Here is a 199,646-nt window from a genome sequence, read left to right as displayed (position 1 = left end):
CCCCTTGAACCCCGGATCTGTAACCGGAAAGGTTCAAAACCCCCACTCCAGGCTGCCTTCAAGGCCGGCCGGGGGCCCGGGGTCAGGCCTGCTCGCTCGATGCCGGCCGGCACCACCACTGGCTCAAAATGCTTTACAGCCGGATTGACGGTTTTTTGGTATTACATCACAGCAACATTTTTATTCACCGAGTGTAATGTGGCGGAGGCGTGTCCCGACTATGCGGGATGCCGTCAGATAGGTGGTGAGAACTATGGCAGAAGAAAGACCTTCAGTTAAAGGTGGAATGGCATCTGCGGCGCAGGCTGCATCCGTTGAAGAACTGAGTGCATCTGCGTTCCAGAAGTATCTTGGAGGCATGGACTACCCTGCCGGGAAGCAGGACCTGATCAGCCATGCCAGAAAGAACAATGCGCCCGATGCGGTGATCCAGGTCCTTGAGATGTTTGGGGACAAGACCTTCCAGTCCGCAGCAGAAGTGAGCCAGGAGTTTGGCAGGGTCAAATAACTCTTTTTTTGAGCGTTTCAACAGCGCATGTGGGATTATCAGTGGGAGGCCACTCCCGGGGCGTCCGGAATGACCGCGAGGCCCGGGGATCTCCCGCCGGCAGGAGTTGTCAAAGAGGGGGAACGCGGGGCGGCCTGCCCTCATTCCTCGAAGGTGAACTCCGCCGCCCAGTCGAACCCCCGGTTGTCTTCGTACCACTGCGGCCAGTGGGAAGACCAGGCAGGGACGCTTACACCGCGTACCCGTTCGGTAGCCGGAAGATAGGGCTTGATGTCCAGCACCGGCGTGCGATCGTCGGCATCGATGAATGGTACCTCGATGGTGCCCGCTGCGGCATCGATGCCGAGCACCGGAACCACTGAGAGCGCGATTGGATTTGGCCGGACCGGAGACCGGGTGGCGAAGATCCCGATCGTTTCGGGGCCCTTTGTGTAGGGCTTTCTGCAGACCGTTTCCGATCGGCACCCTGCCGTATCGACCCGGTCACACCACCAGAGTACGAGTATGTGGCTGAATCCATCGAGGCCCAGGAGCGCGGGCCGGAACGGTTCGGCGATCTCGATAGAGAACAATTCCTCGTCGGCATGCACGGTGCCTATCGGTTTTACGGTGAATGTGCGTCTCTCCATACCGGTAACCTTCCCTGAGCGTGATGCCGAACCGGCAGAAAACGGTCGCCCGCGCGATGCAGCATTCTCCCGCTCAATGCAATGGTAGGCACACCAGGACAAAAAAGGCTTGAGTCCGCCCGGGGTCAGGGTTCGGCTTCTTCCGACCGGGGCGATGGGAGAACCGGCTCTCTCCGGCCTTCGTATTACAGGTCCGTTCCAGAAAAGGACGAGCTGCCCGATCCGCCCGGTGAGCGAAGATAAGATCAGCGGTTCCCGGGTTGAGATGATGATCCAGAAGAAGAATGCGAGAGGCCGGATTCGAACCGGCGAACTCCTACGAGACCAGGCCCTGAACCTGGCGCCTTTGACCTGGCTTGGCAACTCTCGCACGAAATTATGGCGGACCTATCGCCGCTGACCCGGCCCGACGATCCTCGCGCCTGATACTATGGTATCTTCAACAAAATAAATGTAATTACTCCCCGCCCTCTCCGGAGGGCCGGGAGGCATGGGAATTAGTATCCATGAACCGCTGTAACTCCATCTCACGGAGTTCGTACCGCTTGATCTTGCCGGAGATGGTCTTTGGGAGTGACTCCACGAACTCGATCTCGCGGGGGTATTTATAGGGCGCTGTCACCCGTTTCACGTGCTTCTGGATATCCTTGACCAGGGATTCCGAGGGCCGATACCCCGGTTTCAACACGATGAAGGCCTTGACGACCAGTCCCCGGATCACGTTGGGCGACCCGACGACCGCGACCTCGTGGACGGCCGGATGCTCCAGGATCGCACTCTCCACCTCGAACGGTCCGATACGGTATCCGGACGACTTGATGACGTCGTCGTCACGCCCCATGAACCAGAAGTAGCCGTCCTCATCCATCCGCGCCTTATCGCCGGTGTAGTAGAACCCGTTCCGGCAGACTTTGCTGGTTTCTTCCTCGTTATTCAGGTAGCCGCGGAAGAGCCCTACCGGGCGCGGGTTGAGTTTGATTGCAATGCGACCCTCCTCCCCGACACCGACCGGGTTCCCGTCGTCGTCGTGGAGTTCGATCTGCCAGCCGGGCGCCGGCCTCCCTATGGAGCCGGGTTTGCACTTCATGCCGGGGAACGTCCCGATGCAGAGCACCGTCTCGGTCTGGCCGTAGCCTTCGTAGATCGTCCTCCCGGTTCCCTCCTGCCATGCCCGAATCACCTCGGGGTTGAGCGCTTCACCGGCGCTGCAGCAGTGGCGCAGGTCGGAGAGATCGAACTTGTCGAGGTCGGCGAGGATCAGCATCCTGTAGATCGTCGGGGGGCAGCAGAACGTCGTGATCCCGTACTTCTCCAGCAGCGGCAGGATCTCGGTCGCGTGGAACCGGCCCCGTATGTCGTAGACGAAGATGCACGCGCCGACGATCCACTGGCCGAAGAGTTTCCCCCACGCGCTCTTTCCCCAGCCGGTATCGGAGAGCGTCAGGTGGAGGTCGTTTGGACGCAGATCGTGCCACACGCGCCCGGTGACGAGATGCCCGAGCGGGTAGGAGTGGTCGTGAACCACCATCTTCGGCTCGCCGGTGGTGCCGGAGGTGAAGAAGATCAGTAACGGGTCCGTTGATTTGGTCCGGTGCATACCCGGGAGGTTCACCAGTTTGTGCGAGCAGGGCGCGGGGTAGTCGAGCTCGACGGGGTAACTGACCCATCCGTCCCTCACGCCGTCGATCATGAGCCGGACCGCGAGCGTGGGGCACTCTTCCCGGATCTCCTCGACCTTATCCGCATGCTCGGCCATGGTGATGATCATCTTGACCTCGGCGGCCAGGATGCGGTACTGCAGGTCTTTTGGGGTCAGCATCGTCGTTGCGGGGCAATACACGGCGCCGAGCTTGATGAGCGCGATGACGAAGATCCACCACTCGGGTGTCCGGGGGAGCATCAGCATGACCCGATCGCCTTTCTTGATGCCGTATTTTATGCAGATGTTGACTGCCTGGTTCGAGAGGCGCATGAGGTCGAAGAATGTGTATTTCTTCTCGTTTCCCTTCTGGTCCACCCAGATCATGGCGAGTTTGTTCCGGTCCTTCTTCGCCCATGCATCAATCACGTCGAAACCGAAGTTATAGTATTCAGGGACGTCTATCTTGAAATTCGCGCAGAGGTCTTCGTAGGACACTGGTTTTTGTTCATCATCTGCCATAACGTGATCATAAAGGTTGCGCGTTCATAATTTAAAGAATTCACGAAGTTGAGGAACACTCCAGATTCGGAATGGGCATAAAGATTATCCATTAGTATTATGGTCCAAAAAATGATACTCATATCGATGGATGAGAAGGGATACGAGTCACTGAAAGTTGAGAACATCGTTGCCTCCGGGGTGATTGCCGACTCGATCGACCTCGAAAAAGTATCTGAAAAAATTAAAAACTGTGAACTGAATACCAAGCGTTTCCCCGGAGCGGTTTATCGTATTGAGAAGCCAAAGATTGCATCCCTGATATTTTCCTCGGGAAAAGTGGTGCTCACCGGTATCAGGAACAATCCGGACCTTCACGATGGTCTTGAGATCATCATGCGTTCGCTCAGGGATGCCGGTATCGATACGTACGATGAGCCGCAGGTCGCGGTCACGAACATCGTCTGTTCGTATGATATGGGCAGGTACATCAATCTGAACAAGGTGGTCATCACTCTCAATCTCGAGAATATCGAGTACGAACCCGAGCAGTTCCCGGGGCTCGTCTACCGTATCGAAGATCCGAAGATCGTCGCCCTTCTCTTCAGTTCAGGTAAGATCATCCTGACCGGTGGAAAGACTATCGAGGATATCAAGAGAGGACTCGATTTCCTGGAGCAGCGGCTCGAAACTATAATGTGAACTGTTTTCCCGTAATTTTTATTCCAGCAGAGGGGGGGCCGGGGGCCTCATTATTTTTGATCGGGCATGGTCGGGCTGTCAGAACTTCCTGCCGGTGTGTGCCGTTGGACTACCCGGGCTCAGGTTGGGCTCCGTTGCATCCACCTCCGATGACGCTCGGGGCCCTGGCGTGCCACCGGCTTCACTCGATAGCGTTGTTCTTGAAGTGTCGCGACTCCCATACACGGATTTCCAGTGGATATCGCCCCGGGGGGAAGGGGCTGACGGGGAGTGCGATGGGTGGAATGCCCGGAGTTCGAGCACCGGAGGTGCGAGGTGCGAACGTAGTGAGCATGAGAAGACCGGAGGTCTTCGAGGGCGGTCTCCCCCTCCCCTGTTCCCATCTCACCCGCACCTTCGGTGCTCCTGCTCTGTTCCCGTTGGAACATCACACCCTGCGGCCCATCGCCGCTCGCACCTCCGGTGCTCGAACTCCGGTTCTATGAACTGTCGCTACTCGAAAACGCTTCGCGTTTTCTCAAGCTCCGGCCCCGAAACCCTCCGGTTCTATGAACCGTCGCTACTCGAAAACGCTTCGCGTTTTCTCAAGCTCCGGCCCCGAAACCCTTTGGGTTTCGGGCCCGTCGCTCACCAGAACCGATGCGTCTTCACATAGTTCCGCTCGGCTTTGAGGATCTCCCGGTAGAAGGCGTCCCCTTCGGAGAGGGTCGCGAGGATCCGGGACGCTGCCTCCGGGCCAACACCCTTCGCGGCGAGGGCGGTCACCGCCTTCTTGCCGCTGGAGAGGACGATGTTCGCGTTCCGGAGGAATCGAATCTCGATCGCTCGTTCTTCCTCGGACTTGTCCTTTTTCCTCATAGCAGGAATGAGCTGCTCGTCCCAGGGTTTTAACGCCGCGATGAGGCGGGCGCTGCAGAGCGGGCACTGCGGGCGGTCGGGGACCCGCTCGACGACGGTCCGGCTCTTCCACTTCCGGCAGTTCATGCAGAAGAGGACGACGTTCTCCTTCTCAAGGCGCCGCATCAGCGTCCCGATAACCGCCTGGTCGACCATCGGCGGCGGGATCATATCCCGCGAGGAGGAGAGCCCCTTGCTCCCGAGCGGGCTTAACCGCCCGGTGGTGACGGCGATCCGGCCGTCGCGGAGGCCTGAGAGGATCTCCTGCGCCGCATCCACGTCCATCGAGTTGCTGAAGAGCTCACGGTAGGCCTCGGACGCAATGACGGTCCCGTCGAAGAGGTCGATGAGCCGGTGAATGCTGAACCGCTCGTAGTCGGCATCCGCATCGATGGCGCCGAACTTCTTTGCCACCTGCACCAGTTTCCACTTGAAGAGCGCCGTCCGTTTCAGGGCGAGTTTCAGGATCCCCGGGAGATGCGCAGGTTCGAGCGCGGCTATGGTCTCCTGCACCTCCAGTGAGCGGACGTTATTAGGCAGGCGGAGGAGGAACCGGTAGGCGCCGACCTCGATCCCGACGGCCGTCCCGTAGCGGGCTGAGAGGAGGACCGAGAGCGCTCGGGCCAGTGCTTCGTTCGCCTTATGCCCCCCGCAGACGTTGCAGACTACTCCCTCGTCCGTGTTCTCGATGGTGACAAGTTGGTCCGAAGGGACCGGGTAGTTGCCCTCGTCCATCCGGGCAATCCACCGCTCCGCGTAAGCGATGGCGGGAGGGAGATCCGAGTACCGGTCGAATGTCCGGGTCCTCCGGAGCGCCCCGACCTCCCGGGCAACGGCGAACGGCACCGGGATCTGCTCACCTTCCCATGACGGGACCTCCCCCTTCGCCTTCGTGGCCGGCTCGACCGTGATCTTGCCTCCCTCCATATCGAGCACCCGCCAGAGCTGGCCCTTGGTGATGAAGACCGCCCCGGTGTGCATCCACCCGAGGACGAACGACTCGTCGAGCGTCCCGACCGTCCGGCGCGAGACGATATCGAAGATCTCCATCTTCCGCTCGTCGTGGATCATCGAGAGGTTCTCGATGAGGTAACGCCGGGCCCGTCCCGTCCGGATGATCCGGGTCCCGTCGAGCCGGATCAGCCGGTGCTCCGCCATCTGGCGGCAGACATCGTCAAGAAGTGGCCCGCACCCGGTAAAGACGCCCGACCGTTCGATCATCTCCCGGACGCGGGAGACCTCGATCTCCCCGTACTCGACCGCGATCGCCGCCACCTGGTTTGCCAGGACATCGGCGGCGTCGGCGGGCGGGACGATCCGCTCGCACTCGTTCGCTCTTGCCCGACGTGCGATCACGAACGACTCCAGGAGGTCGTCAAACCCCGTCGCAAGGACGGTGCCGCGCGAGATGGTATCGAGGTGGTGGCCGGCCCGGCCGACCCGCTGCACCAGGCGCGAGACCTGGCGGGGCGATCCGAACTGGACGACGTGTTCGATATGCCCGATATCGATCCCGAGCTCCATCGAGGATGTGGCAATCAGCGTCCGGATCTCGCCCATCCGGAACCGCTCCTCGGCGTCGACCCTGACGTCCCGCGAGAGCGAGCCGTGGTGGACCTCAACGTCCCCGCGGGGATAGAGCTGGTGGCCGAGGGCCTCGGCGGTCACCCGGGTGTTGACGAAGACGAGGGTCGAGCCGGGCGCGTCCAGGCACTTCCCGACGGCCCGTGTCTGGGCGGCGAAGTCTTCCCCGGCAAACCGGACGCTGATGTCGAGGCTGTTCGCCACCGGCACCTCGACGAGCGAGAACGGTCGGGACCCGCAAAGGAACCGGCCAATCTCGTCGGGATTTCCGACGGTCGCCGAGAGGCCGATCCGCTGGAACTCCCCCGTGTAGGCGGCCAGGCGTTCGAGCCCTACCGCGAGTTGCGCTCCCCGCTTGCTGTCGGCGAGCTCGTGGATCTCGTCGATGATGACGTACCGTATATGCCTGAGATGCTCCCGGAGGCGTTTGCCCATGAAGATCGCCTGCAGGGACTCCGGCGTGGTGATGAGGAGGTCAGGCGGGTTGAGCGCCTGCTTCCGCCGCTCGTTCTGCGGCGTATCCCCGTGCCGGACGCCGACCGAGAGCCCGAGTTCCCGGCACCACCACTCCATCCGGGTGAGGATGTCCCGGTTTAAGGACCGGAGCGGTGTTACGTAGAGCGCCTTGAATCCCGGGCCGGTGGTCTCAAGGAGCCGGTCGAAGACCGGGAGCATCGCACTCTCAGTCTTACCCGTGCCGGTCGGTGCCACCAGGATGAGGTTTCTGCCTTCGAGCAGCAGCGGGATGGCCTGCTCCTGGGCCTCGGAGAGCCCGGTAAATCCGCGCCGCCGGGCGACCTCCCGCACCCTCGGATCGAGGAGGTCAGCGGTCGTCTGCGGGGCAGAGCGTGGCCGGGGAGCCGACGTATGTGCCATCTGCTAAAAACACCTCCGCAGTCGTTCTGTTTATGCACCGGGAGAGGGGGCCGAGCCCGCTCTTCTGCAGCCGCTGGATATCGATCCCGCCCGCGAACTCGTTGAAGGCCGGGACGAAGAGGAGCCGGGTGCGATCTCCAGGAGGCGCCTCTGCCCCCTGTAGGAGGCACGGCCCGTCGATCCCCGAGTAGAGGTAGGCCGGCCGGGCGCGTGCGGCACACCCGACGGTATCTATCAGGGAGACGACCGGGTGGTGGTGGCCGAGGACGATGAGGTGACCGAAGAGTTCGGGGGCGGGATGGGTGTGGCCGTGGAGGTAGCCGACACCGTCGACGAGCGCACCGCCGGGGGGCAGGAGTTCACCTGGCTCGAGGAACCGCCCGATACCCCCGTCATGGTTTCCAGGGGCGACGGAAATCGGTACGTGGTCGCGGAACGTCTCAAGGACACCGGGGAGTTCCCGGTACTCCTGCCTGCTCGTCACCGGAACGTTGTGCTTGACGTCGCCGAGGAGGAGGAGGAGGTCGGGCTCTGTCTCCTCGATGCAGGCGACCACCCGGTCGACCCGGGCGGCGCTCCGGCTCATGATGTGGACGCCGTGACGTTCGAGGCCCGACTCGATCCCCATGTGCAGGTCGGCGACGACCAGCACGCGCCGGTCCTGCTCGACCAGAAGGGCCGGGCCGCTCTCAATAAAATGCAGGTGCATATTGTGTCAGATACGTTTGATCATGCCCGATGCGGGCTGGTAGCATTCCCCTTCGGCGAGGAGTTCTTCGAGCGCCTGCTTCGCGTCCCGTGCGGAGAGGCCGGCCCGCACCCCGGCGGCGACGGCGTCCTCGACCGCGATGCCCCGGGCGCCTCCCTCGTCCACGAGGGCGGCAAGGAGGAGGTCTCGCTCGACGACCGGCGCGATCTCATCGGGGGCGGTATCGGGCCGGACGCTCTCAAGCGCCGTCCGAACCATCCCGGCCATCTCCCGAAGACCCTTCTCTGTGGTGTCGTAGAGCCGGAGGACGGTCGCGGCCCGCTCGTCACCGCCGTCCCGGAGAGCCTTATCGAGCGTTTCGAGCCGGTCGAGGGTCGCGCCGGCGGTCGAGAGCACCCAGAGGTCGCGGACGGTGCGGTTCACCACGTTGATAGCCTCGGCGTCTACCGCTGCATGCGCTCTCTCGCCGGTTCCGGTGAGCGTCGCCCGGCCGGTGACGGCGACGAAGGCGGGCGGTTCGATGCGGTCGAGCGTCTCGACCGCGTCCGGGCGCTGCCAGTCCGCCGTGATCCGGAACGTCCCGGTGGGGTCGGCGATCCGGGCCTGCATCAGGTCGCCGCTTCCCTTACGCTCGGTGAGAGCCCCGACGATGAAGAGGCGGCGACACCAGGCGCCGGCAGGCGTCACCACGTATGAGCCGTCCCGGCCGCCCCCGGCGTCCACCGTGTGCCGCGCCGCGGAGAAGTCTCGTGCAAATACCCGTTCTGCAGGTTCCATGCGTTTCTGTCCGTTCCGAAAGGAGTCCTGGTCCCGGGGTACCGCCGGGTCGGAACTCCACACGAACTCATGGTATTTCCATAGAGTTCTGTACCTATTTTATTCACCTCAACCCTCTAAAAAGGATCACTGGAGAGAGGATAACGATGCTTTTACGATGCACGAGCGCCAATACCCTATGCAAATGGACGACAACCACACCATCTGGATAGAGAAGTATCGGCCCAGAAGACTCGACGAGATGGTCGGACAGAAGGATATCGTGGTGCGTCTTCAATCGTACGTGAAGACCGGCAACCTGCCGCATCTCCTCTTCACGGGCAGCGCGGGGATAGGAAAGACGACCGCTGCGGTGGCGCTCGCGCGGGAGTTCTTCGGCGACTCCTGGCAGATGAACTTCCGGGAGATGAACGCCTCAGACGAGCGCGGCATCGACGTCGTCCGGAACCAGATCAAGCAGTTCGCCCGGACGTCGCCGCTTGCCGGCGCGACGTTCAAGATTCTCTTCCTCGATGAGGCGGATGCGCTCACGACGGACGCCCAGGCGGCTCTCAGAAGGACAATGGAGACCTACGCCCGGACCTGCCGGTTTATCCTCTCGTGCAACTACTCCTCGAAGATTATCGACCCCATCCAGAGCCGGTGCGCCATCTACCGGTTCAGGCCGCTAGATAGGGAGGCCGTCATCGAGGAAGTTCGGCGGATCGCGGCAACCGAAGGCCTCACCGTCACGGAGGGGGCGCTCGACGCCATCGTCTACGTGGCCTCCGGGGATATGAGGAAGGCGATCAACGCCCTGCAGGGCGCTGCCATCATCCGGCCCGCCATCGACGAGGAGACGGTCTACCAGATCACCGCGACGGCACGTCCGGCGGAGATCGACGAACTCCTCGACCTCTCGATAGCGGGAAGATTCGATGAGGCCGAGCTGGCGCTCAGCGAACTGACCCGCGGCCGGGGCATCGCCCCGAACGAACTGATTAACCAGTGCTACCGGGCGCTCGTCCAGCGCGACATCGACCGGACGCTCAAAGTGAGACTGATCGATGCCCTCGGTGAGACCGACTTCCGCCTCTCGGAAGGGGCAAGCAGCGACATCCAGATGGAGGCGCTGCTCGCCCGGTTCGTCCTCGCTGCAGGGCAGAACCGGTGAGGATTCCAGCCGTGGATGAAGAGGTAACCGTCGAAGTCACCGACAACGTCGGTGAGTGGACGAAGTTTTTAAAGAAACAGTACAAGCGGGAGCTCGCCGAGCTCTCCCGCGAGTATCCCCATAATCGGTCGCTCATCATCGATTACCGCAAGATCCTGAACAACAAACTGGCATTCGAGCTCCTGCGGAACCCCGGCAAGGTCATCGGGGATATCCGGGACGCGATCGTCCAGAACAAACTCTTAAAACTCAAGGACAGCCAGGACCCGGAGCAGCTCAATATCCGGTTCACGAACCTGCCGCAGAAGACCGACGTCCGGGACATCAGGGCCGATCAGATCAACACATTCGTCGGCATCGAGGGGATCCTCAGGAAGACCACGGAGGTGCGCCCCCGGATCGTCAGCGCGGTTTTCCGGTGCCGTTCCTGCGGAAAGAACACTGAGCCGGTCCCGCAGGGCTACGGGCGGTTCGATGAGCCCGACTTCTGCCCGAACTGCGAGAGGAAGACCCGGCTCGACCTGATCATGAACCGGTGCCGGTTCGTCGACGCCCAGAAACTCCGGATCCAGGAGTCGCCCGAGGGGCTCCGGGGCGGCGAGCAGCCCCAGACGCTCGATATCGACGTCACCGACGACCTCACCGGGATGGTCTCGCCGGGCGACCGGGTGGTGGTGAACGGCATCCTGCGGTCGGTGCAGCGGGTCAACTCCGGCCAGAAGAGCACGCTCTTTGACATCTACCTTGAATGTAACTCGATCGAGATCGCCGAGAAGGAGTTCGAAGAGGTCTCGATCACCGAGGAGGACGAGGCGAAGATCATGGCACTCGCCCGTGACCCGATGGTCTACAAGAAGATCGCCCGGTCGATCGCGCCGACGATCTACGGGACCGACGACGTGAAGGAGGCGATCGCGCTCCAGCTCTTCGGCGGCATCGCGAAGGAGATGCCGGACGGCTCCCGCCTCCGCGGCGACGTCCACGTCCTCCTGGTCGGCGACCCGGGTATAGCAAAGAGCCAGATATTGCGCTACGTCGTAAAACTCTCGCCCCGTGGAATTTACACGAGCGGGAAGTCGTCGACGTCCGCCGGGTTGACGGCGACGGCTGTCAAGGACGAGTTCGGCGACGGTCGCTGGACGCTCGAGGCCGGTGCGCTGGTCCTCGCCGATATGGGTATCGCCGCCGTCGACGAGATGGACAAGATGGCGAAAGAGGACCGGAGCGCGCTGCACGAGGCGATGGAACAGCAGTGCTACGACGACGAGACCGAGGTTCTCACGGAGAGTGGGTGGAAACTCTTTCGGGACGTAACCGCAGACGATCGCGTCGCAACCCTCTCTCCCGACGGCAGGCTCGAGTACGCATCCCCGTCCAATTTCGTGGTATCAGAGTACGACGGAGAGTTGTACTACGTCAAATCGCGGCAGGTTGACCTCGCGGTCACGCCGAACCACCGGATGTACGTCAACCTGAATCGGCGCGCCGACGAGTGGGAGGGGTTCCGGTTCATCCGCATGGACGAGATCCCCATCCACAAGCGGATGCGGTTCAAGAAGAACGCCGTATGGACAGGAGAACGGCAGGAGACCTACGAGATCCCGCCCGTCGTCAAGTTCGCGAACCAAAACGCCGAAGGGAGGCTCACCGAACCCATCCTCGTCAGGATGGACGACTGGCTTGAGTTCCTGGGCTACTTCCTCTCCGAGGGGTCGGTCCAGCGGCACTCCAGGACCGGGGTCCCCTACCGCGTGATCGTATCTCAGACGAACCCCGAATCAGCCGAGACAATCCGGCAGTGTCTCGAACGGCTGCCGTTTAACTTCTCCTACGACGGCAAGAACTTCGCGATCAGCGCAAAGCAACTTGCGGAGCACCTCGCGCCGTTCGGCAGATGCCACGAGAAATACGTCCCTGATTATGCCAAACGGCTCCCCCCGGAGCAGATAGTGATATTGCTCGACGCGCTCATGCTCGGGGACGGTTACGTCAACAAGACGACCGGGGTCTCGATCTACACGACCTCCTCAAAGAGGCTTGCCGACGACGTCACCGAACTCCTGCTGAAGAAGGGGTGGTCCGGGAACGTCCATCTCATGCAGGAGGCCGGGACCGCCGCGGCCAATCCGCGGGGAGGGACCACGACCACGACCCACGATATCTACCAGGTGACCTTCATCCGCGACGGCCAGAACGAGCCGAACATCAACACAAACGGGCAGCGGCATATCGAGAAACGGCTCTACAAAGGGATGATCTACTGCCTTGAGGTCCCGAATCACACCCTCTATATCCGGCGAAACGGCATCCCGATCTGGTGCGGCAACTCGATCTCGGTCGCAAAGGCCGGCATCACCGCGACCCTGAAGTCCCGGTGCGCCCTCCTCGGCGCGGCGAACCCGAAACTGGGGAGGTTCGACCAGTTCGTCCCGATCGGGGAGCAGATCGATATGCCGCCCTCGCTACTCTCCCGGTTCGACCTCATCTTCGTGATGACCGACCAGCCCGAGGCCGAGCGCGACGGGGCGATCGCGCAGCACATCATCAAGACGCATTCCGTCGGCGAGTTGATCAAGCAGCACGCCTACACGCCGCTGCCCGACGTCGATGAGGCGTACATCGAGCGGGCGCTTGCGCCCGTCATCCCCGACATCGACCCGACGCTGCTCCGGAAGTATATTGCCTATGCGAAGAGGACCTGCTTCCCCATCCTCTCCAGCGGTGCCCAGGAGGCGCTGATCGCCTACTACATGCGTCTGCGAAACCTCGCGAGCGGGAACAAGCCCGTCCCGGTCACCGCCCGGCAACTCGAGGCACTGGTCCGGCTTGCGGAGGCGAGCGCACGGATGCGACTCTCCAACACCGTCGACACGGAGGACACCGACCGGATCTTAAAGATCGTGGACGCCTGTCTCCGGCAGGTCGCCTACGACGCCGAGAGTGGGAGTTTCGATATCGATAAGCTCGTGACCGGGGTCACGAAGTCGCAGCGCGACATCATCCGGTCGGTCAAGGAGGCTATCCGGAACGTCTCCGGCGACTCCGGCGGCCAGGCGAGGGTCGATGAGGTCATCGATATCCTTGTGCAGCAGGGCTTCTCCCGCGACAAGGTCGAGCATACCCTCGAGCAGCTGAAACGGGGCGGCGAGGTGCTCGAGCCCCGGCACGGGCTGGTGAAGCTGATCGGGTAGGCTGCGACCCCGGCGGTGCAGGTGCCCGATCTTCACCTGAATACCCATCCGCATGAACTTCACGTAGGTCGCGGCGAAGAAGGCCGCAGGGAAGACAATGAGCGCGGCGATGTTCATCCAGACCCGGCCGAAGGCGTTGGCAAGCCCGGATCACTTCCTACACCTGTCCATCCGCCTGCGTCTCGCCCGGGAGAACCTCATCGCCATACCCCGTATCCAGGATCTACACAGGAGGATGAGTGGAAATGGGAGATACAGCGACGGTTGATGATGCCGGGCGGCCCGGAAGCGTTCCGGTGCGAGGCAAACCCCGCCATCTGCGGTGCCCCGCCCGTCCTTTCTCCTATCTGCTCGGGGAAGGGGCCGCGATCAAGAACCCTTTCTCTGAGTCGTCCCGACTTCTGGCGGGCTATGTGACGATCCGGAGCGTGGTGGTCCCCTGCCCCCGACGCGGTCAATGTACTTACTGTCGTTAGGCGAGGTCACTCTTGCAGGACTTAACCAGATGAGACAGCCTCTCTCCTGTATCCGCATCCCACAGGGCGGGATGGATCGCCCCACTTCTGCAAACAACCGATAGACGTGTAGAGAAATAGGACAGAAAACATAAATGTCCAAACGTTCAGGTTACTGTGCGGATGTTCAAAACAGCGTTTGCAAAACCGCGGAGGCTCACCCAATCCGTCCAAGGCCGGATGAACCCCCCACTACCCGAAGGCAAGAGATAAGTTTGCACTCCTTGTATTTTAGGATTGTGTCTCCTTTGCCTCCGGTAATATACAGGAGGAAAAACTCATGAACGGAACCATCGGAATGCGGGCACTCTCCATGCTCTTCGCCGTGCTGCTGGCGAGCATGGGCGTCGTGACGGTGGTGAGTGCGAGTGAAGAAAATAGCGGGAACGCACCCCTCACCGGTATCGATGCGCCGATAACCATCACCGTCACCTCCCCGACCGACGGAGCTGAGGGCTGGATCGATGTCGTTCCGCCCCACGTTGCGGTTCTCGGCAAGATCGATGCCCCATCCGGCATACGGAGCGTGGTTGTTCAAAGCGAGATAGGGGAAGTTTCGTGCGGGAACGAAACGACGTTCGCGTGCTCCGTGCCGGTCTCTAAAGGGGAGAACAGGATCACGGTCATAGCGACCGACAACCTCGGAAACCGGGCCGAAAAAAGCCTGAACGTGACCATCCACAGCGGAATACCTCCGCCGCGGGCGATCAACGTTTCGGGCAGGGTGACGGACCCTGAAGGCAACCCGATTCACAACGCATCCATGCGATTTGAATCGGTCTTTGAGCTGGATGACGAACCCCTCTCGGTGACGAACACAACGGGAAGAGACGGCAGGTATCTGATCGAAAAAGCAATCGGGTACGATCAGACCATCATCGTTCAGAAAGAGGGCTACCTCCCCCTCCAGCGCGAGATAATTTTTGAAAACCTGACGAACGAGCTCGATCTGGAGCTGGAGCCATCCGGGAAGGAGGTTCCGGGATTCTGTCTGCAGGCAGGTATTATCGGGATATTGGGAGCGTTATTGGTCCTTCAGGGCAAGAAAAAGTGATATCGTGCTTGTTCCTGTGCAGGATGCCCCGTCCAACCTAACAGATTATTCGAAACGATGGACACCGCAGATCGTGTCTCTACCGCCACTCCACCGTCTCCGCCGGCGCTGGCTGTCCCCCCCAAACCGGTAGAACGTGAGATCACGGCAGAACGCATCCCACCAAGAGTGGAAAAGGGAGAACCGGGGAGAACAGTGTACGACCGGGTGCTGCTTTCCGGCGAAGCGTACCTGCCCGAAATGATTCAAACTGCTGGCGCAGCCCCCGAAACGGAGAACGACCTGCAGATGCCGGGTGCCGCCTCCCCGTCGGGTCTCGCGGGGAAGGAGGCGTGACCGGATGGACCTGCTTGCCTTCTTCGTAGTCCTCGAAGTAATAGGTCTCCTTTCGTTTCCGATAGTCCGGACCCTGGCCGGGAACCTGCGGGACACCGGCTACTCGCTCGCCCGGCCGGTCGGGATCGTCATCGTCTCCCTCGTTGCCTGGCTGCTCTCATCCCTCCGGCTGGTCACGTTCGCCGCAGGCGTATATATCGGTCTGTTCGTCCTCATTGCTCTGGCCGCGCTCGTCGTCTACCACCGCCGCGACCTGAAGATAGAGAGGGGACTGCTGGTGCAGGAAGGACTGTTCGTCGCGACGTTTCTTCTCGCGGCACTCTTCCTCATGCAGAAACCGGAGATCTACTTCGGGTACTCCGAAGACTTCATGGATGCGGCGTTTCTCCAGTCCCTGTTGCGGACCGATTTCCTGCCGCCCGCCGATCCCTGGTCCGCGGGCATGAGCCTGACCTACTACTACTTTGGACACCTGACCGCCGCCGTCCTTATCGCGCTCTCCGGGGTGCAGGCTGCCGTCGGCTACAATATTGCCGTTGCCGCCTTCTTTGCCATGGGCGTGCAGACGGCATTCGGCATCGGGCTCAACCTGACCGAGCGGTACCTGTACGGGTTCGTTGCAGCGTTTCTCACCATGGTTTCCGGTTTTCCGGCAGGGTTTGTACACCTGCTGGCGTATGTGAGCGGAACGGATATCCTCCAGTTCCACACATTCTCAGGATCGCTCCCTGAATGGCTCTCCTCCTTCGACTTCACGGCCGCGACAGGCGTGATTCCCCATACGATCACCTTTTACCCGTTCTATACCTTTCTCCAGGGAGACCTGCACGCCCATTTCGTATCGATTCCTTTCCAGCTGGCCCTCGTCGGGCTGTGCCTCGCATTCTCCAGAAACTTCTCGTGGGCGACCTTCGCAACAGCTCTCGTCACCGCCGCATTCCTCGTCGGCGTGAATGCCTGGAGCCTTCCCGCCAGTCTCTTCCTCTGTGCCGGGACGGCCTATGTCGCGACAAAGAAGAAAGCATTTCTCTTCGTCATCGGGCTCGCGGGCTGCATCTTCGCAGCATCACTGCTCACGGGGCTGGTCGGCGTCGTCGATCCCGGCCAGAGAACGGATATGACCGGTTTCCTTCTCATATTCGCTGTCTTTGCCTTCATGGCGCTTGCATACCTGATCGACCTGCATACATTTTCCAGAAAAGATATCTTCGCGGCGGCCGTGGTCGTCGGCGTTGCGCTCGTCGCCTGCTCACTGAACTTTCCGCTGGCGGTACTGCCGCTTCTCGCCCTCCCGTTCTTCTATCGTGCATGGTTTAACGACGAGTACCCGGCCATGCTCGCCGGTATCGCCCTGCTGATGATTGTTTTCTGCGAGGTCTTCTTCATCAACGATGCCTACGGCCAGCCGTTTGAGCGCCTGAACACCGTGATGAAGTTGTATCTTCAGGCGTGGGTGTTCCTGGGGGTGGCGTCGGCGTACTTCCTCTCCCGGATACGAAGCAGGGTTCTGGTGGCGGGAGCGGTCGTCCTGATAGCTGTTGCTGCTATTCATCCGGTTGGATCGCTCATAGCCATGCCCGGCGCAGGATACATGGGTGGCACCGGAACGCTGACGTTTGACGGGGCAGCATGGCTCAAAGAGCAGAAACCCGACGACTATGCCGCACTCTGCTGGCTTGGAGAGACGGCGAAGAGCGGAGATGTGGTCCTGGAAGCCCCCGGGGACGCGTACACCTACTCGTCGCGGGTATCGGCTTTCACGGGGCTTCCCACGGTTATCGGGTGGCGTACCCACGAAGTAATGTGGGGGCGGGGATGGGAAGAGATCGAGCGACGGTCTCTGGACGTCGACCGAATGTACACGGAGAACCCGAAAGCGCTCTTTGCGAAGTACAATGTACGCTACATCTTCGTCGGAGAGACGGAGCGGGTGAAGTACGGGAGCGGCCTGAAAACGCTTGCGGAGTGCGGGGAAGTCGAGCCGGTATACTGGTCGGGACCTACAATCGTGTACCGGGTATCATGAGCGACGGGCCTGGCGCATAGTACGCATTACTCGATCGATTGCGGCCGGCAGGAAAGCCTCTCATCGCGGCGGACTTCCACCGGCAGAACCGGATCACTTCCCGTATCCATCGTCCTGCTCCGGCTTGAGCACCCTGTCGAGAAGGAAGAAGAACTACCTAGCACCCGGGGTACCCCGTTCTCCCCTCCTCCGGGCAATCGCGCTCGTCGGCATCGTTTTCCCCTCCTCTCCATCAGGGAGCGGCGGCGCACGCCGAAGAGAACGGACCGATGACCGATCCAATCCCGCCGCGAGAACGACCTCTCTCCTGTATCCGCATCCCACAGGGCGGGATGGATCTCCTCACTTCTGCAAACAGCCGACGGACGTGTAAAGAAATAGGACAGAAAACATAAATGTCCACACATCCAGGTCATTGTGCGGATGCCCGGAACGCGCTCGCAAAACGGCGGAGGCTCACCCCATCCGTCCAAGATCGGGCGAGCTCCCCACTACCCGAAGGCGAAAGAGCGGTTCGCATTCTATGTACTTAGGGTTGAGCCTTTTTTGCCTCCGGGAACTACAGGAGGAGAGCAAATGAACGGGAATATCGGAACGCGGGCTCTCTCCCCGATGATGCTTCGGTGATGTACGCATGAAGATTGATACTATTGCCAAAGAAGAGTTGTGGCGTTCAGTTGCAACCTTTGGGGTCTCGCTTATCGTCACCGCTTTCATCATCACAACAGACTACCTCCCATTGCCATCGTTTTTGCTCTTACCCCTGCCATTGACGATCGCTGCAGTAGTCGCCTGCGTTATGGTGTGGTATAGACGAAAAGAAGGCCTGAACGACCCCAGTCCAGCGAATATCCTTCGCCATGCGCTTCGACTGGGGAAGCACGAAGAAAGGAAGACGGCACGGAGAAGAGGCATCGTCGAGAAGGTGATCGATGCCGCCCTTCTCGTCACGGTCTTCCTGATCTACCTCTACGCGTCCCTTGCATATTCCATCAACCAGATCCTCTGGCTCCCTGTCCTTCTCATCGTCGCCCTGCTCCTGACGCGCATCATCTTCACCGATGGCGGCGAGCGCCGCGTCACTTTCACGCAAGGAGTTGTCTTCTACCTCGGAGCAGCCGGGATCGTTCTTCTGCGCCACCTGGCACTGGGGCATCCCGTCCTTCCCCTTCTCCGGGGGATCGCGCTTGTTGGTATCGTTGCTTTTCCCATCCACTATGTCTGGGAAAGGCGACGCACACCGGAGGGAACGGATTGATGGTTGAGAGAGGGGCTGCGGAGTGGGATGTCTTATGCTGAGATCGTTCAAACTCTTTTTTACCTTTTTGACCCTTTTTATAGCCGCTACGATCATCCGGTTCGGCGCTCTGATCAGGTATCCGGAATACATAGATCCGGCGCACCTGTTATCATCGATATTGCTTGGGCTGGCCGTAATCCCCCTAGTCCTCCTGGTCATGCTCTCACGTTTCGTCACCGCCAAATTTGCCGCTGCAGGTCTCAGCCCTCGCACTATACGTTTGTACGTGATCATAACCTCTGCTCTTTTAGCTGTTATGACGTTCCTGGAGACCTATTATGAACGGCCGTCGCTGTTGTGACGGCGGAGGAGCCGCTATGTTAAACGGATTGGGGGTCTCCTTACCATAGCCGTTGTTTACCTTTTGTGGAAAAGAAGTGCAATGCGAAGAAATCCTCACGCGAACGCAGAGCGGGGGTACGATAATCCGGCAAGGCACTCTCTCCGCAAACCCCATTTACCCGGACGATGCTCGCCTGTATCTGAATCGCCGACTGTGGATAGGCTTGCCTCGCCATGAAAAAGTCTCTCTTCCCCGCCCACGGCCCCCAGGGCAGGATCGATCGTCCCGCTTTTGCGAACAGCCGACGGACGTGTAGAGGGAAGGGACAGAATTTATAAATAAACCTGCGTCGAGGCTCTTGTACGATGGAGCCGGGCCCAGATAAATACGATAAAGAACCTGGATTCATATTCGGGCTTCTGCTGGTCATCATCTGGATTGCTCTGTTGCTCTTCGTTCAAGGCGCCCTCTTTCCGCGCCAGGTATTCACGCAAAACCCATTCACCGCCTGGCTTACCCTTGGCCTCATCCCGTTCGTCGTAATGATCGGGGACCACCAGATATACCGCCGGGAACTGGGCGGCATCGAGGCCGTTCGCAGCGTGATCGGACTTAAGAGCAACCTCCTGGGCTTTTTGCTGTGGTTCCCCGTTCTCGGGATATTGTATCTTGGAGGCTACGCCCTTCCCTATCAGGTCAACGGGGTGGGTGGTCTTCTTACGATCCTCGTTCTATATCTGGCATGGGACTGGAGCGCAACACGGAGAAAGCCTCACCCGAACATGGAGCAGGGGTGATCTGATGAGGCTCTCACTCTCCGCAAACTTCCACCGCCTCTACGAACACCTCTCTCAAAGCCGGTTGCGCTTCGCAATCCCACCGCTCGTAGCGGTCATCGCGTGGGCCGTCTGGGTCGTTGTCGCCAGCATCGCCTCAGGTCATCCAGAGCCCGTACCGCTCTTTGCCCTCCTCACCCTCTTTCTGGTGATCCTGACCCTTGCAATTGCGGGGGCCGCCACGCCGTTCCCGCTTGTTGCAGGCGTCCTCTCGTTTCACGGGCGAATACAGACGATGCTCGTTACCGTCGCAGCAACGGCTCCGCTTGTAATCGCTCTGTTCGTAACCCCGCACCGCTGGAAAGGCGAGCCCCCGCTGCTCGCGGACAGGCTGCCGCTTCTCGGGTGGTTCTTCGACGGCATCATGAACGTCCTGCCGCTCGCGGAAGGCACATTAGCATACAGTCTGGTGTTTTCCGGGTTCACGCTCCTCGGGTTCTACCTCGAGTGCGTACTGGTCGCTACCATCTTCTACGCTATTCTTCGGGTGGTCATCTTCCTCCGCCGCCCGAACTCCGGGGGCGGGGGTAACGCGGAATGAAGCCGGGGCATGCCCGGAACGAACCCGGAGAAATCGGGCTAAAGTATATCGCCGGACAGGTCAAATATCACCCTGATCGCCCCTGCTCAGATCGAATAGAGGGGGGATGAATCCATGAAGACCTTAAAGATCATCGTCGAGAAGCACCCGGACGGCTATGTCGCCTACCCCCTGGGTCTGAAAGGCACTGTCGTCGCAGAGGGGGACACCTACGAAGAAGCACTTGCCGAAGTGAAGTCTGCCATACAGTTTCACATAGAAACCTTCGGGGACGACGCGTTCGAGAACGACGACATCATGGAGACCTTCGTTGCCGAAGTCGGCATCCAAGTCTAACGTCGTGCGGTTATCGACGACTTGTTTCATGCTGCCCGCTCCTCTCCTGGATCTCTCCATATCCTGCTGACTCACGCGAAGCCGCGAAAGTCGCGAAGGGGAGTAATATCAACTCTCTGCTAGTCTTCGCGTTCTTCGCGGCTTCGCGTGAGACCATATCACCACTCTTGCGCAGATTCGGGAGTCCCCGAACCACAAAACGAAACCCTCTCATCATACTCTCCTCCGGGGGGGGCGCACCTTCTTACTCCCGCACCCCAAATCTACTAACCATGATCACCGACCGCGAGAAAGCGGCGTTCGAAGCCGGGATTAAGCTCGGCGCTCTCTACCACCAGTTCGTCGGGACCCCCATCGCCCGCGAGACCGCCGCGACCGTCGAAGCCGCCATCGAGCAGGCCGTCGGCCTCCAGCCCTACGTGACGGATATCCGCGTCCGGCTGAACCGCGACATGATGGTCTCGAACCGGTTCGGCTACTCGGAACTTGCCGGGAAGATGTTCGATGCCGAGATCACGACCGAGGTCGGGGCGACCGTCTGCCGGGCCCGGCTGCACCTCGAGGACGATTACCCCATGATGGAGATCGTCGAGTACCATGAAACCTCCCGCGATACCGATCACTGACGACCACATCCACATCGACCCGCAAAACGGCCGGGGGATCGAGGCCGCGAAGGACTTCCGCCGCAGCGGGGGGACGCACATCTTCCTGGTCGCGAAGCCCTCCTGGTCACTCGGGGTCGAGCCCTCATCAGGCGAGGATTACCGGGAGGTCTTCGATGCCACGCTCCGGGTGGCGGAGATGGTCCGCGAGGCCGGGCTCGTCGTCTACCCGGTCCTCGGCGTCCACCCGGCGGAGATAGGCCACCTCGTGGAGCGGATGAGCCTTGAAGCGGCCGCCGGCGTCATGATGGCCGGGCTCGACCTCGCGGCCCGCTACGTCGAGGACGGGCGGGCCGTCGCCCTCAAAAGCGGCCGGCCCCACTACGAGGTCGCGCCTGAGGTGCTTGCCGCCTCGAACGCGGTCCTCTTTCATTCGCTCGAACTCGGCGCCGACTGCGGCTGCGCCGTCCAGCTCCACGCCGAGAGCGGTCCTTGCACCGACGTCGTCACGATGGCCGCTCAAGCGGGAATCCCGGTCGAACGGGTCGTCAAACACTTCGCGACGCCCGACACCCCACTGATGCCCTCCTTCATCGCGCGGCACGAGGATATCCCCGCGCTTGCGCGGGCAGGCCGGCGGTTCACGATGGAGAGCGACTACATGGACGAGAACTCCCGGCCCGGCGCGGTCATCGGGCCGAAATCGGTCCCGCGGTTCACGCGCCGGTATCTTGAAGAAGGGCTCATCACCGAAGAGGATGCCTGGCGCATCCATCGAGAGACCCCCTCGCGCACCTACGGCGTGGATATCGTCCTTTCCTAGCCACAACAGCGCACCTTTTTGACGACTCCCGTCCAAGAGATCTGAGATGCACCTGAAAGTTCACCGCATGCCCGGCGCCGGTGAGGTGGTGGCTGCCTGCGACGCCGAACTGCTCGACGTCACTCTGGCGCATGGAGACATAGAAATCTGTATCACCGGAGGATTTTATGGTACGGAGCGTGCCGCCGAGGAGGAGGTCAAGGAGGCTCTGTCGTGCGCGACGAACGCTAATATTATAGGGAAGCGTGTCGTAGCCCTCGCCATCGCCATAGGGCTGATCGCAGAGGAAGACTGCATCATGATCGGCGACGTGCCCCATGCCCAGATATTCAGGATATAACCTATGACCATACAGACGAGCATCTGCCCCCGTTGCGGGAAGCCGACCGAGGAAGGACTCTGCCCGCAGTGCCGGGCCGCGGACGTCCGGCTGCTGACCTGCCGGCCCCGTGTGATGGCCGTCTACTGTCCGGTCTGCGAGTCGCAGAAGCGTGGCAAGACCTGGTCGGACCTGAAGGTGCCGCGTGAGGACCTCATCGCGGAGCTGGCGGTATCGGCGGTCGATATTCACGAGGATGCAAAGGAGATCCGGGTCACCGTCAGGTCGGAGGAGACCGGGTTGAGCCGGACGAACTGCACCATCGAGGTGGAGGCGACCCTCTACTCGGTCCCGGTCCGGGAGACCTGCGAGACCCAGATCCTCTGGCAGAAAGAGTCCTGCGACCGGTGCAGCCGGATCTCCGGGGGCTACTACGAGGGGATCGTCCAGGTACGGGCTACGAACAGAAAGATCAACGCCTACGAGCGCGAGATCGCGACGAAGATCGCAGAGCAGATCGAGGAGACGCTCCAGGAGTCGGGGGACCGGTTCTCGTTCATATCGGAGCTGGAAGAGTCGAAGGACGGTGTCGATGTCACCGTCGGGTCCCAGCACCTCGGCCAGGAGCTCGCCCGGGGGATAACGGGGGCTCTCGGCGGGCGGTATACGACCCACCCGAAACTGGTCGGCGAGAAGGAGGGGAAAGCGCTCTACCGGATCACCTACTCTATTCGACTTCCGTTCTACCAGAGAGGTGACGTGGTGGTCTCCCGGGGCGGTTACTTCGAGGTGCGCGAGATCGACGGGCAGCGCCTCCGGGTCTTCGACCTGCAGAGCGGCATGACCCGGACCCTTGCCGAAGGCGAGGTCGAGCGCCTCCTCGGGAACACTCGTGACGCCGAGTCCGCGCTCGTCGTCTTCACGCAACCGGACCTGGTGGGGCTGATGGACCCGAAGACCTACCAGACGCGGGAACAGAGCCCGGTTCCCTGGACGTTCCCGGTGGAGGGGCAGCCGATCCGGGTGCTCCGCGACGAGGAACAGGACCGTCTGGTCATCGTTGGGTGACTGCCATGCGTGCTCGGAAGATGCCGGCGGGCGCCCTCGCCAGCCTCCAGGATGCAGAGTGGGTGGACCGCACCCGCCGGCCTTACGTCGAGGGCGGCATCGCCTGGGTCCCGGTCGGGGAGGGGTATCCGGCCGACACGGACCTTCCCGAGCGGGAACCCTACCGGGGCCGGGGCTACCACCTCATCGGCGATATCGCAGTCCTCCACGGCGAGGTACCGTCGGAGGAGGAACTCGCCGCGATCGTGCGCCACTGCCGTCCCCGGGGGATCGTCCGGATCAGGGGGTATACCGGCGCGATGCGCGTCCCTGACGTCGAGGTCCTCTACGGCACCGCCGGCGAGGTCCGCCACCGCGAGCAGGGCTACACGTTCATTCTTGACCCGACAAGGGTGATGTTTGCGCAGGGCAATCGGACTGAGAAAGCACGGATCGCCTCCCTCGTCCGGCCCGGCGAGCGGGTCGCCGATATGTTCGCCGGGATCGGGTACTTCTCCATACCTGCGGCCGCAGGCGGTGCGGCGGTCCACGCGATGGAGATCAATCCGATAGCCTTTGAATACCTGAGGCGCAATAGTATGGCAAACCATGTCGCGGACCGCATCACGGCGGAGGTCGGGGACTGCCGGGACCTCGTTTCCGGGGTCTACGACCGGGTCCTGATGGGGCACTTCGACGCACCCTCGATGCTTGCCGACGCCCTCGCCCACGTCCGGACGGGCAGCGTGCTCCACGTCCACAGCATCGGGGAGCAGGCGGACACGATCCGGGAGCAGGCGGCAGAGGCGGGATTTCGGGCGGCGATCGCCTCCCGCCGGGTGAAGAAGTACGGTCCGCACGCGTGGCATATGGTGCAGGATGTGACGATATCGTGAAGACGCTTTCGGGAAAGACGGTGGTCCTCGCCGTGACGGGGAGCATTGCGGCCGTCGAGACGGTGAAACTCGCCCACGCCCTCCGCCGCGAGGGCGCGACGGTGCAGGCGGTCATGACGGAGGCGGCGGCCGGGATCATCCACCCCGACGCCCTGGCTTACGCGACCGCCCGCCCCGTGGTGACCCGGATCACCGGTCTCGTGGAGCATGTCCTCTATTGCGGGGAAGGCGGGGCGGCGGACCTCCTCCTCATCGCGCCCTCGACGGCGAACACGATCGGCAAGATCGCCTGCGGGATCGACGACACCCCCGTGACCACCTTCGCCACGACGGCGCTCGGCCGCGGGATGCCGGTGGTCCTCGCCCCGGCGATGCACGAGAGTATGTACCGCCACCCGGGTGTCGCCGAGAATCTCCGGCGGCTCCGCTCCTGGGGCATCGAAGTCATCGACCCCCGGATCGAGGAGGGGAAGGCGAAGGTCGCCGATAATACGGTCGTCGTCCTCCACGCCGAGCGGGCGGTCTCCGGCCGGCCGCTCGCGGGGAAGAAGGTCCTGATCACGAGCGGGGCGTGCGCAGAGCCGCTCGACGACGTCCGGGTCCTCACCACCCGATCGACCGGGCGGATGGGCCGGGCGCTCGCCCTCGAGGCCTTCCGGCTCGGCGCCGATGTGACGGTGGTGCATGCGGGCTCGTTCCCGTGCATCCGAAACATCCGTGTCACGACCGCCGCAGAGATGCGTGAGGCGGTCCTCTCGGTCTGCCGCAACGAGGGGGTCGATGTCTACGTCAGCGCGGCGGCGATATCGGACTTTGCCCCTGAACGGCGGGAGGGCAAGATCCCGAGCGGCTCGCCCCGGACCGTCCGGCTCAATCCGCTCCCGAAGATCATCGACGAAGTGATGGCGGCCTGCCGCCCCGTGACGGTGGCCTTCAAACTCGGCTGGCACGAGGAGGAGCGGGCGCGGGCGATGCTTGAGGCGGGCGCGAGGATGGTCGTTGTGAACGCGCCCCCGGCGATGGGGGCGGCGGAGGGGTCGTTCCGGCTCATGACGGCCGGCGGGGTCACCGATGTGACGGGGAGCAAAGAGGAGGTCGCGGCGGCGGTATGGTCCGGACTGCTGTAGCCTTCTCCCCAGGCCACATATCCGGGTACTTCAAACGGGTCGAGGGGGGCGACCCCGCAGCCACCGGGAGCGTCGGGGCCGGCGTGGTCATCGATGAAGGGGTGCGCTCGACCGTCAGCCCCGCCCGTGCAACAAGCGTCCGGGTGGTCCGGCAGGGTCGTGTTACCGCCGGATCGCCGCCGGTCGAATACGCCCTCGAACGGCTGGGAGTCACGGCCGTCGTCACGACGGAGTGCCGGCTCCCCATCGGCGCCGGGTTCGGCCTCTCGGCGGCGGCGCTCCTTGCAACCCTCACGGCGGCAAACCACCTCTTCGACCTCGGCCTCTCGGCGGACGAGGCGGCCGAGAGGGCCCATGAGGCTGAGGTTCTCCACCGTTCCGGCCTCGGGGACGTCGCCGCAAGCCAGGCCGGCGGGGTCGTCTGCAGAACGGGGCCGGGGATCCACGCCGATATCACCCGATTCTACCCACCGGAGCCGCTCTACGCCATGAGCCTCGGCCCGCTCCCGACCGCCTCGGTCCTCTCCTCGGGGGAGGCGATGGCGCGGATCGCCGCTGCATATCCGGACCGCTGCCCACGCGGCCTCGCCGACTTCTGTCGTCTCTCACGAGGATTCGCGGAGAAGAGCGGGCTCATCGCGCCGGAGGTGCGGGGGGTGCTCGAGGCCTGCGACGGCTCGGGGGTCCCGGCCAGCATGACGATGCTTGGAAACGGCGTCTTTGCCTGTGGCCCCGGCGCGGAGCGGGTGCTCTCCCGGTTCGGGGAGGTCTACCGCCTGGAGGTCGCACGCCGCGGCGCATATCTTATCGAGACGAGACCATGATACCCAAAGACCATCCACGCTACCGCTCCCTGATCGCCCGCGAACGGCTGGCTCAATACGCCCGCGAGGGCGTCGTCGCCCTCGAGGGGCTTGCAGCCCACGGGCGCGGGGAGGCGTTCGACTACCTGCTCGGTGAGAAAACGACCGAGAGCGCTGCTCTCGCCGCCCGGACGGCTGCAGCGATGCTTCTTGCCGCCCGGCACGCGGTGATATCGGTGAACGGGAACACGGCGGCGCTGGCGGCGGCTGAGGTCGCGGCGCTCCAGAATGCGAGCGGCGCCGACGTCGAGGTGAACCTCTTCCACCGGACCGACGAACGAATACGGCTGATCACCCGGCTTCTTACGGAGCATGGCGCCCGGGTCCTCTCCGGGACACCGGAACGGCTCGTCCCGCTCTCCCACGACCGCGCGCTCTGCCTTCCGGGGGGGATCGGGGACGCCGACGTCGTTCTCGTGCCCCTTGAGGATGGGGACCGCTGTGAGGCGCTCCGGGCGATGGGAAAGACCGTCATCACCGTCGACTTAAACCCGCTCTCCCGGACCGCCCGCACGGCGACCCTGACGATCGTCGACGAGGTGACGCGCGCCATCCCCGCGATCACCGCGGCGTGCGCCTCCCTTGAGCCCGGCGAGGGTGAACGCCTGATCGCCACGCTTGACAATACCTATCTTCTCCGGGCGGCAATAGATGAGATGAGAGAGAGATTGGCCCATGCTCTGGAGTGAGGTCTACCGGCCGAAACGGTGCGACGAGATCATCGGACAGGATGAGGTCGTCCGCCACCTCGTGTCGTTTGCGGACAAGCGGAGCGTGCCCCACATGCTCGTCTCCGGCCCGCACGGCACCGGGAAGACCGTGGCTGTCGAGTGCCTGGCGCGGAGGCTCTACGGCGAGAACTGGGAAGCAAACACAACCATCTTCAGCGCCGCCGGCCTCCTCGGGAGAGGGAAGAGCGCTCTTGAGACGGACGAGCGGTTCGCCCTGGTCTACCGGAAGGACCAGAGCCTGATCACCAACTTCAAGTACATCGTGAAGTGGTACGCCTCGATGCGCCCGCTCGATGCGGACTTCAAACTGATGGTCGTCGAGGACGCCGAGGGCCTGACGTTTGAGGCGCAACAGGCCCTGCGCCGGACGATGGAGCGCTATAGCGCCACCTGCCGGTTCATCTTCGTCACGACCCGGCCATCGGCGATCATCCCCGCGATCGCGTCGCGCTGCCTGCCGCTCTTCTTCGCCCCACTTGAGAGCAGGGTCATCCGCGCCCGCCTTCAGGAGATCCTCACCGCGGAGGGAGCCACAATCCCGGACGACGAACTCGACCTGATCGTCCATGCCGCACGGGGCGACCTGCGGCGGGCAATCATGTACCTCCAGATCACCGTCGCGTCGGGGAAAGACCTCGACCTCGCAGAAGTATCCCGCTCCGAGACCGCGAATGTCGCCGCGTCTGCGTTCGACGCGCTCCGTGCGGGCAACTTCGACGTTGCACGCCGGATCACCGAAGCGCTGATGATCGAGTACGGGCTCTCGGCCCGGGACGTCGTCGGCGAGCTCCGCCAGGTGATCCGGCGCGAGTACAACCACCCGGCCCTTGCGATCGCACTCGCCGACGCGGACCACCGGCTCTGCCACAACGCAAACGATTTTGTTCAGATCAACGCACTCCTTGCCCGGATCGCCCGGGAGGTGTTCAGTGAAGAAAGTACAGCAACATTATGACGAGGTCGCGGACGTCTATGACGACCGCTACGACGGTCGCCGCGGGAAGTGTTACCACAAGCATATCTGCGATCACGTGATGAGCGTGCTCCCAAGGGACGGGTTCCTCCTCGACCTCGGGTGCGGGACCGGGCTCTTCGTGCAACGCTACGTCGAGGAGGGCGGCCGGGCCGTCGGGCTCGATATCAGCCCGGGGATGGTCAGGCACGGGCGGCACCGCTGCCCTGAGAGCGGATTCTGCGTCGGGACCGCCGACGTCCTCCCGTTTAAGGACGAGACCTTCAACGCCCTTGCGAGCCTGCTCGCCTTCAGCTACGTCCCGGACCCGGAGGGAATGCTCAGGGAGTGCTACCGGGTTCTGAAGCCCGGCGGCCGGATCGCCATCTGCACCTTATCAAGGACAGTCTTCACGAGCATCGTTCCGCTCTTCTACCAGGTGGGGGAGAAGGTCGGACTGAAGAAGGTGGGCGTCGGCGACTTTGACGAGCACTACTACACCAACGCCGAGATCGCCGGACTCTTCCGGGATGCAGGGTTCGAGGATGTCTCGGTCGGCCGGTGCTCGTTTGCACACCTAAACCTCGCCGACCCGGTCTTTAACCTTGCCCGGAAGGTGGAGCCCTTCGTCGAGGAGAAACTGCCGTACCTGGCGTATAACGTCTGTGCGGCGGGGAAGAAACCAAAAGAGTAGGCTGTTTTGTGAACGGGCGCAGGGGTCGTTCCCTGCTCCCGCCCGACCCGGGCTGCGCGGAGAGGCTTCATCTTACGCTACGGCGACGGTAACGGAATCGTTATATCCCGCCTCCCCGAACTCCTTCCCATGGAGCCGGTCGATATCGTCCTGACGAAGGATTCGTTCGAGGTTCTCGCCTCGGGGACCCGGCTTGATATCCTAAAAACTCTGAATGAACGCAGGATGACGGTCACGGAACTCGCGGACGACCTCGACCTGGCGAAGTCCACGGTTCATCACCACCTGCAGAGGCTGACCGACGCCGGTTTTGTCGCTGCCGATGGTGACGGGCACGCCTGGGTATACTACGCGCTCACGCCGGAGGGGCGCGGCCTCCTGCAACCGCACGGCAGCGCCCGGATCCGGATCATCCTGACGGCGGGCCTGGCAAGCCTCGCCGGGGGGATAACCGCCCTCACGGCCTTTCTGACGGCGCCGGTCCGGGAGGTGCCGGTGCCCCCGCTGCCGGGGGGTGGTGGTGTCCCGGGCCCGGAGGGGCCTCCCGTGGAACTGCTCGTTGCCGGGATCGCGCTCGCGGTGATTGGGGGAGCCCTCATGACGTATGCCTATGTCCGGTGGCGGAAGAGGCGTGCGGCGACGCAGTCTCCCGATCCTGCGGGTGGGAAGCCACGTGACTGATATAGTTTTTGAACCCGTTCGACCGGGATCGAACGTTTTCGCCGGTATTATCGTCTTCCTGCAGAAAGACTCCGTGTGGATGCCCGGAAGTTACCCGGTTCGCGGATCACCGGCCACCTCGATGCCATCCACGGGAGAGAACGATGCAAAGACTATTGATCTCTGGAATAGGCATCCTGGTTCTGGCGCTCATTGTTGCGGGACCGGCTGTCTGCGGGACCGTACCCCTGAGCACGAATTCCATCTCCGGCGTACACGTAGCCGACGATAGTGTGGCGGCCGGGAACAACCGGTTCGCGTTCGACCTCTTCCGGCACCTCGCGGCCGACCCGGCGCATGCGGGAGACAACCTCTTCTTCTCGCCCTACAGCATCTCGTCGGCCCTTGCGATCACCTGCGAGGGCGCCCGCGGCGCGACCGCCGACGAGATCGGGGCGGTGCTGCACCTCCCGACGAACGAGACCCTCCGGCGGGAAGGGTTTGCCGCGATCGACGCCGGGTTGAACCGCGGAAGCGGCAACTACACTCTCCGCACCGCAAACGCCCTCTGGGCTGAGAAGACGTACTCCTTCCTCCCGGAGTATATTGAGACGGCCGCCCGCTGGTATGGGGCAAACGTCACGAACCTTGACTTCATCGAGAACCCCGAGGGGTCGCGGGAGACGATCAACCGGTGGGTGGAGGAAAAGACCGAAGAGAAGATCCGCGACCTCCTGCCGCCGGGTTCAATCGACTCCATGACCCGGCTCGTGATCACGAACGCGATCTACTTCAAAGGCACCTGGGTCGAACAGTTCGACGCGAACGAGACGACAAAAGAGGAGTTCCAGGTCGGACCGGGCAAAACGGTGACTGTCGCGATGATGCACGGGAACGCCGTCTACCCGTACGCGGAGACCGAGGCCCTCCAGGTGCTCGAGATGCCGTACGCGCACGGGAACGAGACCGAACTCGCGATGCTCGTCCTCCTCCCCGGAGGGGAGAACCTGACGGCTGCGGAGGAGGCCCTGGACGCGGAGAGGCTTGCCGGTCTGCAGGATTCCCTGGTCCCGCAGAACGTCAGGGTCTTCTTCCCGAAGTTCACGCTGGAGACGGGGTATCCTCTCCCGGGAGCGCTTGCTGCGATGGGGATGCCGACGGCGTTTGCCGGTGATGCCGACCTGTCGGGGATGGACGGCACGAAAGATCTCTTCATCACCGGGGTCTTCCATAAGGCGTTCGTCGACGTGAACGAGGAGGGCACCGAGGCCGCGGCCGCGACCGGAGTCATAGGCGGGCGGGGTGCCACACCCGTCTTCCGTGCGGACCACCCGTTCGTCTTCCTCATCGTCGAGAAGGACTCCGGCGCGATTCTCTTCATGGGGAGGGTCGTCAACCCCGGAGGCGCGTGAAGGGGGGCTGCTCTCTCCCCTACTAGGGGCGGCAGGGTGCCCTCCCATCCGCAGTCTCGATGCCCGCCACACTCGCCCACCTGCATACTCCTGCAGGAGACAGGAGAAAAGAGCAGGTTAACGACTACGAGGGCGTTGCCGAGAACGCCACCCTGATGGCAGGCGCGGGGAACGGCATCTCCTCTGACTGCGGATACCGATACCGCCGACCTCGTCGTGCGCGTCTGATAAGATGATGACAGATAATGTGATCTGGATGTGGCAACCATGTCACCATCAAACTTATCCCTGAAAAACCCAATATCCCAATTACGCAGAGGTGTAACTTCATGCTGGTCACATTTGAAGTAACGTATGCCGAAGGATGGTGGAGCGCCAGCGCACATGCACCTGAAAATGCCATCTTTACCCAGGGCAAAAGCATCGGAGAACTCATCGACAACATCCTGGAAGCAACATCGCTCCATTACACGGAAGAACTCGAAGCGGGAGAACGGATCACCGTTGTAACCAGATATAAATCAGAGACCCACGAACAGGAGAGCCCAATCCCGCCAAATTTCGAATACAAGGTCGATATCATTGCCGCGACACCCGGTTGTTAGTGGACTCGGGATGATCAAAGTCCTTGAAAAACTCGGGTTTTCCTTTCTCCGGCAGGCTGGAAGTCACGTCCAGTTGCGTAAAGTTGTTGGAGATAAACGGCTCCGGGTTACCGTTCCCCTTCACGACGAACTCAGCATGGCCACGCTGAACACAATCGTCACCGACGTCGCAGAATTTGAGGGTATGACGAAAGAGCAGATATACGATCTCTTACGATAACCCTCGTCTTAAGACAACAGATATCTTTCCGCCAATCGAGAATGCATCCGATCTCCTCACGAAGACCGGAGCCGGGAGAGGATCCGGAGTTTCTTTGCAAGCGCAGCTTCCGCCGCCCGTTCGACCCCGGTTTTCATCTCCTCAAAGTTCCTCTTGTCTTCGTCCACGACCTTCTTGACCGGGGTGTAGGCCGACTCCCGGAACCGGGGCGTGAAGTCCCGGATCTCGCCGCTGACAGAGAGGACGGACTCGGGCTTCCCTTCCTCGACGTAACCGACCTCTTTCATCGCGACGCCCGCGGTCCCGACGACCCGCCGGATCTCGGGTGCAACCTCGGGCGGCGCGACAACCAGGAGGGCGTCGAGCGATACGCCCAGGTAGTCGATCTCGAGAGCGTCGAGCATCGAGAGGACCTTCGGCCGGACGAGCGTGCGGAGGTCGTCCTCGACGACGACGATCCGGCAGCCGGCGGTCTCGGCCATCTCGTAGGCGTCGCCCCGGAGACCACCGTTCGTGACGTCGGTCATGGCGTGGATGCCGGAAAGGACGTCGCTTGCAAGGAGCGCCTCGCAGGCTTTGAGGAAGTGGAGGTTGATCGTCTCCTCGACGACGTCGGGGAACCCCGAGTAGATCGCGGCGGTGGCGATCGTCCCGCCGCCGGCACCTTCGGTCATGAGGAGGACGTCGCCGGGGGTGATCTGTTTTCTGGCCGTGAGGTGCCGGGCGACGCCGACGGCGCCGACGCACCCGGTCAGCCGTGTCCCGAGGACCATGTCCCCGCCGATGCGGAGGGTGGACCCGGTGACGAGCGGGACGCCCATCGCCTCGCCGACGGCTGAGACCCCCGCCGTGTAGTCGAATATCTTTGCAACGTCCCCATCGTCGGCGACGTGGATATCGGAGAGGAGGGCGACTGGTTTTGCGCCCATCACGTAGACGTCGCGGAGCGTCGCCCGGGTGACGTGAAACCCGGCGAGGAACGGAAAGTCTGAGAGACGGGAGTGCATCCCGTCGACGGTGGTGATGATATATTCGCCTCCGGCACGGACGGCGCCGGCATCGTCCATCTCGTCGACACCGACCGCGGCGTCCGTCCGGCCGATGATCCGGGCGAGTTGCCGGTGAGCGAAGAAGTCCCCGGACCCCCGCGACCCGACGCCGAACTCACCCATCGTCGAGCCGGAGGGCTCGAAGGTGAAGAGGTCGCCGGAGAGATCGGTCGAGTTCTTCGCTTCGGCAAGGACCGCCCGGGCGAATGCCTCGGCGTAGGCGGGGGTTACGTGGTGGCGCTTTATGGAGAGCACGTCCCGGGCGAGGATGCGCACAATCTCGTCGTCAGGGGTGCCAGCAGCGAGGTGCCGGCGGCTGATCTCTTCTACATCCATTGTAGAAGTGGTCGGTGCGGGATCAGATAAAGGGAGTGGCGGGGGAGAGGCAAAGATTCAAGCAGATCCATGCCGAACGATGAAGAATGACGGGTGCGCAGATGATCGCCGCCTGCTCCATAGCCGGTTCCGACTCGGGAGGAGGAGCGGGTATCCAGGCCGACTTGAAGACGTTTACAGCGCTCGGCATCTGGGGGCTGACGGTTATTACGGCGGTGACGGCCCAGAATACCCGCGAGGTGCGGGGGACGTGGGTGCTCCCGCCGGACGCGGTTCGGGCCCAGGTAGAGACGGTCGCCGACGATTTTCTCATCGGAGCGTGGAAGACCGGGATGCTCGCCGACCGGTCGGTCATCCGGGCCGTTGCGGAGGCACTGCCGGACGGGGCAGACCTCGTCATCGACCCGGTGATGGTCTCGACGTCGGGTCACCGGCTGCTTAGCGAGGACGCCGTCGCTGACCTCACGGAACTGCTCATCCCCCGGGCGGCCGTCGTCACCCCGAACATCCCCGAGGCGGAGGTGCTCAGCAGGATGCGGGTCGTGACCGTCGAGGATATGGCGGAGGCCGGCCGGCGGATCCTCGACCTCGGGGCCCGGGCCGTGGTGGTGAAGGGGGGGCACCTTGCCGGCGGTGCGGCGATCGACCTTCTCGTCGACCGGGATGGGGTGACGGAGGCCTCCGGGATACGCTACCCCTATTCGGTGCATGGGTCGGGGTGCTGCTTCTCTGCAGCACTCACTGCGCACCTTGCGCGGGGATTGGATGCGCGGCGTGCGCTCATCGCGGCCCGTGAGTTCATCGATACGGCCATCCGGGAGGCGGCAGGAGGTCCCGGACCCACCAGAATCATCAACCCCGGGGGAACGAACGGTTACCGGGGCTGAAATAATTTTTCTCGCCGGCATGAGGTTGTGGGTATCGTTTCCTCTTTTTCCCGGTATGATTCTGTTTCGTTATACCCTGACAGAACTTCAGCAAATATCCAATATGGCAGGCATTTTTGATTAGAAATGGAAAAAAGATGTTTGAGAGTATAAACTAAATACGGAATTTTAATATCTAAGTGCCTGTAATTACTCTATAGATGGACGAGATCGACGATGCGATTCTTCGGGAACTGCAAAGAGACGGGCGGATGTCCATGGCAGAGCTCGGCTCGATGCTGGACATCGCACCATCGACGGTCTTTAAAAGGATCGAGAAACTGAAGAACGCCGGTATCCTTGAACGGTTCACGATCGTCGTCAACCAGAAGTGTTTCGAGCATACTCTGGTCGCTTTTTTGAACGTCAGGGTCCACCCGGACGGAAAGCCTGAGGTCGAGGAGTTCATGCAGGGTCTCCCGTGCATCCTTGAACTCTACGAGGTGCTTGAGCCCGGGGACTTCTTCGTCAAGGTCCGGGTGCAGAACATATCCGAACTGAAACGGAGCGTCCTGGTTCCGCTCTCCAGTCTTCCGGGAGTAAAGGATATCCAGACGATCATATCGGTGAGGAAGGTCAAGGAACAGACATGAACGGATTGCAGATTGAGACCATGCAGCAGATGCTTGCGATCGTGACGCTCCTCCTCGGGACGCTCCTCATCGCCTTCATCTTCAACGCCTACCGGATCGTGCGGCAGCCGACCCTGCTCCTCTTCATCTACGGGCTCTTTACGTTGGTCGTGGGGATCACGTTTGCGGACTTCGTGAGCATCTTCACACCCGACGCCTTCATCATCGCCTGGTCGGCGGTCTTCTCCCGCGTTGTGGTGATTCTTGGCCTCTGCGTGATGACTTACGGCATCCTGAGAGGATGATATGCGTACCGGTATCTCATTTGCCCGGGACTGGCAGCTCATCAAAGTAGCCCGGGCCCTTCGGCGGCACGACGTCACGGGGCCGCTCGTCCGGGCCCTCCTCCATGATGCCTCCCCGGCCTTCGCGGAGCAGGTTGCCGTCATCGCCGGGCGGCTCGGCGCGGAGGACGGAACAGCGCTCCTGGCCCACAACGAGGAGCGGTTCGACCCGCCTACCCTGATGGAGGGGCTTCTCCTGATGTGGGGGATCCCCTGCGTGTCCGGTGAATCCACCGATGGGGGTACAACAATCATCATCGACGGCGACGGCGCAGCGGCGGCGGTCCGGGAGACTTTCGCAGACAAACGGGTGGCCGAACCCTACCTCACGGGGTATGCCCGGGCGCTCCAGCAGAATGCGGTGCTCGAACACGGTGCCGACGGGAAGATAGCGATCCGGTTCCCGCCCCGCGGGGAGTAAAGCGGCACTTTCAGCCGGGGGACGACCCGGCAATCGTTGGCGCTCCGTCGCCCTCTTCTCCTCCGGGCGGTTGCGGCGGCACCGTTCCCGTAACCTTTTGCAAATGGTTATGTACTGCAGAGGCCGTTCATCTATTCTGAGCGTTTCAGCGCCAGGAGAAGACCTTATGGAGACGAACAAGACACGAACGTGCCAGAGTTGCGGCATGCCGATGAGCGAAGCGGAGCATTTTGGGACGGAAGCGGACGGAAGACTCTCAAAAGACTATTGCACCTATTGTTACCAGAACGGCGCTTTCACCGAACCCGGGGCCACCATCGACGAAATGGCGAAGAAGTGCGGGGCGATCATGTCGCAGTTATACGATATCCCCGCCGGAAATGCAGAGCGGTTCGCCCGGGAGCAGCTCTCCTGCCTGAGGAGGTGGACCGGGAGAGACGTTGCCGTCTGCAGGAGTTGTGGGATGCCCCTTCTCCGCGACGAGGACGCCGGGACGGAAGCGGACGGATCGCTGAGCACGGAGCACTGCACCTATTGCTACCGTGACGGGGGGTTCACCGAACCTGATCTGACGAAGGAGAAGGCGGTCGAGAAGTATGCGCCGATGATGGCTGCAAACCTCGGGATACCCCTTGCAAGAGCAGAAGAGATGGTGCGGCAGTATCTCTCGACGCTGCCGAGGTGGCGGGGGTAAGTCCCTGCACCATTGAGCATCTTCAGGGCCCGCGGATCGATGGTGCGGGATAGAGGAGGGACCGCTGTGCCGGCAAGTGAATCGCCCGAACTGGCGCACGGATCGGATCAGACCAGTTCGTTTCTCCGCAGGAACTCCCGGATCTCGCGCGACTCGACCCAGCCCTCGTCGAGCTGCTTGACGAGCCCGTTGATCCGCTTCACCTGCTCCCGGATCGTTGCCGATGCCGTCTCGTCCTCGATCAGGTCGGCCATGCCGAGGATCACCTGCAGGGGCAGGCGGATGTGGTCCGCGAGGACGGCGAACTGCTCGATATTCTGCTCGATCTGCTCGAACGCCTGCAGCCGCATATCCTCGTAGCACTTCCTGTCCGAGACATCACGGCCGACGGCCTGCACGCCGACCACCCTGCCGCCCTCGACAATCGGGGATTCGTTCATCTCGACGGCAGCGACCGTCCCATCCTTTCTCCGGAGCTCCACCACCAGCCCCTCGACGGGCTCCCCCCGGGCGATCCGGTCCCTGGCCTCCCGCCAGTCGGAACGGGTCTTTGCGAGAACGTAGTCGTTGCACTGCTCGCCGAGCATCTCATCCGGAGTGTAGCCGAGGATCCTCTGCACGGCCGGGGAGATGTAGGTGATCCCCCGGTCGGTATAGCACGTGTAGATCATATCGAAACTCCGCTGGGCGATCTCCCGGAACCGCTCCTCGCTCTCGAGCAGGGCGTCCTGCATCTCCCGCCGGTCAGTGATGTCTTCCACCATCCCGATGACGAGCCCGCGCTCCTCCGGGTCGCGGAGCAGTGAGGTGGTCAGCCGCCCCCAGACGACCCTGCCGTCCTTCGTCACGTAGCGTTTATCCTGTGCGGCGTTCTCCCCCGGGAGATAACCGGGCCCCTCCCTGTCGGGCGGGTAGATCAGGTCGCAGAACTGCATGGCATACAGTTCATCCTCACCGTAGCCGAACATACGCACAAACGCCGGGTTTGCTCTTGAGATCCTCCCCTGCGGGTCGATGAGCACGATCCCGGTCCCTGCCTGCTCGAAGATCCCCCTGAATCGCGCCTCGCTCTCCTGGAGGGCGAGTTCCGCTCGCTTCTGCTCGGTGATCTCCTGCCCCGTGACGACCAGCCTCCCGGCCTGTGGGCGGTAGATGTGCAGGTCATACCACCGCCCGGTTTTCGGTTCCTGCAATCGCCGCCGCGTCGGAACACCGGTCTCTGCAACCTCCCCGTAGAGAGCGCGGGCACCCTCACGGATCGCCGGGAAGATATCGAAGAGCCGCCGCCCGACCAGTTCGTCACGGCGGCGGCCGAATACGCCGGCTGCTTTCTCGTTCAACTCGACAATACGGTAGTCGACGGGGTTTCCATCGCCATCCCGGACGACCTCGTAGAGGGTGTAACTCTCGAGCATCTGCTCGAAGAGGAGGCGGTACTTCTCCTCGCTCCTTCCGATGACCTCTTCCGCCTGCACTCGCTCAATGATTCGGCCGATCCTCCCGGCGACGGCATCGATCAGGCGACGTTCATCGACAAGGTGCGGCGCAGTATCCGCTCCCGACTGTTCGTGGCGGTAGCAGACCTCTATCTTCCCGGCAGCCCGGCCATGGACGACGATCCGGCACTCCTGCCTCCAGGGAGTCTCAATAAACCCTGCTGACCCATATTCCTGACAGTTGACCGTGATCCGGGCGGCAACATCCTCCGGGTGGAGCCAGCCCGCAGGAAGGATGACGGCAACCTCCTGGAGGATCTCGTCGACCGATATCCCGGGCCGCTCGACGATGCCGTTGATGGCATAGAGTGTCGTGAGTTCTCGTATCCGGCGATCCTGGTCGACCTTCTGCTCCCGGATCCCCTTTCCAGCTCTCTTTACGGCACCGTCCGTGGCGGTGGTGGGCCGGGCGGGAGCATCTGGTCCATTCGGAGGAGGTGTTGGAGGCATCGTTCAGATCCTGCAGGAGAAGGGGGCAGGTAGCCGGTATGCCGGGCTGCACCCGGGCATACCGTACGAGTTATCTTTGCGATCACTTGGAGCGATATCGTCATAATGTTTCTGTTTGGTGAATAAGCGATCTCCTGTTCCATGCCGGTTTCCCGGAGGGAACTACGCCGGATGCAGGTCCGGGAGTGCGCCCGAACCATTTTTATCTTGCGGGGGTGAAGGGGGCGGAGCGGGAAGACCCCGCCCTTCAGGGTGGGGATGAAAGCGGAGCCGCCCTTCGTCACACAATTACCAGAGGTTATATATTTTTATAAGGCGCGATAATGTTTGTATGCTTCAGGCCTACAAGTATCGGATGTCTCCTTCTCCGGAGCAGATCTCGCTCCTCGTGCAGCACATCCATGCCTGTCGGTTTGTGTATAACCATTCTCTGGAGCAGAAGATCCGGGCATACGAACAGGAAGGGCGAAAACGCTCCTGTTTCGACCTGAACACCCACCTCCCCGCCCTCAAAGAGGAGCATCCGTGGCTCAAAGAAGTCAATTCCCAATCGCTCCAGAGCGCAAACAAGAACCTCGACAATGCCTTCACCCGGTTCTTCCGCGAGAAGAAAGGGTTTCCCCGGTTCAAGTCAAAGAAGAATCCGGTACAATCCTTTCAGGTACCGCAGCACTACACCGTGGACTTCGAGCAGGGTCGGGTCAAACTCCCGAAGATCGGTGAGATAACAACCGTCTTCCACCGCGTCTTCACCGGGAAGATGAAGTATGCGACGGTTTCTGTGACTTCGACGGGGAAATGGTTCATCAGTATCCTTATCGATGACAGGAAAGCCGAACCAGAACCTGCGCAGTTCTCTCTGGACACAACGCTTGGGATCGACGTTGGGTTGATGGATTTTGCCACCCTCTCCACGGGAGAGAAGATCGAGAACCCCCGATACCTGCAAAACTCTCTTCAGCGTCTGAAAGTGTTGCAACGACGGGTATCCCGGAAGAAGAAAGGGTCGAAGAACCGGCAGAAGGCAATCCAGCAACTTGCCCGGTGCCATGAGAAGGTCGCCAACCAGCGCAACGATTTCCTGCACAACCTCTCTTTTCGCGTTGTGAGCGAGAACCAAGCCATTGCAGTCGAATTGTTGAATGTCGCTGGAATGCAAAAGAACCATTGCCTTGCCCGGAGCATCTCCGATGCATCGTGGAGCACGTTCTTCGCGATGCTGGAATACAAGTGCCGGAAGTACGGCAAGACCCTCCTGAAGATCGGACGATTCGATCCATCATCGAAGATGTGCAGCAAATGTGGGTATCTCAAGCAGGATCTCGCCCTTTCAGACAGAGAGTGGGTCTGTCCTGACTGCGGGACGACCCACGACCGCGACATCAACGCGGCGATCAATATCAAGAAGTTCGCCCTGCAAGAGCAGAATCTTGTCGGGATAGCAGGTGCGGAACGCACCGTCGAGCCTGTGGACTCGCTCCCGATGGGGAGGAGAATGAAGCAGGAAGCCCCGCCCGAGAGGCGCGGGGTAGTTCACGTGAAACGCAGTCAACAATCCTGTATGCTATGATGGAACCCTACACCTCGGGGGTCCCGGCCGCAGGCTGCCGGCTCCCTGTAGACTGCCAGGAGGGGAACCGTGGCCGCCGATGACGGGTGTCCCTGCCCCCGTTGCCGGGCCGGGATCTGCGAGGTCCACGGGCCGGTCGTCGACCGGCGGGAGATCGCGGTCTTTGCGGTCTCGGGGGTTCTCCTCATTGCAGGGATACTCGTCGAATACTTCACCCCCTACCCCGGCGCCGGCACGGCCCTGCTGCTCGCCGCCGCGGTCATATCCGGCTACGGCGTCCTGAGCGACGCGCTCTCCTCGATCATCCGGCTCAGGTTCAGCATCGCCGTGCTCATATCCATCGCGGCCGCGGGTGCGTTCCTGACCGGGAACCCCGCAGAGGGGGCGACCGTCCTCTTCCTCTACGCCATCGCGGAGTTTCTAGAGGAGTACGCAGCCGGGCGGGCGGAGCGTTCGATCGCGTCGCTCCTCGATCTCGCGCCGCAGACGGCCCGGGTCCGGCGTGACGGCGAGGAAGTGACCGTCGGCGTCGACGACGTCGCCGTCGGGGAGACCGTGATCGCGAGACCGGGCGACACGGTCCCTCTCGACGGCATCGTCACCGCCGGCGCGTCCTCGGTCGATCAGGCGGCGATCACCGGAGAGAGCGTCCCGGTGGCGAAAGGCGTTGGGGACGCTGTCTACGCCGGAACCCGGAACGCCGAGGGCTACCTGGAGGTCCGGGTGACGAAGCCCGAAGAGGAGAGCACGATAGCCCGGGTCGTGGCGCTGGTCGCGGAGGCCCAGGCCCACACCTCCCCGACCGAGGCGTTCATCGAGCGGTTCTCCCGCTACTACACGCCGGCGGTCATCCTCGTCGCCGCCCTCCTCATCGTGGTCCCGCCGCTCGCCTTCGGGGTCCCGTTCCTTGAATCGTTCTACCGGGCGCTGATCCTGCTCGTCATCGCCTGCCCCTGTGCGCTCGCCATATCCACCCCGGTCTCGATGGTCTCGGGGATCACGACCGCGGCGCATAACGGCGTCCTCATCAAGGGCCGGGACTCCCTCGAGGCCGTGGGGCTCGCCCGGGTGATCGTCTTCGATAAGACCGGGACGCTCACGACCGGGAGGCTCGATGTGGAGGATGTCGTCGCCTTCGGGGTGCCGGAGGAGGAGGTGCTCGCCGTCGCTGCGTCGCTTGAGTCCCGGTCCGGCCACCCGATTGCGGAGGCGGTCCGGCGGCGGGCGGATGAGGAGGGCATCCCGCTCCGGGACGTGGAGGAGTTCGCCTCGATCACCGGCCGGGGCGTCCGGGGGAGGATCGGCGACGCGACCTACGTCGTCGGGAACACCGGACTCTTTGCGGAGATCCCCCGCGGGGCATGGCGGGCGGCGTACGACCGCCTGGAGAGCGAGGGAAAGACCGTTGTCCTCGCCGGCACCGACTCGGCGGTCATCGGGCTTCTCGTCCTCTCGGACGTGATCCGGGAGAATGCGAAAAAGACCGTAGCCGATCTCAAATCGCGGGGCATCAGGACGGTGATGCTCACCGGGGACAACGAGCGCGTCGGCGAGGCGGTTGGACGCCGTATCGGGATCGACGAGTGTCATGCCGGGCTTCTCCCGGAGGAGAAGGTGACGATGGTCGAGCGGCTGATCGACCGCAACGGACCGGTGGTGATGGTCGGCGACGGCGTGAACGACGCACCGGCGCTGGCCCGGGCGAACGTCGGGGTCGCGATGGGCGCCATCGGGTCGGACGTCGCGATCGAGGCGGCCGATATCGTCGTGATGGAGGACGATATCGCAAAAGTTGCCTACCTCGTGGCTCTCTCGGAGAAGACGGTCTCGGTCGTCAGGCAGAATGTCACGGCAGCGATCGTCGTGAAACTCGGCATCGCCGCACTCGCCGTCCTGGGCCTCATCTCCCTCTGGATGGCAGTGGCGTTCGGGGACATGGGGCTCTCGCTTGCGGTCATCGCAAACGCCCTCCGGATAGGCCGGCCGGACGGCGGCACTTCATTCTGAGCGCCAGAAAAAAAGATGGGAGAGAACCCTCATTCAAAGAGGCCGGTCTTCTCCGGCACCCATGCCGGGTCGATGAACGAGAGAACCTTCGTCGTCGAAGCCGCGACGTTCCGGGTCTCCTTCACCAGGTCCGGCGGGATGCAGGCAGCACTCCCGGCAGGGACCCGTACCGCCTGCCCGCCGGGGGTGCTGACCTCGATATCTCCTTCGATGACGTAGAGGAGGTCGGATGAACCCTTGATCCCGTCGTAGCCGAGGTAGCCGCCCGGCATGAGTTCCACGTACGCGAGGCTGTAGTCGATCGGGAGAGCCTTCTCCCTCATCAGCACCGGGTTTATCAGGGTGTAGACTGCCACGCCGGATTCGAGGTCCCACTCGATCCCCTCACGGGGACCGGCGACGACGACCGGTCTTGCGTCCGTTGTCATGCTCAGGGTGGCAAGCTCATCGCCGGAGAACTCGATATCGGGGTGGAATGGAGGCTGAACCACGGTGAGGTAGAGGAGATCCGTATCCCCGATCGAGGTAATCGACTGGAGGACCCGCTCGGGCAGGAGCACGGTCTCCCCTGCACCGGCGGTCACCGTCGCGTTGTCGCACCGGATCTCCGCCGTTCCGCCGATCACGTAGACGAGTTCGGTGCTCTCGAAGAGCCGGTGTGGAGGGGTCCCGTTCCCGGGCGGGATGATGCAGTACGCGACGCTGTAATTTGTCTGGATACCGGGGTTTTCCCGGCCGATGAGGTTGCTCAAGGTCCCCGTGCCGTCGAAGAGGGCGACGGGGTCCGCCGGGGCGACCAGCACGATACCTGCCTCCGCCGGCGGCTCACTCGCGGTGAGGCACCCGGCGGAGAGGAGCAGACAGGGTAGGAGGAGAAGAAGAGGGATCCTGTGCATGACAATATCTTGCCTGACAGGGGAAATAAATCCAACCGTTTGCACCCGGCGAGCCGGAGGAGCGATTCGGACGCCGGGGCCCGTGCGATAGGGTCAGGCGCTCCTGTCGCATCCGGCCTTCCGGAGGGTGAACCGGAACGCCGCGCCCTCCTCCGGGCGCCCTGCCACGCGGTCCTCGACCCAGACCCTGCCCCCGTATCGTGCGGTAAGCATCCGGCAGATCGAGAGGCCGAGGCCCTGGCTCCCCCGCCTGCCCCCCTCCCGCTCGAACCGGTAGAAGAGGGATTCCTTCACATCGTCGGGGATACCGGGGCCGGTGTCGGCGACGGTGACGAGGACGGTCTCTTCATCCGTCTCCTCGACCGTCACCATGACCTCGACCCCGGGCCTGCCGTGCTTTGCGGCGTTGCCGATGAGGTTCGTGAAGACCTCGGGGAGAAGGCCGTCGGCGAGGACCTCCACAGGGAGGCTGTCGTAGTGAATACGGAGGTCGGGGAAGTGTTTGACCTCACCCAGGATGACCGCGTGGAGGTCGACGGGTGCAAGTATGACCTGGCTCTCGTGGATCTTCCTGATGGTGGTAACATTTGCGGTGATCTCGATGCTCTTTTTGATTCCTTCCTTCAACTTCCGGGCATGCCGGACCACTTCCCCGTCAAGCTCGTCGATGAGGAGGTCGGCGTAAATATTTGCGACGTTGTCGGCGTTCTTGATGTCGTGGGTGAGGATGTCGAGGTAGAGGTTCGCCTCCCGATTCGCCGCTTCGAGTCTCTGGTAGAGCAGTCCCCGCAGGATACCGGCCCCGATCTCCCGGCCGACCGCCTCGAGGAGCCCTCGCTCTTCGGGGGAGAAGGATCCCCGGTCCCTGCTCCCGATAAGGAGCGCCCCGAAAACATCGGACTCGACAACGAGCGGGATGCAGGCGAGTGCGGCAAACCCGAGTTCACGGAGGAGACGTGACGCCGAGGTGCTCGGGTCCCGGTTCTGCTCAAGGTAGTAGGGCAGGCCGCCGGCAAGGGGCCCGGCGCACGACTCGCTCATAAGGCTCTCCGCCAGCTCCAGGTACCCGTCCGGCATGTTCCGCTCGTATGGGAGCGTGATCCTTCTCCGTCCGGCGCCAGCGCGGCAAACGGCGCCGCCGTCATAGTTGAGGAGGTCGAGGATCTGGTTGAGGGCGGTCTCCAGAAGTTCGCCTGGCGATCTGGCCGATGCTGACGTGCCGATGATCCGATTAAGCAGCATGAGATACTGGTTGCTTGCCTGCAGCCGTTCCTCCGCCTGCTTTCGGTGGGTGATGTCCCGCATAACCACCTGGACCGCGGGTTTGCCCGAATAAAGCAGCCCCGTGCCCCTCCCCTCGACGGGGATCGCCGTCCCATCAACCCTGACGAGCAGCAGTTCGAGGATCGGCGTCTCTTCCCCCTCGAGGTCCCGCGCGATAACCGACCTGATGGTGTCCCGGAATGTGGGGTGGGCGATATCGAGGATGGCCTTCCCGACGATCTCCTCCGGGCGCGAAGCGCCGAGCATCTTCATGCCGGCAGGATTGATATACACGATCCTCCCGGCCTGGTGGATCAAGATCGCCTCGGCCGAGTGTTCGACGAGCGACCGGTATTTCTCCTCGCTCTCCCGGAGTTGCACCTCCAGCTGCTTTAAGGGGGTGATATCCTGGATCCCGGCGAGGAACCCCTGGCAGACGCCGTCAGCGTCGATGATCGGGGTTGTCGCCATCAGCGTGTGGATGCGGGCGCCGTCTTTACGGATGAGATTGATCTCAAAGACCTCGTGCGAGTTCTGACTCAGGCTCTGCAGGTATGCTCCCAGACACTCAGCACCCTCCTCATCGACGAGCGCGCCGACCGGCATCCCGATCAGTTCGTTGACCGGGTAGCCGGTGATATCGGCAATCCTCTTGTTGGCAAAGACCGCGACGCCCACTCTGTCGATGAGTCCGATGCCTTCGTTGAGGTTCTCGACAAGGAACCGGTATCCATTCTCGCTCCCCTGCAGGAGTTCCTCTATCCCGGTCATGGCGGAGGCGCCGGTGACAGAATCCCCGGCGGAAGGGGAGGGCACAGGCGAGAGACGGATGACCCGCATACCCGGAAGCGGCCCCTCGTCGACGACCCTGCACGAGCAGCGGACTCGTTCCTTCTCGTCGCCGGCCGCTTGCGGTCTGCATATGACGTCGGCAGACCGCAAGCGGCCGGCGAGGAACGCGAGGATCTCGGCCCGGCACGACTCTCCGACGATGGTCCGGCGGATGAGCCAATCCGGGTCGGCCCCGCTGAGGGCGGCCCGGTCGGTACCAAGAATACGCTGGAGTTTCCCGTTGGCGCAGGCTATCTGGTTGTCGGGGCCGATGACGAGCACTCCTTCTTCAAGCGTCTCCAGTACAGCAGCAAACGCGGTTATATTGCCGTATGCAGGCGCATGTTCATGCATTTGCCGGAATCACCCCCTCCAGGTTATAGGCACTTTTATACTTAATACCAAATAAAATGTTCTCGCTATTGCCAAACGGTTAAAGCTTGTATTCGACGGAATTTTAGATTTTATCGCCTTTGTCGAACGATTTTACACGTTCGTAGGTAGTATGCCTGTGCATCATGATATATATATTTTCTTATATACTCCCGGGAGATCGCCGTCATCTTTGCGGCAGCCCCACACGGACCTCGTGCTCACCGCGACTGCGCGCACAGACCGGGAAGAGCATTTCGGGGAGACGAGGTACCTCCGATGGTCATATTGCGGACGTCCTGTCCGTTTCAACCGGCATTCCCCGGCCTGCGGCAGTCGGTATATTTACATCTTACCGGATCGCTATCCGCCGGCATGGGCGAATACCGCGCGCAGCAGGACCGGGAAGAGGGGTTGATGTGAACCACGATCACAACGGGCACGGGGTCCAGCCCGCGGAAGCGCATCTCCCCCCCGGGGGCGGTCGGGGCTCGCGCACCCGCCATCACGCTCTCGAGGACTTCCGGCGGCGATTCGTCGTCTCGACCATTCTCACCGTCCCGATCCTCCTCCTCTCAGCGCCGGTCCAGGCGCTCCTCGGGATCACCATCACATTCCCGGGCTCGGAGTATCTCCTCCTCGCTCTTGCGACCGTGGTCTACCTCTACGGCGGCTGGCCGTTTCTCTCCGGCATCGTGACCGAACTCCGGGCACGGATGCCCGGTATGATGACACTCATCGCCGTCGCAATCACCGTCGCCTACGTCTACAGTTCGGCAGTCGTCCTCGGCATCGTCAGCGGAGAGGGGTTTTTCTGGGAACTCGCCACCCTGATAGACATCATGCTCCTCGGCCACTGGATCGAGATGCGCTCGGTCCTCGGGGCGTCGAGGGCGCTTGAGGAGCTGGTCCGGGTCATGCCGGCGGAGGCGCACCTGGTCCGGGACAAAAGGACCGAGGACGTGCCCGTTGATCGTCTCGTGCCGGGCGACCGGGTCCTCGTCCGGCCCGGGGAGAAGGTGCCGGTGGACGGCGTGGTGGTTGAGGGCATAACGAGCGTCAACGAGGCGATGCTCACCGGCGAGTCGAGACCGGTAAAGAAGCGGCAGGGGGACGAAGTCATCGGCGGCGCGATCAACGGCGAGGGCTCGGTCGTCGTCGAGGTCAGGAAGACAGGGGCGGAGACCTACCTCGCGCAGGTGATCGACCTCGTTCGGAAAGCGCAGGAGAGCCGGTCCCGGACCCAGGACCTCGCAGATCGGGCGGCGTTCCTCCTGGTCGTGATTGCTCTTGCTGTCGGTGCGGTGACGTTTACGGCCTGGCTCGCCCTCGGGGCAGGGACCGGGTTTGCGGTGGAGCGGGCCGCAACCGTGATGGTCATCGCCTGCCCCCATGCGCTCGGCCTCGCCGTTCCGCTCGTGGTCGCGGTCTCGACGGCCCTTGCCGCCCGCTCCGGGTTCCTGATCCGGGACCGGAGCGCGTTTGAGCGGGCAAAAGACCTCGCAGCAGTTGTCTTCGATAAGACCGGCACCCTCACGACGGGGAGGTTCGGGGTCACGGATATCCTCGCCTTCGCCGGCACGGCGGAGGAGGACGTGGTCCGGGTGGCGGCATCGGTGGAGGCGCACTCCGAGCACCCGATTGCCCGGGGCGTGGCCAGGAGCGCGAAGGAACGAGGACTCTCTCTACTCCGCGTCGAAAATTTCCAGGCAGTTCCGGGCGTCGGCGTCGAGGGAAAAGTCGCCGGCCGAATCGTCCGGGTGGTCGGCCCGGGCTACCTCGCAGAGCAGGGTATCGCCGGGGACAGGCGGGTCGAGAGCCTCCAGCGGCAGGGCAAGACCGTCGTCTTCCTCCTCGAGGACGACCGGCTCACCGGGGCGCTCGCGCTCGCCGATATCATCCGGCCCGAGTCGGCGGAGGCAATCCGCCGGCTCAAAGCGATGGGCGTCCGGTGTATGATGCTCACCGGCGACAACCGAGACGTCGCCGCGTGGGTGGCGGGGGAACTCGATCTTGACGAGTTCTTTGCCGGGGTCCTGCCCCACGAGAAGGCCGCAAAGATCCGGGAGGTGCAGCAGCGCTACCGGGTGGCAATGGTGGGCGACGGGATCAACGACGCCCCCGCACTTGTCGAGGCCGACCTCGGAATCGCCATCGGGGCGGGGACCGACGTTGCCGTGGAAAGCGCCGATATCGTCCTCGTGAAGAGCGACCCCCGGGACGCCGCGGCGGTCATCGCCCTCTCGAAGAAGACCTACCGGAAGATGATCGAGAATCTCCTCTGGGCGACCGGCTACAATGCCGTTGCCATCCCGCTCGCCGCCGGCGTCCTCTTCTCCGCCGGTATCGTCCTCACCCCGGCGGCCGGCGCGATCCTGATGAGCGCGAGCACCGTGATCGTCGCGATCAACGCCCGGCTGCTCCGTGTAGAGGGGACGGTCTCCGCACCACCGCCCGGGTGATTGATTGAACCGGGAAGTTCCATGCGGTCAAATAGGAGAGGATCGTCAATATCTATCGGAGACGAGTTAACCCATGAAACGTGACACTACTATCCGAATCTTCTCCCTGCTGATCGCCCTTTTCCTGGTGGTTCCTGCCGTGCAGGCCGCCCTCACGGTCGATGCAGGGGACGACCGCATCGCACTCGCCGGCGAGCCGATCACCATCCTCGCTACATACAACGACACGGACGTTTTCGATGCGCTGAATATGAGCGCCTCCGTCAACTGGAGCACGGCAACGACGGCACCGGAGATCGTGCCGGATGACGACTACAATGGCACCATACAGGACGTCTACACGTACTCTGCCGCCGGCACCTATGTCGTCACGGTAAAGGTCGCGAACAACGCCACGGGTGCTGTCGCCTGCGATACCCTGAACGTGACCGTCAGCCCGCAGTCGGCTGAGGTGAAGGTTGTCCCGAAGACGCTGAATCAGAAGAGCAACGGTCTCATGACCATCTTTGTCGACCTTGCGGAATGGCTTGGGTTCGGCGATTCAAGCAGTGCAAACGTGACGGTGCCGGATCCCTCGGAGTTCAGGATCGGGAACGCAACGCCCGAGAGAGTCAACTTCTGTATGAAGGACGGCGGCACGCTCATCCTGAAGTACCGGCGAGCGGACCTCGACCTCAACGCCGGTGACGGCAACCTGACCGTGACCGGGAACGTCACGACAGAGGAGGGGAACATCCCGGTGCTGGGCAGCGGCGCCGTATCCGTGATCAACCCGGGCAACAAGAAGATGGAGAAGGATAATGGGCATGCCGGAAACGGAAAAGAGAAGATGAAGAACCAGAACGCGTTCGGTGACGAGCACCCGAGATTCAACGGGAACGCAAAAGGACAGGCACCGTAACGGTGCACCGGGGGTTGGGGGAACCCCGCTTCTCCCGATGTATGGTGCCTGGCCACCGGCACACCACCAACCTTATCGATTTTTGGGGTCAACCAGTATCCGGATGGGACGATACGTCAGTGGAGACGTCGTTCTGGCCTCCGTACGTATCGGGGGTCTCGGCGAAGGGAAGGTGCGCCCCGTAGTAGTCATTGCAGCAGGGGAGAGCGGGGACCTGCTCATCTGCCCGGTATCGAGCAGCCCGTCCACCGACGGGATCTCGATTCCGCTCTCGCTCGACGACTTTGCCCGGGGCGGGCTGGACCTCTTCACAGAGAGTTACGCTCTGACTTACCACGCCGCCACCATCCGGGCGGCCGACGTCGTCGGGAAGAAAGGCTCTCTGCTTCCGGGGCCGCTCGCCGACATCCGCGAGGTCGTTGCCCACCCTCGCGAGACGAGGCCGCGCCGGCGGCGGTGATCGACTTAGAGTTCGTAGCGCTTCAGGAACTCCCGGATCTTCCGGGACTCCACCCACTCGCGGTCAAGCTCGCTGATCTGAGCGTTGATCCGCCGAACCTGCTCGCGGAGTTTCTCAGCGGCCGCATCGTCGTCGAGCAGGTCCGCAACCCCCATGACCACCTGGAGCGGGTGGCGGACATGGTCGGCAAGGACGGCGAACTGCGCGATATTGCGCTCGGTCATATCGAGAGCCTGCTCCCGGAGCCGCTCGTACAGGATCCGGTCGGATATGTCCCTGCCGACGGCCTGGAACCCCACGACCTTCTTCTCGATGATTGGCGAGACGTTTAACTCCAGTATGACAGTCTCCCCGTCCTCCCTCCTGCCCTCGACCTGGATCTCTTCGACCTGTTCGCCCCGGAGCACCTTCCGGCGCCCCTCCTCCCATACCGGAAGGCTTGAAGGGAGGATATAATCCTCCCAGGCTGTCCCAGCCATCTCATCAGGGGAGTAGCCGAGTATCCGCTCCGTCGCCGGCGAAACGTAATTTAACCCGCCTGATAGGTAGGACGTCACGAGGAGGTCAAAACTCCGCTGGGCGATCCCCCGGAACTTCTCCTCGCTCTTCTGGAGCGCCGCCTCCGTCTGCAACCGTTCGATGATCCGACCAAGCCGCTCCGCGACGGCGTCAAGCAGCATCTGCTCTTCCGGCAGGAACGGCCCTTCAGCCGCTTCCGGTTTTTGGCAGAGGTACCGGACCTCAATCTCGCCGACCCTTTCGCCATGAACGACGATCGGGCCCACCTGCTTCCAGGGCGTCTCTTCCATGCTGCCCCGGCGGTACTCCCGGTCATCGATCCGGATCCTCACCGCGGTGTCGTCCGAATGCTGCCAGCCCGAGGGGAGGGTATCGGCAACCGCCTGCAGGAGCCTGTCAAGTGTTATCCCAGGCACCTCGACGAGGTGCGTGACGGTGTAGAGGCACTGGAGTTCGTTCATCCGTTTCTTCAACTCGTCCGTCTTCTTCCGGAGCGCCTCCTCCGCCCGGTCCCTTTCGGTCACGTCAAAGGCTGTGCCGGTAATGCCGACAACCTTCCCCTCTGCATCTCGAAGGGGTTTTAACGTCAGGTCCCGGACGCGAGTGTCGTCTGCAACGGTGATGGTCACCGCTGCCCGCACGGTCTCTCCCGTATCAAGGACCCGGCGTTTGAGCGCAGTAAGGGTCGCGGCGTTCTCGGGAAAGGCCTCGTCCTCCCGCATACCGACGATGAACGCATCGGCTGGTCCCAGTTCCTGGTTGTACGACCAGGTGTAGCGGAGGTCCTCGTCCTGCGCAAAGACGACCACCGGCGACGCTTCGAGCGCGGCTTTGAAGTGGTGCGCATTCAGGTCCGTTGTGGCATCCCGGATCCTGATGAGCCGATGACCGACAAAGACCGTGATCGCCACGTGAGATATCGAGAGCCAGCGCAGGGTGCCGTCGGGTCTCCAGGCACGACAGAGAAGGGTGGGCGGGTCCGCGCCGTGCTCGAGAGCCTGCCGGACCATGCGTGCCGAGTCCTGATCCTCGATGGTAGGGAGAAGGTGCGTATCAAAGAGAGAGCCCGCGTCCATCCCGATGATCCCTTCCTGCCGGACGGCAAGCATCCGCGCGAAAGCCGGGTTGTACCAGAGAACCTTCCGGTCGTTGTTTACCATGAGAAGTCCGTCGTCGGGCACCGGCAGGTCACGGGGCGCCCGGTCACTACATGAATCTTTCATTCTCCTCTGGCACAGGAATGCGATAGCTGTAGTGGTTGTGCTCCAGGGGGATAAAATACATATCGATCCGGTTCCCGGGCAGAATATACCATTTCTTCGCTCCCGCGGCGAATTTAGGCGGCATGCGCGATATCCTGCAGGGACGGATCCTGCTCCGGCGCTCCGGAGGCGGGACGAGAGGAGGTCGAGGCCCTCCCCCCCGGCGATTTCTCCCCAACATACATATCACCGGCGATCTTTAGGGGATGGTATGATGACGGAACCAGAGACAATCGGGATCTTCTCCGTGATCCGGGAACGCCGGAGCGTCAGGAACTACACTGACCGGGAGGTCCCGGATGAGGCCCTCAGGGCGATCATTGCCGCAGGCATCCAGGCACCGACCGCTCTCGGATTTCAACCCTGGCAGTTCGTGGTCGTGAGAGACCGGGACCTGATGCAGCGGGCATCCGACTACTGCAAGCCGCTTCTCCTGGAGAAGATCGGAGCGGAGCCCCGTCCCGGGATGGAAGAGTTCCTCGCGGCGCTCGAGAATCCGGAGTTCAGCATCTTCTACAACGCTCCGGTGCTGGTCCTGGTCCTCGGCGCCCGGGATGCCGTTTCAAGCGTCCTCGATTGCACGCTCTGTGCGGAGAATATGATGCTTGCCGCCTGGGCGCTCGGAATCGGCAGCTGCTGGGTCGGTGCCGCGACCCTCGTCGAGCAGAATCCCGGCCTCCGCGCGGCGCTGAAGGTCCCTGACGACCACCAGGTTGTGGCGCCGCTGATCTTCGGCTATCCCGCTCCCCTGCCGCCGAAACCGGCGCGGCGGGAACCCCGGATCGCCTGGGTTCCCTGACCGGCTCCCCGCCGCTCACCCGGCGACGGGAGATGCGACCGCTTCCGCCGGGATGATCGGGAGCGTGATCTCCCGCCCTCCCCGGATAAGCGTCAGGGTTGCCGGTTCTGCTATGGGCCAGGTGGCGAGGAACCGGTGCAGGTCGTCGATACACGCAATGGGTATCTCGTTGATCGCGATGATCAGGTCGCCCGGCCGAAGCCCGGCCCGGCCGGCGGGGCTTGCCCGGGAGATCGAGACGACCTCGACCGCATGCCTCCCGGTAAGCTCGAGCGCCGCAACAAGCGATCGCGGGAGCGGTCGCGACTGGCCGACGATGCCAAGGTACCCGCGCCGCACCCTGCCGTCGGCAACGAGCTGCGGGAGGACCCAGGTGGCGGTGTTCGAGGGGATCGAGAAGCAGATGCTCTGGGCCATCGGGATGATGGCCGTGTTGATGCCGATGACCCGGCCGCGTGAGTCCACCAGAGGGCCGCCGGAGTTGCCGGGGTTTAAGGGAGCGGTGTGCTGGATGATGTTCTCGATCCGGCGACCGTCCCTGCTCCGGAACGCCCGCCCGAGAGCGCTCAGGACTCCCGTCGAGACAGTCGAGTCAAAGCCGAGCGGATTGCCGATGGCTATGGCGAGCTGGCCGACCGAGAGCGCCTCCGAGTCGCCGAACGACGCATACGGGAGATTCTCGGTATCGGCACGAAGCACGGCGAGATCGGTCGCCGCATCGGCCCCGACCAGGCGTGCAGGAAGAGCGGTCCCGTCCGGCATCCGGACCTCGATCCTCCCTGCCCCCTGTACCACGTGGTTGTTGGTCATGATGTAGCCTTCCGGCGCTACGATCACGCCCGAGCCCGCTCCGATCTGCTCGCCGCGCCGGCCCTGGAGGTTCTTTTCCACGGCCACGCTCACGACCGCGGGCCCCGCGGATTCAACGACCCGGATGACGGCCCGGGAGTAGGCGTCGAGGAGGTCGGCATCCGATTCCCCGGCACCGGGGACTGTAGCGGTCCCGTCCACACCGGTTGCCGGAGGAGCGTTGCCGACCTGCTGGAAGGGTTTGTGCCAGATTTTATTCATTTCACTATATATTTGTGCTATTAATAATAATGTAGTTTCTGCACGGGTCCGGGAGGTACTGTCGCTTACGGCGTGCAGGCCCGCCCGCCCTGCCGTCCGATTCAACCCCCCCGAACCCTGCCGCAAAGGACAAGTAGCACAGCATCTACTTCACCCCATGCTCGGGACGACGGCAGTCGAAATAGATATGACGAAGGTCGAGGTGCATCTCACGAACGTGCGACGGGTGCCGCAGGTCGGCGAGTCCTATGACATCGTGGAGATAGAGACCGACCGGGGGACGACCACCTGCCGCTACTACGCAGCGGAGGCGGCACGCGCCGGTCTCGTCCTGGTGGGCGGGACCGGCGGCGGGTTTGACACCCCTGCACGGGATCTCTACCCGCGTCTGGCGCATGACCTCAGAAACGACAGGATCAGCACGATCCGGGTCCGGTACCGGCACCCGGCCGATCTGGTGGAGTCGACCGTCGATACGATCCTCGGTATGCGCTACCTTGAGAGCCAGGGGATCCGGGTACTCGGGCTCGTCGGTCACTCGCTCGGGGGGGCGGTGGCGATCCAGGCGGCGGCGAGCGATCCCGCGGTCAGGGCAGTCGTCGCGATCGCCACGCAGACTGCCGGGACGGAGCCGGTCGCAGGCCTCGGGGGGCGTGCGGCAATCCTCCTCCTTCACGGGGACGCTGACACGGTCGTCTCCTTCCACTCTTCAGAGGAGGTCTACCGGCGTGCCCATGAACCCAAACGGCTGGTCATCTACGAAGGAGCGGGCCACAACCTGGATGAGGCGGCGGAGAGCCTCAGTGTCGAGGTGAAGGCGTGGCTTCTCAAGCACCTGCCGGGGATGCTCGTCTGACCCCGCCGTCATCTCGTGGGAGCCGGCCGCTCCAGGCCCCGCTCCTGCAGGTACCGTCGTGCGGCGCAGGGGTCGTCGGTCGCAAACCAGTCGATGCCGAGCCGGACTGCTTCCCCGAACTCCTCTTCTGTGTTCAGCACCCAGGGGACGACGAGCAGCCCGGCGCTGTGCGCCTGCTCCACCACCTCGCGCGAGACGCGGTCCCACTGCGGGAGGATAATCTCGGCCTGGACCGAGCGGGCGAGCCCGACGGGGTCATCGGTCTCCCCCGAGCAGATGATGCCCGCCTCTGCCCCGGGGAGGAGCTGCTTCGCCATCGCAACGCTTTTCGGATGGAATGAGACCAGGAAGAGCCGTTCCGGCAGCCGGTCCATGAGCACTGAAGCGATGATCGCCTCGGTGCCGGGCTCCTTGATCTCCGCGACAAGCCCGGTCTGTCCGTGAAGAAGGTCGAGGACTTCTCCGAGCGTCGGGATACGCTCGCCCTTCCCCGCGTCCAGCCTTGAAAGGTCCTCGATAGTGTAACCTTTGACCGGTCCGGTCCCGTCCGTCGTCCGGTCGACGGTCGCGTCGTGGATGGCAACCGGGATACCGTCCCTCGTGAGGCGCAGGTCGACCTCGACGAGATCGGCACACGCCATCCCTCGCCGCAGCGCACGCAGGGTGTTCTCCGGCTCGAGCGCTCTCGCGCCACGGTGTCCGACGATGAGCATGCCACGGCATGCACCCGGGGATCAGATATAGATGGCGGCGTGGTACTCTTCACCGGAAGGGCAGCCCACGCTCCCCGAGTACCTCTGATCGCCGGGCTCCCGGCTCCGGTCACCGGGAGCAGAGACCGGCAGGTGCCAACCGCAGCACCTGCATGCGGCCGAAAAACGATTACTTTCCCTGAATTTTCTGGATCTCGGACTTGATATCATCCGAACTGCTGTACTGCCTGTCCTCGAACCGGTTCAGCATGTCGAGGGTGCCCTGAGATGCTCCGCTATCCTTTGCCTGGGAGATAAGACTGTCTTTCGATGCAGGGAAGTTGATCCTGGAGGAGATCTGCTCGATGATCCGTGGGTCGAGTTCCTGCAGGGACCCGGCGACTTTCGACATCCCGCTCGTGGCGGACTCTTTCATGCCTTTCATACTTGCTCACCACCATATCCGCACTCCCTTCCGGGAGGCGACCCGTGAAGGATTGGATGCAATAAATACCTTTTGCCCGTACGGCGGCGGGGAGGGGCACCCTGTATCGGTCGGCAGGATCCTGGGTCATTCCAGAACCCGGGGAGTGGCCGGACCCCTTCTGCCGCAGGCAACGTCTGGAGGGGCTACCCCGGGCCCTTGCTCCGGGGGAGAAACTTCGTCACATCCCGGGCAATCCGGCGCACCGTATCCCCAACCTGAATCTCCCGGGCTGCCAGCAACACTTAAGTATGTGGGGATTGGGAAGAAGGGGTATGCCACCTGCACCCGATATCAGGATCCCCCTCGATGTGCCCCCAAAAGAGCAGGAAAGATACCGGAAGAATTATCAGGCGATCACCCACGGCACCGGGAGGCTGATGCTCTTTGCCGGGGACCAGAAGATCGAGCACCTTAACGATGACTTTGCCGGCGAGGGCATCCATCCCGAAGACGCCGACCCCGAGCACCTCTTCCGGATTGCGAGCCGGGCGAGGATCGGGGTCTTTGCGACGCAACTCGGGCTGATCGCCCGGTACGGCGCGGATTACCGGGACGTGCCGTACCTTGTCAAACTCAACTCCAAGACCAACCTGGTCGGAACCTCGCAGCGTGACCCGCTCAGTTCCGAGCTCAACCATGTCCAGCAGGCCGTCGACCTCCGGGACCGGACGGGCCTCTCGATCCTCGGCGTCGGCTACACGGTCTACCTCGGAAGCGAATACGAGCCGATGATGCTCTATCAGGCGGCCCAGATCGTCAATCATGCGCACGCAAACGGTCTCATCACCGTCTTCTGGATGTATCCCCGGGGCAAGGCGGTCAGGGACGAGCGGGACCCGCACCTGGTTGCAGGGGCGGCGGGGGTCGCGGCGGCTCTCGGGAGCGATTTTGCGAAAGTGAATCCGCCGAAGAAGGATGGGTCGGTCGATGCTACGCTGCTCCAGGAGGCGACGGCGGCCGCAGGCAGGACCGGTGTCGTCTGTGCGGGCGGGTCCCACGCCGATATGCAGGAGTTCCTGCAGCAGCTCCACGACCAGATCCACATCGGCGGCACGGTCGGGAACGCGACCGGCAGGAACATCCACCAGCGGTCGCTCGAGGAGGCGGTCCGGTTCTGCAACGCCATATCGGCGATCACCCTCGACGGTGCGAGCGTCAAAGAGGCAAATGAGATCTGCACGGGAGGCAGATGCTGATGACGACGGTCGGCGTCCTCACGGGAGGAGGCGACTGCCCGGGCCTGAACGCGGTGATCCGGGCGGTTGTGCGGACGGGGGCAAAGCACGGGTTCGACACGATCGGTATCCGGGACGGGTGGCTCGGGCTGGTTGCCGGGAACGTCGAGCCGCTCACCGACTACTCGGTGACCGGGATCCTCCCGAAAGGCGGGACGATCCTCGGGACGTCGCGGACGAACCCCTTCAAGAATGAAGCGGACGTCCAGCGATTGCGCGACAACATCAGGAAGTTCGGGATCGACGCGATCGTGGCAATCGGCGGCGAGGATACTCTCGGCGTCGCGAACAAACTCTCACAGATGGGTATCCCGGTGGTGGGGGTCCCGAAGACCATCGACAACGACGTCGCCGCGACCGACTACACCTTCGGGTTCGACACCGCAGTCTCTATCGTCACCGAGGCGATCGACCGTCTCCACACGACGGCGGAGTCGCACCACCGGATCATGGTGGTGGAGGTGATGGGCCGGCATGCCGGGTGGATAGCGACCATGGCCGGGATCGCGGGCGGGGCCGACGATATCCTCATCCCGGAGATCCCGTTCGACCTCGACGAGGTCACCCATCACCTCCGGGCACGCTACGAACGGGGGAAGAAGTTCAGCATCGTCGTGGTCGCCGAAGGCGCTCAGCCGAAGGGGATGAAGGAAGCGATCGCACAATCCGCCCGGACGGATGAGTTCGGCCACGTGACGCTCGGCGGCGTCGGGAACTACCTGCGCGACGAACTCGAGAGCCGGCTCGGGATGGAGGTGCGGGTGACGGTGCTCGGGCACGTCCAGCGGGGCGGTTCTCCGACGGCGCACGACCGTGTGCTCGCGACCCGGTTCGGGGTGGCGGCTGCGGACCTCATCCAGAAGAAGGAGTTCGGGAAGATGGTCGCGCTCCGGGGGGACGATATCGTCGCGGTCCCGCTCGAAGAGGCGGTGGCGCACCTCAAGACCGTGGATATGGACCTCTACAAGATAGCGAGCATCTTTTATGGGGGGTGATCCGGTCGTCATAGGACGGTTGCAAGATGAGGTTCCAACGGCAGAAAAAGAGCAGGTTACGCAGGGTATCATCGAGCGCGTCTTTGACGAACCCGACGATCTTTTCAACGAGGACCGCGACGCGGCGCTCGCCCCGGGCACGAAGGAGGGGGCGGTCGAGAATATGGACCGGTTCGCCAGACTCTTCGAAGAGTCGGAGGGGGGCGGGTGAAGACCCGCGAACAAAGGTTACGGGAGTAATTCGCTCATATAATCAAGGAATCGCTCTACGGTTGCCGTCGCGTAGGGCCCTTCCTCGTAGGCCGTCATGACCGTCAGGCGTCCGCGGAAGGTTGAGGCCGTCATCAGGAACCCGTACGGCCAGCAGACACAAGGGAGATACTGGACGTCCAGGAGGTCGAGCGTTGTGCCGTTCTTTCCGGGGACGGGGAGGTAGTGGCCGGGGTCGAAGATCCCGAGGTTGGAGAAGACCGGGTTCTTCAGGCCGGATTCCAGATACCTCCCGACCATCCCGTCAAAGAACGCTTGCAGCGCCGGCAACCCGCCCGCCATGATCCGTTCGTAGAAGAGGATGGACGCAAGACCGAAACTTCCTGCCTTCCGGCGGGCCGTTATCCCCGCGATCCGGCGGACGAACTCCGGGAGCCGCGTCTCCTCCCCGGTGAGGAGCGTGACCTCGTAGGCGATGGAGAGGTTCGTGGAGAGATCCGTCCCGTGTATCCCGGGGTGCTGCCGGCGCAGGTCGGCGGAGGTCAGGACCGATCGGGGTGCTCCCCGGTCCGACGGGTCGCTTCGGATCTTCAGGAGGGCGAGGAAGTATGCACCCAGGAGGACGTCGTTCACCGTAGCCCCGTGCTCTCTGCCGAACGCTTTCGCCCGGCCGAGTCGCTCGGGCGCGAGGGTCCGGTGCGCAACGCGGGGCGTTCCCCTTCCGGGCCGCTCGACCGGGAAGCGCCACCGGTCGATGAAGGGCTCCTCTTCGGCAAGCGCCCTCTTCTGCTCCTCTTCGGGATAGAGCGCAAGGACGCGGCCCGTCCCCCGGTCGCCGGGGGCCGTGGGGGCCGGTGAAAAGTCCGGGTCCTCCATGACCCCCCGGTAGGCCGCAAAGACCCGCCGCGCAAGGGTGATGGCGCCGGAGGCGTCGCAAAAGCCGTGGTGGCAGGTGACGGCCACGGTATCGCCCTCGATTCTCCGGTAGAGGCTGACCCTGACCTGCGGCCCGGCGCGGACGTCGAGCGGCGGCGGGGGCGTCGTGAGAGGCCGGTCCTCATCCTCGCCGGCCGGAACAAGGACGAACGCCCCCTTCCATCGCTCCTCCGGGATCTCCTCCCAGAAGGGCCGCCCATCGACCTCCGCGTAGCGGGACCGGAGGTAGGGGTCGGATCCGATCAGCCGTATTGTCGCCTCCCGGAGGGTCTCACCGTCGACCTCGCCGTCGAGGACGAAGACGACGTGCATCGTCGGGTCGTAGACGCGCTCGAAGTAGACGTTGCAGACGTCAAGGGTGGGTGCAGGGTAGCGGATCGGGGAAGAGGACATTACTCTACAGTTCTCTCCGCTCCGGGATAAACTGCTTTCGTGTCGGGATCTTTAGCCACAAACGCTTTTGACCATCGGCGACGAAGAGACTGAATCATACGGAGAGAACGGGGATGAAGCGAAAGATCATCGAGATCGATGAGGAGAAGTGTACCGGGTGTGGTCTCTGCATACCGGACTGTCCGGAAGGAGCGCTCCAGATCATCGAGGGTAAAGCAAGGCTCGTGAGCGACCTCTTCTGCGACGGGCTCGGCGCCTGTATCGGGACGTGCCCGGAAGGCGCGATCTGCGTCGTCGAGCGGGAGGCCGGGCCGTACAGCGAGGAGGCGGTGATGGAGAAGATCGTCCCCCAGGGCGAGGCCGTCATCAGGGCGCATCTCGAGCACCTCCTCGGCCACAATGAGGGGGCCCTCTACCACCGGGCAATCGATTACCTGAACGCCAACGAGATCCCGGTCCCCCCGCACGAGACCCCCGCCGCCCCGGCGGCATGCCCGGGCTCCATGGCACGGACCCTCCCCGGAGGAGAGGCCGCGGAGACTGAGCAGGCCGCACGGGTGGAGTCGGCACTGCGGCAGTGGCCGGTCCAGCTGACGCTTGCAAACCCCGCGGCCGCCTACTTCGACGACGCGGACCTCCTCGTCTCCGGTGACTGCGTCCCCTTCGCCTACCCCGAGTTTCACCGGGACTTCCTGCAGGGCAGGATCCTGCTCATCTTCTGCCCGAAACTGGACGCGGACGTTCCCGGCTACGTCACGAAACTCGCCGATATCTTTTCGCGGCACACGGTCCGGTCGATCACGGTCCTGCACATGGAAGTCCCGTGCTGCAGCGGGGTGCGCTACATCGTCGATGAGGCTCTCAAGCGGGCAGGAAAGGAGATCCCGGTGGCCGAGAAGACGATAACGCTCCAGGGTCAGGCGGTGGAAGGGAGCCTGGTCCGGCGCCGGGGCCCCGGCGGGGGTCACCGCCGCGAGATGTAGCGGCTCCCCTTGAGGTAGAACCGGAGGGGAAGGTCCGCCGCCTTCGTGATCCCGATCCGGGTCGTCCGGACGATCTCCCCCTGCCACCCCTCCGGCCGGCGGCCGGGGAGGCTCTCAGGCGACCAGACCTGGAGGGGGCCCTCGGAGAGCGAGGTCCCGTCGAGGTCCATCGCGATGCCGAGGGCCTGCGTCAGTTTTCCGGGCCCGCTCGCGAGCGCGAGCGGATCCCCGGTCCCCCGCCGCGCCTGCATCAGGTCGATCCCGCAGACGGGTTCGAGCGCCCGGACGAGGACCGCCTCCCCCGCACCCTCCGGTCCGGTCACGACGTTGACGCAGGTGTGCAGGCCGTAGATCCGGTAGACGTAGGCATGCCCCGCCGGCCCGAACATCGCCCGGTTCCTCGCCGTCTCGCCCCGGAACGAGTGGGCAGCCGGGTCGTCCCGGAGATAGGCCTCGACCTCGACGATCCAGCCCATCGTCGTCCCCGCATCCTCGCGGTGGACGAGCAGGCACCCCGGCAGGTCCTTTGCGACGGTCACGGTATCCCGTTCGTAGAAGGCAGGCGGAAGTATCATGGCGGTCCTGGTTTCCCCTTCAGGGTCTCTCCTGCCGGTGCATCAAGGTTCCGGGAGCGGCATCTTCCGACCTCCCGGAGATATAGTCCGGTTGTAGGCGGCCGGGACCGTGGCTCCGGTTATCAGGGCCGGACGCGGGAAAAAAGGGCGGGGAGTTAGCGGCGCCGGAGCAGTAGGAACCCTGCCGCGATGATCACGACGGTCCCGAAGATCATGGCGATGGCGGCCAGGGGAAGGTCCCCGGTGGCTGCCGCGCCCGGTTCACCCTGCGTGACCTCTGCGCCCGGCGCTCCGGTCATGGCCGGGGTGGCCCCCTCCGCCGGGGATGCTGCGGCCCAGGTCAGGGCGAAGAGGCTGAAGTGCGAGACCTGTGCCGTCACCGTCCGGGTTGCCGGGTCCACGGTTGCGGGGACCTCCTGCCACTCGCCGGTTCCGGGATTGTACCACATCACCTGCAGGGTGGCGGGGTCACTGACCCTCTCCCACTCCTCCTCGGAGAGCGTATAGGTGATGGTGACCGGGGGGTCGAAGGTGGCGCCGGCCGGCCCGCAGGTGAGGGCGAGCCCGATCGCCGTCCCCGGCGGATTCGGGGGCAGCCCGGCGGCGTCGGCACGGACTATGGTCACTTCGCCGAGCGGATTTCCGTCTGCGTCGCGGGCACGCGTGCCCTCGCCGATGGTCAGCGAACCGACGCTGTCGCCGGTCCTGACCGTCACCGATTCGCTGACCTCACCGGTCGCCGAGAGGGGGAGCGATGCCTGCCCGACGGGCACCGCCGGTGCGGATGGGGTAGGGATGGGCGTGATGACAGGACCGCCACCTCTCGGACCTCCGCCGCCCCCGCCTGTCGGCGTGGGCGTGGGGGGCGCCGCGCTCGCGGTGAGCGTCAGGTTCGTGAAGCCGCCGCTCTCGTAGACCGCCGACTCTCTTGCCGTGACCCCGTAGATGGAGAACGTGATGGTGTCGCCCGGGTGTATGGCGGCATTCCAGACGGCAAACTTCTCGGCGTCCCCGTCCAGGGGACCGACCCCATACTGCCCGGCCGTGGTCACGGTGGTCGTTCCGGAGGCGTTCCCCGCGACAGATGCGACGATGATCGAGCCTGCCGGGGCGTTCGAGCCGTCCACGTTATAGACCTGCCCGTAGAAGACGTGCGGGATCGTATCACCGCCGTTGGCGAGCGCGGGGACGGCAAGGAGGCTGACTGCGATGAGGAGCGTGAGGATGGTTGCTGGTGTTCGCTTCATAGTTGTTCCTCAAAATGGGTTGGTGGGTCCCCGCCCTACAGGTCCCATGCCCATCCGGGCATGGGGAGGGGGGTCGAGGAGAACCCGGCAAGTTCGACGGGGTTCTTCATGTAGACCCAGTAACCGCAGGTGGCGTCCATATCGTATCCGTCGTCCCAGTAATTTTCCCAGGTATAGACCCAGGCTTCAGGGTTGATGGACGGGGAAACGACGATGCTGTAGCCTGTTAGGCCTGCCGGCGTCTCTTCTGCGGAGGTCAGCGCCTCCCAGACCGGGGTCCCGTAGGGCTCGCCCCACCAGAGGTAGGGATCGCCTATCGGCCCATTATCGAGGTCATACGCCGGGCCGACCAGGTTCCACCCTGCCTTGAGGCTCTTCACCGGCGGGTTCGTGATCTCCGGGCTGATCGCGACCGGGAGACGGTCGTATTCGTTCATCCGGATGTAGACCGCATCGAGCGGGTTGATCTTGCTCGTCGCAGTCATCTGGACCCACCGCTGGCCGGCAGCGTCCCAGGTCCAGGCGACGCTGTAGTTGAGGCCGTCGCCGGCGTGGGTAACCGCCTGCCAGGTGTTGTTCTCAAGCGCCAGCGGGAACGAGAGGGTGTTCCAGCCCGGCTCAAGACCGTCACGGTAGCCGTCGCCGCCGATGTTGGGCGACCCGATCTCAAGCCCGAAACAGGACTTGCCGGTCTTGAGGACGACGTCCGCCGGCTGTGTCAGCCAGGGCTCGTAGTTGGTGCCGGTGACCGGGCTTCCCGTGCCGGGGCCAAAGCCCGATGGGCCGCTCGCGTCGCCCCACCAGTTGTAGAAGGCGTAGGGCTCGTACTCCTCCTCTTCGTAGTAGTAGGGGAGCCCGATGTAGCCGTTGCGGATGTTGTTGAACGTCGCATCGCTGCCACGCGAGAGGATGCCGAGGTCCAGGCCCAGGAACAGGACGCCTTCTCCGTCCACCCGGTCACCGTTGACCATGGTGATGAGGGTCATGGAGACATCCCCGTCCACGCTGTTCCCATCGATGTAGGAGGGGCTCAGGCTCACGATGCCGACGTCGGCCGCCACGGCGCCGGCGAGGATGCCGGCGTCCTCGAGGAGTTCCTCCGTTGATGCCTCAACGACGGCTTCGGAGTTCGCCGCGGTGTAGACGGTGTTGTTCTCGATGTAGGAGCGCACGGTCAGGATACCGCTGGAGACGGCGACTCCCAGATTCGCGGCCCCGGCGCCGGGCAGGTCGATCTCCGTTGCCTGCACGGCGAGGAAGGGTGCCTCTTCGATACGTGCTTCCGCAGCGCTGCTCTGGTTCGCGGTCGTGCTGACGACGTTATCGAGCACGTCGGCCTCGGGTGCGACGATGCCGAAGCTCGCTGCGGCTCCTCCCGCGCCGGAGAGCGCGTTCGACGACCCGTCGAGGGGTGCAGGGAGCAGCATCTCGGCGAGCGAGAGAGCGTTGATATCGTTCGTGACGGCAATGGTGTTACCTTCGATGACGCTTGCGAACCACTCGTTCGGCGCGGGGGGAGCGGGCTCATAGGTGTCGGGATCGAGGACCTCGTACGGATCGAGGACGATACCGATGCCCACGCCCGCCGTAGCGGCAACGCTGAGGGCCGTCCTGTCCTTAACCATGTTGAACGCCAGGGTCTGGGCCCGGCTTCTCTGTGCGACAGTAACGTTGTTGTTCACGACGCGCTCGTCGTCTGCACCGGCAAGAACTCCCACTCCGAGGAGGAGGTTTGCGGTGCCTGCTACTGCGTCGGCGGTCTCGTTATCGCCTCCCATGGCCTGGCCCAGGAACATGCCGTCGGTGATCACATGGATACAGTTCTCTTCGACGTCGATGGAGTCACCTGTTCCGGCGAAGCCGAACGCCGCTACAATGCCGACGGATCCAGCCGCCGGGTCGGGCACATCGAGGTCGCCGCCCTCCGCGAGTGCAATGCCGGCAGCGCTGGTCTCTACCATGATCTCGTTGTCGTGGATCACCATCTCTCCCTCGGCGTCGTTGACGTAGACGCCGCAGCTCACCGAGAGCGGGACCGCGGCCGCAAGCCGGGTTCCGTTCAGGAACTCGAACGCTTCCCCGTCTTCCATGAGTGCCTGATACCCGGTGAGCGTCTCGTCTTCAGTGTAGGCTGCAAGAACACCGGTATCTCCGGCGAGGACGGTTTCCGTGATCGCCGCTCTCTCCTCTTCGGAGAGGTTCTGCCACCCGTTGCCGTTCTCGTTGATGAGGCCGAGCAGGACCGCCCGCTGCACCTGCTCATCCGAGAAGGCCTGGTCGATAAGCCCTAACGAGAAAGGAGTCTGGAGCGTCACGTCAACGTCATTGACCGGCAGGTCACCCGCAATGACGGCGACGTCCTGGTACACCGGCACGTAATTGCAGCAGACCTCCGGGTTCAGGACATCTTCGAGGACGATGCCGGCTGTTACCGTGAGTGCGGCAGCGAGGGTTGCCTCATTGATGTCCGGTTCGAACTCAAGGTCGCTTCCCGTGAGGGTCGACAGGCCTTCGGTGTCCGCGAGGCACGCTGCGACGGAGAACTCCTCACTCTCCTGCATCATGCCGACATAACGGGCGCGCAGGGCGCTGTTGTCTGCAAGGGCGGTTAGTACCTCTTCTTCATCGAGTTCCAGTTCGGGAACCAGATAGGTCTGCGTCTGCGCCCTGACCACGACCACGTTCTCGTGGACCACGGGGTTCACGAGGAGGTCGTCGGAGGCGCTCCAGACGTGGATGCCTGTCAGGACGAGAGCGGAGAGGGCGCCCACATTGAGGCCCCCGGCAGTCTCATCGTAGGTCATGACAGTGCCGAAGGCATGCACGACGTTATCGCAGATCTCGGGTTCGTTGCTCACTTCAACGTCGATGCCTTTAACCCTCCCGACCCCCAGAGTCAGGGACTCTTCGTCTTGAGTGGATTCGTCACCGTCGACCGGCAGGTTGAAGATCCCGGTCTGGATGATGACAATGTTCTCGCTCACCCGGGACTCATCGCATCCGCGAATGTGGATACCCGCTGTCGACGTCATGGCCAGCTGGCCTGCGTCGGTGACGGTGAGCGTGTATCGAACGTCGTTCCTGAGAACCTGGGCTTTCGGCGAATTGTCGGCTATGATGCCGGCGGCCTCCGGACTGATTTCTCCTTCGTCGGGCTCGCCGATGCAGGTGGCCTCTACCTCGACCTCGTTATCGAGAACCTGCCCCTTCTCGGCCTCGGAGATCACGATGCCTACCGGCAGGACGACCCAGGACTCGGTGATAACCTCGACCGTGTTGTTCTGGACGAGTGCGTTCTCGCCGTTGCCGAGGATACCGACCGTCCAGGCTGCGTCGAGAGCCATTCCGACGACCGTGACGTTATTCTCCAGGATCTTCAGGCTCTCCGAGTTGCCGGACCGGATACCCCAGGCCTCAACGGCCGAGTGGTGCAGATCCGGCTCGTCCGGGGTGCAGGCGCCCACGGATACGACCCGGTTGTTCTCGACGACGACATCAGCACTCCTGATGATCAGAACCCCGAGGGACTCTATCGGAGGAGCGGCGTCCTCAGCAGCGAAGGCTGGGTCATCTTCTTCTTCAAGGTCAGGTGCGACACGAATCGTAATGGGGTTCACCCCTACTGCTGTCGATTCACGGTGCTGCGAGACCGCCACGACGTAGTTGTCGTGGATGCAGGCATCGGTCACCTCATCGACCGTGATGCCCGCCTGAGCGCTGCTCCCGATGGCACGCACCTCGTTGCTGTCTATGCAGACATCCGTGCCGACCTGAACCAGGATACCATAGGTGATCGCATAGATCTCCTCGAGGACCGAGACGTTGTTGTGGATGATCTCGACCGCTTCAACACCATGGGCATAGATCCCGACCCCGGAAGCGTTTTCGACCTTAAACCCCGAGAAAGAGACCTGATCTGCGGTGATCTCGACACCGGTATGCGCACCCATGGCGTCGAGGGTCACCCCATCAAGGCCAGGGCATTCAAGGTATGAAACAGTCGTGACGGTCATGCTTCTGTCGATCACGACCGACTCGTTGTATGTCCCGTTGTAGACCCAGACCTCGCCGCCCTCCGTGACGCCGTCAATAGCGTCCTGGATGCCTGAGAAGTTCAGTACCCCATAGTCGGGCGCTTCATCGTCATACGATGCGTTCACATAGACCCTGTCGGGCAGGGCCTCTGCAGCTGCCGGTGCTATCAGCATTGCGCAGATAAGCACTGTCAGCGCGAAAAAGATCTTAATCGGGCGAATTCCCTTCACCCGGCCGTTATCCATTTCGATCACCTGAATTTACATTCAGGTGTAACTCTCGTGGAATACTATTTAGAGATATGGAAAATATCCGATGACGTACAGCACAGTTAAGAGAATATTATTGATTATAGTAGTATTTTGAAGGAAACGGATCGATCATATCCCGCCCCGCCGGAAGCTGTCACCCCTCTCTCCCTCACCACGCGCAAAAGCACAGGGAACAGGGCACCTGCAGGGGCGGGACCGGACAGACCGGGCTCCTCCTCTCCCCCTGCACGCAAAAACCGACCGGCATATAGTTTCTCCAGAGTAAACCGGCCAGCTACCGGCACGCCGCTGCGGCCGGAGCGACTCTCGTGAGGTTTACCATATGCCTGAATTTTCACAACCGTTTGCCGGGAACAACATCGACCGGACGATGGGCCACAACGAACGTATCCGTGCCATCCGCTACACGATCGCCGCTGAATACGAAGCCATCCAGTTCTATCTCCAGATGGCCGACGCCACCGACAACGAACTGGCCCGCGAGGTCCTGCGGGATGTCGCGGACGAGGAGAAGGTGCATGCAGGTGAGTTCTACCGCCTGCTCATCGAACTGGACCCGAAAGAGAAGGAGTTCTACCAGCAGGGCGCAAAAGAGGTCGAAGAAGAGATCGAGAGACTCCGGGCGAAAGAGTGATGCACGGCGGGCACCGGGTCTGCCCGGAAACCCGGATCCGCCATCACCCGTTTTTCGCCGAATTTTTGATTATTTTCCTGAAAAACGGCGTCTCACGAATTTTTTGTGGCCGCCAGATATTTACATATGGATAGGATTATATTACCCGCTCATCAACAATGATCCATGCTCGGCATCGTCCCGGATGTCGGTCCGGAGTTCTTCTCCCTGGTCGTCGTCCCGGCATTCATCTTTCTTGCACGTATCTGCGATGTCACCATCGGGACGATGCGGATCATCTTCGTCTCGCGGGGGATGAAGATGGTCGCCCCGATCCTCGGGTTCTTCGAGGTCTTCATCTGGATCATTGCCGTCGGCCAGATCTTTCAGAACCTCACGAACCCGCTCAACTACTTCGCCTACGCGGCCGGGTTCGCCACGGGAAACTACGTCGGGATGATTGTCGAGGAGAAACTCGCGATGGGGCTTGCCCTCATCCGGATCATCACCCAGCGGGATGCAACGAACCTCATCAACTACCTCCGCGCCGCGGGCTACGGGGTGACGGTCCTCGACGCCCAGGGGAAGCAGGGACCGGGCAAGGTCATCTTCTCGGTGGTCAAGAGAAAGAATATCAAGAACGTGGAGGACGCCATCCACGAATTCAACCCCAAGGCGTTCTACTCGATCGAGGACGTCAGGCGGGCGGCGGAGGGGACGTTCCCGATCATCACGCCGGGCCCGACCCCGTTCCCCTTCAAGAGAGTCGTCAGGAAGGGGAAGTGACCCCCGTATAGGTTATCCGGTAGACGGCGTTCGCCCGATCGTCCGAGACCAGGAGCGAGCCGTCGCCGGCAACCTCGACATCGACAGGCCTTCCCCATACGTCCCGCCCCTGGAGCCAGCCCTCCGCGAAGGGCTCGTAGGAGACGGGCGTCCCATTCTCGAGCGTGACCGTCATCACCCGGTAACCGATCGGTTCGATCCGGTTCCAGGACCCATGCTCGGCGATGAAGATCCGGTTCGCGTACTCTTCCGGGAACTGCCCGCCGTCATAGAACCGCATGCCGAGCGCGGCGACGTGCGGGCCGAGTTCCTGCTCGGGCGGGGTGAATTCAGCACACGACCGCCCGGCCCCGAACTCAGGATCGACGATCGATCTCCCGTGGCAGTAGGGAAACCCGAAGTGCATCCCGGCCTCCGGCGCCCGGTTCAGCTCGTCGGGCGGGACGTCGTCGCCGAGCCAGTCGCGGCCGTTATCCGTGAACCAGAGTTCACCGGTCTCCGGATGCCAGTCGAACCCCACCGTGTTCCGGATGCCCCGGGCGTAGATCTCGAGTTCGGTCCCGTCCGGGTTCATCCGGTGGATCGTGGAGAACCGCTCGTCGTCGGGGTTGCAGACGTTGCAGGGCGCCCCGACCGGGACGTAGAGTTTCCCGTCGGGGCCAAACGCGATGAACTTCCAGCCGTGCGAGGCCTCACCGGGGAAGGCGTCGCTCACGACCGCCGGCTCGGGCGGGCTCTCGAGGTTCGCCTCGATATCGTCGTAGCGGAGGATGCGGCTGATCTCGGCGACGTAGAGGGAGCCGTTCCGGAGCGCGACCCCGTTCGGGGAGTTTAGACCGCTCGCGATGACGATCACCTCGTCGCCCCTCCCGTCGCCGTCGCGATCGGGGATGGCGTAGACGTTTCCGGCACCGCGACTCCCGACAAAGAGCGTCCCGTTCGGCGACAGGGCCATCGACCGGGCTCCGGTGACGTTCCCGGCGTAGACGTCGATCGCAAACCCCGCAGGCAGGGTGATCGTATCGAGCGGCAGGGGGCCTGCGGTGCCCCCCTGCGGCAGCACGACGGCCACGACGATGCCGAGAAGGACGAGCACCGCAACGGCGGCGAGGATGATAACGGTCCGGCGTGACATAAGGTTCATCTCCGGGACTCCGGAGGGCGAGAGCGTATATAGCCGTTACTCATGCAGGACTGTCCCCGGATTCGTTCCAAAATGTTCATCACGCAGTCCGAAAACCTTCAATATCGGGTGTGACGACCCCCATGAAGACCCTCGATCTTCTCGTATTGTTTTCTCCCTGGCTGATCTTTGCCGGCCTCGTCGTCTACACCCCGGTGCCGTTCGAGTTCATTCTTCTCCTCTCGCTCGCCGCATCCCTCCTCGTCGGCTACCGGGACTCAAAGACCGGTTCATCATCGCCTGGACGACGACGCTCATCTTCGCGATCGTCTCCGTCCTCGTACTGGTCCCTCTGCCGGTTCACTATCGTCCCGCTCCTCGGGGTCGTCACGGACATCTGCATATGGCTCCCGATCTTCATCGGAGCGGTCTTTTCGGCCCGGCACCCGGATTACGCGGAGAGGAAGGCCGGGCCTGGGGGGTCTGCTTGAGTTGCGGAGTGCCCCGTTCCGCGCCTCACCGCCTGAAACGATCGGCAATATTCATGTAGACGACGCCCCCGACGATGACCGCGAGGAAGAGGATCCATGATACGATGGCGAGGCTGTCCGGTGCTCCGGCAACTGCCGGCAGGAGCCCGCCGGGCGAGGAGGACGATGGAAGCGGCGACCAGAAGGTTCCCCACGAACCTGGAGAGCGGTCTCTTCGTCGTACCTCGCCCGCTGCTCTGAAGGCGCGGTGTTGTAGCCCGCAATGAGGCCGCTCGCGTTGAAGGCCCGGGTTATGATGCCGATAAATAGCGTGACCGTTCCGTCGAGGACGTTTGCGATCCACATAGTCTGCCGGGATCATATCAGGTTCCCGGGCGCTATGCTGTTTCGGTATCCCTCGAGGGCGCATATCTTCCCGTCACGCCGCAGGGTACCGGCTGTCCACCTCCACCCCCCCCTCTGAACGCCGCTGCCGGGGTCGCGACGACCATCAGGACGCGGCGGAAGTCTTCCGGGCAGGTGCGTAGGTTTATCAACTCTCCAAAAAGAATCACATATGTTGCCGACCGGCATTGGGAGATACTTGAATGATAACCATTGTTGCTAAATGCAGTACCAAAGCAGGCAAGGCAGACGACCTCGTGAACCTCGCCCGGGATCTGGTCCAGGCCAGCAGAAGCGAGGCGGGAAATGTCTCCTACGACTTCTATGCCGACATCGGGGACCCCGAAAAGTTCACGTTCGTCGAGGTCTGGAAAGACCAGGCCGCGATCGAATTCCACAACAACACATCCCACTTTCAGGGTTTTGTGGAGAAAGCAGGACCGCTGTTCGCCGGTCCGCTTGACATCGCCCTGTACCGGAAACTCACCTAGACGGCGGGTATCCCCACCATCTCTCCCTTCTTTCTACCGCATCGCGCACCCGGCCCTTCACATACCGGGGATCTCCAGATTGAGCTTCTCGGCGATTCCCCGCACCTGCTCCGGCACCTCGGTTATCCGTTTCTCGTCCCCGTAGACCACGGAGTAGACCTCCGAGAGTTTCAGGAGGAGGCCTTCGGGCGAGAGGTGCGCGGACAGCCCTGCCTGTCGAATTCTGTTCCGGATCCGGCAGTAGAGGTAGAAGCAGAGGAACCCGACGAAGACGTGGCCGAAGACCGCTGTGGCGTCCTGGAGGTAGGGCTTGTCTGCCAGGATCAGGTTCTTGAACGCGTCAAAATGGTCCTCAACCGTGTTCCGCGACTTATACAGTTCGTAGATCTCCTGCGGGTCCGCCACGATCGAGGAGAGGAGCATGATCCTGCCGGCGCGTTTCATGCGCTGGTTCAGCGTTTCCCGGTCGATCTGACCCACTTCCAGCAGGCGATAGAGAGTCTTCTTCTCCTCAATCTCGAGATCGGCATCCTCGTAGAGGTAGAGCATCAAGCCGTTGACTTCGCGTTTGCCGGCACGAATGAGCTGTTTGCGGTAGAAGAAGTGCTCGGTGAGATGGATCCTGGTTGCATACCGGGCGTTGTTACGGCGCTGGAGGACGACGAACGGGATCTTTCCTTCCTGCAGGAGCGTCTCGTTTGCCTCTGAGACGGTTCTCCGGTCGAGGACGAGCGTTGTCCTTGCAGTATCGCTCCCGGCGAGGGATGCGATGAGGGTAGCGGCGTCCCCGACCGTTCCCGGCAGGATCCGGAACATCGTGGGGAGGCGGGTATCCGTTGCGACGGAGAGCGCGATGTTGATCTGCCGCAACCAGACGTTATCAGTATTATTGCTGAATTCGCCGAGGTTGAAGATGTCCGAGCAGGAGAAGACAAACGAGAGGTCGTAGACGAACTGGTGCGCCTGTGTGGAGAGGTGCCGGAACATCGCCTGCTGGGCGGCATGATCGCTGCCGATTGCAGGGAGGACCTGAGAGAGAGCGCCAAGATTACAATCCGGCGTAATACCGAGGACGTTGTCGAGTTTCCCCCAGGTGTCCCCAACCCTCGCGAGCGGGGTGTACACGGCGGTCCGGGTAAAGGTGAGTGCGACGATCTCCTGCCAGCAGGTGGGGAACGCTTCCCGGAGAACGGGGATCAGTTCACCGAGTTCCTCTGCCATCAGGGCGGCATTTCCGTGTTCATAAACACTGCGAGGTTGTAAAGAGGTGCCCGCGCGCCTTGTTCCTTTGGCGATGAGGCCGTGTTCTTTCGTGAGCCGCCCGAGGTAGGTGCTCACCTTCTTCGGTGATCTGGTCGCCCGGTCATAGACGCTCGTTGAGCGATAGACGTACGGTTTGCCCTGGATCTCCTTGATCTCGATGCATCTCTCGCCCTTTTGCCGCTGCTCTTTCAACCATGTACGGACCCACTCCTCCATATGATATAATATTAGGGATTATACTCCATAAAGATATTTCTATCTTGAACCTTCAAAAGCCAAAATGGGGCGAATATTGGCCACTATATGCCCTAACTGCATGAAATCCGTGTTTAGTCCCTCACTGCACCTCATTCCTGAATTACTGAATAATTACCGCGGATGAGCGAAAAAGCCTTGAAATGGCGTTATAATTCGCGGTGTGATACAGAACATAAATTATATATGTCTCGCTCAGCAACTGGGAAACTATGTCGGTTGATCATCCGGTCGCAAAAGTGTCGATCGGGCAGGTATCGATCGGCACAGGTCCATGAGCATTGCTCGTGAGGCCCGCGTGAACCTCCGGTTCACGAGATAGCCTAATGGATGGATATACTATGGCGAAAAAAATTAAAGGACTTGCAATGCGCAAGATCGGCGAGATCGGATGGATTGAGAAGGAAGCACCCAAGTGCGGCCCGCTTGATGCACTGGTGAAGCCGCTTGCAGCTGCACCGTGCAGCTCCGATATCCACACCGTGTGGGAGGGAGCGATCGGTGAACGCACTGACATGATCCTTGGACACGAAGCTGTCGGAGAGGTCGTCGAAGTCGGTTCAATGGTGAAGGACTTCAAGCCCGGCGACCGCGTTATCGTCCCGGCGATCACTCCCGACTGGATGTCCCGCGAAGCCCAGGCAGGATTTGCGACCCACTCCGGCGGCATGCTCGCAGGCTGGAAGTTCTCGAACTTCAAGGACGGTGTCTTTGGCGAACTCTTCCACGTCAACGAAGCAGACGGAAACCTCGCGATTCTCCCGGACTCCATCCCGGTAGCAGAAGCAACCATGATCACCGACATGGTCCCGACCGGTTTCCACGCAGCGGAACTCGCTGACATCAAACTTGGTGACACAGTCTGCTGTATCGGTATCGGCCCTGTCGGACTGATGAGCGTTGCCGGTGCAAACCTGATGGGTGCGTCCCATATCCTTGCGGTCGGCAGCAGGCCGGATTGTGCCAACGCAGCACGGGGCTACGGTGCAACCGACATCATCAACTACAAGAACGGCGACATCGTCGAGCAGGTTCTTGAGAAGACCGACGGCAAGGGTGTCGACAAGGTCTGTATCGCAGGTGGCGACGTACACACCATGGAGCAGGCAGTCAAGATGGTCAAGCCCGGCGGAAAGATCGGGAACGTCAACTACCTCGGCTCGGGCGACTACGTCTTCGTTCCGCGTGTCGACTGGGGCTGCGGTATGAGCCACAAGTTCATCCACTGCGGTCTGATGCCCGGCGGCAGGCTGCGGATGGAGAAACTCGCAAGCCTCGTTGAGACCGGTAAGCTCAACCTCTCCCCGATGCTCACCCACCGGTTCAAGGGCTTCGACAAGCTCGAGGAGGCTCTGCTCCTGATGAAGGAGAAGCCAAGAGACCTCATCAAGCCCATCGTCGTGATCGAAGAGTAACTCACTATTTTTGAGTTGCTCTCCATTTTTGAAGCCACCTCTCTGGTGCGCACGCCGCAAGCAGGGGAGATAACCTGCTTCGCGCTCCCCATTTTCCAGAATTGCCGTAGAGCGCAGCCCGGAACCCGTCTCTCCCCCCGGGGTCTCGAAGCAGCCCCGCACCGGACGTGAGACGGCGTCCCTTCAGGCAAACCGACGGATGCCCGCGAGCGGCGGGAGGACCACCGCCTCGCCGTCGACCTCCACCACCGGCTGCAGGCTGCCCGCATCAACGCGGTGAAGGATGGGCGAGAGGAAGTCCCGGCCTCGCGCGTAGTTCACCACGACGCCGGGAGAGAGCGGATTGAAGGCAGGCATCACGATGAGGTCCTTCCCGTCTGCCGCCCTCTCGCCATAGAGGAAGCAGGGGAACCGGGCCATATCGATCTCGATCGCCGGGTGGTCGTGGCCGATGACCAGCGCCCCGTGGTCGGCGACCTCCCGGTCGCCGTGGACCACCGTGTAGCCACCGCGGTCGTAGCGCTCGACCGTTCCTCCTGCGATAGCGGGGAGCATGGTGTCGTGCGATCCGCGGACCAGAACGACCTCGCACTCCGCCCGCAGGGTCGCAAGGACCGTCGAGAACGTCTCCCGCACGTCCCGGCTCACCCGGTCGAAGGAATGGAAGATGTCCCCGTCGAGAACGAAAACCTCCGGCCTGAACCGCTCCAGGATCGTCTCGAACCGATCGAGCAGTGTCTCCTCCTCGTGGAGCGGGAAATGGAGCCCCTGCCGGTAGAGCGTCTCGGCAAGCCCGATGTGGACGTCGGAGACGACGCAGAGGCCAAGGTCCCGGACGTAGAGGGCGCCCTTGTAGAAGCCGAACCGGGAAAGGATGTCGGCCTCGGCGACCGCGTTCATGCCACAGCCCCGTCTTCGATGCTGGTCATCACGCGGCGCTGGAACTCGCGGAGCATCGTGAGCCGGTCCTGCGCGTAGACCGCGTCGGAGACACCGAGCGTCGCGATCCCGAACGCCAGCGGGCTCGGGGACGCGGTATGGGTCAGGACGACCTCGATCCCCCCGTCGGCGATCCCGTCGACAATCCGCCGGATGTTCTCCGCCTCGAACCGGTCGTCGATCACCTCGCGGTAGGTCTCCCGCATCACGGCGAAGTTCGGCAACCGTTTTGCAAACGCAATCAGCATATCGGCGCTCACCTGCTGGCGGCGGGCGCTCCTCTTGCGCCCCATGTAGTTTTTGAGGATCATGAACGACCGGGCCGCGTTGATCCGGAAGACCCTCTTTTCAAGCTGGGTGCCCTCGACGGCCGCCTCGAGGACCTCCCCGCACTCGTCGGCCCGGATGCCCCGGAGGATGCGGGCGGGATCGGCTCTCTTCTCAAGTGGTATCGAGACCAGAAAGCCGGTATCGCTGATCCCGACCGAGACATTCGTCGTCACGTCCCGTGCAATCATATAGGCGACGATCCGGGAGAACCCATCGTTGAACCGCAGCCCGTAGTTGGTCATAAAGTAGTAGAGGCGGCGGCGGTTCTCCCGGTCCACCTGCTCCTCGACGACGATCCTGTCCGGCGTGGGGACGGCTTCCTCCCCCAGGTAGAGGACCTGCTGCTCGAAGATCGCGCATATGCTCCGGGCGCTATTCTCGTCGATCGGGTAGTCGGCAAGGAGCACATCGACGATCTCCTCCGTTGCAGACGTCTGCATCGCGCGAAGCATCCTCTCCTTGAACCGGAGGACGTGCAGGCCGAGGTCGAACGAGAGCGGGAGCTTCTCCGAGAACCAGCTCGGTATCGTCGGGCGGTCGCCTGTCGGGTCGACGTAGAGTTTCCCGCCCCGGCGGTAGGCGAACTTGTAGCGCCGCCCTCCGAGGACGAAGACGTCGCCCTTGTTCATCCGTTCGAGATACTTCTCGTCCAGGGTCCCGGTAAAGACCCCGTCCCGGGTGAGGACGTCGCAGGAGAACTCGTCCGGAATGGTCCCGGAGTTTAAGAAGTAGATCATCCGGGCGTTCCTCCCCCGCTTTACGATCGTCCCGGTTGCCGGGTCGTGCCAGATCTTGGCGTAGATGTGCCGCTCCTCGAGCCCCGCATACTCCCCGGCGAGGTAGCGGACGACGCTCATGAGGTCTTCCTCTTCGAGGTTACGGTAGCAGTGGGACCGGCGGATGACCGCAAGCATCCCGTCGATCTGCTGCTCCCCCTCGAGGGCCATCCCGAAGACGTGCTGGGCAAGGACGTCGAGGCAGTTCTCCGGTATGTGGATCCGGTCCACGAACCCATCCTGCCCCTCCTTGAGCATCACCGCGCACTCCACGAGCTCGTCACGGTCGAGGACGACGATCCGCCCTTTCACCACCTCGCCGAGGCGGTGCCCGGCCCGCCCGACCCGCTGGAGGAGCGCTGCCACGGACTTCGGGGACCCGACCTGGAGGACGAGGTCGACGTGGGGCATATCGACCCCGAGTTCGAGCGACGTCGAGGTCGTCACCACCTTCACCTCCCCGGCCTTGAGCCGCTCCTCGACGAGGAGCCTCCCTTCCGTCCCCATCGAGCCGTGGTGGCACCCGGTGTTCTCCTCGGTGTAGCATTCCGGGTAGCGGACCCGGAGGTTGTGGAGGATCCGCTCGGCGCCGTTTCTGGTATTCGTGAAGACGAGGGTGTTGTTGTGGGCCTGGATATGGTGGTGGATCGTCGCGTAGAGGTGCCGCGAGAGGTCTTCGGGCGTCGTCTCGATCAGGTCGGGAACCGGGCAGAGGAGCGCGAGGTCGAACTCCCGCGCGAACCGGGTATCCACGATCTCGACCTCGCGCCCGGCGCCGACGAGGAACCGACCGACCTCGTTGAGAGGCTCGATCGTCGCCGAGCACCCGATCCGGGTAAACCCGCCGCCGGCCTCCTTCACCAGTCTCTCCAGGCGTTCCAGGCTCACCGAGAGGTGGACACCGCGCTTCGAGCCTGCAAGGGAGTGGATCTCGTCGACGACGACCCACCGGACCGTCCTGAGGCTCTCGCGGAACTTCGGGGAGTTCAAGAGGATCGCGAGGGTCTCGGGGGTGATGTTGAGGATGTGCGGGGGTTTTCGCGCCATCTTCGCCTTCTCGGCCTTCGATACGTCGCCGTGCCGGATGGCGTGCCGGACCGGCGTCTGCTCGACCCCGCGCTCCCGGGCGATCTCCCCGATCCCCTCGAGCGGCAGACTGAGGTTCTTATGGATGTCGTTTGCAAGCGACTTGAGCGGCGATATGTAGAGGCAGTAGACGCTATCCTCGAGCCTTCGGGTCCGCGCCCGGACGAAGAGGTCGTCAATAATCGCAAGAAATGCCGAGAGGGTCTTCCCCGATCCGGTCGGCGAACAGACGAGGACGTTCTTCCTCTCGTGAATGAGGGGGACTGCCATCCTCTGCGGCGGCGTGAACCGCCCGTTCAGTTCTCGTATGCACCATTCCCGTACACTCTCGTCGAGGAGACCGAGGATCTCCTCGTCCGAATGCTCTTCCTGCCCCGCCGGCCGAGTTTCCATCTTGTCACCTGTTGTTGTCCCTTGAGTCCCACCGTGCGCCCCCTGCATAGCGGTGCGGGGGGCGGCAGGCACACGTAATCCCTGATCTGCCTCATCGTGCAGGAGCATTTACCCCAATTTAGCGCTACGGTGCAACACAGGCGAGAATAGTGCCACATATGAGGATTTTAACGGCAGATATTCGCGCACTTCACCCGAGTCATCACGCTGAATTTTGTATATATTTGCAATAATCATCAATAGCCTTTTGCGTTGCCCGGGATGATCGAGCAGAATGGTTGATGAATAATATCCTGAATACACTCCAGTATTTTGCAGTCCGGGCACAATTATGCCGATATTTGATCCCGGCAGCCGCCGGCACCCGGCCGCGGCCGCCCTCGCTTTTGAGAAACGCCTCTCCAGGACTTTTCAGTCATTGAGGGTTCTCGCCGGCGGCTGATCCGGGTCCCCGGAAATGTTCCGCACATCGGCGTACCTGAGATATTCTAATGTATCTTCTCGTGAAACGTAACAGAGGAACTACGATGACAAATCACCCGGTTAAGAACATGATGCGGTTGATGTCGACCAAGATCAGGACCATCGCGGATGTGATGTCCGACGAGCAGATCGATGCATTCTTAAACGAGATCCTGAACGCAAACCGTATCTACACTATGGGCGCGGGGCGCTCTGGGCTGGTTGCAAAATCATTTGCCATGCGCCTGATGCACCTCGGCCTCTCCTCATTCGTCGTCGGGGAGACGGTGACCCCGGCCATGAAGCCGGGAGACGTCATTATCGTCTTCTCCGGGTCCGGCGCGACCAAGACAATCGCGGATATCTCCGAGACTGCAAAGGAGATCGGCGGACGGGTCTCCCTCATCACGTCGAAGAGGGAGTCCCGGATCGGGCGTATCGCTGACTGCGTCGTCGTCATCGAAAGCCAGCGGGATAAGGTCGCCGACGAGTCGGCCGAGTTCGAGATCCGGCAGATGATGGGCGAGCACAAGTCGTTTGCGCCGCTCGGTACCATCTTCGAGACGACCGCCATGGTCTTTGCGGATGCAATCATATCCCGGTTGATGGAGATCACCCAGTGCCGGCCCGAAGACCTTCAGTGCCGACACGCGAACATTGAGTGAGGAGATTATGAGCGAACACAGGTATGCCGACCGGGTCCGGTCGGTGGAGATGTCGGGCATCCGGAAGCTCTTCGATGCCGGGGGGCCGGATGCAATCAACCTCGGTATCGGGCAGCCGGACTTCGATACGCCCGACCACATCAAGATGGCCGCGATCGTCGCGATACGAGAGGGAAAGACGGGTTATACCCCGAACGCCGGGATCCCGGAACTTCGCGAGGCAATCTGTGAGAAGTTCGAGCGAGAGAACGATCTCGCCTACCGGCCGGATCAGGTCCTCGTCACGGCAGGGGGGAGCGAGGCGCTCCACCTCGTCATGGAGGCGCTCGTGGATCCGGGCGACCGCGTCCTCGTCACGGATCCGGGTTTTGTCTCCTACGCAGCCCTCGCGGCGTTTGCCGGCGGGCGGGCGGAAGGGGTGGGACTCGATGCGACCCTGCATATCGACGTCGAGCGGGCGAAGGAACAGATGGACGGGGCACGGGTCTTCGTCCTGAACTCCCCCGCAAACCCGACGGGCGCCGTCGAGAGCGAGGATTCGATCCGCGCCCTTGTGGAGTATGCAGGCGATCGGAAGGTCACGGTCATCTCCGACGAGGTCTACGAGCACTTCGTCTACGAGAAGAAGCACGTCAGCGCGGCCCGGTTCGGCGAGGACGTCATCACCGTCAACGCCGCGAGCAAGACCTACGCCATGACCGGCTGGCGGGTCGGCTACCTTGCGGCACCGGAGGACTACATCCCCGAGTGCCTGAAGATACACCAGTACGCCCAGGCGTGTGCGACGTCGATATCGCAGTATGCCGCGCTCGCCGCTTACACCGGCGACCAGGAGCCGGTTGCCCGGATGCGGGAGGAGTACCGCGCCCGGCGCGACCTCCTCTATACGGGGCTCACCGCCCTCGGCCTCGACTTCCCCCGGCCGGAAGGCGCGTTCTACATGTTCGTCCCGATGAGACAGGCGCTCATCGAGAAGGCCGTCGCGAACGGTCTCGTTGTCGTGCCGGGCGGAGCGTTCGGCTCGCGGGCACCCGATCACGCACGCTTCAGCTACGCGACGTCCCGGGAGACCCTCGCCCGGGCTGTCGAGCGGCTCGGGGCTCTTATGGAGTGAAGGGAATCATGGTCAAAGAGTTACTCAGGAAGCTCTCAGACGCCCACGGCGTATCGAGCAGCGAAGGAAACATCCGGGATATCATCCGGGCCGAACTTGCCGGGGCGGTCGACGAGATCCGCGAGGACACGATGGGCAACCTGATCGCCACAAAACGCGGCGACGACTTCTCCATCATGCTCGCCGCCCACATGGACGAGATCGGCCTGATGGTCCAGTATATCGATGATAAGGGGTTCATCCGGGTCGTCCCCATCGGCGGGTGGTACGGACCGGTGCTCTACTGCCAGCGGGTGATCCTGCACGGGAAGAACGGGCCGGTCATGGGCGTCCTCGGCGCGAAACCCCCCCACGTCATGAAGGACGAGGAGCGCAAGAAGGAGATCAAGATCGAGAATATGTTCGTCGACGTGGGCGCAACGAGCGAGGAGGAGGTGAAGAACCTCGGCATCGAGATCGGCACCCCGATCACCATCGACCGCGAGTTTGCGGACCTTGCCGGCACCCGCATCACGGGCAAAGCGTTCGACAACCGGGTCGGCGTCGCGATGCTCATCCGGGCCCTGCAGCAGGCGAAGTCGCCCCACACGATCTACGGCGTCTTCACGGTCCAGGAGGAACTCGGGCTGAAGGGCGCGAAGGTGAGCGCATACTCCCTAAACCCCGACTGCGCGATCGCGACCGACGTCACCATCCCCGGCGACCATCCGGGGATCGAGAAGAAGGACGCGAGCGTCGAGATGGGCAAAGGGCCGGTCCTCGTCATCGTCAGCGCGAGCGGCCGCGGGCTCATGGCCGATCCGCGGATGACCGCGTGGCTCCGGGAGACCGCCGGGAAGAACGGCATCCCGTGCCAGCTCGAGGTCGGGACCGGCGGCAACACCGACGCGACGATCATCCACCTCGAACGGGGCGGTATCCCGAGCATCCCATTCTCAATTCCCGCCCGCTACATCCACTCGCCGGTCGAGGTGGTCGACACCGCCGACGTCGAGGCCGGGATCCGGCTCCTGGTCGAGGCGCTGAAGAGCAAGCCCGCGCTCTGATACACCCCTCTTTTTTGAGACGCCTCTGGCAGAAAGGGCTATGGCACCCCTGCACACTGCGGGGTATGAGCGCTGGATTCCTGGGAGAGATCTTCTTCGGCAACCCTGCCTTCCTGGGGCGGGTCCTGATTGTCGATATCCTTGCGTATGTGGCCCTCGTGATCATCGTCCTCTTATCGGGAAAAGGAACGTTCTCGTCGATGAACCCCTTCGACTTCATCGTGAACGTGGCCATCGGCTCGATCCTCGCCTCGACGATCGTCTCGCGGGACGTCTCGCTTGCGGAAGGGGTCCTGACCCTCGGCCTCCTTATCGTGCTGCAGTATATCATCTCCTGGTCGTCCGTCCGGTCGGAGAAGGTGCAGAAGGCGGTGAAGTCAGAGCCCCGCCTCATCTTCCACGACGGAGAGTTCCTGTATGATGCGATGCGGCGGGAGCGGAGCGTCGCAAGCGAGGTTCGGCAGGCGTTACGATCGGAAGGAATTGGTTCTCCCGGAAGCGTGTAGTCAATCGTCCTCGAGACGAACGGAAACCTCTCGGTGCTTACGAAGAGCAAAAGCGACGGCACGGGATCGCTCACCGATGTGCGGTAGGGGTCCGCAGGTGATGATCGGGAAAAAGGTGCCCAAGAGATGGGCTACAGCCCCGGACACATTTCGGTTCATGGTGCAGTATTTTCTCGTGTTCGCAGGCCGTAACCGCCCAGGTCTGTGAACCTGCTGCATCATGTTGATGTGCCTTCTGGTTGAACCCCCCTCTCAGGCAAGATCCCCCATAGCACTGAACGTATATAATTTTTATCCACCAATTATGAATAATAATTTTCCTGGGTTTAATGACCATAAAAGCCTTTCTGCTCCCCCCGATGGCCTTACTCTTCTACTACTATGACCGTCACCGGGCACGAGTCGGCAGCCTCCACCACGCAGTCGGCAAGGTCGTCGGGCACCTCTCCCTGTGCAGGGTCGTTGTTGACCCGGTACTGCTCAACGATCGAACTCAGGCCGTCGTTTGGGTCCTGTTCAAAGACGTCCGGGCAGAGCGTCCAGCAGGACTCGCAACTGATGCAGCCCGGCCTGTCGATGGTAACTTTCACCACTCTCATACCTCCGTTCTGCGTCGGGAAGGACCGTCCTGTATGTTAAAGGTGACGGAAGCGGACGGTCCCCAGGGTTCTCCGGGAGAGCGGCCCACCGTCCGGCACTCCGTGCCGGGACACCGGCAAGGTATATCCCCCGCCCGGCCGGATCTATGAGGAGCCATGCAGAACACAGCCTGGATAACCCTCTTCTTCGCCGGCCTCCTGGAAGCAGGCTGGGCGCTCGGCCTCAAGTATACCGAAGGGTTCACGAGAGTTGCGCCGTCAGTGGCGACCCTCGTCGTGATGGGGGGCAGCATCTACCTCCTCTCGCGATCGCTCTCCGGCCTCCCGCTCGGGACCGCGTATGCGGTCTGGACGGGGATCGGGGCGGTCGGGACGGTCATCGCCGGGATCGTCCTCTTCGGCGAGTCGCGGAGCGCCGGCCGCCTCCTCTGCCTCTTCCTGATTGTAGCGGGCATCGTGGGGCTGAAGTTCTGCTCGGACGCGTGAAAGGGCATTGCCAGAAAAGAGGGAGGTTCCCGCCGATCAGGGCAGCGGTGCCGGCGGCGATCACGGCCCCGATGAGGAATGAGACGAATATGCGGGTATCCATGAGAGGGTTCACTCCGCAGGACGGTTAACCGTTTCTTTATCGCCCGGAGAGGGGCCGGAGATGCATCTCGTCCTCCAGGGCCGCGAGAAACGCGAGAAGGAACGCATGCCTCTCCCCGGCGATCTCCCGGGCGCTCTCTGTGTGCATGCGGTCCTTGAGATTCAGGAGTTTTTCGTGAACATGATCGATTGCGTCCCCGATGCCCCGTCCCTGTTCTCCCGATTGCATGAACGTCCTCGCGATCCCGACCGCACCCATCGCGTCCAGGTTGTCGGCGTCCGAGAGCACCCGGGCCTCGAGGGTCTCGGGGTCGATCCCGGCACTGTAGCGGTGCGCCCGGACGGCGTGGACGATGCCTGCGATACGGTCCGCCGGATAGCCGACGGACTCAAGATACGCTGCCGCCATCCGTGCCCCCTCTTCTTCATGGGGGACGCCCGCCTCCTCTTCAATGGGCCGGGCGATGTCGTGGAAGATGGCGGCCGGGATGAGGACCGCCATATCCGCTCCTTCGCGGGCGCCGAGCGTCTCGCAGAGGCTGACGACCCGGAGGGTATGGTCGAACCCGTGGGCCCCGGATGCCGGGAGCACGGCTTTAACGTGGTCGAGCATTGCGACGGTCTCTTCGTTCATGAGCCATCTCTGTCGCACAAGGGCAGAACTCTATCTCCCATACGGAGAACCCGCTCCGGCTCACCGGTCCTGCACCTCGCGCACCGCATCAGGTTCTCAGCATACGCCTCGATGAGATCACGCATGGCGAGGCACTCCCGCCACGCCCACGGGATCGCGGCAGCCCCGTAATACGCCCCGGCGAGCTGCCCGTAGATCGCCCCGGTCGTGTCGGCGTCCTCCCCGAGGTTCACCGCGAGGAGGCAGCCCTCCGCAAACGTGCTGCTTCGCGAGAACGCCCAGAGCGCCGCCTCAAGCGAGGCCGCGACGTATCCCCGCCCCCGGATCGCCGGAGGCTCTTTGCGGAGGTAGGATCCCGCCGCGACTGCATCGATCTCGCCGGCGAGCGGGTGCTCTTCCCAGTAGCCCGGAACCGGGGAGTACCGCTCCGAAAGCAGCACCTCTTTCGGGGCGCCGGCAAGGGCGCCGAGGATCAGCCCCCCGAAGAACCGGCAGGCGTCGACGGCAACCGGCAGCGCGTGGGTGGTCCGCGAACTCTCGCCGGAGAGTTCGATCGCCCGAACGGGGTCGGCGGCGTAGAACATCGGCACCGGGCAGACCCGCATCAGGGACCCGTTCCCCGCCGACCGCTCGTCCGTCAGCCCGGGAAAGGGCTCCCGGGAGAGGCTGAACCGTTCGAGCGCCTTCCGGGTCGTCGTCCCGATATCAAAGCAGGTGCCGGTGCTTGAGAGGTGCCCCTCCCGGTACCAGCGCACGTAGCGCTCCAGCTGGTCGACTGGGTCAAACCCGCTCTTCTCGATCAGGCTCTCGGCGAGGGAGAGGGCGAGCGAGGTGTCGTCGGTCCACTCGCCCGGCCGGAGGCCGAACGGCCCGCCGCCGACCATCCCGGTGATCGGTGCAAACGTCCCCGGCGGCCGGAATTCAAGCGTCGTCCCGAGCGCGTCGCCGGCGGCCAGGCCGAGGAGGCAGCCGCGGTAGCGGTCGATTCTATCCATGCTGTTGTTTCAGGTCGCTTTTGTCAAAGACGGTTCCGGTTTGTGCCGGCCAAAATAACAACACTCATCCCTCCTCCTTCCTAAACACCTCACCAGGAGAGTTCATCGGATGTCCACCGCCGTTCTGTACCGCCAGTTGCCCGGAGAGGGTCTCGACGTGTTCATCGCGGAGTTCCGGAAAGCCGCCGGCCGCGACCCGTTCGGGACCGTCTTCATCGTCCCAACCTCGAGCCTCGCCCGGGAGGTCGCCCGGCGCCTCGGGAAGCAGGGTGCCCCGCTCGTCGCCGGCGCAGTCACGACCCTCCCCGGCTTCGCCCGGAAGGTCTTTGACGACCACACTGCGTCGGAGATCCCGATCCCGGCGGCCGGAACCCGGTTCATCCTCGCCCGGCTGCTCGCCGCCGGGGATTATCCGCTCCTCTCCGGTGCCGGGGCCGTCGACGAACTCGCGACCCTCTTCTCGGTCCTTACCATGCGGAAGGTCAACTACCCGGCCGCGCTCGGCGAGATGCAGAGCGCAAAGAGCGCCGAGATCGCCCGTCTCCTCAACGCCTACCTCAGGTTTCTCGACGATCGCCGCCTCGTCGACGAGAGCACCCTCCTCTCCCGGGCAGTCCGGCTCCTCGCGGGCTCGCGAGAGGTCCGGACGGTCTTCGTCTACGGGCTCTTCGGGCCGATGCCGCTCGAGCGGGACCTGCTCCTTGCCCTGCGGGAGTCCGCGGACGAGTTCCACTACGCCCTCCCCTTGGCCGCAAACCCGGCGATCTTTGCGGACGACGGCGGGTGGCTGCATCCGGACGTGGTCGTCGCGGCGGACGGACGCTCCTCGCACCTCGCCGCCCTCTTCTCCCGGGGCCCGCCCCGAGACTGCGGCGGGTTCATCCACATCGCCGAACGCCGCGACCGGCTCGACGAAGTCCGGGCGATAGCGCAGGAGGTCCACGACCTTATCACCGCCGGGGTCCGGCCGGACGATATCGCGGTCGCGTTCCCCGACCTCGACGCGGCGGTGCCGTACGTTGAAGAAATCTTTCCCGACTTCGGGGTCCCGTACGCCGTATCCGGCGGCCGGCGGCTCTCCACATCGCCGCTCGTCCAGGCGCTTCTTTCGGTCCTCACCGTCCCGGCCCGCGGCTACCGGCGGGAGGACGTCGTCGCCCTCGCGACCTCTCCCTACCTACCGGACACCCGCGGATGCGAGATCGACCTCCTCTCCCGGGAGGCCCGGGTCACCGCCGGATCGGCCGCCTGGGACGAGCGGCTCGCGGCGCTCGCCCGCGCCCTCGAAGAGGATCGGGCGAGGCCGGATACACCGGCATCCGCCGGGCGCAGGCTCGAAGCAAGAATCGCCTCGATTGAAGCGGTGCGAGACGAGGTTCACCGGCTCTTTGCCGACCTTGCGACACTCACGGGGACGAAGACGATCCCGGAGCACCTCGCTGCATACCGCTCGCTCCTGGCTACGTGGCAGGCCCCGGCGATGCCCGGGGAGGGGGAGCGAGACCTGCTGGACGGCGAGGCGCAAGACCTCCGGGGATTCGTAAAGACCCTTGCGGCGCTTGAGGAACTCGCCCGGCTGCTCCCGGAAGAGAAGGTGCCCCTTGCGGAGTTCGCCTCCCTCCTCGGCCTCCTCGTTGCCGGGACCCGGGGCAGCCGGCGACGGAATCCTCGTGCCGTCCAGGTTTTCGGCGTCCGGGAGGTCCAGCACCTCGCCGTCCCCTACCTCTTCATCGGCGACCTCGTCGAGGGCGCGATGCCGCGGCTGACCACCCGGCTCCCGTTTACCACCGATGCCGAGACACGGCGCCTTGCGACACGGTCGAAGGACGACGTCCTCCGGGAGGAGCGCTACCACTTCATCGCGGCCCTCCTTGCCGCCCGCTTCCGGGTCTACCTCAGTTTCCCCGCGGCCGAAGGCGCAACACCCCTGGTGCGTTCCGGGTTTCTGGACGCCGTCCGCGAGACCTTCTCCCCGGAGGCGTGGGGGAGCGACGACTTTCCGGACTCCACGCTCGCAGCAGCCCGACGCGCCGGCGCCCTCCTCGCCCGGGGGGAGGTGCCGGCAGAGATGCCGCCGGGAATTGGGGTGCATGAGGCCATCCGCCGGCTCAACATCGAGAACTATCACCGGAAGGGCGGTTACGACTCCCCCTACGACGGCCTGCTCGGCGGTGACCCGGCGAGCATCGCGATACTCGCCGAACGGTTCGGCGAAGGGGCCGTCTTCTCCCCGACGGCGCTCGAGACCTACGCCGACTGCCCATTCCGGTTCTACCTGGAGCGGGGCCTCGGCCTTACCTCGCTCCCTCCGGCTGATCCCGACCTGACGGCACAGGAGCGGGGGAACCTCGTCCACCGGGTCGCCTACCGGTTCTACTCCGGCTGGAGACGCGACGGCAACGACCCGGTCACCCAAGCCTCGTATCCGGAAGCTCTCCGGCGGATCCTCAATGCCGGCCGGGAGGAGGCCGATCGGTTTACGTTCGAAAGCCCGGCCTGGGTCGCAGACAGGGAGCATCTCCTCGGGTCGCCCGCGGCCGGCCCGGGGCTGCTCGAGCGGTTCCTCCGGCACGAGACGGAACTCGCGGTCTCCGGCCTCCTCCCGCAGGCCTTCGAGGTCTCGTTCGGCCTCCCGGTCTCGCCGGGAGAGGTCGACCCCGTATCGATCCCCGACGCAGTCGCGGTCCCGCTCGGCGACGAGATCCTCCGCCTGCGGGGCAGGGTCGATCGGGTCGACGTCCTGCCGGACGGCCGGTTCGCGATCACCGACTACAAGACCGGGACCTCGCACCCCGCCCTCAAGGATATTCTGGCAGGGAGAGCGCTCCAGCTGCCGCTCTACATCCGGGCGGTCGAGACCCTGACCGGGATGCAGGGAGTCGCCGGCACCTACTACACCCTCCGGCGCGGGGAGGTCCGGAACCGGCCGGTCTTCTGGGATAAGGCGATGAAAGACTGTTTTGTCTGTTTCCCGGGATCACGGCAGAGCGGCGTTGAGGACGTCCGGGCGCTGGTCGAGAATGCTCTCGGCTGGGTGGAAGAGTACCTCGCCGGGATCCGTAGCGGGCGCTTCCCGCCCCGGTCGGATGCCGGCCCCTGCCCGCGCTACTGCGATTTTGCGACGATCTGCCGGTTCGACGACCTGCGGCTGCTTAACACGGAGGTGACGACCGATGGGACTGACTGAACGCCAGGCGCGGGCCGCGCTCGACCACACGAGAAGCAAGTGCGTCACCGCCGGGGCCGGGACGGGAAAGACGCACGTTCTGGTGCAGAAGTACATCAGCCTGCTCGAGAGCGGCGTCGACGTCGGAGATATCCTCGCCCTGACCTTCACCGAGAAAGCGGCCGCGGAGATGAAGGTCCGGGTCCGGCAGGCCCTCGCGGAGAGGGGAGGCGAAGCGTGGGACGCAGTCCGCGACGAGTTCCTCTGGGCGAAGATATCGACCTTCCATGCCTTCTGCGCCTCCGTCCTCCGCGAGTTCCCGCTCGAGGCCGGTGTCGGGCCCGGCGTTACCGTCCTCGACGAGCGGGAGGCGATCCTGCTCGCCGATGAGGCAATGAATGACCTCATCTACGGTGATCCGCCCCAAGGAGCCCGGGACGCGGTGATCGGCGTCCTCCGTGCGGTCGGGGCCTACGAGTTGAAGAACTACCTGGAAGCGCTCTACTCGCGCCGCGATGACTCTGAGACGTTCTTTGCCGCCTTACGAGGGAGCGAGGAGGTTGTGCTCGACGCCTGGACGGCAGCCGTGGAAGGAGAGCGGGCGAAGGCGCGTGCAGCCTTCTTCGACCGTGCCGGCCCCTCGCTTGAGACGCTCAAGGACCTTTCCGCCCGCTACCCCGGCGAACGGGACCCGGCCGAGACCTACCTCCGGGCCGTCGAGCCGCACCTCGCTGCAGACGCGGTCGCAGCACTCGCCGGGGTCCACACGGGTTCGCGGTTCCGGGCAAATATGGGACAGAAACAGAACTGGGCGGGAGACGACCTCGAACGCCTCCGGGCGGCCTACGGCGTCCTGAAAGGGTGTCTCAAGGACCACGAGACTGCCTGCCCGCCTGCCATCGACCCGGCCGACCCCTTCACAAGGGCGACGCTCGACTTCCTCCACGACCTCGGCACGGTCTACCGCGCCTTCACCGGGGCGGTGGAAGCGGAAAAACGGCGACGAAACGCTCTCGACTTCGACGACCTGGTCAACCGTACCCACCGGCTCTTTGCCGACCACGCGGATATCGCGGCGCACTTCCGGGACCGGTTCCGGTTTGTCCTGGTCGACGAGTTCCAGGACACCGATCCCGTCCAGATCGCTATTATTCACGCGATCCTCGGCCGGGAGCCGGGGAACCTTTTCATCGTCGGCGACCCCAAACAGTCCATCTACCTCTTCCGGGAGGCCGATGTCGCTCAGTTCCGGCATACTCGCGACCTGATCGAGCAGGACCTCGGCGGCGAGACGATCGCGCTCGACGTCAACTTCCGAAGCACGCCCGAGGTCGTCGGATTCACGAACGCCGTCTTCGGCGCCCTGATGGCAGAGTCAGGACGTCCCTGGGAATTCCTCTACGAACCGCTGCGAGCGTTCAGGCAGGAGGCCGGATCGGTCGAACTCCTCCTCTGCCCGAAGGTAAAGGACCGGGCGGCCGGCCGACGGGCCGAAGCCGAGATGGTCGCCCGAAAGATCCGGGCCATCGTCGAGCGGGGGGAGAAACAGGTCTACCGGAACGGAGAGGGCCGGCCGGCGGGCTACGGTGATATCGCCGTCCTGCTTGAACGGCGGACGAACCTCTCCTACTACGAGTGGGCGCTCGAGCGCTACGGCGTCCCCTACCGCGTCCACGCGGGCCTCGGGTTCTACGAGCGCCAGGAAGTCTACGATGTCTACAACATCCTCCGGTTCCTCGTAAACGACCTGGACGACGTGGCGCTCTACGGCCTCTTGCGGTCGCCGTACTTCGGGTTCTCCGACGCCCGGCTCTTTGCCGTCGCCGGGTCGGAGGCCTCGCTCTGGGAGCGGCTGCAACGGTCCCCCGACCCGGATGCCGCCGCGGCGGTCTCGACTCTCCGGGGGTGGCTCTCCGTCGCCCGGAGGCTCCCGCCCGCCCGCCTCATCCGCCGGATCGTCGAGGAGTCGGGGATCGCCGTAGTCTTCGGCGGGATGGCCGGGGGCGAGCAGGCGGCCGCGAACGTCGAGAAGTTGATCGCGATCGCACGGGAGGCCGACTGCTCCACGCTCGCCGACCTCGTGGGGGAACTCGGGCGCTGCATCGATGAGAGGCAGCGGGAAGGGGATGCCCCCCTCGAACTTGCACCGGGAGATGGGGTCTCGATCATGACGGTGCATGCCGCAAAGGGGCTCGAGTTCCCGGTCGTCGTCGTCCCCGACCTCGCGGAGACACCGAAGACCGGCGGGGCGACCATCATGGTCGGGGGCGGGCTGCTGCTCGGTGTCTCGATACCGAACCCGGCAAACGACCACGAGCGCGAGGAGACGCCCGTCCTCCGTCTCCTCAAGGCAGAATACCGGCAGAAGGAGGAGGCGGAGAGAAAGCGGCTCTTCTACGTCGCGGCAACACGGGCGCGGGATCACCTGATCCTCTGCGGGGTGATGCCGGGTGAGGTCCCGGAGACCCTTCCAGCCGCAAAGACCCGGATGGCCTGGCTCGCGCACTGCCTCGGGCTTTCTTCGGAAGTTTCCGCCCAGGAAGAAGCCGCCCTGGGGGCGCTCCGCATCGCGCTCACCCTCGACCCGGCGAAGATCCCGGTCGACGTAGATGAGACTTCCCCGGTCTATATCCCGGTTCCGGACGACGTCCCGGCAGCGGGCGGCGGCCCGGGGAAGGTCCCCCCGGTCACCGGGGAGGAGGAGCACGTCTACTCGGCAAGCGAGATTGAGCACTACCTCAGCGGTCCGGGGGTATCCCGGCCGCCGCGGTTCTCCGCCGGTCCGGATTCGATAACCCGCGGCCTGATCGTCCACGAGGTCTTCCGCGGCCGGGACCCCGCCGTGGTGTTGCGGCGCTACGGCCGGGACTCCGGGTGGGCGGAGGAGCTCCAGGGACACTACGAGCGGTTCCTGGCATCACCCCTGATGCAGGGGAAGATCGCCGATCACCGCGAGGTGCCTTTTTGGGCGCGGGTGAACGGCGTTCCATTCGAGGGAGCCATCGACCGGCTGGTGCAGCGGCCGGACGGTGCCTGGATCCTGGTCGACTACAAGACCGGGACGCCGGGGGGCGTCGAGGAGTATGCGGTCCAGATAACGGTCTACCGGCATGCCGCCGCTCAGCTCCTGGGGCAGCCGGTCACGCCGTACCTCTACTTCGTCGACGCCGATCGCTGGGTGGAGGTTGCGGTGGACGAGGAGCAGGTCTTTGCTACGATCGAGCAGGCGGTCCGGGGGATCGAAGAGAGGAGTTTCTGACGACTGGAGTGCCGGGAGCCGGGGAGTGCCCTGGATGGAGTGAACTGGAGCGATGCGGAGACGGCGCTCCATCCTCTCTCATCCGAAAGTGATGATGCTTGCCGGAAGGTAATATCGGCATAGAGGAGTCCGGTGCATCCAATCATCCGCGAGAAGATCCCCGAGATCGCCTGCATTGCTCGCCGCCGCCGCGTGAGACGGTTCGGGATATTCTGCCAGGCAACAGGCGACCGGTTCGACCCGGTAGCGAGCGACATCGATTTTGTCGTCGAGTTCGAACCGATGGCCCCGGCGGAGCATGCTGAGGCCTATTTCGGTCTCGCCGAAGGCCCGGCACGGCTCTTTTGCCGCGAGATCGATCTCGTTGAACTATCGGCGATCAGAAACCCGATCTTCCGTGAATCCGTGAAAGAGAACTGCAGGGACATCTATGCCGTCGCGTGAAGGCCGGAAATATCTTTACGACATTGTCCTGATTCACGGTTTGCGCGGGGAGCAGCGCTCCACGATGAGATGCGCCGGAAACGAGCCGGATCGCAGGCACGGCGGCACCCCTGCGTACGACCTCCGGTTCTTTCACCCGCACCCTTCAGTCGTAGAGGCCGATCGCCAGGAAGTCATCGTCCGAGAGTTCGTCCCAGAGTTCGAGGACGACAGAGCCGTCGTCAAGGACGTCACCGGGGATGACCCATTCGGAATCGACCTCCCGTACCTCTTCAACCCCGCCCGGGGTTCGTACAAGCACCTTCATCCGGTATTCCCCGGTGCGGTCGGCCGGATCGAGGTCCTCTCTTGCATGGGCATGCTGCCGGCCGCCTGCGCGAGATGATGGTCCGGGCCGGATAAAAAGGTTCCCGATCCAGCGGTTGTTTTCGTGAACTCAGGGTTATGGAGGGGTATGGGATGTCCGGTTACGGGGAAGGTGACGCCGGTGATCCCGGGCATCGTTCAGGTCTCCGCTCCGGCCCGCTTGAGGATGAGCCGGTAGTCCTCCTCGGGGATCTCGCGCATGGCGATGCGGAGGTCTCCGCTCCACATCGTCTTGTTCGTGATGATTTTCGATAGGTTGAACTCCGGTCGTGCCCGGTAGATCTGTTGAATGAGCCGGGGGACAACCTCAGTGCGAGGCATTGTGCTCTCCTGTTTACGACCCGGGTATATACGGGTTTCTTTATCGTCCGGGGTTGACCGGATGCCCGCCATAACGGAGATCGATCCCCGCATTCCCTCTCAAAACCATATCGACGCCCGTAATCCCAGGGCAATCTCCTGCAGTCCTATCCCTCGCCGTCTCCCGCGCTCATACCGCTACCCCTGTGCCGCGATCCGGGGGCCCGGCGGCCGGCCGGGTCCGATCGTTGTGGGTCACCCATGTCCCACAAATATTCTTGTGGGCCATATATTGCGTTTTCTGACCCACAAATTCCGTTGTGGATCGTAGATGACCCACAAACACTTCCTGGAACAGGGTTTGTGTATATCGGGGTTTTGATATACACAAATCTGTTTGCTGGTACCAGAATACTCACAGTCGGTCCCCCTCGGTGATGGCGATCAGGCGCGAGAAGACGTAGGTCGTGGCGCGCCGTCCCCCACCCTCCGTAAGGGCGGTAATAATATCCTGCTCCCGGAGTTGCTGGAGGAGCCGGTTTGCCGTCTTCTTCGGTATCCCGGTCTGCTCGTAAAACTCGGATGGGATGAAGACCGGCACTTTAAAGAGGGCATCAATCGCGGCGATTGCGTACTGTGACCGGATCACCTCCGGCACCGTCTGCTTCATCTCGTCGTAAAGGTCGAGGATCGCCTTTGCTTTCCGGCCGTTCGCCCCGGCCTGCTCCTCGATGGCGTGGAGGAAGAACGCGATCCAGCCGTTCCAGTCCCCGTCCTGTGAGACCCCGAGCAGCCGCTCGTAGTAGGCCGGCCGGTTCCGCTCGAGGAATGCGCTGATATAGAACATCGGGCTCCCGATCAACCCTTTCTCGTAGAGGATGAGGGGGACGAGCATCCGCCCGATACGCCCGTTGCCGTCGCAGAACGGGTGGATGAGCTCGAACTGCGCTTTCAGGACCGAGAGTTGGACGAGGACGTCCTTCTCCTCCCGTTGCAGGTATGCCTCCCAGTCCGCGAGCGCCCCGGAAACATCCTCCGGCGCCGGCGGGACATAGATTGCGTGCTCGATGTGGGCGTCCCGCCCGATGAAGTTCTGGATCGTGCGGACGCACCCCGGCTCCCGGTCCATGCCCCGGCTGTCGGAAAGAAGGATCCGGTGCAGGTCGCAGACGAGCGCCAGATCCAGCCGCCGGGTCTTGAGGGCTTCCACCGCGGTATTCAGCGCTTCCCGGTAGTTGATGATCTCCTGGATGTCGGCGAGGGTTGTACCGTGGAGTGGCTCCTTTGGGTTCGCCTCAAAGCGCAGGACGTCCTCAAGCGACGCCTGCGTTCCCTCGATCCGTGACGAGAGCACCGCCTCCTGCGTCAGGAGCGGGGAGAGCAGGAGCCGTGGGTTCGGGATCGCCTGGAGGATGCCGTCGTACCGGGCGAGAGCGCGGTTCGCCGACGCGATCTGCGGGATGTGAGCCTCCCAGTCGATGGGGGCCGGGGGCAGCGGCTCCGGGACATAAGGCTTCATCCCATCATCCCCTTCACCATCACCAGGGTCTCCGCTTCGAGCCCCTTGATCTCCGCATCGAACCGTCCAGCCGAACCGCGCTCAAACTCGGCCTTAATGAAGTCTTCCTCCTGCTTCCAGGACTTCCCGTAGGGCGGGTTGCAGATCATGTAGTCGAACTTCATCCCCGGATGCCCGTCTCTTGAGAACGAGGAGCCGCGCATGATATTGTCCGCGTCGCGGTCGTCGCCTTTGATCAGTACATCGCTCTTGCAGACCGCGTAGGTCTCGTCGTTCGTCTCCTGCCCGAAGAGCCGGATGTCCGCGTTCGGGTTGATCTCGGAGACGATGTGCTCCTTGGTGACCGAGAGCATCCCGCCGGTCCCGCAGGCCGGATCGAGGACCGTCTTGATGATATGGTTGTGAGTAAGCATATCCGCGTCGCCCGCGAGCATGAGGTTCACCATCAGTTTGATCACCTCGCGGGGCGTGAAGTGCTCGCCGGGATTCTCGTTGTTCTGTTCGTTGAACTTCCGGATGAGTTCCTCGAAGATGTAACCCATCTGGTGACTGCTCACGCGGTCGGGATGAAGGTTCACCGTATCGGAGGCGAACTTCTGGACGAGCAGGTAGAGCGACCCTTTCTCGTGCAGCGCCTGGATGGAGTTCCTGATCTTGAACCGGTCCAGGATATCCCTGACGTTCTCGGAGAAGCCGTTGATGTAGTCGATCAGGTTCTTATGGATGTTCTCAGGATCGTCAAGGAGTTGCTTGAAATCGTATTTTGATGTGTTATAAAAGGCATAGCCCGACTCGTGCTTGAGCACACCGTCGAGGTTCTGGATCTCGTCTTTTAATTCTGTGTATTTCTTCAGCACATTCTTCTTGGTCGGCGCAAGCACACAGTCAATACGGGCGAGGACGGTGAACGGCAGGATCACGTCGGGATAGTTAGAACGTTTAAAATCATCGCGAAGGACATCGTCCGCAACATTCCATATAAAACTGGTGATGTGCTGAAAATTCTCCATATAATTATCCGATGGTGCGAAAATGTATTAAGATTGATTGTTTACGATCGTAACGTTCATGGCAGAGTATATACGGCCGCGTACGACCTGGCCAGGCAGAGTACGCGATTGCAGAACCGATCTTCCTGTATTCGCAGCCAACCGGGAGTATGGAAGTTGGCAAAAGATCCCACCCCTCTAAAACCCAGATCGGCGCCTATAAGCCGCCTCCCAGGGGCAAAAATCTCTGTCGAGAGGCAGTTAGATGGCCAGGCTCCTGCACGCGGCCGATTGGCAGATCGACATGAAAATGGGGCATGCCAGCAAAAAAGCGGAATTCGTCAGGCAAAAGAGATTCGAGACGGCCGGCCGTATCGTTGAACTCGCGAAGGCCGGGATCGCCGACCTGGTGCCCGGGACGGGACGCCATCGCCGCGGCCCATGGTACGACCTTGGCCTCTGGACGGGAGGTAGCCGGCAGCGATGCCGCCTTTCCCGGTCGAGCGGCAGACGAAATAGTAGAGGTTAAATAGAATGAACTGATAAGCCTGTTTAGGCACTCGATGATTGGCAACAACGTAGAGTCCTACCAGTGCACCCCGGTGCAAAACCGCACGTCAGTGCGGAACGCATTCTTCTTTAGGTAGGGAACCGGCCCTTTCGCTGCGTTCCCGTGTAATGTAACGGTCTTTTCCGTTACCGTCAGGTGGTTTGTTATGTTCGGCATCACCGATCCCGCGATCTGGGTTGGGTATCTGCTTGCGCTCGTCTTTACGCTCGCATGCTTAGTGTATGGCCTGTTGAACTGGAACAACGGAGCGGAGGAAGAACGAGATGGCAGTTGATACAGGTCTTTTCGTCGGAATGACACTGGTATACCTCGTTCTCGTCATCGGCCTCGGCTACCTCGGCTACCGTCAGACGAAAGGAAATGACGATTATATGGTGGCCGGCAGGAAGATCAGCCCTGTCGTTCTTGCCCTCTCCTACGGCGCGACGTTCATCAGCACCTCCGCCATCATCGGGTTCGGTGGGGTTGCGGCACAGCTCGGCATGGGGATGATCTGGCTGACTGTCCTCAACATCGGGCTCGGCATCTTCATCGCGTTCGTCGTCTTCGGGAAACGGACCCGCAGTATCGGGAGCAAACTCCGTGCCGTGACCTTCCCCGACCTGATGGGGAAGTGCTACGGGTCGCCGTTCATGCAGTACGCCGCAGGGCTCGTCATCGTCATCGCCATGCCCCTGTATACGGCGGCGATCCTGATCGGCGGAGCCCAGTTCATCACGAGCACGCTGCAGGTCCCGTATACCACCGCGCTCATCGGGTTTGCCGCGGTCGTCGCCCTCTACGTGGTGCTGGGCGGGCTCATCGCCGTCATGTATACCGACGCGCTGCAGGGCGGGATCATGCTCGTCGGGATGACCATCCTCCTTGTCCTCACCTACGTCCAACTCGGGGGCGTTATCGAGGCGCATACCGCCCTTGCCGCGATGTCGGACCTCGTCCCGGGGACGCTCGCCGCCGGAGGGATGACCGGATGGGCCTCCATGCCGGCGTTCGGGTCGTCCATCTGGCTCACCATGGTGACGACGCTCGTTCTCGGGGTAGGCATCGGGGTGCTGGCGCAGCCGCAACTGGTGGTCCGGTTCATGACCGTCAAGGACAGCCGGTCACTGAACCGTGCGGTCCTCGTCGGGGGACCGTTCATCCTGATGATGACCGGCGTCGCCTTCACGGTCGGCGCGCTCACGAACGTCTACTTCTACCAGAACCAGGGCGTGATCGCTCTCGCAGCGGCCACCGGCGGCAACGTCGACACGATCATACCGAACTTCATCAACGCATCGATGCCGGACCTCTTCGTCGTTATCTTCATGCTGGCGCTCCTTGCCGCCGCGATGTCCACGCTCAGTTCCCTCTTCCACGTCATGGGCACGTCGCTCGGGTTCGACGTCATACGGCGCACCGGCTCCGGGAAAGCGGCGATGCGGCCGATCCGGGTGGCGACCGTCGTCATGATCGTCGTAAGCGTTGTCCTTGCCTTCATCCTGCCCGGCAGCATCATCGCCCGGGCGACGGCGATGTTCATGGGCCTCTGCGCATCCGCGTTTCTGCCGGCATACGCCCACGCCATGTACAGCAGCAGGCCGTCGCTCCGCGCGGCGAAGATAAGCCTTGTTGCCGGAGCGGCCGCCTGGTTTGTGTGGACCGCCTTCGTCCACGTCAAGGAGTCGGCCGCGCTCGGTCTCTCCGACCTCCTCTTCGGGGTTCCGGCGGTCCTCTCCGCGCCGTGGCAGGACGTGGACCCGCTCGTCATCGCCCTCCCCCTCTCGACGGCCGCACTCCTGGTCGGGTTGGTGCTCGACCGGCACGCGGTGATTGCGGAGGGACCGACCGGGGCAGCCTGACGGTGGCCCCGGCCCCCGGGACCATTTTTTCCGCATCCGGCGACCACCGGGAGCGCAAGCGGTATCCTCCGGGAGAACGGACGACTCCCGTTCATCATCGTCCCGGTAAAGAGCCTTGAATCCGTGCGGCGGGCGGCGATCGACCACGATGCCTACGAAACGCTCATCCGCACGACGGAAGCAAAAACCGTCTTCATCTTCTGCCCGGAACCCTACCGGCCGGAGAACACGTTCAACGCCCGGATGTTCGCCGACCACTTCGGCGTGTCGGAAGATCCGGCAACCGGCAGCGCGAACGGGTGCCTTGCCGGCTACCTCCTCCGGCACGGCTACTTCCCGGGCGACTCGCTCGATATCCGCGTGGAGCAGGGCTGCGAGATACACCGCCCGTCCCTGATCCATTGCAGGGCGGAGCGGCACGGGGAGTCTATTACGGTGCAGGTCGGCGGCAGGGTCATTCCGGTTGCCCGGGGGGAGCTCCTGTAGAGAGAACGTAACTCCCGTCGATCCGCACCTGGCCCCACCCCCCGAACATGAGCCCCCCCTCTTCCGGGCGGAGCAGGCGGATGATGTTCGGGTTCGCCCGGTTCGGCCCCTGCTCGATGACGAGCGACCGACTGGTCCAGAGGTTCTCCCGGATGAGGAAGTTTCCCAGCGCGGCGTTCCCCGAGCCGGTCGCCGGGTCTTCCAGGTACCCGAACGGCGGGGCGAAGACCCGGGTGTGCAGGTCGTGCTCCGGAAACGCCGTCTCGCGGGTGTAGATGGTGACCACGTCGACGGAATGAGCGAGGGCGAACGTGCGGAGCGTCATGTAGTCGGGGGAGCATCTGACGCATGCGTCGAGCGAGACGAGGGGGACGAGCAGAGTATCGAGGCCGGCGTTCACAATGCCGATAGGTATCGCAGGATCGATATCCCGGACGCCGAGGCCGAGGGCGGCAGCGGTCTCTGCAGTATCCGGACGTGCATCGGAGAACGCCGGCTCGGGAGCCCGGATGTAGACCATGCCGTCCTCGCCCGTCCGGTTCAGCACCGTGACGACACCTCTGTTCGTCCGGAGGCGGAGGCTCTCCCGGTCCCTGAACCGGTCGTCGTTTTGCACCACATCGCCCATGATGGCTATCGTCGCGTGGCCGCAGAACTCGACCTCCCGCTCGCAGGAGAAGTAACGTATCGCAAGATCGCATACCCCCGGCATGCCCTCGCGGAGAAAGCCGACTTCCGAGACAAAACCCTTCAGTTCACGGGCTATCCGCTGCATATCCTCATCGCTGATCTCATCGTCCGGGAGGAGGGAGATGTATCCCGCGGGGTTCCCCGGCGACCCTCCCGATGCAAAAGCATCGATCTTCTTGAACCGGTAACGTTTCATGAACTCATCTCTTTCATGTGCCGGCAGTCCCCTGCCGTTCCAGATACCGTTCCGGCCCTGGCGGTGCCTGCCGCAGACCCCGGAACCGACTTCGGGCGTCGATCCAGCGATCGTACTCTCCCGGAAGGGAAAGAGTTTACCATACATCCGGGCGATCCGCCGCGTCGGGAAGCGGTGGTTTGCTTCTTACCCCCACGGGGATTCCGGGAACCATGCCGCACGGCCGGGCTCTTCGGAGGGGGGTGAGACTGCTGCTGCCGAGCAGGAACAACAAAAAAGAGTGAGGGGTCAATTCTGCTTTCTGCCTGCAACCAGCAGCCCCACGATCAGTAGCGCCCCGCCGACAACAACCGGGGAGAGAGGCGATTTCTGCGTGGGAACCGGTGTCGGTGCGGGGTTCATCGTCACGTAGAGGTCGACCGTCTCGCCTTTGGCGGGGTGCCGGTCGATCGTGCCCGTGTAGGGCTGATACCCTTCCTTCGTCACGGTGTAGGTCGAATACGGCGTCCCGGTCGTGTAGACCTGGACGGAGAGGACGCCCTGGTTGATGGTGCCCTTGACCTCATTGTCGAACTGGACGGTTGCGCCGTCAACGTTGGCGTGGACGGTGTACCAGCCGATATCTCCCCCGATTATCGGTCCCTGTGTGGGCTGGACCGGGTTGATAGTCGCGTAGAGATCGAAGACCTCGCCTTTCCCGGGAACAGAGGTTACGTCTCCGTAATACGTGGTGTATCCGTCTTTCTCGACGCGGAACGACTGGTAAGGAGCGCCGGTAGTGTAGACCGCGACGTACAGCACGCCGGCGTCGATCGTGCCCTTGTATTCGTCGTCGAAGTAGACCTGTGCTCCATTCACGTTACCGTTGACCGCATACCACCCGTTGTCTCCGCCTACGGGCGGCTGAGCACTCGCAGGAAGGACGATGGCACAACAGGCAACAAGCAAAATTACCAGAAAATGGCGTAAAACGCTCTTCATAAAAGCCTCCGCTTCAATTAATAAAATATCTATTTGCATATATGCCTTCCTTTCTTATCGCGCCAAAAATACAATATTAAATGTACTTTATGAGATGAATTTTCGAAATTTTCCTCAGCCACGGCCATTGTGTGCCCCGTGCGAAAATTCCAGCAGGAACGCACCCGCGCACGCTCCTCCGGGTAAGGCGTCTCCTCATGGTCCGTGCCGGGACCCCGGGGGGCACGGAAAATTCCGAAAAATCCCCGGGCTGCCTGAAGAAGGCCCGAATAAATAAAAAGGCTTTCCCGATCCGTATATTCTCTCTTCCATGGATCACCGCACGATCACTGCTTTCCTGGTGGCATCCGTCCTGCTTCCCATCGCTGCAACAGGGTGCATCGCCACAACGGAAGAGAAGAACGATCCCGGTGCACCGGCCGACGAGGCCTACGCCCGGGGGCTCGCCGAGTATGGAGCCGCCAACTATCGTATCGCCGAAGAACGTTTCGGGGAGGCCTACGCCCTCTACACCGGCGCAGGCGATCTGGATAAGGCACGGACGGCACGAGATGCCATGTTCCGGGCGAACAGGACATATATTGAGTATCCTCTCAACAGATCCGCTGCAGAGGCAGCACTGCGGGAGAGGGTCCCCGGCATCACCGACGCGAGCATAGCCGACTGGCTGGATAACCGGGCCCAGACGATCGTCTCGGAGGGCGAGGCGCTCTACTCCTATGACGTCGCCGGCAACTACCTCTACGCGCACACCGATGAGATGCAGAAGCAGAACGAGAGGAATCTCGACTTCGACTACGTCGCCCGGTACGCCTGGTCGGAGAACCGATCCGGGGGGACCGGGCCATACGTAAACCCGGTACACTACGCCGGTGTCGAACGGCTCGAGATCCCGCGCGAGGCGCTTCCCTCATCCGGGATCCTGAAGATCTGGTTCCCCCTCCCGGTCGAGACGGATTCGCAGCGAAACGTCACCGTCGCGAACCTCTCGTGCCCTGACTTCATCGTCGCCGGCCCGTTCACCACGGGGGCCATCGGCTACGTCTACTACGAGATCCCGGCCGGGGCGGTCAACGGGGACCTCGTCCTCACGGCGGATATCGACTTTGTTTCCTATGAGCAGATCTTTAGCGGTATCGACCCGGCAAAGGTCGGGAAGTACAACACGAGCGACCCCGAGTACCTGCTCTACACCAGGTCCGAGAGGAACATCGAGATCACGGATGCGGTTCGGGAGAAAGCACGGGAGATCGTCGGGAACGAGACGAACCCGCACATCCAGGCGCAGATGATCTACCACTACATCATCGAGACCTACCCCTACAGCCACGTCCCGCACTGCTCGCTCGATGCCCGCGAGCCGAAGATCGCTGAGTCCACCTACATGTTCGAGACCGATCATGGCGACTGCGGCACCCAGAGCATGCTCTTTGCGGCGTTCTGCCGGTCGCTCGGGATCCCTGCCCGTGCCATCGGGGGCTACCAGATGCTCATCACTAAGACGCCCGGCACCCACTTCTGGGCGGAGTACTACCTGCCCGGCTACGGCTGGGTTCCGAACGACCCGACGGCTGCCGAGGCGGCCGACGGGGTTGTCATCTCCGACGAGAAGCGGTCGGCGTTCAAAGAGTACTACGCCGCAAATCTCGATCCCGCCCGTCTTGTCATCCAGAAGAACGTCGATGCTCCGATGAAGCCGGCCCTGCCGGAAGGTGCCGCCATATTCAGGATAGTCAGGCAGTACCCGGCGATCGTCTCCGATACGGCGGACTACGATATAGATCTCTTCGGCATGATGGACTGCTTCAGGGTCGAACTTGCGGCCGTCGACTGATCCCACCCACTTTTTGACGCGGAGGTATCTCCGGTATTCCAAAAAAGAGAGGTTGCCGTCTACTCTTCAACGATGACGACCGGTTTGATCAGGTCTTTGGGCTTGTCTTTCATCAGGAGAAGGGCCTCTTCGAGTTTGTCGAAGCCCTTGAAGACGTGCGTCGCCATGAGCGCGGGGTCCATGCGCCCGTTCATCACCACCTCGGCGAGCCGCTCCATCCGCACCCTCCCACCGGGGCAGAGTCCGGTCATGATGTTCTTGTCCGCCATCCCGAACCCCCAGCCGACCCGGGGGACGGGTATGACGTCCTTGTCGCCGACACCGCTGCCGAAGTAGTTGATGTTCGAGATCACCGACCCGGGCCTCGCCACGTTGATCGCGTCCATCATGATCTCGGGGCCGCCGCCGGCGATGATCACGGCGTCGACGCCGGTTCCGCCGGTTTTGTCAAGGATCTGGTCGACGGTGCTCCCGTCCTTGTAACTGATGATGTCTGTCGCACCATACTCTTTCGCTACTTTGACGGAAGCAGGCCGGGTCCCGACGGCAAATATCCTCCCGGCGCCCCGCAGTCGTGCGCCGGCGACACCGCACAGCCCGACCGGCCCGATCCCCAGGACGGCTACCGAGGACCCGATCTGGATCTTCGCGTTCTCGGCGCCCATGAACCCGGTGCTGAGCATATCCGGGAGCATCACCCCGGCCTCAAGCGACATGCCCTTGGGCAGGTGGGCGAGGTTGTAGTCTGCCAGGTTCACGTGGAAGAACTCGCCGAAGACGCCGTCCTTGAAGTTCGAGAATTTCCAGCCCCCGAGGGGCCCGCCGGTCTGCGAGGGGAACCCGCGTTGCGCGGCCTCCGTCTCCCAGTCCGGGGTGATGGCGGGGACGATGACCCGGTCGCCGGGCTTGAAGTCTTTGACCTCTTTCCCTACTTCGTCCACGATCCCGAGGGCCTCGTGCCCCAGGATGAGGTTGTGCCTGTCCCCGATTGCCCCTTCCCAGACGGTGTGGACATCGGAGGTGCACGGCGCGAGCGCCAGCGGCCTGACGATAGCGTCCCTTGGACCGCAGGCCGGTCGGTCCTTCTCGATCCATCCAATCTCACCGATCCGTAGCATTGCTAAACCTTTCATCGTTCACCTCGTTTCGATCCGGCCCGGATAGGTATAAGACTATAAAAAGGTGAGGGGCGGCGAAAAGAACCAGGATTCATAGATTCATAAAGCGAGGGTGAACGATACGCACGGGGGTTCCGACAGGACGCGATCGGCCGGGACCGGGTGAGGGGATCGGCCGGGACCGGGTGAGGGGATCGGCGGACAAGCGCGACGGTCGTGGTGCTGGAGGAACAGCGCCATGAAGGCGCTTGAAAATGAGAAGGAAACGCCCCGGCCGGGATTCGAACCCGGGTCGAAAGCTCCGGAGGCTTTCAGGATATCCACTACCCTACCGAGACTGCCATATGATGTTGTCGTGTATGGTATAAAAGGCCAGCGGAGGAGAGGGCGTCAAACCCTCCTCGATTCGTAGAGGTGCCAGATCTTGCAGGCTCCTTCGTGGCTGACCATGCAGGGGCCCACCGGGGTCCGCGGGGTGCAGACTTTCCCGAAGAGTTTGCAGTCCGAGGGCCGGGCGACGCCGCGCAGCACTCTATCGCAGATGCAGGCGGAGTGCTTGTCCACGTGCCGGATTGTGATATCGAACTTCTTCTGCGCGTCGTAGCCCTCGAACACCGGCTTCAGGCGGAGGCCCGACGCCGGTATCACGGGAAAGCCGCGCCATTCGACGTCGGACGGCTCGAAGACTTCATACATCAGGCGTTTTGCCTTGACGTTCCCTTCCCGGGTGACCACCCGCGGGTAGGCGTTCTCCACCCGGTGCACCCCCGCGCGGACCTGCTGCACCGCCATCAGGAGGCCGAGGAGGATGTCCTCCGGCTCGAACCCCGCGACGACCTGCGGGACGGGGAACCGCTCGTACTCCTCGTAGCCCATCACCGCGCAGACGTGCCCGGGAAGGATGAACCCGTCGAGCGCCGCCTCCCCCTGGCCGAGGAGCCACGCCATCGCCGGCGGGACGAGCCGGTGGCACGAGAGGATCGAGAAGTTCTCCGGCGGGCGGGCGAGGATCGTGGCGGCGACCGTCGGCGCGGTCGTCTCGAATCCGACCGAGACGAAGACGACCTCACGGTCGGGCTCCCGCCGGGCGATCTCCACTGCCTTATGGACGCCCTGCACCACCCGGATGTCCCCGCCGCTCGACTCGAGCGACCCCTTCGTCCCCGGGACCCGGAGCAGGTCGCCGTAGGTCGCGATGGTACAGTCCCGTTCCACCAGGTCGAGCGCGGCATCGATCTCGCCCTGCGGCGTGATGCAGACCGGGCAGCCCGGCCCCATCACGATCTTGAGTTTCGGGGGGAGAACGCTCCGGAGCCCGGCGCGGGCGATCGCCGCCTCGTGGGTGCCGCAGATGTGCATGAGCGTTATGTCCCGGTCGACGAGAGCGGAAAGCGTCGTGAGTATCTCCTTACCAACCGCCATGGATCCTCATACATATCTTTCGCCGGTACGGCATATTCGTGCCGGTGGTGGATACGGGCCGGGTTCAGGTCGCCCGGTAAAATACGCCCCTCTTTTCTCGCACCGGTTTGACTACCCCTTTCTCCTCCAGGACCCGGAGATACTTCGTCACCTCGGCCGGCCGGAGGCCGGAGGTCCGGGCGAGGTCGGCGACGGTGCTGGGGCGGCGCCGGAGCGTGGCGAGCAGGGTATCGGTGACTTCTCTCGCCTCCGGGACCATCGCCGATTCATCCGGCGCCGCCCCGATCACCTCTCCACCGAGCATTCCGGCGACCCGCTCAAGGGTCCGGGGAGAGGCCGCCCTCACCCGGATATCGGTTCCCGGCCGATCGAGGGTGTTCACCTGGACACGGTCGGGATTGATTGCCGCGACGGCGTCCCTCAGGCGCCGGACCTCCTCATCCGTGTCGTTTATGCCCGGGACGATGAAGACCTCGAGCCGGACCTCGCCGGGATACTCCCGGACGAAGGCAATGAGCCCCGCAAGCACCCGCCCGGCGGTGAGGCCCTGATGCGGGCGGTTGAGGGCCTGGAAGACCTCTTCGGAGACGGCGTCGAGCGACGGCACCACGAGGTCCGCCCGCATCAGGGCGGCACGGACAGCCGGGTCGGGGAGGAGCGCGCTCCCCGTCAGGACCGCGACCCGGTAGCGGGGGTAGCGGTCTTTGACGAAGGCGATGATCTCGCCGATTCCGGAATGCAGCGTCGGTTCCCCGGAGCCGGCGAACGTGACGTAGTCGAGGTCCGGGGCCGTCGCGAGATAGGCGTCGAGTTCCGCGATGACCCGGCCGGTCGGGACGTACTCGCGCCGCTCGCAGGTGAGGTCGGTCGTCTTGCCGCACTCGCAGTAGACGCAGTTATAGGTGCAGGTCTTCTGCGGCACCAGGTCGACCCCGAGCGAGATGCCCAGGCGCCGGGAAGGGACCGGACCGAAGAGATGACGGTATGGCATGAGGGTTATCCGGAGTAGTGTCTGGCATGCGGGAGCATCAGGGTTCTCCTCACGTCTCCCCTATCTTGAGCATCCTCGTGCAGAAATGGTCGACCGAGATGAAGACCGCCCGGTTGAGGCCGTCCGGGCGGGTCGGGGCATCGTCGGCGGTGATGAACTGGAGCAGGTCGACGTAGTAATTCAGCGAGGGGTATCTCCTGCGGAACTCATCCAGGCAGAGGGACGCCTGCCCCCGTCGCCCCCGGAAGAAGGCGTATGCATAATCGATGAGGCAGAGGATGTGGCCCGGCATCTTCATCGACTCGGCATGTCTCCGGAACTCGTTGAACTCTCCCTCGCGGGGGAGGTAGAGGGCGGTTCGGAGGGCGTAGTAGACCGGCTCGAGGTCGTCGGGGAACCGTTGCAGCATATCGCGGATGAGACCCAGGGCATCGTTGAGGTCGCCCTGCTCGAACTTGAGGTGGTAGGTCTCCCGGTAGAAGAACATATCACCGGGAAACCGAACGAGACCGATCTGCAGCATCTTCACCAGCGCCACGTCGTTGTTCTCCTGTTTTGCCCGTGAAAGACCGATCTCCAGGAACCAGCGGTTATCCGGCACCCACTCGGTCGCAAGAAAGATCATCACCCAGAACGGCTCGGCAAGCCACGGGTCCTGTTCGGGTTCCCCCCTGACCAGCCGCTGGAGGCCCGGCCGCAACTGCCCGAGTTCCTCCATGTGCTGGCGTGCGGTCTTTAAGTAGTTCCACCGTTCCGCGGCCGAGTAGCCGGGCTCGGCCGAGCCTTCCTTATACAGGAGATAATGGCAGTAGGCATGCCAGCACCCCACCGTAGCGTCGTGCTTGCGGTACGGCTGGAGGTAGGCCGCCGCCGCAAGCGGCATCCCGATCTTCATCAACTTGACGGCGGCCGCAAGATAGACGCCGGCCTTCCGCTCCTTCTTCCGCTTCATGCCGCAGGCGATATCGCAGACACGGCTGACGAACTTCAAGTCGTCTGCCCGCTTGCTGACGGTAAAGACCCGGTATACGATTGCATCAATGAATTCGTCGTGCGCCGCATCGGGGATGGGGACGCCTGCACGGTCGAGGATCGTGACGACTTTTCCGAAGAAGGAGGGGAAGTTCTCGTCGATGGCTTTGGCATTGGACTCGATGAAGGAGAAGACCTCGGTCTTTGATTTATCGAGGTGGTTTGAGATGACAACCTCCGGGACGAAGCCATCGACCATACCTATTCATTTGGGACGGAGGCAGCATAAACCATACGGATTGGCCCTTTTTACCGCCGGAGAGATGCCCGTGGGGCGGGTCATGAGCAGCCGGATGGCGGGGATGGCAGGACCGGTCGCGGGTATCCGGGCGATGTGCCTATGCCGAATCTATTTATCGTCCCGGCTGGAACACTCTGTATGTTTGGCATCTCCACTTACTGCCTTCACCGCGAGCCGCTCTCTCGCGCACTCGATACTCTCGCCCCCATGACCGATTGCGTGGAGGTGATGGATGAAGGGCTGCACTACCTCGCGAGCGCAGAACCGCTCGAGAGCCACACGTTTCGCTACTTCATCCACGCGCCGTCCCGGGGGGTCAACATCGCAAGTGTCCTTGAGCCCATCCGGCGGGCGAGCGTCGAGGTCCTGACGCAGACGTTCGCCATCGCCGCGGAGGTCGGGGCGGACGTGGTCATCCACCCGGGCTACTATGCGTGGATCGAGGAGCAGGCGCGGGCCACGGAGCGGTTCCGGCAGTCGCTTGAGGAACTGACGGCGGCGGCCGACGACCTCTCGGTCACGTTCTTCGTCGAGAACATGGGGAACTGGGAGTACTTCTTCCTGCGCTCCTGCGACGACCTGCCGCTCATCGACGGGATCGGGTTTGCGCTCGATGTCGGCCACGCGAACCTGAACGGGTGCCTGGACTGTTTCCTCGCTCACCCGACGGCACACTTCCATCTACACGATAACGACGGCACCGAGGACACGCATTCGCCGGTCGGGGCCGGGACGATCGACTTTTCGACCGTGATGGATGCCGTGCGCCGGAGCAGGGTGACGCCGATCATCGAGGTGGAGACCCTCGACGGGGTGACCGCCAGCATAACGGCGCTCGCGGCGATCGATGCCGCGGCTGAGGGGGAGTAGCGAGATCCCGCCCGGTTCTCACCCCGGTCCCGGCCGTAACCTTTTATAGGGTAAACCTCCAACATAATTGGTGCTTCACGCCTCAGTGGCTCAGCCGGTAGAGCGCGTCCTTGGTAAGGACGAGGTCGCGAGTTCGAATCTCGCCTGAGGCTTGGATATCATTTCTTTTTCGAAATTAGATCCCGGTTTTATCCCATCTGTCGCGGAGAGGAACCCCACTCTACTGGCAAAACCTCATATCTCGTGATGGCGAAGAGTTATCATCGGCGAATCCCGGAGGCGATCGATAGTGGAGGGATACCAATCCATCAAGCCAAGGGTTCTGGCCCTTCTTGAGCGTGAGCTCCCGACCCTCCGGGAGAGGTACGGCATCGAAACAATCGGTATCTTCGGCTCGGTATCGCGTGAGGAGGATACACCGGAATCGGATGTGGATGTCGTATACTCGTTCCGCCCGGAGATGGACACATACGAGAATCTACTGGACTTAGGGGATTTTCTTGAGGATTTGCTCCAGAGAAAAGTGGATCTGGTCTCTGTTGAGTGGATGGGCGAGAGATTCCGCGTATGCGTGATGAGGGAAGCCATCTTCTGTACGCCTGAGAGAGGTACGGTATGACGGAGTTGCGGTTGCGATATTATCTTGCGGATATTTATGAGCAATCTGAAAATATCATGAAGGCAACCGAGCGAATGAGTTATGAGGAATTTCTCAAAGATTCGCTGTACAACGCGGGTATCATCAGATTCTTCGAGATTATCGGGGAAACTGCGAAACATGTTCCGGATGACTTCCGGGATGAATACCCGGATATTCCATGGAGAAAGATTTCAGGCCTTCGCGACAGGCTGATTCATGATTATCCTGGCATGAATCTGAAATATGTCTGGACTCTGGCAACGGTAGAAATACCTATTCTGCACCGGCAAATTGGAGATATTCTCGCCGACCTGGAATAAATCATCCACAATGGGGAATTTTAACAGCGCTCATTCAGTGGCATGCTCCGGGATCCGCTGCACCCCAATGAATTAAAACCCCTGCCCGACAAACCGATCAAGCACCCATGCCACCCGTAACCGACGGCGACACCCTGCTCCTGCACTTCACCAGCACCCGCCCCGACGGCGAGATCTTTGAAGACACCCGGTCGGGCGAGCCGGTGCGGGTCACCCTCGGGGCGAACCAGATCAATCCCCTCTTTGAAGAGGCGCTGATCGGAAGAGAGCCGGGCGAGACGGTGACCGTGGTGCTGCCCCCGGAGAAGGCTTACGGGAAGTTTCGCAGGAAACTCGTCGTCACGATAAAACGCAAGAAACTGAAGCTCGATCACGAACCGGCCCCTGGAGACCTCGTCCGGGTCGAGGTGATGGGAAAGCCCTGCCTGGTGACCGTCGTCGACCTGGACGAGAAGAGCATCACCGTCGACGCCAACCACCCGCTTGCGGGAGAGACAATCACCTATACGATCACGGTCGAAGCAATCCTCCAGCGGGCCTGCTAGACCCCGTGCCCGCCCGTAACCTGCAATCGCGAGGGAATGCACGAGACAGCATCGCCGCCCGCCCCCTCTTCACACCTGCTCTGAACCTTCCGGCACTCCCGGGCCCGCGGATAATCCGGCAACGCCGTTCACCGGGAGAGAGAACGTAACGGCCCGGGCATCGGTCCGGGGCCCCGCTTCGGCGACGATCGCCTCCATGATGCGGCATCTCGATTCACTCTTCGTGACGATCAGGATCAGGTCTTTCTCGGGCAGGATGGCCACGCCGAAGAACTTCTCCATCTCCTTTGAGCCGGTACCCCGCGCGTGGACGACGGTCCCTCCCGTAGCCCCTGCGCCCTTGGCCGTCTCCATCACGACATCGGCAAACCCCCGGTTTGCAATAACCACGATCAGATCGTGCTCTCCTCTCTCTTCCATAACTTGCTCTCCCCTCTCTGTTTCCGATATGCCGAGCAGGCATTTCGCTGCCGGACCTCCGCAGACACTCCGGATGGGCAGCGTAAAGGCGATGCCGCGATTGGGTTTATCCGGGCCCACCACTTCACCGACCTGCCTGAGCAGGACGTCTGATGCTTCCGACGACATCGTGCTGAAGAGAAGCATCTTCTCCGTCTCCCCGAGCCCCAGGTAACTCAAGATCTGCGAGTTTGCCGTGCCCCTCCCGAGGGCCAGCAGGTTGAACGTCACACCCTCATGGGTAAACAGGTCCATGACCCGTTCATCCTGCCCGCGGTCGAATATCGTGACCATCAAGACGAGCGGTGCGCCGGGGGATGTCTCGTGCAGCATTTTTCATTCCTCGTTACAACTCAATATTCTCGATATTCTCCTTCTCAAAGGTTTCTCTTCCGGCCCGCTCCTTCTCCGCGGCCTTTGCCCTCCGCAACTTGATCTGATAGACCAATCCTATGACCTGCACCGTTATCAGCGGCATCATGGCCACCATACCAACAATCCCGAACGCATCCAGCAGCAAGGGACCGCCTACGGCATCGGTGGCGCCGAGGGCGAACGGGAGCAGGAATGCCGCCGCCATGGTGCCCGCGGCCACACCACCGGAGTCGAACGCGATCGCGGTGAAGATCTGGGGCACGCAGAACGTCAGCAGGAGGGCGACGGCGTAGCCCGGCACGAGGAAGTACCAGATCTCAATACTCGTAAGAATTCGGATCATGGCAAGGACAAGGGCAATCCCGACGCCGATCGAGAGGGCCAGCATCATGACCCGTCGCGAGATGGCGCCGTTCGTGAGATCCTCGATCTGCTTGTTGAGGATATGCACGGCAGGCTCCGCGGCGACAATGAAGGAACCGATGACGAGGCCTAATGGGATCAGGATCCAGTTGTACGGCAGCGACGCGATGGCACGCCCGAGGTAGGTCCCGGCGGGCATGAACCCGATGTACACCCCGGTCAGGAAGATCGTGAGCCCGAGGAGGATGTAGACGAGCCCCACGCCGATCCGGATCAACTGGCTTCTCGGCAGCCTCAAGCGCAACATCTGAAACGCCCCGAAGAAAACGACAATGGGCAAGAGGATGAGGCAGACCTCTTTGAAGAACCCGACCAGCCCCCCGGCATACAGCGCCACCAGTTCCCCGATGCTGTCTGCCGTGGCGGGGGTCTCAAAGGCGTAGCCGGTACCGGTGGGGTCGTAGAATATCCCCATGATCAGAACTGCCAGGATCGGCCCTATCGAACAGAGGGCGCACAACCCGAAACTGTCCTCCTCGGTACTCTTCCCTGCACGGACCGCCGAGACGCCGGCACCCAGTGCGAGGATGAACGGCACGGTGATGGGGCCCGTGGTGACGCCGCCCGCATCGAACCCCACGCCCATGTACTCCGGTGCGGTGAACGCGGCGACGATGAAGATCAGGGCGTAGGTGAGGATGAAGAGGTGGGAGATCCTGACCTGGAAGAGGATCCGCAACATGGCGATCACGAGGAAGATGCCCACGCCGAAGGCGACCGTGGTTGCGAGGACAAAGTCCGGCACGGCGGGGACCTGCCGGGTCAGCACCTGCAGGTCGGGCTCCGCCAGCGTCAACGCCAGGCCCAGCAGGAAACTGATCAGGATCATCAGCCAGAGGTTTCGCGACTCGGTCAGTTTCGCGCCTATCAGTTCGCCCATCGGCATCACGGCCATGTCGGCGCCGAGGGTGAAGGCGCTCATGCCCAGGATGAGCAGGACGACCGCCGGGAGAAAAAGCACCAGCGTGCCGAACGGCAGGGGCGCTAGAGTGAAGTGAAGCAGAAGAATAATAACCGCAATCGGCAGAACGGACTGTGCCGATTCTTTCAATTTATCCACCAGCGCTCTCTGCATACTCTGCGTCCTTGATATAGTTCGATACCGTGCGGATATATTTCTTCGTGATGCAACCGTCCGGGCGCGGAGCACCGCCCCGAACGGGCGGGACCCAACCTATATATGCCATGGCACCGCACGGCCCAAAACGGGGTCCGCCTGGTTGGGCCTCCATATCGAAGAGGAGACCGATGATATGCCCGAATTCAGCCATCCCTTTGCCGGGAACCACATGGAACGCAGACTGGACCGGGGAGAACTTATCCGGGCGATCCGGTTCTCGATCGCCGCCGAGTACGAGGCGATCCAGCTCTACGACCAGATCGCCGAGTCGACCGACGACCCGCTGGTCCGGAAGGTGATGCGCGATATCGCAAACGAAGAAAAGGAGCATGCAGGAGAGTTCCTGCGTCTCCTGCGGGAGATCGACCCTGACGAGGAGGGATTCTACCGGCACGGCTATGCCGAGGTCGAGGAGATGATCGGAGAGGTGAAGAAGGGCGGGGAGTGAGGTTGATAACACCCCGGTGGGGACCGGCACCTTCGGTTCCGGGATCAGGGGGATCCGGCGGAGAGGAACGCTCCCGCCTTCCTGGGCCGGGCAGCGCCTGCCGCAACCTAAATGATAAATAGTCCCGGCGCAACACATTGCAACGTATAAGCACTATCCCAAAAGGGAGGTCACACCAATGAAGAAAGGATTTATGGCAGATATCGAGACCGAGACCGTAAAGAACAACGACTTCCGCAGGGTCCTCTACACGGGGAAGTTCAGCCAGCTCGTGCTGATGTCGCTCAAGCCCGGCGAGGAGATCGGCGAGGAAGTCCATGACGACGTCGACCAGTTCTTCCGGTTCGAGGAGGGCGAGGGGAAGGTCGTCATCGACAACACCGAGTACAAGGTGAAAGACGGCAGCGCCGTGGTCGTGCCGAGCAGCGCGAAGCACAACGTGATCAACACGTCAAAGACCGCCAACCTCAAACTCTACACGATCTACTCCCCGCCGGAGCACCAGGACAAGGTCGTCCGGAAGACCCGTGAGGAGGCCATGGCCCAGGAAGAGCACTTCGACGGCAAGACGACCGAATAACCCTCCCGGGCACCCCATCTCTTTTTTGGGACGATGATCAGTCCCGCTCGATCTCGCCGCCGGCCTCCCGGATGGTCGTCTCGATCAGCCTGAGCAGGTCGGGGTCGTGGGTGGCAAAGTCCAGCATCGAGAAACCCGCCACAAGCGGGATCGGCTTGAATATCGCAAGCGGCTCTTTCCCGTCTCTCTTCGGGCTCTCGCCCGGGGCGATGACGGCGGTCGTTCCATCCGCCCAGACGGCAAGGTTCCCGTAGCCCTGTGCATCCCAGATCTGCTTGATGATCTCGCGTGTGTGGAGCATACTCACTTCCTGATAGGGAAGATGCCCGCCGGGATATCAACCTTCCGGGGGGATGCCGCTCCTACCGGGCCTCCGGCGCGCCGACGCCGCTGCCTTCACCCGGGGACACCCCCATAAAGAGGTGGTCGACCCCCAGGAGCGTGTTCACCCAGGCCCAGTCCTCGCTCGCCTGGAGGAGCATCAGGACGATAAGCGTGAGCGGAACGGCGAAGATCATCCCGGCGACGCCGAGCGCCCATCCCCAGAAGATGACCGAGAGGATGACCACGAGGGCGGGGATATCGAAGCGCCGCGATGCGAAGTGCGCAAAGATCGGGTTTTCTACCAGCGCGTTCAGGATGGCGACGGCTGCAATCACCGCAATCGCGCCCCAGGGCCCGAACTGGAGCCAGGCAAAGAAGACCGCCGGGAGTGCCGCGACGATCAGGCCGATGTAGGGGATGTATGCGAGCAGAAACGTCAGCACCCCCCAGAGGATAGCCGAATGCACCCCCATACCCCAGAGGAACGCACCGAAGAGGAAGCCGTGGACGAGGTTTGCCTCGGTCCTGACGATGACGAAGTCGATCAGGAACCTGCTCATGCGGGAGAACGCCTCGACGGTCTCGGTTCGGTCTCCCGTCACCTTCCGCAGGCGCTCAGGCATCCGCGGGGCCTCGAGGAGCATGAAGATCGTCGTGACTGCTATGAAGAAGAGATAGAGCAGAAGGTCTGCAATACTCACGGCGGACGAAGAGAGGAACCCGGCAAACCGCTCCAGGCTGACGGCGGATGGAGAGAACGAGCCCGTCTCGATACCGGACCGGTCCAGGAAGGCGAGAGCCTCCGAGAGCCTGGCGGTCAACTCCTGCTGGTAGAGGGGAAGATCCGCGATCAGGCTCTCAAACGAGAAGAGGACGGTGTAGCAGATGAGCAGGAGGAGAAGTGAGGCGATGACGGCGACCACACCGACGGCAACGCCCTCCGGCAGACCCCTCTTGCGGAGCGCTTTCGCCGCGGGATAGGCGATCATGGCGAGGATCATCGATACAACGATGAGGGTGACGATATACGAGATCGCCTGGATGCCGATGATGAGGAATATCGCCGCCGTCAGTAAGACTACGGTGCCGAGGGGCCGGGGAAGAACGGGAGTCTTTGCCATGCTGAGTGACGTGTTTGGCAACTATATCAATGCCGCGAAATGCCCCGGCGACGGTGAGGACGGATCCGGCCGTTCTACTCCACTGCCCCGACACCACCGGCCTCCGGAGCCTCCCGGACGGACGGCTCCAGGGTACTCCCGGCGATGCAGGTCAGCCTGCCGGGGAGTGCCCATGCCCCCGTTGACCGGGGACCTTCTGCTCCGTTCCCTCGCCCCCAAAGGTTAAACCCTCTCAACGGTGAGTTATACACACAGATGGTGCTCACTCTCGAACTCGTATTTGTCGGCATAGCGACGCTCTTCCTGATCAGCATCATAGCAAACAAGTTCTCAGAGAGGCTCGGGGTTCCTGCACTCCTTATCTTCCTCATCGTCGGGATGCTGGCTGGCTCGGAGGGTCCGGGCGGCATCCCGTTCGACGATCCCGCGATTGCACAGGTTATCGGCATCATCGCACTTGCGTATATCCTCTTCTCGGGCGGTATTGACACCCGGTTGGAACAGATCCAGCCCATTCTCTGGCCGGGGATCGCCCTCTCCACAATCGGCGTCGTCCTGACCGCTGCCCTTCTGGGCATATTTGCCGTCGTGGTCCTCGGGTTCCCCCCGCTCACAGGTCTCCTTCTCGGCGCGGTCGTCTCGTCCACCGATGCAGCAGCGGTCTTCTCGGTCCTGCGGACGGCACGGGCACGCCTGAAGGGAAACCTGCGGCCGTTCCTCGAGTTCGAGTCGGGGAGCAACGACCCCATGGCGGTCCTGCTCACCACCGGGATCATCGGCCTGATCCTTACTCCGGGCTCATCGATCCTGGATCTCGTCCCGACGTTCGTGCAGCAGATGGCGGTCGGGGGCCTGCTCGGCTACGCGCTCGGCAAGTTCATCGTCTATCTCCTGAACCGGATCAAGCTGGAGTCCGAAGGGCTCTACCCGGTGCTCACCCTCTCGATGGTGCTGCTGACCTACGGGCTGACCACCGTCCTTGGCGGAAACGGGTTTATCGGGATCTACATCGCCGGGCTTGTCGTGGGCAACAGCATCGTCGTTCATAAGAAGAGCCTGATCCGGTTCCACGACGGGATCGCGTGGCTGATGCAGATCGTGATGTTCCTTGCGCTCGGGCTGCTTGTCTTCCCCTCGGAGCTCGTATCGGCGTTCGTCCCCGGCCTTCTCGCCGCCCTCCTCCTGATCTTCATCGCACGGCCGGTCGCCGTCATGCTCACGCTGCTCCCCTGGAAGATGCCGCTGAACGAGAAGGCCCTGGTCTCCTGGGTGGGGTTGCGGGGCGCCGTCCCGATCATCCTCGCAACCTACCCCCTCGTCGCAGGGGTGCCCGGTGCAGAGATGATATTCAACATCGTCTTCTTTATCGTGATCATCTCGGCGCTGGTTCACGGGACGTCGATCCCCTCCGTCGCCCGCTGGCTCGGTCTCGCCGCCCCGCTCGAGGAGACCAGCAAACTCTCCCGGGAGTTCGAGGTGGACCCCGATACCCAGAGTGAGCTGCTCGAAGTGGTCATACCGTGCGACGCCACAGCAGTGGGCAAGCAGGTCGTCGACCTCGGGCTGCCGAGAGGCGCCCTCATCATCCTGCTGCAGAAAGGGGAAGAACGCTTCGTCCCCGGCGGCAGCACCGTCATCGAGGCCGGCGACACGCTCCTTCTCCTGACGACGGACGACCTGGCGGATACCGTCCGCGCCAGACTGCTCAGCCCGAAAGAAAAGAAAGAGACACCGCAATCAACAGCCCTCACCGTGCAGGAATCCCCGGAGGGTATACCCGATGTCGACAGGATCCCCTCCGGAACGGCGACCCGGGTCCGAGCGCAGAACTCGCCGGAGGATATACCCGACGTCGACCCCCTCCCCGGGCAGGAGGATTCATCGGAGGATACGACCGGGAGCGACCCGTCATTGCCGCGGTGAGACCGGGGGCGGGGAGGCGAGAGCTTCTCCGGTCATTGCCGTAGGCCTCAATCCTGCTTCGCCAGCGTGAGCGTGAACCGGAATGCCGCCCCGTCCTCCGGACAGCCGGGCACGCGGTCCTCGATCCAGATCCTTCCTCCGTAACGCTCGACGAGCGTCCTGCATATGAAGAGCCCGAGCCCGTCGCCCTTCCCCCGGGCCTTCCCCCGCTCGAACCGGTGGAAGAGTTTCCCCTTCACGTCGTCGGGCACGCCGGGTCCGTTGTCCTCGACCGTCACCAGCACCTCGCCGTCCCGCTCCTCCGCCCGGACGACGATCTCCACGTCCGGGCCGCCGAACTTGACGCTGTTGCCGATGAGGTTCATGAAGACCGTGGAGAGGAGATTGTCCGCCAGGACCTCGAGCGGTGGGACCTTCTGCCGTATCGATGCTCTGCTGAAATTTCCAATCTCCTCTTTTATGACTCCGTTGAGGCTTACCGGCGCGAATTTCGTCAATTCTGTATGGATCCGCCGGATTGTCGCCACGTTCATGAGGATCTCCGTGCTCCGCGCGATGCTGTCGTGGAGTCTTTGAGCGTAGGTCTTCTCGGTGCCCTCAAGGAGGTCGAGCATGAGGTCGGCGTAGATGCCCGAGACGTTGTTCGCGTTCCTGATATCGTGCGTCATGATGTCGAGATACAGGTTTGCCTCCCGGTGCGCCTCCTCCAGACCGGCGATCAACCTGTTCCGCTCCTTTTCGGCCTGTTTTCGATCGGTGACGTCGCGAGCGTTCACGATGAATCTCCGGTCTCTCCCCTCCCCGAGCAGGTTTGCACCCGTAACGTCGAGGAATATCCACCGCCCGGCCGCATGCCGGATCCTGATCTCGAAGGTGAGTCTCGCCGATGGCCGGGTCGCTGCGGTTCTCATCGCTTCCACCACCCCCGCGAAATCATCGGGATGCGTGAGGTCGAGTATGTTCATGCCGATGAGGCCTTCAGGGTCGTAGCCGCCGATCCGCTTCACCGAGGGGCTCGCATAAGTGATGCACCCGTTCGTGTCGAGAAGTATGATGATATCGGACGCGTTCTCGATGAGAGAACGGAAATGTTCCTCGCTCTCCCGGAGGACCCGGTTGAGATGCACCAGTTCGTTGCTCTTCTCCTGGAGTTGCCCGGTGGTGAATTGCAGTTCTTTGTTCTGGACCTCCATCTCTTCGGCGAACTGCTGCAGTTGTTCCAGGAGCTCCTGCCTCTGTGCTTCCACCCGTTTCAGTCCGGTGATCTCCGTTCCGACGGCAATGATTCCGGTGATCGCTCCCTGCAGATCCCGGAGAGGCGTTTTTGTCGAGTAGTAGATCCGATCGCCGATCTCTTCCTCAAAGGTCTCGGTGATCCCGGTCTCCATGACGCGCTGCTCGTGGGCTACGATGGGTTCCCCGGCCTCCGGACCGAGGAGTTCGGCTTTCGACTTCCCGAACACCTCGGGGTGCGGTCTGCCGATCATCCGGAGCACGGCAGGGTTGCAGATCACGAGCCGGCTCCGGCGATCGGTGACATAGATGGGTGCCGGCGTATTCTCGCAGATGGCATTGAGGATGGCGTTGGCCTTCGCGAGTTCGTCCGTACGTTCGATCACGCGCTGCTCGAGCGTCTCGTTCAATCTCTGCAACGCCTCCTCGGCACGCTTGCGCTTTGTAATGTCGATGCCGACCTCTAATATGTGGGGGGAGCTGTCCGCTTCGGTGAAGGGGAAGTCGAAGATATCGTAATCATGGTTGTCCGGCCCGGTCCACTCCCAGTGGTGGGGCGCCTTTGTCTTCAGGACACGATAGGTCTCGCAGTTCTCGCAGGGCTCTGTGCGTGAGAAGAGGTACTCGTAGCAGCGCCGGTCATCCGACTCCCCGAATCGTTCCCGGAAGAAACGGTTCGCGAAGGGCACCCGATAATCCGGCGAGAGCAGGATCACGTACACCGGCAGCGTCTCCAGGACGTCGTAGAGACGCTGCCGCTCGGCCTTCACCGCCTCCTCCGCCCGGACGCGTTCGGTGATCTCCGCCTGCAGGGCCTCGTTCATCTCCCGGAGCCTCTGGGTGCGCTCCAGAACGCGCATCTCCAGTCTGTCGTTCGCTCTCTTGAGCGCCTCTTCGGCCCGTTTGCGCCCGGTGATGTCCTGGCCCTGGGCGATGACCGAGGTGACCGTTGCCCGATCGTCACCGTACACGGCGGCGGAGTTCCAGAGGACCGTCCGGATCCTGCCGTCTGCCGTGAGGATGGGGATCTCGACGGTCTCCCACCGCTCCCCTGCCGTCGTCTTCCGGATGAGATCCATCAACTCTTCACGCCGTGTTTCGGGAAAGAGGATCTCCGGCGACCGGCCGATGACCTCGCCCGCGGTTCGACCCGTCAGCCGCTCGAAGGCGTTGTTGAACCTCGTGATCCTGAGGCCTACGTCCCAGACGATGATGGGGGCGTTCGCGTAGGTGATCAGGTTCTCCAGGTACTGGGTCGTTTCGGCCATCCTTTTGAGCAACGAATCATCCAGTGCCAAATCTCGGATTCTCCTTCAAACGACGGGTTGCCAGGCGGAGCGAGCTCGCCGGAAGCCCGCCCCGGCTGGCCGGGGCGTTTCACCGGTCTTGTTGTTCTCGGCTCCGATATACTTCATCCTTCACCTTCGGACATCTGGGTTTTGCTCTCCCTGAGCGGGATGTATACCGCCCCTGTGGCAGGAGTATCTTCGTGCCCACTTTCGCCATTTCTGCCTGAAATCCTGGATTCCTCACCCCGATGGCGACAGTGGGGTTCTCAGGGTGATCATGCCTGCCATCCCAAAAGAATCTGATAACCCATCCTCAAAAACTACTGCATTCAAAGGATTTCGGTCCATTATGGCTATCCCAACAGGATCTTTGTTCTCTGGAGCCTTCTGTTCCGCCCCAGGTCTCGAAAGCCAGACGAAGGGTGTTATCGATATCCAGCCTATTTTATGACCCGTAATGGCAATTTAATAATTCAGGATCTTCTGACTCAATCAATGTCGGTCCTGAAGTAGTTTTGGGACTATCATGCTATTCAATGTTGTCTTTGTATATCCTGTAAGTGTGGCGAGACCGTTTCGGGTAGATCCGGATTTTCTCGTGACCTCGTGCTTCCGGATACGTTCGGAGATGCCGGCGGCCGTCCCGGAGAGTTACAATTCCGCGTTCCGGGTACAACCGATCCGCTCCGGAGCGTGTCGCCAGCAGTCCGGCGGTTCCCTCATTCGAGCCACGTTGCGGAGCAGCACGTGATCGGAACGATCGGAACCAGAGCGATCCCTGTCGCAAGTGACGTCCGGCCTCTCTCTTCCGGGACGCCGTTGCCGCCTCTCCGCATCACCGGTAAATCCTACCCCGTACGGGGGATACGCAGGGCCGTGAAGTGAGGACGCGAGGCTGTCTTTTGCTATTGCGGGATCAATCCCCGCTCGCGCAGCAGTTTCTGCTCGTCCCCGGTGATGTACCCGAATATCCGGGGTTTTTCGCCGATTGTCTGGACAAAGTAGATGTTCTCGAAATCAATTTGGTCATCGCTGCCGTCCTTCCTCCGATACACCGATACCCAGTGCACCTTTGCCATCAGGTGATAGTCGTCGAGAGGTGTGACCGCAAGCGACGCGACCCTCATGGATTTCGTCCCGATGCTCCGGTAGAACTCAAACCCCTTCGGGATCTGAGCGCGGAACTCCTCGCCGTTCCTTCCGCAGGAGACACCGTTCGGGTCCGCCGCGATGATGCAATCGGCAAACGCCTCTGCCGTGGCCTCGACGTCGATCTCCGGCGCATCGACAAGGGCCTTGTTGAAGCCCGCCGCATACGCAGCAAAGAAGTCTTCCATCATGCTCAAACGTACATCTGGGTCCATTATTTTACGAGCAGCCTTTCCGGCCTTATATGCTTTGTCTTTCCGTTCTGCCGTGCCGAAACAGTAACGAACAATTCGCCATCCTTTTAAGTCCGGGTTATCATTTTTCTTTATGCGAAAGCGTGTGGATATGACTGTTTTCTTACGAAGCGCCCTCTGCCTGTTCGTTGCATCCCTGGTGGTCTCGAATGCAGCGGCATGTACCGTCTTTGCGATAACGCCCGGCGCATCCGAAGACGGGTCGATGTACGTCGGGCACACGAACGACGGCGTCGGGAAAGACTGGAGGAACATCGACGACATCAGCATACTCTACGTCCCCGCGGCCGACCATGCTCCCGGAGAGAAGAGAGCAATCGTTTTCGATCCCGACAGCGGTTCGGATACGGCGGGAGGTGCGAGCGGCGGTGATTCGCGCATGGTTCTCGGGTATATCGACCAGGTGCCGCACACCTACGCCTACTACACCGGCTCGTACGGCATGATGAACGAGCACCAGCTCCTCTCCGCCGAATGCACCGAATACGCGAAAGTCGAGCTTGATGCAGCCGAAGGAAAGCGGATCTTTTACTCCTCGGAGCTCTCGAACGTGGCACTCGAGCGGTGCACGAAAGCACGGGAAGCGGTTAAACTGGTCGGCGACCTGATCGACACCTACGGCTATTACGGAACCGGCGAGACGCTCGTCTTTGCCGACCCGGAGGAGGCGTGGGTCATTGAGATCTGCTCGAGCCTCGATCCGGAAGACGGCGGGGGCCTCTGGGTCGCGCAGAAGATCCCTGATGGAGAGGTCTTTGTAGCGGCAAACGAGTTCAGGATCCGCGAGGTCGCTCCCGGAAACCCCGACCAGATCTACTCGGCCGATCTCTTCACAAAACTCGAAGAAGCGGGCGTTTGGTCTCCCGGGGACGGCACCCTCGACTGGCTCGAAGCCGTCAGTTACGGCGAGTACTCGCACCCCTACTACTCGCTGATGCGGGTCTGGCGCATCCAGGACCTGCTCGCCCCGTCGCTCAACCTGAGCCCGTACGTCGAGGACTCGTACACGAAGGCGTACCCGTTCACCATCGCGCCCGACGAGAAGGTCAACCTGACCGGAGCGTTCTCGCTCTTCCGGGACCACTACGAGGGAACCGGATTCGACCTCTCTACCGGCGAAGCCGCAGGGCCGTTCGGGAACCCCTACCGGTACCTGGGACCCGACGACGCCCACACGAATTTCCAGAACGGGTCTTCTATGGAGGTCCGTGCCGGGGCGAACCCGCGGGCGATCTCGGAGATCTTCTGCAGTTACAGTTACGTCGCCCAGGCGCGGTCGTCCCTCCCCGACCCGGTGGGAGGCGTGCTCTGGTTCGGCCCCGCGGTCGCATACGAGACGGTCTATGCGCCGATCTACGCGGGGTCAACGAACGTATCCTCCGCATACGCGACCGGCGACCGGTTTGAATACGATCCAGACGCCGCCTACTGGACGTTTGATTTTGTAACGAATTGGGCCATGCTTCGCTACGACGCGATGATCGGTGAAATCACCGAAAAACAGGTCGAGCTCGAGGCCGAATCGATTGCCCTTGTGCAGCAGACCGATAGAGAGGCGGCCGAACTCATCGCTGCCGGCGACCATGAAGGGGCGGCACGTCTCCTCACGAACGTCACGGTCATGCGGGGTGACGAGATCGTCGACGAATGGCACGGCCTCGCGGGCACGCTGGTCGTTACGTACTCGAACGGCCTCATAACCGACCCGGCGACGGAGGCTGTCGAGGAGCCTGGGTACCCGGCATGGTGGCTGAACGAGACCGGGTACCAGTACGGGCCGCGGGTCTACGAACTCGACGAACTCCGCACCGCCGGCGGGCTGAACTACACCGAGAGCGCTGTCCGGGTCCCGAAGAACGCAACGTTTGCGGATATCCGGGAACTCATCTGACCACTTTTTTTGCCGAACGGGCGTCACCGTTATATGACGTGAGCAGGATGAGGGTGCACCCTGGGACGGGGGGGTAACCTATGAGAAGTATGATCCTGCTTGCAGCGGTCGTATCCCTGCTCCTTCTCGTCGGCGGTGTGGGCGCCGCCGACATCGGGACTGCCGGGATGCGGAACGGAACGACGGTGAACATCCAGAGCGACGGCCAGAGTTATCCGGCCTACATCACGACCCCCGAAGGCGATGGGCCGTCCCCGGCCGTGGTGCTAATCCACTCCTTCAACGGCCTGGAGCCCGGATACCGGGTTATGGCCGACCGCCTGGCGGCAGATGGGTTCGTCGTCATCGCCCCGGAGTGGCAGACCTTCGAGCAGGCGCCACAGGACAACGTGACGGAAGAGCTGATCCGGGATACGGTCGCGTATCTCGGGACCCGGCCCGAGGTGAACGCGAGCAGCATCGGGCTCGCGGGGTTCTGCGCGGGCGGACGCTACACGATGCTCTTCCTGCCCCGGATCGAGGAGTTCAGTGCGGGTGTCGCCTGGTACGGCTTCCCCTACTCCGGCGGGCAGGCGAACGGGACGGCGCCGGCAAGCCAGATCGGCAACATCACCGACCCGATGCTGATCATCCACGGCACGGCGGACGAGGCGAGCCCGGTGGCCGATATCTACCGCTACGCGACCGAGCTCGATGCGGCCGGGAAGTACTTCGAGCTCAAGGTCTACCAGGGCGAGCCGCACGGGTTCATGATCGGCGAGGACGGGGAGCTCGTGGAGACGCCCCTCACGGAGAGCGCGTATTCGGAGATGGCGGGGTTCTTCAACCGGACGCTCGGTTGAATCCCCCGTCCGCTCATTTTTGGGGCGAATGGAGGCTATTGCTCCGGTCTATCTTCTTCATCACCTTCTCCCAGGACTCCGTGATGAGGAAACTCTCCTCCATATAGCCGATGACCCTCTCGAACTTCTTCATGGGAAATGCCATCGTCAGGACATCCAGCGGGACGCAGGGCCGTGCCGAGGGGTCGAAGATCCCGAGCACCGCTCGTGGGTTCTCGCTCTGCTGCTCAAGCCAGGGGAAGGAGAAGACCGAGCTGCACCCGGCGCCGAAGGGGGTCACGACCCCGTATGGGTCGGCCCGGTCGAAGTTCGCAAGCGTGAAGAGGCCGGAGAGCACTTCCGGGCGGGCGAAGAAGACGACGGCGTCCGGGTTGTCGGCGTCCGTGAGGTTGTCCCAGCGCTTGAAGACGATGCTCCGTCCCTTTGTCGGTATCCGGGGAGTTCCCCGGTCGAGTTCGTCGACGATCTCCGGCGTCTGCTTGTAGCGCTCCCCTTCCATCTCACCGGGTTTCCCGGTGGAGAGGAAGTAGCGGAAGTCGGGGAACCGCTCTGCGTCGTAACCGAGGTAGAACCTCCCGCCGCGGCAGCCGATGGAGTCCTCGGAAAAGACAAGGCTCTTTCCGTTTCGTACCTTTACAAGGTCGCAGACGAAGCACCTCCAGCCTTTCGGGGCGGGGGCCTTCTCCACTTCATCGGTCGCGCCTCCGACCTCGAAGGCGATCGGGAGTTCTGTGCCCGGGAAGTACTTCTCGTGGAGTTCAATGTAGGCGTCGCGCAGTGCGGTATCCATACGGTTCTGTTCCGGGGGAACGGCGATTAATTTTCTGATCCGCCTCCCGGTCGGGGAGCGTACACCCGGCGGCCTGTCACCATCCGGTCAGGGAAGTGGGGTATGACCCGGGCGCTATCCGACCGCCGGGAACCGCACACGAGCCGGCTCGACGGGAAAGATCGAAATGTATATATTGTCAACCCCTGAATGTTGACGCATGCCTATCCCCTTAAACGACAGGCAGTTTGCGTTCTGGCAGCTCCGCCGCACCGGCCTCCCGAACGTCAGCATCGCAGACCGCTTCCGCATATCCCGCCAGGCGGTCTCGAAGGCGCTGCTCGCCATGGACCGGAAGGTCGAGGAGACGCTTCTTTCGATGGCGCAGGCGAACCAGATCGAGATCGAGCGCCTGAACGCGGGAGTTGGCGTCCTCCTTGGCCGCTCCGTTCCCTTCGACGCGGCGGCCATCGTCTTCGTCTCGGCGGACCGCGGGGTGCAGGTCTGGTACGAGCACGAGGGCGACTGCGGCGCGTGCCAGCGGTACGCCCGGTGCATCGAGCTTCTCTGGGGCTACGCCGACGAACTGGGGATTACGCTTGAAAAGACCGACGACCCGACCCGTATGGCCGACGAACTCTTCGCGAAACTCCGGGAGATGGTCTGATGCCGCTCATGGAGACGATCCGGGCGTATCTCGGATGGTGCCCCATGACGGGGGCGATGCGGCCGGAACTCGCGGTGCGGTCGGCTGCGGCCGCGGCGGCGGGCGGGCAGGACGGGCTCTTCCGGGCCGAACCCGGGTGGTGGCACCGCTACCACAACCAGCTCTTCACCATGGCGCTGGCCGCATCGGCGGCGACAGCAGCGGTTTATCTCCTGATCGGGGATGAGTTGGGGTATCCGGATGTGTGGACGGGCCTTGCCATCGGGGCTGGAGGGGCCCTCGGCTTCCTGCTCGGTCACCGGAAGCAGTATGCGCGGGTTGCCGCCGGCGAGTTCATCAGGGCCAACATGAGCCGGTGGCAGCGCGTCATCCGGGACCTGGGCGGGCCGGTGGCCCTCATTCTCTCCGCCGCTATCGTGGTGCTTTTTATTCGGAACGAGATGTTCGGCCAGATCATCGGGTTCATGCTGGCCGTGAGCCTCATTGGGTGGGCGACGTACGGTATCACGATCCTCTGGGAGCGCAGACACCGCACAACCCTGATCGCGGAGAAAGGGTCGATGTATACCCTGGATACGACAGCGGAGGGTGAAAACGCATGATGCTGAAGGTCACCGGGGCGATACGGAGGCTTATGGGCTGGTGCCCCATGACGGGGTCGATGCGGCCGGAGCTCACGATGCGACCGGCGACTGCCGCGTTACCGGGCGGGCGGGACTGCGTCCCCCGGACCGAGCCCGGGTGGTGGCGAATCCACCACAACCAGCTGCTCATCGCGGCGCTGGTTGCATCAGCGGTGGCAGCGGCGCTCTTTACCCTGGTCGAGGATGCTTCAGGGCACCTTGCCATGTGGACGGGTCTTGCCGTCGGGGTAGGGGCGCTCCTCGGCGCTCTGCTCAGTTATCGGAAGCGGTATGCGCGGGTTGCCGCCGGTGAGTTCCACAGGGAGAACATGACCCCTGGACGGCGCATTGTTCAGTACCTGAAAGCACCGGTGTTCTCCGTTCTCTTTGTCGCCGGTATGGCGTACCTTGTTCTGGGCGAGATGTTCGACCGGATTCCCGGGCTCATGCTGGGCGCAAGCCTCATCTTCTGGACCTGGTACGGCCTCACGATCCTCTGGGAGCGCCGGCACCAGGCGATCATGATCGCGGAGTGGGGGTCGGTGTATACCGTGGATACGGCAACAAAGGGTGAACGCGTATGATAATGAAGTTCTCCGAGACGATACGCCGTTGGATGGGCTGGTGCCCGAACGCGGCGGCGGCCGGCACTGTCCGCCGGCGGTATGCCGCGCCGGAGGGCGAGGTCGGTATGGCGAGAGAAGGCAACCGGGATGTGGTGGAGGGTGCACTGGTGGACTACGGCCCAATCGGCACCCCGGGGAGGCTCTTCCTGCTGCTGCTTGCCGGCGCCTCTCTCATCGGCTGCCTCGCTGTGACAGCTCTTGCTGGCCGTCTTCTCCTGCTGGCTACCCTGCTGGCTTTCTCCGGTGTGGAGTTGTACGGGGTCCTGCGAAGAGCCCGCGTCGAGATTGCTTCGGACGCGATCACCATCAGGCGACCGCTCTTTCGGCCCGTCGTCATCCCTAAGGATGCCGTCGTGAAGGTGGAGGTGGGAGAGAACAAACTCCCCGTCCCCTTCTGGCTCCTCGCGACGACGCTGGCGGCGCTTCTCGTGTCGGCGGCCGGCAGTATATACCTTGGATGGGATAACCCGACCTCCATGCGGTTTATCTTCGGGATTGGTGGCGCAATCTTCTTCCCCGTGATCGTCTACCGCACCTACGTGCGGGCACGTTACCCGCGAACCCTGACGATAACGACCGCGGAGAAGAAACTTGCTGCTATCTACGCGGACGACCCCGAACGGATAGCCCGCATGCTGGAGGTAGCCGGATGATGGTTTTCGTGGAGTATATCCGGAAGAGACTCGGCTGGTGCCCGAACGCGGCAGCCGCCGGGGTCTGCCAGCGCCGGTATGCTGAGCCGGCCGGCGAGGTCGGGCTCGGGGCTGCGGCGGACGGCAATCGGGAGGTGGTGGAGAACGTATTCGTGGACTACGTCAGTCCCCGCCTCTTACCGCTGATGCTGCTTGCCCTCGGTGGGTTCTTCGGGCTCCTCGTAATAGGCTTCCTGATCCCCCAGTTGCGTTCCGGGTTCTATATCCTCCTCGCCCTCACCTTCACGACGTATGCCGCAGTGCGCCTCTATCTCGATACAAAACAGACAGTAGTAGAGTCCTTCGGGGATGCCATCATTGTCCGGAGACCGCATTCCCAACCGCTCGTCTTCGAAAAGGATGCCGTCAGGTCGGTCGAGGTGAAAGAGACAAACCTTCCCATTCCTCGCTGGGCGGTCGCGTTGCTCTTTCTTCTCCTGGTTGCGGGGATATTCTTCGGCCTCGCAGGGAGGGGGTTGACGCAGTTTTTAGGCGGCCAGATGGTCGACCCCGAGTTCTCGTTTCATCTTCTCTTTTCAGCCGGCTTTGCGGTGTATTTGCTAGCGAAGTTATATCACGCCCTTCTCAGTCTGCGGTATCCCGGTTACCTCAAGGTGAAACTGGAGTCCGGCGGGTTCCTCCACGTCTACACGGACGACCCCGAACGGATTGCCCGGGTGCTGGGGGGTTCCTGATGACGGTCTTTATGGAGTATCTCAGGAAGAAACTCGGCTGGTGCCCGAACGCGGCGGTGACCGGGACCGTCCGCCGACAGTATCCCACCCCCGACGGCGAGATCGGGCTCGAAGCCGCTAAAGGTTGCAGCCGGGAGGTCATCGAGGGCGTATTTGTGGATTACACCAGTCCCCGTTTTTTACCGGTCTCGATCCTCGTCTTCGGCGGACTCTTCGTGGCAGGTCTCCTGATCCCCTCCCTGCGCTTCGTGTTCCTTATCCTCACAGGCCTCTCCTTTATAGCGTATGCCGCGGTGCATCTCTCTCTCGATACGAAACGGGCTGAGATAGAGTCATTCAGGGATGCCATCGTCGTCCGGAGATCGCGTTCTCAGCCGCTCGTCTTCGGAAAGGATGCTTTCAGATCGGTCGAGGTGAAGGGGCCGTACCCTCCCATCCTCCGCTGGACATTTGCACTCTTCCTGGTTCTCCTGATTGCGGGGGTATACTTCGTCAGGGTGTGGGTTGGGTGGATACGGTATTCGGGCGCCCTGGCTGTCGATCCCGAATTCCTCGTTCGCACCTTCTTTGAGGTCGGCGTTGCGGTGTTCATGCTGGAGTTGCTCTATCGTTTCCTGGTCAGTCTGCGGTATCCCGGCCACGTCAGGGCAGCGCTCAAGCCCGCCGGGTTCCTCCGCGTCTACACGGACGACCCGGAGAGGGTTGCCGCGCTGCTCGGTGCCCCGCGGTGACGAAAGCGTACCTTTTGACGAGAACCGTCCAACATACACAGCGACAATCGATGGAATCCCTGTACCGAATACCCCACCCGACGGAGCGGCCGGCATGACCGATAGCACCGCCGGCGCTCAACAGTCACCGCCGCTCGTCGAGTTCAAAAACGTCAGCGTCGTCCGGGACGGCCACAGACTCCTCGACTCTGTATCGCTCACGATCCGCGAGGGAGAGCATATCGCCATCCTCGGGCCGAACGGCGCCGGGAAGTCGTCGCTCATCCGGGCGATCACCCGCGAGTATTACCCCTCCTCGCCGGGCCCGGAGGTCACGTTCCGGTTCCGGGGGCAGGATACGTGGGACGCCTTCTCCTTGAGGTCCCACCTCGGGGTCGTCTCCGCCGACCTCCAGCAGACTTTCGTCCGCAGGATATCGGGCCGCGAGGTCGTCCTCTCGGGGTTCTTCTCGAGCATCGGGCTCTTCCTCTCCCACGAGGTGACGGACGCGATGGAGCGGAAGGCCGACGAGATCCTCGAGTTCCTCGACGTCGCCCACCTTGCCGATCGCCCGATGACCGAGATCTCCTCGGGCGAGGCCCGCAGGCTCCTGATAGGGCGGGCACTCGTCCACGACCCGGGCACCCTCGTCCTCGACGAGCCCACGAACAGCCTTGATCTTCACGCGCTCCACACCTTCAGAAAAACCCTCCGAAAGATCGCACAGTCCGGCACCGGCATCATCCTGGTGACCCACAACCTCCACGATATCATCCCCGAGATCTCCCGGGTCGTCCTGATGCGGGACGGCGCCGTCCGGCAGGACGGCCCGAAGGCGGAGGTGCTGACCGACGACGCTATCGGCGGGCTCTTCCGTGTCCCTGTCCGCGTCCGGGAGGAGGACGGCTACTACTACGCGACGGGCTACTGAACCGCCCCTCGACAATGCCATTTTTTAATCGGCACAACGCTTAAGACCGGTGACGATCTCTCCCGGCGCCTATACCCCGGCACCTCCGTGCAAGGGACGGGGAATCCGAGAGGAGAGAGAAAACATGGTCGAGATTGGCTATAAACTCTTCACCGAGTCGCACAGTGCGCCCGAACTGGTGAAGAACGCAAGGCTTGCCGAGGACGCTGGCTTCTCGTTTCTGAGCATCAGCGATCATTACCTCCCGTGGATCTCGAACCACGGGCACGCCGGGTTTGTCTGGTGCACCATCGGCGGGGTGTCGCAGGCCACCTCGCGGGTCAGGGTCTCCACCGGCGTGACCTGCCCGCTGATACGCTATCACCCGGCGATCGTCGCGCAGGCCGCTGCAACCGCCGCCACGATGATGCCGGGAAGGTTCGAACTCGGGCTCGGGACGGGCGAGAGTTTGAACGAACATGTCGTCAGCGGCGTCTTTCCGACGTCCGAGCCGGTGCGGCTCGATATGCTCCGCGAAGCGGTGAAGATCATCCGGACGCTCTGGAGGGGTGGCATGCAGGACTACTCCGGCACCTACTACACCCTCGACAACGCCCGGATCTACGAACTGCCGAGGGAGTTACCGCAGATCCGTATCTCAGCGGAAGGGCCGATCTCGGCGGAGGTTGCCGGCGAGATCGGCGACGCGCTCATCCACTTCGAGCAGAAGCCCGAAGAGGTCATCGAAACGTTCCGTTCGTCGGGCGGCGAGGGCAAATCGTGCATGATCGAGACCGTGGTCTGCTACGGCACGAGCGAGGAGGAGGCGAAGCGCACGGCATACGAGTGGTTCCCTATGGCCGCGAACAAGGGGGAACTGAACTGGATCGTCCCCACCCCGACACACTTTGAGCAGTTGCAGCAGATGGTGACACCAGAGGATGTCGCAAAGAACGTCCTCTGCGGCCCTGACCCGCAGAAGATCATCGAGAAGGTGGGCAAATTCGTCGATATGGGATACGACAGCGTCCTGCTGCACCAGGTGGGCCCTGACCAGGAGGCGTTCATCAACCTCGCCCACGACGTCATCCTGCCGGAGTTCGGGATCAAGCCCCCGCGGCCCGAGTCCGGGGGAAGGATGGTTCCCGGGCCGGGTCGCGCACGGTGAGCATGAGCCCGCCGGTCTCATCAGCCAGCCCCCGGTGAAGGAGAGATGGCGCACAACGTGACCACCCCAACCGTCCGCGGTCTCATGGCGGAGTTTGCCGCCCGGACCGGGCTTGACCCGCCCCACACCCGCCCGAGACGCTACCTCTGGACGGACGCCTACGCGGTCTGCAACTACCTCGAACTCTCTCGCCGGACAGGCAACGGGGTCTACCGCGACCTCGCCCTCCGCCTCGTCGACCAGGTACACCACACCCTCGGCCGGCACCGCGAAGACGACTCTCGCACGGGCTGGATCAGCGGACTTCCCGAAGAGGAGGGCGAGGCGCACCCGACCCGGGGCGGACTCCGGATCGGTAAACCGCTTCCCGAACGAAGGCTCGGTGAGCCGTTCGACGAGCGGCTGGAGTGGGACCGTGACGGGCAGTATTATCACTACCTCACGAAGTGGATGCACGCGCTCAACCGGGTGAGCAGGGCGACCGGAGACCCGGCCTATACCCGGTGGGCGGTGGAACTTGCACAGGCTGCCCACGCCGCGTTCACCGACACCCTCCCCTCCGGCGGCAGGAGAATGTACTGGAAGATGAGCATCGACCTTGCCCGGCCGCTCGTCCCCGCTATGGGCCAGCACGACCCGCTCGACGGGTTCGTCACCTACAGCGAGCTCAACGCATCTGCAGGGGGGATCGACCTCTCGATCGAGATCGCCGATATGGCCGGCATCTGCCGGGGCGGGAGCCTCGTTACGGACGACCCGCTCGGCATCGGCGGCCTCCTTTACGATGCCGGAAGGATCGCACACCTCGCGGGCCAGGTCAGGTCCATGTCCGACGACCTGCTGGCATCCGTCCTCGACGCGGCCCTCGCCGGCCTCGCCGCCTTTGCCGGGGGCGGGACGCTCCGCTACCCCGCGGATTACCGTCTCGCCTTCCGGGAATTCGGGCTCTCCATCGGCCTGTCGGGGGCCAGGGCGCTCGCGGAGCGAGTCCGTGAGAATCCTGACCTCTCCCGGCGGGCGGACGCTCTCATGCAGTACGCCCCGCTCGCCGATGAGATCGAGCGCTTCTGGATGGACCCGGAGAACCGGAAAGCCGGCACCTGGACCGGGAACCCCGAGATCAATACCGTGATGCTCGCCACCAGCCTCGCTCCCGGGGAGTTCCTGGCGGTATAACGTGGGTGGAAGAGATCTCCTCAAAACGAGACCTCCCGGCGGCCCACAGGGTTCATGCGGCCCCATACCCATACCTTTTTAGGGCGGAACGATAAGTTCTGGTCCAGAGGAGGAATGTACCTGTGTCATCAAAATTGATGGATTACTTCAACAAACAGCCGAGGCTCGGTGTGCTCAGCACCGCGAACAAAGAAGGGAAGATCGATGCGGCGGTCTTCGGCTCGCCGATGATGGTCGACGAGAAGACCGTCGTGATGGGGCTCGGAAATAACCGCACGTTTGCCTACCTGCAGGAGAATCCCAATGCTGTCTTCACGATCATGGAACAGGGAGCGACGCTTGCGGACTGGAAGGGGCTCCGGGTCTACCTGAAGATGAAGGAGTACGCGACCTCCGGAGAGACGCTCGATACCTACCGAAGAAAAGTCGCCGAGGCCGCAGGCAAGGAGGCGGCAGCGATGATCCATGCCTCGGTGACGTTCGAGGTAGGTGAGGTGCGGCCCCTCATCGATATGGGCCAGGGCTGGGAGAAGTCCGTCTGAACGCTCTTTTGGGGCTCTCCCGGTCCATCTGCAACTACCGGAGAGACGGGATCGAAGTGCACCGGGAGTCTTTCTGCCGGGTCTTTGCCCGGCAGCAAGTCCGGCTAGATCGGGCTGCCCCCTGCTGGACGCGCATCTGTTGCAGACCGGGTTGTGTCAGGCGGCTGGCATCCATATTCTGTTAAAACCCTTAATTCTCCTTTTCTCTGCCTCCCGGGGTGAGGTATCCAATTACCGGGTCATGAGCAGGCCCGTTTCTCACTGCCCGACGCAGGCGGCATCGCTGTCTGTTGGCCATCCCGCGGCAAGGGGTGACATTGCCTGTCGGAAACGTCGGTTCGCGCCATAAACGGCGCAGTCTCTCATGTGCCTGATGCAGTTATCCTCGTTTTCTTTCAGCGGAATCGACGGCGATTATACTGCGTGGGCAGTATGGAAACATTTAAGGGGTACAATGCGCAGCTTCTTCTCAGAGAGGTCGCCCTGAAACCCTCTGTCGGGAGGGGACACCCTTCCCGTTCTTCCCACTCGAAACCCTCCGGGTTTCTCGAGCTCCTGCTATCTGGTAGCCGTTAATCGCACCATTGGTGCACACAGACCCGCCGTTCCACCGGGCGCACCCCCTGACGTGATATACGACTGCCGTTCCGGTAGGAGCGAGGGGCATCGGTGTGACTGCAGATGACCTGCGTACAGGTGCTTTGCTCAGGCCTGCCTATGGTTCGCAGTTCGTTTTGGGGAGGCCTCTGAGACGAATAGGCGACAGGATTAGCAAGAATGAAAGCCATGGTCCCAATGGGACGGCACGGGAAAGAGGGCCAGCTGAATGCGGCCGTCATGTAGTTCGCGAGCGACAAAGCGAACTACATCACGGGGACAACCGCGGTTGTCGACAGCGGATACACCCGTATCCGATGCATAGAGCAACGAACACGAATCTGACAACAGTAAACAAATTGAAGTGATTAATACATGACGATTGGAGTAATCGGTGGAACGGGGGGTCAGGGTCTCGGGATCGCCCTCCGGTTTGCACAGGTAGGAGAGACCGTCATCATCGGCTCGAGGACGCTTGATAAGGCCCAGGCCGGTGTCGACAAGGTCAAGGAGCTTCTCGGCGACATCCCGAACATCAGGGCGGCCACGAACCCCGACGCGGCAAAAGCCGCCGACGTCCTGGTCCTCACGGTGCCGCTCGCGGCCCAGAAGGACACACTGCTCTCGATCAAGGAAGGTGCGGCAGGAAAGCCCCTGCTCGACGCGACCGGACCGCTGGAGTCCTGCATCGGCGGGTCGGCGACGAAGTACATCGACCTCCCCGAGGGGTCCGCCGCGGAACGGTCCCAGTCGATCCTGCCGGACGCGAAGGTGATCTGTGCGTTCAACAACATCTCCCAGACCTGGTGGATGCAGCTGAACGAACCGATCGACTGCGACTGTCTCATTTCCGGCGACGATAAGGCGGCCAAGGAGCTCGTGACCCCGCTGATCGAGAAGATCCCGGGGATCAAGGTCGTCGACTGCGGCAAACTCGAGCGGGCCTGCATCATCGAGAAGATCACGCCGCTCCTGATCGGCCTCAACATCAAGAACAAGTGCCAGTTCGGCGGCATCCGGATCACCGGCCTCGACAAGGGCCGCGCCTGCTGATACAGCACATCAACCTGAAACCACGGGGGTGCCGCACAGGCATGTGCGCTCCCCGATTGTGGTACCGGTCATGACGGGACAGCCTATCCGAATTTCCCGGAAGGGCTCTCCCGGTCCATCTCCGTTCCCGGGATACACCGTTTCTTTCCCCTGCTGTCTTCTTGAACACCGCAAGAGGATAGTACTGCCCATCCGACCCCCCGGATCACGCCGAATCTTCGCATCTCTGCTATTGCAGTTGACCCTCTTTCTCCCGCAGTTCCCGCAACATACGTGGCAGGTATACCCCGATCTCCAATAGGGAAACCTTTATCCTGCGGGGGTGAAGGTGGCGGAGCGGGAAGCCCCACCCTTCAGGGCGGGGCAGTCCGCATGCGAATCGATTCCGCCTCCGGCATCACGACGATGGACCCGGAGTCGTGTCCGTGACCTGGAAAGCGACCGGGCGGAGTATGCTCACGAGAAAGTATTTTGCAGAGTGAGGGCGACAACCTGTCATAAGTACGATGTCCACTGAAATTCTATCGTTCCCGGCATCACGGCAACAAGGTTGGCTGTGCGAGATACAGGGTGCGGCATGACGGACTCCGCGACCGGATACCAGGAGCAGTTTTCCCGGATCCTCGACCTGCTCGAAGAGCACGCGACGACAGGGATGTCCGTGACGGCGGTCGCCCACGAGCTCGGCATCACCCGCGTCTCCGCCGCCAAATACCTCGAACTCCTTGCCGCGAACGGCGACGTCTACATGGAACGGTTCGGCCAGAAGAAGCTCTACCGGCGGTCGCACCGCCTGCCCCTGCGTGAGATCTTCGACCATTCCCCGAATGCGCTGGCGATCCTGGACGCCGACCTCCGGATCTGCATGGTGAACGCGAGTTTCATCGCCACCCTCGGCATCCGGTCGGGCCACAACCTGATCGGGGTTCCGCTCTTCGATCTCGACCTCCGGATCTTCTCTGATATTGCGGTCCGGCGGAACATCGAGCGAATCCACCAATCGGAGACCTACCTCGAGGAGATACAGTTGATCGACGAGCGAACGGACCGGATCTATCTCGTCAACTTCGCGCCGATCGTCTCGCAGACCGAGAGCCCGGAGATCCTGGTCACCCTCCGGGAGATCACCGCGTTGAAGAAGATCGAGATCGCCCTGAAGAACTCGGAGTGGAAGATCGCGACCCTCTTCGGGACGGTTCCAAACGGGATCATCATCTTCGCCGCCGATGGGGCTATCCTGAACGCCAACCCCGCCTCGCTCAGGATCCTCGGGCTGTACACCTTCGAGCAGCTCTCCGCCGCGAGCATCTTCACCCTGGCCTGTTCCCCGGGAACGCTCGAGTCGCTGGTCCATGCAGGCCAGGTGGCCGAGATCGAGCTCGCCTGCGACTTCGACCGCATGAGGCGGGAGCAGATCCCGAGCACCAAGTCCGGCGTGGCCTACTTTGATGTGAACTTCACCCCGATCCGGCAGGAGAACGGCGGCCCGCCGGACGAGTTCGCCATCGTCTTCAAGGATATCACGAGCGACCGCAGGGAGCGAAAGAATCTGACCTTCAGGGAGACGCGGTACCGTTCGCTCTTCGAGAACGCTTGCAACGGCGTGATCGTCTACGGGGTGATCCGCGGTGGTGAGGGGTTCGTCTTCAACGACATCAACCGGGCGGCCGAGAAGATCCTCGGGTTCAAGAAGGAGGAGCTGATCGGCCGGAATGTCTGGGATGTCTTCCCCGCTCTCGCCGAACCCGGGTTGTTGGAGGCCGTCCAGCAGGGCTTTGCCCGGGAACGCCCGGTCTTCCTCCCGCCGCTCCAGTACCGGGAGGGAGACGACGTCTGGATCTGGCACTACCTCTTCAAACTCCCCTCGGGCGAGCTCGCCTCTCTTATGATCGACGTCTCCACCGAGGTCTGCGACGGGAACGGCCCGCCGTCGAGCCCCGGTATTCGCTGACAATCCATGGTATACGATCCGCTGATCGAGCGACCTGCGCGATCGGCGGGAGTGACCGGCACCGGTACTCCAGAGGGGTCGGGATCCCCGGAGGGGCTCATCGCTGAGAGAGGGGCCAGGGGGACTGGCTCTCGTAATATCATATAAATCTTGCACCCTAGTGATTCTCAGTAAAACGAAATTATATGGGCAGCCGTACTCTTCTTTCAATCATATACAGGTGACTGAATGAAAGGCCTTGCAAGAACTGGTAAAGGCAGGATTGGATGGGTCGAGAAAGACAGGCCCGTTGCCGGGCCGCGGGACGCTATTCTTCGGCCGCTGGCCATCGCCCCGTGCTCCTCGGAGCTGCATATGATCTGGGGCGACATGGGCGACTACATGCCCCCCGACCGCATCATGGGCCACGAGGCTGTCGGTATCGTCGAGGAAGTAGGCAACGAGGTCGGGGACTTCAAGCCCGGCGACCGGGTCATCGTCCCCGCAATCACCCCCAACTACCTGCGTGTCCCCTCGCAACGGGGCTTTGCCCAGCACTGCGACGGGATGGCTTCCGGTATGCCGTTCTGCACGCAGAAAGACGGTGTGTTCGCAGAGTATTTCCACGTCAACGACGCCGACGCCCAGCTCGCGCTGCTTCCCGACGGGGTGACTCTGGACCAGGCCGTCATGATCGGCGACATGATGACCACGGGCTTCTACGGTGCCGAGATGGCCAACGTCCAGCTCGGGTCGACGGTCGCCGTCTTCGGGATCGGGCCGGTCGGGCTGATGGCCGTCGCCGGTGCGCACCTGCTCGGGGCTGCACGGATCCTCGCTGTGGGGAGCCGGCCGAACTGCGTGCAGGTCGCTAAAGCGTACGGGGCGACCGAGATCATCGACTACCACAACGGCGATACGGTCAAGCAGATCATGGACCTGACCGACGGTGCGGGAGTGGATGCCGCGATCACGGCCGGCGGCGGTGTTGAGACCATCGGCCAGGCGATCGAGGTCCTGCAGCCCGGCGGCACGCTCGGGAACATCAACGCCATGGAGCATGCCGAGTCGATCCCCATTCCGCTCGCTGCATGGGGCGCAGGCCTCGCCAACAAGACGATCAAAGGGGATGTCTGCCCCGGCGGAAGGGCGAGAATGGAGCGGCTGGCCGCCCTCGTCAAGGCCGGGCGGATCGACCCGAGCAGGCTGATCACGCACCGGTTCACGAACTTCGAGGATATCGAGGAGGCCCTTTTGCTGATGCACGAGAAGCCAAAAGATCTGATCAAGCCCGCAGTAATTCTTGAGTAACCAATCGGAGAGAACTATGCCAATGTTTGACTTACACGGTCGCGTTGCGGCCGTAACAGGCGCATCATCGGGTATCGGCGTGCAGATGGCAAAGGCCCTGGCTGGCCAGGGTGCGGACATCGCCATCATGGCACGGAGAAAAGAGAAGCTGGACGAAGTCGCCGCGGAGATCCGTGCCCTCGGCGTCCGGTGCCTGGCGGTGCAGTGCGATGTCACGAGCACCGAGTCGATCAAGAACGCGGTCGGCGAGATCGTCAAGGAATACGGTAAAGTGGACATCCTGCTGAACAACGCGGGAAACGCCCACATGGCGCCGTTCCTGGAGTACTCCGACGAGGGCTGGGAATCGACGATCGCCGTAGACCTCACGGCTGTCTTCAAGGTGGCCCGCGAGTTCGCGAAAGTGATGGTCAAGAACAACTACGGCCGGATCATCAACACAGCCTCGATGTACGGCCTCGTCGGCGCCACGGCGTCGACGGTCGGTTACCAGGCAGCAAAGGGCGGCGTGGTCAACGTGACCCGCCAGATGGCGGTCGAACTGGCACAGTACAACATCACCGTGAACGCGATCTGCCCCGGGTTCTTCCCGACGCCGCTGACGAAGTCCGCGCTCGAGTCCCCGGAATGGCAGGCCTACGTGAAGGCCATGGTCCCCATGAACCGGAACGGGCGGGACGGCGAGCTGAACCCGGCCATCGTCTACCTGGCAAGCGACGAAGCGAGTTACACCACGGGGACGACCACGGTCGTCGACGGTGGCTACACCTGTATGTAAGTATAGCGAGACGAACACGAGAACAAACACAAATTCAGAACGGTGAACGACATGACAATTGGAGTAATCGGCGGAACAGGGGGTCAGGGTCTCGGGATCGCCCTCCGGTTTGCACAGGTAGGAGAGACCGTCATCATCGGCTCGAGGACGCTTGACAAAGCCCAGGCCGGTGTCGACAAGGTCAAGGAGCTTCTCGGCGACATCCCGAACATCAGGGCGGCCACGAACCCCGACGCGGCGAAAGCCGCCGACGTCCTGGTCCTCACGGTGCCGCTCGCGGCCCAGAAGGACACGCTGCTCTCGATCAAGGAAGGCGCCGCAGGAAAGCCCCTGCTCGACGCGACCGGACCGCTGGAGTCCTGCATCGGCGGGTCGGCGACGAAGTACATCGACCTCCCCGAGGGGTCCGCCGCGGAACGGTCCCAGTCGATCCTGCCGGACGCGAAGGTGATCTGTGCGTTCAACAACATCTCCCAGACCTGGTGGATGCAGCTGAACGAACCGATCGACTGCGACTGTCTCATTTCCGGCGACGATAAGGCGGCCAAGGAGCTCGTGACCCCGCTGATCGAGAAGATCCCGGGGATCAAGGTCGTCGACTGCGGCAAACTCGAGCGGGCCTGTATCATCGAGAAGATCACGCCGCTCCTGATCGGCCTCAACATCAAGAACAAGTGCCAGTTCGGCGGCATCCGGATCACCGGCCTTGACAAGGGCCGCGCCTGCGACTCGAAGTGATCCGAATACCAGTGCAAAGGAGGAGTTATCATGGGAAGACTTGAGGGAAAAGTAGCAATTGTAACTGGAGCGAGCTCCGGGATGGGTGCGGCAATCACGAAGCGCTTTGCCGCGGAAGGCGCGAAAGTCATTGCCATTGCACGGAGGAAGGAGAAACTCCAGGGCGTCATCGACGAGGTCGTCAGGAAAGGCGGCACGGCCATTGCCGTCTCCGGCGACGTCGCGAAGGAAGAGGACGTCAAGAACGCCGTGAAGACTGCCGTCCGAGAGTTCGGCAAGCTTGACATCGTCGTCAACAACGCGGGCAGCCTGGACAGGGTGGCCCCGGTCGGAGACCTCGACGATAAGACGTGGGAGCAGGTCTTTGCCGTCAATGTCGACGGCCCGATGTACATGTTCCGCGCCGCGCTCCCCGTGATGCTCAAGAACCCCGGCGACGCCGAGGGACTCAACAAGGGCGCCTTCGTCACGGTCTCATCCATCGGTGGGACCCACGGCGGGCACAGCGGGGCCGCCTACACGGCATCTAAGCACGCGAGCCTCGGGCTCGCAAAGAACACCGGCTACATGTATGCCAGGAAGGGCATCCGGTCCAACATCATCGCGCCCGGCTACGTCGCAACCGAGATGGTGGAACTCTCCCGGACGACCCACAGCCACCCTGAGGGGATGGAACTCGTCTCCGCCGGTGTCGGGGCCAACCCGCGTATGGGTAAGGCCGAGGAGATCGCGAACCTGGCTCTCTTCCTCGCATCGGACGAGGCGAGCCTGGTCAACGGCGCAGTCGTCCCGGCGGATGCCGGCTGGTCTGCGTGGTAACGTAGAGAAGACGAACAAACCCTGCCGGGCGGGCGGACGGGCTGGACCCCGCGCCCCGGCAACGGCAGGAACGACCAGCATCTTCGCTCGAACCCGGCCGCCGGGGAAACGTCATGGGATGACCGGATATCTGGGCGGGATTGTGATTGTAGGTGCTGGATCGCGAGACTGCACGTCCGGACAGGATGGAGCAGCTGAAACGAGGAGAGCATAACTATGATGAAAGGATGGGAATTTACCTACACCCATAAACCGCTGAGACTTGTTGAAAAACCTGATCCGGTCGCGAAACCCGGTTACGTAGCACTCGATGTGAAAGCCTGCGGGCTCTGCCACTCGGACGTCGGCGCAATGGAGGATGAGAAGTGGCTGGCGCTGATGAAGTATCCGCTCATCATCGGTCACGAATACGCCGGCGTCATCACCGAGGTCGGCGAAGGCGTCACCGGATACAACGTGGGAGATAGAGTCGGCGTCTGCCCCATGCCCACCAAGGATGGATACGGCGGGGGATACGGCCGGGACGGCGGCTACGCCACGAAGTCGACCGCTCCGGTCGAGATGCTGGTCCCGATTCCCGATAATGTGTCATTCCCCTATGCTGCGGCCGCTACGGACGCGGGGATGACCTCCCACCATGCGGTAGCCGTGGCGGGCGGGGCTAAGCCCGGCATCAACATGGGGATCATCGGCATCGGTGGCCTGGGCCAGATCGGCACCCGGGTTGCCGTCCTCAAGGGCGCCAACGTATACGCGGCTTCCCGGAACCCCGTCGCACGGGAAGAGGCCATGAAACTCGGATGCAAGGCCGCATACTCAACGATCAGCGAGGTCGCCGAGCACGTCGACCTGGACGTCATCGTCGACTTTGCCGGGGCCGGTAAGACAACTGCGGACGCCCTCGAGGCAGTCGGCGTCAACGGCCGCGTGGTCCTGGTCGGCATGGCAAAACTGGAGACCACCCTCAACACGATGCCCCTGATCACGAAAGAGGTTACCATACTCGGCAGCCAGGGCGGCAACGTCGACGATATCGCCAGCGTCTACACGATGATGGCATCGGGCAACCTCAAGCCGGACGTCACCGAGATCGGGTTCGATGATATCCCTGCGGGCCTGGAAAAACTCAAAGCAGGCGGCGTAAGAGGCAGACTGGTTGCCGTCATGGACAAATAAGGGGATCCACAGAGCAGCGAAACGTTCGCAAATACATCCGCATCATTCACCCGGGTAGTTTTCAACGTCCTGCCCATTTTTGGTGGGGTCCGGGCGGTGTTCCCATAGGGCGAGGGACCTTCCGGCCCGGGCACCCCGCCTATTCCGAGAGGAACGAAAAGATCCGCACTAAGTCCTCGTCAAGGGGTTTCTTCTTCTGCCAGGTATCTTCAAGCGGGGTGCACGTCAGGTCGCCGCCTCTCTCTCCCACCATGCACCCGCTCCGGCCCTCGAGCAGCGCCTCGATGGCGGCGACACCGAGAAGGCTCCCGAGCACCCGGTCGCGCATCGTCGGCGGCCCGCCCCGCTGGAGGTGGCCGAGAACGACGACGCGGGAGTCGAAGGCAAGGCGTTCCCCGACCTCCCGTGCAATCCGAAAGGAGATGCCCGGCGCCTCTCCCTCCGCCACCACCACGATCGCGCTCTTCTTCCCGACGATGAACCCCTCACGTATGCGATCGCTTATCCGGTCGATCGAGACCTCTTCTTCCGGGATGACCAGTTCTTCGGCGCCGCCGGCGATACCGCTCTCGAGCGCGAGGAACCCGGCCGTCCGCCCCATCACCTCGATGAAGAAGAGACGCTCGTGAGACCGGGCCGTGTCGCGGATGCGGTCGATCGCCTGGACGGCACAGTTCGCCGCGGTATCGAACCCGATGCAGTAGTCGGTCCCGTAGACGTCGTTGTCGATGCTCCCCGGCACCCCCACGAGCGCCGCCGTATCCGTATCGGCGGCGAGCAGGGTTGCGCCATGGAACGTCCCCTCACCCCCAATCAGGATGACGCCGTCAAGCCCCATCCGCTCGATCGCCGCCGCCGCCCTGAGCCGTCCTTCCCGGGTGTAAAAGTCCTTGTTCCGGGAGGTCTCGAGGATCGTGCCGCCCAGGTGGATGGTGTTTCGGATCGCCTTCCGGTCGAGCGGCACCGTATCGCCGGCGATGAGCCCGGTATACCCCCGGCGTATCCCGACAATGACGAGGTCGTGGGCGAGCGCGGTGCGCACCGCCGCCCGGATGCAGGCGTTCATCCCCGGGGCGTCGCCGCCGCTCGTCAGGATGCCGATCCGTTTCACGGCTCCTCCGCATCGTCGAGCGCCGTGACGCCGGGAAGCGGTCTCCCTGCAAGCATCGTGAGCGCGGCCCCGCCGCCCGTCGAGACGTGGGTCAACCGGTCATCAAGCCCGAACCGCACCACCGCATCCGCGGTCGATCCGCCGCCGACAACCGTGGTGCCGCGGAGATTGGCGAGGGTCGCGGCAATCCGGCGCGTCCCCTCCGCAAACGCCGGGACCTCGAAGACCCCCATCGGCCCGTTCCAGACGACAGTCCGGCATCTGCTCAGTTCGTGGCTGAACTCGTCGGCCGCCCCGGGTCCGATATCGGCGATGAGCCAGCCGTCCGGGATCTCTGTTGCAGGTACAACCCGGGTCGGCGAACCCGCCTCCAGCCTCTCCGCGACGACGATGTCCCGGGGCAGGAGGAGGCGGAGACCGAGTTCTGTCGCTTGTGCGGAGATCGCCCTGACGGCGTCCAGGCGGTCGGTCTCGACGTGCGATATGCCGGTCCCGTAGCCCCGGCTTGCAAGGAACGTGGCCGCCATGCCTCCCCCGATGAGGAGAAGATCCACCCGGGAGATGATGTTCTCGAGGACTTCTAACTTGTCGCTCACCTTGGCCCCGCCGATGACGGCGGCAAACGGTCTCTCGGGGTCTTCCAGGATGCGCCTGAAGGTCTTCACCTCTTTTTCGAGCAGGAGCCCGGCCACCGCCGGCAGGTGTTCCGGGACGCCCACGACCGAGGCATGAGCCCGGTGGGAGGCCCCGAAGGCGTCGTTGACGTAGACCTCCGCGAGGCCGGCGAGGTGCTTCGCAAAGGCCAGGTCGTCCGCTCGCTCCTCCGGGTGGAACCGGAGGTTCTCGAGGAGGACGATATCCCCGCCGCTCATCCCCGCGACCGCGCTCTCCACCTCGGGGCCGATGCAGTCCCGGAGCGCGACGACCGGCCGGTCGAGGAGGACGGAGAGCCGGTTCGCCACGAGGGCGAGGCGTAACCGCTCCTCGACCACTCCCTTCGGCCGGTCCAGGTGGGAGCAGAGGATGACCCGCGCGTTTTGCTCGCAGAGGTAGCGTATCGTCGGCAGGCTGGCCCGGATGCGGGTGTCGTCGGCGATGGTGCCGTCTTCGTCGAGCGGCACGTTGAAATCGGCGCGGACGAGCACCCGCCTCCCCCGCACGTCGACATCCCGGATGGTCTTCTTCTGTCGTAGTATCACGTTCTGCATACCGGCATACCCCCGGAGCAGCGGAGATGGACCGGGCAGGTCCGGGTAGATAAGCGGCTGCACCGCCGTCCGGCTTCCCGGTCCCTGCCGTTCCCCGCAGATTTACGGTTCTGCACTGCATGCGTTCATGGACATATATAGTGTTCGCCGCATCGTCCCGGGTGAACGGGTGCCGCCGGGACGGTCCGGCGGCGGCGCCGGCAGAAAGAGAACGTCGTCGGGGAGCACGCAAAACGGGTGAGCCGGCACAAGAGCGAGGTGAGGAAAGGGTTTGAGGCGGGGGTTACCACGCCTCGGGATACGCCATGTTCGTGTAGAGATCCTCGAGCCGGGCCTTGTGCCCCTTCTCCATGTTCGCGAGCTGCTCAAAGACCATCTTCTGTCCTGCATCCGCAGAGGCGGCGGCAAGCTGGGTATACATCTGTGCAGCCTGAAGTTCCTTCTTGACGGCGAGAAGCAGGCCGTCGAGCGGCTTCATGTCGACCGAGAGCGCGGGCTCGTCGATGGCGTCGGTGACCTTGTAGTCACGGGCCGCTACGAAGCGCATCTCGTCCGCACCACGGAGCAGAATGCCCTGCAGGTACTCCCGGTGGCCTTTTTCCTCCTCGGCAAGGTCGAGGAAGAGAGTCTTGAGGCTTGTGTCGCCGACTCTCTCGGAGACCGACTTGTAGAAGGTATACGACTCTACTTCGCTGTCGATAGCGTTGGTGATGATCTTCTGGAAGTCTTTGGTATTCATGGTTGATTCTCCTTTTTTTTGTTCTGCAACTTCCCGGCCCGGGGCCGGTTGCCATATCGTCCGTGTATGTACGAACAATACAGAGTATATGGGATGATACTATTTATACATTCTGTTTTTGCCCGCAGGGGTCCGGCAGTGCGGCCCCCGACCGCACGGGATGAAGCGGCTGCTCCGCACCCGGGCCAGAGAAGCCCGGTGAACCGCCAGGGCATCAAGGGTCGTCTTAGCCGGTGCGCCTCTTTTCGGCATCCGGGCGCTCCTCCGGCTCCCCGATATCCCGCGGGTGAAGCGTCAGGACGGGGTCAGATTTTTGCTCTTTCCGGTCCAACGGTAGAGACTTGATGAGGAACGCATCTCCGTGCAGGAGGACCGGATAGTGCGAGGTGCGGCTGCCCCCCGGCGGGTCGTCGAAATCGTCCGGGACCGGCACGGGAACCCTATCGAGATCTTCGACCCCCCGTTCTACCGGGAGGAGTTTGAAGACGCCTACCGGTTCATCATCGACGAGTACGTGGTTGCGCCAAAGGAGATCGGCCTCTTCCTCCCCTGCTCCGTCCGGAAACCCTACAGCCAGAGCCCGAGCCATAAACTCTTCCGGCGGCTCATCGACGGCGTCCTCGCCCCGGAGGAGTACCACATCGTCATCTTCGGCACCTGCGGGACGGTCCCCGCGGAGCTCGAGTTGATGTACCCCTACAAGAACTACCATTACATGCTCGGCAAGACCATGGACGAGCGGATCCGGCGGGATTTCCACCGGATCGAGGTCTACCGCCTGAAGGGGTACCTCAAGAAGACCCGGGAGACCTACCGGCACCGGCTCGCCTACTGCATCGGGCCGTTCCGCAAGGCGATGGCGGAGGCCTCGGAAGAGACGGGGATCGCCGTCGACCTGCTCCCCTCCGACCCGATGATCGAGCGGCTCTACGATATCGACTGCCCGTTCCCCGAAGGCAGCCTCTCGATGCAGGGCTACATCGACGAGTTCCGGGAAGGGCTCGTGAGACTCGCAGAGTCGATACGAAAAGAGTGATTATTTGGGCTTATAGTAGCCCCACTTCTCAAGCGCACCCCTGAGTGCCGGGGCCTTCTTCGCCTTCTCGTCGAGAGTTTCCCCGTCCTTCCAGGCCTCGATCGCCTGCATCGTGGCCTCTGCGCCCGCCCGCGTCCCCTTCGGGTGGCCGTGGATGCCGCCGCTGACCAGGAGGACGAGTTCCGTGCCGTAGATATCGAGGATGTCCGGCACGAGGCCGGGGTGGAGCCCGCCCGACGAGACCGGGAACGCGCTCTTGATGCTGCCCCAGTCCTGGTCGAGGGCCATGTGGTCAACGGCGAACGTGCGCTGCTCCCGGAGCATATCCGCAAGCAGGGTGGCCTCCGCCCGCGTGCCGACCAATTTCCCGACCGCTGTCCCGGTGTGGATCTGCGCAACACCGACAAGGCGCATCATCTTCGCCAGGAACTGCATCGTGATCCCGTGTTTCTCGTCCCGGTCGAATGCCGCGTGCATCGCCCGGTGGGCGTGGATGGCGAGCCCGAGGTCGGAGCAGTAGTCCCGGAGGGTCGCGACGGCGGCGGTCCCGGCAACCACGACGTCGATCATCGCGTAGTTCCAGCCGGAGTCCGCGAGCATCTTCGCCCGCTTCTCCATCGTCCCGGTATCGGCCGTGATGTTGATGAACGCGGACTTCACGTCGCCGGTCTCCTGCTCGGCCTTATCCCGCATCTTCGTCATCGCCCGGACACGGTCCTCGAACCGGTTGAACGAGTGGGAGGTCAAATTCTCGTCGTCTTTGACAAAGTCGAACCCGCCCATCCAGGTCTCGTAGCCGACCGCGGCGTGTTCCTCGGCCGTGAACCCCACCTTCGGCTTCGGCACCGCACCCGTGAGCGGCCTGCCGCGGACCTTCATCATCTCCCGGACCCCCTCGATGCCGAAGTGCGGCCCCTTGAAGTGCCGGAGGTAGTCGGCCGGGAGCGAGGCATCGATCAGCCGGAGATTGTTGAGCGCCTTCATGCCGAAGATGTTCCCGGCGATGCCGCTCAAGAGCTGGGCAGCGTTCCCCTCCTCCCAGAGGGCAAGGGGATAGGCGATCTTCACATAATTTCCCTCGATCTCGAACGCCTTCGCCTGGAGGTCGCGCATCCGGGGCGGCATGGTAAAGAGCGTGGTCCAGGTCCCGGTCGAACTCTCGGACGCGATCCTCCCCACCGCCTCCTCCCTGCTGATCCCCTCCGCCGGCTCGAAGTAGTAGAGGGCTACCAGCTCGTCCGGGCCGGGGGTATGGGTTACGTCAACAAACTCTTCATACCAATCAATCGCCATAGAATCACCTCTTGAAGGAAGGGGTGCCAGGGTAGAAAAACCTTCCATTCGGAGCAGGGCAGAGAGGCCTGTAGCCGCTTGCTCCCTGCGGGCGCCGAATTTATCAGCCGGCGGGTCCAAAAGGTGCATCATGGGAAGACCCGTTGAGAACGCCCGCTCGCTCTTCGACTACGACGCAGGGGAACCGCCCGGCGCCAGGGCGACCGGCATCGATGTGACGATCCGCGACCTGACGTATCAGGCCGCTCCGGACCGCTGGGTCCGGGCCTATCTGGTGGCCCCGACCCCCGATCAGTCGCACCACGCCGGCATCCTCTTCCTCCACCCGGGGCCCGGGAGCCGGGCCACGTTCCTCGCCGAGGCCGTGACTCTTGCCGGGATGGGTGCGGTCTCCCTCCTGGTCGATGCCCCCTGGGCCGATGACGGGGTAGCGGCCTGGGGCCGGGCGGTTACGGACCCCGGGGAAGCGGTGCGCGAGCATATCCGGACGGTGATTGACCTTCGCCGGGGAGTCGACCTCCTTCTTGCGCGGCCGGACGTCGAGCCGCTCCGGATCGGGTTCGTCGGCCACAGTTTCGGGGCGCTCGTCGGAGGGGTGCTCGCCGGCGTTGATCGACGGCTCTCGGCCGCGGTCCTGATGGCGGGCACCGGGAGGTTTGCCGACGTCGCCGCCGTGAACCTGCCCGACCTGCAGGGCGAGCGGCTCGACGACTACCGCCGGACGCTCGCGGAGGTCGACCCGGCGGTATGGGTCGGCCGGGCCGCCCCCGCCGCGCTCCTCTTCCAGTCCGCTCTTCGCGACGAGGTCTTCACGGAGGAGCAGTCCCGGGAGTTCTTCGAGCGGGCGAGCGATCCGAAGTCGATCGCGTGGTACGACGCGGGGCACTACCTGGATGAAGAGGCACGTCGCGACCGTATCGCATGGCTGGCAGAACGGCTCTCGCTCAAGCGGCGGGAGGCGGGCGGTTTCCGGTAGCGACCTTCGGTACCGGGAAGTTGCTACAAAACACATTTTTTGTTATAAAAGATAAACATTATTATGTAAGGAATTCTTACTACTATGTGGCCAGGCATTCTGCGCGATGGAACCCTGCCTGCGCCTCGTCTGTCATGCCCTTAGACGCGCCGCTGCACGTCCTTCATACACCCACCAATCATTTTTTAGGGCACACGGCGACCTCACTCAGAGATCCCGTCAAGGACCTTCTCGATCCTGTCCACCTTCGCCTCGATCCGTTCCACTGACTGCCGCAGCATCTGGAGTTCCCCGCCGGCCGCACCGCTCTTCTGTCCCGCCGCACTTGCTATCTGGTCTTCGATCCACTCCTTGAGCCTTACGACGATGATGAGGAGCAGCGTCAGAATACCAAGATTAATGATGACGTAGGCGGATCCGGCAAGCACGGCATTCAAGGAGTTCGAACCGCCAAGCAAGCCGGCGACAAGGCTGCTGATCACGAGCAGCACGATGACGGCGCCCCAGAGCGCCTTCAGATAGAGTTTCCACCTATCCTGTTTCATCTTTTGACCTCTCTAATGACATAATCACGTCCAGGTTCAGCACCACCTCAAACGGCACCGCACGGTAGTACCTCCGGAGGTAGGGTGGTTCGTCCGATGTCCGGCTGACCCCCTCCGCGAGACCGAATTTCTCCAGCTGCCGCAGGTAGATGGCAGCCAGCGGGCGCGATATTTCGAGTTCTTCGGCAATCTCGCGGGCATACTTCTCTTCGGCCGCGATCGCCCCGAGTACGGCGAGCCGCTGCTCGTTCCCGAGCAGGGAGAGCAGCCGCGCCAGTTCGGGGAGGGCGCTGAAAGATAATGTCAACATATGTAAATAATTTTTTACACATATATGTGTTCCCGTGTGAAGTCCCGCATGCTCTCCCCTGCCCGGTGCTGCCGGCCATCCCGGTCAGAGGATCACGCAGGGCCGCCGAGCCGTAACATTCTTCCCCATCGGGTGTGTTCACGCGCTGCAGGTGATCGGGTATGACAGCCGACAGGGTGCGGAAGAACACGCCGCCCGGGATCAACGCCCGGATCGATCGCGAGATCGCCGGGAGTATCAGGCAGTTTGCCGGAGAGGACAACTTCGCGATAACCAGACGAATCCGTGAACTGGACCGCGAATGGGACGTCGAGCGGGCGCTGGAGGCGAACGCGGCATTCTTCGGGATGACGGGGCTTGCGCTTGGGGTCTTCCGTGACCGGCGGTGGCTGATCCTGCCGGGTCTTGTCCTGCCGTTCCTTCTGCAGCACGCCGTGCAGGGATGGTGTCCGCCGCTCGAGGTCCTCCGGCGGCTGGGGTTCCGCACGAGAAAGGAGATCGACCGGGAGAAGTACGCCCTGAAAGTGCTGCGCGGCGACTTCGCGGACCTCCCCGCTCTCGCCGGGGGCTCAACGACGGGACGCGCAACGGCAGCCCTTCAGGCAGCGGATGCGTGGCATGGATGACGGCCGGGGAGACCTCCCGGGGTTGTGCCGCCCCGGGAGATATCGTTCTGGTCAGGATAGGTGTGTACGAGGTACGCTCTTCTCCCCGCCGGCATCGCGGGTCCCGTTCCGGGGTGCATCCGGTCGCGGGCCCGGTTTCTGACGTTCGCGTGGGTATCGCCGTTACCCGGGCGATCTTCAGGGCACTTGCTCCTTTGAGCACATCTGTGTGGTCCGGCCGGCACTCCCGGGTGCGACGGCGGGAGGTGGGTCACCCCGGTCGTCGCGCTGCCCCTTTTGCGCCGGGAGTGAACCCGTGCCGGTATACAGAACTCGGTCCGGCCGGCGATATATTCCTACGATGACCCGGGTGAGACCATTGAACCGGGCGGTTCAACGCCTCCGGCGAGATCCCTGATGTATTCGAGCGCAAGCAGCGCGTCCTCGCGCTTCCTGTCGACGGCATGCTCCCCGGCAAACGCCAGAAATCGGGCGAGGTCCTCCGGGTCGGCCTTTCCTTCCGCCGCCTCGACGACCATATCGTAGGTCCGGTCCGGGAAGTAGAGGCCCCGGGCGGCGTCGAGGAGCGTCCGGGCGGTATCGGCCCCGATCACCCCGGACGCGAGCGCCTCCTGCAGGGTCGCCCGGATGTTCACGAGCGGTTCGGAGAGCGGCACATACGTCTCGGGATCGAAGAGGAGCGCCACCTCGTCGTCGGCGACGAGCCTCCCCTCCCGGTAGGCCCGGTAGATCTCCCCGACGCCCTCCATCCCGAGGCTGTCGAGTTCCGCGGCACGGAGCGCTCCCATGCTGGAGGCCCCGACGACCCGCACCCCGGCACGGAGCGCGGCGAGAACCTCCCGGTGGGCGACGGCGCAGTCCTGGAAGAAGACCCCGTCGATGAGCCCGATGATCCGGGCCCCGTCTTCGACGGCCCGGGTTATGTCGCCCCGTTTCGCCGGAGGGCGGTACTCGGCGTCGAGAACCGCCCGGGCGGTCGCGTGGTCACAACTGGGACCGAGGAAGACGACGACTCCGCGCGTCACGGCACCTCCCCCCCATCCGGTCCTGGTCCATCGCATACATCTCGAGCCCCGGCACGATCACCCGGACGACCGGGATGCCGATCTCCGGCCGGGTGAGGTCGACCACAACCACCCGGGAGAGCCCGGCCGCCGCGAGCCGGCCGGTAACGTGGCGGATGTCGGTCAGGAAGTCGTCGCTGTCAAACGACGGCATCTCCGCAAACTCGACCGCGTCGCTCTCCGCAAACCAGTGCCGGTTCAGCCGTTTCGTCCGGTCGTAGCCGATCCGCTTCCTGACGTCCGCAGTATCGGTATCCTCTCTCGCGCCGTGGATCTGGGTCAGCCTGCTCTGCGCGACCTCCGTCAACGCCCGGAGGACCGCGATCCGGGCGCTCGTGTGGGATCCCATCCCGATCGTCAGCAGCGCCGGGTCCCGGAGCACCACGTCGTCGGCGACCGCGGCCACCGTGGGGATACCGATATCGCTCGTGATATCCTTCAGCGTGACCTCGACGCCGGCGGCCGCGAACTTTGCGAGCAGGTCGGCGGCAAGACCGTCGTCGACCCCCTCGATCCGGGGGCCGGTGTTTCTGGTCACCTCGACAAGCGACCAGGCGTCGCGCTCGACCACCTCCATCAGGGCATGGAAGGTCGCTTCTTCGAGGGTGTTGCCGGAAGCAAGCCCGTTGGTGTTGGTCCGGAAGAGGCGGCCGCAGGTCAGCGGGAGGGGGTGGAAGACCGCGTGGGCCGGGACGAGGACCTCCTCGTCCCGCACGATGTCGTAGCCCTCGACCCAGGGGACCACGAGATCGGCCGGGACCCTCTCAGGGAGGATCAGGGCCGCCGGGTCGAGCGCCGTCCTTTCGGCCGAGACCTCGCTGTACCGTCCGATGACGGTCTCCCTGCCGTCCATCTCGCCCGAGTAGCGCTCGATCCCCTCCATCATCGCCGAGACCTCCGCCTCGATGGGGGTGGCGCCTTTCCCGTTGTAGACCGATATCGCTCCCGCCTCGGCAGTCGGCCGGATGCTCGAGAAGACCGGGATGCCGATCCGGTCCAGGTTCGTGATATCGGCGACCCGGGTGATCCCCGCCGCGGGAAGTCTCGCCTTCGCCCGCTCGAGCGTCACTTCGGGCGGGATACACCGCTGGGTCTCCTTCGCGTAGGCCTTCCGGCACGATTGCAGCCGGATCATGCGTCGCCCCCGGACGACTCGCCCGGCACCCAGCGCTCGCCGTCTTTCCCGATCTCCTTCTTCCAGATCGGCACGCTCTGCTTGATCCGGTCGATGATGTACTCACAGGCGCTAAAAGCCTCTTTCCGGTGTCCGGCGCCGACGACGATGAGGAGGATCTTCTCCCCGACACGGAGCCGTCCTACCCGGTGAATGATCTCGACGGCCTCGATCGGGTATTGCTCAAACGCTTCGTCCCGGATCGTCTCCATCTCCTTCACCGCGACCTCCTCGTAGGCCTCAAGCTCCATCACGTCGATCCCGTCGTCCCGGACGACACCGAGGAAGGTGACCAGGGCGCCCATACCGGGCCGTCTCACCCGGTCGATCACGGCGTTCACGTCAAAATCGTCTCTGGTTACGCTGATCATTCCGGTCTCCTCCGTCACCCGCCCGCCACCGGCGGGAAGAGCGCGACCTCGTCGCCGTCGGCGAGGGGAAGCGTCCCGGTCTCCGCACGCCGAAGGCGCCTGCCGTTGTGCATCAGTATCACGTATCCACGAAGCTCTCCGTTCTCCTCAAAGAGCGTCTCCCCTGCCTCTTTTGAGGTCTCACCGACCGCCGCAAGCAGCCGGCTCATCGTCGCCCCCTCGGGGACCTCCAGCGTGAGGTCTCCCCCGATCGTCTCTCGCAACCGGGCAAACGCCCTGACCCGAACCTGCATTCCTCTTCTCATCTCCTCTAGGACCGGCCGCACGCTCCAGGCAGCCGGCGTCGCCCATCCCGATCCGTGGAGAGACCGCAAGCAGGTCTTCTCGGGCAAGGCCCGGGCAGTCCAGCGTCCACGGATGAATACGCAAGTTATGTGGTGTCCCGGGCGATTTGAAGATTGTCATTCCCCCGGAGCCGCCCCTTCCCGGGAAAGGATACCCGGTACCGGGGAGCGACCGTCCTCCCCGAAGGAAACGTATATATTCGAGGTCACGAATACTTCGGCAGAATCAGCAGAGAGATAGAAGCGGGGGGGAAAGCGGTGACAACGCGGCTTATTGATGATGGAGACGTCTGGGATACGTTTGTAGACGAGAGCGCCTCGGGCCGCCTCTTCCACAAGTGGAACTTCATGAAGATTACAGAGGAGCATACCGGCTTCACCTTCCTCCCTTACGGGGTCTTCAAGGGCAACGAGTTGATCTGCATCTTCCCGCTCTTCCGAAAGCAGATGCACGGGGTCACCGTCCTCCTCTCGCCGCCCCCCCTCCAGTCGGTGATACCGTATCTGGGGTTTGTTATGGGCCGCCGCTACGATACGGCCAAACAGAGCAAGAAGGAGTCGATGCTCAAGGCGGTTGCGGACGAGATCGAGGCCGAACTCGCGGTCCTGGCCCCGAACTACCTCGCGATAACCCAGGTCCCGGGGTTCATCGACGTCCGGCAGTTTCTCCAGGAGGGCTACGATGCCCGGATCCACTTCTCGTACGTCATCGACCTTTCGCCGCCGCTCGCGGCGATCTGGGACGGGTTCTCCTCGAACCTCCGGACCAAACTCCGGAAAGTGGAGAAGAGCGGCTACCGCTTCGAGAAGAGCACCGACCTCTCGATCTTTTACTCGACGGTTGCGGAACGGTTCAGCGAGCCGGAGATGAATATCCCGATGATCAGCCGACGTTACTTCGAGGACCTCTACCGGGCGTATCCCGACGAACTCGGGCTCTACTACCTCTACGACGCCGATGGCGCCGTGATGGGCGTGCAGGCCACCCAGGAATACAAGGCCTTCACCCTCTGGATGGGAGCCCCGAAGATGACGACCCTGCCGGGCAACGAGTTTCTCCAGTGGCTCCTCCTCGGCCAGGCAAAGGAGGGAGGATACCGGCAGATGGAGAACGTCGGGGCGAACAACGAGAACTTAAACCTCTTCAAGTCCAAGTTCAACCCCTCCCTCACCCTCTTCCTGGAGGTGAGCCGGCAGGACCTCTTCGGCAGGGTTGCACGGTGGGCCTACAGCACCATCGCGAGCAAAGGGGCAGTGAAGCGCAAGGTCCTCTCGTATATCGAGTGACGGCCCGGCGCTCCTCATGCCCCGCCTTCGAACCCGGCCAGTGCCGGCGACGGCGGCCTTCCGGCGAGTACCGGGGGGCCGGATATGCGCGGATCTGCCGGAAAGATGACGATATCATTCTATTTTCAGAATAAATCCCGGATCACAATGCTTATGCTTCTTATCGTTAATGTCTCCGTTAGCAGGAAGTGTGATGTTCCGCATTCTCGCGGTCGACGATGAGCCGGCCCTTCTCGAACTCACCCGGCTCTTCCTCGAACGAGCCGGAGATATGCACGTGGAGACGACGGCATCGCCGGTGAAGGGATTGGATATGCTTTTGCAAACCCAATACGACGCCGTCGTCGTCGATTACGAGATGCCGGAGATGAACGGCATCGAGTTCTTAAAAGCAGTCCGCAAGCGCGGTATGGGGACACCGTTCATCATCTTCTCCGGGCGCGGCCGCGAAGAGGTCGTCATCGAGGCGATCAACAGCGGTGCGGACTTCTATCTCCAGAAAGGCGGCAACCCCTCCGCCCAGTTTGCGGAACTCCGGAGCATGATCCTCCAGGGGGTCCGGCGGGGACAGGCCGAGACGGAGGTGCAGTGGTCCCGGGACCTCTACCAGAGCATCTTCGAGCATACCGGCTCCGCAACCATCATTATCGAGGGGGACATGATGATCTCCCTTGCAAACAGCGAGTTTGCGTCTCTCACCGGCTATTCCCGGGAAGAAGTGGAAGGGAAACTGCCCTGGACGGCCATCGTCGCCGGAGAGGACCTGGAACGGCTCAAGAGGTACCACCGGCAACGGCGGGTGGACCCCGCTTCGGCGCCGCGGACCTACGAGTTCCGCATGGTCGACCGGGCAGGAAGAGAGCGGGATATGCACATGACGGTCGGGAAGATCCCCGGAACGGATCGCTCCGTCGCGTCGATGATCGACATATCCGACCGGAAACGATACGAGGAGGAGCTCAGCGCGGCGAACGAACAGATGGCCGCAGCGTTCGAGGAGGCGCTGGCGAGCCAGGGGTCGCTCGCGGCGCAGTGCCGCGAGATGGAGGATTACCAGGCAACTCTCCGGGGCATCATCGATTTTCTTCCCGACCCGACGTTCGTGCTTGACCGCGACGGGAAGGTGATCATCTGGAACCGGGCGATCGAGTCGGTGACCGGGGTCCTGAAGAACCGGATCATCGGTTCAGAGGCAAGGACGATCTCCGCATTGACATCCGGGTTGCTTTACCCACTGTTCGCAGAGACCCCCCTCTATGACAGGCAGCAGGACGGTATCTTCCGGGAGATCCACATCCCGTCACCCGGCGGCGGAGAGGGGACCTACCACTGGGGAAAGGCGGCGGCGCTCTACGACGCACAGGGGAAGGTTTCAGGCGCGATCAAGTCTTTCCGGGATATCACCGAGTCGAAACGGATGGAAGCACGGATCCGGCGCCGGATAGAACTCGAACGGATGGTAAGTTCGATCTCCGCGCGGTTCATCGCCCTGGACCCGGCGGACCTGAACGACGCCCTGAACGAGACGCTCCGGGTGCTCGGTTCGCTCTTCGATCTCGACCGGAGTTACATCTTCTGCTTCGATGGCGACCTCGCCCGCGTGAAAGAGATCCATGAGTGGTGTGCGGAAGGGATTGAACCGCAGATCGACGTATTGCAGGACCTGCCGGCCGACGTCATCGCCTGGGCGATGAAGCAGATCGAGGCCAGGAAACCGATCTGCATCCCCGACGTGGCCGCTCTCCCGGCAGAATCAGCGGAACGCGCGTTCTTCCAGGAGTTCGGGGTCCGGTCAATCACCCTGGTCCCGGTCGCGACCGCTGATGAGGTCATGGGGGCCATCGGGTTTGAGACCGCCCGGAAGACCCGGACCTGGTCGGACGAGGACGTCACGCTGCTCGAGGTCGTCGGCAACCTCGTCGCCGACCTCTTCTCCCGGATCCGTGCGCACGAACGCCTCCAGAAGAACGAGGAGAGGTTCAGGACTCTCGTGGAGCGGTCGCACGACTGCTACATCCGTGCAACGACGACACCGCCGGCGATCGAGTACATCAGCCCCTCCTGGGAGCGCCTGACCGGCTACCCGCCCGGAAAGCACCTGGGCGACCCGGAGTTCATCGAGGGGCTTCTCCACCCCGACGACCGGGAGGCGACTCTGGCCCATCTTCTGGAGCCGGATGCCGCCCGGCTGTACACCGTCAGGGTGCTCCGGAGAGACGGTGGCTACACCTGGGTTGAGGTCTGCCCGATCCCGGTCTACGCCGACGACGGGCGTCTGGCCGCGATCGAGTACGCGGTCCACGACATCGACGCCTGGAAGCGAACCGAGGCGGCGCTCATCGAGGCCAACAAGAAGCTCACGCTGATGAACAGCATCATACGGCACGATATCTTAAACCAGGTCACGGTGATTCTCGGGCATATCGCCCTCCTCCAGGAACAGCCGCTCGACCCGGTCGTCGCCGCAGCCCTTGAGAAGCAGCAGACCGCCGTCGATATCATCCAGTCGCAGATAGAGTTCACGCGGGATTACCAGGACCTCGGCGCCCACTCCCCCCGGTGGTCCAGCATCGACCCCCTGGTATCGATGGCGGTGAAGATCCTCCAGCCGCTAGGGATCAGGATCAAGAGAGATCTTGCCGGCGTCTCCGTCTACGCGGACCCGCTTCTCTCGACGGTCTTTACCAACCTCCTCGACAACACGCTGCGGCACGGCGGGGGCGTGACGGAGATCCGGGTCACGGCCGTGCCGGAGAGCGGCGGGGGGGCGCGGATAATCTGGGAGGACAACGGCGTGGGGATTTCCTACGCCGATAAGCAGCGGATATTCGAGCGGGGGTTCGGCCAGCATACGGGGCTCGGGCTCTTTCTTGTACGCGAGGTCCTCTCGATCACCGCCATCGCCATCCGGGAGACCGGCGAACCGGGGCGCGGCGCCCGGTTCGAACTTACGGTGCCGGAAGGCGGCGCCCGGTTCGAGTGAACGGAGCCGGGCAAAAAGAGAGGGGGCCTACCGCCGCCCATACTTCTTAAACATGTACCAGAGCCCTGCGACGACCCCGGCCATCACCAGGAGGCCGAGGATCGCGACGTAGGACTGCTCCTCCACGACGATCCGGAACTCGTCCTCTCCTTCGGCCTGATCGCTCTTCACCTGGGCGATGACCTTGTACTCGCCGGCGACGATATCGGCCGGCGGGACCACCGTCACCTGCACCGTCGCCCGCTCGCCGGGCTCGAGGCTCGCGATCGAGGCCGGGTCGACGGTCGCCCGCCACCCTTGCGGCGCGCTCATGTTGATCCCGATCTTCGTCAGCGCTCCCCCGACGCCGGCGTTGGAGACGGTCATATCGAACGTGAGGGTCTCGCCGCGGTTGATATCGTGGCGGTAACTCTTTACATAGGTCCGCATGTTGTACGACCCCCGGAGCCGGAGCGTCAGGTTCTCCTCGTACTCCCGGGCGGCCGAACCGATGACCGCCGTGAAGTTGTACTCGCCGATATCGACCGAGTAGGGCGGGATGAAATCGAGGAACAGGGCCTTTTCTTCACCGGCCGGAACGTAGATCTCCGAGACTTCCTCGGTGGCGTCGCGGGTCTCCTTGAACCGGGCATACCACTGCTCGGGGAGCCCTTCGACGGCGAGGGTGTAGGTATCGTCGTTTCTGCCGGCGTTCTTTAAGATCATCTCGTACTGCGGGTTCGAGCCGATCGCCGCCATCCGCGACGGGGATTTTACGCGGATCTCGGCAAAGAAGTTCTCCTTGTCGAGCGGCACGATGCCGAGGTCGGCCGTCTTACCGATCCGGATCTCGACGTCTTCCTCGTCCCACGACCGGTAGCCGGGCTTGGCGACCCTGACCGTGTAGATGCCCATCGGGGCGCCGATGGAGACCTTCCCCTCGGCGGTCGTGAGCATCCCCTCGACCCGGTTATCGCCGTCGTAGACGGCGACATCTGCGCCTTTCACGACGTTTCCTTCTTTATCGACCACCGTGAGTTCGAGGGTTCCGGTCTCGCCGCTGTGGGTCTCCGTGACCCTGACGTAGACCCAGACCGTCCCTGCGCCGATACCGACCCGGATGGGGTACTCTCCCACCGCAGCATGGCCCGAGGTCTCCACCACCAGGCGGACGGGCTTTGTCTCGCCGGCCGGGATCAGCATCCGGTAGACCTCGCGATCCCCGTCCTCGAACCGGATCTTCCACCCATCGGTCCCGCGGAACGTCCAGTAGTTGAGGAGGAACGTGCCGGTATCCCCCCGGTTCGTGACCGCAAGATCGAAGACGGCGGCATCGCCCGCCTCGATCAGCTCGCCCGGGAAGTCGCACCGGATCTCCGTGGACATCGCTCCCTCCGATGCGGCCGACGCCCCTGTGACGAACGATGTCGCGACGAGAAGGGCAAAGAGGATGAATATTCTTCTCCCGGTCATCATCTCACCTGATATCCATCCGCATGAACTTTACGTAGGTCGCGGCGAAGAAGACCGACGGGAAGACGATCAGCGCGGCGATGTTCATCCAGACCCGGCCGAGGGCTTCGGCAAGGCTGCCGGGCTCCTCTTGCACGCCAGCATCGGTATAGGAGGAGATCATCAGGGCGATCCGGGGGTTCGTGACCGCCATCGCGACGGTGTAGTAGTTCATCTGCGGCGAGAGGAGGTTTGAAATGTCGTTGATGAATCTCCGTTTCTCGATATACGTCTTCATCTCCTCTTCATACTCCCTCCACGCCGGATCTTCGGTTCCGCCGTATACCACGCTCTGCGAGGCGGTGCTGACGAAATACCCCCCGCTGCTCGCAGTCCCCACGACCTGTTTTCCCATGGGGCCCATCTCGGGCGCCTCCGGCGGGTCGCCCGCGAGGGCGTCTGCGGCCATCATCCCGAGCATGGGAAGGAGCGATGAGACGATGGCGAAGATCACCAGGGTGTAGATCAGCGCGTTCCCGCTCTCTTTTGCGACCGTCGACATCGTGAGGGCGATGGCGAAGTAGGCGAGCAGAAGCCCGAGCGAGGCCGCCCCGAAGACCAGAATGGCGGCGAACTCGTCCACCGTCGGGACGACCGAGAAGATGAGGAGCATGGCGATGGCGATGGCAAGCGAGAGCGCCATGGCGAACCCCAGGGCGCCGACGCCCCCGAGCACCTTGCCGTTGATGATCTCGTCCCGGTAGATCGGGTGGGAGAGGAGGGTCTTTAACGACCGGGACTCCTTCTCCTTTGAGACCAGGTCAAACCCGATGGCGAGAGCAAGGATGCCGCCGAGGGCCGTCATGTAACTCATCATGGAGATGAAGACGTACATGATCGAGGGTTTCTCGGGCATCCAGCTCGAGTACGGGTCTTCGAACTCTTCCATGCGCTGGAGCTGCTCGTTATATGATTCCAGGCTGTTGTTGTAGTTCTCGATGCCGTCGTGAATGCTGACCGCGGATATCACCAGGAACAGGGCCAGGATGATAACAAAGCGCCTGCTGGTGATGTGGTCGGAGAACTCTTTCCGTGCTACGTTGAGCAATCGATCGAGCGCCATACGTCACCTCCGGTAGACCGCCATGAAGACGTCCTCGATATCCGGCTCTTCGATCCGCATCTCCCGCACGTGAAGCCCCTCTGAAAAGAGGGTCTCCGTGAGCCGGTCCCGGATGTCGGTCTTCGCCCGGACGACCGCCCGGTTCCCGTTCCTTTCGACGGCGAGGATCTCGGGATCTTCGATATCCGGCAGGTGCTCCCGGGTCTCGACGACGATCCGGACGACGTCGCCGTCTGAGGGGGCGAGCGTCCGGGCGACCTCGTCAAGCGTCCCCTGCGCGACGAGTTTCCCGTTTGCAAGCAGCCCGACGGTCCGGCAGACCGCCCTGACCTCGGAGAGGATGTGCGAGGAGACGAAGACGGTCTTTCCTTCACCGGCGAGGCGTTCGACGAGGTCCCGGTACTCCCGGACGCCTTCGGGGTCGAGGTTCGCCGTCGGTTCGTCGAGGAAGAGCACAATAGGATCGTTGATCAGCGCCTGGGCGAGCCCGAGCCGCTGCTTCATCCCGCGGGAGTACTCCCCGGCCTTCTGGGTGACCCCGTCGAGGTGGACGAGTTCGAGCAGTTCGGCGATCCGCGCTTTTCGCTTTTTCGCGTCCATCCCGTAGAACCGGGCGAAGTAATCCAGGTTCTGCTCGCCGGTCATGTTCCCGTAGAACCCGACGTCCTCGGGGAGGTAGCCGATGATCTCCTTTACCTTCAGCGGGTCTTTCGCGACCTCGATCCCGTCGACCAGGCACCGCCCGCCGGTGGGCTCGATCATCCCGGTGAGCATCAGGATCGTCGTGCTCTTCCCCGCTCCGTTCGGGCCGAGGAAGCCGAAGATCTCGCCTTCCCCGACCTCGAGGTCCAGGCCGTCGACGGCCTTCTTTCCGTTGTATACCTTCGTGAGGTTCTCTGTCCGTATCATCTCATCACGTCCCGCCGGAGCCGGGCCGGCGGCGCCTACTGCAAACTTTGGTATCTTCTTATTAACGTTTTCTGTGACAAACGTCTACACGTCGGGGAGGAGGCACGATTTCAACCGTTGTGAGACCGCGATCCTCCTCAAAGAGCCCGGAGACCAGCCGTGGATCCGGCGATCGCCGGCATGCCGGCCTCCGCGCGGCACGAGCTGCCGGACCCCTGTTCGGCGCTCTACGCCGGAATATGGGCGGGGACCGGAGATAAAACGATGGTTGACTACGAAAAAATTCGGACCTATGCGCCCCGGGTTCCGGGTGACGACGTCTCTCCAGCCCCCTGGTGCCTGTCGGGCCACGATCCGAAAGCCTTTTCTGTGGGGGGGTCCGAAGTGCTCCTGATACAGTATGAAACGGTTATTCGGCGCGGCAGCGGTCGTCGTGCTCGCAGTCCTGGTGCTCGCAGCCGGGTGCACGTCGCCCCAGCCCCAGACGGGCTACGTGACGGTCAGGAACGTTGACGTCAGCATCCCGGAGGGGCAGCCGCCGTCAAACGTCACTACGGTCGTGGTGGTCCCCTACCTCGACGCGGTCTATGCGGAGGTGGGCGGCGTCGACCTTCAGGTCAGCGTAAAAGAGGCCGGGACGGATGTCGTCGTCACGGAGACGGTTCTTCCCATCGGCAACCTGACGTTGGGGAAGACCGCAAGAGAGGAGATAACGCTCACGCTCGAGAACGGCAGGCGGTACGACATCTGGGTGACGGTCTGGCAGGACGGGCGTATGCGGGAGTCGGGGTCGGTGAACGTCTTCCTCCCGGACAGGACTGTAGTCGCGCAGCGGCTGGCCTACTCGCTCCTCTCGGTCTCCGGGATCGACGTCATGACCCCTGACCTCGACGCCGACCCGATCGCGCTCGACATCATCACTACGATCGCGAACGGCGGCAGTTCCTCCGGGAACCTCGCGATGGAGATCCGGGTCGTCAACCTCCAGACCGGGATCACGGCCGTCCGCGAGTCCCGGCCGCTTGGGACGGTCGGCGCCGGGACGGCCGAGAAGCAGGTGAGCGTCACGGTCCCGAACGGCTACGACTACCAGATCAGCATCAGGCTCGTCGAGGGCGGGGCGGCGTTTGCGACCAGCACCGGCCGGATCACCCTGGCCCCGCCGCCGCAGGTGGTCCTCGCGGACGGCACAGTCCTCGACACGGCGAAGGGCACGTCGCCGGTCGCTCTCCCGGTCCCGACGACGACCCCGGCGCCGCCGTCCTCAGCCGCACAGGTCGGGCAGTTCCGGGTCCAGAGCGGCGGCGCGCCGACGCCGACGCAGTCCCCCGGGTTTGGGGCCGCGCTCGCCGTCGCCGGGCTCCTGGTGCTCGCGAGGCGGAGGAGGTAGGTATCGTGGTCGAGGGCCTCACCGCGTGGAGGGCCTACCTCTACGCGGTCTCGTTTGTCGCGCTCATCGTTGCGATCGCAGGCAGCGTAGGTCTGATCGCCGTCGCAATCGAGGTCTTCATCTACCCACCACCCCAGCCCTACCCGGTGCCGGAGTATTACCCGGGGTTGCCCGGGAGCGTGGCGCAGGTCGCGGTGGGGCTCGTCGTCTGGGCGTATCACTGGCGGCTGCTCTTGAGGGAGCACTGAAAGGCAGTTCACCGCTTCCGGAGCCGTCCGGCGGCAATCAGCAGCCCTGCGATCGCCCCTGCCGTGCCGGGGCCCGGTAACGGGGTGGGTGCCGCCTCTGTGGGGAGAGACGAGGTGCCCGGCGTCACCTGCACGGAGGCGTGGGGTGCCGATTGCACCGACGTGTAGACGTGGACCGTCCCTCCCGGCGGGGGCAGCGGCGGGAGGTGGTGCCGCGACATCGTCCAGCCGTCTTCCCCCCGGCAGACGAACTCTTGTGGGGGCGGGAGCGTGGTGTCCACCGCGACCCGCAGTACGCCGCTCTCGACGACGCCCACGAACGTATCGTCGAAGTAGATCCCTTCGCCGTCATTGCGATAGATCCGGTACCAGCCGGTCTCGTTCACCTCCGCACCCGGGGCGGGCTGCTCGACCTGGTAGCGTTGCGGGAAGAGGTGAACCGTCTCCCCGGCGGCCGGGGTCCTGTCGATGAAGCCGGTATATACCGGGCGATCTCCTTTCCGGACGGTATACTCCCGTGCGGGCGGGTTCGCCGCCACGGCAAGTTCGGTGCCGGCGATCGTCCCCTTATACTCGCCGTCGAAGGAGACCTCGGCACCGTCGCCGTTGAACCAGTGGACGACGTACCGCCCCGGTTCCTCCGCTCCGGCGGCTGCCGCCGGGGAAGTCGCGGCAAGAAGGAGGACGCATGCGAGGCAGGCGAAGGCTTTCATGCCCGTTCCGGTCCCCCCGGCTGAAAGATGCATGAGAGAAGAAGGGGGAGATTACCATATATCGTTTCTGTGCCGACCGCCTGGAGCCCCCCTTCTTTTCGTCGGGAGAGGAATCGGCCCTCCGCCTGCTCCTCTACTCCTCCCGCCACCCCCCGCCCGGCACCCTCACCTCAAACCGCGCCCCCTCGCCGAAGACCCCCGTCTCCCGGATCGTCATCCCCGTGATCCCGAGGATCTCCGAGACCAGGAAGAGCCCGTGGCCGTACCGGCGCTTATACGTCTTCCGGAAGATCGCTTCCTTCTCGCCGTCCGGGATGCCGGTGCCGTCGTCCTCGCAGAAGATCGTCAGGTCCTGCCCGGACTTCGCGCAGGAGAACCGGATCTCCGTCACCTTCCCCCCGTGCCGGACCGCGTTGTCGACGAGGTTGTAGAAGACCTTCTTCACCATCGGGTCAGCGTAGATCTCAAGGTCCCCGAGGTCCACCCGGACCCGGACACCCGCCGGGAGGCCGAGGTCCGCGACGCTCTCGCGGATGAGGTCGGCCGGCCGCTGCCAGGCGGGCGCCGCGACACCCATGTCCTGGTAGTCCCGGCTGAACTCGACCTGCTTCTGGATCTCCTCGACGGCGGCCCGGGCACGCTCCAGGTGAGCCTGGACGACGGAGTCCTTGCTGTCCTCCGCCGCGAACTCGATGTAGGCGCGGGCGACGGTGATCCGGTTGAGGATATCGTGGCGGGTGATTCCGGAGAGAAGGTTTAACTTCGTGTTCGCCCGGCCAAGCGCCTCCTCGGCATGCTGCCGCTCGGTGATATCCTCGCCGGAGCTCAGTGTCCCGTAGACGGCGCCGTCATCGTCCCGGAGCACCGTGGTGTGCCACGCGATGATCCGCTCACGCCCGTCCGCGGTGCGGACCGATGTCTGTACATACTCGTTCGGTTCAGTCTCGTCCTGCATCAGCTCAAGAAAGATCCCACGGCACCGTTCCCCTTCCGCCGGCGGGACGAACCGCTCGATCCAGGGCTCGCCCACGGCCGCATCCGCCGGACAGCCGAGGACCTCGGACGCCCTGCGGTTGATGAGGGTGACTCGCCCGTCCCGGTCGAGGACGACAAAGAGGGTTCCGGCGATATCCAGGTACTGCTTGAACCGATCTTTCTCCCGCCGCAGACGTTCTTCGCTCGATTTTAAGCCGGTAAAGACCACCGCGTAGGGCTGCCGGATCCCGGTCTCGACGAATCCCACATAGATGAGCCCGAACGCGAGCACCATCAGGAGGTGGCCGACCATGTTCAGGAGACCATACACATCGGTATACAGCGTGAAGGCAAGTTCCGATACCATCAGCACGACGATGGCCGCAGCCAGGTGGTTCACCACCCGGGGCGAGAAGGCGTCGCGCAGCCGGTAGACGGCGACGGCCCCGAGGGCGAGCAGGGCCACGATGACGTACTCGCTGATGATCTTGAACGGCGTCAGCCCCGAACCCTCGATGAAGCAGTCGGGAAAGACCGGAACGGCGAAGATCGAGAGAAGGAGGGCTCCGGTGACTCCCGCAAACGCGGCAAAGACCCACCGGGGTGCCGGATTTTTCCGGAGCAGAAGGGGAGCGGCAAGGAACGTCCCGGCAAGGAGGTAACGGGAGGCGACCCAGAGCTGCGTCGGGAGGTTTGCGTCGTAGCCGGCGAAGATCCCCATACCGTCATAGGCGAGGGTGTGGATGAGGCTGATCAAGGCCACGAAGAGCAGCCCGGTGCCGGCGACCAGCAGGTAACTGTTCTCCCGCATCGTCCGGGCATTCCAGGCGACGGTGAAGACCGCGATCGCTATCCCTACCGCGACGAGTTCGGTGATGACGTGGAAGAGGAGGTAGTTGTAGAGGCTGGTCGCTGCGAGGGCGGTGAGAAGCACCGTAAAGGCGATGACTGACCATCGGATACCGGATCCTGTGCTGTTCTGCTCCATACCTGCCAGACGATGATTATTCTTTGCGGTAAACGAGATTTCTATTCTTTCGATGCGATAGACGAGATGTGTCCGCTCGACCTTTGTTCCCCTGAGAGGCGAACAGGGCCCAATATGGGTATCTTTAGACCTTATATCCTCTGATTATGAACGTTCCCCGCCACATTCAGTTATAGAATATTGATATAGGTCCTCTTTAACCTGTGGAATGGGGCGGGAGATCTCCCGATCGTTATGCCGGGATGACACGGCATAATCGCCCGGGGCCGGGCCGTCTGCTCCGGAGGATGTGCCCTCCGGAGTGCATCGCCGCACGCTCACGGGCGAGGAAGAGAGGACGGTAAGGCCGGATTCGGCAGTACGGTCCGGTATCGGACACTCAACGGCAATCGGTCAGGCGGCACTTCCACGACTCGGTCAGGCGTCGTTTTGCAGGTCCGGTTCCGGCAACTCGATGCCCGTTCCGGGACAGTCGATCCCGAACCCCTTCGCGTAGTTCCGGTGCGCCTTCTCAAAGACCGAAAGGTCACCTCCGAAGAAATTCGAGTCTGCCGCCCTCTGCTTGAGGTCTCCGAGATAAGCGATGAGGTGCGGAGGAAGCGACAGGGTGCGAGCAGGGGGCGATATGCCCGGCAGGTAAGGGTGACGGTGCCAGTTGCAGGACCGTAAGGGTCCGGGAAGCGCGGCGAAGCGGAATGCTTCCGGTTCGATCTCGCCGAGCTCCGCCAGATACGCGAGTCCGAAGATATACTCGAAGATATCCAGGGATTCATCGAAGGCGTATCGGTTCGGGAACAGGCCCTGCATCACGGTATATATGACCTGGGAGAAGTAGTCCGTATGGGTGCCTTCCGTCTCGAAACGCTCAGGGGTCTGTCCGGCTATCCAGTCGGCGCCGGAGCCGGCGACCCCCTGAAGGTTTACCGACTCATGATAAGGTGCGGTCTCCCTCAACATGCCGTCGTAACGGTATTGCTTCGGTCTTCGGACGATCGCCTCCAGCGTGTCGAAGTGCCCGGTGCGTACGGCGGCGATGCCGGACGCGTAGAGGACGAGAAGGGCCGGGTAGTGTCGTAACCGGTGGAGGCCCTCGATGTACTCCCGGTCCGTCTTCTGGTGGATATTCTGGATCCCGGAGACCCGGGGCTTGACGTGGGGGATGTTGATCAGTCGCACGAGCATGTCGGTTATGAGGTCCGTGAAGGTGTCGTCGTGGTATGCCACCGTGGCGGCCATCGCCGCCAGCGGTGCAGCGGTATTTTCGAGACTCCGGAGCGTCGTCAGGTAATACTCCTTACCGTCGATGCCGGCGGCCTGGTACCGCTGCCTGTCCATGATGAACTCGATGACGCGATCGGTCTCGTCGCGGATGAGATCGGGAAGCATGAGTTCGGGCTTCGGCTCTCGCAAGATGCGTTTGACCTTCTGCACCCCGGTCGAGACGCTTATCGGTTCTTTGTGCTCGTACCGGCGCAGGACCTCGATACGGGAGGAGAGCTCTTCGAAGAACTCGTCCGCGGTGGCGATCTCGATCTCCGAGGGGTGGAGTTCCCCGACAACCTCTTTTGGGATGGGGGTCGAGTCTTTTCGCCGGCACCAGATGGTTGAATACCTCCGGACCCTTCGTTCTGTCCGCTCTCCGCCGGCGAGGATCTTCACGAGCCCCGTATCGTCCTTTGCGGACCATCCGCAGACGATCAGGCCGTACTCCGAGAAGATCCGGTCCAGGTAGTCTTTGATCTTGGGGCTGTAGTCCTTCAGATCCTCGGGCGTCATCTTCAGGTCGGTGCTCGGGTAGTCGCCGTTCACCTTGACGATCCGGCACCGGTCGGGGAAGACGGACATCATCTCCGGGTCGCTCAATCCCGTGATCACCACCGGCTGGACCCCCTGGTCCAGGAGCGCCCGCTCCATGAGGTCATCGAAGTTCGTGGTGACGATGAGGCTGATGAGCCCCTCCTTCACCATCGTTGCGATCGTCCTGTGGGCGGGCGTCGGCCCGGGGGCGACCCGCCGCCCTTCCGGGCCGACGACCGTGAAGTAGTCGTCGAGGATCGCTTCTTCGTCCCCGTCGCGGGCTTCGAGCGTCTTGAAGAGACCGGGGAATGTCGGTTCTCTACCGTACCGGTCCCGGTACCAGTCCAGGGGGTCTCTGTCGATCTCTTCTCCCGAGAGGGCGGCAATCCTCCGGATCAGGTCACGGGTGATCGCCCTGCCGGTGGGAAGGTTTCCTCCGGATACACCCGAGCCGAGGAGCAGGGCGTAGCGCTTCGGCGACGAGAGGACGGCGAATGCGACCGGGATGATGTCGTCGGGGATCACGATATTCTCATGATATCTTCTCCGGCGACCGGGATAAGATGTTCCCCTGCCGTGATCGTTTGCGGCAGACCGGGGGCGATCGGTCCGCCGATCATCCTCTCTCCTCCAGGCAGAGGCCGACCCTGGCTGGTGCACGGGGACCGCACGGCCGCCTGCTCGAGGATACGATCCGAACGAGGAGGCAGGCCCCGTCGTCACGGTCTTCTGGCGTCTCTGCGGCCGGGACTACCCCGGCCGGGCTCCGGGCGGACCCCTACCGGCACGTCCGGAAACAGGCGGGGTTTTTCAGGACTCCCGCCTACCGGCTCCGGGTGGGCACCGTCAAAAATTCCCCATAAGAAGCGCGACAGTCAGAAAAGGAGATTATGGGTTGCTTTACAGATATCGGGCAAAATCCTCAGGTTCGATCTTCGCCAACCGCAGGATGCCCTGAAGAGTACCGATCTTTAGCTCCCTACGGAGCGGGACAACTGTTCCCACCTCGCACCCTCCGGGTGCTCAAGCTCCTGTCCTGCGGGACAGTCGCATTCCCCACCGGCCGTCGCCTTTGACAGGCGCACATGACTCCCGGATTGTCCGCTTACGGCGAATTGGTATTCCTTCGTGAGGATTTTTATTACGGTCTCGCCGGAGGCTGGTTTAAGCCCCGGCACCCACGGCCACCTCAAACGTCGTGATGATCGGCCTTCGTCCGTCTTCCAGCGGGAATTCTTCGAGGTATAATTCCGTTGCTTCCTTGAGGTTTGCGACCGCCTCTTCCACCGTCTTGCCCTGGCTGACGGTGCCGACTTCCGGGCACTCGGCTACGTAAACGTCCTCTTCCTTATACAGCACGGCCGTGAATACCCTCATGTTCCCACCGATATAATGTGATATTACCTTCAGGGTGATAATACTGATCGAACCTTCACGACCGGGACTGCCCCGGCCCGGCAGAGGCTTTCCCCCAGGCTCCCGGGGGTGGCGGTTCCCGGATTGTGGTGTCAGCGACTCCACAATTCCACGTTGCGAGGGATCTATTGATATTCTGCCTGCTCAGGTACTCTGCCTTGAGCCTCGTATGGTTCGGCATCGGAGATGATGATCTGCGGAACCCCTCTATAGTGCCGTAGACAATTCTCCTGTGGAGGGATCGATTTGCCAGATACTCGTCTCCGCTATACCGTCCTTATGGAGCCGAATGAGGATGGAGGGTACACCGTGACGGTGCCGTCCCTTCCGGGGTGCATCAGCGAAGGGGCTACCCGGGAAGAGGCGCTGGCAGAGATCGAAGAGGCGATCTCGGGATACATCGAGGTTGGCCAGGAAGCTCGGCAAGCCTATTCCGGTCGAGGTCTCCGTCCCCCTGAATACGAGCAACGCAAGGATCTGAAACTTCCGAGAACCACCGGCGAGAAGGTGGTCAAAGCCTTGCGAGCAGCCGGTTTTGAGGGGGGTTGGCATCCGGGGCAGCCACCATTACCTCAACTACAGAGTATGGTACACCTGAAAATTGACCCCTGGAAACCAGAAAGATGATAGAGACACGATAGAACTAAGGGTTTTTTTTACCCACTCTGGAATTTTCCCGATCCGGGGTTTCCCGAAGCCGCCGGGGCGAAGCAACTATTAATACTCTCCGCCAAACACCAGTATCCATGCAATCCCGGGAAGAGATCTTTGCGACATTGCAGCGTCTCAAGGATGATATCACCGCACGGTTTTCGGTCAGACGGATAGGTATCTTCGGCTCTGTCGCTCGCGGCGAGCAGACTGAGGCAAGCGATATCGATATCCTCGTCGAGTTCTCCCGGCCGGTCGGGTTCTTCGCCTTCCTGGAACTCGAAGAGTACCTCTCACTTCACCTCGGCGCCCCCGTCGACCTGGTGACCCCTGACGCTCTCAAACCTGCCATACGGGAGCGGGTGGCCGTCGAGGTCGCCTATGCCTGAACGGTCGAACACCCATCTCCTCTGCGCCGATATCGCCGAGGCCGTTGAGCGCATTCTGTCATACACTTCGGAGATGACATACGACGAGTTCACCGGCGATATCAGGACACAGGATGCAGTCATCAGGAACCTGGAGATCCTCGGGGAAGCCGTAAAGAATCTTCCGCCCTCGTTCACGGAGCGGTACCCTGAGGTTCCCTGGCGGTTCATCGCCGGTATGCGGGACAAACTCATTCATCACTACTTCGGCGTCAGTCTTGAGATCGTCTGGGAGACAACACAGTCCGACATACCTGTGCTCCGGGAATGGTTGAGGGATGCCCGGCTCACACGGGACTGGAACACAGAAGGGACTAGATTCTAAACTGTTTCCAGGCGGCCGACCAGGTTTTGAACATAATCAGTTCATCAATTCACTGTGCCCTGCAACGGTATCGGTCAATTACACCAACCAGTTTGAGAAACCGTCAGGCTTCGAGCCGGGACACCGGAGCAGCACCTCCCGGCAGGGAGACGATCAAGAAACGTAACTGTTCCGGGGCTTCTGCCGTCTATGGAACGGTGCGGTAGGGGGCGTGCCTCCGGGATAAGATTTATAGGTCTGGTGGCGATGTATTTACTATTGGAGATATGAGCCCGGGAACCGACATCTATACCCTTCTCATCCAGAGACGGGACGAGATCCTCACTCTCGCGCACCGGAGGGGGGCAAAGAACGTCCGGGTTTTCGGATCCGTGGCGCGGAAGGAAGCCCGGGAAGACAGTGATATCGATATCCTGATCGATCTGGATCCCGACCGGAGTCTTCTCGACGTGGGAGGCCTTGCTATGGACCTTTCCCTCCTGCTCGACCGTCCGGTCGACGTTGTGACCGAAGCGGGACTCCGGGAGCGGATCCGCCCAAGGGTCTTACGGGAAGCGCGGGCTCTATGAGAGACGATCGTGAACGGGTACTGGATATTCTCGAAGCGATTGAGCGGATTCAAAAGATATCGGTGCGGGGCCGTGAGTACTTTTACAACGACGAAATGGCACAAGTCTGGGTCATTCACCACCTCCAGATCATCGGGGAAGCAGTGCGAGGGATCTCTCTGAAGTTCAGAACCGCAAATCCGGACATTCCGTGGTCGGATATCGTTGGGATGCGGAACGTCCTGGTTCATCACTATTTTGGGATCGACCGGAATGCGGTCTGGAACGTGGTCGAGCACGATCTCCCGGCACTGAAGGAACAACTCTTGCCCTTGACCCGGGAGTAGCGGCTTAGGTAGGGTTGCCAGTACACAGCTCATGTTACAGGAGGGGATCTAGCGCTGCCCGATCGCATGCTTCACATCCTATAATAACCTATAGGGATTTATATGTCCGCCACAACCGTCTGGATCACATCGGCGAACAAAGACCGCCTGGAGGGCCTGAAACGACACCCCAGGGAGTCCTATAACGACGTTATCGGTCGCCTGCTCGACATGACCGTCGACGACGAGCCCCTCTCGGAGGAAGCCATCCGGGGTATCGAGGAAGCCCTGGAGGACATCAAGGCCGGCCGGCTCTACTCCGAGGACGATATCCGGAAGGAGTTTGGTGTGGAGAAGAGATCGCCCACCGGGTCTTAAAGAATACTACAGGCCGGGAGGGTCAGGAAGGCCGCTCGTCCATATGATTTTCCGCACAGATCCGTTCTGCACAGACGACAAAATCTGTTGCCTTGGCGATGACCGAGACCACTTCTTCCCGCATAATGTTCCGGCAGATCGTGTAATCCACCTCCTCCCGGAGTTCTTCGACCAGGTTCAATGCCCTTCCGTGCTCACGAGCGAGTTCACCGGTCTTGACGTACTCCGAGCCGATCGCCGAGATCAACCCGGCATGAGTCTTTGTTTCCACGCCTTTTCGGTGCAGAAGAGCAAGGGCTGCAAGATACATCGCATAGTAGGCTCGATTGATTGAATCTTCGTAATGTCCCTCAGTGCAGAGGATACGTGCTGCATCGAGGCGCTGGTGCGATTTGACAAAAAGCGCCGTCATGACAGACCGGTCGTTCACTTAAACCGCCACGCCGTCATGAAGAACATGCCTGATGAAGGGGTACTGCCGGTGCGCTGCAACATCGGCTCGGGAGATGACCTTGACCGAGAGCCGCTCCCCGGAGAGCATCAACAGATCGAAAGCAAGTCCTGTGAGGTATTCACGAAGGCGAAAGTCCTCCCTGGATGTAATCACAAGGATATCAATATCGGAGTCCGGCCGATCGTCTCCCCGTGCCACGGAACCGAAGAGCAGGATCTCCTCGATTGCGTCGCCGCACGCCTCTCGTGCCTTTGCCGCAAATTCGTGGATGACCGGTCGCCTGGCCAAAAGCATACGATGGAGTTGTTGTGAGTGCGGGGCCATAATGATTACTGATCGAACCTCCACGGCCGGGACGACCGGCCGGGCTCCGGGCGGACTCCTACCGGCACGTCCGGAAACCGGCCGGGTTTTCCAGGACTCCCGTCTACCGGCTCCGGATAGATCGGTACCGGGTCATTCTCACGATCGAGGATGAGCGCCTCCTGATTCTTGTACTGGAGGCGGGAGACCGGAGCAGCATCTACCGGTAGAATCCTTCGCGGATCCGGCGCCACATACACCATATCGCCGGACTCGATCTGCACGAAAAAGAGCCGGGCTGCGGTGAATGTCGAACGGGTCCTGCTGTACCGGCATATCGGCGGCCGAGTCCATAGGGATATCCCCGGGGAACGGCGTGCTGCCTACGGGAGAAAGATAGTCTCGACAGTGTCGCGAGCATTGGTAGCAGTCGTGCGGGAAGGTGCAACCCGCCGCCCGGGGTGGGGCGGGGGGTGCTCGTGCTCCGGACGTCGTTGGGGGGCAGTCCCGGGCCGCACCTGCCGGTGCTCGTGCTCCGGTGTCGCGCAGCATAAGAAATCCGGGCCCGATACGGTCGGGGATTCTCTCCACCTGCCGCACCCCGGGGGCTCTGCAATGGATTTTGGGCCGGGTGAACCCGTATTATCCCTGAAATTGCGATCCCGGCCCGTTTGTTCTTTGCAACAACTCCTTTATATCATGAAAGGATCTTTCGCAGAGGGATGTCTGACAATATTTAATCATTCTGGAAAGAATCATTACGATATATTTAAATATAATTAGAAAGTAGGTAGTCTCGTCGACTGATAGCCTCATCAGGGGCGTGAGGTCAAAGAGGTGTAAAAGTATGATGAAATTCAGAGAGAATGAAGATGCAGTATCACCGGTGATCGGCGTCATCCTCATGGTGGCCATCACGGTGATCCTCGCCGCGGTTATCGCGGCGTTTGTGTTTGGGATGTCGTCGGACATGCCGGATACCACAAAGAATGTGGCTATCTCCGTTAAAGCGGCTACGGGTAACAACATTATGATCGCAATAGAGGGTGGTTCAGACCTGCCACGGTTAGAACACCTGAAGGTTATAGTTGAAAAGAATGATGGCTCTCCTGTTGGGACCTACTACACGCAAGACACGGACAAAAAGATCGATACTGACTCTAGTACCACGTCAAAGCCTGGAGATTTCACCATTGGGTCCACATGGCAAACAACTGCGACTCTAGCACCGCTGGCAGAGGATGGATCCGAGCATGTTATAGTTATAGGATCCTTTAACGACGGCTCTGAGCAGAAGCTCGTTGACACCTACCTCTAATCTTTTTTATATGGGCGTATCAAAATTAATCTCGCTAGCTTTCCTCGTGTCCTTTTTCTTTGCCATCACCGCCGGATACTCTTCTGTTTACATCACCGACGAGTGGATCACCGCCAACCAGCTCAACCACCTCATTACCGATCAAGATCTCCTCTTCGGCTACTCCCCCTACGGGGCCTCCAACTACGCCGCCTCCCACCACAACACCCTCTGCTACACCCTCGCCCTCCCCATTGCCTCCCTTCCCGCCTACCACCTCTTCTCGCTCTTCGGCGACGACTTCCGCCTCGCCGTCATCCTCCTCTGGTCTGCCCTCCTCCTCGCCGTCCTCCTCATGATCGAGTTCTGGTTCCCGCAGTATGCACGCTGGCGGGGGATCCCGTGGACCTGGGCCGGGATCGTCTCGTGGGGGGTGCTCTTCGTCCTCAACGCGGCTCTCTACCGGTCGTTCTGGTTCGTGCGGGGGGTGCAGCCCTATGACGTGGGGGTCTACCCCGAGGTCGCCGCAATCGTCTTTACAAACAGCGTCGCCTTCGCCCTCCTCGCGGTCGTCGCCTTCCTCATCTTCCGGGAAGTCCTCGGCTCCGACTGGTGGGGGCTCTTTGGGCTTGCCGCGACGGTCTGCTGCTCCTCGTACCTCTTCTGGTCGGGGAACGCAAAGGACCACGCGCTCGTCGCCCTCCTCTTCGCAATCGCGCTCTACTGCTTCACCCTCTACCTCACGCGGGAGAACGCCCTCTACCTCTTTGGTTCGTTCATCGCCGTCGGGTGGACGGCGTGGGCACGGCCGGAACTCGGCCCGGCGCTCGCTTTGGGGTTCTTCCTCTTCGGGGTTGCCGTCGCGGCCTCGAAGGGCCGGCGGGAAGTAGGGAAGGCCGTTCTCGCCGCCGCCGGGGTCCCGCTCGGCGCCCTCCCGCTCCTCGTCAACAACTGGGGGCTCTCCGGTCACCCTCTCATCCTCCCCTGGACGGCGGGGTATGCCTCCGCCGCGGGGAGGGAGATCCCGTCCGGGACAGAGAGCCTCTGGAGCACCGTGCTCGGGCAGTATACCCTCCGGCCCGATAGCCTCCTCTCCGGCCTCTACGGGGCCTTCTTCGAGCCCGTCCGTGCCGGGTCCGCCGCATTCTTCCAGGTCTCCCCGCTCTCGTTCTTCGCCCTCCTCCTCGCCGGGGCGGCCGGCTACGCACTCATCCGCAAAAGACCGACCGGGATAAGCCCCCGGGACGCACGGCTCCTCGCCTTCTTCGCCCTCGCCGCCGTCCTGGTGGTGCTCACCTACATCCGGCAGATCCCCGGGATGCCGGCAAGCCCCGGGATCGTCCCCGACATGCGCTACCTCTCCCCGGCCTACCTTCCCATGCTCGTCATCGGGGTCTACGCCTTCAAGCACGCCGGTCTCGACGCCGACGGGGTGCGGGAATCCCTCAAAACCCTCTTCTGGCTCGCAGTCATCGATCTCCCGCTCATCTTCATCGTCCTCCAGGTCATCGCCGGCAAAAGCCTCGGTGAACAGGTCACGTTCATCACGACCCTCACCTACCTCTTCCTCGCCGGGGCCGCGGTGCTTTATGTCGCCGTCATCGCCAAACGCGCCTCCCCCCGCCTCCTTGCCTACGCAGTGCCGGTGCTGATGCTCTTCTCGCTCGCCTGGCTCGCGGTCGTCGACTTCCGGTTCGCCACCAGCTGCTGGGAGGGCTACCACTTCTGGATACCTGTGGTGGAGTACGTCTGGTACATCCAGTACACGGTCTTCCCGCTCTGAGGGGGCGGGAGACGCCCACGGTCTGGCAACTCCAGGCGGCAACGGGACTCCCCTACCGGAAGACCCGGCGGCTCCTCATCTGCTCTCGCCTCCAGGAGAAGTGCCCTGCCGTCAGTGGGGTGGACTCGACGGTCATCGGCGACTCCGCCGGGACGACCGTCCGCCGGCATGAACTCCACTTCCGGTTCGACGCCGGGCGCTGCCGGGAGCGGGCGGCAGAACTCGCGATCCGGCTGGAGGACGACCCCGACGATAGGGGCAACGACCCGCATGTTTACACCTTTGCACCAGGTTTGCACCGGAATTCCGGGGAACGTGCAAACGAGGATACTGGCTGGAGTGGCGGTGATTCTTCTATCGGAGAGATATGTACAGATCAGAATGGTAATTTACACCATTTACCGGGAACGGAGAGTCTGCGTGCAGGAGCGAGTGACCCCCACTCCCGGTCTCTGTGAAATCCGCAGTGGTGCAAACATACTAACTATTCGCGAGGAGACCCTCCCGATACGGGAACAGCCTGCAACCTGCAGTTTTTCGAGGTGTAAACCAAGGTGCAAAGGTGTGCAAACCGGTGTAACTGTGCAAACGAATACCCCGGTCAACCCCGAATCCCCAGGTTGCTCCGCGCAAGACCACGTCGCCGTCCCCGCAACCGTTCCTTCCCGCGAAATGAGAAGGGCGCCCACCACCTCCAGAATACTTTTATTTGAACAGACGGTTAGTACTACTCATGACACCGGCTGTCACCATCGATGACCTCTATCTTGAAATCAAAAAGATACAGGAGACTATGGTCAGGCGGGAAGATCTTGACGCCCTTCTTGATACCGTTGAGATTCTCAGCAATCCCGAAACTATGGCGCAGATACGAATGAGCGAAGAAGACATCGCAGCCAGACGATATCGGGAGATATCTTCAATAGACGACCTGCTCGGCGAGCTGTCCTGATGGAATGGACGATCCGGAGGACCGATACATTTGTCGAGAGCCTCTCAAAGGTCAAAGGCAACAAAGAAGTAATAATCGAACTCGGAAAAAAACTTCAACGCCTGAAACAGGACCCCCTCAATACGGGCGGTTGGCTTTCGGGTGCATTACACGGGAAGAAAGCAACCCGGATTGCAAAGCGTTATCGACTGATATTTCTTCCCGACGAAAGAGAAAGAGCAGTGTACCTGATAGCAATTGATCATCGCCAGCACGTCTACAGGTTGCGGTGAAGACCTGCGGCATCACGGATATGCTCCATATAGTCGTCAGGCGTCCTGCCCCGGGTAAGATATCCGGTAATGCTCTCCGAAACATCCAGTGACGAAAACACCCTCACTGCATGAGTTTTTGCTATGGGAACAGGTTATCGCTCAACGTGATCCGGTCAGATTCAGTTCTACTCTGGAGCACTGCCTTGCTCCCCTCTCCTGTCCCCTTCGCGCCAACGCGAGAGCCCCCGTCTCCGTCCTCACAACCGTTGCCTCGCACACGAAAAAAAGGCCCTGCCCGCAGATAATGGCCGTCCGGTGCATCAGAGCGTCTTATCCAGCACTATCCACGACTCGCTATCGACAAACCTCCCGACGACGACAACCCTGACCACCTCCTTCGAGGTATACGTCTCAGTCGCCCCGGCCCGGGCATCGATCGTGAAGTTATCGTTCCCCTGGCCCACCCCGCCGATCCAGCACTTGATCTCAGCTACCCGGTCCATATTCATCCCGCCGTGGTTCATGAACGTGATCACATCCCCCGACCGCGTCGCCGTCACCACGACAGTCTTCGGCTCCTCAGGAAGTTCCATCCCGAAGACCATCGACCCCGCAATCGCCGCAAGGATGACAGCCATGGCCACCATGAGGATCGTGCTCACCACCTCCGAGACACCGTCTTCCCGGTCCCTACACGCCATATACAGGATAATCTCGGGTCTCTGTATAATAGGATGCCCATGTCGTGCTGGCCGGGAAAAATACTTCCCCTGAGGCTATAACGGCGGGAAATATTATTGTAGGAACCGCCCCTCCCCGGCGCCGGAAGAATTCGTTAGCCGCCCGGCCTGAACACCCTCTATATGCATGCTCCGCTCTGCAACGGGCCCGTTGTGCCGTCGCGGTCTAGGTCCTGAAGGTGGAGGAGGACGAGGACGACGAACCGGAGTATGAGAAAAAAATGAAGACGATTGGGAGGAGGCGGAAGGGGAGGAGGGACACTCATTCTCTCCCCTTTTTTCCTCGGTAGGATCTCCCTTTCTATTCGCCCTTGCCGTATCATCGTCGTCCTCACAGAACGTGCCTCCCCCCGCCTCCTCGCCTACGCGGTCCCGGTGCTGATGCTCTTCTCGCTCGCCTGGCTCGCGGTCGTCGACTTCCGGTTCGCCACCAGCTGCTGGGAGGGCTACCACTTCTGGATACCTGTGGTGGAGTACGTCTGGTACATCCAGTACACGATCTTCCCGCTCTGATGAGGAAACCGGCCCGACGAAGAACGAGACGGCGGCGCCCGCCGCCAGCGCCCGGATGGGGCGGGAGACGTCGCCGCCCGGCAAGCTCCAGGCGGCCCCTCAATGGCTACGTCGACCGGGTGTGGCCTCCCCCCCTCGAATAATGCGAGGGAGGGGGTGCGGGGAACGACTTCCCCGCAGGGGAAGGAGTTAGAGCACCGCGAGGCTGCGGCGAATCCGTGGCGTTTCAACCCCCACGAAACACCGATCCTCTCAATCTCAGGTGGCAGATGTCGGACACCTCAAAACGGAAGATGTCCGATATGTCCGATAAATGTCCGATAAATGTCCATTATCTATCAGGCCCTGTCATCGTATCAGGCGTTCCCGGGAGGCAACCGGGCTAAAACGTACTTTCTGCCCCTCCTCGCACCGACTGCCTCCAACAAGCCACGATGGACGAGATCGAGAAGATCGCGGTATCGGGTCTTCTCCGATACCCCCGGAGCAATCGATGCATAGTCTACAGCTGTTATAGCGCCGTGCTCCCTGGCAAAGGACATCGCCTGCAGCTGCCGCTTGTTCAGGCCGATGGCCCGCAGAGAACTCTCGGTAAACCGCAGGTCTTTTCGCATGCGCACAATGAACCCGAAGGAATCGCTTTGAAATTCAGGTTCCGGGAGTCCGGCCTCTGCGAGTGCGTCCACAATTCGCCCGATGCCGGAACCATACCGTTCGACAAACCCGGCGAGGTAAAATATCTTTGCTATGAGAGGGTTGCGCAGGAACGAGTAGTGCTCGGTCTTGAGCATCTCAATCGTGATTCCCTGGGGCAGAGAGCCCGGGTTATGGAACCGTATAGCGTCATCATAGATGCGGATCTGGGTCTGGATGTCGGTGTTGAAATAATCCCGGTGGATAAGCGCGTTAAGGAGCGCTTCACGAATTGCCAGTAACGGATAGTCCCAGATCTCCTTGCGCTGAAAGGACTCCTGCATTGCATCCGCCGAAATCTCATATCGGACATCGATGAAACTTTTCACCCGCTCCTCCGCCCTCATGAATTGCTGGATGAGGTTCCCGGAGAACTCCTCATCGCCGATGATGATATCTCCCCCCTTGAATCGGCCGACCCGGGTAGTGGTGTTGACAAAGAACCGCTGCGGCTCTCTGCCGAAGAGCATAATGGCGGCATTGGTCAATTTGCCATTGACAGTAAGTTCTAAGCGGCGCAGAATCGAGTCCACGGGCTCTTCTTCATCCGCAGTATCAAGCCGGTTCGACCGCTTTGCCAGACGAACGAACATCCTGACCACCCCGGGATCGATATCGCCGATGGAGTAGTCGCCGGTGACCGTATCCCAGGTAATCCCGGATTTGCTGATGAGAAAGTGAACAAGCTCCTGTCCCGCAAGGTCGAATGTGTTGCTTCCGCTACGCCGATAATACCGACCGTCGCACGAGACCGGGACAGGGGAAGGGGAGACCGTGATGCTGATGAGCTCTTTTCCTGCGACCGTTTCAGCGATAACGGAGGGGGTGATACTAAGTTTGTTTCGGATCTTGTTGGGCAGTTCTCGCAAGAGCCGCTTCACCTGATGGACGCCGACCGGTCTTCCGGCATCATCGATGCCTATCTTAAGCACCCCGCCGCTTGTATTTGCAAATGCGCAGAGGGTCTTGAGATATTCGTCCTTCCAGGACTCCTTGAATTCAACGTTCTGGCTCTCGATCATGGTGGATGCGGTTGACTGTTGATAGTACATCGGCGGTCATTCTCTTATAGACTTCCCGCCGATCAGGGCGAAGCGATTGGGGTTTCCCGGTGATGGTACTGCCTGCTCCCTTCGTGCGCGAGTCTGGACGCTCGATCAAGCAGATTCAGAGGGTATGTCTTATACTGGGTATGGGAAATGTAAACCATACACGCCGCCGGTATGTGCATCACGGTTCACAGGGCAGGATCCCCCCTTCATAAAACCCCCGATTGGCCACTGTATCGCCATATCTCCTCGCATATCGTCTTTCAAGGTATGTAATGGGCATGTAATCGGCCGTGCGGCACCCCGGGATGGTCATCATATCGATGCCAACAGGGGCCTCCCTTCCTCTATAACCCGCCCTCACGACCCCCTGCGCCCGGGTTGCGGGGTATGCCTCCGCCGCGGGAAAGGCGCCGCAGGGCCTCTTAAGCACCGTGGCCGGGCACTACGCCCCCCCGCCCGGCGATCTCATCTCCGGGCTCTACGGAGCCTTCTTCGAGCCCGCCCGGGCCGGGTCCGCCGCGTTCTTCCAGGTCTCCCCACTCTCATTCTTCGCCCTCCTCCTCGCCGCGGCGGCCGGGTACGCCCTCATCCGCCGCAGATCGACCGGGATCCCCTCCCAGGACGCCCGGCTCCTCGCCTTCTTCGCCCTCGCCGCCGCCCTCGTGGTGTTCGCCTATGCCCGCTCCCTCCCGGGGATGTCAGCCAGCCCCGGCATCGTCCCCGACATGCGCTACATCTCCCCGGCTTACCTCCCCCTGCTCGTCATCGGGGTCTATGCCCTGAAACACGCCGGTCTCGACGGCAACGGGGTCCGGGAGGCGCTCCGGACACTCTTCTGGCTCGCGGTCATCGACCTCCCGCTCATCTTCGTCGTCCTCCAGGTCGTCGCCGGCAGAGACCCCGCCGGGCAGGTCGCGTTCATCACAACCCTCACCTGCATCTTCCTCGCCGGTGCCGCAGTGCTCTACATTGCCGTCCTCGCCCGCCGGGCCTCCCCCCGCCTCCTCGCCTACGCCGTCCCGGTGCTGATGCTCTTCCCGCTTGCGTGGGAGGTCGTCGTCGACTTCCGGTTCGCCACCAGCTGCTGGGAGGGCTACCACTTCTGGATACCGGTGGTGCAGTATATCTGGTACATCCAGTACGCGATCTTCCCGCTGTGAGGGATGAAAATCCCTAATAGGTTTGCCTCTCATTTCGTTGGGGGCGTTCTGGAAAACCCCGCCGAAAGGACAGAAGCAACTCCTCGATAAGCTTATATGTCATACATACATACCATGCACCGTAGTGAGTAAATCCTTCCTGAAAAGGATGAGGCCGCCTTGAGGCGGGTGGGACAAAGTAAGGAAGGGGTCACTATTTTCTACTTTTGACGGTCTTTGAAATAATCAAGGACAACCGTTATATTTCCTTCGATGATGTGATAGTGATCTGCCATGGGCGCATGTCCTCTATAATGTCTATGGATTGCTCCTGCTATGAAATCAACTGCCTGTACGCAGAGGTTCTGTTTCGAATCAACATGGGTTACTTCTAATTGATAGTTTCCCGTGTGATACGAATTGTCTCGATCCAGAGAGCGATATATAAGGTATTTGTCGAACTCTTCCCGGCTCACTCCATCAAGAGACTTATCTATGATCACATTAATTTCATGGGAAAATCCGTATTTCGAGATTATATTTGCAACAAGCGAGCCTGTGAGATAATTATACAATATCTGACCGTTATTCCTTAGATTATCGTAAACCTGTTCTTTCCTGAGAACCACATATGCAATTTCAATCTCTGTTTTTGAAAAATCCTCTAAAATACGCCTCCTGTACGTATCATCTGTATTGTGATATTTGAGTTCTGCAATATTTTTGTACTTCTTTGGGAGTTTTCTCATGGTTCGTTTCATACAGGTCCTACATTTTTGAACCTGTTCCGGGCCCTGTGCGATTATTGCTGCGATGATAAAGTAGGGAGAGAGCTCTCCAGTAAATCCAAGATCCCCGGATTCGTCGATGTAGATATTAACTCCCCTGGGGGAGGGCATGATCTCGGGTATAATTATCACCTCAGAAAACAGCCGTGGGCTGCCGAAGATACGAATTCTGTAAAAATACTGGTGTTTCAACAATTAAACTCTTTACGATTGTTTCCAGACTGGACGGTTGAAATGCGGAACAAAACAGAAGTTCAGGTCACCAAAAGGCAGATCCTGAAGGTCTGCCTGCAACGGGGGCTCCCGATCACGAACCTCTGGAAGTTGCTGTGGTCCGTAGTATCTACCGTTATTTCCCTGCCCGGTGTTGCGGTGCTCTATATCGCCGTCTTCGCACCTGACGGTGCTCACGCTCCTGCCCCGCACCTTCGGTGCTCAAGCTCCGGACGTTCCGTCCGTCGCACCCTTCGGCCAGTCGCTCCTCGCCCGCCGAGCCTCTCCTCGCCTACGCCGTCCCGGTGCTGATGCTCTTCCCGCTTGCGTGGGAGGTCGTCGTCGACTTCCGGTTCGCCACCAGCTGCTGGGAGGGCTATCACTTCTGGATACCGGTGGTGGAATACATCTGGTACATCCAGTACGCGATCTTCCCGCTCTGAAGGGCGGGGAGTTGACGTTTGCAGGTTAGCGGCAGAGCAAAAAGACCCCCTGCGCAAAGCCGGGGGGTGGTTCACGCGGTTTTACGACATCACCGTCGGGCTGAATAGCTGCACGATAGGGTTAACAGTTGACTTCTGGGGTTAAAAACGCCCATACCACTTGTGCGCTCGCTCGATCGGCATCACGGCGAGAACATGAACCTCTTGCTCTGCCTTATGGATGCGATAGAATGCCGTGAAGGTATGGCTTATATGAAGGCGATAGGTGTCTTCCCGTCCCTGAACATACAGACGTTCTTTATCGCTCCCGCCACCGGGGAACGGATCATCTTGAAGCGTCTTCAGTCTCTCCATGACGATCCGCCGGCTCTTCGAGCGGAAACTCCGGATACTCTCAAGGGCCTTGCGGTTAATCAGTATCCGGAACGTCAAAATTCAGCTCCACGAAATCCCCCTCCGCCTCAATACGATCCATATCCTCGATGAATCGGCGCTTCTTCTCCAGTTCCACCATGTGGGAGAGGAGATCATCGAACGTCTGTCCCGGGCGCTTGAGATCGGAGATGTCCTCCCATACACCTTCTGAGACCGGTATCCGCTTGGTTGCAACCATGACAATACTGTAAGTGCTGGTCATATTTACAATGGTTGGTGAAGACTCTTCCGGCGTTCATCACGACCCTCACTTATCTCTTCCTCGCCGGGGCCGCGGTGCTCTGCTGTCCTCGCCCGCCGGACCTCTCCCCCGCCTCCTCGCCTACGCGGTCCCGGTGTTGATCTTCTTCCCGTTTGCGTGGCTGGCCGTCGTCGACTTCCGGTTCGCCACCAGCTGCTGGGAGGGCTATCATTTCTGGATACCGACGGTGGAGTACATCTGGTACATCCAGTACGCGATCTTCCCGCTGTGAAGGGGGCGGGACCCGGCGGCCGGAGGCCGGGAGTGCGAAGAACGAGGCAGTGGCCTCCCCCCGCCTCTTCGAAGGGCGCCCGGCGGCAGCCTCTCAGCATAATGGTTACCAGGAGTGTGGATGGGTATGCGATTCGGCGGCGGCATGTCATCCGGCAAGCCCGAAGAGACGACCACAATCACAATCAATACCTTCAAATCCGACCGGAACCGTCTGGATGAACTCCGCCGTTACCCGAATGAGCCCTACCGGCTATCGTTCGCCGACTGCTGGACCAGAGCGGCGACCCCGAACTCCGGAGTCCGGGGGCACTCACCAGCATCCAGGCATCGCTCGACGATATCCGGCGGGGCTGTGAGGCACGAGGCGCTGAAACGGGACCTGAGGAGCGTGACCCCCCATCACCTCCACCCATAGCCACGTTATTATATCTTATGACGACCCATAACTCGTTATGCCCGAGGAGACAACCACGATCGAGATCACCAGATCCGACCGGGACCGGTTGAACCGCCTGCGCCACTACCCCAGAGAGCCATATCGGACCATAGTCCGCCGGCTGCTGGACCAGAGCGAGGACCCCGAGCCCCTGAGCCCTGAGACGATCGCCGACATCCAGGCGTCGCTTGACGAGATCCGGCGGGGCGAGTTTGTAACGCACGAAGAGTTGAAGCGGGATCTGGGGATCGATTGAGATACTCGCTCATTTACTCGAAAAGAGCCCGGCATAAATTAAAGCGCCTCCCAGAGGAGGCTGCCACCCGGATCGTCAGGGCACTTGAACTGCTGGCGGAAGACGAATCTCCCCACCTGCAGGTGAAGCGCCTGACGAACTCACCACTATTCTCCCTGCGGGTAGGGGTGTACCGGGTGATCCTGGCGTTCGAGCATCAACAGCTCGTCATCATGGCGGTCGATCTCGACCATCGGAAAAATGCCTACGATAACCTGTGAGATTCAGTTCAACCCATCAAAAACCCATACCGGATCCGAGTGATCGAAGATCCGGGCACCCGGTCGATGAGCAGCGGTCCCCGTGGAAAAAACCCGACCATATCGGTCGCCGGATGGATATACGCCGTCATCAGTCTCCCCGTTTCTGGCAGAGTGCGATCCGAAAAAGACCTGTCCGGATCTCCCTCTGGCCATAAAGGCTCATAAGAAATTCTCGTTTTTATTATAAAAAAATGAGAATAAATATCCGTAAAGGTTATATATTTATACCACTATCCACCCCTTCACCGGCTACCCTATGACCGGGTCTTAACGAGAATTTCGCACTCCGCCTGCCAGGCACTCAGGCAAGCCCCTGCTTTAGCCGACCGTTCATTCCTACCGGCAGGTCTGCACCGGCGATTCCACAGGCGGAAGAGCGATCAAGGGGGGAAAACATGAAAAAACACACGCATCTGGCATTGCTGTACGCAATCATCGCCGTCGGGCTGCTGATATCGCCGGCTATGGCGGCAATAGCGGCCCCGGGGGAGGCGATCTATCGTCCCTTCAACGGAGCGCAGGAACGTCCTGATATCGACGGCAACACGATCGTCTGGGAAGACGACCGATACGATGAACAGGAAAAAGGAGTCAAGGACATATTTCTCGCGACCGTAGACGACTTCCGGAGCACCCTGCCGTACAGTTACGTCGGGACAAGGATAACGGACGACCCCGCCTCGCAGGAGAAACCGTCCATATCGGGAGACTACATCGCCTGGCAGGACAACCGGCACGGGAACTGGGATATCTACCTCTACCAGCGTTCCACAACGACGACGACACGACTCACCACCGATCCGGGCAACCAGTGGCTGCCCGCGATCTGCGGGAACTACGTCGCCTGGTATGACGACAGCAGCGGCAGGACCAACATCGTTCTCTACGACATCGCCGCCGGGGCCGTGAAGGACGTCATCGACGTCAACGCAAAGACAACGATTCCCGGCGGGACGACCGAGTTCAAACCCGCACTCTCGGAGCAGTACGTCGCCTGGGTAGAACCGGGAGACGTGACGGTCCATACCTACGACAAGGTCTATTACTACGACATCGCGGCCGGCAGTATAGTGGGGCCGATAGCCCCGAGACCGGAAGATGACCCATTGCCCTCGATCTCCCAGTCCTGGCCCTCGCTATCCGGGAGCTTCATCGCCTGGGAAGATACCCTCTACAGGATGGATCCCGACATATATATCGCCGATATCCACGATCCCGCCGAAGGGACGATGCTTATCACCAGAAACGATTTCGATCAGGTCTCACCGGCGATCGACGGGGGCATCATCGTCTGGGAGGACAAGCAGATTCCAGAACGGAGCATCTTCATGTGCGACCTCTTCGCCGTGGGAGACTTCCAGGGCGAAGAGATGTGCCTGGTTGAAGCCGAAGATTCCGAGGATGCACACCTCTACCCTGCCGTCAGCGGCAACACGATCGTCTGGCAGAGAGGCCGTGGCCCCAACTCGAACCTCTACATCTTCGTCTACCAGCCCGAAGCGCCGGTTGAGCGGGTCGTAACGAACATCGATGTCACACCGCCCACGGCCACCCTGAACGTCGGCGAGACCGAACCGTTCTCCGCACTCGCCCGCGACCAGTTCGGGCTCAAACTGTCCGGCGTTACGTTCACCTGGACGAGCGACAACGCAACTGTCGGCACCATCGACGACACCGGCCGCTTCACCGCGAAGGCCGCGGGCAGCGCGACCGTCACCGCGACGGCGGGCAACGTATCCGGAACGGCGACCGTCACCGTAAACGCAGGAGAGCCCGGAGGGCCGGTCGCAACAGAGATTACCATCACCCCGCTCACGCCCACCGTCACGGTCAACAGTACGGTGGCGTTCGAGGCAACCGTCCGCGACCAGTTCGGCAACGTCATGACCGGCGTCGACGTCGCCTGGGATAGCGGCAATGCGACCGTCGGCACCATCGACGCAAGCGGGCTCTTCACCGCTCGTGCCGCGGGAACGGCGATCGTCACCGCAACCGCAGGCACCATCTCTGCGGGTGCAACGGTCACGGTGACCACCGAGGAACCGGTCGCAACGAGCATCGTAGTCGCACCGGCCGCGACCACACTCGCGATCAACGGCACACAGCAGTTCTCTGCAACTCTCCGTGACCAGTTCAACCGCACCATGACCGGCATCGACGTCGCCTGGGCGAGCAGCAACGAGGCCGTCGGCACCATCGACGCGAGCGGGCTCTTCACGGCGGAAGCCGAAGGCACGACGACCGTCATCGCAACGGCAGGCGTCGCCTCCGGGACCGCGAGTGTCACGGTCAGCACTGAAGCACCGGTCCTCGACAGCATCACGGTCACGCCGCAACAGGCCATCCTTGTGGTCGGCGAGACACGGGAGTTCGCGACCGTCTGCTCGGATACGTCCGGCAACACCCTGCCGGGCGTTTCGGTAGCGTGGTCGTGCAGCAACGAGACCGTCGGCACCATCGACGCAAACGGCGCTTTTTCGGCCCTTGCCGAAGGCACGACGACCGTCACCGCGACGGCAGGCGGCATATCCGGAACGGCGGCCGTCACCGTCACCGCCGCAGAGCCGGCGCTCGCAAAGATCGTCCTCTTCCCGTCCGCGGTCACCCTGAACCCCGGGGACTCCCGGCAGTTTGAGGCCGTCGGGCTCAACTGCTACGGCGACTTCGTGCCGGATGCCGCGATCGCCTGGACGAGCAGCGACCCGTGTGTCGGCACCGTCAACGAGTGCGGGCTCTTTGTCGCCCTCTGTCCGGGCACGACGACCCTCACCGCATCGGGCGACGGCGCCGCCGGAACCACGACCGTCACCGTAGCCTGCAACGACCCGGTCCTCTCCCGGATCGCCGTCACGCCTCCCGCAATCACCCTGAACATCGGCGACGCGGAGACGTTCGCCGCAACCGCCTACGACCAGTTCGGCTGCACCATGCCGGACGTCGATATCGCCTGGGCAACCTGCGACGAGACCGTCGGCACCATCGGTGCGGACGGGGCCTTCACCGCGCTCTCCGCAGGAACGGCGACCGTCACCGCAACGGCATGCGGCGTTGACGGGACGGCGGACGTGACGGTCATCCGTGCATCCCCGGGCATCGTCGTCTCTCCGGCGGCGGTCACCCTGGACGAGGGGGAGACCCGGCAGTTCACCGCGCATGGCCTGCAGGACAACGCAGGTTCTGTTGTGGTCTGGTCGTGCGACGACGAAGCCGTCGGCACCATCGACGAGAGCGGCCTCTTCACTGCTCGCTGCGAAGGCACCGCGACCATCACCGCGACAGTCGAAGGGGCCGGCGAGGCCATGGTCGCTCAGGTCAACGAGACCAAAGCGATCGGGACCGCGGTCGTGACGGTCCGGTCGGCATCGGCGGTCCCGGCGCGGCTCGCGGTCAGCCCGTCCGACTTCACCATCGCCGCCGGAAACACCCTCCCGCTCACCGAGACCGTGTACGACCAGTACGGCTGCGTCATACCGGACGCCGTGGTGGTCTGGGAGAGCAGCGACCCGTGCATCGGCACCATCGACGACTGCGGCGTCTTTGCCGCCCTTGAAGACGGCGACGTGACCATCACCGCATCGGTGGACGGGATCTCGGGCTCTGCCTGCGTGACCGTCGGTCCCCCGATCCCGGTCCCGGCCTGCATCGAGGTCGACCCCGCGACGACCGCGCTTGCGCCCGGGGAGACTCAGGAGTTCGTCGCCACGGTCTATGACCCGAGCGACAACGTCATGGACTGGGTCCGGGTCGCCTGGTCGTCTTCCGACTCGGCCGTCGGCACCATCGATGCGGCCGGCGTCTTTACAGCGCATGCAGAGGGCTCGGCGGAGATAACGGCCCGGGCCGGCATCGTGGAGGCGACCGCGGCGGTCACCATCACGGCCGCACCCGGGCCCACAGTAGAACCCACAACAACTCCGACCGACCCCGGGGACAGCGGCGGGAACGACGGCGGCAGCAGCGGACCCACCTTCTCCGCCGGGATCTGCGAGAACCTGCGGAGGGGCGAGACGTTCACGTTCTCGGGTATCACCGTCTCATCGGTCAGCAATGTCGCTGTCACGGCAGCCGACACCATCCCGCGGTTGATGCTGACCGTGAAGGAAGGGAGCGAACCCGGCACTGCGGGGCAGTCCGCCGGTGACGTCTACGAGTACATCGAGATCACCCTCAACTGGGCAGACCCGCAGGACATCAGCCATGCGGTGATCGAGTTCACCATCCCGGCCGACTGGCTCGAGGAGCACGGCATGGCCCCGGAGGACGTCAGGCTCATGCGCCACGTCAACGGCGGCTGGCAGATCCTCGAGACCGAGGTCACCGGCGAAGGAGGCGGGAACTACCGGTTCCGGGCAACCACCCCCGGGTTCTCCACCTTTGCCATCGCTGCGGCACCGGTGAACATGACCACCCCGGTGGAGACGGTTCCCACGGTCACGGAAGAGATGAACGTCACCACCACCGTGACCACAGAACCGACAACGGAGCCGACCACCGCCGCGCCGACGACGACACCGGCGGCACCGCTCGTCTACGCGCCTCTCCTCGCCCCGCTGGCATTCTTCCTCTGGGCGAGGAAGAACCGCTAACCCTCCTTTTTTTTGAAGTTCGGGGACAGTGCGGCCGGATGCTTCTCCAGTCACCTCTCTCCATCGAGATGGTAGCGAAGACCCGTCCGGATCTCCCTCCGGCCATACAGGCAGTTGAGGTATACCAGTTTTTATTATAAAATTCTATGAATAAATCACCGTAAAGGATATATATTTATACCGCTATTCACCCGTTCACCGGCTACCCAATGACCGGGCTTTAAATCGGAACTCGCAGCACACCTGTCGGGTGCTCCGGTAAGCACCCGCTTTAGCCAGTCCGTTCGTGCCTACCGGCAGGTAGGCACCACGGTCTTGCAGGTGGAGAGCGATTCGCACAAAGGGGGAAACGAATGGCAAAACATACACATCTGGCACTGTTGTGCGCAGTCGTTATCATCGGGCTGTTGATATCGCCGGCCATGGCGGTGGAAGCGGCGTCGGGGGAGGAGATCTATCGCCCCTTCGTAAACGCGCAGGAACGCCCTGATATCGACGGTGACATGATCGTCTGGGAAGACGATCGGAACGGTAACAAAGACATCTACTTTGGGACCGTAGACGAATTCCGGAACAAATCACCGTCACCCTACATCTACGTCGGCGAGAGGATAACATCCGATGACGCCTCGCAGGAGAAACCGTCCATCTCGGGAGACTACATCGTCTGGCAGGATAACCGCGACGGGAACTGGGATATCTACCTCTATCAGCGTTCTACAACAACGACAACACAGCTCACCACCGACACGGGCGACCAGTGGCTGCCCATCGTCCGCGGGAACCACGTCGCCTGGTACGACGACAGCAGCGGCAGAGCGAACATCGTCCTCTACGACATCGCCGCCGGGGCCGTGATGGCCACCATCGACTCGGACGCAAAGACAACGATTCCCGACGGGAATACCGAGTTCAAACCCGCGCTCTCGGAGAAGTACGTCGCCTGGATAGAAGACGCGGACGAGCGGGCCTGGTACTACGACATCGCTGACGAGACGAAAATGCCGGTGTCCGCGACCGGGCTCCGCCACTCCTGGCCCTCGCTCTACGGGAGCCAGATAGCCTGGGAGTGTTACCTTGACAGATCCGGCATCCAGGATCCCGAGATCTACCTGATGGACCTCGATAACCCCTCCGGCGGAGAACAGCAGATCACAAACGCCCCTGGGTATCAGGTCTCACCGGCGCTCAGCGGGAACATCATCGCCTGGGAAGACATGCGGGATGGGCCGCGAGGCATCTACATGCACGACCTTGCCACCGGCGGGGAGGGGATGTCCGTATTCGTACCCGAAGACCCGAATGACGAACAACTCTACCCGACCGCCGGCGGCACCACAGTCGCCTGGCAGAGAGGCACGGGCCTTAACTCGAACCTCTACATCTTCGTCTACGGGACAGGATCGGTCGAGCCAGCGGTAACCACCATCACGGTCACACCGAACACGACCACGCTCGCGATCGACGAGACCGAAACGTTCACGGCAACCGTTCTTGACCAGGACGGCGAGACCATGACCGGCATCGATCTCGAATGGGCGAGCAGCAACGAGACCGTCGGCACCATCGACTCGGACGGCACCTTCACCGCTCTCGCCGAAGGCACGGCGAACGTCACCGCAACGGCCGATGAGATCGCCGGAACGGCGACCGTCACCGTCACCGCCGGAGAACCGGATGAGCCGGTCCTGGAGAGCATCCGGATCACGCCGGCTACGGCCGTCCTCGCGATCAACGACACCAGACTGTTCGCGGCAGCCGCTCTCGACCAGGACGGCGCCGTCATGACCGGCGTCAACGTCACCTGGGCGAGCAGCAACGAGACCGTCGGCACCCTCGACACGAACGGCACCTTCACCGCTCTCGCCGAAGGCACGGCGAACGTCACCGCAACGGCCGATGAGATCGCCGGAACGGCGACCGTCACCGTCACCGCCGAAGAACCGGATGAGCCGGTCGCAACGCGGATCGAGGTCGCACCGCTCACAACCACCGCCACGGTCAACGAGACGGTGAACTTCTCCGCGACGGTCTATGACCAGTTCGAAGCCGAACTGACGGACGTTGCGGTCGCCTGGGCGAGCAGCAACGAGACCGTCGGCACCATCGACGCGAACGGTACCTTCACCGCCCTTGCCGCGGGCATAACGGCCGTCACTGCAACGGCAGGCGATGCATCCGCGTCTGCGCTCGTCACCGTCAACGACGAAGAGCCGGTTGAACCGGTCCTGGAGAGCATCCGGATCACGCCGCCCGGGGCCACCCTCGCGATCGGCGACACCCAGCGGTTCATCGTGACCGCTCTCGACCAGGACGGCGCCGTCATGACCGGCGTCAACGTCACCTGGACGAGCAGCGATGAGACCGTCGGCACCATCGACGCGAACGGCACCTTCACCGCTCTCGCCGAAGGCACGGCGAACGTCACCGCAACGGCAGAGAACGTAACCGCGACGGCGGCCATCATCGTCAACGACGAAGAGCCGGCTCTCGCCAGCATCGCTGTCGCACCATCGGCGATCACCCTCGGCTCCGGCGACACGGCAACATTCACCGCGACCGCTTTCGACCAGTTCGGCACCACCATGACCGGTGTCGAGATCGCCTGGACAAGCAGCGATGAGGCCGTCGGGACCATCGGTGCGGGCGGCGTCTTCTCCGCGGTTGCCGACGGCACGACGACCGTCACCGCAACGGCAGGGAACATAACCGGGACCGCGGCGGTAACCGTCACCACGGCATCCTCGGGCGTTGCGGTCTCCCCGTCGGCGATCACCCTGGATCGCGGGGATTCGCAACAGTTCACCGCGACCGTGTATGACCCGGAAGGCAACGTAACCCCCGGTGCCGAAGTGACCTGGGAGAGCAGCGATGAAGCCGTTGGCACCATCGATGCCGACGGACTCTTCACCGCGGTTGCCGAAGGCACAGCGACCATCACCGCTACGGCAGAGAACGAGACCGGGACCGCGACCGTGACCGTCGACCTCCCGCCGGCCCCGACCCGCATCGAGGTCGAACCGGCCACGGCCACGATCCTGCCCGGAGATACCCAGGCGTTCACGGCGACCGTTTTTGACCAGCGCGACAACGAGATGGACTGGATCCAGGTCTCCTGGTCGTCCTCCGACCCGGAGGTCGGCACGATCGACAGTGCCGGCCTCTTCGGAGCGTTCGCAGAGGGATCGACGGACGTAACGGCATCGGCAGGCGACGTGGCAGGAACAGCAGCCATCACCGTCTCGGCGACCGCCGTACCTGAGCCCACCCCCGGGAACGGCGGCGGCGGTGGCGGCGGTGGCGGCGGCGACAGCAGCCCCTCCTTCTCCGCAGGGATACGCGAGAACCTGAGAAGCGGTGAGACGTTCACCTTCTCAGAACTGACCACCACATCGGTCAGCAGCGTGAACGTCACGGCAGCCGGCACCATCCCGAAGATGATGCTGACCGTGAAGAAGGCAAAAGCGCCCTCGGCTGCGGAGCCTCCCGCCGGCGACGTCTACGAGTACATCGAGATCACCCCCTACTGGGTGGGCCAAAACCAGATCGGCAACGCGACAGTATTCTTTACCGTCCCTGCCGACTGGCTTGAAAGCCACAACGCGACAGCGGAGGACGTTGTTCTCGTGCGCTACGTCAACGGCACCTGGGAGTCCCTGGAGACCGAGGTGCTCGGCGAAGAGAGCGGCAAGTACAACTTCCGGGCAACCACCCCCGGGTTCTCCACCTTCGCCATCGTTGCATCACCCGTGAGCGTGACCGCATCGGCGGTGGAGATAAACGCCACAACAGAGGTCACTGAGACACCGGGCGTCACCGAGACGTCCGAGGTGACCGGGAACGTGACGACGGAGCCGACCACCGTGCCGGCGACGACACCGGCGACACCCCTCGTCTACGCGCCCCTCCTCGCCCCGCTGGCATTCTTCCTCTGGGCGAGAAAGAACCACTAACTCTCTTTTTTTCGACACCGTAGCGTGGATCCGCCCCTTACGGGTCCGCTCGGGAAGACGAGGGGTGCCGGCGGGAACGGACACCGCACGCCGCCCTCAAACGTCGCGGCAACACCCGTTTTGCCGGAGTGATGACGCTCCTTCGTGGTGCCGGCCACGCCCGGCGCAACTACCTCCACGCTCTTTTGGCGGAGTTCTGCAGGAAAAAGAGGAGAATCGGCGCCGGTCCCCCTCCGCCAACCCACCTCGACGCTCCGGCTGCGTCAGTACCCGGTCTGGCCGCCGGCTGCGGTCGCCACGGTGGCGGGCAGTGTCTCAGTGGCGGTCGGGAACGTTACCGTCTCCGTGGGGGTCAGAGTTCCGGTCTCGGTCGGGATGGTTACCGTCTCCGTGGGGGTCGGCTGCGTGCCGTCTCCACCCGGCGAGACGCATCCTGCGGCCAGGATGCCGGCACTCACGAGGAGGAGTGCCGCCAGAAGGATCAGATCAGGTCTCATGGGGGGAGGCCATGACAGACATGATACTTATATCTTGCCCACCCATGCGGGACGCCGCTGTCGGGGTCCCCGGGGGCGCAGGCTCGGAGCCGGCATCCCCTCGCAGCACAGAAACGGTCATACCGGGCAGGGCCCGAACCCCGTCCGCTTCCGGGCACTGCAGAAGACAAAGAGACCGCACGAAGAGGAGGGGAGGAGCCCCGCCCTCCGCATCACTCCACGATGAACTCGCCGTTCATGTCGGGGTGGATGTCGCACTGGAAGTAGTAGGTCCCGGGTTCGGACGGCGCCGTGAAGGTGTAGGTGATCTCGGCAGGCCCGTCGATGACCTCGCCTACGAAGATCTGCTCCGTCCGGAGGGGGCTGTCGTAGACCGCGACGTTATGGGGGACACCGTCGTCCCGGTTCGCAAAGACCATCGTCACCTCCGCCCCTGCCGGCACCGTGATGGTGCTCGTGTCGAACGCGAGGTTATCGGCGGCGATATTCACCGTCGTCGCGGCACCGGCCGCCGTCGAGGTCGGGGTCATGTTCATGGTCTGGTCTCCGACCGGGGGAACAACCACAGGAGTCTCGTTCCCCGTCGGGGTCACGTTCATCGTCGGCGTGGTGCTGACATTGGTGGGTGCCGCGACCCTCCAGACCCGGCCGGTGCTGGTGGAGTTGTCCGGACCGCCGACATCGTTCGTCAGCACGTAGAGGTCCTGGTTGGCATCTTCACCGAACCCGCGCAGGAACATCCCCAGGGTCTCGTTGGCCTGGCCGGTAATGTTCACCATCTGGACTTCCCACATAGCGTTCGCCTCAGGAGTCAGGTTCGCGGCGGACTCCGGTGCGGTCCATCCCGCCGGCGGCGTGGCAGCGAGGAGGGTGCCGTTGCCCACCGTCCGGCTGTCGCTCCAGTAGCCGAAGATGTACCTGCCCTCGAGGTCCGGGACCACGGTCCCGCGGTAGACGTTGCCGCCGACGACGACGATGCCGAGGTCACGGCCGCCCTCGAAGATAGGGCCGATCAGCGGCTCGCCCAGAAGCCCGGTGGTGTTGCAGGACTCCGGCGGGGCCGTGGTGGCGTTCGGGTCGAAGCAGTGCGTGCCCTCGCGGATGTTCCAGCCGTAGTTCCCGCCGCGGTAGACGACGTCCACCTCCTCAAAGAGGTTCTGGCCCGCATCGGCGACGAAGAGCGAGTTGTTGCCGCCTGAATCAAACGACATGTAGGCCGGGTTCCGGAACCCGTAGGCGTAGATCTCCGGCGGGACGGAGTCGTAGGCGTAGGTGTCCAGGATCTCGGTCTGGTTCGCCGTGAACGGGTTGTCGGCGGGGATACCGTAGAGGCTGCCGGCAAGCGTCGTCCACGTCGGCTCGGGCGGGTTCGCGGTCCGGTTGACGGTCATGTTGTTGGTCTGGTTCATCGTCCCGGTCACGTTCTGCGGGATCGTCACGTTCCCGCCGGTGACATTGTCCACGTCGATCCTGAGCACCTTACCGTAGATCTTCGTCAGGTCCTGGGCGTTCCCGATGCCCGGGGTGTGGCCGTTCCCGACGTCGTTCGCCCTCCCGGCATCCCCGAGCGATACATACAGGTAGCCGTCGGTCGGGCTGAAGGCGAGCTGGCCGCCGTTGTGGTTATGGTAGGGCTTGTCGATGTACATCAGCACCTTCTCAGAGGTCAGGTTCACCCGGTTTTGGTCCTCGGGATCGACCTGGAACTCGGAGATGTGGTTCGTGCAGTTCCAGTCCTCAGGGGCCTCCGGCCTCAAGGGCGCACTGTAGAAGGCGTAGACCTTGCCGTTCTCCGAGAAGTTCGGGTGGAACGCGATCGAGAGCAGGCCGCGCTCATCATAGGTCGGCCGGAGTTCGACCAGGTTGTCCCGGAGGTCCAGGAACGGCTCGGGGAGCGTGGTCCCGTTCGCGTCGACGGCCCAGACCACACCGATCTGGTCCACAACGAAGATCCGCCCGGTCCCGTCGTCGGGAGCCGTGAGCGCGAGGGGCGAGGTGAAGTTCTCCGCGACGAGTTCAAGCCCGATCTCGGTCGTGGCGTTCGAGACCGTCGTCCGGGTCGCGTTGTCCAGGAGTTCTGCGGCTAGTATGGACCCGGCGTTCGTCAGGTCCGTCGCGTTGCCGCTGATGTTCTGCATGCCTCCATCGGTCGTCTGGTTTGAACTCTCATTGCCATCGCTGGTGTTGCTCAATCCCACCACCTGTGCACCCGCACCCGCGACGAGCGCGAGAGCCAGGAGGAGGAATGCTATGACAAGGGTAACTTTTGTCATACGGACCGGGACACGACACCGGGATAGATAAGGATTGCGCCGGATCTCCCGGCCGGGCTCCGGCAGCATGGGGGTCAGGATCTGCAATACTGTCTCCGGTGCGGCCACTCACGGCCCCGTCGGTCGGATGGAAGTCCGACAGGGTCGGACTGCGGTAAGAAGCATCAGCTCTTCCTGCAGGCCGCCTATCCCGCCAGCGGCGAAGAACCCGAAGGCTCCCGATACGATGAGGATCCGGGTGAGGTTCACCTCCCTCCTCGCGCTTCCCGTACCGGCCCCTGAGTAATACCCGTCTCCCGGAGACCGGGCAGGAAGGATCCTGCACACGTGATCACTCCGGCTCTTGAGCGCCGTATTCTACAACGCAGAGGGCGGCCCGCCGATTTCCCCGGATATCCCGGCGCGCGGGAACCGACGCAGCCTCCGGCGGGCATTCCAGAAATCCGCGCACCTTCGCTCGGGGTGATATGAGAAAATATATCACTGACCAGGAGACATGAATGCTGTTTACTATCCCTGAACCGCGATCCACCACCCGGCAGGGGGGAGCCCGGTATACCGGTTCCTGCGGCAAGAGGCCCGTATGCACCCATACATGACAGTCAGAACATCCCTTTCTGTCCGGTCGTCCCTGCGTCCGCTCACACGGCCCGGTAGGTCCGCCGGCGGTAAGATGAGGTAATATGCAGGAGATTTCTCTGGACCAACAGGTACAGGCCGTCCGGCAGTGTATCAGTGAACTCACCCGCGAGCCGCTGGCAGGTTCCGGCAACAGCGCATCGCCCGGGAACCTTCTTTGTGCTGCAGAGAGCCTGGCCGGAGCTGCAGCCCGGGCTGATGAGGAGCGGCAGCAGTTCCGGGACCTCATCGGGTCCTCCACCGACGGGTTCGTGGTGACGGACGCGGACGGCAGGATCGTCGAGGCAAACGCGGCGGCAGCGAGCCTCCTCGGGGAGCCGTTGCCGGGCACGTTCTTTGCGGCGTACGGTTCCCGCGACGCACAACCGGAGATCGCTCGCATGCTTGCCGACCTCTGTGCAGAGAAAGCGTGCGCGCCCCGGGAAACAACCCTGCGCTCACGGAGCGGCGTCCCGGTCCCGGTCACGATCACCGCCGCCGGCCGGGGTGCCGGGGAGAAGCGGTGGCTGATCCAGGAGCGGCCACGGGAGAACCCGGCGCTCCTGGAGAGGATAGGGGGGATCTACCGCCTCCTCTTTGACCGGATGCTCGAGGGAATCTACGTCTTTGCGATCGTCCGGGACGCTGACGGCCGCCCGGTCGACTACCGATACATCGACGTAAACCCCGAGGGCCTCAAACTGATCGGGCGCAGACACGAAGAGGTCATCGGCAAAAGCGTCTCAGAGGTCTTCCCGGAGATGCATAAATTCCTGCAGAACCTCTTCTGCAGGGTTGCAGAGACCGGAGAGCCGGAGCACGTTGAACAGCCGTCCCCCGCCCTCTTCAGGCACCTTGACGTGACGCTCTACCGGCCGCAACGAGACCTGCTTGCGCTGCTCGCCTACGACATCACCGACCGGAAGCGGATGGAAGAGGAACTGCGCATCCAGCAGCAGCGGCTCGAACTGGCCCTCAGCGCCGCGAGGATGATCGTCTGGGACTGGAACCCTACTACCGGCCGGCTCAGGATCAGCGGCGATTTTGAAGAGATCTACGGCCGCCCGCCCTTCGCCCGGCCCGGGGAGAGGCTGGCTCTTGTTCATCCTGACGACATGAACGGCCTGCGCTCCGAAGAAGAGCAAAGCGGGCTCTACCACACCGACTACCGGATCGTCCGCCCCGACACGGGCGCGGTGGCCTGGCTGGAGTCACGGGGTGAGGTCCAGAAGGATGAGGCCGGGAACGTCACCTGGGCCGTCGGCGTCACGATGGATATCACCGGACAGAAGCAGTCCCGGCAGGCGCTGGAACACCAGCAGGAGCTCCTGCAGGGGGTTATCGATACCATCCCGGTGATGATCGCGATCTACGACCCGGATCTCAGGTTCTTCCGCCTCAACCGCGAGTTCCAGAGGGTGCTCGGCTGGTCGGATGAGGACGGGGCAAGAGGCGATCTGATGGCGAGATTCTTCCCCGACCCGGATTACCGGAATATAGCCGACGACTACATGCGGTCCCTCAAGCCCGGGTGGCGCGACCTCCTGTTGGTCGCAAAGGACGGCTCCGTCGTCGAGACCGCCTGGGCCAACATCCGCCTCTCCGACGATACGCGTGTCGGAATCGGCATCGATATTCGCGAGCGGAAGCGGGCGGAAGCGGCCCTCCTGGAGAGCGAAGGGCGGTTCCGGGCGCTCCTGAACGCATCGCCGAACGTTGTGATGCTCATCGACCGCGCCGGCACGATCCTCGCCCTGAATGAGGTGGTTGCCGAGAGGTTTGGGAGGGGCCTTCAGGAACTGATGGGCAGATCGATATTCGAAATCCTCCCACCGGATGTCGCCGCGAGACGGAAGGCGATCATCGAAGAGGTCTTCCTGACTGGCCGGCCGGTCCGTTGTGTCGATGAGCGGGAGGGGATGGTCCTCTACAACTCCCTCTTCCCGGTTGCCGATGCAGAAGGAAACGTGGTGCGGGTCGCGGTGCTCTCCTACGACATTACCAAACAGAGACGGTCAGAAGAGATGCGGCACCAGGCATTCACCCAGATCGAGCAGAACATAGAGCAGTTCGCTATCCTCGGCGACCACATCCGTCTGCCCCTGCAGGTCATCCTCGGCACGGCGGATCTCCTCGACGACGAGCAGGCATCGGAGCGGATCCGCAAGCAGATCTGGCGGATCAACGATATCGTCGAGCAGCTCGACCGGGGCTGGGTGAAGTCACGGGAGATCCGGGAGTTCCTCCGCAGGCACGAACTGGTGTAGCGCCGGACGGCGGTCTCTCTCGCTCCTCCGGGGCGAAAGCGAACACCTCGACGAGGTTTTAGACCTCTTCGCCCGGTAACCCTGCGTTGCGACATCTCACCCCGCAACCCCCCAAAGGCGATAGCCTCCACGGTTCACAGCATGGGGAGATCTTGGAGGAACATCCAGCTCCGGCACCCACTCCATCGGGAAATGGGGGCGAGTACCAGAAGAGTTCGATAATTCGGAATCGCTGTACCAGTTGCTCCAGAGATGGATCTAGTGGATCCGGTGACCTCCGAGCGGGAACCAACGGGTTCTGGTTCTCCTGTACGCTCGAGCAGGTCCGGTTCGCCGGTGGTGAGAAGGTGCACACCTGGAAATCTGCGGGAGTGCGAGGGGCTTGACGGGGAGTGCGATGTTCCGATAGGAACGGAGCACGAGAAGCCGTTAGGCTTCGGGGGGGCAGGCCCCCTCCCGCGTGGATATTCATACGTCTCGCTCTGGCATTCCCCACCCCCCGGCCTTCGGCTTCCTCATTCGCACCCCGCTCCGGTGGGGCGGGAACAGTGTGTTGCGACACCCGGGAAAAGCCATGCCCCGGCGTGCCCCCGGGATTGAGACCTGCTAAAGAGTGTGAAATCCAATCGGTGCCCTCTTTGGTTGTACTATGTATGGAGAATCGCTGTACTGGTTTCACGACGGCAGCCCTCCACCCGAATCGGTGAGCTGCCGAATCTTGCGCGGATCAGCGGTTATAGGGCACTCATCGGTGGACGAGAGAACGAGCGAAACTCACCGGAAAGCAGGCCTGTGCTGCATTCTGCCAGAGCCCCGGCGATCATGAAGGAGGAGAGATTGGAGTAACCCCGTTTCCTTCTCCTGCGTCATTCCACGACGAAGTCGCCGTTCATCTCCGGGTGCACGTCGCACCGGAAGTAGTAGGTCCCGGGTTCGGCCGGCGCCGTGAAGGTGTAGGTGGTCTCGGCAGGCCCGGTGATGACATCACCCACGAAGATCGCCTCGGTCGCCGAGGAGTCGGTGTAGACCGCGACGTTGTGGGGGATGCCGTCGTCCTGGTTGTCGAAGTTCACCGTCACCTCCGCCCCCGCCGGCACCGTGATCGTGCTCGTGTCGAACGCCATGGCATCGGCGGTGAGATCGACGGTCGTGGCCTCGCCGCCCGCTGCGGTGGTCGCAGACGTTGTGACGCCTGTTGTCGCTGTAACGGTCCCGGTTCCGGTCGGCGCCGTCGCTGTGGGAGTCTCGATCTCGGTCGGGATTGTCGCCGTCTCGGTCGGCAGCGTCGTCGGCTGGGTGACGTTGCCGCCCGGCGAGGTGCACCCTGCGGCCAGGATGCCGGCAGCGACGACGAGGAGTGCGGCGAGAAGGAGTAGGGTAGGCTTCATGCGGGAGACGATCCCCGACCGTATATTTATATGTTGCCGAGCCGGCGGCGACGATGCTACCGGAAGTCGCGACGGTCGGGGAGTGGGGTGGAGGGGAGACGGTTTCGCACGAGAGTATTATGTGAGGGGGCGTCGTATCCCCGTCGTATGCTACGCACGAAACGAATCTATGAAGAACCCTCGGCGGACGACGGGACCCGGGTTCTCGTCGACCGGCTCTGGCCCCGGGGCGTCTCGAAGGAGGAGGCAAAGATTGACCGGTGGGAGAAGGACCTCGCACCGACGAACGAATTGCGCCGCTGGTTCGGGCACGATCCGGCGAAGTGGGAGGAGTTCCTGCGGCGCTACCGTGCCGAACTCGAGGGCAAGGAGGAAGTGCTCGCCCGGCTCCGGCAGGAAGCGACTGGTGGAACCGTCACGCTCCTCTACGCCGCCCGGGATGAGGAGCGGAACAATGCCGTGGCGCTGAAGCGGTATATCGAGGAAGAATAAGCGGCACCGATACTTTTTTACGGCTCCAGTCTGGTTCCCTCCTCCATGACCATGGAGAGCGACAGGATATCCTACCACGATTCGGTCCGGACCGTCTACGAACGGCTCAAGAAGGACGGCATGTCGAACGTCTGGGACCGCTACGAGGCCCAGGGCCTCGGGACCGACCCCGACCGGCGGTGCGCTTTCTGTCAGGCGGGCGCCCGGTGCGACTTCTGCTCGAACGGCCCCTGCCGGGCGGACGTCTCCCGGAACCAGCGGGGTGTCTGCGGGATCAACGCCGACGGCATGGCGATGCGGATGATGCTGCTGCGGAACGTCATGGGTGCGTCAAACTACCACTTCCACGCCCAGCAGGCGGTCAGGACCCTCCGGGCGACCGCGGAGGGAAAGACACCGTTCTCAATCGCCGAGCCGGAGAAACTCCGGACGTTTGCAGGGCGGCTCGGGATCGATACCGGCGGGAGCGACGCCGAGGTAGCCCTCCGGCTCTGCGACTTCGTCGAGGAGGACTTCCACCGGTTCACCTACGAGCCGAGCCTGATCGTGGAGCGGCTCGCCCCAGAGGAGCGAAAGGAGGTCTGGAAAAAACTTGGCCTCTTTCCGGGCGGGATCTACGGGGAGACGATCGTCGTTACCGCATCCACCCTGACGAACGTCGACGGCTGGTTCGCGAGCCACGCCATGCGGGCAATGCGCCTTGGCGTCGCTATGGCCTACCAGAGCCAGATCGTCCTCGAGTACATCCAGGACATCCTCTACGGCGTCCCGCAACCGCACCCGATGCGGGTCGACCTCGGGGTGCTCGACCCCGACTACGTCAACATCCTCCCGAACGGCCACGAGCCCTTCCTCGGGTTCGCCCTCATCGACCTCGCCCGCACCGGGGAGTGGCAGCAGAAGGCAAAGGACGCGGGGGCAAAAGGCCTCCGGGTCATCGCGAACATCGAGACCGGGCAGGAACTGATCCAGCGGAGGGAGATGGACGACGTCTTCTACGGCTACACGGGGAACTGGATCATGCAGGAGGCGGTGCTCGCCACCGGGGCGGTCGACGTCTTTGCGGCCGACATGAACTGTTCGCTCCCGCTCGATCCCCTCTACGCCGAGAAGTACCACTTCAAACTGATCCCGGTCAGCGAGGTCGTGGTCTTCGAGGGCGGGACCGACCGGCTCGAGTACGTCCCCGAGGAGGCAAAAGAGCAGGCAGCGACCCTCCTCTCGATGGGGATCGAGAACTTCAAGGAACGGCATACCACGATCGAGCCGATCCGCGGCCTTCCCGTCCGGGAGGCGGTGGTCGGGTTCGCCCCCGAGAGCATCGTTGCAGCGCTCGGCGGGAGCCTCGACCCGCTGCTCGGAGCAATCAAGGACGGCACCATCCGGGGCATTGTCGGGCTCGTCTCCTGCACCACGTTGCGCGACTCCGGGCAGGACGTCCACACCGTCGCGGTCGCAGAGAACCTGATCGCCCGCGACATCCTGGTCCTCGGGATGGGGTGCGGCGTCGCCGCGCTCCAGGTCGCCGGGCTCTGCTCACCTGAGGCGAAGGAGAAGGCCGGCCCGGGGCTGAAGGGCCTCTGCACGGCGCTCGGCGTGCCGCCGGTCCTCGGGTTCGGGACCTGCACCGACACCGGCCGGTGCGCCGACCTCCTCTTCTCGGTCTCCGACGCCCTCGGCGGCGTGCCGCTCCCGGACCTCCCGGTCGCCGTCGCCGCCCCGGAGTACATGGAGCAGAAGGCGACGATCGACGCCCTCTTCGCGCTCGCGCTCGGCCTCTACACCTACGTCAACCCGGTCCCGACCGTGACCGGGGGGCCGGACCTGGTCAAACTCCTCACCGAGGACCTGCCCGGCATCACCGGCGGGGTGCTCCACGTCGAGACGGATGCGGTGGCGGCTGCGGAGGGGATGCTTGCGCACATCGAGGCAAAACGGACGAAACTGGGGCTCTAAGCACCACAATCCTCTTTTTAGCCTGTCACCCGGGATGTTACAGGCCCTCGTCCGGCCCCGCGATCCGCTCCGCAGTCGCGATCATCCTGTTCACGAACTGCCGCTGGACGCAGGTGATGAACGGGAGGGTGATCACCACGGCGTTCCTGACCCCGTCCTCCCGGTAGACGATCATGCAGACCCGGTCATCGGCGATGAAGATATACTCGAGCAGAAACGCCGCCCCGTCCACCGAGATCGGGGCACAGTAGACCTTCTCAAAGACGTTCTCCTGGAAGAAGGTGCAGAACGGTTTCGGGGCGTAGAGCGATGCGTCTCCGAGCGGCTTTGTGATCCCGCGCTTCCCGTTCGGGAGGAGGACGCTCACCGGGTGGTCCCGTGACGTATCGGCGATCAGCCGGGCGAACTCACCGATCTCGCCGTAGTCCAGGCAGACGACCGCAAGGTCGCGGGTGACGCCCGCGGCGAGCGACTCCGCGTGGCGCCGGATGCTCCACTCCCCCTGCACGTACCAGATCGGCGAGTTCTTCGCCCGGGCGTCGAGGGAGAGCGCCTCCAGGTCCTGCACCGCCGCCGTCGCCGCGGCATCGGCCGCGCTCTTCAGGTGACGGATGACGACGGCGGGTTCGGCCGGGATGTAGACATAGGGGTTCCCCCGCCGGACCGTGATGAAACCCCGTGCGGCAAGCCCTTCGGCGATGTCGTAGACCCTCGGGCGGGGGACGGCGCTCGCTTCGTGGACCTGGCGGGCGCTCCCCTCGCCGATCCCGACGAGGGCCGCATAGACCCGGGCTTCGTACTCCGTCAATCCGAGGGTCGTCAGGTTCCGGACGAGACTGTCCATAGTTGTTACTATGAAAGTTACACCATGATTAAACCTCTCCGCGTCTCATGATCTCCTGTCAAGCTCTGGTGAGACCATGCGGCTGGAAACGATCCTGAACCGTATCCTGCGGCTCATCGGCCGGGAAGACCGTGAGACGTCCGGGGCCGGCCCCGCCGACGCCTGCTCCTTCATCATCGACCCCTTTGATGATGAAGGCGAGGCCGGGGACGGGCAGTCGATATCGGTGGCGGCGATCAGGAGAGCGTGCCGGCGAATGCAGGAGGCAACGACGAAGAAGGACCTCCTCCACGCGATCGCCGACGAGATGAACGCGTTTGACCTGCACGACCTCGAGACGATGCACGCCCGGTTCGAGCGGAAGGTTGCCGACCTCCCGGAGGACTACCGCGACCGGCTCCTTGAAAGCGTCCGGGAGGAGATCTTTTCGGCACACCACCGGCTGGTCCTCCTCTCCCGGAACGGCGGCGGATCCGACGACCCCCCGGACCCGGCTCTCGGCGCGTACTGCGCTATGGTGGCGGAGGCCTGTAGCGAGAAGGCGCGGGAGAAGGACCCGAAGTACCTCTACCTGAAGTACCTCCTCTCCGGGTTCACGATCTTTGTCCTCGAAGAGCCCGCCCACCCGGTCGGCACCCCGTTCCCCGGAGGGCAGATCGTCGACGAATGGGAGGGGGCCTACCTCTGCCCGGTCAGGGATAAGGCCGACGACGTATCGTATGCTCTCTGCCCCTACTGCCCGGCGGTCCAGAGCACGGAACCGACCTTCCCGGAGATGCGGGCCCGCCGCCACGAGCGGCGGCGGCGGGAGAGCCTCGAAAACTACTGGACGAATTATAAGGGATGAACGTGATACGACAGACTGGAGATGAATGATATGAAAATTGTTGATGTAGCAGAGGTGCCGATCAGCGAGACGCCGCACCATGTCGACGTCCGGAAGATCTACGACACCGAGCACGCGAACGCGGTTGTGATCACGCTTGCGCCGGGAGAGTCGCTCAAGAAGCACATCACCCCGGTGGACGTCTTCTTCTACGTCCTCGAGGGGACGGGGATCGTCGAGATCGGCGACGAGCGTACCGAGGTCGGCAAGGACCATCTGGTCGACAGCCCGGCAACGATCCCGCACCGCTGGATGAACGAGAGCGACAGCACCTTCCGGGTGCTCGTGGTGAAGGTCCCGAGGCCGACGACCGGGACGAGGCTGCTGTGAGCTACGATGGTCGTTGAGTCGATCCCGAACAGTGTGGGCTTCATCTACGCCCTCCTTGCTTTTGCCGCCCTTGCCTGGCTCTGGCGCTCGGGCCGGTTCACCCGGCGGCGAGCAGTGCCGTTCCTCGTCGTCTCGGTACTCCTCGGGTTCCTGGTCTTTGCGCCGGTCTTCCCCTACCAACTGCAGGCCGTCGTCCTCCGGGACGCGGCGGCCCTCGGGGCGCCGCTCCCTGCGGCACTCGTCGGGACGCTCGCCTTCATCGTCCTCACCCTCGTAGTCGGCCGGATCATCTGCGGGCAGATCTGCCCCGTGGGCGCCGTCCAGGAACTCATGCATCTCGTGCCGACAAAGAAACGCGGCAACAGCGACAGCCGGGTCCCGACGGCGGTCAGGGCGGGTGTCTTCGTCGTCTTCCTCGCCGCCGGCCTCGGGCTCGGGATAAACCTCCTCGGGCTCATCGGCCTCGCGGACTTCTTCAACCTCACGGTCGCGAGCGTATCGTTCTTCGTCTTCCTTTCGATCGTCCTCCTCTCCGCCGTCGTCTACCGGCCGTTCTGCCGGTACGTCTGCCCCTACGGCGCCCTCCTCGCTCCCGCGGCGTCAAGGGCCCTCTACCGGCTCCGGCGGACGGACGCCTGCATCGGCTGCCGGAAGTGCGAACGGGCATGCCCGACCGGAGCAGCGAGGCCCGATGACCGTCTCGGGGAGTGCTACCTCTGCGGCCGGTGCACGGAGGCGTGCCCGGTGGACGGAGCGCTTGTGTATACACGGGGCGAAAAGTAGATTGCCGGAAGAAGAGTGAGTTATACAGTGAGTGGTTGAATTATGTCAGAAGAGAAACGTGCAGAGTTGCGGGGGAAGGTCCTCCGGTTGGCGGACCTTGTCTCCTACCAGGACGGGACCGTGGCGAGCAGGATGGTTATCAACAAACCCTCGGGGAGCATCACCCTCTTCTCGTTCGACGAGGACGAGGGGCTCTCGGAGCACACCGCGCCTTACGATGCGGTGGTGACGATCCTCGACGGGGAGTGCGAGGTCTGGGTGGCGGGCGAGACGCACCAGATGAAGGAAGGGGAGACGATCATCTTCCCGGCAAACGCCCCCCACGCCCTCTCGGCCATAACCCGGTTCAAGATGTCGCTGACGATGATTCGGGAGTGAGATCCATGACAAACGAGAAAGAGGGCGACTACTGCACCATCTGCGGCGGGATCCGGCCGGACGCGATCAAGATCAAGACGGTCCTCGTGGACGGGAGGGAGACCGGCATCAACCAGCTCGAGTTCATTGTCGCCGGTGTGCGGGACCTGCATCTCGAAAACGACGCCGCAATCCGCGACGAACTTCTCAGGTGGGCGAGCGAGTTCAATTACATCCCGACGAAGAAGAAAGCGGCATACGGTGACGCCCTGATGCAGGAGTATACGGCAACGCCGGAGTGAGTGGCCCACGGCAGAAGGCTCCCCTTCACGCCGGGTCACCTCCACTAAAGACCTATTTTGCATCAGAGCCTGCTTCAGGCCGCTCCGCTCAGCCCGCGCCCATGCTGTTGGTGAAGCACGAGCGAGCGAGAAGCAACGGTCAAAAAAAAGTTAGGCGCTGATGGCAGCCAGTCTGCCATCCTCGGTCACGAACAGCCAGTAGCCCTCGGTCGGTGAGAGCCTCTGGTTCTCGCCCTGCGCCCCGGTCACGTTGTTGATGAGCGCCGGCCGGTAGGCCTGGTTCTCTGCGTCGAAGCCGACGACAAGGACCCAGACGTCTTCCACCGACGTGAGCGTCTCATCAGCAGTCCGTTCGGTCAGGTCGGAGTAGCCGATGGCGTTCCAGCCCGGACTGAGCGTCCGCACTGCAGGAGCCCTCATCGGATTGGTGCTGAGGTTCAGCTGCAGTGTCGTATCCTCGGCCGAGTAGACCCAGTATCCTTCAAGGACTTCCAGGGTCTCGTTATCGCCCAGAGGGGTGAAGCCGCTCGCCGGGGCAAAGGTGTAGACAGGTCGGCCGCCGGTGTCGAGATCGCCGAAGACCGCCGCCACGGTGTTGTTGCCCGCAGAGAGCGGTCGCGGGATCGAGACGAAGTTCCAGCCCTCATAAAGTTCGAGCTCTATGCTCTCCGCCCCCGGCGTCACCGGCGTCGTCGTCGGTGTCGGGGTCACGTTCCCGGTCGG

190 protein-coding genes, 3 tRNA genes and 1 pseudogene are annotated in these 199,646 nt (G+C 62.6%); 121 read left to right on the top strand and 73 right to left on the bottom strand.

Annotated elements, in window-relative coordinates; translation table 11 throughout:
* Positions 1 to 253: 253 nt before the first annotated feature.
* Entirely contained in the window at positions 254 to 508 is a 255-nt protein-coding gene (locus BRA49_RS10430) for a DUF2795 domain-containing protein (protein WP_292385859.1), read from the top strand.
* A gap of 140 nt (positions 509 to 648) precedes the next feature.
* On the opposite strand, the gene BRA49_RS10425 is transcribed toward BRA49_RS10430, so the two are convergent.
* The 3 genes from BRA49_RS10425 to BRA49_RS10415 form a co-directional block, all read right to left on the bottom strand.
* Positions 649 to 1,137: an SAM-dependent methyltransferase gene (locus BRA49_RS10425; RefSeq protein WP_292385858.1), complete on the bottom strand. Its 489-nt coding sequence runs from the start codon at positions 1,135 to 1,137 to the stop codon at positions 649 to 651.
* Between the two features lie 285 nt (positions 1,138 to 1,422).
* Positions 1,423 to 1,507, bottom strand: a tRNA-Leu gene (locus tag BRA49_RS10420).
* A gap of 87 nt (positions 1,508 to 1,594) precedes the next feature.
* Positions 1,595 to 3,298: an AMP-binding protein gene (locus BRA49_RS10415; RefSeq protein ID WP_292385856.1), complete on the bottom strand. Its 1,704-nt coding sequence runs from the start codon at positions 3,296 to 3,298 to the stop codon at positions 1,595 to 1,597.
* A gap of 126 nt (positions 3,299 to 3,424) precedes the next feature.
* On the opposite strand from BRA49_RS10415, the gene BRA49_RS10410 reads away from it, so the two are divergent.
* Positions 3,425 to 3,979, top strand: coding sequence for a TATA-box-binding protein (locus tag BRA49_RS10410; protein WP_292385855.1), 555 nt, complete (start codon positions 3,425 to 3,427; stop codon positions 3,977 to 3,979).
* Positions 3,980 to 4,606: 627 nt separating this feature from the next.
* Here the strand turns inward: BRA49_RS10410 and BRA49_RS10405 are convergent.
* Genes BRA49_RS10405 through BRA49_RS10395 form a run of 3 tightly spaced genes read right to left on the bottom strand, consistent with a single transcriptional unit; the run spans position 4,607 to position 8,822 of the window.
* Positions 4,607 to 7,336 carry a DEAD/DEAH box helicase gene (locus BRA49_RS10405; RefSeq protein ID WP_292385853.1) on the bottom strand — a complete coding sequence of 910 codons (2,730 nt, stop codon included), beginning with the start codon at positions 7,334 to 7,336 and terminating at the stop codon, positions 4,607 to 4,609.
* Positions 7,284 to 8,045: a metallophosphoesterase gene (locus BRA49_RS10400; protein WP_292385850.1), complete on the bottom strand. Its 762-nt coding sequence runs from the start codon at positions 8,043 to 8,045 to the stop codon at positions 7,284 to 7,286. The genes BRA49_RS10405 and BRA49_RS10400 overlap by 53 nt, the downstream gene beginning before the upstream one ends.
* Positions 8,046 to 8,051: 6 nt before the next feature.
* Positions 8,052 to 8,822 carry a hypothetical protein gene (locus BRA49_RS10395; protein WP_292385847.1) on the bottom strand — a complete coding sequence of 257 codons (771 nt, stop codon included), beginning with the start codon at positions 8,820 to 8,822 and terminating at the stop codon, positions 8,052 to 8,054.
* 184 nt (positions 8,823 to 9,006) lie between these two features.
* Between BRA49_RS10395 and BRA49_RS10390 the strand changes: the two genes are divergently transcribed.
* The 24 genes from BRA49_RS10390 to BRA49_RS10275 all read left to right on the top strand — a co-directional run bounded on the left by BRA49_RS10390 (position 9,007) and on the right by BRA49_RS10275 (position 31,347).
* Complete coding sequence (locus BRA49_RS10390; RefSeq protein WP_292385861.1) at positions 9,007 to 9,975, top strand: replication factor C small subunit; 969 nt, start codon at positions 9,007 to 9,009, stop codon at positions 9,973 to 9,975.
* 11 nt (positions 9,976 to 9,986) lie between these two features.
* Positions 9,987 to 13,166: an LAGLIDADG family homing endonuclease gene (locus tag BRA49_RS10385; protein ID WP_292385845.1), complete on the top strand. Its 3,180-nt coding sequence runs from the start codon at positions 9,987 to 9,989 to the stop codon at positions 13,164 to 13,166.
* A 97-nt stretch (positions 13,167 to 13,263) separates the two neighbouring features.
* Positions 13,264 to 13,434, top strand: coding sequence for a hypothetical protein (locus tag BRA49_RS10380; protein ID WP_292385843.1), 171 nt, complete (start codon positions 13,264 to 13,266; stop codon positions 13,432 to 13,434).
* Between the two features lie 527 nt (positions 13,435 to 13,961).
* Positions 13,962 to 14,735, top strand: coding sequence for a hypothetical protein (locus BRA49_RS10375; RefSeq protein ID WP_292385841.1), 774 nt, complete (start codon positions 13,962 to 13,964; stop codon positions 14,733 to 14,735).
* A gap of 340 nt (positions 14,736 to 15,075) precedes the next feature.
* Entirely contained in the window at positions 15,076 to 17,097 is a 2,022-nt protein-coding gene (locus BRA49_RS10370; protein WP_292385839.1) for a DUF2298 domain-containing protein, read from the top strand.
* A gap of 634 nt (positions 17,098 to 17,731) precedes the next feature.
* Positions 17,732 to 18,355, top strand: coding sequence for a hypothetical protein (locus BRA49_RS10365; protein ID WP_292385837.1), 624 nt, complete (start codon positions 17,732 to 17,734; stop codon positions 18,353 to 18,355).
* 34 nt (positions 18,356 to 18,389) lie between these two features.
* Positions 18,390 to 18,698, top strand: a complete 309-nt coding sequence (locus tag BRA49_RS10360; RefSeq protein ID WP_292385836.1) for a hypothetical protein — start codon at positions 18,390 to 18,392, stop codon at positions 18,696 to 18,698.
* A 347-nt stretch (positions 18,699 to 19,045) separates the two neighbouring features.
* Positions 19,046 to 19,477: a hypothetical protein gene (locus tag BRA49_RS10355; RefSeq protein WP_292385834.1), complete on the top strand. Its 432-nt coding sequence runs from the start codon at positions 19,046 to 19,048 to the stop codon at positions 19,475 to 19,477.
* A 4-nt stretch (positions 19,478 to 19,481) separates the two neighbouring features.
* On the top strand, positions 19,482 to 20,057 hold the full coding sequence (locus tag BRA49_RS10350; protein WP_292385832.1) for a hypothetical protein: 576 nt from the start codon (positions 19,482 to 19,484) through the stop codon (positions 20,055 to 20,057).
* Positions 20,058 to 20,171: 114 nt separating this feature from the next.
* Positions 20,172 to 20,393: a type II toxin-antitoxin system HicB family antitoxin gene (locus BRA49_RS10345; protein WP_292385830.1), complete on the top strand. Its 222-nt coding sequence runs from the start codon at positions 20,172 to 20,174 to the stop codon at positions 20,391 to 20,393.
* Positions 20,394 to 20,665: 272 nt separating this feature from the next.
* Entirely contained in the window at positions 20,666 to 21,019 is a 354-nt protein-coding gene (locus BRA49_RS10340; protein WP_292385828.1) for a dihydroneopterin aldolase family protein, read from the top strand.
* On the top strand, positions 20,991 to 21,821 hold the full coding sequence (locus BRA49_RS10335; RefSeq protein WP_292385826.1) for a TatD family hydrolase: 831 nt from the start codon (positions 20,991 to 20,993) through the stop codon (positions 21,819 to 21,821). The genes BRA49_RS10340 and BRA49_RS10335 overlap by 29 nt, the downstream gene beginning before the upstream one ends.
* A gap of 46 nt (positions 21,822 to 21,867) precedes the next feature.
* The gene (locus BRA49_RS10330) at positions 21,868 to 22,161 is read left to right on the top strand and encodes a DUF424 domain-containing protein (protein WP_292385823.1); all 294 of its coding nucleotides are present in this window, start codon (positions 21,868 to 21,870) and stop codon (positions 22,159 to 22,161) included.
* A 3-nt stretch (positions 22,162 to 22,164) separates the two neighbouring features.
* On the top strand, positions 22,165 to 23,208 hold the full coding sequence (locus tag BRA49_RS10325; protein ID WP_292385821.1) for a 60S ribosomal export protein NMD3: 1,044 nt from the start codon (positions 22,165 to 22,167) through the stop codon (positions 23,206 to 23,208).
* Between the two features lie 5 nt (positions 23,209 to 23,213).
* Complete coding sequence (locus BRA49_RS10320; RefSeq protein WP_292385819.1) at positions 23,214 to 24,083, top strand: class I SAM-dependent methyltransferase; 870 nt, start codon at positions 23,214 to 23,216, stop codon at positions 24,081 to 24,083.
* A complete protein-coding gene (coaBC, locus tag BRA49_RS10315) occupies positions 24,080 to 25,210 on the top strand; it encodes a bifunctional phosphopantothenoylcysteine decarboxylase/phosphopantothenate--cysteine ligase CoaBC (RefSeq protein ID WP_292385817.1) in 1,131 nt (376 codons plus the stop codon). The genes BRA49_RS10320 and coaBC overlap by 4 nt, the downstream gene beginning before the upstream one ends.
* Complete coding sequence (locus tag BRA49_RS10310; protein ID WP_292385815.1) at positions 25,192 to 26,034, top strand: pantoate kinase; 843 nt, start codon at positions 25,192 to 25,194, stop codon at positions 26,032 to 26,034. The genes coaBC and BRA49_RS10310 overlap by 19 nt, the downstream gene beginning before the upstream one ends.
* Complete coding sequence (locus BRA49_RS10305) at positions 26,031 to 26,762, top strand: 4-phosphopantoate--beta-alanine ligase (protein ID WP_292385813.1); 732 nt, start codon at positions 26,031 to 26,033, stop codon at positions 26,760 to 26,762. Before BRA49_RS10310 ends, BRA49_RS10305 begins: the two co-directional genes overlap by 4 nt.
* On the top strand, positions 26,749 to 27,759 hold the full coding sequence (locus BRA49_RS10300; protein ID WP_292385811.1) for an AAA family ATPase: 1,011 nt from the start codon (positions 26,749 to 26,751) through the stop codon (positions 27,757 to 27,759). Before BRA49_RS10305 ends, BRA49_RS10300 begins: the two co-directional genes overlap by 14 nt.
* The gene (locus BRA49_RS10295; RefSeq protein WP_292385809.1) at positions 27,734 to 28,450 is read left to right on the top strand and encodes a class I SAM-dependent methyltransferase; all 717 of its coding nucleotides are present in this window, start codon (positions 27,734 to 27,736) and stop codon (positions 28,448 to 28,450) included. The genes BRA49_RS10300 and BRA49_RS10295 overlap by 26 nt, the downstream gene beginning before the upstream one ends.
* A 129-nt stretch (positions 28,451 to 28,579) precedes the next feature.
* Entirely contained in the window at positions 28,580 to 29,131 is a 552-nt protein-coding gene (locus tag BRA49_RS10290; RefSeq protein WP_292385807.1) for an ArsR/SmtB family transcription factor, read from the top strand.
* Positions 29,132 to 29,274: 143 nt separating this feature from the next.
* Entirely contained in the window at positions 29,275 to 30,522 is a 1,248-nt protein-coding gene (locus BRA49_RS10285) for a serpin family protein (protein WP_292385805.1), read from the top strand.
* Positions 30,523 to 30,851: 329 nt separating this feature from the next.
* The gene (locus tag BRA49_RS10280) at positions 30,852 to 31,127 is read left to right on the top strand and encodes a type II toxin-antitoxin system HicB family antitoxin (protein ID WP_292385803.1); all 276 of its coding nucleotides are present in this window, start codon (positions 30,852 to 30,854) and stop codon (positions 31,125 to 31,127) included.
* Positions 31,128 to 31,137: 10 nt separating this feature from the next.
* Positions 31,138 to 31,347 (top strand): type II toxin-antitoxin system HicA family toxin, encoded by a 210-nt coding sequence (locus BRA49_RS10275; protein WP_292385802.1) that lies wholly within the window; start codon positions 31,138 to 31,140, stop codon positions 31,345 to 31,347.
* Between the two features lie 56 nt (positions 31,348 to 31,403).
* On the opposite strand, the gene BRA49_RS10270 is transcribed toward BRA49_RS10275, so the two are convergent.
* Positions 31,404 to 32,732, bottom strand: coding sequence for an AIR synthase-related protein (locus tag BRA49_RS10270; RefSeq protein WP_292385800.1), 1,329 nt, complete (start codon positions 32,730 to 32,732; stop codon positions 31,404 to 31,406).
* 86 nt (positions 32,733 to 32,818) lie between these two features.
* Here BRA49_RS10270 and thiD point away from each other — a divergent pair, with 86 nt between their 5' ends.
* The 5 genes from thiD to BRA49_RS10245 all read left to right on the top strand — a co-directional run bounded on the left by thiD (position 32,819) and on the right by BRA49_RS10245 (position 35,689).
* Positions 32,819 to 33,619, top strand: a complete 801-nt coding sequence (gene thiD, locus BRA49_RS10265) for a bifunctional hydroxymethylpyrimidine kinase/phosphomethylpyrimidine kinase (protein ID WP_292385798.1) — start codon at positions 32,819 to 32,821, stop codon at positions 33,617 to 33,619.
* Between the two features lie 200 nt (positions 33,620 to 33,819).
* A complete protein-coding gene (locus BRA49_RS10260) occupies positions 33,820 to 34,251 on the top strand; it encodes an Lrp/AsnC family transcriptional regulator (protein ID WP_292385796.1) in 432 nt (143 codons plus the stop codon).
* Positions 34,248 to 34,535, top strand: a complete 288-nt coding sequence (locus BRA49_RS10255) for a hypothetical protein (protein WP_292385794.1) — start codon at positions 34,248 to 34,250, stop codon at positions 34,533 to 34,535. The genes BRA49_RS10260 and BRA49_RS10255 overlap by 4 nt, the downstream gene beginning before the upstream one ends.
* A gap of 1 nt (position 34,536) precedes the next feature.
* Entirely contained in the window at positions 34,537 to 34,995 is a 459-nt protein-coding gene (locus BRA49_RS10250) for a hypothetical protein (protein WP_292385792.1), read from the top strand.
* A 166-nt stretch (positions 34,996 to 35,161) separates the two neighbouring features.
* Positions 35,162 to 35,689 carry a zinc ribbon domain-containing protein gene (locus BRA49_RS10245; RefSeq protein WP_292385790.1) on the top strand — a complete coding sequence of 176 codons (528 nt, stop codon included), beginning with the start codon at positions 35,162 to 35,164 and terminating at the stop codon, positions 35,687 to 35,689.
* 107 nt (positions 35,690 to 35,796) lie between these two features.
* Here the strand turns inward: BRA49_RS10245 and BRA49_RS10240 are convergent, their stop codons facing one another.
* Positions 35,797 to 37,635: a PAS domain-containing protein gene (locus BRA49_RS10240; protein WP_292385788.1), complete on the bottom strand. Its 1,839-nt coding sequence runs from the start codon at positions 37,633 to 37,635 to the stop codon at positions 35,797 to 35,799.
* A 331-nt stretch (positions 37,636 to 37,966) separates the two neighbouring features.
* Between BRA49_RS10240 and tnpB the strand changes: the two genes are divergently transcribed.
* Positions 37,967 to 39,205: an IS200/IS605 family element RNA-guided endonuclease TnpB gene (gene tnpB / locus BRA49_RS10235; protein WP_292385786.1), complete on the top strand. Its 1,239-nt coding sequence runs from the start codon at positions 37,967 to 37,969 to the stop codon at positions 39,203 to 39,205.
* Between the two features lie 69 nt (positions 39,206 to 39,274).
* A complete protein-coding gene (locus BRA49_RS10230) occupies positions 39,275 to 41,212 on the top strand; it encodes a heavy metal translocating P-type ATPase (RefSeq protein ID WP_292385784.1) in 1,938 nt (645 codons plus the stop codon).
* Positions 41,213 to 41,241: 29 nt separating this feature from the next.
* Here the strand turns inward: BRA49_RS10230 and BRA49_RS10225 are convergent, their stop codons facing one another.
* Both BRA49_RS10225 and BRA49_RS10220 read right to left on the bottom strand, forming a co-directional pair.
* Entirely contained in the window at positions 41,242 to 42,108 is an 867-nt protein-coding gene (locus BRA49_RS10225) for a cupin domain-containing protein (RefSeq protein ID WP_292385782.1), read from the bottom strand.
* Between the two features lie 93 nt (positions 42,109 to 42,201).
* Positions 42,202 to 44,556 carry a PAS domain S-box protein gene (locus tag BRA49_RS10220; protein WP_292385780.1) on the bottom strand — a complete coding sequence of 785 codons (2,355 nt, stop codon included), beginning with the start codon at positions 44,554 to 44,556 and terminating at the stop codon, positions 42,202 to 42,204.
* 437 nt (positions 44,557 to 44,993) lie between these two features.
* Here BRA49_RS10220 and BRA49_RS10215 point away from each other — a divergent pair, with 437 nt between their 5' ends.
* The 3 genes from BRA49_RS10215 to BRA49_RS10205 all read left to right on the top strand — a co-directional run bounded on the left by BRA49_RS10215 (position 44,994) and on the right by BRA49_RS10205 (position 48,397).
* Positions 44,994 to 47,036 (top strand): copper-translocating P-type ATPase, encoded by a 2,043-nt coding sequence (locus tag BRA49_RS10215; RefSeq protein WP_292385778.1) that lies wholly within the window; start codon positions 44,994 to 44,996, stop codon positions 47,034 to 47,036.
* A gap of 73 nt (positions 47,037 to 47,109) precedes the next feature.
* Positions 47,110 to 47,937, top strand: a complete 828-nt coding sequence (locus BRA49_RS10210) for a hypothetical protein (protein ID WP_292385776.1) — start codon at positions 47,110 to 47,112, stop codon at positions 47,935 to 47,937.
* A 103-nt stretch (positions 47,938 to 48,040) separates the two neighbouring features.
* Entirely contained in the window at positions 48,041 to 48,397 is a 357-nt protein-coding gene (locus BRA49_RS10205; RefSeq protein WP_292385774.1) for a type II toxin-antitoxin system PemK/MazF family toxin, read from the top strand.
* Between the two features lie 5 nt (positions 48,398 to 48,402).
* Here the strand turns inward: BRA49_RS10205 and BRA49_RS10200 are convergent, their stop codons facing one another.
* Positions 48,403 to 50,139, bottom strand: a complete 1,737-nt coding sequence (locus BRA49_RS10200) for a PAS domain-containing protein (protein ID WP_292385772.1) — start codon at positions 50,137 to 50,139, stop codon at positions 48,403 to 48,405.
* A 250-nt stretch (positions 50,140 to 50,389) separates the two neighbouring features.
* Between BRA49_RS10200 and BRA49_RS10195 the strand changes: the two genes are divergently transcribed.
* On the top strand, positions 50,390 to 50,977 hold the full coding sequence (locus BRA49_RS10195; RefSeq protein ID WP_292385770.1) for a nitroreductase family protein: 588 nt from the start codon (positions 50,390 to 50,392) through the stop codon (positions 50,975 to 50,977).
* A gap of 15 nt (positions 50,978 to 50,992) precedes the next feature.
* Here the strand turns inward: BRA49_RS10195 and BRA49_RS10190 are convergent, their stop codons facing one another.
* The gene (locus tag BRA49_RS10190; RefSeq protein ID WP_292385769.1) at positions 50,993 to 52,048 is read right to left on the bottom strand and encodes a S1C family serine protease; all 1,056 of its coding nucleotides are present in this window, start codon (positions 52,046 to 52,048) and stop codon (positions 50,993 to 50,995) included.
* A 187-nt stretch (positions 52,049 to 52,235) separates the two neighbouring features.
* On the opposite strand from BRA49_RS10190, the gene BRA49_RS10185 reads away from it, so the two are divergent.
* Positions 52,236 to 52,904, top strand: coding sequence for an alpha/beta hydrolase (locus tag BRA49_RS10185; protein WP_292385767.1), 669 nt, complete (start codon positions 52,236 to 52,238; stop codon positions 52,902 to 52,904).
* A gap of 8 nt (positions 52,905 to 52,912) precedes the next feature.
* On the opposite strand, the gene BRA49_RS10180 is transcribed toward BRA49_RS10185, so the two are convergent.
* On the bottom strand, positions 52,913 to 53,617 hold the full coding sequence (locus tag BRA49_RS10180; RefSeq protein ID WP_292385765.1) for a glycerophosphodiester phosphodiesterase: 705 nt from the start codon (positions 53,615 to 53,617) through the stop codon (positions 52,913 to 52,915).
* A 169-nt stretch (positions 53,618 to 53,786) separates the two neighbouring features.
* Positions 53,787 to 54,041 (bottom strand): DUF2795 domain-containing protein, encoded by a 255-nt coding sequence (locus BRA49_RS10175; protein WP_292385764.1) that lies wholly within the window; start codon positions 54,039 to 54,041, stop codon positions 53,787 to 53,789.
* 314 nt (positions 54,042 to 54,355) lie between these two features.
* Here BRA49_RS10175 and BRA49_RS10170 point away from each other — a divergent pair, with 314 nt between their 5' ends.
* The 3 genes from BRA49_RS10170 to BRA49_RS10160 are packed head-to-tail and all read left to right on the top strand — an operon-like array spanning position 54,356 to position 56,524.
* The gene (locus BRA49_RS10170) at positions 54,356 to 55,279 is read left to right on the top strand and encodes an aldolase (RefSeq protein WP_292385763.1); all 924 of its coding nucleotides are present in this window, start codon (positions 54,356 to 54,358) and stop codon (positions 55,277 to 55,279) included.
* Positions 55,279 to 56,313: a 6-phosphofructokinase gene (locus BRA49_RS10165; RefSeq protein WP_394339120.1), complete on the top strand. Its 1,035-nt coding sequence runs from the start codon at positions 55,279 to 55,281 to the stop codon at positions 56,311 to 56,313. The genes BRA49_RS10170 and BRA49_RS10165 overlap by 1 nt, the downstream gene beginning before the upstream one ends.
* Positions 56,303 to 56,524, top strand: a complete 222-nt coding sequence (locus BRA49_RS10160) for a hypothetical protein (RefSeq protein WP_292385761.1) — start codon at positions 56,303 to 56,305, stop codon at positions 56,522 to 56,524. The genes BRA49_RS10165 and BRA49_RS10160 overlap by 11 nt, the downstream gene beginning before the upstream one ends.
* A 17-nt stretch (positions 56,525 to 56,541) precedes the next feature.
* Here the strand turns inward: BRA49_RS10160 and BRA49_RS10155 are convergent, their stop codons facing one another.
* Positions 56,542 to 57,852, bottom strand: coding sequence for a condensation protein (locus BRA49_RS10155; RefSeq protein WP_292385760.1), 1,311 nt, complete (start codon positions 57,850 to 57,852; stop codon positions 56,542 to 56,544).
* 113 nt (positions 57,853 to 57,965) lie between these two features.
* On the opposite strand from BRA49_RS10155, the gene BRA49_RS10150 reads away from it, so the two are divergent.
* Positions 57,966 to 58,835, top strand: a complete 870-nt coding sequence (locus BRA49_RS10150) for an ATP-binding protein (RefSeq protein ID WP_292385758.1) — start codon at positions 57,966 to 57,968, stop codon at positions 58,833 to 58,835.
* Here the strand turns inward: BRA49_RS10150 and BRA49_RS10145 are convergent.
* The 3 genes from BRA49_RS10145 to BRA49_RS10135 all read right to left on the bottom strand — a co-directional run bounded on the left by BRA49_RS10145 (position 58,817) and on the right by BRA49_RS10135 (position 64,937).
* Positions 58,817 to 59,410: a DNA-3-methyladenine glycosylase gene (locus tag BRA49_RS10145; RefSeq protein WP_292385756.1), complete on the bottom strand. Its 594-nt coding sequence runs from the start codon at positions 59,408 to 59,410 to the stop codon at positions 58,817 to 58,819. The two genes, BRA49_RS10150 and BRA49_RS10145, sit on opposite strands and share 19 nt — an antisense overlap.
* 155 nt (positions 59,411 to 59,565) lie before the next feature.
* Positions 59,566 to 60,657: a hypothetical protein gene (locus BRA49_RS10140; RefSeq protein ID WP_292385754.1), complete on the bottom strand. Its 1,092-nt coding sequence runs from the start codon at positions 60,655 to 60,657 to the stop codon at positions 59,566 to 59,568.
* A gap of 35 nt (positions 60,658 to 60,692) precedes the next feature.
* Positions 60,693 to 64,937 (bottom strand): right-handed parallel beta-helix repeat-containing protein, encoded by a 4,245-nt coding sequence (locus BRA49_RS10135; RefSeq protein ID WP_292385752.1) that lies wholly within the window; start codon positions 64,935 to 64,937, stop codon positions 60,693 to 60,695.
* Positions 64,938 to 65,286: 349 nt separating this feature from the next.
* On the opposite strand from BRA49_RS10135, the gene BRA49_RS10130 reads away from it, so the two are divergent.
* Both BRA49_RS10130 and BRA49_RS10125 read left to right on the top strand, forming a co-directional pair.
* A complete protein-coding gene (locus BRA49_RS10130) occupies positions 65,287 to 65,598 on the top strand; it encodes a ferritin family protein (RefSeq protein ID WP_292385751.1) in 312 nt (103 codons plus the stop codon).
* Between the two features lie 165 nt (positions 65,599 to 65,763).
* Complete coding sequence (locus BRA49_RS10125) at positions 65,764 to 66,363, top strand: DUF2179 domain-containing protein (protein WP_292385750.1); 600 nt, start codon at positions 65,764 to 65,766, stop codon at positions 66,361 to 66,363.
* Here BRA49_RS10125 and BRA49_RS10120 read toward each other — a convergent pair.
* The gene (locus BRA49_RS10120) at positions 66,347 to 67,498 is read right to left on the bottom strand and encodes a PQQ-dependent sugar dehydrogenase (protein WP_292385748.1); all 1,152 of its coding nucleotides are present in this window, start codon (positions 67,496 to 67,498) and stop codon (positions 66,347 to 66,349) included. The genes BRA49_RS10125 and BRA49_RS10120 overlap by 17 nt on opposite strands.
* A gap of 131 nt (positions 67,499 to 67,629) precedes the next feature.
* On the opposite strand from BRA49_RS10120, the gene BRA49_RS10115 reads away from it, so the two are divergent.
* On the top strand, positions 67,630 to 67,977 hold the full coding sequence (locus BRA49_RS10115) for a hypothetical protein (RefSeq protein ID WP_292385746.1): 348 nt from the start codon (positions 67,630 to 67,632) through the stop codon (positions 67,975 to 67,977).
* A gap of 96 nt (positions 67,978 to 68,073) precedes the next feature.
* A complete protein-coding gene (locus BRA49_RS10110; RefSeq protein WP_292385744.1) occupies positions 68,074 to 68,217 on the top strand; it encodes a hypothetical protein in 144 nt (47 codons plus the stop codon).
* 21 nt (positions 68,218 to 68,238) lie between these two features.
* On the opposite strand, the pseudogene BRA49_RS13625 reads toward BRA49_RS10110, so the two are convergent.
* Positions 68,239 to 68,322: pseudogene (locus BRA49_RS13625) on the bottom strand (hypothetical protein); the annotation flags it as partial.
* 242 nt (positions 68,323 to 68,564) lie between these two features.
* On the opposite strand from BRA49_RS13625, the gene BRA49_RS10105 reads away from it, so the two are divergent.
* Positions 68,565 to 68,852, top strand: coding sequence for a putative quinol monooxygenase (locus BRA49_RS10105; RefSeq protein WP_292385742.1), 288 nt, complete (start codon positions 68,565 to 68,567; stop codon positions 68,850 to 68,852).
* 57 nt (positions 68,853 to 68,909) lie between these two features.
* On the opposite strand, the gene BRA49_RS10100 is transcribed toward BRA49_RS10105, so the two are convergent.
* Positions 68,910 to 70,331 carry a transposase gene (locus BRA49_RS10100; protein ID WP_292385740.1) on the bottom strand — a complete coding sequence of 474 codons (1,422 nt, stop codon included), beginning with the start codon at positions 70,329 to 70,331 and terminating at the stop codon, positions 68,910 to 68,912.
* A gap of 380 nt (positions 70,332 to 70,711) precedes the next feature.
* On the opposite strand from BRA49_RS10100, the gene BRA49_RS10095 reads away from it, so the two are divergent.
* Positions 70,712 to 71,785 (top strand): NAD(P)-dependent alcohol dehydrogenase, encoded by a 1,074-nt coding sequence (locus BRA49_RS10095; RefSeq protein WP_292385738.1) that lies wholly within the window; start codon positions 70,712 to 70,714, stop codon positions 71,783 to 71,785.
* 183 nt (positions 71,786 to 71,968) lie between these two features.
* Here the strand turns inward: BRA49_RS10095 and BRA49_RS10090 are convergent, their stop codons facing one another.
* Together BRA49_RS10090 and BRA49_RS10085 are read right to left on the bottom strand one after the other, a co-directional pair.
* Positions 71,969 to 72,685 (bottom strand): metallophosphoesterase, encoded by a 717-nt coding sequence (locus BRA49_RS10090; RefSeq protein WP_292385735.1) that lies wholly within the window; start codon positions 72,683 to 72,685, stop codon positions 71,969 to 71,971.
* A complete protein-coding gene (locus BRA49_RS10085) occupies positions 72,682 to 75,309 on the bottom strand; it encodes an ATP-dependent helicase (protein WP_292385733.1) in 2,628 nt (875 codons plus the stop codon). Before BRA49_RS10085 ends, BRA49_RS10090 begins: the two co-directional genes overlap by 4 nt.
* A 527-nt stretch (positions 75,310 to 75,836) precedes the next feature.
* Between BRA49_RS10085 and hxlB the strand changes: the two genes are divergently transcribed.
* The 4 genes from hxlB (at position 75,837) to BRA49_RS10065 (ending at position 79,102) form a co-directional block, all read left to right on the top strand.
* On the top strand, positions 75,837 to 76,436 hold the full coding sequence (gene hxlB / locus BRA49_RS10080; RefSeq protein WP_292385731.1) for a 6-phospho-3-hexuloisomerase: 600 nt from the start codon (positions 75,837 to 75,839) through the stop codon (positions 76,434 to 76,436).
* A gap of 7 nt (positions 76,437 to 76,443) precedes the next feature.
* The gene (locus BRA49_RS10075) at positions 76,444 to 77,550 is read left to right on the top strand and encodes a pyridoxal phosphate-dependent aminotransferase (protein ID WP_292385729.1); all 1,107 of its coding nucleotides are present in this window, start codon (positions 76,444 to 76,446) and stop codon (positions 77,548 to 77,550) included.
* A gap of 8 nt (positions 77,551 to 77,558) precedes the next feature.
* Positions 77,559 to 78,596: a M42 family metallopeptidase gene (locus BRA49_RS10070; protein WP_292385727.1), complete on the top strand. Its 1,038-nt coding sequence runs from the start codon at positions 77,559 to 77,561 to the stop codon at positions 78,594 to 78,596.
* A 65-nt stretch (positions 78,597 to 78,661) separates the two neighbouring features.
* Positions 78,662 to 79,102 carry a DUF421 domain-containing protein gene (locus BRA49_RS10065; protein WP_292385724.1) on the top strand — a complete coding sequence of 147 codons (441 nt, stop codon included), beginning with the start codon at positions 78,662 to 78,664 and terminating at the stop codon, positions 79,100 to 79,102.
* Positions 79,103 to 79,467: 365 nt separating this feature from the next.
* Here the strand turns inward: BRA49_RS10065 and BRA49_RS10060 are convergent, their stop codons facing one another.
* On the bottom strand, positions 79,468 to 79,701 hold the full coding sequence (locus tag BRA49_RS10060) for a ferredoxin (protein WP_292385722.1): 234 nt from the start codon (positions 79,699 to 79,701) through the stop codon (positions 79,468 to 79,470).
* A 156-nt stretch (positions 79,702 to 79,857) separates the two neighbouring features.
* On the opposite strand from BRA49_RS10060, the gene sugE reads away from it, so the two are divergent.
* Positions 79,858 to 80,187: a quaternary ammonium compound efflux SMR transporter SugE gene (sugE, locus tag BRA49_RS10055; RefSeq protein WP_292385720.1), complete on the top strand. Its 330-nt coding sequence runs from the start codon at positions 79,858 to 79,860 to the stop codon at positions 80,185 to 80,187.
* A gap of 139 nt (positions 80,188 to 80,326) precedes the next feature.
* On the opposite strand, the gene BRA49_RS10050 is transcribed toward sugE, so the two are convergent.
* Positions 80,327 to 80,923: an HD domain-containing protein gene (locus BRA49_RS10050; RefSeq protein ID WP_292385718.1), complete on the bottom strand. Its 597-nt coding sequence runs from the start codon at positions 80,921 to 80,923 to the stop codon at positions 80,327 to 80,329.
* The gene (locus BRA49_RS10045; protein WP_292385714.1) at positions 80,920 to 81,918 is read right to left on the bottom strand and encodes an ADP-ribosylglycohydrolase family protein; all 999 of its coding nucleotides are present in this window, start codon (positions 81,916 to 81,918) and stop codon (positions 80,920 to 80,922) included. The genes BRA49_RS10050 and BRA49_RS10045 overlap by 4 nt, the downstream gene beginning before the upstream one ends.
* Before the next feature lie 109 nt (positions 81,919 to 82,027).
* Between BRA49_RS10045 and BRA49_RS10040 the strand changes: the two genes are divergently transcribed.
* The 3 genes from BRA49_RS10040 (at position 82,028) to BRA49_RS10030 (ending at position 88,787) form a co-directional block, all read left to right on the top strand.
* Positions 82,028 to 85,105, top strand: coding sequence for a PD-(D/E)XK nuclease family protein (locus tag BRA49_RS10040; protein ID WP_292385712.1), 3,078 nt, complete (start codon positions 82,028 to 82,030; stop codon positions 85,103 to 85,105).
* On the top strand, positions 85,092 to 88,343 hold the full coding sequence (locus tag BRA49_RS10035; RefSeq protein WP_292385710.1) for a UvrD-helicase domain-containing protein: 3,252 nt from the start codon (positions 85,092 to 85,094) through the stop codon (positions 88,341 to 88,343). The genes BRA49_RS10040 and BRA49_RS10035 overlap by 14 nt, the downstream gene beginning before the upstream one ends.
* A 132-nt stretch (positions 88,344 to 88,475) precedes the next feature.
* Positions 88,476 to 88,787 carry a hypothetical protein gene (locus BRA49_RS10030; RefSeq protein ID WP_292385708.1) on the top strand — a complete coding sequence of 104 codons (312 nt, stop codon included), beginning with the start codon at positions 88,476 to 88,478 and terminating at the stop codon, positions 88,785 to 88,787.
* Positions 88,788 to 88,932: 145 nt separating this feature from the next.
* On the opposite strand, the gene BRA49_RS10025 is transcribed toward BRA49_RS10030, so the two are convergent.
* From BRA49_RS10025 to BRA49_RS10010, 4 genes are all read right to left on the bottom strand, one after another.
* Complete coding sequence (locus BRA49_RS10025) at positions 88,933 to 89,094, bottom strand: hypothetical protein (RefSeq protein WP_292385706.1); 162 nt, start codon at positions 89,092 to 89,094, stop codon at positions 88,933 to 88,935.
* A 197-nt stretch (positions 89,095 to 89,291) separates the two neighbouring features.
* Positions 89,292 to 89,474: a hypothetical protein gene (locus BRA49_RS13565; RefSeq protein WP_348531987.1), complete on the bottom strand. Its 183-nt coding sequence runs from the start codon at positions 89,472 to 89,474 to the stop codon at positions 89,292 to 89,294.
* Positions 89,475 to 89,868: 394 nt separating this feature from the next.
* Positions 89,869 to 90,972 (bottom strand): Fic family protein, encoded by a 1,104-nt coding sequence (locus tag BRA49_RS10015; RefSeq protein ID WP_292385704.1) that lies wholly within the window; start codon positions 90,970 to 90,972, stop codon positions 89,869 to 89,871.
* Positions 90,969 to 91,982 (bottom strand): type I restriction-modification system subunit M, encoded by a 1,014-nt coding sequence (locus BRA49_RS10010; protein WP_292385702.1) that lies wholly within the window; start codon positions 91,980 to 91,982, stop codon positions 90,969 to 90,971. Before BRA49_RS10010 ends, BRA49_RS10015 begins: the two co-directional genes overlap by 4 nt.
* Before the next feature lie 244 nt (positions 91,983 to 92,226).
* Between BRA49_RS10010 and BRA49_RS10005 the strand changes: the two genes are divergently transcribed.
* The 4 genes from BRA49_RS10005 to BRA49_RS09995 all read left to right on the top strand — a co-directional run bounded on the left by BRA49_RS10005 (position 92,227) and on the right by BRA49_RS09995 (position 94,859).
* On the top strand, positions 92,227 to 92,490 hold the full coding sequence (locus tag BRA49_RS10005; RefSeq protein WP_292385699.1) for a hypothetical protein: 264 nt from the start codon (positions 92,227 to 92,229) through the stop codon (positions 92,488 to 92,490).
* A gap of 187 nt (positions 92,491 to 92,677) precedes the next feature.
* The gene (locus BRA49_RS13560; protein ID WP_292558549.1) at positions 92,678 to 92,806 is read left to right on the top strand and encodes a symporter small accessory protein; all 129 of its coding nucleotides are present in this window, start codon (positions 92,678 to 92,680) and stop codon (positions 92,804 to 92,806) included.
* Complete coding sequence (locus tag BRA49_RS10000; RefSeq protein ID WP_292385697.1) at positions 92,796 to 94,373, top strand: sodium:solute symporter family protein; 1,578 nt, start codon at positions 92,796 to 92,798, stop codon at positions 94,371 to 94,373. Before BRA49_RS13560 ends, BRA49_RS10000 begins: the two co-directional genes overlap by 11 nt.
* Positions 94,374 to 94,496: 123 nt before the next feature.
* A complete protein-coding gene (locus BRA49_RS09995) occupies positions 94,497 to 94,859 on the top strand; it encodes a PhzF family phenazine biosynthesis protein (RefSeq protein ID WP_292385695.1) in 363 nt (120 codons plus the stop codon).
* Here the strand turns inward: BRA49_RS09995 and BRA49_RS09990 are convergent.
* Entirely contained in the window at positions 94,828 to 95,892 is a 1,065-nt protein-coding gene (locus BRA49_RS09990; protein WP_292385693.1) for a PhzF family phenazine biosynthesis protein, read from the bottom strand. The two genes, BRA49_RS09995 and BRA49_RS09990, sit on opposite strands and share 32 nt — an antisense overlap.
* Before the next feature lie 141 nt (positions 95,893 to 96,033).
* On the bottom strand, positions 96,034 to 96,726 hold the full coding sequence (locus BRA49_RS09985; RefSeq protein WP_292385691.1) for a hypothetical protein: 693 nt from the start codon (positions 96,724 to 96,726) through the stop codon (positions 96,034 to 96,036).
* A 310-nt stretch (positions 96,727 to 97,036) separates the two neighbouring features.
* Here BRA49_RS09985 and BRA49_RS09980 point away from each other — a divergent pair, with 310 nt between their 5' ends.
* Positions 97,037 to 98,560 carry a transglutaminase-like domain-containing protein gene (locus tag BRA49_RS09980; protein WP_292385688.1) on the top strand — a complete coding sequence of 508 codons (1,524 nt, stop codon included), beginning with the start codon at positions 97,037 to 97,039 and terminating at the stop codon, positions 98,558 to 98,560.
* Positions 98,561 to 98,619: 59 nt separating this feature from the next.
* Here the strand turns inward: BRA49_RS09980 and BRA49_RS09975 are convergent, their stop codons facing one another.
* From BRA49_RS09975 to BRA49_RS09955, 5 genes are all read right to left on the bottom strand, one after another.
* Positions 98,620 to 99,678, bottom strand: coding sequence for an NAD(P)-dependent alcohol dehydrogenase (locus BRA49_RS09975; RefSeq protein ID WP_292385687.1), 1,059 nt, complete (start codon positions 99,676 to 99,678; stop codon positions 98,620 to 98,622).
* Positions 99,679 to 99,944: 266 nt separating this feature from the next.
* Positions 99,945 to 100,016 (bottom strand) — tRNA-Arg (locus BRA49_RS09970).
* Between the two features lie 52 nt (positions 100,017 to 100,068).
* Positions 100,069 to 101,100, bottom strand: coding sequence for a hydrogenase formation protein HypD (gene hypD / locus BRA49_RS09965; RefSeq protein WP_292385685.1), 1,032 nt, complete (start codon positions 101,098 to 101,100; stop codon positions 100,069 to 100,071).
* Between the two features lie 64 nt (positions 101,101 to 101,164).
* Positions 101,165 to 102,091, bottom strand: a complete 927-nt coding sequence (locus tag BRA49_RS09960) for a radical SAM protein (protein ID WP_292385682.1) — start codon at positions 102,089 to 102,091, stop codon at positions 101,165 to 101,167.
* 49 nt (positions 102,092 to 102,140) lie between these two features.
* Positions 102,141 to 103,322, bottom strand: coding sequence for a tetratricopeptide repeat protein (locus tag BRA49_RS09955; RefSeq protein ID WP_292385680.1), 1,182 nt, complete (start codon positions 103,320 to 103,322; stop codon positions 102,141 to 102,143).
* Positions 103,323 to 103,502: 180 nt separating this feature from the next.
* Between BRA49_RS09955 and BRA49_RS09950 the strand changes: the two genes are divergently transcribed.
* From BRA49_RS09950 to BRA49_RS09930, 5 genes are all read left to right on the top strand, one after another.
* Positions 103,503 to 104,234, top strand: coding sequence for a sugar phosphate isomerase/epimerase family protein (locus BRA49_RS09950; protein ID WP_292385678.1), 732 nt, complete (start codon positions 103,503 to 103,505; stop codon positions 104,232 to 104,234).
* A gap of 79 nt (positions 104,235 to 104,313) precedes the next feature.
* Positions 104,314 to 104,386: transfer RNA gene (locus BRA49_RS09945), tRNA-Thr, on the top strand.
* A 137-nt stretch (positions 104,387 to 104,523) separates the two neighbouring features.
* Positions 104,524 to 104,853, top strand: coding sequence for a nucleotidyltransferase family protein (locus BRA49_RS09940; protein ID WP_292385677.1), 330 nt, complete (start codon positions 104,524 to 104,526; stop codon positions 104,851 to 104,853).
* Positions 104,850 to 105,194 carry a DUF86 domain-containing protein gene (locus tag BRA49_RS09935; RefSeq protein ID WP_292385675.1) on the top strand — a complete coding sequence of 115 codons (345 nt, stop codon included), beginning with the start codon at positions 104,850 to 104,852 and terminating at the stop codon, positions 105,192 to 105,194. Before BRA49_RS09940 ends, BRA49_RS09935 begins: the two co-directional genes overlap by 4 nt.
* Positions 105,195 to 105,301: 107 nt before the next feature.
* Complete coding sequence (locus BRA49_RS09930; protein ID WP_292385673.1) at positions 105,302 to 105,739, top strand: FKBP-type peptidyl-prolyl cis-trans isomerase; 438 nt, start codon at positions 105,302 to 105,304, stop codon at positions 105,737 to 105,739.
* A gap of 69 nt (positions 105,740 to 105,808) precedes the next feature.
* Here the strand turns inward: BRA49_RS09930 and BRA49_RS09925 are convergent, their stop codons facing one another.
* Complete coding sequence (locus tag BRA49_RS09925) at positions 105,809 to 106,531, bottom strand: P-II family nitrogen regulator (protein WP_292385671.1); 723 nt, start codon at positions 106,529 to 106,531, stop codon at positions 105,809 to 105,811.
* 13 nt (positions 106,532 to 106,544) lie between these two features.
* Positions 106,545 to 108,071: a DUF1538 domain-containing protein gene (locus BRA49_RS09920; protein ID WP_292385669.1), complete on the bottom strand. Its 1,527-nt coding sequence runs from the start codon at positions 108,069 to 108,071 to the stop codon at positions 106,545 to 106,547.
* Positions 108,072 to 108,249: 178 nt separating this feature from the next.
* Between BRA49_RS09920 and BRA49_RS09915 the strand changes: the two genes are divergently transcribed.
* The gene (locus BRA49_RS09915) at positions 108,250 to 108,564 is read left to right on the top strand and encodes a ferritin family protein (RefSeq protein ID WP_292385668.1); all 315 of its coding nucleotides are present in this window, start codon (positions 108,250 to 108,252) and stop codon (positions 108,562 to 108,564) included.
* 178 nt (positions 108,565 to 108,742) lie between these two features.
* Positions 108,743 to 109,144 carry a cupin domain-containing protein gene (locus BRA49_RS09910; RefSeq protein ID WP_292385666.1) on the top strand — a complete coding sequence of 134 codons (402 nt, stop codon included), beginning with the start codon at positions 108,743 to 108,745 and terminating at the stop codon, positions 109,142 to 109,144.
* Positions 109,145 to 109,181: 37 nt separating this feature from the next.
* On the opposite strand, the gene BRA49_RS09905 is transcribed toward BRA49_RS09910, so the two are convergent.
* Together BRA49_RS09905 and BRA49_RS09900 are read right to left on the bottom strand one after the other, a co-directional pair.
* Positions 109,182 to 109,445, bottom strand: coding sequence for a hypothetical protein (locus BRA49_RS09905; protein WP_292385664.1), 264 nt, complete (start codon positions 109,443 to 109,445; stop codon positions 109,182 to 109,184).
* Between the two features lie 61 nt (positions 109,446 to 109,506).
* Positions 109,507 to 110,589 carry an AI-2E family transporter gene (locus BRA49_RS09900; protein ID WP_292385662.1) on the bottom strand — a complete coding sequence of 361 codons (1,083 nt, stop codon included), beginning with the start codon at positions 110,587 to 110,589 and terminating at the stop codon, positions 109,507 to 109,509.
* A gap of 255 nt (positions 110,590 to 110,844) precedes the next feature.
* Here BRA49_RS09900 and BRA49_RS09895 point away from each other — a divergent pair, with 255 nt between their 5' ends.
* Positions 110,845 to 112,512 (top strand): potassium/proton antiporter, encoded by a 1,668-nt coding sequence (locus BRA49_RS09895; RefSeq protein WP_292385660.1) that lies wholly within the window; start codon positions 110,845 to 110,847, stop codon positions 112,510 to 112,512.
* 47 nt (positions 112,513 to 112,559) lie between these two features.
* Here BRA49_RS09895 and BRA49_RS09890 read toward each other — a convergent pair whose 3' ends face one another.
* On the bottom strand, positions 112,560 to 115,043 hold the full coding sequence (locus BRA49_RS09890; RefSeq protein WP_292385658.1) for a PAS domain-containing protein: 2,484 nt from the start codon (positions 115,041 to 115,043) through the stop codon (positions 112,560 to 112,562).
* An 896-nt stretch (positions 115,044 to 115,939) separates the two neighbouring features.
* A complete protein-coding gene (locus BRA49_RS09885) occupies positions 115,940 to 116,398 on the bottom strand; it encodes a hypothetical protein (RefSeq protein ID WP_292385656.1) in 459 nt (152 codons plus the stop codon).
* A 130-nt stretch (positions 116,399 to 116,528) separates the two neighbouring features.
* Here BRA49_RS09885 and BRA49_RS09880 point away from each other — a divergent pair, with 130 nt between their 5' ends.
* Together BRA49_RS09880 and BRA49_RS09875 are read left to right on the top strand one after the other, a co-directional pair.
* Positions 116,529 to 118,328: a dipeptidase gene (locus tag BRA49_RS09880; RefSeq protein WP_292385654.1), complete on the top strand. Its 1,800-nt coding sequence runs from the start codon at positions 116,529 to 116,531 to the stop codon at positions 118,326 to 118,328.
* A gap of 80 nt (positions 118,329 to 118,408) precedes the next feature.
* Positions 118,409 to 119,170, top strand: a complete 762-nt coding sequence (locus tag BRA49_RS09875) for a dienelactone hydrolase family protein (RefSeq protein ID WP_292385652.1) — start codon at positions 118,409 to 118,411, stop codon at positions 119,168 to 119,170.
* A 13-nt stretch (positions 119,171 to 119,183) separates the two neighbouring features.
* Here BRA49_RS09875 and BRA49_RS09870 read toward each other — a convergent pair whose 3' ends face one another.
* Complete coding sequence (locus tag BRA49_RS09870) at positions 119,184 to 119,960, bottom strand: DUF169 domain-containing protein (RefSeq protein ID WP_292385650.1); 777 nt, start codon at positions 119,958 to 119,960, stop codon at positions 119,184 to 119,186.
* A 199-nt stretch (positions 119,961 to 120,159) separates the two neighbouring features.
* Here BRA49_RS09870 and BRA49_RS09865 point away from each other — a divergent pair, with 199 nt between their 5' ends.
* The 17 genes from BRA49_RS09865 to BRA49_RS09785 all read left to right on the top strand — a co-directional run bounded on the left by BRA49_RS09865 (position 120,160) and on the right by BRA49_RS09785 (position 136,150).
* Positions 120,160 to 120,606 (top strand): hypothetical protein, encoded by a 447-nt coding sequence (locus BRA49_RS09865; RefSeq protein ID WP_292385648.1) that lies wholly within the window; start codon positions 120,160 to 120,162, stop codon positions 120,604 to 120,606.
* Entirely contained in the window at positions 120,606 to 121,208 is a 603-nt protein-coding gene (locus tag BRA49_RS09860) for a DUF1673 family protein (RefSeq protein WP_292385646.1), read from the top strand. The genes BRA49_RS09865 and BRA49_RS09860 overlap by 1 nt, the downstream gene beginning before the upstream one ends.
* Complete coding sequence (locus BRA49_RS09855; RefSeq protein ID WP_292385644.1) at positions 121,205 to 121,813, top strand: DUF1673 family protein; 609 nt, start codon at positions 121,205 to 121,207, stop codon at positions 121,811 to 121,813. Before BRA49_RS09860 ends, BRA49_RS09855 begins: the two co-directional genes overlap by 4 nt.
* Positions 121,810 to 122,508: a DUF1673 family protein gene (locus tag BRA49_RS09850; protein WP_292385642.1), complete on the top strand. Its 699-nt coding sequence runs from the start codon at positions 121,810 to 121,812 to the stop codon at positions 122,506 to 122,508. The genes BRA49_RS09855 and BRA49_RS09850 overlap by 4 nt, the downstream gene beginning before the upstream one ends.
* Positions 122,505 to 123,242, top strand: a complete 738-nt coding sequence (locus tag BRA49_RS09845; RefSeq protein ID WP_292385641.1) for a DUF1673 family protein — start codon at positions 122,505 to 122,507, stop codon at positions 123,240 to 123,242. The genes BRA49_RS09850 and BRA49_RS09845 overlap by 4 nt, the downstream gene beginning before the upstream one ends.
* Positions 123,242 to 123,973 (top strand): hypothetical protein, encoded by a 732-nt coding sequence (locus BRA49_RS09840; protein WP_292385639.1) that lies wholly within the window; start codon positions 123,242 to 123,244, stop codon positions 123,971 to 123,973. The genes BRA49_RS09845 and BRA49_RS09840 overlap by 1 nt, the downstream gene beginning before the upstream one ends.
* 94 nt (positions 123,974 to 124,067) lie before the next feature.
* Positions 124,068 to 124,883: an ABC transporter ATP-binding protein gene (locus BRA49_RS09835; protein ID WP_292385637.1), complete on the top strand. Its 816-nt coding sequence runs from the start codon at positions 124,068 to 124,070 to the stop codon at positions 124,881 to 124,883.
* A gap of 124 nt (positions 124,884 to 125,007) precedes the next feature.
* Entirely contained in the window at positions 125,008 to 126,030 is a 1,023-nt protein-coding gene (locus BRA49_RS09830; RefSeq protein WP_292385635.1) for a TIGR03557 family F420-dependent LLM class oxidoreductase, read from the top strand.
* Between the two features lie 45 nt (positions 126,031 to 126,075).
* The gene (locus BRA49_RS09825) at positions 126,076 to 127,206 is read left to right on the top strand and encodes a hypothetical protein (RefSeq protein WP_292385633.1); all 1,131 of its coding nucleotides are present in this window, start codon (positions 126,076 to 126,078) and stop codon (positions 127,204 to 127,206) included.
* Between the two features lie 122 nt (positions 127,207 to 127,328).
* On the top strand, positions 127,329 to 127,748 hold the full coding sequence (locus BRA49_RS09820) for a pyridoxamine 5'-phosphate oxidase family protein (protein ID WP_292385631.1): 420 nt from the start codon (positions 127,329 to 127,331) through the stop codon (positions 127,746 to 127,748).
* A 972-nt stretch (positions 127,749 to 128,720) separates the two neighbouring features.
* Positions 128,721 to 129,398, top strand: a complete 678-nt coding sequence (gene npdG, locus BRA49_RS09815) for an NADPH-dependent F420 reductase (RefSeq protein ID WP_292385629.1) — start codon at positions 128,721 to 128,723, stop codon at positions 129,396 to 129,398.
* Between the two features lie 577 nt (positions 129,399 to 129,975).
* A complete protein-coding gene (locus tag BRA49_RS09810) occupies positions 129,976 to 131,349 on the top strand; it encodes a PAS domain S-box protein (RefSeq protein WP_292385627.1) in 1,374 nt (457 codons plus the stop codon).
* Positions 131,350 to 131,577: 228 nt separating this feature from the next.
* Positions 131,578 to 132,639 (top strand): NAD(P)-dependent alcohol dehydrogenase, encoded by a 1,062-nt coding sequence (locus BRA49_RS09805; RefSeq protein ID WP_292385625.1) that lies wholly within the window; start codon positions 131,578 to 131,580, stop codon positions 132,637 to 132,639.
* Positions 132,640 to 132,655: 16 nt separating this feature from the next.
* Positions 132,656 to 133,417: an SDR family NAD(P)-dependent oxidoreductase gene (locus BRA49_RS09800; RefSeq protein WP_292385624.1), complete on the top strand. Its 762-nt coding sequence runs from the start codon at positions 132,656 to 132,658 to the stop codon at positions 133,415 to 133,417.
* Between the two features lie 51 nt (positions 133,418 to 133,468).
* The gene (gene npdG, locus BRA49_RS09795) at positions 133,469 to 134,155 is read left to right on the top strand and encodes an NADPH-dependent F420 reductase (RefSeq protein ID WP_292385622.1); all 687 of its coding nucleotides are present in this window, start codon (positions 133,469 to 133,471) and stop codon (positions 134,153 to 134,155) included.
* A gap of 30 nt (positions 134,156 to 134,185) precedes the next feature.
* Positions 134,186 to 134,974, top strand: a complete 789-nt coding sequence (locus tag BRA49_RS09790) for an SDR family oxidoreductase (protein WP_292385620.1) — start codon at positions 134,186 to 134,188, stop codon at positions 134,972 to 134,974.
* Positions 134,975 to 135,190: 216 nt separating this feature from the next.
* The gene (locus BRA49_RS09785) at positions 135,191 to 136,150 is read left to right on the top strand and encodes a zinc-binding dehydrogenase (RefSeq protein WP_292385619.1); all 960 of its coding nucleotides are present in this window, start codon (positions 135,191 to 135,193) and stop codon (positions 136,148 to 136,150) included.
* Between the two features lie 139 nt (positions 136,151 to 136,289).
* On the opposite strand, the gene pfkA is transcribed toward BRA49_RS09785, so the two are convergent.
* The 3 genes from pfkA to BRA49_RS09770 all read right to left on the bottom strand — a co-directional run bounded on the left by pfkA (position 136,290) and on the right by BRA49_RS09770 (position 139,208).
* Entirely contained in the window at positions 136,290 to 137,261 is a 972-nt protein-coding gene (gene pfkA, locus BRA49_RS09780) for a 6-phosphofructokinase (protein WP_292385618.1), read from the bottom strand.
* Entirely contained in the window at positions 137,258 to 138,532 is a 1,275-nt protein-coding gene (locus BRA49_RS09775) for a phosphoglycerate kinase (protein WP_292385617.1), read from the bottom strand. Before BRA49_RS09775 ends, pfkA begins: the two co-directional genes overlap by 4 nt.
* 220 nt (positions 138,533 to 138,752) lie before the next feature.
* On the bottom strand, positions 138,753 to 139,208 hold the full coding sequence (locus BRA49_RS09770) for a ferritin-like domain-containing protein (RefSeq protein ID WP_292385615.1): 456 nt from the start codon (positions 139,206 to 139,208) through the stop codon (positions 138,753 to 138,755).
* Between the two features lie 379 nt (positions 139,209 to 139,587).
* Here BRA49_RS09770 and BRA49_RS09765 point away from each other — a divergent pair, with 379 nt between their 5' ends.
* Entirely contained in the window at positions 139,588 to 140,244 is a 657-nt protein-coding gene (locus BRA49_RS09765) for a DUF5591 domain-containing protein (RefSeq protein WP_292385614.1), read from the top strand.
* Here the strand turns inward: BRA49_RS09765 and rbcL are convergent, their stop codons facing one another.
* Entirely contained in the window at positions 140,245 to 141,537 is a 1,293-nt protein-coding gene (gene rbcL / locus BRA49_RS09760; protein ID WP_292385613.1) for a type III ribulose-bisphosphate carboxylase, read from the bottom strand.
* A gap of 130 nt (positions 141,538 to 141,667) precedes the next feature.
* On the opposite strand from rbcL, the gene BRA49_RS09755 reads away from it, so the two are divergent.
* Positions 141,668 to 142,513, top strand: a complete 846-nt coding sequence (locus BRA49_RS09755; protein WP_292385610.1) for an alpha/beta hydrolase — start codon at positions 141,668 to 141,670, stop codon at positions 142,511 to 142,513.
* A 203-nt stretch (positions 142,514 to 142,716) separates the two neighbouring features.
* Here the strand turns inward: BRA49_RS09755 and BRA49_RS09750 are convergent, their stop codons facing one another.
* Positions 142,717 to 143,058: a hypothetical protein gene (locus BRA49_RS09750; protein ID WP_292385608.1), complete on the bottom strand. Its 342-nt coding sequence runs from the start codon at positions 143,056 to 143,058 to the stop codon at positions 142,717 to 142,719.
* Positions 143,045 to 143,368: an ArsR/SmtB family transcription factor gene (locus BRA49_RS09745; protein WP_292385606.1), complete on the bottom strand. Its 324-nt coding sequence runs from the start codon at positions 143,366 to 143,368 to the stop codon at positions 143,045 to 143,047. The genes BRA49_RS09750 and BRA49_RS09745 overlap by 14 nt, the downstream gene beginning before the upstream one ends.
* A 161-nt stretch (positions 143,369 to 143,529) precedes the next feature.
* Between BRA49_RS09745 and BRA49_RS09740 the strand changes: the two genes are divergently transcribed.
* Positions 143,530 to 143,994: a hypothetical protein gene (locus BRA49_RS09740; protein ID WP_292385604.1), complete on the top strand. Its 465-nt coding sequence runs from the start codon at positions 143,530 to 143,532 to the stop codon at positions 143,992 to 143,994.
* Between the two features lie 335 nt (positions 143,995 to 144,329).
* On the opposite strand, the gene BRA49_RS09735 is transcribed toward BRA49_RS09740, so the two are convergent.
* From BRA49_RS09735 to BRA49_RS09720, 4 genes are read right to left on the bottom strand one after another with little or no spacing between them, the layout of a single operon-like run.
* On the bottom strand, positions 144,330 to 145,019 hold the full coding sequence (locus BRA49_RS09735) for a TfuA-related McrA-glycine thioamidation protein (protein WP_292385602.1): 690 nt from the start codon (positions 145,017 to 145,019) through the stop codon (positions 144,330 to 144,332).
* Positions 144,979 to 146,193, bottom strand: a complete 1,215-nt coding sequence (locus BRA49_RS09730) for a YcaO-related McrA-glycine thioamidation protein (RefSeq protein ID WP_292385600.1) — start codon at positions 146,191 to 146,193, stop codon at positions 144,979 to 144,981. The genes BRA49_RS09735 and BRA49_RS09730 overlap by 41 nt, the downstream gene beginning before the upstream one ends.
* Positions 146,190 to 146,603: a molybdenum cofactor biosynthesis protein MoaE gene (locus tag BRA49_RS09725; RefSeq protein WP_292385599.1), complete on the bottom strand. Its 414-nt coding sequence runs from the start codon at positions 146,601 to 146,603 to the stop codon at positions 146,190 to 146,192. The genes BRA49_RS09730 and BRA49_RS09725 overlap by 4 nt, the downstream gene beginning before the upstream one ends.
* A 14-nt stretch (positions 146,604 to 146,617) precedes the next feature.
* Entirely contained in the window at positions 146,618 to 146,896 is a 279-nt protein-coding gene (locus BRA49_RS09720) for a ubiquitin-like small modifier protein 1 (RefSeq protein ID WP_292385597.1), read from the bottom strand.
* Positions 146,897 to 147,205: 309 nt separating this feature from the next.
* On the opposite strand from BRA49_RS09720, the gene BRA49_RS09715 reads away from it, so the two are divergent.
* Both BRA49_RS09715 and BRA49_RS09710 read left to right on the top strand, forming a co-directional pair.
* Positions 147,206 to 148,234, top strand: a complete 1,029-nt coding sequence (locus BRA49_RS09715; RefSeq protein ID WP_292385595.1) for a GNAT family N-acetyltransferase — start codon at positions 147,206 to 147,208, stop codon at positions 148,232 to 148,234.
* A 193-nt stretch (positions 148,235 to 148,427) separates the two neighbouring features.
* Positions 148,428 to 151,217, top strand: a complete 2,790-nt coding sequence (locus tag BRA49_RS09710; protein ID WP_292385593.1) for a PAS domain S-box protein — start codon at positions 148,428 to 148,430, stop codon at positions 151,215 to 151,217.
* A 27-nt stretch (positions 151,218 to 151,244) separates the two neighbouring features.
* On the opposite strand, the gene BRA49_RS09705 is transcribed toward BRA49_RS09710, so the two are convergent.
* Genes BRA49_RS09705 through BRA49_RS09695 form a run of 3 tightly spaced genes read right to left on the bottom strand, consistent with a single transcriptional unit; the run spans position 151,245 to position 154,680 of the window.
* Complete coding sequence (locus tag BRA49_RS09705) at positions 151,245 to 152,669, bottom strand: NEW3 domain-containing protein (protein WP_292385591.1); 1,425 nt, start codon at positions 152,667 to 152,669, stop codon at positions 151,245 to 151,247.
* A 4-nt stretch (positions 152,670 to 152,673) separates the two neighbouring features.
* Positions 152,674 to 153,771 (bottom strand): ABC transporter permease, encoded by a 1,098-nt coding sequence (locus BRA49_RS09700; RefSeq protein WP_292385589.1) that lies wholly within the window; start codon positions 153,769 to 153,771, stop codon positions 152,674 to 152,676.
* A gap of 3 nt (positions 153,772 to 153,774) precedes the next feature.
* Positions 153,775 to 154,680 (bottom strand): ABC transporter ATP-binding protein, encoded by a 906-nt coding sequence (locus BRA49_RS09695; RefSeq protein ID WP_292385587.1) that lies wholly within the window; start codon positions 154,678 to 154,680, stop codon positions 153,775 to 153,777.
* Positions 154,681 to 155,080: 400 nt separating this feature from the next.
* Here BRA49_RS09695 and BRA49_RS09690 point away from each other — a divergent pair, with 400 nt between their 5' ends.
* Together BRA49_RS09690 and BRA49_RS09685 are read left to right on the top strand one after the other, a co-directional pair.
* A complete protein-coding gene (locus BRA49_RS09690; protein WP_292385585.1) occupies positions 155,081 to 156,070 on the top strand; it encodes a DUF7490 domain-containing protein in 990 nt (329 codons plus the stop codon).
* A gap of 5 nt (positions 156,071 to 156,075) precedes the next feature.
* Entirely contained in the window at positions 156,076 to 156,318 is a 243-nt protein-coding gene (locus BRA49_RS09685) for a DUF5671 domain-containing protein (protein WP_292385583.1), read from the top strand.
* A gap of 8 nt (positions 156,319 to 156,326) precedes the next feature.
* On the opposite strand, the gene BRA49_RS09680 is transcribed toward BRA49_RS09685, so the two are convergent.
* From BRA49_RS09680 to BRA49_RS09665, 4 genes are all read right to left on the bottom strand, one after another.
* Positions 156,327 to 157,064, bottom strand: coding sequence for a hypothetical protein (locus BRA49_RS09680; RefSeq protein WP_292385581.1), 738 nt, complete (start codon positions 157,062 to 157,064; stop codon positions 156,327 to 156,329).
* Between the two features lie 100 nt (positions 157,065 to 157,164).
* Positions 157,165 to 158,994, bottom strand: coding sequence for an MASE3 domain-containing protein (locus BRA49_RS09675; RefSeq protein ID WP_292385579.1), 1,830 nt, complete (start codon positions 158,992 to 158,994; stop codon positions 157,165 to 157,167).
* 417 nt (positions 158,995 to 159,411) lie between these two features.
* Complete coding sequence (locus BRA49_RS09670; RefSeq protein WP_292385577.1) at positions 159,412 to 161,316, bottom strand: SIR2 family protein; 1,905 nt, start codon at positions 161,314 to 161,316, stop codon at positions 159,412 to 159,414.
* Positions 161,317 to 161,955: 639 nt separating this feature from the next.
* Positions 161,956 to 162,168, bottom strand: coding sequence for a type II toxin-antitoxin system HicB family antitoxin (locus BRA49_RS09665; RefSeq protein ID WP_292385575.1), 213 nt, complete (start codon positions 162,166 to 162,168; stop codon positions 161,956 to 161,958).
* 318 nt (positions 162,169 to 162,486) lie between these two features.
* On the opposite strand from BRA49_RS09665, the gene BRA49_RS09660 reads away from it, so the two are divergent.
* From BRA49_RS09660 to BRA49_RS09635, 6 genes are all read left to right on the top strand, one after another.
* A complete protein-coding gene (locus BRA49_RS09660) occupies positions 162,487 to 162,834 on the top strand; it encodes a type II toxin-antitoxin system HicB family antitoxin (protein WP_292385573.1) in 348 nt (115 codons plus the stop codon).
* Positions 162,835 to 162,953: 119 nt separating this feature from the next.
* Positions 162,954 to 163,247 carry a nucleotidyltransferase family protein gene (locus BRA49_RS09655; protein ID WP_292385571.1) on the top strand — a complete coding sequence of 98 codons (294 nt, stop codon included), beginning with the start codon at positions 162,954 to 162,956 and terminating at the stop codon, positions 163,245 to 163,247.
* Complete coding sequence (locus BRA49_RS09650) at positions 163,240 to 163,611, top strand: DUF86 domain-containing protein (RefSeq protein ID WP_292385568.1); 372 nt, start codon at positions 163,240 to 163,242, stop codon at positions 163,609 to 163,611. Before BRA49_RS09655 ends, BRA49_RS09650 begins: the two co-directional genes overlap by 8 nt.
* A gap of 266 nt (positions 163,612 to 163,877) precedes the next feature.
* Positions 163,878 to 164,180, top strand: coding sequence for a nucleotidyltransferase family protein (locus BRA49_RS09645; RefSeq protein WP_292385566.1), 303 nt, complete (start codon positions 163,878 to 163,880; stop codon positions 164,178 to 164,180).
* Positions 164,177 to 164,506, top strand: coding sequence for a DUF86 domain-containing protein (locus tag BRA49_RS09640; RefSeq protein ID WP_292385564.1), 330 nt, complete (start codon positions 164,177 to 164,179; stop codon positions 164,504 to 164,506). Before BRA49_RS09645 ends, BRA49_RS09640 begins: the two co-directional genes overlap by 4 nt.
* Positions 164,507 to 164,608: 102 nt before the next feature.
* Positions 164,609 to 164,863, top strand: coding sequence for a DUF7557 family protein (locus BRA49_RS09635; RefSeq protein WP_292385562.1), 255 nt, complete (start codon positions 164,609 to 164,611; stop codon positions 164,861 to 164,863).
* 22 nt (positions 164,864 to 164,885) lie between these two features.
* On the opposite strand, the gene BRA49_RS09630 is transcribed toward BRA49_RS09635, so the two are convergent.
* Both BRA49_RS09630 and BRA49_RS09625 read right to left on the bottom strand, forming a co-directional pair.
* Complete coding sequence (locus BRA49_RS09630) at positions 164,886 to 165,293, bottom strand: HEPN domain-containing protein (protein WP_292385560.1); 408 nt, start codon at positions 165,291 to 165,293, stop codon at positions 164,886 to 164,888.
* Positions 165,294 to 165,611 carry a nucleotidyltransferase domain-containing protein gene (locus BRA49_RS09625; RefSeq protein ID WP_292385558.1) on the bottom strand — a complete coding sequence of 106 codons (318 nt, stop codon included), beginning with the start codon at positions 165,609 to 165,611 and terminating at the stop codon, positions 165,294 to 165,296.
* Between the two features lie 856 nt (positions 165,612 to 166,467).
* On the opposite strand from BRA49_RS09625, the gene BRA49_RS09620 reads away from it, so the two are divergent.
* Together BRA49_RS09620 and BRA49_RS09615 are read left to right on the top strand one after the other, a co-directional pair.
* Positions 166,468 to 166,938, top strand: coding sequence for a type IV pilin N-terminal domain-containing protein (locus BRA49_RS09620; RefSeq protein WP_292385556.1), 471 nt, complete (start codon positions 166,468 to 166,470; stop codon positions 166,936 to 166,938).
* Positions 166,939 to 166,984: 46 nt separating this feature from the next.
* The gene (locus BRA49_RS09615) at positions 166,985 to 168,700 is read left to right on the top strand and encodes a hypothetical protein (RefSeq protein ID WP_292385554.1); all 1,716 of its coding nucleotides are present in this window, start codon (positions 166,985 to 166,987) and stop codon (positions 168,698 to 168,700) included.
* Here the strand turns inward: BRA49_RS09615 and BRA49_RS09610 are convergent.
* Complete coding sequence (locus BRA49_RS09610; RefSeq protein WP_292385552.1) at positions 168,634 to 168,972, bottom strand: hypothetical protein; 339 nt, start codon at positions 168,970 to 168,972, stop codon at positions 168,634 to 168,636. The two genes, BRA49_RS09615 and BRA49_RS09610, sit on opposite strands and share 67 nt — an antisense overlap.
* A 461-nt stretch (positions 168,973 to 169,433) precedes the next feature.
* On the opposite strand from BRA49_RS09610, the gene BRA49_RS09605 reads away from it, so the two are divergent.
* Both BRA49_RS09605 and BRA49_RS09600 read left to right on the top strand, forming a co-directional pair.
* Positions 169,434 to 169,652: a hypothetical protein gene (locus BRA49_RS09605; protein ID WP_292385550.1), complete on the top strand. Its 219-nt coding sequence runs from the start codon at positions 169,434 to 169,436 to the stop codon at positions 169,650 to 169,652.
* The gene (locus BRA49_RS09600; protein WP_292385548.1) at positions 169,652 to 169,924 is read left to right on the top strand and encodes a type II toxin-antitoxin system RelE family toxin; all 273 of its coding nucleotides are present in this window, start codon (positions 169,652 to 169,654) and stop codon (positions 169,922 to 169,924) included. The genes BRA49_RS09605 and BRA49_RS09600 overlap by 1 nt, the downstream gene beginning before the upstream one ends.
* 302 nt (positions 169,925 to 170,226) lie before the next feature.
* Here BRA49_RS09600 and BRA49_RS09595 read toward each other — a convergent pair whose 3' ends face one another.
* Entirely contained in the window at positions 170,227 to 170,607 is a 381-nt protein-coding gene (locus tag BRA49_RS09595) for a type IV pilin N-terminal domain-containing protein (RefSeq protein ID WP_292385547.1), read from the bottom strand.
* A gap of 420 nt (positions 170,608 to 171,027) precedes the next feature.
* Here BRA49_RS09595 and BRA49_RS09590 point away from each other — a divergent pair, with 420 nt between their 5' ends.
* Entirely contained in the window at positions 171,028 to 171,159 is a 132-nt protein-coding gene (locus tag BRA49_RS09590; RefSeq protein WP_292385545.1) for a hypothetical protein, read from the top strand.
* A 356-nt stretch (positions 171,160 to 171,515) separates the two neighbouring features.
* Here the strand turns inward: BRA49_RS09590 and BRA49_RS09585 are convergent, their stop codons facing one another.
* Positions 171,516 to 172,904 carry an ATP-binding protein gene (locus BRA49_RS09585; protein ID WP_292385543.1) on the bottom strand — a complete coding sequence of 463 codons (1,389 nt, stop codon included), beginning with the start codon at positions 172,902 to 172,904 and terminating at the stop codon, positions 171,516 to 171,518.
* Between the two features lie 431 nt (positions 172,905 to 173,335).
* Between BRA49_RS09585 and BRA49_RS09580 the strand changes: the two genes are divergently transcribed.
* Complete coding sequence (locus tag BRA49_RS09580; protein ID WP_292385542.1) at positions 173,336 to 174,064, top strand: hypothetical protein; 729 nt, start codon at positions 173,336 to 173,338, stop codon at positions 174,062 to 174,064.
* Positions 174,065 to 174,264: 200 nt separating this feature from the next.
* Here the strand turns inward: BRA49_RS09580 and BRA49_RS09575 are convergent, their stop codons facing one another.
* The gene (locus BRA49_RS09575; protein WP_292385540.1) at positions 174,265 to 175,023 is read right to left on the bottom strand and encodes a DUF3800 domain-containing protein; all 759 of its coding nucleotides are present in this window, start codon (positions 175,021 to 175,023) and stop codon (positions 174,265 to 174,267) included.
* 239 nt (positions 175,024 to 175,262) lie between these two features.
* On the opposite strand from BRA49_RS09575, the gene BRA49_RS09570 reads away from it, so the two are divergent.
* Positions 175,263 to 175,487, top strand: a complete 225-nt coding sequence (locus BRA49_RS09570; protein ID WP_292385539.1) for a hypothetical protein — start codon at positions 175,263 to 175,265, stop codon at positions 175,485 to 175,487.
* Positions 175,488 to 175,896: 409 nt separating this feature from the next.
* Here BRA49_RS09570 and BRA49_RS09565 read toward each other — a convergent pair whose 3' ends face one another.
* The gene (locus tag BRA49_RS09565; RefSeq protein WP_292385537.1) at positions 175,897 to 176,124 is read right to left on the bottom strand and encodes a hypothetical protein; all 228 of its coding nucleotides are present in this window, start codon (positions 176,122 to 176,124) and stop codon (positions 175,897 to 175,899) included.
* A 7-nt stretch (positions 176,125 to 176,131) separates the two neighbouring features.
* On the opposite strand from BRA49_RS09565, the gene BRA49_RS09560 reads away from it, so the two are divergent.
* The 5 genes from BRA49_RS09560 (at position 176,132) to BRA49_RS09540 (ending at position 185,930) form a co-directional block, all read left to right on the top strand.
* Positions 176,132 to 176,395, top strand: coding sequence for a hypothetical protein (locus BRA49_RS09560; protein WP_292385535.1), 264 nt, complete (start codon positions 176,132 to 176,134; stop codon positions 176,393 to 176,395).
* A 454-nt stretch (positions 176,396 to 176,849) separates the two neighbouring features.
* Positions 176,850 to 177,089, top strand: a complete 240-nt coding sequence (locus tag BRA49_RS09555) for a hypothetical protein (RefSeq protein WP_292385533.1) — start codon at positions 176,850 to 176,852, stop codon at positions 177,087 to 177,089.
* Entirely contained in the window at positions 177,086 to 177,349 is a 264-nt protein-coding gene (locus BRA49_RS09550) for a type II toxin-antitoxin system RelE family toxin (protein WP_292385532.1), read from the top strand. The genes BRA49_RS09555 and BRA49_RS09550 overlap by 4 nt, the downstream gene beginning before the upstream one ends.
* A gap of 437 nt (positions 177,350 to 177,786) precedes the next feature.
* Positions 177,787 to 181,977: an Ig-like domain-containing protein gene (locus BRA49_RS09545; RefSeq protein WP_292385530.1), complete on the top strand. Its 4,191-nt coding sequence runs from the start codon at positions 177,787 to 177,789 to the stop codon at positions 181,975 to 181,977.
* Between the two features lie 353 nt (positions 181,978 to 182,330).
* Positions 182,331 to 185,930: an Ig-like domain-containing protein gene (locus BRA49_RS09540; RefSeq protein ID WP_292385528.1), complete on the top strand. Its 3,600-nt coding sequence runs from the start codon at positions 182,331 to 182,333 to the stop codon at positions 185,928 to 185,930.
* Positions 185,931 to 186,193: 263 nt separating this feature from the next.
* On the opposite strand, the gene BRA49_RS09535 is transcribed toward BRA49_RS09540, so the two are convergent.
* Together BRA49_RS09535 and BRA49_RS09530 are read right to left on the bottom strand one after the other, a co-directional pair.
* Positions 186,194 to 186,427, bottom strand: a complete 234-nt coding sequence (locus BRA49_RS09535) for a hypothetical protein (protein WP_292385526.1) — start codon at positions 186,425 to 186,427, stop codon at positions 186,194 to 186,196.
* A gap of 212 nt (positions 186,428 to 186,639) precedes the next feature.
* Positions 186,640 to 188,700 carry a PQQ-dependent sugar dehydrogenase gene (locus BRA49_RS09530; RefSeq protein WP_292385525.1) on the bottom strand — a complete coding sequence of 687 codons (2,061 nt, stop codon included), beginning with the start codon at positions 188,698 to 188,700 and terminating at the stop codon, positions 186,640 to 186,642.
* A 683-nt stretch (positions 188,701 to 189,383) separates the two neighbouring features.
* On the opposite strand from BRA49_RS09530, the gene BRA49_RS09525 reads away from it, so the two are divergent.
* Entirely contained in the window at positions 189,384 to 191,585 is a 2,202-nt protein-coding gene (locus tag BRA49_RS09525) for a PAS domain S-box protein (RefSeq protein WP_292385524.1), read from the top strand.
* An 866-nt stretch (positions 191,586 to 192,451) separates the two neighbouring features.
* Here the strand turns inward: BRA49_RS09525 and BRA49_RS09520 are convergent.
* Positions 192,452 to 192,973 (bottom strand): cupredoxin domain-containing protein, encoded by a 522-nt coding sequence (locus tag BRA49_RS09520; protein WP_292385523.1) that lies wholly within the window; start codon positions 192,971 to 192,973, stop codon positions 192,452 to 192,454.
* 147 nt (positions 192,974 to 193,120) lie between these two features.
* On the opposite strand from BRA49_RS09520, the gene BRA49_RS09515 reads away from it, so the two are divergent.
* The gene (locus tag BRA49_RS09515) at positions 193,121 to 193,465 is read left to right on the top strand and encodes a DUF488 domain-containing protein (protein ID WP_292385522.1); all 345 of its coding nucleotides are present in this window, start codon (positions 193,121 to 193,123) and stop codon (positions 193,463 to 193,465) included.
* A gap of 45 nt (positions 193,466 to 193,510) precedes the next feature.
* On the top strand, positions 193,511 to 195,421 hold the full coding sequence (cooS, locus tag BRA49_RS09510) for an anaerobic carbon-monoxide dehydrogenase catalytic subunit (RefSeq protein ID WP_292385521.1): 1,911 nt from the start codon (positions 193,511 to 193,513) through the stop codon (positions 195,419 to 195,421).
* A gap of 37 nt (positions 195,422 to 195,458) precedes the next feature.
* Here the strand turns inward: cooS and BRA49_RS09505 are convergent, their stop codons facing one another.
* Positions 195,459 to 196,265, bottom strand: a complete 807-nt coding sequence (locus BRA49_RS09505; protein WP_292385520.1) for a TrmB family transcriptional regulator — start codon at positions 196,263 to 196,265, stop codon at positions 195,459 to 195,461.
* Between the two features lie 76 nt (positions 196,266 to 196,341).
* Between BRA49_RS09505 and BRA49_RS09500 the strand changes: the two genes are divergently transcribed.
* The 5 genes from BRA49_RS09500 to BRA49_RS09480 are packed head-to-tail and all read left to right on the top strand — an operon-like array spanning position 196,342 to position 198,923.
* Positions 196,342 to 197,112: a DUF2115 domain-containing protein gene (locus tag BRA49_RS09500; protein ID WP_292385519.1), complete on the top strand. Its 771-nt coding sequence runs from the start codon at positions 196,342 to 196,344 to the stop codon at positions 197,110 to 197,112.
* 30 nt (positions 197,113 to 197,142) lie between these two features.
* A complete protein-coding gene (locus BRA49_RS09495) occupies positions 197,143 to 197,481 on the top strand; it encodes a cupin domain-containing protein (RefSeq protein WP_292385518.1) in 339 nt (112 codons plus the stop codon).
* 6 nt (positions 197,482 to 197,487) lie between these two features.
* Entirely contained in the window at positions 197,488 to 198,264 is a 777-nt protein-coding gene (locus BRA49_RS09490) for a 4Fe-4S binding protein (protein WP_292385517.1), read from the top strand.
* A gap of 42 nt (positions 198,265 to 198,306) precedes the next feature.
* Positions 198,307 to 198,642 (top strand): cupin domain-containing protein, encoded by a 336-nt coding sequence (locus BRA49_RS09485; RefSeq protein ID WP_292385516.1) that lies wholly within the window; start codon positions 198,307 to 198,309, stop codon positions 198,640 to 198,642.
* Positions 198,643 to 198,647: 5 nt separating this feature from the next.
* On the top strand, positions 198,648 to 198,923 hold the full coding sequence (locus BRA49_RS09480; RefSeq protein ID WP_292385515.1) for an NAC family transcription factor: 276 nt from the start codon (positions 198,648 to 198,650) through the stop codon (positions 198,921 to 198,923).
* A gap of 150 nt (positions 198,924 to 199,073) precedes the next feature.
* Here the strand turns inward: BRA49_RS09480 and BRA49_RS09475 are convergent.
* Positions 199,074 to 199,646 (bottom strand): hypothetical protein (locus BRA49_RS09475; RefSeq protein WP_292385514.1); only part of this gene is annotated, 573 nt, incomplete at its 5' end.

Source organism: Methanoculleus sp. UBA430 (assembly GCF_002506585.1).
Lineage (GTDB): Archaea > Halobacteriota > Methanomicrobia > Methanomicrobiales > Methanoculleaceae > Methanoculleus.
The sequence above is the reverse complement of the archived record's forward strand: the minus strand, read 5'-3'. Positions and strand labels throughout refer to the sequence as shown.

Excerpts from the sequence above, each read along its gene's own strand:
- BRA49_RS09840 (WP_292385639.1), top strand. The coding sequence starts at position 123,242 with ATGACGGTCTTTATGGAGTATCTCAGGAAGAAACTCGGCTGGTGCCCG.
- BRA49_RS09605 (WP_292385550.1), top strand. The coding sequence starts at position 169,434 with ATGACACCGGCTGTCACCATCGATGACCTCTATCTTGAAATCAAAAAG.
- BRA49_RS10190 (WP_292385769.1), bottom strand. The coding sequence starts at position 52,048 with ATGAATAAAATCTGGCACAAACCCTTCCAGCAGGTCGGCAACGCTCCT.
- BRA49_RS10345 (WP_292385830.1), top strand. The coding sequence starts at position 20,172 with ATGAAGACCTTAAAGATCATCGTCGAGAAGCACCCGGACGGCTATGTC.
- BRA49_RS10035 (WP_292385710.1), top strand. The coding sequence starts at position 85,092 with ATGGGACTGACTGAACGCCAGGCGCGGGCCGCGCTCGACCACACGAGA.
- BRA49_RS10415 (WP_292385856.1), bottom strand. The coding sequence starts at position 3,298 with ATGGCAGATGATGAACAAAAACCAGTGTCCTACGAAGACCTCTGCGCG.
- BRA49_RS09845 (WP_292385641.1), top strand. The coding sequence starts at position 122,505 with ATGATGGTTTTCGTGGAGTATATCCGGAAGAGACTCGGCTGGTGCCCG.
- BRA49_RS10210 (WP_292385776.1), top strand. The coding sequence starts at position 47,110 with ATGAAACGTGACACTACTATCCGAATCTTCTCCCTGCTGATCGCCCTT.
- BRA49_RS09880 (WP_292385654.1), top strand. The coding sequence starts at position 116,529 with ATGACTGTTTTCTTACGAAGCGCCCTCTGCCTGTTCGTTGCATCCCTG.
- BRA49_RS10045 (WP_292385714.1), bottom strand. The coding sequence starts at position 81,918 with ATGGATAGAATCGACCGCTACCGCGGCTGCCTCCTCGGCCTGGCCGCC.
- BRA49_RS10335 (WP_292385826.1), top strand. The coding sequence starts at position 20,991 with ATGAAACCTCCCGCGATACCGATCACTGACGACCACATCCACATCGAC.
- BRA49_RS09960 (WP_292385682.1), bottom strand. The coding sequence starts at position 102,091 with ATGCCATACCGTCATCTCTTCGGTCCGGTCCCTTCCCGGCGCCTGGGC.
- BRA49_RS10095 (WP_292385738.1), top strand. The coding sequence starts at position 70,712 with ATGGCGAAAAAAATTAAAGGACTTGCAATGCGCAAGATCGGCGAGATC.
- BRA49_RS10330 (WP_292385823.1), top strand. The coding sequence starts at position 21,868 with ATGCACCTGAAAGTTCACCGCATGCCCGGCGCCGGTGAGGTGGTGGCT.
- BRA49_RS09895 (WP_292385660.1), top strand. The coding sequence starts at position 110,845 with ATGGTGCTCACTCTCGAACTCGTATTTGTCGGCATAGCGACGCTCTTC.
- BRA49_RS09530 (WP_292385525.1), bottom strand. The coding sequence starts at position 188,700 with ATGACAAAAGTTACCCTTGTCATAGCATTCCTCCTCCTGGCTCTCGCG.
- BRA49_RS10010 (WP_292385702.1), bottom strand. The coding sequence starts at position 91,982 with ATGGAGAATTTTCAGCACATCACCAGTTTTATATGGAATGTTGCGGAC.
- BRA49_RS10260 (WP_292385796.1), top strand. The coding sequence starts at position 33,820 with ATGGACGAGATCGACGATGCGATTCTTCGGGAACTGCAAAGAGACGGG.
- BRA49_RS10200 (WP_292385772.1), bottom strand. The coding sequence starts at position 50,139 with ATGAAAGATTCATGTAGTGACCGGGCGCCCCGTGACCTGCCGGTGCCC.
- BRA49_RS10075 (WP_292385729.1), top strand. The coding sequence starts at position 76,444 with ATGAGCGAACACAGGTATGCCGACCGGGTCCGGTCGGTGGAGATGTCG.
- BRA49_RS10275 (WP_292385802.1), top strand. The coding sequence starts at position 31,138 with ATGATCAAAGTCCTTGAAAAACTCGGGTTTTCCTTTCTCCGGCAGGCT.
- BRA49_RS10320 (WP_292385819.1), top strand. The coding sequence starts at position 23,214 with ATGCGTGCTCGGAAGATGCCGGCGGGCGCCCTCGCCAGCCTCCAGGAT.
- BRA49_RS09700 (WP_292385589.1), bottom strand. The coding sequence starts at position 153,771 with ATGGCGCTCGATCGATTGCTCAACGTAGCACGGAAAGAGTTCTCCGAC.
- BRA49_RS09745 (WP_292385606.1), bottom strand. The coding sequence starts at position 143,368 with ATGTTGACATTATCTTTCAGCGCCCTCCCCGAACTGGCGCGGCTGCTC.
- BRA49_RS09990 (WP_292385693.1), bottom strand. The coding sequence starts at position 95,892 with ATGTATGGTAAACTCTTTCCCTTCCGGGAGAGTACGATCGCTGGATCG.
- BRA49_RS09520 (WP_292385523.1), bottom strand. The coding sequence starts at position 192,973 with ATGAAGCCTACCCTACTCCTTCTCGCCGCACTCCTCGTCGTCGCTGCC.
- BRA49_RS09985 (WP_292385691.1), bottom strand. The coding sequence starts at position 96,726 with ATGAAGAGCGTTTTACGCCATTTTCTGGTAATTTTGCTTGTTGCCTGT.
- BRA49_RS10350 (WP_292385832.1), top strand. The coding sequence starts at position 19,482 with ATGAGGCTCTCACTCTCCGCAAACTTCCACCGCCTCTACGAACACCTC.
- BRA49_RS09555 (WP_292385533.1), top strand. The coding sequence starts at position 176,850 with ATGCCCGAGGAGACAACCACGATCGAGATCACCAGATCCGACCGGGAC.
- BRA49_RS10050 (WP_292385718.1), bottom strand. The coding sequence starts at position 80,923 with ATGAACGAAGAGACCGTCGCAATGCTCGACCACGTTAAAGCCGTGCTC.
- BRA49_RS10410 (WP_292385855.1), top strand. The coding sequence starts at position 3,425 with ATGGATGAGAAGGGATACGAGTCACTGAAAGTTGAGAACATCGTTGCC.
- BRA49_RS10300 (WP_292385811.1), top strand. The coding sequence starts at position 26,749 with ATGCTCTGGAGTGAGGTCTACCGGCCGAAACGGTGCGACGAGATCATC.
- BRA49_RS10090 (WP_292385735.1), bottom strand. The coding sequence starts at position 72,685 with ATGAACGCGGTCGCCGAGGCCGACATCCTTTCCCGGTTCGGCTTCTAC.
- BRA49_RS10105 (WP_292385742.1), top strand. The coding sequence starts at position 68,565 with ATGATAACCATTGTTGCTAAATGCAGTACCAAAGCAGGCAAGGCAGAC.
- BRA49_RS10025 (WP_292385706.1), bottom strand. The coding sequence starts at position 89,094 with ATGAAGGTGCTTGTACGAACCCCGGGCGGGGTTGAAGAGGTACGGGAG.
- BRA49_RS09770 (WP_292385615.1), bottom strand. The coding sequence starts at position 139,208 with ATGAATACCAAAGACTTCCAGAAGATCATCACCAACGCTATCGACAGC.
- BRA49_RS10115 (WP_292385746.1), top strand. The coding sequence starts at position 67,630 with ATGAAGACCCTCGATCTTCTCGTATTGTTTTCTCCCTGGCTGATCTTT.
- BRA49_RS09665 (WP_292385575.1), bottom strand. The coding sequence starts at position 162,168 with ATGAGGGTATTCACGGCCGTGCTGTATAAGGAAGAGGACGTTTACGTA.
- BRA49_RS09710 (WP_292385593.1), top strand. The coding sequence starts at position 148,428 with ATGTTCCGCATTCTCGCGGTCGACGATGAGCCGGCCCTTCTCGAACTC.
- BRA49_RS09655 (WP_292385571.1), top strand. The coding sequence starts at position 162,954 with ATGCAATCCCGGGAAGAGATCTTTGCGACATTGCAGCGTCTCAAGGAT.
- BRA49_RS10205 (WP_292385774.1), top strand. The coding sequence starts at position 48,041 with ATGGGACGATACGTCAGTGGAGACGTCGTTCTGGCCTCCGTACGTATC.
- BRA49_RS09755 (WP_292385610.1), top strand. The coding sequence starts at position 141,668 with ATGGGAAGACCCGTTGAGAACGCCCGCTCGCTCTTCGACTACGACGCA.
- BRA49_RS09625 (WP_292385558.1), bottom strand. The coding sequence starts at position 165,611 with ATGCTTTTGGCCAGGCGACCGGTCATCCACGAATTTGCGGCAAAGGCA.
- BRA49_RS10110 (WP_292385744.1), top strand. The coding sequence starts at position 68,074 with ATGATACGATGGCGAGGCTGTCCGGTGCTCCGGCAACTGCCGGCAGGA.
- BRA49_RS10150 (WP_292385758.1), top strand. The coding sequence starts at position 57,966 with ATGAAGCGAAAGATCATCGAGATCGATGAGGAGAAGTGTACCGGGTGT.
- BRA49_RS10285 (WP_292385805.1), top strand. The coding sequence starts at position 29,275 with ATGCAAAGACTATTGATCTCTGGAATAGGCATCCTGGTTCTGGCGCTC.
- BRA49_RS10220 (WP_292385780.1), bottom strand. The coding sequence starts at position 44,556 with ATGCATGAACATGCGCCTGCATACGGCAATATAACCGCGTTTGCTGCT.
- BRA49_RS09720 (WP_292385597.1), bottom strand. The coding sequence starts at position 146,896 with ATGCAGGTTCGGGTCAGGGCGTTTGCCCGGTTGCGAGAGACGATCGGG.
- npdG (WP_292385622.1), top strand. The coding sequence starts at position 133,469 with ATGACAATTGGAGTAATCGGCGGAACAGGGGGTCAGGGTCTCGGGATC.
- BRA49_RS09855 (WP_292385644.1), top strand. The coding sequence starts at position 121,205 with ATGATGCTGAAGGTCACCGGGGCGATACGGAGGCTTATGGGCTGGTGC.
- BRA49_RS10380 (WP_292385843.1), top strand. The coding sequence starts at position 13,264 with ATGAGCGCGGCGATGTTCATCCAGACCCGGCCGAAGGCGTTGGCAAGC.
- BRA49_RS10040 (WP_292385712.1), top strand. The coding sequence starts at position 82,028 with ATGTCCACCGCCGTTCTGTACCGCCAGTTGCCCGGAGAGGGTCTCGAC.
- BRA49_RS09600 (WP_292385548.1), top strand. The coding sequence starts at position 169,652 with ATGGAATGGACGATCCGGAGGACCGATACATTTGTCGAGAGCCTCTCA.
- BRA49_RS09935 (WP_292385675.1), top strand. The coding sequence starts at position 104,850 with ATGACGGAGTTGCGGTTGCGATATTATCTTGCGGATATTTATGAGCAA.
- BRA49_RS10400 (WP_292385850.1), bottom strand. The coding sequence starts at position 8,045 with ATGCACCTGCATTTTATTGAGAGCGGCCCGGCCCTTCTGGTCGAGCAG.
- BRA49_RS09480 (WP_292385515.1), top strand. The coding sequence starts at position 198,648 with ATGACAAACGAGAAAGAGGGCGACTACTGCACCATCTGCGGCGGGATC.
- BRA49_RS09500 (WP_292385519.1), top strand. The coding sequence starts at position 196,342 with ATGCGGCTGGAAACGATCCTGAACCGTATCCTGCGGCTCATCGGCCGG.
- BRA49_RS10365 (WP_292385837.1), top strand. The coding sequence starts at position 17,732 with ATGAAGATTGATACTATTGCCAAAGAAGAGTTGTGGCGTTCAGTTGCA.
- BRA49_RS09590 (WP_292385545.1), top strand. The coding sequence starts at position 171,028 with ATGCTCTTCTCGCTCGCCTGGCTCGCGGTCGTCGACTTCCGGTTCGCC.
- BRA49_RS10120 (WP_292385748.1), bottom strand. The coding sequence starts at position 67,498 with ATGTCACGCCGGACCGTTATCATCCTCGCCGCCGTTGCGGTGCTCGTC.
- BRA49_RS09645 (WP_292385566.1), top strand. The coding sequence starts at position 163,878 with ATGAGCCCGGGAACCGACATCTATACCCTTCTCATCCAGAGACGGGAC.
- BRA49_RS10245 (WP_292385790.1), top strand. The coding sequence starts at position 35,162 with ATGGAGACGAACAAGACACGAACGTGCCAGAGTTGCGGCATGCCGATG.
- BRA49_RS09910 (WP_292385666.1), top strand. The coding sequence starts at position 108,743 with ATGAAGAAAGGATTTATGGCAGATATCGAGACCGAGACCGTAAAGAAC.
- BRA49_RS09525 (WP_292385524.1), top strand. The coding sequence starts at position 189,384 with ATGCAGGAGATTTCTCTGGACCAACAGGTACAGGCCGTCCGGCAGTGT.
- BRA49_RS09690 (WP_292385585.1), top strand. The coding sequence starts at position 155,081 with ATGAAACGGTTATTCGGCGCGGCAGCGGTCGTCGTGCTCGCAGTCCTG.
- BRA49_RS10405 (WP_292385853.1), bottom strand. The coding sequence starts at position 7,336 with ATGGCACATACGTCGGCTCCCCGGCCACGCTCTGCCCCGCAGACGACC.
- hxlB (WP_292385731.1), top strand. The coding sequence starts at position 75,837 with ATGACAAATCACCCGGTTAAGAACATGATGCGGTTGATGTCGACCAAG.
- BRA49_RS09620 (WP_292385556.1), top strand. The coding sequence starts at position 166,468 with ATGATGAAATTCAGAGAGAATGAAGATGCAGTATCACCGGTGATCGGC.
- BRA49_RS10250 (WP_292385792.1), top strand. The coding sequence starts at position 34,537 with ATGCGTACCGGTATCTCATTTGCCCGGGACTGGCAGCTCATCAAAGTA.
- BRA49_RS09870 (WP_292385650.1), bottom strand. The coding sequence starts at position 119,960 with ATGGATACCGCACTGCGCGACGCCTACATTGAACTCCACGAGAAGTAC.
- BRA49_RS10390 (WP_292385861.1), top strand. The coding sequence starts at position 9,007 with ATGGACGACAACCACACCATCTGGATAGAGAAGTATCGGCCCAGAAGA.
- BRA49_RS10125 (WP_292385750.1), top strand. The coding sequence starts at position 65,764 with ATGCTCGGCATCGTCCCGGATGTCGGTCCGGAGTTCTTCTCCCTGGTC.
- BRA49_RS09695 (WP_292385587.1), bottom strand. The coding sequence starts at position 154,680 with ATGATACGGACAGAGAACCTCACGAAGGTATACAACGGAAAGAAGGCC.
- BRA49_RS09805 (WP_292385625.1), top strand. The coding sequence starts at position 131,578 with ATGAAAGGCCTTGCAAGAACTGGTAAAGGCAGGATTGGATGGGTCGAG.
- BRA49_RS09535 (WP_292385526.1), bottom strand. The coding sequence starts at position 186,427 with ATGAGACCTGATCTGATCCTTCTGGCGGCACTCCTCCTCGTGAGTGCC.
- BRA49_RS10145 (WP_292385756.1), bottom strand. The coding sequence starts at position 59,410 with ATGATACTTCCGCCTGCCTTCTACGAACGGGATACCGTGACCGTCGCA.
- BRA49_RS10085 (WP_292385733.1), bottom strand. The coding sequence starts at position 75,309 with ATGGAAACTCGGCCGGCGGGGCAGGAAGAGCATTCGGACGAGGAGATC.
- BRA49_RS10135 (WP_292385752.1), bottom strand. The coding sequence starts at position 64,937 with ATGGATAACGGCCGGGTGAAGGGAATTCGCCCGATTAAGATCTTTTTC.
- BRA49_RS10065 (WP_292385724.1), top strand. The coding sequence starts at position 78,662 with ATGAGCGCTGGATTCCTGGGAGAGATCTTCTTCGGCAACCCTGCCTTC.
- BRA49_RS09730 (WP_292385600.1), bottom strand. The coding sequence starts at position 146,193 with ATGATCCGGCTGCAATCGTGCCGGAAGGCCTACGCGAAGGAGACCCAG.
- BRA49_RS10140 (WP_292385754.1), bottom strand. The coding sequence starts at position 60,657 with ATGAAGCGAACACCAGCAACCATCCTCACGCTCCTCATCGCAGTCAGC.
- BRA49_RS09495 (WP_292385518.1), top strand. The coding sequence starts at position 197,143 with ATGAAAATTGTTGATGTAGCAGAGGTGCCGATCAGCGAGACGCCGCAC.
- BRA49_RS10180 (WP_292385765.1), bottom strand. The coding sequence starts at position 53,617 with ATGCTCATCGTCGGACACCGTGGCGCGAGAGCGCTCGAGCCGGAGAAC.
- BRA49_RS09640 (WP_292385564.1), top strand. The coding sequence starts at position 164,177 with ATGAGAGACGATCGTGAACGGGTACTGGATATTCTCGAAGCGATTGAG.
- BRA49_RS10340 (WP_292385828.1), top strand. The coding sequence starts at position 20,666 with ATGATCACCGACCGCGAGAAAGCGGCGTTCGAAGCCGGGATTAAGCTC.
- BRA49_RS09490 (WP_292385517.1), top strand. The coding sequence starts at position 197,488 with ATGGTCGTTGAGTCGATCCCGAACAGTGTGGGCTTCATCTACGCCCTC.
- BRA49_RS10185 (WP_292385767.1), top strand. The coding sequence starts at position 52,236 with ATGACGAAGGTCGAGGTGCATCTCACGAACGTGCGACGGGTGCCGCAG.
- rbcL (WP_292385613.1), bottom strand. The coding sequence starts at position 141,537 with ATGGCGATTGATTGGTATGAAGAGTTTGTTGACGTAACCCATACCCCC.
- BRA49_RS09705 (WP_292385591.1), bottom strand. The coding sequence starts at position 152,669 with ATGACCGGGAGAAGAATATTCATCCTCTTTGCCCTTCTCGTCGCGACA.
- BRA49_RS09920 (WP_292385669.1), bottom strand. The coding sequence starts at position 108,071 with ATGCAGAGAGCGCTGGTGGATAAATTGAAAGAATCGGCACAGTCCGTT.
- BRA49_RS09830 (WP_292385635.1), top strand. The coding sequence starts at position 125,008 with ATGGTCGAGATTGGCTATAAACTCTTCACCGAGTCGCACAGTGCGCCC.
- BRA49_RS10130 (WP_292385751.1), top strand. The coding sequence starts at position 65,287 with ATGCCTGAATTTTCACAACCGTTTGCCGGGAACAACATCGACCGGACG.
- BRA49_RS09915 (WP_292385668.1), top strand. The coding sequence starts at position 108,250 with ATGCCCGAATTCAGCCATCCCTTTGCCGGGAACCACATGGAACGCAGA.
- BRA49_RS09485 (WP_292385516.1), top strand. The coding sequence starts at position 198,307 with ATGTCAGAAGAGAAACGTGCAGAGTTGCGGGGGAAGGTCCTCCGGTTG.
- BRA49_RS10015 (WP_292385704.1), bottom strand. The coding sequence starts at position 90,972 with ATGAAGCCTTATGTCCCGGAGCCGCTGCCCCCGGCCCCCATCGACTGG.
- BRA49_RS13565 (WP_348531987.1), bottom strand. The coding sequence starts at position 89,474 with ATGCCTCGCACTGAGGTTGTCCCCCGGCTCATTCAACAGATCTACCGG.
- BRA49_RS09955 (WP_292385680.1), bottom strand. The coding sequence starts at position 103,322 with ATGGTCGATGGCTTCGTCCCGGAGGTTGTCATCTCAAACCACCTCGAT.
- BRA49_RS09635 (WP_292385562.1), top strand. The coding sequence starts at position 164,609 with ATGTCCGCCACAACCGTCTGGATCACATCGGCGAACAAAGACCGCCTG.
- BRA49_RS09515 (WP_292385522.1), top strand. The coding sequence starts at position 193,121 with ATGCTACGCACGAAACGAATCTATGAAGAACCCTCGGCGGACGACGGG.
- BRA49_RS09740 (WP_292385604.1), top strand. The coding sequence starts at position 143,530 with ATGACAGCCGACAGGGTGCGGAAGAACACGCCGCCCGGGATCAACGCC.
- BRA49_RS09875 (WP_292385652.1), top strand. The coding sequence starts at position 118,409 with ATGAGAAGTATGATCCTGCTTGCAGCGGTCGTATCCCTGCTCCTTCTC.
- BRA49_RS10310 (WP_292385815.1), top strand. The coding sequence starts at position 25,192 with ATGGTCCGGACTGCTGTAGCCTTCTCCCCAGGCCACATATCCGGGTAC.
- tnpB (WP_292385786.1), top strand. The coding sequence starts at position 37,967 with ATGCTTCAGGCCTACAAGTATCGGATGTCTCCTTCTCCGGAGCAGATC.
- BRA49_RS09560 (WP_292385535.1), top strand. The coding sequence starts at position 176,132 with ATGGTTGGTGAAGACTCTTCCGGCGTTCATCACGACCCTCACTTATCT.
- BRA49_RS09885 (WP_292385656.1), bottom strand. The coding sequence starts at position 116,398 with ATGGACCCAGATGTACGTTTGAGCATGATGGAAGACTTCTTTGCTGCG.
- BRA49_RS09900 (WP_292385662.1), bottom strand. The coding sequence starts at position 110,589 with ATGGCAAAGACTCCCGTTCTTCCCCGGCCCCTCGGCACCGTAGTCTTA.
- BRA49_RS10070 (WP_292385727.1), top strand. The coding sequence starts at position 77,559 with ATGGTCAAAGAGTTACTCAGGAAGCTCTCAGACGCCCACGGCGTATCG.
- BRA49_RS10060 (WP_292385722.1), bottom strand. The coding sequence starts at position 79,701 with ATGAGAGTGGTGAAAGTTACCATCGACAGGCCGGGCTGCATCAGTTGC.
- BRA49_RS09565 (WP_292385537.1), bottom strand. The coding sequence starts at position 176,124 with ATGACCAGCACTTACAGTATTGTCATGGTTGCAACCAAGCGGATACCG.
- BRA49_RS10175 (WP_292385764.1), bottom strand. The coding sequence starts at position 54,041 with ATGAAAGGCATGAAAGAGTCCGCCACGAGCGGGATGTCGAAAGTCGCC.
- BRA49_RS10225 (WP_292385782.1), bottom strand. The coding sequence starts at position 42,108 with ATGCACAGGATCCCTCTTCTTCTCCTCCTACCCTGTCTGCTCCTCTCC.
- BRA49_RS09850 (WP_292385642.1), top strand. The coding sequence starts at position 121,810 with ATGATAATGAAGTTCTCCGAGACGATACGCCGTTGGATGGGCTGGTGC.
- BRA49_RS10360 (WP_292385836.1), top strand. The coding sequence starts at position 18,390 with ATGCTGAGATCGTTCAAACTCTTTTTTACCTTTTTGACCCTTTTTATA.
- BRA49_RS10255 (WP_292385794.1), top strand. The coding sequence starts at position 34,248 with ATGAACGGATTGCAGATTGAGACCATGCAGCAGATGCTTGCGATCGTG.
- BRA49_RS09790 (WP_292385620.1), top strand. The coding sequence starts at position 134,186 with ATGGGAAGACTTGAGGGAAAAGTAGCAATTGTAACTGGAGCGAGCTCC.
- BRA49_RS09675 (WP_292385579.1), bottom strand. The coding sequence starts at position 158,994 with ATGGAGCAGAACAGCACAGGATCCGGTATCCGATGGTCAGTCATCGCC.
- BRA49_RS10270 (WP_292385800.1), bottom strand. The coding sequence starts at position 32,732 with ATGGATGTAGAAGAGATCAGCCGCCGGCACCTCGCTGCTGGCACCCCT.
- BRA49_RS09950 (WP_292385678.1), top strand. The coding sequence starts at position 103,503 with ATGTTTGGCATCTCCACTTACTGCCTTCACCGCGAGCCGCTCTCTCGC.
- BRA49_RS09585 (WP_292385543.1), bottom strand. The coding sequence starts at position 172,904 with ATGTACTATCAACAGTCAACCGCATCCACCATGATCGAGAGCCAGAAC.
- BRA49_RS10280 (WP_292385803.1), top strand. The coding sequence starts at position 30,852 with ATGCTGGTCACATTTGAAGTAACGTATGCCGAAGGATGGTGGAGCGCC.
- BRA49_RS09825 (WP_292385633.1), top strand. The coding sequence starts at position 126,076 with ATGGCGCACAACGTGACCACCCCAACCGTCCGCGGTCTCATGGCGGAG.
- sugE (WP_292385720.1), top strand. The coding sequence starts at position 79,858 with ATGCAGAACACAGCCTGGATAACCCTCTTCTTCGCCGGCCTCCTGGAA.
- BRA49_RS09595 (WP_292385547.1), bottom strand. The coding sequence starts at position 170,607 with ATGGCGTGTAGGGACCGGGAAGACGGTGTCTCGGAGGTGGTGAGCACG.
- cooS (WP_292385521.1), top strand. The coding sequence starts at position 193,511 with ATGACCATGGAGAGCGACAGGATATCCTACCACGATTCGGTCCGGACC.
- BRA49_RS09930 (WP_292385673.1), top strand. The coding sequence starts at position 105,302 with ATGCCACCCGTAACCGACGGCGACACCCTGCTCCTGCACTTCACCAGC.
- BRA49_RS09835 (WP_292385637.1), top strand. The coding sequence starts at position 124,068 with ATGACCGATAGCACCGCCGGCGCTCAACAGTCACCGCCGCTCGTCGAG.
- BRA49_RS13560 (WP_292558549.1), top strand. The coding sequence starts at position 92,678 with ATGTTCGGCATCACCGATCCCGCGATCTGGGTTGGGTATCTGCTTGCG.
- BRA49_RS10160 (WP_292385761.1), top strand. The coding sequence starts at position 56,303 with ATGGGGGGTGATCCGGTCGTCATAGGACGGTTGCAAGATGAGGTTCCA.
- BRA49_RS09545 (WP_292385530.1), top strand. The coding sequence starts at position 177,787 with ATGAAAAAACACACGCATCTGGCATTGCTGTACGCAATCATCGCCGTC.
- BRA49_RS10355 (WP_292385834.1), top strand. The coding sequence starts at position 19,046 with ATGGAGCCGGGCCCAGATAAATACGATAAAGAACCTGGATTCATATTC.
- BRA49_RS10305 (WP_292385813.1), top strand. The coding sequence starts at position 26,031 with ATGATACCCAAAGACCATCCACGCTACCGCTCCCTGATCGCCCGCGAA.
- BRA49_RS10290 (WP_292385807.1), top strand. The coding sequence starts at position 28,580 with ATGGAGCCGGTCGATATCGTCCTGACGAAGGATTCGTTCGAGGTTCTC.
- BRA49_RS10100 (WP_292385740.1), bottom strand. The coding sequence starts at position 70,331 with ATGGAGGAGTGGGTCCGTACATGGTTGAAAGAGCAGCGGCAAAAGGGC.
- BRA49_RS09750 (WP_292385608.1), bottom strand. The coding sequence starts at position 143,058 with ATGAAACAGGATAGGTGGAAACTCTATCTGAAGGCGCTCTGGGGCGCC.
- BRA49_RS10165 (WP_394339120.1), top strand. The coding sequence starts at position 55,279 with ATGACGACGGTCGGCGTCCTCACGGGAGGAGGCGACTGCCCGGGCCTG.
- BRA49_RS10170 (WP_292385763.1), top strand. The coding sequence starts at position 54,356 with ATGCCACCTGCACCCGATATCAGGATCCCCCTCGATGTGCCCCCAAAA.
- BRA49_RS09650 (WP_292385568.1), top strand. The coding sequence starts at position 163,240 with ATGCCTGAACGGTCGAACACCCATCTCCTCTGCGCCGATATCGCCGAG.
- BRA49_RS09660 (WP_292385573.1), top strand. The coding sequence starts at position 162,487 with ATGGAGCCGAATGAGGATGGAGGGTACACCGTGACGGTGCCGTCCCTT.
- BRA49_RS10155 (WP_292385760.1), bottom strand. The coding sequence starts at position 57,852 with ATGTCCTCTTCCCCGATCCGCTACCCTGCACCCACCCTTGACGTCTGC.
- npdG (WP_292385629.1), top strand. The coding sequence starts at position 128,721 with ATGACGATTGGAGTAATCGGTGGAACGGGGGGTCAGGGTCTCGGGATC.
- BRA49_RS10000 (WP_292385697.1), top strand. The coding sequence starts at position 92,796 with ATGGCAGTTGATACAGGTCTTTTCGTCGGAATGACACTGGTATACCTC.
- BRA49_RS09540 (WP_292385528.1), top strand. The coding sequence starts at position 182,331 with ATGGCAAAACATACACATCTGGCACTGTTGTGCGCAGTCGTTATCATC.
- BRA49_RS09905 (WP_292385664.1), bottom strand. The coding sequence starts at position 109,445 with ATGCTCCACACACGCGAGATCATCAAGCAGATCTGGGATGCACAGGGC.
- BRA49_RS09860 (WP_292385646.1), top strand. The coding sequence starts at position 120,606 with ATGCCGCTCATGGAGACGATCCGGGCGTATCTCGGATGGTGCCCCATG.
- hypD (WP_292385685.1), bottom strand. The coding sequence starts at position 101,100 with ATGGCGGTTGGTAAGGAGATACTCACGACGCTTTCCGCTCTCGTCGAC.
- BRA49_RS10240 (WP_292385788.1), bottom strand. The coding sequence starts at position 37,635 with ATGCCTCCAACACCTCCTCCGAATGGACCAGATGCTCCCGCCCGGCCC.
- thiD (WP_292385798.1), top strand. The coding sequence starts at position 32,819 with ATGACGGGTGCGCAGATGATCGCCGCCTGCTCCATAGCCGGTTCCGAC.
- BRA49_RS09865 (WP_292385648.1), top strand. The coding sequence starts at position 120,160 with ATGCCTATCCCCTTAAACGACAGGCAGTTTGCGTTCTGGCAGCTCCGC.
- BRA49_RS10430 (WP_292385859.1), top strand. The coding sequence starts at position 254 with ATGGCAGAAGAAAGACCTTCAGTTAAAGGTGGAATGGCATCTGCGGCG.
- BRA49_RS10195 (WP_292385770.1), top strand. The coding sequence starts at position 50,390 with ATGATGACGGAACCAGAGACAATCGGGATCTTCTCCGTGATCCGGGAA.
- BRA49_RS09925 (WP_292385671.1), bottom strand. The coding sequence starts at position 106,531 with ATGCTGCACGAGACATCCCCCGGCGCACCGCTCGTCTTGATGGTCACG.
- BRA49_RS09725 (WP_292385599.1), bottom strand. The coding sequence starts at position 146,603 with ATGATCAGCGTAACCAGAGACGATTTTGACGTGAACGCCGTGATCGAC.
- BRA49_RS09680 (WP_292385581.1), bottom strand. The coding sequence starts at position 157,064 with ATGCATCTTTCAGCCGGGGGGACCGGAACGGGCATGAAAGCCTTCGCC.
- BRA49_RS10395 (WP_292385847.1), bottom strand. The coding sequence starts at position 8,822 with ATGGAACCTGCAGAACGGGTATTTGCACGAGACTTCTCCGCGGCGCGG.
- BRA49_RS10325 (WP_292385821.1), top strand. The coding sequence starts at position 22,165 with ATGACCATACAGACGAGCATCTGCCCCCGTTGCGGGAAGCCGACCGAG.
- BRA49_RS10370 (WP_292385839.1), top strand. The coding sequence starts at position 15,076 with ATGGACCTGCTTGCCTTCTTCGTAGTCCTCGAAGTAATAGGTCTCCTT.
- BRA49_RS10425 (WP_292385858.1), bottom strand. The coding sequence starts at position 1,137 with ATGGAGAGACGCACATTCACCGTAAAACCGATAGGCACCGTGCATGCC.
- BRA49_RS10005 (WP_292385699.1), top strand. The coding sequence starts at position 92,227 with ATGGCCAGGCTCCTGCACGCGGCCGATTGGCAGATCGACATGAAAATG.
- BRA49_RS09610 (WP_292385552.1), bottom strand. The coding sequence starts at position 168,972 with ATGCGGGTCGTTGCCCCTATCGTCGGGGTCGTCCTCCAGCCGGATCGC.
- BRA49_RS09975 (WP_292385687.1), bottom strand. The coding sequence starts at position 99,678 with ATGCTACGGATCGGTGAGATTGGATGGATCGAGAAGGACCGACCGGCC.
- BRA49_RS09980 (WP_292385688.1), top strand. The coding sequence starts at position 97,037 with ATGGATCACCGCACGATCACTGCTTTCCTGGTGGCATCCGTCCTGCTT.
- BRA49_RS09785 (WP_292385619.1), top strand. The coding sequence starts at position 135,191 with ATGATGAAAGGATGGGAATTTACCTACACCCATAAACCGCTGAGACTT.
- BRA49_RS09505 (WP_292385520.1), bottom strand. The coding sequence starts at position 196,265 with ATGGACAGTCTCGTCCGGAACCTGACGACCCTCGGATTGACGGAGTAC.
- BRA49_RS09800 (WP_292385624.1), top strand. The coding sequence starts at position 132,656 with ATGCCAATGTTTGACTTACACGGTCGCGTTGCGGCCGTAACAGGCGCA.
- BRA49_RS09810 (WP_292385627.1), top strand. The coding sequence starts at position 129,976 with ATGACGGACTCCGCGACCGGATACCAGGAGCAGTTTTCCCGGATCCTC.
- BRA49_RS10375 (WP_292385841.1), top strand. The coding sequence starts at position 13,962 with ATGAACGGAACCATCGGAATGCGGGCACTCTCCATGCTCTTCGCCGTG.